Source organism: Micromonospora sp. NPDC051227 (genome assembly GCF_044455385.1).
Lineage (GTDB): Bacteria > Actinomycetota > Actinomycetes > Mycobacteriales > Micromonosporaceae > Micromonospora.
Map to the genome: position 1 here is coordinate 1 of NZ_JBITET010000011.1, position 225,864 is coordinate 225,864.

Here is a 225,864-nt window from a genome sequence, read left to right on the forward strand (position 1 = left end):
CCTACATCAGCCTCATCCACACAACTTGATCAACAACTCATGACACAACTATCGGGACTTCCCCTTGACACATGTCTCGGGACAGCACAGTTAGCTCGTAACGGAAACTGTCCAAGATTTGAAGTGACGCGGGACCGGCGACCGTTCAACGCTCGGCAACGAACACGCCGACGCCACCAACGCCTTCCACCAAGCCCTCGATCTTGAGTGCGTTGATGGCCTGACGAACGACGATGGCCGAGACGTCATGCTGACGGCACAGCTCGGAGGTAGAGGGCAGCTTGTCGCCCGGCGCAAGTTCACCGGACTTGATCTGAGCGCGGATGCCGTCGGCGATCAGCGCCCACTTCGCTTTGGCGGGCATTGGTGTCTCCCAGGTCTGCCCTGCCATTCGATCACGAGGAACTCGCCGCCCCGACGCAAGAGCCGTGAGCAGCTAGGAGACGACCCGACGGGAGCCCCGATGCCCGATCGACCCGACGAATCCCCCACCGACCCATCAACCCCAGCACCAGCCGAGCAACGCCATCGCCTTGTGTCCGATCAGGACGTCGAGGACGCCGACGACGTCCTCTTCGCCCATCCGCCCCGGGTGGTGCGCCGCTGGCTCTGCGAATGTGGCGTCGACTATCCCTGTACCGATGTGCGCTTCGCCCTGCTGGTCAAGTCCAATGCTGAGGCGGGCGAATGAGCACCGATGCCGTGGACGACCTGCGTGCCGCCTGGCTGGCCACGAGCTCCGCCGCCGACCGGGCCGGTGCGCAGCTGCACGGCGCGGGGCCGCCCGGCCGGCGGTTGCCCTGGCAGGACGCGGTAACGGAGTGCTGGCGGGCGTTGAGCCTGGTCTACGCCGGCTTGGCCGCCGATCGGGAGTCACCGGAGGGCTCGGTCGGGGATCTGCTCGCCGGTCTGCACGCCGCCCAGGCCGACGCGGACCGGGCCGCCGCGCTGGCTGCAAGTGTCCGCTGGCGGTTGGGCGCGACCGGGCGGAAGATCGACACGAGTTAGCTGAAGTCGGGGTATCCCGCTGGCACGGACACCCCGACTTCCGTGAAACCGAGTGGATCATGCCTGCCGGCAGGCCGGGACATGCCGCCGGACAGCCGGGCAGGGGCCGCTACGGCGACGGCGGGCCGTTCTGCGCCCGGGTGATCAGATCGTGCAAGGGCTTGGTGCCGCTGCCGACCATCACACCGGTCACGACGGCATCGACCCAGACCGCCACCCCGTTCCAGTCGCCGCCGGCGACCGCGTGCAGAACGTAGAACCCGCCGGCGCTGGACGCCACGGTGGCCAACCCGCTGGCGAGACCCCACGCGACGATGGTGCGGTTCGCCTTCGCCCGCGCGACCTTGGCCGTGGCCACGGCGACCGCCGCACGGTCAGCCTCGGTGGGGCCGTCGACCCGGCTGTTCACGTCGGTCACCGTCCGGGACAGCGCGGCCTCGGCGGCGCGTCCCGGCAGCCACCGCGAGAACGGTTCCAGGATCCGCTCGACCGCTGCGGCGAAGACCAGCAGGGTGAGGAAGACGCCTGTGGTGTCCTCGGGCTGGATCTTCGCCGCGGAGGCGCCGCTGCGCCAGATCAGCCAGCCGGCGACCGCGCCGACGGCGATCAGCCCGAAACCCGCGACCACCGCGCCCGCGCCGGCCTGCTGCGTTGCGGCCACGACCGACAGCCCTGACTCCTGCTCGGAGCGAGGCGCCGCCGTACCTGCGGCAGCATCGGCGTTGACCGGCAGAACGGCGATCCCGCCACCTGCCGGCATCGGCTCAACCTGGGTGGACGTCTGTCCCTGCAATGTCCTGACCAACCTTTCGACCTACCGCTCGCGAGACGTCGAGGCGTGATGATCCAGACCCTCGGCAGGCGGATTGCGCACCGACTGCGCTCGGGGCGCGAGACTACGGCACACGACCGGACACGGTGGACGGCCGGGACGTCTGGCGCCCAACGCCGCAGATGCCGACGCGCGCGGTGCCACCCGGAACACAACGGAGCGACGGACGACGGACCGCGTTGCCGGGCTCGGGAACCATGCCGGAGCGCGAAGCCTCATAGACTCGGTGGCAGCTGACTGCCGAAGCGTCGGCGGGGTGGCCCGTCAACGGCTGCGCCTGCCGCGTCTTCAGCCCCTCGAACAGCGGTGCCGAGCAAAGGTTCAGCGACGCCGGCAGCATCACCTACCACCTGGGCCGGTCGACTCCGAGCCGGCCAGCCCGGCCGGAGATCGACACGATTTTCAGGAAGTTGCGGTATCCCACCGGCTCGGCCACCCCGATTTCCGCAAAGCCGAGTGGATCACGCGGGATGAGCCGTCACAGCCGACCCGGCCGGCCGCACGGTCAGCGCAGGCCGCGGACCATCAGCAGGTACGCGCAGTAGGCCATCGGCACCAGCAGGAAGCAGATCAGGAACCCGAGCGGCAGGTACCGCGGCGGGGTGCCGGCGACCATGGCCGGCCGCCCCCAGCGGCCCAGCACCAGGTAGCCGCCGAAGAACGCCACGGCCGGCAACCCCGCGCACATCCACGCGCCGAGGGTGAACCCGTCCACCAGACCGACCCCGGAGGCGAGCACCAGCATCAGCACGAGCACCCCGGCCGCCGCGCCGCACGCGGCGTAGACGGCGACAGCCCGCGCCAGCGGCGACCACGTCGGCAGCAGCGCCGGCCGCTGGGCCAGCAACTCCGCCTGCTGCCCGTGCCGGTCGGCCTCGTCGGCCATCCGCCGGGCCAGCTCCAACTCCACCGCCGGGTCGGCCGCGGCCGCGCGCTGGGCGGGCACCCCACCGCCCGCCGGGCTCACCGCCGTCGGCAGCGCCAGCCGCGCCTCCCCCGCCGGCAACTGGGGGTACGCCCCGACCCCCGCCCGCCCCGGCGCGCCGGCTGCGCCGGCTGGTCCCCCGTCCCCGGTTCCGGGCCCGGTGGAAGGAGGGGCCGGGGCAGGAGGTGGCTGTTCGATGCCGATGGCTCGGCCGAGCTGGTCGAGGCGCTGCCCCTGGGCGGTGAGCCGCTGCTGGAGGTAGTCGACGGCGGCGTGCAGGTCGCGGCGGCGCGCGGACTCGGCGGCGGCGTGCTGTTCCCCGGCGCGGTGCTGTGCGGAGAGTTGCCGGGCCAGCGCCGCGTACTCTTCGAAGGACACTGTCACCGCTCCCCGTCGGGGTCGTGCCCGTCGCCGACGAACGGGACGATCAGCCGGGTGCGCTGGTCGTGCCGGTCGATCAGCAGCGCCCGGTCGGGGCGGGGCGTGTAGGTCAGGTCGTGCGCTCCGAGGTGCAGGGCCAGCTCGGCGCCGGGCACGTTGAGCGCGACCAGGCAGGCGACGTCGTCGCGGTTCTGGGTGCCACCGAGGTCGTCGGCGAGCCGGCGCAGCCCCCGCCACCAGCCGAGCAGGTGCACCCCCTGCCCGGGGCCCTGGCGCAGGACGGTACGCAGGTCGTCCAGGCCGGAGCGGAACGTGCCGGGGTCGGTGGCCCCGAGGACGGACGCGGCGGCGTCCATGCCGAACACCACCAGGTATTCGCGGCCGGTGGGTTCGGCGGCCAGCGCGGCGATCCGATCGCGCAGCCCGGCCGCGTCGAGGCGCTGCACCGGGTGGCCGGCGGCCCGCAGCAGCGTTTCGGTCTCGTCGGCGACCGGGTCGGCGACGGTGACCAGGCAGGCCAGGTGGAACCGGGCGTCGCCGGGGGTGTGCTGGCGGGCCAGGCTGAGCGTCGCGGCCCGCAGCACGTCCGCACCGGTCGGTGCGGTGCCCACCACGGCGAGGTGCCGGCCGGGGGTGGTGTCCATCAGGAACAGTGCGGTGGTGCCGTGCACGTCGACGGTTCGGCCGACCAGGGCCATCGGGCGTCGACCACCGGGGCGCAGCCCGGCGAACGTGCTGTCGTCCTCGATCCGCGCGGCTTCGTACCCCTTGAAGACCGCTGGGGCCCGCGAGCTCGGCGGGCGGGCCTGCCACAGGTCGTGGCGTAACGCGGCAAGGTCCGCCGCGGCGGCGTGCGCGTCGGGGAAGCGCAGCACGGTGTCGGCGCCGACCGCGCCGGCGGAGGTGTTGACCACGGCGGAGCCGACCGGCAGGGCCGCGGCGGCGTCGTTGAGCTGGTCGAGCACCCCACCACCGCCGGGCAGCGCCACCCGCAACGCGAACTGCCCGAAGATCGCCTCGGCCCGCCCGTAGAGGGCTTCGATGCCGGTCATGCTCTGGCTGGCGAGCACCAGGTGGATGCCGTACGAGCGGCCCTTGCGGGCCAACTCCTCCAGCAGGTCGACCGACTCGCGGGCCAGCGCGTCGTTGCCGGCGAGCAGCACGTGGAACTCGTCGATGACCGTCACGATGCGCGGCAGCGGATTGTCCCGGGGCAGGTCGGCGAGCTTGGTGACGCCGTGCCGCTTGAGTGCGGTGGCCCGGCGTTGCGCCTCCCGGCGCAGCTCGCGCAGCACGGCGAGACCGTACTCGCGGTCGGACTCGATGCCGACGGCACGAGCGTGCGGCAGCCAGGACGGGTCCCGGCCGGTGGGCACGAACTCGGTGAAGCTCACGCCCTCCTTGAAGTCGAGCAGGTAGAGCTGCAACTCGGCCGGCGAGTAGCGGGCGGCCAGCCCGTAGAGGACGTCGAGCAGGAAGACCGTCTTGCCGGCGCCGGTGCGCCCGCCGACCAGCCAGTGCGGAGTGGCGTCGTCGAAGGCGAGCGTCAGCGCGGTGCCGCCGGCCCGGCCGATCACCGTCCGCAGGCCGTTGCCGGCGGACTCGGCCCAGCGCCGTTCGGGCAGCAGGTCGGTGAAGGGCAACGCGTCGGCACGACGGGTGGCGGTGCCGAGGTGCTCGGCGAGCGCGCGTACCGAGGCGGGCGGCGGGTCGCCGTCGAGCAGGACGGGTGCGGCGAGCCCGCTGCCGTCGGCGCTGAACGGGGTGCCGGGTGGGTCGCCGACGTGCGCGTACCCCTGGTTGAGCCGCACCGCCGTGGTGCCGCCCAGCGGCGGTGCGGTCTCGCCGGGCAGCCGGGACGGGTGGCCGGCGAGCAGCACGCACACGGCGGCGGCCGGGCCGGCGTGGGTGAGCGCGGCGAGCCGGGCCAGCTCGCGCGGTGGCGGCGCGGCGGTTGCGACCACCACCAACAGGCGACGGGCGGCGGGCTGACCGTGCTGCGCGGCGCGGGCGTGCTGCTCGGCGGCGTCCAGCAGCGCGGCCACCTCGGCCTCGCCGGTGGCCGGCGGGTCGAGCACCCCGGCGTCGAGCAGCGGTCGCAGCGGGCCGAAGGTGGCGCCGAGCGCGGCGGTGTCGATGCCGGCGACGCGGACCTGACCGGGCGGCGCGGTGGCGACCAGCCGCAGCACCAGCGCCCGCAGCAGCCCGGCGACCTGCGGGTCCCGTGCGTCGCTGTCCATTGCGAAGTGGTGGCCGCCGCCGAGCGGGACCAGCACCGGAAAGGTACCGTCCGCTGTGGACGCCTCGCCGATCCGCACCGCGGCCGGCTCGTCGGTCAGCGGGGTGACACCCGGGGCGGGGGTTGCCAGCGCACCGCCGAGGCGGGCGAGGCGGGTCACCAGGTCGTCGGCGCCGACCGGCGCGACGGCGGTCGGTGCCGCCCCCAGGACGCTTCGGGCAGTGTCCAGATGCGCCCGAGCCGCCCGGTGGGAGTTGACCGCCTGCCCGTACGCCGACGCGAGCCTGCCCACCCTCTGCCCCCAACGCCACGGCCGCCTGGTCCCAGGAACCCTAACGGACACCGGCGGCACCCGGACAGTCCTGCGAGGACGTGTCACGCCGGGCCGGTCAGGCGGGGCCGCACGTCGCCGGAGCGGACGCGTCGGCCGCCCCGCAGCGGAACACCTCCACCGGCGCCCTCGCCACGTCGGGCACCTGCTCCACCCGCATCAGGGCCAGCCGCTTGTCGACCGGCTCCCCCGAGTCGGGCGTGAACCGGATCAGCCCGGCCACCCCCGGGTAGCCCTGCCCGGCGTTCTGCCGGAGCACCTCGGCGTGCACGCCCACCGGGTTGACCGAATCCGGCTCCCAGCGTTGCCGGGGGTCGGCGTGGTGCAGCCGGGCGGCGAGGCTCTCCACCGCCCGGACCAGCATCATCGACGCGTCGTAGGCGAGGCTGACGCGCTCGCCGACCTGTTCCTCGGAACCCGGCCGGCAGCGCGGCGGGTCGAGCAGGTCGTCGGCCTGGATCCAGGACAGGAAGCTGGCCCGCGCGTCGTCGTCGCGCCGGTCCTGGGCGGCCCGCAGCGCCGCACAGGTGGCCAGGGACGCCTTGGAGACGTACGTGACGGGCAGGTTGCCGGGCGCGGCGGCGCGCAGCCCCGGGTTGGCCATGTACCGGTTGGCCGAGTCGTCGGCGACGAGGTGTCGGGGCGGGTTGCCGCCGCACTCGCGCAGCGCCCGCAGGAAACCGTCGAACTCCGACCATCGACCCGCGTAGAAGAGCAGCCCGGGGTAGCCGCACTCGTCGGTCAGCCGCTGCCCGGTGCGCCACTCGTCGAGGCGGGTGATCCGGGGGCCGAACTGTTGTCGGAGCCCGTCGACGAGGGTGCCCACGTAGAGATCCTCTGTGAGCGAGCTGCCCTCCAGGGTGGTGTAGAAGACGTGCGCCTCGTTGACCTTCAGCACCTGTTTGGCGTACGCGTCGACCAGCTTCACCTGGTCCTTGTTCGGTGCGGAGATCTGCAGGTAGAGGCGGGAGTTGGCGTCCATCTTGTCGGCGGAGAGGGTGGGCGCCAGCACCGGCAGCCCGACCTGGTTCAGCTCGCGCAGCGCGCGGGCGGTGCTGGTGCGGCTCTCCACCAGCCCGACCACCCCGAGCACCGTGGGGTCGTCCCGGGCCAGCTCGGCCAGCATCGCCACGGCGCGGTCGGCGTAGATCATCTGGCGGCCACCGTTGGCCACCACGATCCGCAGCAGCGCGGCGCCGTCGGCCCCGGCCGACTCCTTCAGCAACGCGTACTGGGCGGTGGCCATCCCTTCCAGCTCCTCGCGCTCGGAGACGTACGACTCCTCGTCCGCGCGGGTCCGGTTGCCGGTGAGGGTGCCGAGGTAGACCAGGGTGAGGAAGGGCCGTCGTCGGTCGCTGCGCTGCCAGACCTCCTCGGCGGCGCGGTTCTGCGCGAAGATGCGCTCCTGAACTGTGCGCAGCCGGTCCTGGCCGGGGTCGTTGTTGAACACCTGGGCGGCGCTGTCGCTGTAGCCGACACACTCGCCGCTGCCGACCACCTCGACCGAGACCTGGCCGGTGAGCGAGGGGTGACAGCCCGGCCCCCACCGGCTGGTTACCCACAGCCCCAGCGCCGCCACCAGCACCAGGCAGAGCGCCGTCGGCAGGAAGCGCCGCGACCACCACGGCGGGTCGGGCGCGGAGAAGGGCCGCAACCCGCCACGTGACGGTGGGCCGGTGTCGGTCTCGTCGGGACGCAGCGCCACCAGCCAGGTGGCCGGGCGGCGCAGCCGCCGCATCTCCGGCAGCGCCCCGGCCCACTCGTCGTACGCCTCGTCGGCCTCTGTCAACGGGTGCGGTTCGGGCAGGTCCGGTGGGGGTTGCCCACCGGACGCGACGATCAGCAGCGGGTCGTTGCGGCCGGTCTCGGTGCGGACGTCGCCGATGAGGCGGACCAGCTCCCCGCCGACGTTGCCGGGGGCGACGTTGTCGATCAGCAGAGCCGGGTACGCGGTGCGCCGCCAGTCCGACGGGCGCCACGGCCGACGCCGGTACGCCTGCCGCAGGTCCTCCAGGAACGCGTGCAGCAGCAGCTTGTTGACCTGGTCGGGTTGCTCCCCGTCGCGCCAGCCCGCGGTGAGGCGCTCGGCGAAGCCGAGGAAGGTGACCGACTGCCGGGGGGCCAGATACTGCTGGCGCATGAACCAGTTGTAGTGCCGCCCGAGCACCGGCACCCGACCGGAGACGGCGGCCCGGAAGACCACCCCCGGCACGGCGCGGCGGACCAGCCAGAGCAGCACCTGCGAGACGATGCTGACCGCGTCGCCGCCGGAGGGCAACGCCTCCGGCGTACGCGGGCCCTTGCGGTCGCGCAGCCGGCGGACCAGGGCCGCGCGGCTGTCGTCGGCGTCGATGCCCGGGCTGAGGCTCTGCTGCATCAGCCAGTCGGCGAGCGGGTAGTGCCGGAAGCGCAGTCGGGCGGCGCCGAAGGCCTCCAGGGAGAGCTGCCGGTGCAGTTCCCGCAGCAGCGCCGGCACGTCCCCGGCGCCGGGCGGCGCGTCGGCGTCGAGCACGGCGTGCGGGACCCGCCGCCGGGGGCCCTGGCCGAGGAACCGGCGCAGCGGCACCATCAGATCCGCGGTGTCGGAGCGGACCAGCCACAGCAGTGGGAGCCGGCGGTCACCGCGACGGGGTCGCCGCAGCAGGCGGCGGGCGAGCAGCGCGAAGAACTCCAACCCGCCGGCTGGCAGCCGTTCCCGACCTGCGGTCGACTGCCTCTGCCCGGTCAACTCCCGCCCGGGAACCTCCGACCGTCGCATGCATCACCTCCGATCCCACTCATTGTGACGCATCATGTACAGGCATTGAGCCGGCCGGCGGCCGAGTGCCCACAGGGGACGCTCGACCGCCGGCCGGTACGGGTATGACGGTGTGGATCGCGTGCTGCGCTCCGGTCAGCCGGTGACGGCGTTCAGCGCCGGCAGGTATCCGTAGCGGTAGCCGTCGGCGTCCGGGTGGTACGCCTCGATGATCCCGGAGATGTCGTTGATCCACGGGTCGCCGGCGCAGACGCCGTGTCCGGCGAAGGTCCGCCGGGTGTCGGCGAAGGTGGCGCCGGCCGCGCTGGCCCGGCCAGCCGTGACCGAGGCGAGCACGTCGGCGGCCTCGTTGAGGATGGTGCGCTTGTAGGTGCTCATCGCCAACCACCCGCAGGAGCCGGTCTCGAACAGTCGCGGGTAGCCGAGGACGATCAGCCGGGCGTTGGGTGCCCGGTTGCGGATGGCGGCGTAGGTGGCGTCCAGGCGGGCGGGCAGCGTCGTGGTGGCGAAGTTCTTCGCGGTGTTGACGGCGTTGGTGCAGGACGAGGTGCTGCCGAACCGGCAACTGGTGATGACGTTGACGAAACCGGCGTCGTTGCCGCCGATGGTGATGGTGACCAGTGTGGTGCTGGCGCTGAGCGCGCTGACCTGGTCGTTGAGCACGTCGGCGGTGACCGCGCCGCCACAGGCCCGGAAGTTGAAGCTGGTCACGCCGTGGGCGGCCGCCCAGAGCGGTGCGTACGACTTCTGGCTGCGCAGGCAGCCGGACGAGTCGTAGGGGCCAGCGCCGACGCCGGAGGAGTACGAGTCGCCGAGCGCGACGTAGTTGACGGCGGCGGCGTGGGCGGCGCCGGGCACGAGCACCACGCCGAGGGCGGCGGTGAGGAGTGCGACCAGCACGGCCATGACGCGGGCGAGCGGGCGGTGGGGCATGAGGGACCTCCACAGGACTGGGGTGGTGGGATCCTGCGACCGCGCGCGTGGCCAGGGATGATCTGTTGTTACTAGTCGGTAATGCTATCGAAACATGCAGATCAATGGAATGGCTCGACGGCACCGCGTGCCGGGCCGGCGACGTTCACAGTTGTCGATTAGGTTGGCCTGGCGAACACCCGATGGAGGGAGTCCACCCCGTGCGACGAGTCCTCACGGCGGCCACCACCGCCCTGACCCTCACCACCGCCGGCACCATGCTCGCCGGCACCCCCGGCCAGGCCGCCCCGACGGGCTGGGGCCGTCCGGTCGTCTCCGCCGCGCCGCAACCCGGCGCGCCCGGACTGGGCGACAGTTACTTCCCCGACTACGGCAACGGCGGCTACGACGTCGAGCACTACGACGTCCGGCTGCGCTACGAACCGGCCACCGACCTGCTCACCGGCACCACCACCATCCTCGCCACCGCCACTGCGGACCTCTCGACGTTCAATCTGGACTTCCTGCTCGACGTCGAGTCGGTCCGGGTCAACGGCTGGGCGGCGAGCACCAGCACCGCGGGGGCGCACGAGTTGGTGGTCACCCCGGCCCGCACGGTGACCCGGGGCCAGCAGCTCACCATCGTCGTGCGCTACTCCGGTGTCCCGTCGGAGGCCCTGGTCAACGGCTACACCGGCTGGACGCGTACCGACGACGGCGCCCTCGCGGTCAACGAGCCCGAGTCGGCGTGGTGGTGGTTCCCGAGCAACGACCACCCACTGGACAAGGCCACCTACGACATCTCGGTGTCGGTGCCCACCGGCGTCGAGGTGATCAGCAACGGCGTGCAGCCGAGGCCACCGCTGGCCGAGGCCGGCAACCGCACCCGGTGGATCTGGCGGACCACCTCCCCCACCGCCACCTACCTGGCCTTCATGGCCATCGGCCAGTACGACATCGTCACCGACACCGCCCCGAGCGGCCAGCCGGTGATCAACGCGTACAGCACCTCGCTGGGCGCCCTCGGGCCGGCCGCGCGGGCCAGCATCGAGCGGACCGCCGAGATCGTCGACTGGGAGAGCGGGATCTTCGGCCCGTACCCGTTCGAGGCGCAGGGCGGCGTGGCCGGGCCGATCGACGGCATCAGCTTCGCCCTGGAGACGCAGACCCGACCGGTGTACGGGCCGGGCTTCTGGCGACGCGGCGCCAACACCTACGTGGTGACGCACGAGTTGGCCCACCAGTGGTTCGGCGACTCGGTCTCGGTGGCCGACTGGCGCAACATCTGGCTCAACGAGGGCTTCGCCTCGTACGCCGAGTGGCTCTGGTCGGAGGAGCAGGGTGAGGGCACCGCCCAGGAGGTCTTCGACTTCACCTACGCCAGTTACCCGGCCGACGACGAGTTCTGGCAGGTGCTGCCCGGAAATCCGGGCGCCGCTCGGGTCTTCGACAACGCCGTCTACGACCGGGGCGCGATGACCCTGCACCAGCTGCGGTTGGCCGTCGGTGACGACGCGTTCTTCGAGATCCTGCCGACCTGGACCGCCGAGCGGCGTTACGGCAACGGCACCATCGAGCAGTTCCAGGCCCTGGCCGAACGGATCTCCGGGCTGGACCTGGACGACCTGTTCACCACCTGGCTGTTCACCGCCGGCCGACCCGAGGTGGCCAGCGCCGCCCGTAAGGCGGCCCCGCCGACCGAGCCCAAGTCCTGGGCCAAGATCCGCGAGTCGCACCACCTGATGTCGCACTAGGACCGACGTCGGCCGGAGGCGCCCGCCGCGCAGGCGGGGTCTCCGGCCGCGAGGTGCAGCCGCCTACCGGGACACGCTCACGGAACCGCTGGGGCGCCTGTCGCCTCCGCCGTGCTCGCCTCGATGGCGCGGATGTGCCGGTACGCGAACCAGAGCGGTGGAAACGCCCCGACCGCGAAGGACAGGTCGACGAGCGTCCAGAACCAGGGGATGTCCCGGATCGGGCCGCAGATCAGCGCCAGCGGGACGATGCCGGCGCAGGCGATCATGCCGACCTGCACCACCCAGACGTTGCGCACCGGGTCGCGCAGCGGCCCCCAGAACGCCACCGCCAGCACCAGGTGGGCGAAGGCCAGCCAGTCGGTGCCGTAGAGCAGGAACGGGTAGTCCTCGCCGGCCGTCACGAGCCCGGTGTGCACCCGCTCGATCCAGGCGACCAGCGCGGGCAGGTGGCCGGCGAGCGGATCGAGTACGCGCAGCAGCCAGCGCACCTCGATCTCCAGCGGAAACGCTGTGACACCACTCAGGAAGAGCCCGATCAGCACGATCCACAGCCATCGGCGGGTTCGCCGTAGCCGCTCCTCAATGTCCATGATCGCAGCGTAACGATGATCTTCAGGTCGCTCCGTCCCGGAAGCGGGCCGCCGAGGGTGACCGCTGTCTCAGCGGCTCGCCACCGGCCCGGTGGTGACCAGCTCCCGGAGCCGGACCCCGCCCGACCGCACCGCACCGGCTTCGGGGGGCGCGATGACGCAGACCGCACCGGTGGGCCGGACGATGCGGGCGGCCCGGAACGCCGCTCGTCGTACCGGATGGCGGGGTCGCGGAACGACAAGCGCGAGAGTCGCCGCGCGGCCGCGCTGCCGGTCCAGGCCGACGCCGGCCGCCGTCGTGGCGATCGCCGCCGCGGCTCCGGCGAGGACGAGCGTCTGCCGGGGCCCGGCGTGTTCGGCGAGCCAGCCGAGCAGCGGGGCGCCGACCGCGGCGGAGACGGAGCCGGTGACCGCCAGGGCGGCGAGCACCCGGCCCCGCATCGCGCCGTCGGTGTCGAGCTGGGCGCGGGTGCCGACTGTGGTGTCGATGACCACCGCGGCGGCGGCGACCGGCAGGATCACCGCGGCGAAACTCCAGGTGCCCGGCGCAAGGCCGGCGACGATCTGCAATCCGCTGGCGAACAGGCCCGCGACGACGAGCGTCCGGTAGCCCAGGGAACGCCGCCGGGCCGCGACGAGCGCGCCCACCACCGTTCCGACCGCGAACACTGTCGACAGCAGGCCGTACCCGGAGGCGCCGGCGTCCAGCGGTCCGTCGCTCATCGCGGCCATGGTCACCTGGTAGTTGCGGCCCAGGCTGCCGAGCACGAACGACAGGGCGAGCGCGAGGAGCAGCACCGGCTGCCCGCGCAGGTAGGCGAACCCGGCGCGGACACCGTCCCGGGCCCGGCCGGCGTCCGGGACCGGGAGGCCGGGCACGGCTCCCGGGCGTACGGCGAACAGCGCCACCACCACGGCGGCGAAGCTGGCCGCGTTGACGCCGAACAGCAGGGCGGGTCCGACGGCGGCCACCACCACGGCGCCGAGGCTCATGCCGAGGATGCGGCCGGCGGAGTTGGTGAGCGAGCCGAGCGCCAGCGCGTTGCCCAGCGTCTCCCGGTCGACGAGGCTGGCGGCCCAGCGCCCCATCACCGGGCCTTCGATCGCGGAGACGGCACCGGTGGCCAGCGAGATCGCGAAGATCAGCGGCAGGCCGCCGACCCCGGTCAGGGCGACCGCCGCCAGTCCGGCGGCGAGCACCGCGTGGGCTCCCTGGGCGGCGATCAGCAACGGGCGGGCAGGCAGCCGGTCGGCCAGCACACCACCCCAGACGCTGAGCAGCAGCGTGGGCGCCGCCTGGAGCAGCACGGCGAAGCCCATGGACGTCGCCGAGCCGGTCTCCTTCAGGACGTACCAGTTGACCCCGAGGACCTGCATCCAGGTGCCGATGACGGAGATGAAGCCGGCGAGCGCCCAGATCCGGTAGTTGCGGTGGCGCAACGCGGCGAAGGTGGCACCTCTGGCCACGACGAACCTCCAGCGATCGGCAGCATGATCATTCACACCGATCGCGGCGCGGTTCGGCAGCCGGCAAGTCTTGCCGGCTTAAACCTCTTTGCCCACATTTGTGAGCGGCTTCACCAGCGGGAATGTCCGGCCGGTGCGGCGGCGGACCTGCCGCACCGACCGGACGCCCGCACCTCAGCGAGCGGCGAGAGCCTGCGCAGCCGGGCCCACCGGGGCCGGCAGTGCACCGACACCGCCCAAATAGCCGTGGATGGCGGCGGCGACCGCCCGCCCCTCGGCGATGGCCCAGACGATCAACGAAGCGCCGCGGTGCATGTCACCGGCCACGAACACCCCGTCGGCGTCGGTCTGCCAGTCGTCACGGGCGTCGATGGCGCCCCGAGGGTTGCGGGTCACACCGAACTGGGCCAGCAACGGCTGCTGCTCGGTGCCCTCGAAACCGATCGCCAGCAGCACCAGATCGGCCGGCAACTCCCGCTCGGAGCCCGGCACCACTGTGACGACCCGCCGGCCGTCGCGCTTCTCCACTGTCACCTCGGCGATCCGCACCGCCCGCACCTGACCGGTGCCGTCGTCCACGAACTCCTGCACCGCCACGGCGAAGACCCGCTCGCCACCCTCCTCGTGCGCCGGGTAGCTGCGCAACACCCACGGCCAGGTCGGCCACGGGTCCCGTGCCTCGTCGCGCTCCTGCGGCGGCTGCGGGTACAGGTCGAGCTGGTGCACGCCCGCAGCGCCCTGGCGGTGCGCGACACCGAGACAGTCGGCCGCCGTGTCACCGCCGCCGATGATCACCACGTGCTTGCCGGCCGCGTCGATCGGGGTGCCGTCCGGCAACACCGCCGGCGCCAGCCGACGCTCGGCGGTGGCCACCACGCCGGCCTGGTCGGTGGCCGCCGTGGCGACCGCGCGATTCGCCGCGACCAGGTGCGCCATCGCCTGGTGTACGCCCCGAAGCGCCCGACCCGGGGTCTCCGGCGTGTCCCGGCCCTGCAACGCCCCACAGGCCAGCAGCACCGCGTCGTACTCGGCGCGCAACTGCTCGGCGGACACGTCCACCCCGACGTTCACGCCGGTGCGGAAGCGCACCCCCTCGGCGGTGAGCTGGGCCAGCCGGGCATCGATGTGCCGCTTCTCCAACTTGAAGTCGGGGATGCCGTACCGCAGCAGGCCACCGATCGCGTCGTCGCGTTCGTACACCGTCACCGCGTGACCGGCGCGGACCAGCTGCTGCGCGGCGGTGAGGCCGGCGGGCCCGGAACCGACGACGGCGACCGACCGGCCCGACGGCGCCGGCACCGGGCGGGGGGTGAACCCCCGCGCCGCGGCGGCGTCGGCGATCTCCACCTCGACCTGCTTGATGGTCACCGGTTGACCACCGGAGATACCGAGCACGCACGCCGCCTCGCAGGGCGCCGGGCAGAGCCGGCCGGTGAACTCCGGGAAGTTGTTGGTGGCGTGCAGCGACTCGATGGCGGCGTCCCAGTTGCCGGTCCGCACCAGGTCGTTCCAGTCCGGGATGCGGTTGCCCAGCGGGCAGCCGTCGTGGCAGAACGGGATGCCGCAGTCCATGCATCGCGTGGCCTGCTCACGGACCAGTTCCTCACCGGCCGGCGGGTACACCTCCCGCCAGTCGCTGATCCGCACCGGTACCGGGCGGCGAGCCGGCAGCCGCCGGTCGTAGCGCAGGAAACCGTTCGGGTCAGGCACGTGCCACCTCCTGGGCAGCCACCCGCGGGGCGGGCGGCACCGGCATCACCGGCACAGCGGGCGCGGTCAGTTCTGTCATGACCGCGTCGTCGACGTCGCGGCCGGCTGCTTCGGCGGCCCGCATGATCTCCAGCACCCGGCGGTAGTCGCGGGGTACCACCGCCGTGAACTCGGCCACCGCCTCCGGCCACCGCTTGAGCAGCTCCTCGGCGACCGCCGACCCGGTCTCGGCGACGTGCCGTTGGACCAGCTCGTGCAGGAGCGACTGCTCCTGCTCGCCCAACGGCATCAGGTCGACCAGCTCCGCGTTGACCCGGGCCCGGTCCAGATGGTGCACGAACGCCGTGCCGCCGGACATGCCGGCAGCGAAGTTCCGGCCGGTCGCGCCGAGCACCACCACAGTGCCGCCGGTCATGTACTCGCAGCCATGGTCGCCGACGCCCTCGACCACGGCGATCGCGCCGGAGTTACGAACCGCGAACCGCTCCCCCACCCGGCCGCGCAGGAAGACCTCGCCCGCCGTGGCCCCGTACAGGATGGTGTTGCCGGCGATGATCTGATCCTCGGCCCGCTGGCCCGGCTCGGCGTCCGGGTCGAGGAACGGCGCGGCGGCGTCCGGACGGACGATGAGCCGACCTCCGGAGAGGCCCTTGCCCACGTAGTCGTTGGCGTCGCCGTGCAGGCGCAGGGTCACCCCGCGCGGCAGGAACGCGCCGAACGACTGCCCAGCCGTGCCGTGCAGCACGAACTCGATGGTGTCCTCGGGAAGGCCGGCGCCGCCGAAGCGACGGGTCACCTCACCGCCGAGCATCGCGCCGACGCTGCGGTGCTCGTTGCGCACCGCCACCTCGATCCGCACCGGCGCCCCGTCCTCCAGGGCCGGACGGGCCAGTGCGATCAGCTCGTTGTCGAGCGCCTGCTCCAGGCCGTGATCCTGCGCGCGGACCCCGCGTCGGGCCGCGCCGGCGGGCAGCTCCGGCAGGTGCAGGACGGGCGCCAGGTCCAACCCGTGCGCCTTCCAGTGCGTCACCGCCGGGGCCACGTCGAGCACCTCGGACTGCCCGATCGCCTCCTCGATCGACCGGAAACCCAGCTCGGCCAGGTAACCCCGGACCTCCTCGGCGAGGAAGAGGAAGAAGTTCTCCACGAACTCCGGCTTGCCGGTGAAGCGCTCCCGCAGCACCGGGTTCTGGGTGGCGATGCCGACCGGGCAGGTGTCCAGGTGGCAGACCCGCATCATCACGCAACCCTCGACGATCAGCGGCGCGGTAGCGAAACCGAACTCCTCCGCGCCGAGCAGCGCCGCGATCAGCACGTCCCGGCCGGTCTTGAGCTGGCCGTCAACCTGCACGGTGACCCGGTCGCGCAGCTTGTTGAGCAACAGCGTCTGCTGCGCCTCGGCCAGCCCCAGCTCCCACGGGGTGCCGGCGTGCTTGAGCGAGTTCATCGGGGAGGCGCCCGTGCCGCCGTCGTGGCCGGAGATCAGGATGACGTCCGCCTTGAGCTTCGCCACACCGGCGGCGACGGTCCCGACGCCGACCTCGCTGACCAGCTTGACGTGCACCCGGGCAGCCGGGTTGACGCACTTCAGGTCGTGCACCAGCTGGGCGAGATCCTCGATGGAGTAGATGTCGTGGTGCGGCGGCGGGGAGATCAGACCCACGCCGGGAGTGGCGTGCCGGGTCCGGGCGATCCACGGCCAGACCTTGTTGCCGGGCAGCTGACCGCCCTCACCCGGCTTGGCGCCCTGGGCCATCTTGATCTGGAGGTCGTCGGCGTTGACCAGGTATTCGCTGGTCACACCGAAGCGGCCGCTGGCGATCTGCTTGACCGCCGAACGCCGGGCCGGGTCGTGCAGCCGCTCGACGTCCTCGCCGCCCTCACCGGTGTTGGACTTGCCGCCGAGCCGGTTCATGGCGATGGCCAGCGTCTCGTGCGCCTCCGCCGAGATCGACCCGTACGACATGGCGCCGGTGGCGAACCGCTTGACGATCTCGCTGGCCGGCTCGACCTCCTCGATCGGCACCGCCGGGCGGACCCCGGTACGCAGTGTGAACAGCCCGCGCAGCGAGCCGGCCTGCGCGGCGAGCGCGTCGACCTTGGCGGTGTACTGCCGGAAGACGTCGTACTGCCGGCTGCGGGTGGCGTGTTGCAGCAGGAAGACCGTCTCCGGGTTGAACAGATGCAGCTCACCCTCGCGGCGCCACTGGTACTCGCCACCGACCTCCAACCGGTCGGACGTGGCGGTGCCGGCCGGGGGCCAGGCCAACGCGTGCCGGGCGGCCACCTCGGTGTGCACGCCGGCGAGACCCACCCCGCCGATGCGGCTGGGGGTGCCCCGGAAGTAGCGCTCGACCAGCCGGCTGTCCAGGCCGACCGCCTCGAAGACCTGCGCACCGCAGTACGAGGAGACAGTCGAGATGCCCATCTTGGACATGATCTTCAGGACGCCCTTGCCGAGCGCCTTCGCGTAGTTGCGCACCGCCGCGGCGGGCTCCACACCCATCAGCGCGCCCGTGGCGATCATGTCCTCCACCGACTCGAACGCCAGGTACGGGTTGACCGCCGCCGCGCCGTAGCCGATCAGCACCGCCGCGTGGTGCACCTCCCGGCAGTCGCCGGACTCGACGATCAGCGCCGCCTGCGTACGCGTCTGCTCACGCACCAGGTGCTGGTGCACGGCGGCGGTGAGCAGCAGCGACGGGATCGGCGCCAGGTCGGCGTTGGAGTCCCGGTCGGAGAGCACCAGGATCCGGACGCCGTCCTCGATCGCCTCGGAGACGTGCCGGCAGATCTCGGTCAGCCGCGCCTTGATCCCGGCGGCACCCTCCCGGATCCGGTACAGCCCGGAGACCCGGACCGCCTTGAAGCCGGGCAGGTCGCCGTCCTCGTCGATGGAGAGGATCTTGGCAAGCTCGTCGTTGTCGATGATCGGGTGTGGGAGCACGATCTGCCGGCAGCTCGCGGCGCCCGGGTCGAGCAGGTTGCCCTCCGGCCCGATTGTCGACGCCAGGCTGGTCACCAACTCCTCGCGGATGGCGTCCAGCGGCGGGTTGGTGACCTGGGCGAAGAGCTGGTGGAAGTAGTCGTAGAGCAGCCGCGGCCGGGTGGACAGCGGCGCGATCGGGGTGTCCGTACCCATCGAGCCGAGCGGCTCGGCGCCGGTGCGGGCCATCGGCCCGAGCAGGATCTTCAGCTCTTCCACTGTGTAGCCGAAGGTCTGCTGCCGGCGGCGCACCGAGTCGTGCGTGTAGACGGTGTGCTCGCGGGCCGGCAGATCGTTCAGCTCGATCAGCCCGGCGTGCAGCCACTCGCCGTACGGCTGGGCGGCGGCCAACTCGGACTTGATCTCCTCGTCGTGCACGATCCGCCCGGCCACGGTGTCGACCAGGAACATCCGGCCCGGCTGGAGTCGCCCCTTGGCGACCACGTGGGCCGGGTCCAGGTCGAGGACGCCCGCCTCGGAACCGAGCACCACGAGCCCGTCGTCGGTCTGCCACCAGCGCCCCGGGCGCAGCCCGTTGCGGTCCAGCACCGCGCCGACGATCTCGCCGTCGGTGAAGGCCACCGACGCCGGACCGTCCCACGGCTCCATCAGGCTGGCGTGGAAGCGGTAGAAGGCGCGCTTGCCCGGGTCCATCCCCGGGTCGTTCTCCCAGGCCTCGGGGATCATCATGAGCACCGCGTGCGGCAGGCTCCGCCCGGCCAGGTGCAGCAACTCCAGGACCTCGTCGAAGTTCGCCGAGTCGGAGGCGGCGGGGGTGCAGACCGGGAAGACCCGCCGGATGTTGCCCGGCACGTTCGGCGAGCGCAGGAGCGCCTCGCGGGCCTGCATCCAGTTGCGGTTGCCCCGGATCGTGTTGATCTCGCCGTTGTGGGCGATGAACCGGTACGGGTGCGCCAGCGGCCAGGACGGGAAGGTGTTGGTGGAGAAGCGGGAGTGCACCAGCGCGATGGCGCTGTCCACCCGCTCGTCGCGCAGATCCGGGTAGAACGCCGGCAACTGGTCGGGCGTGAGCATGCCCTTGTAGACCATGGTGCGGCTGGACAGCGACGGGAAGTACGCCGGAACGCCGCGCTCGGCGGTCTCCCGTTCGGCCTGCTTGCGCAGGCAGAACGCCACCCGGTCCAGCTCGATGCCGCGCAGCGGGGAGCCGGCCGGCCCGTCGGGAGCGTCGGTGAGGCGGTGCGCGGCCAGGAAGAGCTGCCGGACCCGGGGCATCGCCGCCAGGGCGGTCTCACCCAGGTCACTCGGGTCGATCGGCACGTCCCGCCAACCGAGCACGTCGGCGCCCTCGACCAGCGCGTACTTCTCGACCACCCGACGGGCACGCGCCTCGGCGGCATCGTCGTCGGGAAGGAAGACCAGCCCCGTGGCGTACTCGCCCGCCGGGGGAAGCGCGACGTCGGCCACCGCGCGCAGGAACGCGTCGGGCACCTGGATCATGATGCCGGCGCCGTCGCCGGTGTTCGGCTCCGCGCCACGGGCGCCCCGGTGGTCCAGCCGACAGAGCGCGCCGAGCCCATTGGCGACGACCGAGTGTGAACGCCGGCCGTGCAGGTCCGCCACGAAGGCCACGCCGCAGGCATCGTGCTCCTGCGCTGGGTCGTAGAGGCCCTGGGCGGGCGGACGGGGGTGGGGCGTCGGGGACGCCTGCGGGCTGTGCGGGTGCGGCTGTTCTGTGTCCGCGTACGGCTGAGCCACCGGGCCTCCTGTCGTCACTCAGGTTGGATCATGGTGGGGACGACGTCGGCCCGTGGGTCTATTGAGTCTACGTTAGGGCCGGGGTCGCACGGCCACCCGAGATTGATCACACCGTCCACTGGCTGGGACGTGTAGTCTCGCGCGGTGGATCCGCTACACAAGCACGTCTTCGACCGGTTGGAACGCTTCTACGACGCGGTGCCCCGCGACGTCGCCGGTGCGGAGGAGCATGGCGCGCTGGTGCTGTTCGTCCGCGAAGGTGCCGGCTGGCCGTTCTACGCCCGCCCCCGGATCGACGCCACTGAGCCGCCGTCGCTTGCCGATGTGGTCTCGGTTCGCGAACGCCAGCGGAAGCTGGGCCTGCCAGAAGCCTTCGAGTGGGTGCACGAGACGACCCCGGAGCTGCTGGCGGTGGCCCGCTCGGCGGGACTCAGCGTGCTGGAGGCGCCGCTGATGGTGCTCGACCCGAGCGCGCTGCCCGACCCGGCGACGCTCTCCGACGCGGCGGTGCGGGTGCTGGCAGCTGACTCCCCCGGCTTCGCCGCCGATGTCGCCGCCCGGCGTGCGGTGGCAGCGGTGGCGTTCGCCGCCGCCGGCACCGCGCCCGGCGAGGCCGGCCCGGCCGAACGCGACGCCGCCGTCACCGAACTCGAACTGGCCGCGCTCGACGAGGAGCGCGTTCGGATCGCCGACGGGCGACGGATCTCCGCGCTGGCCGGCACGCCGACCGAAGGCGCGCTCGCCAGTGGCATGGCGATGCGGGTGGACGACGTCGCGGAGATCGCCGGGGTGGCCACCCTGCCGTCCGCCCGACGACGCGGGCTGGGCGCCGCGCTGACCGCCACCCTGGCCCGGGAACTGCTGGCGGCCGGCACCGAGCTGGTCTTCCTCTCCGCGGGCAGCGAGGAGATCGCGCGGGTCTACCTGCGGGTCGGCTTCCGCCGAATCGGCACCGCCTGCATCGCCGAACCCGCCGCGCTCATCCCCTGACCCGCCCCGCTCCGCTGACCCGCCCCGCTCCGCTGACCTGCCGCGGCAGAGGTCAGGTCGGGGGGCGCCACTGGGCGGCGGAGGCGGCGGCGCTGGAGAGCAGCCGGGAGTTGATCGTGCCCAGTGCGGCGTCCCGGGCGCGCAGCGCCAACCGGCCGCGGGTCTGGAGCACCGCCGACATCCGCCGGGTCTGCCGGACCACTGTCGCGGCTCGGGGGCGGCGCAACCGGTCGTACGCCTGGACGGCGTCGGGCAGCCGGGCCTCCCGCAGCAGCGACGCGAGCGTGGCGGCGTCCTCGAACGCGAGGCAGGCACCCTGCCCGAGGTGCGGCGGCATGGCGTGCGCCGCGTCGCCGAGCAGCACCACCCCACCGGGCCCGACCGGAAAGCCGTACGCCCGGGGCAGCGGGCGCAGCTCGCGGACCTCCTGTTGGACCAGGTCGGTCGGGTCGGTGGCGTCGAGCAGCGCGCCGACCGGAGCGGGCCAGCCCGCGTACCAGCGGCGCAGCAGGGCGAGCTGGGTCTCCGGTGGTTCGGGGCGGGGCGCGCCGGCGGCGGTGGCCACCCAGTAGATGCCGCCCCGGGTGGACCCGCCCGAGGAGCCGCGCTCGCCCAGCGACGCGGCTACGAACCGGTAACCCGCGCCGAGAATCTCACCGGCCAGCGGCTGATCGTCGGGGAGTCGAGGTGCCTGGTACCAGGGGATGACGGCCCGCCAGGCGGCGCACCCGGAGCTGACCACCCGGGAGTCGGGCGCGAGTTGGCGGCGGATGCCGCTGTCCGTGCCGTCGGCGGCCACCACCAGATCGGCCTCGATGGTCTGCCGCCCGTCGCTGACCCCCGGCCGCTCGCCCGGCTCGACGCGGACGTGGCGCACTGTCACCCCGGTCCGCAACTCGACCCGCTCGCCGAGGCCGGCGATGAGCGCGTCGTGCAGATCCTCGCGGTGCACGACCACCGGCATCCGGTCGGCCGGGACGGGCCGGGGCTGCACGAGCCAGTGCCCGTCCGGGCGACGAACCCCGCCGTCGGGCAACGGGGTGGCGATGGCGGCCAGGCCAGCGCCGAGGCCGAGGGCCTGGAGCGCGCGGACGCCGTTGGGCCAGAGCACCACTGCGGTCGACTCGGGACGGACCCGTTCGGCGCGTTCCAACAGGGTGACCTGCCAGCCGGAACGAGCCAGCGCGCCGGCCACCGCGAGGCCACCGACCCCTGCGCCGACCACCACCGCGCTTCGCATCGGTGCCGCTCAGCTGTCCCGGTCGGCGGGACGCGCGCCCGTGGCGTCGGCCCGGTCGGTGCGAGCGGCGGACGGTTCGTCTACCGGCTCGTCGTCGCTCGACGTGAGGTCGGCGGCTGCCGTGTCGTCGGACGGCTGCCCATCAGCCGGCCGGGAGTCGTCGTCCGCCGCCGGTACGACGCCGGTGTCCTGCCAGGCGGCGTACTGCTCCTCGCTCACCACCCGGTAGCCCTCCGGCGCGGCGGCCCGCGTGGGGGTCTCCCGCTCGGAGAGGTCGACCTGGGACAGGTCGGACGTGGGGGGCGGGGTCGTCGTCGCCGCCGGGCCGAGCGGGATCAGGTAGTCCCGAGGGCCACGCACCCGTACGAAGTAGATCAGGGCGCCGAGGAAGACCAGGGCGGCGGTCCAGACGTTGAGCCGGACGCCGAGGATCTGGTTGGCCTCGTCGGTGCGCATCAGTTCGATCCAGAACCGGCCGACGGTGTAACCCATCACGTAGAGCGCGAACGCCCGGCCCCGGCCCAGCTTCATCCGGCGGTCGAGGATGAGGACCAGAGCTACGACGCCGAGGTTCCACAGCGCCTCGTAGAGGAAGGTCGGCTGGTAGAGACCCGGTTCGAGGATCGGCTGCCCGGCGTCGTCGCGGAGGGCGTGCCCGGGGTTGTCCGGGTCCATCCGGTGGATCTCCAAACCCCACGGCAGGGTCGTCCGGCCACCGAAGAGCTCGTTGTTGAACCAGTTGCCGATGCGGCCGACGGCCTGGGCCAGCGGCAGCCCGGGGGCCAGCGCGTCGGCCACCACGCCGAACGGAATGCCGAGCTGTCGGGCCGCGATCCAGGCGCCGAGCGCGCCACCGGCGACCGCGCCCCAGATGCCGAGACCGCCCTCCCAGATGGCGAACGCCTTGATCGGGTCCCCACCGGCCCCGAAGTACTTCTCGGGAGAGGTGACCACATGGTAGATCCGGGCGCCGATGATGCCGGCGGGCACCGCCCAGACAGCAATGTCGAGCACCGCGCCGGGCGCGACGCCGCGCTGCCGCAGCCGGCGCTCCGTCACCCAGCAGGCCAGCACGATGCCGGCGATGATGCAGAGCGCGTAGGCCCGGATCGGCACCGGCCCGAGCTGCCAGACCGCGGTGCTGGGGCTGGGCAGGGCCGCCTGGGGGGAGAGCGAGGCGAGGGTCACGGGTGCACACGCTACCGCTGCACACCCCCACAGCGGCACCCCGGGCCGCTGTGGGCGCATCCCGGTGACTTCTGGTTTGGGCCGCCGTAGGCTCTTTGTCCATGAGCACGCTCACCTGGGCGGTCGCCGCGATCGTCACCGACGACACCGGTCGAGTGCTGCTCTGCCAGCAGGGTCGGGGTGCCCGCCGCTACGCGTTGCCCGGCGGGCGGCTGCGCCCGGCCGAGGGCCCGGTGCGGGCGGCGCTACGGGACATTCGCGCGGAGACCGGCTGGGACATCGAGCTGACCGACCTGGTCGGCATCTACCAGGTGAGCGGCCCTTCGGGGGAGGCCGCGGCGGGACGCGCCGGCCCGCTTCCGGACGTCCTCGTGCACGTGTTCCGCGCCCGCGCGGCCGGGGTCCGACCCGTCACCGACCCACCGCCGGGCTGTCGATTGTCCTGGCACTCCCCCGACGCGCTGCCCGAGGTGGTCACCCCGCTCACCCGAGCCGCCGTCACCGACGCGACCGCCGGCCGCTCCGGCGTGCTCCGCGAGGTCAGCTGCGTGCCCGGCGCCGTCGCCCCCGCGCCGCTGCTGGCGGCTCGCCCAGCCGAGGGCAGCCGCCCGACAACCGACAGGGACGCGCGGCGCCCGGGGACCGGCCGGGACGAGCAGCGGACCGGGATCGGCCGGGACGGGCATCCGGGAGCGGGGCAGCCGCCGGAGCAGCGCGGCGAGGCCCCGGACCGGTCCCTGCATCCCTGACAGGCGGCAACCGTCCCGAGGTCCGCCGCGTGGTCGCGGACAACCTCGCCTGCCAGGCCACATCCGACTAGGCGGTATACCTGTGAGTCGTATTCATGACTCACAGGTGACCCCTCAACAGACAGACATGCCCCCGCGCTGCGCGGTCCGGCCGGCCGCCACGCCGGCAAAGCGCCAAGAGGTGAGCCGGGCCGCGTCGGCGAGGCCGGGCTCAGCGAGGGCCGGGCTCAGCGGGTGGGGTTGCGGACGCCCTCGGCGAGTTCGGCGCTGAGCGTGCGCAGGGCGGCCAGCCCGTCGGCCTCGGTGGGCGCGTCGAGCACACACCGGACCAGCGCGCTGCCCACGATCACCCCATCGGCGTAACCGGCGACGGTGCCGGCCTGCGCGCCGGTACCCACACCCAGGCCGACACCGATCGGCAGGTCGGTGACCGCGCGGGCCCGGGAGACCAGCGTCGGTGCGGCGTCAGAGGTACGCGCCCGGGCGCCGGTCACCCCCATCACGGCGGTCGCGTAGACGAAGCCACGGCAGTGCTGCACCGTCATCGCCAGCCGGGCGTCGGTGGACGACGGCGAGACCAGGAACGTGCGGTCCAGCCCGTGCGCGTCCGAGGCGGCCAGCCACTCGTCGGCCTCGTCGGGGATGAGGTCCGGGGTGATCAGGCCGGTGCCGCCGGCGGAGGCCAGGTCACGGGCGAAGACGTCCACGCCGTACCGCTCGACCGGGTTCCAGTAGGTCATGGTGACCACCGGAGCGCCGGTGGCCGCCACCGCCTCGATGATGCGCATCGTGTCCGCGGTGCGTACGCCCCCGGCCAGCGCGATGTCACTGGCCCGCTGGATCACCGGCCCGTCCATCACCGGGTCGGAGTAGGGAATCTCCACCTCGATCACGTCGACGCCGGCCTCGACCATGGCGGTCATCGCGGCGATGCTGCCGTCGACGGTGGGGAAACCGGCCGGCATGCAGCCGACCAGCAGTGCCCGTCCGTCGGCGCGGGCCTTGTCGAAGGCCACCCCGATCCGGCTCATCTCACCGCTCCTTGTCGAGGATGCCGAAGTAGTCGCCGGCGGTGTGCACGTCCTTGTCGCCCCGCCCGGAGAGGTTGACCACGATTGTGGGCTCCCGGCCCAGCTCCGCGGCGAGCTTCGGAGCCAACGCGACGGTGCCGGCGAGCGCATGTGCGCTCTCGATCGCCGGGATGATGCCCTCGGTACGGCAGAGCAGCTCGAACGCGGCCATCGCCTCGTCGTCGGTGACCGGCAGGTAGTTCGCCCGACCGGTGTCGTGCAGCCACGCGTGCTCGGGCCCGACGCCCGGGTAGTCCAGGCCGGCGGAGATCGAGTGCGACTCCAGGGTCTGCCCGTCAGCGTCCTGGAGCACGAAGGTGCGGGTGCCGTGCAGCACCCCGGCCGACCCGCCGGTGATGCTCGCCGCATGCCGGCCAGTGGCCACCCCGTCGCCACCGGCTTCGAAGCCGTACAGCCGCACGGCCTCGTCGCCCACGAAGGCGTGGAAGATGCCCAGCGCGTTGGAGCCGCCGCCGACGCAGGCGGTGACGGCGTCCGGCAACCCACCGGTGAGGTCCAGGCACTGCTGACGGGCCTCGTCACCGATGCCCCGGACGAAGTCGCGCACCATCGCCGGGAACGGGTGCGGACCGGCGGCGGTGCCGATCAGGTAGTGCGTCTCGTCGACGTTGGCCACCCAGTCGCGCATCGCCTCGTTCATCGCGTCCTTGAGGGTTCGCGAGCCGTTGGTGACCGGAATGACGGTCGCGCCGAGCATCCGCATCCGGGCAACGTTGAGCGCCTGCCGCTCGGTGTCGACCTGGCCCATGTAGACCACACACTTCAGGTCGAACAGGGCGGCGGCGGTCGCGGTGGCGACACCATGCTGGCCGGCGCCGGTCTCCGCGATCACCCGGGTCTTGCCCATCCGCTTGGTGAGCAGCGCCTGGCCGAGCACGTTGCGCACCTTGTGCGCACCCGTGTGGTTGAGGTCCTCGCGCTTGAGCAGCACCCGCGCGCCGACCTTCGCGGAGAACCGCCGGGCCTCGTAGAGCAGCGAAGGCGTGCCGGCGTAGTCGCGCAACAGCGCGCCGAACTCCGCCCGGAAGGACTCGTCCGCCATCGCCGTACGCCACGCCCCGTCGAGCTCGTCCAGCGCGGCCACCAGGGCCTCGGGAACGAACCGACCGCCGAAGCGGCCGAAGTGGCCGGCGGAGTCGGGCTGCGGGCCGGCCACCGGGGCCAGCGCGTCGGCGCTCATCGGGAATCCTCTCGGTGGGACGTCAGACCGGCGCGGGGTCAGCGCACCGGCCGGGGCGTTGCCGGGTGGTTGCCGGCGTTGACCAACTCGGCGACCGCCTCGCGGGGGCTCTTCTGGGTGACCAGGCCCTCGCCCACGAGGACCGCGTCAGCGCCCGCGGAGGCGTACCGGATCAGGTCGTGCGGGCCACGAACGCCGGATTCGGCGATCTTGACGACACTGCTGGGCAGGCCGGGCGCGATCCGCTCGAACACCGACCGGTCGACCTCCAGGGTACGCAGGTCACGGGCATTGACCCCGATCACCTGCGCGCCGGCCTCCAACGCACGGTCGGCCTCTTCCTCGTCGTGCACCTCGACCAGGGCGGTCATGCCCAGCGACTCGATCCGCTCCAGCAGGCCCATCAGGACGTTCTGCTCGAGTGCGGCGACGATCAGCAGAACCAGGTCGGCGCCGTGCGCGCGGGCCTCGTGGATCTGATAGCTGGAGACCACGAAGTCCTTACGCAGCACCGGCACGGTGACCGCCGCACGGACGGCCGCCAGGTCGTCCAGCGAACCACCGAACCAGCGCCCCTCGGTCAGCACGCTGATCGCACGCGCCCCACCGGCCGCGTAGTCGACCGCGAGGTCGGCCGGATCGGCGATCTCGGCCAGCCGCCCCTTGGACGGCGACGAGCGCTTCACCTCGGCGATCACGGCCACGCCGGGCTTGCGCAGCGCCGCGTACGCGTCCATCGGCGGCGGCGCCGCCGCTGCCAGTTCACGGATCCGCTCCAGCGGAACCTGCTCCTGGCGTCGGGCGACGTCTTCACGCACGCCGGCCAGAATCTCGTCGAGCACGCTTACGGACGCTGCCTGGCCGGCCTCGTCCCCCTCCGCGTGCGCATGCTCAGCAGTCACGAACGGACTCCCCTCTCCGGGCGTCATGGGCCGATGCTAGGGGCAGCCGACCGACGCCGAATGCCGGGGGTATGGCGCTGCTCACGAAAAGGGCTGCGGCATAATGGCCGACTTGCCGTGAAGGGGTTGTCACGCAGCGCCACCTCCGGTATCGACCACCGTCACGCGGTATGGAGCCTGGCGGCCGCGGTCAGACCGGGCCGATCCATCGATCATGCCACCAGTTTCCGCTCGGTGCCCGGCGGCAGCGACGCCAATCGATGCTGTGAGCAAGCTCAAGGCCGAACGGACGGTGCCTGTTCACGACCGAGGCGAGACAGTTGACCGGGCGGTCACCGCGGCGAAACGTCGACGGGCGAGCATCGTCCTCGGGCAGACTCGATGGCGCGCCTGCCCCGACCGCAGCAACTCCTCGTGCGAGGTGACCATGAGCATTTCCGAGCCGAACCAGACCATCGGACTGACCACCATCTCGCGGACGGTGGCATCGATCGCCGTCGGAGTGGTGCACACCGTGGAACGGGCCGTGGTGGGCGAGGGACGGATGCGGACGGCACGGGGGAACGCCTGGGAGGCGGTCTGCGCCGACCGGGCCCGCGCCGACCAACGCGCGGAGCTGAACCGCCTGGTCGCCGAGCTGACCGCCGCCCGCGCCGCCAGTCGCCGTGCCCAGTGGGAGCGCCAGCCGGTCGGCTGACCGCCCGCAGGCCACCGCGTCAGCCGGCCGTCGGGTCCTCGCCCCGGTCCAGCGCGTCCCACGCCTCGGTGGTCCGCCGTCCCGCCAACGGCGTCGGCGGCCCGGCCGGGTCGCTCTGCGCCGGCGCGGCCTGCGGCGCGGTCCGCGTCGGACGTTCGTACCGTGCGCCCATCGCCGGCCAGTCACCGCCACGCACCGCCGTCCACCAGCCGCCCCCGGCGGCCAGCAGGCCGCCGAGCAGGCAGAGCGCTGGCCACTGCCGGCTCAGGTCGCCACCCACGTCGGCTACCAGCCCATACCCGCCGCCGGCCGCGACGGCCAGACCGAGCACGCCGAGCAGCGCCCCGAGCACCCGACGCAGGCGGCCCCGGGTGGCCAGCACCGCGCCGCCCCCGGCCAAGGTCACCAGGGCCAACGCCGGCAGCCACGGCAGCAGGCTCGCACCGCTGCGGGTGTCACGCACCGGCGGCAGCGGCGCCGGACGTACCGTCAGCTCGACCGACCAACTGCGCGTCGCGGCCCACAGCGCCAGGCCCGCGCCGGCCAGGCAGAGCAGCACGGCGTACGTCAACGCGCGCCGGCCCACGACGGACCGCCCCCCGCCGCTCACGATTTCATCCCCTCGTTCGCGACTGCGGGGCTCCGCTTCGCTGCACTCCTCGCGCTCACCGAACTGGCCCTTCGTTCGCGACTGCGGGGCTCCGCTTCGCTGCACTCCTCGCGCTCACCGTGCCGGCCGGAGGGTTTCGGCGGCCGCGATCGCGGCCAACACGGCCGCTGCCTTGTTCCGCGTCTCCTGGTCCTCGCCGGCCGGGTCCGAGTCGGCCACCACCCCCGCCCCGGCCTGGACGTAGGCGCGGCCGTCGCGGATGAGCGCGGTCCGGATGGCGATCGCCATGTCCAGGTCGCCGCCGAAGCCGAAGTAGCCGACGGTGCCGCCGTAGAGGCCACGGCGGACCGGCTCCAACTCCTCGATGATTTCCATGGCGCGCACCTTGGGCGCCCCGGAGAGCGTGCCGGCCGGGAAGGTCGCGGCCAGCGCGTCGAAGGCGCTCTGGTCGTCACGCAGCGTGCCGGTGACGGTGGAGACGATGTGCATGACGTGGCTGTACCGCTCGATGGTGGCGAACTCGGGCACCTCCACACTGCCGGGCTGACAGACCCGACCCAGGTCGTTGCGGCCGAGGTCGACCAGCATCACGTGCTCGGCTCGTTCCTTCGGATCGGCGAGCAGTTCGGCGGCGAGCGCGGCGTCGGCGGCGGGGGTGCCGCCCCGCGGCCGGGTGCCGGCGATCGGGTGCAACAAAGCCCGGCGCCGCCCGTCCGCGGCCCCGGTGACCTTCAGGTGCGCCTCCGGAGACGAGCCGACGATGTCGAACCCGTCGAAGCGCAGCAGGTACATGTACGGGCTGGGGTTGCTGGTGCGCAGCACCCGGTAGACGTCCAGCGGGTCGGCGTGGGTCGTCCGCTCGAAGCGCTGGGAGAGCACGATCTGGAAGCACTCACCGGCCCTGATCGCCTCCTTGGCTGCCTCCACCGCCTTCGGGTAGCCGCCGTCGGGCGTACGGCAGAGCACCTCGCCGGCCGGCGGACGCTCGACCGTGGAGATCATCGGCGGGATGGGCCGGGACAGCGCCGTGGTCATCGCGTCCAACCGGCCCACCGCGTGGTGGTAGGCGGCCGCGACCTGCGGGGCGCGGTCCGGGGCGTCCAACGGCGGCAGCACCGCGTTGGCGACCAGGATGGCGGAGCCGTCGTAGTGGTCGAGCACCACCAGGTCGGTGGCGAGCATCATGCCCAGCTCCGGGACGCCCAGGTCGTCCTCGGTCAGCTCGGGCAACCGCTCGAAACGCCGGATCAGGTCGTAGCCGAGGTAGCCGACCATGCCCCCGGTCAGCGGCGGCAGACCGTCGGACGGGTCCCCGACCGGGCCGGCAAGCGCCGCCACCGTCTCCCGCAGCATCCGCACCGGCTCACCCTCGGTGCTCAGCCCCGCCGGCGGCTGGCCGAGCCAGGTCGCCACACCGTCGCGCTCGATCAGGGTCGCGCTGCTGCGTACGCCGATGAACGAGTACCGCGACCAGGCCATGCCGGCTGAGCCGACGCCCTGCTCGGCCGATTCCAACAGGAACGTGCCCGGTCCACCGGCAAGCTTCCGGTAGACCCCGACCGGGGTCTCCGCGTCGGCCAGCAGCCGCCGGGTGACCGGCACGACCCGCCAGTCGGCGGCCAGCGCCGTGAAGGTGGCCAGGTCGGGGCTGAGGGTGCCGTCGGTCATCAGCCGACCCGCCTTTCGGTCGCGACTGCGGTGCCTGGCCGCGCTGCACTCCGCGCGCTCACGGTGCCTCCGTCCCGGTGACGGGCAGCTCGGTGAAGAAGCAGGTCCGGTGCCCGGTGTGGCAGGCCGCGCCGACCTGGTCCACGCTCACCAGCAGCGCGTCCCCGTCGCAGTCCAGGGCGACCGACCGCACGTACTGGTGGTGCCCGGAGGTGGCGCCCTTGACCCAGTATTCGCGGCGGCTGCGCGACCAGTAGGTGGCCCGGCCGGTGGTGAGGGTGCGGTGCAACGCCTCGTCGTCCATCCAGGCGACCATCAGCACCTCACCGGAGTCGTGCGCGCGCACCACGGCGGCGACCAGACCGTCGGCGGTGCGGCGCAGCTGGGCCGCGATGGCCGGGTCGAGCCGGGACGGGCGCGCCGACGCGGGCGCGGCCAGCTCGTTCGGATCGCTGGGGACGCCGGTCACCGGCGGGTCAGGTACGGGCACAGTCACCAATTCTCCCGCACGCGGCGCGGGCACCGCCGACCGCTCCCGGCAGAGCTGCGACGAGGGCCCGGACTGCGACAAGGGCGCAGAGTGCGGCGGGGGCCCGGCCGGACGGGCCAGTTGGGCGACGTAGCGGTCCAGCCGGCCGTCGACCAGGGCGGCGGCCAGGTCCGGGCCGGCCGTGTCGGCGATCTCCTCGGCGTACGGCCGGATCAACGGCAGCGTGCCGGCGACCAGCCGTACGGCGGCGGCCCAGAGCTGCCCGGTGGCGCCCGGGCGCAGCCCGAGGCAGAGCAGCATGTCCGTCCGGTAGCCGGGTGGGGCCACCGGGAGTTCCAGGGCCGCCGCGAAGGCCGCCCGGCGGGAGTGGACCCGCACGGACGGGTTGGCCGGTCGCAGCACCGACGGGCAGAGCCGCGCCAGGTCGGCGACGGCGAGCCGGATCCCGAGGCGGTCGCCAGCCGCGCGGGCGGAGGCGGCCTTACCCAGCGTGGCGATCATCTCTTCCAGTCGGGGTGGCTCGGCGGGCTGGCAGAGCACCGGCAGGTCGATCCGGGGCCGCCAGTGCGGGTCGGCCCAGAGCAGCCGCGCCGGCGCGGTGACCGGCAACCCGAACGCCCAGTCGGCCGGTTCGCCCAGTCGGTGCACCCAGGACCGGATGTCCCGGGCGGCCACCGAGACATGAGTGACCTGGCCTGCGGACTCGTCCAGGTAGGCCCGGCGGGCCGCGTAGGGGGCGCCGCCGACCAACACGTCGAGGTCGACGTCGCTGTGCGCCGTGGCGGCGCGGCGGGCGTGGCTGCCGCGCAACAGGATGCCGACCACCGGCCGCTCGGCGGCCTGCCGCAGCCGCGCGGCCCAGTCTTCAAGAAAACCGCTATCCGGTAACGGAGCGTGACCCACCGCGCCATCGTGCCGTACGTCCGATCGGCGCGCAATGCCCGTTGCCGGACTTCGTGTCCGGTCCGGAGCCTACTGCCCGTTCTCGCGCTCCGCGCGACGGTCGACCGCCGGACACGGTGCGGGCGTTGCGCGCGGTGCCGTATTTCATCTAGCGTTGAGTTCAACAGGTGATGAGTTTCTCTGGAGGTGCGTGATGGACGATGCGATAGCCGTCCGAGACCTGGTCGTGGACCGGGGTGGGCGGCGGGTGCTGGACAGCATCAGCTGCCGGGTCCCGCGCGGCGCGGTCACCGGGCTGCTCGGCCCCAGCGGCAGTGGCAAGACCACGTTCATGCGGGCGGTGGTCGGGGTGCAGCTGGTCGGCGGCGGGACGGTCACCGTGCTCGGCCAACCGGCGGGCACCCCCGCGCTGCGGCACCGGGTGGGCTACCTGACCCAGGCCCCGAGCGTCTACGCCGACCTGACCGTCCGGGAGAACGCCCGCTACTTCGCGGCCCTGTACGGGCGCGGGCGCGTCGAGGCCGACCGGGCGATCAGCGATGTCGGGCTGGCCGAGGCCGCCGGTCAACTGGTCGGCACCCTCTCCGGCGGTCAGCGCAGCCGAGCCTCGCTGGCGTGTGCCCTGGTCGGGGAGCCGGAGCTGGTCATCCTCGACGAGCCGACCGTCGGCCAGGACCCGGTGCTGCGGGCCGACCTGTGGGCCCGGTTCCACACGATGGCCGCCGCCGGCACCACCCTGCTGGTGTCCAGCCACGTGATGGACGAGGCGGCGCGCTGCGACCAACTGCTGCTGATCCGCCAGGGGCGGTTGATCGCCGACGACAGCCCCGCCGCGATCCGCGCCGCCGCCGGCGTGGACGACCTCGACGAGGCGTTCCTGCGGCTCATCCGGGCCGGCGAGGCCGCCTCCACCAGCACCGAAGAGACAGCCGCACGGGAGACAGCATGAACGCGCGAATTCTCGCCGCCACCACCGGTCGCATCCTGCGTCAGCTCCGGCACGACCGGCGGACCATCGCGCTGCTCGTGGTGGTGCCGGCCGTCCTGCTCACGCTGGTCTACTTCATGTACGCCGACCAACCGACCCCGCCCGGCCAGCCGACGACCTTCGACCGCATCGCGCTGGTGATGCTCGGCATCTTTCCCTTCGTGATCATGTTTCTGGTGACCAGCATCGCCATGCTGCGGGAACGCACCTCGGGCACGCTGGAACGGCTGCTCACCACCCCGCTGGGCAAGCTCGATCTGCTCTTCGGGTACGGCATCGCGTTCGGGCTGGCCGCCGCCGTGCAGGCAGCCGTCGCCGCCGCGGTGGCGTACTGGATCTTCGATCTGGAGACCGCTGGCAGCATCGGGCTGGTGATCGGGATCGCCGTGCTCGACGCAGTGCTCGGCGTCGCCCTCGGGCTGCTGTGCAGTGCCTTCGCGCGCACCGAGTTCCAGGCAGTACAGTTCCTGCCAGTCGTGGTGATCCCCCAACTGCTGCTCTGCGGGCTGTTCGTGGCCCGCGACCAGATGGCCGGCTGGCTCCAGGCGCTCAGTGACGCCTTCCCCCTGTCGTACGCCATCGAGGCGTTGCAGGAGGTCGGCGCCCACGCCGAACCGACCGGCCGGATGTGGCGCGACGTCGCGGTGGTGTTCGGCGCGGTGGTGCTGGCGCTGGTGCTCGCGGCGGCCACCCTGCGCCGACGCAGCGGCTGACTCCCAGAGCCGGGGGCGGCGGCCAGCGCGGCAGCCGACCCCGGCGTGGGCCGGGCCGGCCCACCACGGGCCGAGGCGGACGAACGAAAGGCGGCGATGACGCGGCGGACCGGCCGGCGACCCGGCAACCCGGGCACCCGGGAGGCGATTCTCGACGCGGCGCGGACGGCGTTCGCCGAACGTGGCTACGACGCCGCCTCGATCCGCGGCATCGCCGCTACGGCGCAGGTCGACCCGGCGCTCGTGCACCACTACTTCGGCAGCAAGGACCAGCTCTTCCTGGCCGCGATGAACTTTCCGGTCGACCCCGGTCAGCTGGTGCCGAAGGTGCTCGCCGGCGACCGGGACGGCGTCGGTGAGCGGATGGTGCGCATCTTCCTCGGCGTCTGGGACTCCCCGACCGGCAGCGCGGCACAGGCACTGCTGCGCTCCGCGGTGAGCAACGAGTGGACCGCTCGACTGCTGCGTGAGTTCGTCACCACCCAGGTGCTGCGCCGGGTGCTGGAAAACCTCGACGTCGACCCGGTCGAGCTACCGCTGCGGGGCTCCCTGGTGGCCACCCAGATGATCGGCCTGGCCATGATGCGGCACGTGGTGCGCCTTGAGCCGGTCGCCTCCGCGGACCCGGAAACCCTGGTGGCCGCGATCGGCCCCACGATCCAGCGTTACCTCACCGGCCCGCTGCCAAGCTGACCCGGCAGCGCCGCCCCGCCCCAGCCCCGCGCGCCGATCTTGCACTTACTGTCCCGACCAAAGGGATATACCACGCATAAAGACAACCGAAAGTGCAAGATCGGCGCGGGGCTGGGGCGGGGTCAGCGTGGGGGGCGGGCGTTGGCTGTGGGTTGCAACGGGGGCAGCAGTTGGGGCAGCTCGGCCGGGTCGGCCACCGGGCCCGGGAAGGCCAGCCGGACCCGACGCCGGGCACCGGGTCGGCCGAGGGCCACCACCAGCCCGTAGCGGTCGATGCGCACCACCCGGGGCGGCCCGTCCGGTGTCTGCTCGGTCAACCCGAGCTGCCGGCGCAGGTACTCCGTCACCTGGGCGCCGTGGCAGTCGGCGAGTTCGGCGAGCAGGCGGGCCTCGACCGGGTGAACCGGGTCCGGCTCGGCCTCGGCGTACTCCACCGGGTCGATCCGGTGCACGACGCCGGCCCGCTCCCAGCGGACCTCGACCACCTCGAAGCGGAACAGCCGGAACCGGGTGCCCAGGTCGAGCAGGTCGCCGGTCGGCTCCACAGCGGCGAACTCGACCGCCGCGTGGCGGGCCTCGTCGCCGCGCAGCTCGGCCGCCCAGCCGGACACCCAGGCGCGACCCAGGCCGGGCGCGCCGGCGGCGGGCGGCAGGTCGAGCACGTCGAGCACCACCGCGACGTCGCTGACCCCGGCGGCCGGTTGCAGGGCGGCGGCCAGGTGGCTGGCCACCGGCACCAGCAGCAGCACCCGTCCGTCCGAGTCGGTGACGTGCCGGGCGTGGTGCGGACCCGGCCGGTGGGCCAGGTGCACGAGGCCGGGCAGGCGGCCGGCGACGAGGGTACGGACGATCTCGGCGGAGTTGGGCCGCATTGGCGCGACCTCCTTCAGAGGTTAGGCTTACCTAACCCGGAGCCTAGAGCACCCGCCCGTCGACGTCCACCACACGGCCGCACCTCACCGGGTCTGTTCCAGCCAGGAGGCGTAGAGCAGGCCGTACACCGAGTCGGCGTCGCGAACCAGCTCGTCGTGCGGGCCGCGCTGCACCACCCGGCCCCGGTCCACCACGATCACCTCGTCGGCGGCCTGCGCCGTGGAGAGCCGGTGCGCGATGGCGAGGGTGGTCCGGCCCCGGGTGACCGCGTCCAGCGTGCGTTGCAACCGCACCTCCGTCGCCGGGTCCACCGCGCTGGTCGCCTCGTCGAGCACCAGCAGGTCCGGGTCGGCCACGTACGCGCGGGCCAACGCGACAAGCTGCCGCTCCCCGACGCTGAGCGCCTCGCCGCGCTCCCCGACCGGAGTGTCCAGGCCCGCCGGCAGACCCTCCAGCCAGTCCGACAGGCCCAGCTCGGTGAAGGCGGCGCTCAACTGCTCGTCGGTCAACTCCGGCCGGGCGAACCGGACGTTGTCCCCCACCGTCGCGTCGAAGAGGAACCCGTCCTGCGGCACCATCACCACGCGGGAGCGCAGCGAGTCGAACCGGACGTCGGTCAGCGGCACCCCGGACAGCAGCACCGCCCCGGCCGACGGGTCCATCAGCCGGGTCAGCAACTTGGCGAACGTGGTCTTGCCGCTGCCGGTCTCACCGACCACCGCCACCCGGCTCTTCGCCGGGATCTCCAGGTCGATGTCGTGCAGCACCGGCGGACCACCCGGATAGGCGAACCGCACACCGGAGAACCGGATGTCCAGCGGCCCGCCCGGCAGCTCCCGCCCCTGCTCCCCCGGGTCGGCCACATCCGGGGCGACGTCCAGCACGTCCAGCACCCGACGCCAACCGGCGATCGCGTTCTGCGCCTCGTTGAGCACCTCGGTGGCGATCTGCACCGGCTGGATGAACAGCGTCACCAGGAAGAGGAACGCGGTCAGCTGGCCGATCGACAGCGTGCCGTCCACCCCCAACAGCACGCCGAGCACCACCACGCCGGCCAGCGCCACCCCCGCCGCCAACTCCCCGACCGAGCTGCCCACGATGCTGATCCGGATCGCCCGCTGCTGCGCCAGCCGCTGCCGGTCGATCGCCTCGTCCAGCCGCCGCTCGGTGCGCCCGGCGATCCCGTACGCCCGGATCACCGGCGCGCCCACCACGCTCTCGCCGATCGCGCCGAGCAACGCCCCGGTGCGTTGACGCACCGTCGCGTACGCGCTGCCGAGGCGACGTTGCAACTGCCGGATGACGAACACCGCCGGCAGGAACGCGGCCAACACCACCACTGTCAACTGCCAGGAGTACGCCAGCATGACGGCGGTGGTGACCACCAGCTGACCGAGGTTGACCAGCAGGATCACCCCGCCCCACTGGAGGAACTGGGTGATCTGGTCCACGTCGCTGGTGACCCGCGAGACCAGCGAACCGCGCCGCTCCGACTGCTGGTGCAACATCGACAGGTCGTGCACGTGACGGAACGCGCGCGTCCGGACGTTGGCCAGCGCCGTCTCGCTGACCGTGAACAGCCGGCGCATCATCAGGTAGCCGCAGATCGTGGTGATCGTCAGGATCGCCGCGGTGATCGCCACCACCGTCCAGACCACGTTCAGATCCAGACCACCGACGAGGCCCCGGTCGATGCCCTGCTGCACGGCGACCGGCACGGCAACCCGACCGACCATGTAGACCAACGCCAGGGCCAACGTGGCGGCCAGACCGATCCGTAGCTCCGGCGAGAGCGCCAGGCCCCGACGCAGGGTCTGCCAGGTCGTCTCCTGCCGGGCCTCCGGCGTGTCACTCGTTTCCGTAGTCGCGCTCACCGGTCCACCTCGATCTCCAGGCCCGACGGCAGCGGTGCCACGTCGTCGCCGTAGGAACTTTCCTGTGCCCGCTCCACCTCGGCCTGCTCGTAGGCGGTGACCAGGTCGACGTAGCCGGGCACGGTGGCCAACAACTCGCTGTGGGTGCCCCGGGCGACCACCCGTCCCTGCTCCACGTAGATGACCTCGTCGGCGAGCGCGATGGTGGCCCGGCGGTACGCCACCACCAGGATCGACGCGGCCGGAACTCCCGCCTGCGTGGTCGACGACCGCAGCCCCGCCAGGATGGCCGCCTCCACTCGAGGATCGACCGCGCTTGTCGCGTCGTCGAGCACCAGCAGACGCGGTCGACCGGCCAGCGCGCGGGCCAGGGTGAGCCGCTGCCGCTGACCGCCGGAGAGCGAGGTGCCCCGCTCGCCGACCATGGTGTCCAGACCATCGGGCAGCGCGGCGACGAACCCGTCCGCCTCGGCCAGCCGCAGCGCCGCCCAGACCACCTCGTCGTCGACACCGGGCCGGTCGAGGGCGATGTTGGCGCGGACCGTGTCGTCGAAGATGAAGGGCACCTGGGCGACCAGGGCCACCGTGCCGGCCAACGACGCGGAGGTCAGCTCGCGCACGTCCACGCCGTCCAGGCTCACCGTGCCGGAGTCCGGGTCGACGAGGCGCACCGCCAGCGAGGCGATGGTGGACTTGCCGGCGCCGGTCGGCCCCACCAGGGCCACCGTCTTACCGGACGGCACCGTGAAGCCGACCTCGCCGAGGACCTGCGCGCCGGGTGGGTGTGCTTCGGCCGGCGGGTAGGAGTAGTGGACGTCGGTGAAGGTGAGGGTGGCCGGGCCGGCGCCGGCCGGGTCGAGCACCCGCTGCCCGTACGGCATCTCGCCGGTGGCGTCGAGCACCCGGCGCACCCGGTCCCAGCCGGCGACGCTGCGCGGCAGCTCCGCCAGCACCCAACCGATGGCCCGCACCGGGAAGGCCAGCACGGTGAAGAGGAAGGCCACGCTGACCAGCTCGGTCACGCTGATCGCGCCCTGGCGCAGCCGGAACGCCCCGACCACCAGTACGGCCAGGGTGCCGAGGCTGGGCAGCGTCTCCAGCAGCGGGTCGAAGATGCCGCGCAGCCGGCCGACCGCGATCAGCGAGTCGCGCAGCTCACCGGCGCGGCCCGCGAAGCGGGCGGTTTCCTGGGCCTCGCGGCCCATCGTCTTGACCACCAGGGCGCCGTCGAAGCTCTCGTGGGCGATGCCGCTGACCTCGGCGCGCAGGCGCTGCGCCCGAGCCTGCCGGGGGGCCATCCGGCGGGAGTAGACGACGTTGAGCGCGAACAGCGCGGGGAAGACCGCGAGCCCGACCAGGGCGAGCGCCCAGTCGGTGGCGAAGAGCGACACGATCGCGCCGACCAGCATCACCAACGTGCCGACGGCGAACGGCAACGGCGCGATCGGATACCAGGCCGCCTCCACGTCGGAGTTGGCGTTGGAGAGGAGGGTGCCGGTGGAGTTGCGGTGGTGCCAGGACAGCGGCAGCTCCAGGTACCGACGGGTCACCCTGCGGCGGTAGGAGGCCTGGAGGCGGTACTGCATGTAGCCGGCGCCGAGCCGGCGGCCGAAGATGCCCGCCACGCGCAGCACGCTGATCCCGAACAACGCCGCCGCGGCCAGTGCCAGGGTGCCGGCGCCCACCTCGCCGCGTTCGATGGCCGGAAGCGCCACCTCGCCGATGACCGACCCGACGACCCGGGCGCTCACAATGATCATCCCGCCGAAGAGCACGCTGCCGACGACCGCTACCGCGAAGATCCGCGGCTGCTCACGGATCGCCTGCCGCAGGACCCCCAGCCCTCGACTGAGAACGTCCCGACTTGTCTTGCTCGCCACGCTCTCCCCCGCCGTAAGCCGCAATTATCTCCCTCATCCTTACCGGTCGGGGCCAGTGCCGCCGACCCTGACTGGATATGTCGACCATCACGTACCGGACGGCGGCGTGCCGCAGGCGCGGACCGGCGTCCGTTGTCGCGCGTCGGCGGGCCAGCGGGCCTACGATCGGGCCATGCCGCGGTACGCCCGAGCCGAGCGCGAGGCGCTGGCCGATCTTCTACTGGCCCTCGGGCCGGACGCCCCGACCATCAACGAGGGTTGGGCGACCCGTGACCTCGCCGCGCACCTGGTGCTGCGGGAGCGCCGTCCGGACGCGGCGGGTGGGATCGTGCTGCCGCCGCTGCGCGGCTATTCCGAGCGGGTCCGTCGGCGACTCGCCGCACGGCCCTACCCCGAGCTGGTGGCACAGGTGCGCCGACCGCCGCTGTGGAGCCCGGTCAGCAACCCGCTGACCGACGAGTTGGCGAACACGATGGAGTTCTTCATCCATCACGAGGACGTCCGGCGGGCCGGGTCCGGGTGGCAGCCACGCGATCTGCCCACCGGCCTGCAGAGCGCGCTCTGGAAACGCGCGGCCCCGATGGCCCGGCTGGCACTGCGGCGCTTTCCAGCCGACCTCTACGTGCAGGCGCCGGGCCACGGTGAGGTCTCCCTCGGTCGCGGTGGTGAGCCACTACGCCTGGTCGGCCCCCCGGCCGAGCTGGTGCTGTTCTTCTCGGGCCGGCAACGGGTGGCCCGGGTCCAACTGAGCGGTTCTGGGGAGGCGGCTCGGCTGCTGCGCGCCGCCAACCTGGGGATGTAACTGTGTGTGCGTAAGTGGTCACGGATCGACTGTGGAATTTCCCACACCCAGCGAAACACGCTGATACCTCCTCCCGTACGCTTCACCGCGCCGCTCCGCGCCGGGCGGCACGGAGTGGGGGCACACTGTGCGGGACTTCGCGATTTCGGCGCTGCGGGAACCCCCGTTTCCCACGGGGCGCCACGGCGCCACGGACCGAGTGGCGATTGAGAGCATCGAATGGGCGCGCGCGTTCGGGCTGGTCGATTCCAGCCAACGCGTACACCGCCTGGAGCGGGCCGACGCCGCCGGACTGGCCGGCCGCGCCTGCCCGGACGGCTCGGTGGAGGGCGTGCGGCTGCTCACTGACCTGATCAGCTGGCTCTTCGTGATGGACGACGCCTGCGACGAGGACGGCCTCGGCGCCGACCCGGCCCGACTGGGCCCGGCGATCAGCACCCTGCTCGACGTGCTGGACCGGTGCGGTGACCCGTACGTCGTACCGCCCGCCGTCGGGCCACTGGGTGACGCGCTGCACGACCTCTGCCGCCGGACCCGACTGCACGATCACGCTGGGCTGCTGCTGCGATTCGTCAGCCAGATGCGCGAGTACCTGTTGGCGCTGCTCTGGGAGGCGGGCAACCGGGAACGTCGGCGCGTACCCGAGGTGACGGAGTACGTGCAGCTACGCCGGCACATCGGCGGCGTGCACCCCTGCCTCACCCTGACCGACCTGGCGTCGACGCGGCCCTCCGGGCCGGCCCAGCGCGCCAACCCGGGGCTGGTCGCCCTGGACCTGCTGGCGGTGGACCTGGTCTGCTGGTGCAACGACCTCTTCTCCTACGGCAAGGAGAGCCAGACCGACCCGGACGCGCACAACCTCGTCACGGTGCTCGCCAAGGACAGCGGCGCGGACGAGGTGACAGCGCTCCGGAGTGCGGCACACCGGTTCAACCAGGGGTTGGCGACATACCTGGACGCGGAGGAGGCGCTGCGCGCCGCCGGCGACGACGCGATCAGCGACGCCCTGGCCGCGCGGCGCAACTGGGTCCGGGCCACCTACGACTGGTCAGTGGTGGCTGCCCGGTACGCCTGATCGGCCGTACCGGTTGGTGGGATGGGCCGGCCGGACGATCACCAGGGCTAGCCGATGCACGGCAACAGGCAATACTCTTCGGTAACCATCATGACGTGACGACCGTCACGCCACCACCCCCGAAGGCGGCTACAGCGATGGCTCTCGATGTACCGTACCGCTCCATCCCGGACATGTTCCTCAAGCGCGTGGCGGCCACCCCCGACCGGTTCGCGTTCGCGTCCCCGAACTCCGACGACTCGGGGCCCGTCTGGCTGACCTGGGCGCAGGTCGGCCAGCGCGCCAAGGCGGTCGCCGCCGGCCTGCACGGCCTGGGCGTCGGCCAGGAGGACCCGGTCGCGATCCTCGCCAACACCCGGCTGCAATGGGTGATCGCCGACCTCGGCATCATGTGCGCCGGCGGCGCGACCACCACCGTCTACCCGACCACCGAGCCGGCCGACGCGACGTACATCATCGCCGACTCCGGGTCGAAGGTGCTGTTCGCGGAGAACCCGGCCCAGGCGGCGAAGATCGCCGGGGCGTCCCTGCCCGCGCTCACCCACGTGGTGCTCCTCGACGGCGCCGTCGACCCGAACGCCGCGATCGCGCAGTTGACGCTCGCCGACCTGGAGGAGCGCGGCACCCAGGCGCTGGCCGCCGAGCCGGAGCTGATCGACATGCTGGTGGCCGGCATCGGCCCGGACCACCTGGCCACCCTGATCTACACCTCCGGCACCACCGGCCAGCCCAAGGGCGTCGAGCTGCTGCACGGCGGCTGGTGCTGGGAGGCCGTGGCGCAGGCGGAGGTCGGGCTGCTGCGCGACGACGACCTGCAGTACCTGTGGCTGCCGCTGGCCCACTCGTTCGGCAAGACCCTGCTCTGCGGCGCCATCCACGTCGGCCTGCCCACCTACGTCGACGGGCGGGTGGACAAGCTGGTCGACCTCCTCTCGGTCATCCGTCCAACGCTGATGTGCGGCGCTCCCCGGGTGTTCGAGAAGGTCTACAACAAGGCCGTGACCACCGCGCAGGGCGCCGGCGGCGCGAAGGCGAAGATCTTCGGCTGGGCGGTCGGCGTCGGCAAGGAGAAGGTCACCCTGGAGCAGGCCGGCAAGCCGGTGCCGGCCGGGCTGAAGCTGCGCTACGGGCTGGCCGAGAAGCTGGTGTTCAGCAAGCTCCAGGCCCGCCTGGGCGGCCGGATGCGGGTGCTGGTGTCCGGCGCCGCGCCGCTCAGCCCCGAGATCGCCACCTTCTTCGCCGCCGCGAACCTGCCGATCTCCGAGGGCTACGGCCTGACCGAGACCAGCGCCGGCAATTTCGTCAACCCGCCGGCCGGGCTGCGGATCGGCACCGTTGGCCGGGCGATGGGCGACCTGGAGTGCAAGATCGACACCGACGGGGAGATCCTGGTGCGGGGTCGGCCGGTGATGCGCGGCTACCACAACCTGCCGGAGGAGACCGCCGCCTCGTTCACGGAGGACGGCTTCTTCCGTACCGGTGACATCGGCACGCTGGACGAGCAGGGCTACCTCCGCATCACCGACCGCAAGAAGGACCTGGTCAAGACCTCGGGCGGCAAGTACATCGCGCCGTCGCACATCGAGGGGATGTTCAAGGCCATCTGCCCGTACACCTCGCAGGCGGTCGTCGTCGGTCAGGCCCGCAACTTCTGCACCATGCTGGTCACCCTGGACCCGGACGCCATCCGGGGCTGGGTCGCCGGCGGCCCCCTCGAAGGGCGCAGCTACACCGAGATCGTCGCGTCGGCCGAGGCCCAGACGATGGTCGAGGAGTACGTCGCCCAGCTCAACGCCAAGCTCAACCGCTGGGAGACGATCAAGAAGGTGGCCATCCTGCCGCGCGACCTGACGATCGAGGACGGCGAGATCACCCCGTCGTTGAAGATCAAGCGGCGTGGGGTGGAGAGCAACTTCGCCGCCGAGATCGACAAGATGTACGCCGGCACCCTCGCCGAGCTCTGAGCCGACCGGGGGTCCCGTGCCCGGCGCCCCGCCGGCACGGGGCCCTCACAGGTGGTGACCCCGCCACCTCGTCTGGTCCTCCTCCACGGCGAGCTGCTCCGCCAGCGCCACCTCGCGGACCCCGCGTCGGCGCTGAGCGTCGACGATCGTCTGCGCCCCCACTGCCAGCCAGCTGGCCACGGCCAGCATGGTCAACGCGGACAGCTCGGGCAGCGAACCGGCCACCGGCACCAGCACGAGCAGCAGCAGGATTCCGCCCATCGTGGGCCAGCGGGGGGCGGCGAGCATTTTCCGGCCGAGCACGATGAGCGCGAGCAGATAGAGCGCGACCCCGCCGTAGAGCGCCAGCAGGTCGAAGCCCGGCAGCGGAACCCCCCAGCTCGGCGTGCTGACGTCGGCTCCCTCGTGGATCAGCCCCTTGAGTCCGAGCGCGAACAGGATGACGCCGGCGATGACCGGCAGGTGCAGGTAGGTGTAGGCGTCGCGGGCCAGGGCGGCGCGGGCGGCGGGGTCGCGGGTCCGGTGCAGGCTCTGTTCCATGCCGAGCGCCAGGGTGTCGAAGTACGCCCACCACAGCGCTGCGGCCACCGCGACGCCGAGCACTGCGGCGACGAGCGCCGGCCAGGTCAGCGGCAGAGCCGCGCTGCCGCCGGGAGCGAACCCGAGCGCGATGATGGCCTCGCCGAGGGCGATCAGGACGATCTGGCCGTGCCGCTCCGCCCAGTGCCCGGCGGATAGCACCGTCCATCCGGTGCCGGGCAGCCTGAGCCCGGCCGCGTACTCCACGGCCAGGGCCGCGAGCCAGAGCACCAGCCGGGCCGTCGCCTCGGCGTTCCCGTCGAAGAGTCGCTGCGGCAGCAGCGCGGCGACGATGATGAGCGACGTCGCCAGCAGCGGCGGCAGGGCGAACAGTCGCCAGCGTCGGCGCACGTCCCGGTTCCGGCGACCGGCCCAGATGAAGATCGACGTCTCGCTGATCCGGACCAGGAAATAGCCGGCCGCGAAGACCAGCGGACCATACAGCCCACCGGGGCGGTCGACGAACGCCTTCGGCAGGCTCAGCGCCAGCACGAAGGCTGCGGCCATGGTGGCGAAGCCGACCAGCGGGACGATGCCCTGGTCGGTACGGACCAGGTTGCCCAGCACGGCGAACCCCGTCCAGCACCACCAGAGCAGCGCCAGCACCACCAGGCAGCGGATCAGCCCGGCAACGGTCGGATTGCCGGCGGTGACGGTGGTGACGTTGAGAAAGGCGAAGACGAAGATCAGGTCGTAGAAGAGTTCGAGGCGGGTCGCCCGGGAGCCAGGTGCGCTCCGCTGGACCCCACGCACCCCCGCACCCTCGACCACCAGCAGATTGTGGCAGTCACAACCGGACCGAAGGCACGTTCCCCGCAGACCAATGGACCGTGGTGACGCCCGCTCACCCTCTCTCTGGCGGTCCGCGACGAGCGCGGGCCGGTTCGGGGCAACCCGGCCGGAGGTCGTCCCGGTCGATCACAACCGGCAGCGGCTCAGGCGATGACGGAGGGCTCGCGCCACCGCTGCCGGCCGGCACGGTCCAGGTCGTAGCGGATCGCCGCGATCCGCCCGACGGCCTCCACCAGGTCCGCCGCGGGCAGGGTGAACGGCAGCCGCAGGAAGCGCTCCAGGGTGCCGTCCAGGCCGAACCGGGGGCCGGGGGCCAGCCGTACGCCGACCTCCTCCGCGGCCCGGGCCAGCGCGCTCGACACCGGGCCGTCCAGCTCGGCCCAGAGCGTGACGCCACCCCGTGGCACGGTGACCCGCCACTCCGGCAGTTGGTGCGCCAGCGCGCCGAGCAGGGCGTCGCGCTGGACGGCCAACTGCTCGCGGCGGTCGGCGACGATGGCCTCGGCGTCGGCGAGCAGGTGCACCGCTACCAGTTGGTCCAGCACCGGGCTGGCCATGTCGACCCCGACCCGCACGGCGGCCAGCCGCTGCACCTGCGGCGCGGACGCGCGCACCCAGCCGATCCGCAGGCCACCCCAGTAGGGCTTGCTCATCCCGCCGATACTGACCACCCGACTGTGCCGGTCGTAGGTGGCGACCGGGGGTGGCACCTCGGTGCCGTCCAACGACAGGTCCACGAAGGACTCGTCGATGATCAGATCGGTGCCGACCGCGTGCGCGGCGGCCACCACGCGCTCGCGCAGCGAGGCGGGCATCAGGTGCCCCGTGGGGTTCTGGAACTCCGGAATCAGGTAGGCCAGCTTGGGTCGGGTCTGTCGGAGAGTGCCCAGCAGCAGGTCGGGCTCCCAGCCGGCGTCGGCGGCCAGCCCGTGGGTGCTGATCCGGGCCCGCCGGCCGGCCAGCGCGGCGAGGGCGTTGGGGTAGGTCGGGGACTCGACCAGCACGGTGCCGCCCGGGGCCAGGGCGAGCCGCAGCACCAGATCCAGTGCGTGCTGGGTGCCGCTGGTGACCATGATCTGGTCGGCCGAGGTGGGCAGACCCCGGGCGGTGTACGCGTCGGCCACCGCCTCGCGCAGCTCGATGATGCCGGTCGGGTGGTAACCGGCCCCGCTCAGGTAGCGGGGCAGGTCCTCGGCGGCGGTCCGCGCGGCCGACAGCAGTTGCGGCGGTGCGGCCAGCGCGGCGACGCCGAGGTCGAGCATCTCCCGGTCGTCCAGCGGAGTCCACAGGCCGGTGCTGGCCACCCGGTGGTTGCCGGGCAGCATCGTCCAACTGCCGGCGCCCCGGCGGCTGGCCAGGTGCCCGGTCTCGCGTAGCTGCCGGTAGGCGGCGGTGACAGTGGTCCGGCTGATCCGCAGCGCCTCGGCCAGCTCCCGTTCGGCCGGGAGGCGGACGCCCAGCGGCAGCCGGCCGTCGGCGAGCAGCCCGCGCACCGAGCCGGCCAGCGCGGCGTAGTCGGGGCTGCGGCGGCCCGGCAGGGCATGCCACTGCCCGAGCAGACGGGCCAATTGGACGCCGCGCACCTGCCCGGTCATAGCCACTCCTCGGATATTGGCTTCTTCCTCGACGAGGATTGGCACCTAGGGTGGCATGCATGGCACTGCTTGGCAATCTGCGGCACCGGCCGGTTCGACGGTTGGTCCAGCTCTACCTCGGGCTCACGCTCTACGGCGTCAGCATGGCCCTGATGATCCGCTCCGACCTGGGCCTCGACCCGTGGGACGTGTTCCACCAGGGGCTCTCCGAGCTGACCCGGCTCTCCTTCGGCACTGTCACCATCGGCGTCGGCGCGCTGGTCCTGCTGCTCTGGATCCCGCTGCGGCAGCGGCCCGGCCTCGGCACGGTCAGCAACGTCGTGGTGATCGGTCTGGTCGTGGACGCCACACTGGCCCTGCTGCCCGCAGCTGACCCGCTCAGCGTCCAGATCGCGATGCTGGTCACCGGCATCGTCGCCAACGGCGCCGCCACCGCTCTCTACCTCGGCGCCCGGTTGGGGCCCGGCCCCCGCGACGGTCTGATGACCGGGTACGTGGCCCGCCGGCCCGGCCGGTCGATCCGGCTGGTACGCACTGTCATCGAGGTCACCGTGCTGGCGCTGGGCTGGCTGCTCGGCGGCACGGTAGGCGTGGGAACCGTCGCGTACGCGCTGGCCATCGGTCCGCTGGCCCAGTTCTTCATCCCGTTGTTCGCCGTGCCGGAGGGCACCGCGCCGGACAGCGCCACGCCCCCGCCGGGCAACCCCGCGCCGGCCACCCCGGCCGGCTGAACCCTCACCGACCGTCCGCGAACCGGTACGTGGCGGTGGTGCCGCGCACCGGTTGGCGGGTGGGTGTTCCCTTCCGCGACGCGCGCCGTCATCATCTCTGCATGGGGGAGAACGGTTGGCGCTGGAACGACGCCTGGATCTTCGTGTCGCTCGTCATCGCGAGCGGTGCCGGACGGCACCGTCGGTCGGCGACAAGCCGGCGGCCGGAGGGCGTCCGCCTGACCGACGTGCTCTCCACCGCCGATCACCTCAACCACGCGATTCCGCAGCGACACGAGGTGGAGGCCGCGGTCCAGCGGTTGGTCGGCGCCGGGTTGGTCAGCGTCGCCGACGGCTGGTTCCGGATCACCGCCGAGGGTGAGCAGCTGTGGCGTACCCGCCCGCGCGCGGGCGTGGCGACCATGGTGGACACCGTGCAGGGAGTGTTGACCCGCCGGCACGCGCCCGGCAGCGCGGACTGGATCCTGGACGAGGCCGACCACGCGGCTGCCGTCCAGGAGTACGCGGTCCGTTCGATTCCCACGCCGCGTCGGTCACCGGAGGGGCACTCCGGCGAGCGCTGAGGGGTTCAGCGCACCGGATGGCCGCCGAGGCGCAGCGCGTCCTTGACCTCGGCGACGGTCAGCTCGCCGAAGTGGAAGACGCTGGCGGCGAGCACCGCGTCCGCGCCGGCGCCGATCGCGGGCGGAAAGTGGGCCACCTCGCCGGCGCCCCCGCTGGCCACCACCGGCACGTCCACCACCGCGCGCACCGCGGCGATCAGCTCCAGGTCGAAGCCCGCCTTGGTGCCGTCGGCGTCCATCGAGTTGAGCAGGATCTCCCCCGCGCCCAACTCGGCGCCCCGGTGCGCCCACCACACGGCGTCGATGCCGGTGCCACGCCGACCCCCGTGGGTGGTGACCTCGAAGCCGCTGGGCGTGCCGCCGTTCGGCGAGCGCCGCACGTCGAGGGAGAGCACGAGCACCTGCCGGCCGAACCGGTCGGCGATCTCGGCGATCAGCTCCGGACGGGCGATGGCGGCGGTGTTCACGCCGACCTTGTCCGCACCGGCGCGCAGCAGCGTGTCCACGTCGGCGACCTGCCGGACCCCACCGCCGACGGTCAGTGGGATGAACACCGACTCGGCGGTGCGGCGCACCACGTCGAGCATGGTGCCCCGGTCGCTGGAGGACGCGGTGACGTCGAGGAAGGTCAACTCGTCCGCGCCGGCCCGGTCGTACGCGGCGGCCAGCTCCACCGGATCGCCGGCGTCACGCAGGTCGAGGAAGTTGACCCCCTTGACCACCCGCCCGGCGTCCACGTCCAGACAGGGGATCACCCGTACCGCCACCGTCATGCCGCGAGCCTATCCTCCGCACGCACGGCGACGACCGACCTGTGAGGCCGGCCACCGCCGCGCGTCGGATCGGGATTCACACACGGACGAGCATCTTGCCGAGGTTGTCACCGCGCAGCAGGCCGAGGAACGCACCCGGTGCGTTCTCGATGCCGTCCACGATCGTCTCGTCGTAGGACAGCGTGCCGTCGCGCAGCCAGCCCGAGACGTCGCGCACGAACGCCCCCCGCACGTCGTTGTGGTCGTTGACCAGGAAGCCGCGCAGGGTGAGCCGCTTGCCGATGACCAGCGCCAGGTTGCGCGGCGCGGCCGGCGGTTCGGTGGCGTTGTACTGCGAGATCATGCCGCAGATGGCCGCCCGGCCGTGCAGGTTCATGGCCGAGATCGCGGCCTCCAGGTGGTCACCCCCGACGTTGTCGAAGTAGACGTCGACGCCGTCCGGGGCGGCCGCCCGCAGCGACTCGCGGACCCCGTCGTGGTAGTCGAAGGCGGCGTCGAAGCCCAGCGCCCGCAGCCGCTCGACCTTGGCCGGCGAGCCGGCACTGCCGATCACCCGGCCGGCGCCCTTGAGCTTGGCGATCTGGCCGACCAGGCTGCCCACCGCGCCGGCCGCGGCGGAGACGAAGACCGTCTCGCCGGGCTTCATCGCGGCCACCTCCAGCAGACCGGCGTACGCGGTCAACCCGGTCATGCCGAGCACGCTCAGGTACGCGCTGACCGGGGCGATGTTCGGGTCGACGGGGCGGGCCGCAGCGGCGTCGAGCAGCGCGTACTCCCGCCAGCCCAGCCCGTGCAGGACCGTGGTCCCGACGGCGATGTCCGCCGCCTCGCTGGCCACCACCTCACCGATCGCGGCACCGTCGAGCGGTGCGTCGAGCGCGAACGGCGGCACGTACGACTTGACGTCGTTCATCCGTCCGCGCATGTACGGGTCGACGGACATGTACTGGTTGCGGACCACGATCTGGCCCGGTCCGGGCGTCGGAACCTCGGTCTCGACGAGCCGGAAGGTGTCGTCGGTGGGCCAGCCCTGGGGGCGGCTGGCGAGGTGAATCTCACGGTTGCTGGTCACGGGGTGGTCGTCCTCTCGTCCGCGGATGGGGGCCTGGGGCCGCGAGGTCACGCGGACAGGGTCTGGCGGACGGTCAGGGTGACGTCGACGTTGCCACGGGTGGCGTTGGAGTACGGGCAGACCTGGTGGGCCTGCTCGACGATCTGCTCAGCGACCTCGCGGGGCGCGGAGGGCAGGTCGACGACGAGTTGCACGGTGAGCCCGAAGCCGCCGCTGCCGTTCGGGCCGATGCCCACCTCGGCGCCGACCACGGAACCGGTCACGTCGGCCTTGGCCCGGCGGGCCACCAGCCGCAGCGCGCTGTGGAAGCAGGCCGCGTAACCAGCGGCGAAGAGCTGCTCAGGGTTGGCCGCGCCACCGGCGCCGCCCATCTCCTTCGGCACGGCCAGGTCGAGTGCGAACGTGCCGTCGGAGGTCTCGACGTGGCCGTCCCGGCCGTCACCGGTGGCGGTCGCGGATGCGGTGTAGACAACCTGCATGGTGGTCACTGCTCCTTCTGTCGGTGGATGGTGTCGGTGACCCGGGTGAGGGTGTCGCGCAGCGCGACGAGCTCGTCGAAGCCCAGCCCGGTGGCCTGCGCGATCCGCAACGGGACATCGCAGACCCGCTCGCGCAGCGCCCGGCCCTGCTCGGTGAGGCCCACCTCGACCCGCCGCTCGTCGCGGGCCGACCGCCGCCGCACCACCAGGCCCGCCCCCTCCAGCCGCTTGAGCAGCGGGGAGAGCGTGCCGGAGTCCAGCCGCAGCTCGGCGCCCAACTCGGACACCGTGGGGGCGTCGTCGGGACGCTCCCAGAGCACCAGCAGCGCCAGGTACTGCGGGTAGGTCAACCCGACCTCGTCGAGGATCGGCCGGTAGACGTCGGTCAGTGCGCGCGACGCGGCGTAGAGCGCGAAGCACACCTGCCGGCGCAGCACCAGGTCATCGGTCACCGCTGAAAGGTAGCCCACAATTAAGTTGTACACAACTTATCGGGCCGCAGGACGGCCAGCGGCCGCCTGGGCGGGTACCTCAGCGATCGCCGAGGTACGCCTCCAACTCCACCTCGACCAAGTGCTCCGGATCCAGCAGACCGGCCACCACCACCAGGGTGGCCGCCGGCCGGACCGCGCCGAAGACCGCGTTGTGCGCCCGGCCCACCTCGTCGGCGTGCAGCCGGTCCGTCACGTACATCCTGGTCCGGACCACATCGCCCGGCTCCGCGCCCACCTCGGCGAGCGCGGCCAGCCCGATCCGCAGCGCCTGCGCGGTCTGCGCGGCCGCGTCACCGACATGCACCACCCGGCCGTCCACCGTCGCCGTGCAACCGGCCGTCCAGGCCCGCTCCCCGGCCCGGACCACCCGGGAGTACCCGTAGCGCTGCTCCCACGGGCCGCCCGACCCCAACCGGGTCGTCGTCACGCCTCGGCCAGCGTCCGCAGCGCCTCGGCCACCGTGAAAGCACCCGCGTAGAGTGCCTTGCCGGCGATCACGCCCTCCACTCCGGCCGACTCCAGGGTCGCCAACGCCCGCAGGTCGTCCAGGGTGGACACCCCACCCGAGGCGATCACCGGCCGGTCCGTACGGGCACACACCTCGCGCAGCAGATCCAGGTTCGGCCCGCGCATCGTGCCGTCCTTGGTGATGTCGGTGACCACGTACCGGCTCGCGCCCGCCTTGTCCAGCCGCTCCAGCACCTCGTACAGGTCACCGCCGTCTCGGGTCCAACCCCGCGCCGACAGGGTGTGGCCCCGCACGTCCAGCCCGATGGCCACCCGGTCGCCGTACTCCGCGACCACCCGGTCACACCAGACCGGGTCCTCCAAGGCGGCGGTACCGATGTTCACCCGGGCCGCTCCGGTGCCCAGCGCCGCGCGCAGCGACTCGTCATCACGGATGCCCCCGGAGAGCTCCACCTTCACGTCCAACTGGCGCACCACCTCCGCGAGCAGGTGCGCGTTGGTGCCCCGGCCGAACGCCGCGTCCAGGTCGACCAGGTGGATCCACTCCGCGCCGTCCTGCTGCCAGGCCAGCGCCGCGTCCAACGGGTCGCCGTAGATGCTCTCGCTTCCGAGGGCGCCCTGCACGAGCCGGACGGCCCGGCCGTCAGCGACATCCACGGCGGGTAACAGGGTGAGGCTCAAGGTCTTCTCCTCGATCAGGTACGACGGTCCAGGGCGATCACCACGATCGCCGGCAGTACGAGCAGCAAGAGCACGATCAGCGCGATACGCAACGCCAGGTTGTCGACGAACGTCCAGATCAAAATCAACGCCGCGCCGGTGAGCAGCACGATCGCGGCCCGCTCACCCCGAGTGTGCCGGGCCAGCCGCCCGGAACGGCCCCGCCGCAGCCGCGGCGTCAAGCTGCGGACCACCGCGCGACGGCGCTGCCGCCGGGCGACCTGGCGCTGCCGGACCGCCCGCTCCCGGGCCTGCTCCGCCTCCCGCTCCGCCCGCCGGCGGGCGCGCTCCCGGCTCACCGCGACGCCCGCCGCTCAGGCACCGCGCGACGGCGCTCAGCCACCGCTGGGCAACGTGGCGAGCCAGTTGCGCAGCAGCGCGGCACCGGTGTCGGCGGATTTCTCCGGGTGGAACTGGGCCGCCGACAACGAACCACGCTCCACCGCCGCGACGAAATCCGTGTCGTGATGGGCGGTGGTCACAGTGGCACCGGCAGCGGCCAGCGCCGCCGGGTCGCCCATCGCGTACGAGTGGACGAAGTAGAACCGGCTCTGCTCCGCCAACCCGGCGAACAGCACCGACTCCCGCGGAGCCCGGACGGTGTTCCAGCCCATGTGCGGCAACCGGGTGGCGGCCAGCCGGGTCACCCCGCCGGGCAGCAGCCCCAGCCCCTTGGTCACCACTCCGTGCTCGTCACCGTGCTCGAAGAGCACCTGCATGCCCACGCAGATGCCGAGCACCGGCCGGCCGGCAGCCACCCGTTCGGCGATCACCGGGCCGGCGCCCAACGCCTCGATCCCCGCCATGCACGCCGCGTACGCGCCCACACCCGGCACCACCAGACCATCGGCGGCAGCCGCCGCGGCCAGGTCGTCGGTCACCCGGACGTCCGCTCCGGCGGCGGCCAGCGCCCGCTCCGCCGAGCGCAGGTTGCCCGAGCCGTAGTCGAGCACCACCACGTCACTCATGTCGTCACCCCGATCACCCGTTCTCCGGCAGCAGCCGCAGCACCCCGGCGACCGTGGCGAGCACCGCGAGCGCCGCGGTGATCAGCACGGCGGCCTTCGGCGCGCCCTGCCGGTAGAGCGACCAGGTGCCACCCACCAGCACTCCGGCCAGAATCAGCAGCAACGTCGGCAACGCGGCACCCATCAGAGCCCCCTTCCATTCGCGACTGCGGGGCTCCGCTGCGCTGCACTCCTCGCGCTCATCAGAGCGCGCCCTTCGTGCTCGGGATCGCTCCGGCGGAACGCGGGTCGATCGAGGTGGCCTCGCGCAACGCGCGGGAGACCGCCTTGAACTGCGCCTCCACCACGTGGTGCGCGTCCGGGTGACCACCCGGTCGGGCCGCCCGCAGCACGTCGACGTGCAGCGTGACCCGGGCCGCCTGACCGAAGGACTCCCAGATGTGCCGGGTCATGCTTGTCGCGTACACCGGCCCGATGTAGGGGGCGAGCACCGGCTCGTCGTGCACCACGTACGGCCGACCGGAGAGGTCCACCGCAGCCCGGACCAGCACCTCGTCCATCGGCACGGTCGCCGAGCCGTACCGCCGGATGCCGGCCTTGTCGCCCAGTGCCTGGTCGAACGCCGCACCCAGGGCGAGCGCGGTGTCCTCGATCGTGTGGTGCGCGTCGATCTCCAGGTCACCCACAGTGCGCACGGTCAGGTCGAAGCCGCCGTGCCGGGCGATCTGGTGCAGCATGTGGTCGTAGAAGCCGACGCCGGTGCTGATCTCGGCGGCACCGGTGCCGTCGAGATCGATCTCGACGAGGACCTTGGTCTCCTTGGTGATCCGTTCCACCCGGGCGGTCCGACTCATTGCGAAGTCTCCATTGCAGAAAGGAAGGCGTCAGTCTCGGCGGCGGTGCCGGCGGTCACCCGCAGCCAGCCGGGCAGGCCGACGTCACGGACCAGCACCCCCTGCGCCAGCAGGGCGTCCCAGACGACGGTCTGGTCGCCGCCCACCTCGAAGAGCACGAAGTTGGCGTCGCTGTCGGCGACCCGCAACCCCCGCTCGCGCAACGTCGCCACGATCCGGTCCCGCTGCGCCATGATCGCGCTCACCGTACCGAGAAGGGCGTCGCGGTGGGCCACCGCCGCGCGTGCGGCGGCCTGGGTGAGCGCGGAGAGATGGTACGGCAAACGGACGAGTTGCACCGCCCGCACCACCGCCGCGTCGGCCGCCAGGTAACCCAGGCGGCCACCGGCGAAGCCGAACGCCTTGCTCATCGTCCTGGTGACCACCAGCCGCGGGTGGCCGGGCAGCACCGCGAGGGCGCTGACCGTCCCGGGTCGGGCGAACTCGGCGTACGCCTCGTCGACGACCACCATGCCGGGCGCGACGTCGAGCACCGCGGCGATCACCGCCGGGTCCAGTGCCGTGCCGGTGGGGTTGTTCGGTGAGCAGAGGAAGACCACGTCCGGCCGGTGCTCGCGGACCTGGGCGACCGCCTCCTCGGCGGTCAACCCGAAGTCGACGCCGCGCGCGGCGGGCACCCACCGGGTGCTGGTGCCGAGGGCCAGCAGCGGGTGCATCGAGTACGCCGGAACGAAGCCGAGCGCGGTGCGCCCCGGCCCGCCGAACGCCTGGAGCAACTGCTGCTGGATCTCGTTGGAGCCGTTGGCCGCCCACACCTGGTCGACAGTGAGCCCGTGCCCGAGATATTCGGCCAGGTCGGCGCGGAGCGCCACCGCGTCCCGGTCCGGGTAGCGGTTCAGCTCGCGCAGCTCGGCCGCGAGCGCCTTGCCGATCGCCTCGACCACCGGCTCCGGCACCGGGTGGGAATTCTCGTTGGTGTTGAGCCGCACCGGCACGTCCAACTGCGGCGCCCCGTACGGCGACAGCCCCCGCAGGTCGGCCCGGATCGGCAGATCATCCAGGCTGGTCACGCCGCCTCCCCGCTTCGCGAGACGGCGGCCGGAGGCACCGGTCGACCAAGCCGGCTGGTGCGCGCGCTCACGCCGACCCTCCCGGGAAACGAGCCTGGACCGCCTGGCCGTGCGCGGGCAGGTCCTCCACGTTGGCCAGGGTGACCACGTGCTGGGCCACCTCGCGCAGCGCGGCCTCGGTGTATTCGATCAGGTGCACGCCGCGTAGGAAGGACTGCACGGACAGGCCGGAGGAGTGCCGGGCGCAGCCGCCGGTGGGCAGCACGTGGTTGGAGCCGGCGCAGTAGTCGCCGAGCGACACCGGCGACCAGGCGCCCACGAAGATCGCCCCAGCGTTGCGGACCCGCAGCGCCCACTCCCGGGCGTCGGCCGTCTGGATCTCCAGGTGCTCGGCCGCGTACGCGTCGACCACCCGCAGCCCCGCCTCGAGGTCGTCGACCAGGACCACGCCGCTCTGCTCACCGGTCAGCGCCGTGGTGACCCGCTCGGTGTGCTTGGTCGCCGGCACCTGCCGTGCCAACTCCGCCTCGACCGCCTCGACCAGCGCCACCGACGGGGTGACCAGCACGCTCGCGGCCAGCGGGTCGTGCTCGGCCTGACTGATCAGGTCGGCGGCCACGTGCGCCGGGTCGGCGGTGTCGTCGGCCAGGATGGCGATCTCGGTCGGCCCGGCCTCGGCGTCGATGCCGACCACGCCGCGCAGCAGCCGCTTGGCGGCGGTCACCCAGATGTTGCCGGGGCCGGTGATCAGGTCGACGGGGTCGCACCGCAGCTCACCCGCCGGGTCCACCGCCGCCCCGTACGCCAGCATCGCCACCGCCTGGGCCCCGCCCACCGCGTACACCTCGTCGACGCCGAGCAGCGCGCACGCGGCGAGCACCCGGGGATCGGGTAGGCCGCCGTTGTCCTTCTGCGGGGGGCTGACCACCACCAGCGAACGCACCCCGGCCGCCTGGGCGGGCACCACGTTCATCACCACTGTCGACGGGTACATCGCCAGGCCACCGGGCACGTAGAGGCCGACCCGCTCGACCGGCAGCCACCGCTCGGTGACAGTGCCGCCGGGCACCACCTTCGTGGTGTGGTCGGTGCGCCGCTGGTCGGCGTGCACCCGACGGGCCCGGGCGATGGACTCCAGCAGCGCGGCACGCACCGCCGGGTCGAGCACCCCCTCCGCCTCGGTGATCGCCTCGACCGGCACCCGCAGCACCTCCGGGGAAATGCCGTCGAACCGAACGCTGGCCTCCCGGATCGCTGGGTACCCATGCTCACGGACCGCCTCCACCAGGGGCCGGATGCGCTCGACGGCGACGGACACGTCGAGCTGGGCACGGGGCAGCAGGCGGCGCGGGTCACCGAGACCGTTGCGCAGGTCGATCCGATTCAACACCCTTGCGAGTCTAGGCGGCCGGCTCGACGTCCACCCGAGCCGCCCGTCCGCCGGGACGGTGAGCCGGGCCACGCCCCCGGTGCCGAGATTGGTTAGGCTCGACCATGTGACCGCACGGCTGCCGGTGTTCCCGCTCGCAACGGTGCTCTTTCCCGGGTTGGTGCTGCCGCTGCACATCTTCGAGGAGCGCTACCGGGCGCTGGTCCGGCACCTGGTCGGCCTGCCCGAGGGTGCCCCGCGCGAGTTCGGCGTGGTGGCCATCCAGGCCGGCTGGGAGGTCGCGCCCGCCGGCGCCCCGGCCACGTCGAGCGTCGGCGAGGTGACGCTGCACGAGGTGGGCTGCACCGCCGAGCTGCGCCAGGTGACCGAGTTGGCCGACGGTGGTTTCGACATCGTCACGGTCGGCCGCCGCCGGTTCCGCATCGCCGAGGTCGACGACAGCGCCGAGCCCTACCTGACCGCCGACGTCGAGTGGCTGCCCGACCCGGGCGGCCCGGACGAGGTGGCCGATCTGCTGGCCGCCCGGGTGATCGCGGTGTTCCGGCAGTACCTCGGCCTGATCCGGTCCGACCCGGAGGAGATCTCCGAGCAGTTGCCGGAGGACCCGACAGTGCTCTCGCACCTGGTGGCAGCGACCGCGGCGCTCACCGTCGACGATCGGCAACGGCTGCTCGCGATCGACGACACCGCCTCCCGGCTCCGCGCCGAGCTGCGGTTGCTCAACCGCGAGGCGGCTCTGCTGCGTCAGGTGCGGGCGGTTCCGGTGCCGCTGTCGGAGCTGGCGTCCCCGCCGACACCCAACTGAACTCCCCCGGCTCGGGCTCCGGGCGTAGCCCCGGCCACCGCGACCAGCCGGCCAGCAGGGTGTACATGACCGAAGCCCCGAACGCCGGCAGCAGCAGGTTGCCGTGCGGCACCGGCAGCACGCCGAGCAGCCAGTCCACTCCGCCGGCCCGCAGGTCGGCGGGTTTGCTGAAGGCCTGCCCGGCCGGGGCGGTCGCCAGCAGCCGGTCGAAGGTGGCCAGACCGATCCGCCGTCCCACCTGCCAGGCCACCGGCGCGGCGACCAGGGTGCCGAGCACCGCGGCGAGCAACCCGACCGGGCCGCGCCGCCGCCGCAGCACGAACCACAGAGCGAGCGCCACGAGCAGCCCGAAGGCGAGCCCGAGCAGGCTGAACCAGCCGTCGGCGGCGATCGGCTGCTCCGGTTGCGGCTCGGCGTAGATCGCCCCCTCGGCGGTCTTGAGCACCGGGGTGTCCGGCGCGAGCGCGGCCCAGAGCAGCCCGAGCGGAACACCCAGCGCGGCCAGCGCGAGCACGGCACCCAGCACCGTCGCCAGGGCACGCAGCGGACGACGCGGTTCGTCGAACCGAAGCTCCAGCGAGCTCTGGTACGCCGCCGAGGCCGGCGGTTGGCCCGGACCGAACTCGCCCGGCGCTGGCCCGGCCGACGGGTCGGCCTCCGCCGGTTTCGCGTCCGGCGTAGGGGGTGGCGCGGGTTGGTCGGGCTCGTCGACGGGCCGCTCACGGTCGGGGTTGTCCGGGCTCACCCGATGATCCTCTCAGGCCCGGTGCGGGGCCGGGGCTCCGGTGGCGGCAGACCCGCTCACCGGGCGAACGGCTCCACCATCATCGCCGCGGCCCGCAGCCACGCCTGCCGGGTCTCCGGCTGGAGCTGGTGGTACTCGATCGACGACCCGGTCTCCAGAGCCGGGTCGTACGGCACGACGGCCACGCCCCGGGTACGGGTGGCGAAGTGCCGCTCCAGGTCGTCCTGGAGCGTCGAGCGACCCGGGGTCGGGCAGGAGATGAGGGTGATCGCGTTGTCCGCCAACTCGCCCATGCCCTCCTCGTGCAGCAGGTCGAGCATCCAGTCCGCGCTGAACGCCGCGTCCTCCCGGGGCACGGTGGTCACCACCAGTTGGTCGGCGGCCTGCATCACAGTGCGCCAGTTGGGGCTCTCCACGTTGTTGCCGGTGTCCACGCAGACCACGTCGTGGGTGCGCCGCAGCAGCTCAAGCACCCGTCGGACGGTGAACTGGTCCAGTCGCTGGGCGAAGCGCGGGCTCTCCTCGCCGGCCAGCACGTCGTACGAGCCGTCGGAGGCGTGTCGCAGATAGTCGTCCAGCCGGTCCAGCAGGGTCGCGCCCTCCAGGATCTCGATCTGGGCCAGGTCGCTGATCAGGTGCCGGATCGTCCGGGCGTGCCGGGCGCTGCCGGCGCGCAGGCCGAGGGTGCCGCGCAGCTCGTTGTCGTCCCAGGCCAGCACGCCCTTGCCGCGGACGCTGCCGACCGTCGCCGCGGCGAGCACTGTGGCGGTCGTCTTGTGCACCCCGCCCTTGGGGTTGGCGAAGGCGAACACCCGGGGCGTGCCCAGGTCCCGTTGGAGCACCCCGTTGGCGCGCTCCTGCTCCTGGTCGACGGCCGGTGGGCGCCATTCGATCCGGGCCGGGTAGGCACGTTCGGCGACTGCCGAGCCGACCGCCGGGGCGGGCGGTGGCGGGACGGGCGGCGTGACTGGCACGGCGACCGGCGGCACGGGCGGCGGGGCGACCGGCGGGGGCGGCGGCGCGGCGGCCGGGTAGCCGGTCTCCGGCTGGTAGCCGGTCTCCAGTAGGGCGTACCGCGACTCCACCGTCGGGTCGCCCGGTCGGTAGCCGTTGTCCAGCAACGCGTAGCGCGACGGGACCGGGTCGGGGCCGCGTGCCGGCGGCTCGGGCTCGGCCCGGTACGTCGGCTCGGCCCGGTAGTCCGGCTCGGCCCGATAACCCGGGTCGGCTCGGTAGTCCGGCTCGGCCCGATAGCCGGGCGTGGCGAGGTAGTCCGGGTCAGCGCGGTAGCCCGGCTCGGCCCGGTAGCTGGGCTCAGCGCGGTAGTCCGGCTGCTCGGTCCGGTACGCCGGCTCCGCTCGATAGTCCGGCTCGGCCCGATAACCCGGCTCGGTCCGGTACGCGGGCTCGGCCCGGTAGTCCGGCTCGGTCCGGTACGCGGGCTCGGCCCGGTACGCGGGGTCGACGCGGTAGGTCGCCTCGGCCCGGTAACCGGGCTCCGCGCCGTACGACAGGTCGGCCGGATGCCCGATGGCAGGTGCCCGCCCGGCGTAGCCGTTGGGGGCCGCACGCCGTGGCAGCGGGTCCGGCGGCGGTTCCTCGCCGCGGCGCTCCGGCTCGGTCTGCTCCGCGCCGCGACCGCCCAGCCGGGCACGGTCCAACAGCGCGCGCCACCGCGGCGCTGGTTCGGCCGGCCGGCCCCAGCCGGTCTCACTGCCCTCCACGGCCCGCCCTCCCAGCGCCATCGATCTCTGTCTGACAGGCTACGAACCCAACCCTATTCGGACCACACCTCAGAGCGCACACCAGCCGGCGCAGATCACGACGACGGTGATGGCGGCGACGGCTCGGCGAGGTTGGCGTCCGGCGAGGTGGTGACACTCGGCGGCGCCGACTCGGTGGGCTCCGGCTTCGACGGTTCGGGTGACGGAATGGTCACGACTGGTGCAGGTTCCGACGATTCGCCCACGGGTGCCGACGGCGCCGGTGCGCTGATCACCGGCGCCGGCCGCTCGGACTGGGTCGGTGCGGGGCTCGGCCCGGTGTCGGCCGGCGGGCGCACCACGTCACGCTGCTCGGGCAGGGGCGGCGTGAAGACCGTCCGGTCCAGCCGGTACACCTCGGGGGCGGGGTCGACCGCCCGTACATCCGGCCGGGCCGCGACACCGCGCAGCGCCACCGGCGTCGCGCGAACCACCGCCGCGTAGACGCAGGCGCAGCCGGTGCGGTACGCGGCCGCCTCCGCGGCAGCCACCTCGGCGCCGCTGGCGTACTGCTCCCGCAACTCCCGCTCGCTCACCCCGTCGCCGTCGACCGCGGCGGCCCTGGCCCGGTAGTCGGCGGCCTCAATCTCCTTGCGGGCAGCCACCTGCTCCATTCCGGCGACCACGTCGTCGGGCACCCGCAGCGCGGGGATCTTGACGATCTCGGTCTGCCGGCCGGGCAGCGGAACCCGCCCGAAGACGGTCGAGACCCCGACGTCGCCGAGCACCGTCGCCAGCCGCTGCGGAGGCAGGTACGCGTCGAGCGTGACCAGCGCGTACGTCCCGTCCTCCCCGGCCGGGGCGGACCCGGGCAGCGCGGCCAGGTCGGCCGCGGCGGACCGCAGGTAGCCGGGGACGGAGTCGCCGTCGGCAACGCCGACCCGGGTCACCTCGCCGACCGTCCGGTCGCCGACCGGAGTGTCGTCGACGGCCCAGACGGCGGTGCCCAACACCGCCGCCGCCGAGAGCACGGCGGCCCAACTGAGCACGCCGGACCGCGCCGACCGGTCGCCCAGCCGGGCCACGGCCCGGGTCAGCGGCGGCAGCAACCGCTGGTCCAGCTGCCGCAGCAGGTTGCCGGCGCGCACGGGCGGGATCCCCTCTGTGGAACGGTGTCGGGCGGTCGCCGCTCAGTCACGCAGGATCTGAAGCGCACGGTCCAGGTCGTCAGGGTAGTCGCTGACGAACCGGACCTCGTCCCCCGTTCGGGGGTGCAAAAAGCTCAGTTCGCGGGCGTGCAGCCACTGTCGGGCCAGGCCGAGACGGGCCGAGAGGGTGGGATCGGCACCGTAGGTGAGGTCACCCACGCAGGGGTGCCGGAGGGTGGAGAAGTGCACCCGGATCTGGTGGGTCCGGCCGGTCTCCAGCCGGACGTCGACCAGGCTCGCCGCCGGGAACGCCTCCAGGGTGTCGTAGTGGGTGATGCTCGGCTTGCCGCCGGAGACCACCGCCCACCGGTAGTCGTGGGTGGGGTGCCTGTCGATCGGCGCGTCGACGGTGCCGCGCAGCGGGTCCAGGTGCCCCTGCACCACCGCGTGGTAGCCCTTGTCCACCTCGCGGTACTTGAAGGCCCGCTTCAACGCCGTGTACGCCTGCTCGCTCTTGGCCACCACCATGATCCCGGTGGTGCCCACGTCGAGCCGGTGCACCACACCCTGGCGCTCGGCGGCGCCGCTGGTGGAGATGCGGTGCCCGATCGCGGCGAGAGCGCCGATCACCGTCGGCCCGGTCCACCCGGGGCTCGGGTGCGCGGCCACCCCGACCGGCTTGTCGACCACGACGATGTCGTCGTCGGCGTAGACGACCCGCAGGCCGGGCACCGCCTGCGGCACCACCGTCGGCGGTGCGACCGGGGCGGGCAGCGTGACGTCCAGCCAGGAACCGGCCTTGACCTTGTGCGAGTTGGGCCGGGCGGAGCCGTCGACCAGCGCGTCCCCGGCGTCGACCAGGGCCGCGGCGGCGGTGCGGGAGAGCCCGAACAGGCGGGACACGGCCTGGTCCAGGCGCATGCCGTCGAGGCCGTCCGGAACCGGAAGGGAACGGTGGTCGCCGCCAGCGGCGAACGCGGAGGTCATGCCCGCTCCCTCTGCTCGGCGCCCGAGGTGGCGTCAGTGGTGGTTGGGTCGTTGTCGCGGCCCGACCGCCGGCCGTCACGCTGGCGGCCGGTCAGCTCCAACAGGACGGCCAGCAGCACACCGCAGACCAGCGAACTGTCGGCCAGGTTGAACACCGGCCAGACCTGACCGTACGGGTCGAAGAGGCTGATCATGTCGACCACGTGCCCGTGGAAGGGGGACGGCGCCCGGAAGATCCGGTCGACGAGGTTGCCCAACGCGCCGCCGAGCACCAGGCCGAGGGAGACCGCCCAGGGCAGCGAGCGCAGCCGCAGTGCCATCCAGACGATCCAGCCGACCACCCCGATGGTGATCAGCGGGAAGACCCAGGTGTGGTCCGCGCCGATGCTCCAGGCCGCGCCGCTGTTGCGGGTCAGGCTCAGGTAGACGAACCCGCCGAGCAGCCGGACCGGCTCCCGATCGGTCAGCGCGGCCAGCGCCAGGTGCTTGGTGACCAGGTCGGCCAGCAGGGCCACCAGGGCGACTCCGGCGAGAATCGCGACGGCCCGGGGCCGGCGGGTGCCGCCGCCCGGGTCGGTGCGGCCGGGTTCGGCGGACGGTACTGCGGTCATGCGCTCCCCATCGACAGTCTTGGCGGTGATCGCTCACCGTCTCATCGCCGCCGGGGAACGGACCTCAGCGCCGCTCCTCCAGCTGCTTGCACGTCACACACAGGGTGGCTGACGGGAAGGCGGCGAGGCGCTCGACCGGGATCGGGTTGCCGCACCGCTCGCACCAGCCGTAACCACCCTCGTCGAGGCGCTCCAGAGCGCGCTCCACCTGCGTGATCCGTTCCAGAATGCTGTTGGCGAGAGAGATCTCCTGCTCCCGCTCGAGCGTCTTGGTGCCCGTGTCGGCCTGGTCGTCCCCGGCCGAGTCGGTCAGCCGATCGCGCTGCAGCTCGGTGATCTCACTCAGCGTCTGATCGTACTCGGCACGAAGCTCGTCCCGCCGCGCCGCCAGCGCCGCCCGGATCTTCTCGGTCTCCGCGGTGCTGCGGGTGGCCTTGGCCACCGGCTTGCGCCCGGCGGTCCTGGTGTCGGATGGCTTCGCCATGGGTCGCTCCCTCGGCCGGGGGAACCGCGCGGTCCGCGGCGCCTGGACAGGGGGCGCCAACCACGGCGTCCCCTATGTACGAAAAGGGGCGCGCGGCGACGATCGCCGCGCACTCCGGAGGTTGGCAAGAATACGGAACGTACAGGCGTCCGACAACGTGCCGCACCGTCGCACCGTCTAACAGCCCCTAGCCCTGCCTAACTGGGGCAAAGCGAACGCTAGCAGATCAATCGACCACCTCATCCCCGTACTCACCAAACCATCGGGCCAGACGACCCCTCCGACTGACCGCCCGCAACCGCCGTTCCGCCGCGTCCCGCACCCCGGCGGTCGCCACGATCAGCAAACTGTCGCCGGTCTTCAAACGGGTGTCCGGTGCGGGCACGAAACCCACGCCGTCACGCAGCACCAGGGTCACCGACGCGCCCAGCGGAAGCCGCAACTCGTCGACGTGCACACCTGCCAGTCGCGAGCCGGGCGGCACCTCCACCTGGAGCAGGTCCGCCCGCATCCGCTCCAGCGGCGCGGTCTCCACGTGGATCTCGGCGGCCTCGGCCGGCGCGGTCACCCGCAACCGGCGGGCGAACGGCCCCAGCGTCCCGGTCTGCACCAGCGTGAAGATCACCACCAGCACGAAGACCACGTCGAAGAGCCGCTCCGCGCCGGGCACCCGCTCGGAGAGCGGAATGGTGGCCAGCACGATCGGCACCGCCCCGCGCAGCCCGGCCCAGGACAGGAACGCCTGTTCTCGAAGGCCGACCCGGAACGGCAACGCCGAGACGGCCACCGACAGAGGCCGGGCCAGCAGCACCAGCGCCAGCCCGGCGACCACCGCGGGCAGCACCGCCGCGTCCAGCCGGTCCGGCGAGGCCAGCAACCCGAGCAGCACGAACAACCCGATCTGGGCGAGCCAGGCCAGCCCGTCCGCGAAACCGAGAATCGCCTGCCGGTGCGACAGGCGGGCATTGCCCAGCAACACCCCGGCCACGTAGACGGCGAGGAATCCCGAGGCGTGCAGAACCGCCCCCGCGGCGTACGCCAGCACTGTGATGCCCACCGCGGCGATCGGGTAGAGCCCGGCCGAGGGCAGCGCTGCCCGACGCAGCGCCCAGGCGCCGGCGACGCCCGCGGCCACGCCCACCGCCGCACCGACGCCCAACTCGTAGCAGACCAGCGCGGCCTCGTACCACCACGGGTGCGAGAAGCCCTGGTGGGACAGCAGCACCACCAGCAGCACCACCGGGGCGTCGTTCATCCCCGACTCGGCCTCCAGGGTCGCCACCAGCCGGGGCGGCAACCGCAGCCGGCGCAGGGTGGCGAAGACGGCCGCCGCGTCGGTGGACGAGAGCACCGCGCCGTAGAGCAGCGCCAACCGCCAGTCCAGCCCCAGCAGCAGGTGCACGGCGACGCCGACCACCACGATGCTGACGATCACGCCGACCGTGGAGAGCGCCGAGGCCAGCCCGAGCACCGGACGCAGCGTGGTCCACCGGGCGGTGAGACCGCCTTCGGCGATGATCACGATCAGCGCGCAGAAGCCGAGGGTCCGGGTCAGCTCGACGTCGTCGAACCGGATGCCCAGCCCGCTCTCGCCGATCGCCACGCCCAACGCCAGGTAGACCAGGAGGCTGGGCACGCCGAGCCGGGTGGAGAGGCGCACCGCGCCGACGGCGACCAGCAGCACTGCCGCACCGAGCAGCAGCGCGATATCCAACCCGGGCGTCACGGCTGCCTTGCCTGGGCTGTCCTCACTCGGCGGATCCGTCGCGCAGGCGGCGCAGCACCTCGGGCACCTCCGGGCCGGGCCGATCAACGAGGAAGAGCTTGTCCCGGCTGGCCGCGCCGGCACGCAGTGACACGGCGGCCGGTCGGACGCCCAACGCGCCGGCCAACGCCCGGCGGGCGGCCTCGGTGGCCCGACCATCGACGGCCGGGTCGTGCACCGCGATCACGAGGGCGGGCCCGTGCGGGCCGTCGAAGCGGCCACCCACCCGGTCCCGGGAGGCGCCCGGCTTCACCCGTACCGCCACGGTGAGCGTGTCCTGCGCGGGCACCGGCGCCGCTTCAGATCGGCCGGGCGTCGGCGAGGAGAGCGGTCGCCGGCGCGCAGTGCGCGCACGGGGTGAAGCCGAGTTCCACGGCCTCGGTGACCGGCAACGTCTCGGGCTGCCAGCCGATCAGGTGGGGGCAGCCGTCGAGGTGGTAACGGGGACGGCCGTCGACGACCTCGACGGCGTCGAGCAGTCGGGCCACCCGGGCCGCCTCGGCGGCCGTGATCTGCTGGGCGGCCGGCTCGTCGACCGCCGCGACCGCCGGGTCGAACACGCCGTCGGCCGACGCCGCGATCGGCGACGCCGGGCTGACCGGCCGGGCCCGCGCGGGTGCCTCGTCCGCCGCACTCACCAACGGCGCCGCGTCATCGACGTGCGGGGGGTCGACCGGCGACGCCTGATCGATCGGCGGCGCATGGTCCACCGGCGGCGCATGGTCCACCGGCGGCGCATGGTCCACCGGCGGCGCATGGTCCACCGGCGGCGCATGGTCCACCGGCGGCGCGGGTGGTTGCCGCCACCCGGTGCCGCCGGTACCAAACGTCGTAGGCACGTGCTGGACCGGCACCTCCGGCTCGACCAGCGGCGGCCCGTACGCGACACCCGGTGTGGCCTGGCTGGCCGTGCGGGGCGCGTCGGGGTGCTGCCGGTCGGTCCGGCCGGGATCCGCCACGGCGCGGTTGGCGGCTGCCTGGCGGGCGCCCACCACCAACGCCACGGCGGCCAGCAGACTGGCCGCGATGGAGATGACCAACAAGAAGCTGGAGCCACCGGCCAGGCCGAGCACCAGTAGCACCACCGCGACGAGGATGAGCAGAAGACTTGCGACTATCACGGCTCACCCCCGCCGCGTCGAACCGTCCAGGCCGGGCCGGCGACCGTCACCATTGGCGGACAGCGATCGCCGGCCGGTGCTCAGCGTCCGGCTTCGAGGGCGCCGGAGCGCCCGCCGCCGCCGTACGAACCTGCGAGACCCGCCGCTGCCAGCCCGTTGCCGCCAGCGACCCGGCCGGCTTCGGAGCGGGTCATCTCGGCCTCGAGGCCCTGGCCACGACCGTCGAGGTCACGCAGTTGGCTCTCCAGGTACGCCTTGAGCCGGGTGCGGTACTCGCGCTCGAACTGCTTGAGCTCCTCAATGTGCTTCTGCAGCGCCGTGCGCTTGGCGTCCAGGCCGCCCATGGCCTCCTGGTGCCGCTGGCGGGCGTCCCGCTCAAGGGCGTCAGCCTTGGCGCGCGCCTCCCGGGTCACCTCCTCGGCCTTGCTGCGAGCCTCGGACAACAGCTGGTCGGCCTCGCGGCGAGCGTCGGACACGTGGTCGTCGGCGGTGCGCTGGGCCATCATCAGCACGCGCAGGGCCTGCTGCTCACCGTCACCGGTGACGCCGCCGGCCGGGCCGCCGGTCGCGCGGACCTGCTCCAGCTCGGCCTGCATCGCGCGGGCAGCCTGCTCGGCCGCCGACTTGTCGCGCTGCACCCGGTCCAGTTGGGCCTTGACATCGTTGAGCTCCGCCGCCAGTCGGGCGTCGCCGCCGGGGCCGGCGGGGGCACCGCCACGGCCGCCGCGCTCCACCTGGGCGCGCAGCTCGTTGTTCTCCTCGATGAGACGGGCGAGCTCGCGCTCGACCTCATCGAGGAAGGCGTCGACCTCCTCCTCGTCATACCCCCGTTTGCCGATCGGCGGCTTTTTGAAGGCGACGTTGTGGACGTCGGCCGGGGTCAGCGGCATCGAAACTCCTCGGGTCAGTTGCGGCCGCGAAAGCGCGTCGGTCATCAGGCAGATGCCCTGATCGACGGCCCTAACACGAACTCCATCAGCACGAACAGGATAACCAGGAGCACAAGGGAGGCCAGGTCGATGCTCACGGTACCAATTCGCAGCGGAGGGATCACACGCCTCAACGCGTTGAGAGGGGGATCAGTGACGCTCCACACGGATTCCAATCCTGCCGATGCTCCACGCCCCGGTTGCCAGCGACGGCCGTACTGCAGGACGGCGCTCAACACGAACCGGGACAGAAGAAGGAGCAGGAAGACATAAAGGATCAGATACAACACTTGCAGTAAGATCGACAACACGGTCAGCGACGTCCCTCGGGTCGGGCGGGATCAACTCAGACTGAAAAAGCCGCCCTCGGCGATCTTGGCTTTGTCCTCTGCGGTGACCTGGACGTTAGCCGGTGAGAGCAGGAACACCCGATTGGTCACGCGCTCGATCGTACCGCGCAGCCCGAACGCCAGTCCGGCGGCGAAGTCCACCAGACGGCGGGCATCGGCCTCATCCATCTCGGTAAGATTGATGATCACCGGGACGCCGTCGCGGAAGTGCTCACCGATGGTGCGCGCCTCCCGGTAGGTGGTGGGGTGCAGCGTGGTGATCTGGTAACGCTGCTCCTCCTCGGGCAGGGCCCGCTCACGCGACGTGACCTGCGGCGCGAGGGCCAGGTTGTCCCGAGTGTGATAGGTCAACGCACCGGAGGTCTCGCCCGCCGACGACCGGGTGATCGACCGGACGCTGGACCGCTCGATCCGCTCCGGCCGCTCACCGTCACCGCGCTCGGACTCGCTCAACCGCCCGCTCGACCGCTCGGAGAGTCGACCCCGCCCGCTGTCGCGCGGCCGGGGAGCCGGCGGCTCCTCGGCGTCGTCCTCGTCGTCGTCGGCGAACTCCTCGGCGTACCGGCTCTGCCGGTAACGCGAGTCGCGGTAGCCACCCTTGTCGTAGCCACCGTCGTCGTAGGCCCGCTCGTCGTCTTCTTCGACCAGACCGAGCCAGACCCCCGCCTTGCGCAGTGCACCCATCCCGCGCCCTTCCGTCCGCCGTGCGGCACGCGCCCCCGTGCCATGTCGCCCGTCGCGAGTGGACAACCATGCCCATCGGACCGGAACGGCAATCCCCCGGCGCGCGATTCGCGTCGCGCGCCACGACCCCCGACTAGGAGACGCCCGCCCCTGAAACAACACTGATGTAATTTGCTTGTCTCGCGGTCAGGCTACCGCAGCGTGGGACGCATTCCGAGCAACGCGCTACCGACGCGGACATGTGTCGCGCCGTAACGGATCGCGATTTCGAAATCTCCGCTCATACCGGCGGACAGTGCGGTGGCTCCCGGATGGACAGCCCTGAACGCGTCGGCGACCTCCGCGAGCCGGGCGAACGCCCGCTCCGGCTCCCACCCCAGCGGCGCGACCGCCATGAGACCGACCAGACGCAGTCCCGGCGCGTCGGCCACCGCCTCGGCCACCGCCTCCAGACCGGCAGCCGGATCCGCCGAACCGGGCAGGGCTCCGCCCCGGGCCGCGTCGCCGTCGATGCTCACCTGGACCAAAGCGTCGAGCGGCTTCTGCCGGTCGGCGGTGGCGGTGGCCAACGCCCGGGCCAGCCGGACACTGTCGACGGAATGCACCACGTCGGCGTAGCGGACCATCGAGCGGGCCTTGTTGCGCTGCAACTGGCCGATGAAGTGCCAGCGGGGACGCACCCCGGCCGCAGCCACCTCGGCAGCCTTGCCGGCTGCCTCCTGGTCGCGGTTCTCCCCCATGTCGGTCACCCCGAGCCCGGCCAGCGCCAACACGTCGCTGGCCGGGTAGGTCTTCGTCACCGCGATCATCGTGACCTCGGCGCGGTCCCGGCCGGCCTGCGCGCAGGCGTCATCGATCCGGGTCCGAACCTGGGCCAGACCGGCTGCGAGTTCGGCCTGCCGATCTGGTCGTACCGTGGCTGAGCTGTCGGTCATCGGCGGTGCTCAGGACCCGTTCTTGAGGAAGTCGGGAACGTCCACGTCGTCGAAGAGCACGCGACGCGGCGACTGGGCCGGAGCCGGGTTGGTCGCCGGTGCCGGCGCCGGGGTGCTCTGCGGTGCCGGCTGGTTGGTGTTGGTCTTGCGGGTCGGCTCGGCCGCCTTGTACGCGGGCGTGCCGCCGTCGAAGCCCGCCGCGATGACCGTCACCCGCACCTCGTCACCGAGCGCGTCGTCGATGACCGCGCCGAAGATGATGTTGGCGTCCGGGTGGGCCGCGTCGGTGACCAGCTGGGCGGCGTCATTGATCTCGAACAGGCCCAGGTCGGAGCCGCCGGCGATGGAGAGCAGCACGCCCCGCGCGCCGTCCATGCTCTGCTCCAGCAACGGGCTGGAGATGGCCGCCTCGGCCGCCTCGACCGCGCGGTTCTCGCCGCGGGCGCTGCCGATGCCCATCAACGCGCTGCCGGCGCCGCTCATCACGCTCTTGACGTCGGCGAAGTCCAGGTTGATCAGACCCGGGGTGGTGATCAGGTCGGTGATGCCCTGCACACCCGAGAGCAGCACCTGGTCGGCCGTGCGGAACGCGTCCATCATGCTGATGTTGCGGTCGCCCAGGGCCAGCAGCCGGTCGTTCGGGATGACGATCAGCGTGTCGCACTGGTTGCGGAGCTCGTCTATCCCCGTCTCGGCCTGCACCTGGCGGCGCTTGCCCTCGAAGGAGAACGGCCGGGTCACGACGCCGATGGTCAGCGCGCCGAGCTTGCGGGCGATGTTGGCCACCACGGGCGCGCCGCCGGTGCCGGTGCCGCCGCCCTCGCCGCAGGTCACGAAGACCATGTCGGCGCCCTTGAGCACCTCCTCGATCTCGTCGCGGTGGTCCTCGGCGGCGTTCTTCCCGACGTCCGGGTTGGCCCCGGCCCCCAGCCCACGGGTCAGCTCCCGGCCGACGTCGAGCTTGACGTCGGCGTCGCTCATCAGCAGCGCCTGCGCATCGGTGTTGATCGCGATGAACTCGACGCCCTTGAGCCCAACCTCGATCATCCGGTTGACGGCGTTGACGCCGCCACCCCCGATGCCGACGACCTTGATGACCGCCAGGTAGTTGTGCGGAGGTGTCATCTCCGGTCCTTTCCTTCGAGATTGGCTTCGGCCGACCGGTTACGGCGTGGCCAGACCAGCGGCCGACGACAGCTGTCACCAACGAGGATCAGGGGTAAACCCTAACCCTCTACTAGAGGCTTACAGTTATGTCAACCACTGAAGCTCTTCGAGGCAACGTAAGCGCCACCGCGCGATGAGCCAAGGACCCGGGCGGCGTGTCGCCGCGTGGAGCGCCACGGGTCACGTCCGCGCACGCTCACCGGTCAACGGAAGGTCACCACATCCGGCGCGCTCACGTCGATCCGGTCGGTGTCCTCGTCGAGCAGCGCGGTGGCCACCCGAGCCTTGTCCGTACCCCGGGTCGCGTCGCCCCAGACCACCGTCCGGTCGCCGCGCAACCGCAGGCTGATCCGGGCCAGCCCCGCCACGTTCACGTCCACCAGCTCCGCGCGCAGCTGCGGCGTCAGCGCGACGAGCACCTCCAGCCCGGCCCGGGTGCCCGGGTCGTCGGCGGCCGGCCGGGCCACCGTCACCTGCGGCAGGTCGGCGGGGCGTCGCTCCACGGTCCGGAACGCCACCCCGCTCCGGTCGATCAGGGCGAACGCCTCGCCCTGCGGCACCACCGCCACCGGGGTCCGCTCGGTCACCCGCACCACCAGCGCGCCGGGCCAGTCCCGGGAGACCGTGGCTCGCTCCACCGCCGGCAGCGCGCCGACCCGACGGGCGGCGGCGGTCAGGTCCACCCGGGCCAGCGGCACCCCGTCCGGCACCCCGACCGCGTCGTGCACCTGCACGGGAGTGACCAGGTCGGCGCCCTCCACGCGTACCTCCCGCACACCGAACAGCCCGGTACCGAGCACCGTCCAGGCGACCAGCCCGGCCAGGGCGAGCACCCCGGCGGCCACCGCCCACGGCAGCGCCGCACGCATGCGACGCTGCCGAGCACGAGCCATGAACCGGCGGGTCGAGGGCGGTACCGCGTCGCGGCCCGCCCGGACCAACTGCCACCGCCGGGCCGGACCGCGGCGCGGGGCGCCACCGTCGGCGGCGCTGGTCCGCCCTCGGGCCGGGCCGGGACTCATCCGACCGTGGGCGCCGAGCCGCCGGGAACGGCGGTGCCACCGAGAGCCGCGCCGTCGCCGCCGGACGTCGTCCCACCCGGCACCGGATCACCGATCGCCGGGGTGGTGGTCACCGGGTCGACGGTCGCGGTCGGTGCCGAGCCGGCCGTACGCTCACCCAGGGCGGCCAGCAGCTCGTCGCCCATCAGCGAGATCGGCGGGGCACCCATGGTGACCACCACGTCCCCGGAGCGCGCGCGACGGGCCACCTCGACCGGGGCCTGCTCCCACGACTCCACGAAGACCTTTCGGTCGGCGGGCAGATCCACCGCCGCGATCAGCGCCGCCGAGCCCTCGCCGGGCTGACGCAACTCACCCGGCCCGAAGACCTCCAGGAGCACCACCTCGTCCGCGATGGCCAGCGCCTCGGCGATCTCCGCCTGGTTGTCGCGGGTGCGGTACAGCCGGTACGGCTGGAAGACGACGATCAGCCGGCCGTCCCCGGCGACCTCGCGCAACGTCTGCATGGCGAGGGTCATCGAGGTCGGGTGGTAGGCGTACTCGTCGTAGACCAGCACGCCGTCCACGACACCCTTGCGCTCGAAGCGCCGTCGCACCCCGGGGAAGACCGCCAGCGCGGCCTCCGCCGCCTCCAGCGGCAATTCCAGCAGGTACGCGGCCAGCACCGCGGCGGCGCTGTTCAGCCCCATGTGCCGCCCGGGCACCGGCAGCCGGAACTCGCCCAGCGACCGGCCGTCGATCGCGGCCAGGTAGCGCACCCCACGCGCGGAGGAGACCATCTCGGTCAACCGCAGGTCGGCGTCGGCGGCCTCGCCGTAGGTGAACACCCGCCGTCCCTCGGACCGCAGGCTCTCGGCCAACCGCCGGCCGCCCGGGTCGTCGGCGCAGGTGATGATGAACCCGTCCGGGTCGGTGAGGCGGGCGAACTCCACGAACGCCGCCTCCAGCGTCGCGTAGTCGCCGTAGGTGTTCAGGTGGTCCGCCTCGACGTTCGTGATGATCGAGACGTACGGGCGGTAGATGAGGAACGAGCGGTCGCTCTCGTCCGCCTCGACCACGAAGTGCTCGCCGGTGCCGTGGTGGGCGCCCGAACCGACCTCGGAGATCTCCCCGCCGATCACGAAGGACGGGTCCACTCCGGCCTGCTGGAGCACCATCGTCACCATCGAGGTGGTGGTGGTCTTGCCGTGCGTGCCGGCGACGGCCACCGCCCGACGGCCGGTCATCGCCGCAGCGAGCGCCTCGGAGCGGTGCAGCACGCGCAGGCCACGCCGACGCGCCTCGACCAACTCCAAATGGTCCTGCGGAATGGCCGACGAGTAGACGACGGTGTCCACGCCGTCGAGGTTGGTCACCTCGTGGCTGAGGTGGATGGTGCCGCCGAGCGCCCGCAGGCCGGCCAGCGAAGGCCACTCCCGCAGGTCGCTGCCGGAGACCCGGATGCCGCGGGTGAGCAGCAGCCGGGCCACGCCGAGCATGCCCACCCCGCCCACTCCGATGAGGTGGACGGCGCCCAGGTCCTCGGCGGTGAGCGTGCCGGCCGGGGTGAACTGCGCGGTCATCGGGCCACCGCCGCCAGCACGAAGGAACGCAGCGCCTCGTCGCCGTCGCGTCGGCCGTACGACCCGGCGGCGGCACCCATGTTGTAGAGCCGCTGCGGGTCGCGGATGAGGGGGATGACGGTGCGCTCCAGCCAGTCCGGGGTGAGCTCCGCGTCGTCGACCAGCAGCCCACCGCCGGCCTCCACCACGGGCAGCGCGTTGCGCCGCTGCTCCTGGTTGCTGTGCGGGTACGGCACGTAGATCGTGGGCAGCCCGATCGCGGCCACCTCGGCGACGGTCATCGCCCCGCCCCGGGCCAACATCAGGTCGGCGGCGGCGTAGCCCAGCTCCATCTCGGACAGGTACGGCAGCGTCACGTACGGCACCGGCAGGTCGGTGGGGATCGGCACCGGCTCGTTGCGGGCGCCCATCACGTGCAGCACCTGCACGCCGTTGCGGGCCAGCTCCTTGGCCGCCCCGGAGACCGCCAGGTTGATCGAGCGGGCGCCGGACGAGCCCCCGGACACGAAGAGCACCGGCAGGTCCGGGCGGAGCCCGAAGTGGGCGCGGGCGGCGTTGCGCAGCGCGTACCGGTCCAGACCAGCGATGCTGCGGCGCAGCGGCACGCCGACGACTGTGGCGTCCCGCAGCGACTCGGCCTGGCTCGGCTGGTTCGGGAAGCCGACGGCAACGTTCTTGGTGAACTTCATGCCCAGCTTGTTGGCCACGCCCGGCGGCACGTTCACCTCGTGGATCACCATGGGCAGCTCACGACGCCACGCGGCCAGGTAGGCCGGCACCGAGACGTACCCGCCGAAGCCGACGACCACCTCGGCGCGCACCTCGTCGATCACCTTGCCCGCGGCGCGCGCCGCGGTCCACATCCGGCCCGGGGTGCGGACCAGGTTCATGTTGACCGATCGGGGCAGCTGGTACGCCGGGATCTGCCGCAGGTCGTAGCCCTGCGGTGGGATCAGGTCGTTCTCCATGCCCCGGGGTGTGCCGAGGCAGGTGATCCGGACGCCCGAGTCGTGTCGGCGCAGGCAGTCGGCGAAGGCGAGCAGCGGGTAGACGTGCCCCCCGGTGCCACCTCCCGCGAGTACCACCGAACGCAGCGGACCCATCAGCGTCTCCTCTCGCTCGCCGTACCCCTGCGGCTGCGGTCCTGTCGGACCCCGCGCGGCGCGGCCTGATCGTCATGGCGCCGCTCGCGGGACCGGGGCACGGACCCTCGGCCAGCGGGCGGCGTCGCCGGTCGGCGACGCCGGCCGGGAAGCGGCGGCAACGGGGCCCAGAGTAGTCGGACCCACCGGGCCGGCGGACGGGCATGCAGTGCTCTGGCCGCATCGGGTTCGGCGCGGGCGAAGGACGCCAGCATGCCGATGCCGGCCAACGTCACCACCAGGGCACTTCCGCCGTCGGAGATGAACGGCAACGGCAGACCGGTGATCGGCAGCAGCCCCACCACCCCACCGATGTTGATCACGGCCTGGCTGACCAGCCAGGTGGTCACGGCGGTGGCGGCGAGCCGGCGGAACGGGTCGTCGACCCGCCGGGCGATCCGGAACCCGGTGTACGCGATGACCGCGAAGAGGCTGAGTACCACGACGCATCCGATCACGCCCAGCTCCTCGGCGACGATCGCGAAGATGAAGTCGTTGTGCGCCTCGGGCAGCCAGTCCCACTTCAGACTGCCCTTGCCCAGCCCGACACCGAACCAGCCACCGTGCTCGATCGCCAGCCGGCCCTGGTAGAACTGGAGGCAGTCGTTGAGTTTGCAGGTCTCCGGGTCCGGTGGATTGAAGAACATGTCCAGTCGGGCGAGCCGGTAGTTGTCCGCGCCGCGCTCTCCGGAGCCGGCGCCCAGCGAGGCCACCGCGACCAGCAGGCCGATCCCGATCAGACCGGCCGTGGCCAGGGCGCCGAAGACCCGCATTCGCACTCCGGCGGCCCAGAGCAGGCCGACCACCAGGGCCAGCAGACAGAGCATCGTGCCCGTGTCGTTGTAGCCGACCAGGACGAAGAGCAGGCCAACCACCGGGAAGAGCGGGGTGGCCAGCTCGCGCCACCAACCCAGCGCCGCGCCCTTGCGGGCGACAAGGTGGGCACCCCAGAGCACCATCGCGAACTTGGCCAGCTCGGACGGTTGCAGCTGGATGCCGCCGACGAACAGCCAGTTCAGTCGCGCCTCGATCGGGCCGATCCGCCCTGATTCCTGGTGGGTCAACCGGGCGTAGGCGACCAGCAGGTTGAGCACCACCAGGAGGCCGATCGAGGTGAACAGCAGCGGCCGGCCCAGCGACCGGTAGGTGCTGGCCGGCAGGCGCTGGCAGACCCAGAACGCGCCGATGCCGATCACCGCGAAGATGGCCTGCTTGGTCACCGAGGCCGAGGCGTTGCCGTCCTCGGCGTAGTCCTTCACGCTGGTCGCCGAGAAGACCATGGTCAGCCCGATCAGCAGCAGCAGGCCGGCGCAGGACAGCAGCAGGTAGTAGGAGGTGAGCGGCCGGTCCAGCAGGCCGCGCAGCGCGGCGAGCCCGCCGGCCGCGTCGATACCCCGCAGCGGCGTCGACGCCGCGGCCTCCGGCTCGCGTCCCGCCGGCCCGGGCTCCCGCGCCCCCGGCCCGGATTCGCGGACCGCCGCGCCGGGCTCCGGGGCGCGCGCCCCGGGGGCCGACGGTGTACGCGCCGCGCTCGGCGACCGTCGCGGCCGCCCGACAGTCCCGTCCTCGGTGCCGATTTCCTCCCCCACCCCGACATCATCACCGTTGAACACGCCCCACCGCCCCACAACGCCCCACCGGGCGTGTCGAACCCGCCCTCGCGCGCCGCCCTAGCGCGCCCTCGCCGCCGCCCTCGCGCGCCCTCGCCGCCGCCCTCGCGCGTCGATCTTGCACTTTCTGTGCGGGCAGAACGCCCATGAGAGGACGTTCCGCCATCCGAAAGTGCAAGATCGACGGAGGAGGGGGCGGGGCGGGCGGGGGTCAGGTCATGTTGGCGAGGAACTCGCTGTAGAACAGGCCCAGGGCGATGGCCACGCCGATGCCGGCGATGATCCAGAAGCGCACCACGATGTTGACCTCGCTCCAGCCGGCCAGCTCGAAGTGGTGCTGGAGCGGAGACATTCGGAACACCCGTTTACCGGTGGTCTTGAAGGAGATGATCTGGATCACCACGGACATCGTGATGATCACGAAGAGCCCGCCGATGATCGGCAGCAGCAGGATGGTGCGGGTGGACATCGCCATGCCGGCGATCAGACCGCCCAGCCCCAGCGCCCCGGTGTCGCCCATGAAGATCCGCGCCGGGGAGGTGTTCCACCAGAGGAAGCCCACACAGGCCCCGGCCGCCGCCCCGGCGATCAGCGCGATCTCCAACGGGTCGCGGACCTCGTAGCAGTACGGCTGGGTGTAGTTCGGGTCGGCGCACCAGTGCCGGTACTGCCAGAACGCGATCAGCGCGTACGCGGCGAGCACCATCACCGACGCGCCGGTGGCCAGACCGTCCAGGCCGTCGGTGAGGTTGACGCCGTTCGTCGCGGCCATCACCACGAAGATGAAGATGATCACCGCGCCGACCTTGCTGACCTCCAGGAAGTCGATGTCCCGGATGAAGCTCAGCGTGGTGCTGCCCACCGTCTCGGTGTTGGTCGCCAGCCCCGAGCCGTTGGTCATCGTGCTCGGGAACCACAGCGCGATCACCCCGAAGACCGCACCGACCAGGATCTGGCCGAGCAACTTGCCGCGCTTGTTCAGCCCGGCGCTGTTGCGCTTGCGCACCTTGAGGAAGTCGTCGAGGAAACCAACAGCGCCGGAGAACACCATCAGCCCCAGCAGCACCAGCGCCGTGATGGTCGGCTCCACCTGGGCGATCTGCTGGTCCGGCAGGGTGGTCAGGGCGAGGTGCCCGGCCACGTACGCGATCACCGTGGCCAGGATGAAGACCACCCCACCCATCGTGGGCGTGCCCTTCTTGCCCTGGTGCATCGCGGGGCCGTCGGACCGGATCGGCTGACCGGCCTTGAGCCGGGTGAAAACCTTGATCGCGATCGGGGTGCAGAAGAGCGAGACGAGGAAGGCCACCCCGATGGCGACGATGACCGCCCTCATCGGGTCGACTCCCCACCGGCGTCGGCGCGCAGGGCGTCGGCCACCTCCCAGGTCCGGTACCGGGAGCCCTTGACCAGGACGACGTCACCCGGTCGTAACTCGCTCCGCAGCACCTCGACGGCCGCCGCCTGATCGGTGAGCAGCACCGACTCTCCTCCCCAGTTTGCTACCGCTGTCGCGCCTTCGTGGATCGGCGCGGCCGGCTCACCCACCACGAGCAGCCGGTCGACACCCAGCTCGGCCGCCAGTTGGCCGACCTCGGCGTGGCCGTCGTGCTCGAACGGGCCCAGCTCGGCCATGTAACCAAGCACCGCGACGGTACGCCGCCCCTGGCCCATGCTCGCGAGCGCCCGCACCGCTACCGCCATCGAGGCCGGGTTGGCGTTGTACGAGTCGTCGATCACGGTCACCCCGTCGGGGCGGTCGAAGACGTCCATCCTTCGGGTCGAGACCAGCCCCAGCTCGCCGAGGGCCGTGGCCAGCTCGGCCAGCGGCATGCCCAACTCCCGGGCGACCGCCGCCGCCGCGAGCGTGTTCCCGACCTGGTGGCGGCCGGCCAGCCGGAGCCGCACCGGCGCGCGCCCCTCCGGGGTGACCAGGGTGTACGACGGGTGACCCCGCTCGTCGAGGGCGACGTCCTCGGCGCGCACGTCGGCGTCGGGCGCCTCGCCGTAGCGGACCACCCGGGCCTGCGTGCGGCTCGCCATCGCGTCCACCCGGGGGTCGTCGGCGTTCAGCACGGCCAGCCCGTCCGGCGGCAGCGCTTCCACCAGCTCGCCCTTGGCCAGGGCGATGGCGTCCTGCGAGCCGAACTCGCCGATGTGCGAGGTGCCGACGTTGAGCACCACGGAGATCCGGGGCGGCACCAGCTCGCACAGGTACCGCACGTGCCCGACCCCGCGCGCGCCCTTCTCCATCACCAGGTAGCGGGTGTCCGGGTCGGCCCGCAGGGCGGTGTACGGGTGCCCCAGCTCGTTGTTGAACGAACCGGGTGGCGCCACGGTGGCCCCGAGCCGGGCGGTGAGCTGACCGATCAGATCCTTCGTGGTGGTCTTGCCGGACGAGCCGGTCACGCCGATCACGGTCAGCCCGGGCAGCCGGTCCACCGCGGCGCGGGCCAGTCGGCCCATCGCGGTCAGGGCGTCGTCGACAAGCACCATCGGCACCCCGGGCACCTCCCGGCTGCCGAGCACCGCCACCGCGCCGGCCTGGATCGCCGTCGCCGCGTAGTCGTGCCCGTCGACCTTCTCCCCCGGGAACGCCACGAAGAGCGAACCGGGCCCCACCTTGCGCGAGTCGAACTCCACCGAACCGGTGACGGTGGCGGCCGGATCGGCGGCCACCAGCCGCCCGTCGACCGCGGCGGCCACCTCGGCCAGGCTCAGCGTGATCACCGCTGACCCGCCAGGTCCCCGAAGCGGGCCCGCAGCGCCTCGGCCAACTCGATGCTGTCGTCGAACGGAAGCACCTGCCCCGCCACCTCCTGGCCACGCTCGTGGCCCTTGCCGAGCAGCGCGATCACGTCGCCCGGCTCGGCCAGCCGAACCGCCTCGTCGATAGCGGCACGACGGCCGGCCACCTCGATGATCCGGGCGGCCGTGCCGGCCCGGTACGCCCCGGCCAGCACCTCGGCGCGGATCTCCCCCGCGTCCTCGGTGCGCGGGTTGTCGTCGGTCACCAGCACCACGTCGGCTCCCTCCGCCGCGGCGGCGCCCATCACCGGCCGCTTGCCCCGGTCCCGGTCCCCACCGGCGCCGATCACACAGATCAGCCGGCCCGCGCTCAACTCGCGCAGCGCGGCCAGCGCGGCCACGATCGCGTCCGACTTGTGCGCGTAGTCGACCACCCCGCGCACCGGCGCGGCCACGTCGACCAGCTCCAGCCGGCCCGGGACGCCACCGCAGGCGGCCACACCGGTCGCCGCGGTCACCGGGTCCACCCCGGCGCCGACAAGTGCGGCGATGGCCAGCAGCGCGTTGGCCACGTTGTGCCGGCCGGGCAGCGCGACACCGGCGGACACTGCCACGCCGTTCGGGCCGTGCGCGGTGAACCGCTGCGCGTACCCCTCGCCGCCCACCCCGTCGGCCCACCAGGTCGCGCCCTGGTCACCGGCCGCCGAGTAGGTGACGGTGCTCGGCTTGAGCAGCGGCTCCAACGCCGGGTCGTCGTGGTTGAGCACCTCGACCGCGCAGCGCCCGTCGAAGAGCTGGGCCTTCGCGGCGAAGTAGTCGTCGCTGTCGGCGTGGAAGTCCAGGTGGTCGGAGCCGAAGTTGGTGTAACCGCCGACGGCGAACCGCACACCGCCCACCCGGCCCATGGCCAGCGCGTGGCTGGAGACCTCCATGACCACGGCGGTGACCCCCCGCTCGCGGGCGGTGGCCAACATGGCGTGCAGGTCGGTCGCCTCCGGGGTGGTGCGCACACTGTCGATCACCAGATCACCGAGCCGGGTCTCCACCGTCCCGACCAGCCCGGTGGTGTGCCCGGCGGCCCGCAGCCCCGACTCGATCAGGTACGCGGTGGACGTCTTGCCCGCGGTGCCGGTCACCCCGATCACTGTGAGATCGGCGGTCGGGTCGCCGTACACGGCCGAGGCCAGCTCGCCGAGCACGGCGCGCGGGTCGGGCACCACCAGAGTGGGCAGACCGGTTCCCGCCGCCAACTCCGCGCCGGCCGGGTCGGTCAGCAGCGCCACGGCACCCGCCTCGACGGCGCCGGCGGCGAACTCCGCGCCGTGCCGACGGGCACCGGGCAGCGCCGCGTACAGGTCGCCGGAGCGAACTTCCTGGCTGGCGTGGGTGACCCCGGAGACGACCACCGCGGCGGCATCCGCCGGAAGGTCGACGGCGAGCCGGACGGCGAGATCACCGAGCCGGACTCCGGTCACGGTACGTGGACGTGGATTGCCGGGCACGGCGTCAGACCCTACCCGGTCGTCCGGTTCCGGCCGCACAGCCGCCCCGGTGGTTCGTCGGCACTCACCGATGATGTCCCGCCGTCGCTGCTCAGCGCGGATAGACCACGAACTTGGGCGCGGATCCGCCAGTCGAGGGCGGCACCCGGTAGTGACGCAGAGTGAACTGCATCATGTCCCGGAACGCCGGGTTGGCGATCGCCGCGCCCCCGCCGTTGGGCGTGTAGACGAAGACGGCGATCACGTAGCGGGGGTTCTCGGCGGGAGCCATGCCGATGAAGGAGGACACCTTGTCGGTCTCTATCTTGCCGTTGACCACCCGCGATCCGGTGCCGGTCTTGCCGGCGACCCGGTAGCCGGGGACCGCGGCGGTGACGCCGGTGGCGCCGTCGACGGTGGTGACCGCCTCCAGCATGGTGCGCAGGGCCGCCGCGTTCTGCGGGCTGAGCACCGACCGGGTCAGCGGGGCCGGCGCCGGGGTGCGCTTTCCGTCCGGGCCGATCACCTCCTTGACCAGGTGCGGCTGCACGTACGTGCCGTTGTTGGCGATGGCGGCGTACGCGGCGGCCATCTGCAACGGCGTGGCGTCGACGCTGTGCCCGATCGGCACCGACCCACGCGACGATTCGCTCCACTCGTCGGCCGGCAGCAGTCGCCCGCTGGCCTCCCCGGGCATCCCCTCGCCGGTCGGCTTGCCCAGCCCGAACCGCTTCTGGTAGTCGATCAACCGGTCCCGGCCGAGCTTCTCAGCGATCGTGATGGTGCCGACGTTCGACGAGTAGGCGAGCATCCCCGGCACGCTCATCCGCTTGCCGTTGGCCGGATGGGTGTCGGAGAACCAGGTGTCGCCCATCTTGATGTTGTTGGCGATCGGCAACGTGGTGTCCGGCGTGATCACCCCCTCCTGCAACGCCGCGCCGTAGGTGATCGCCTTGTGCACCGAGCCCGGGTCGACCACGAAGCTCGTCGCGGCGTCCTCCCGGGCGACCGGGTCGCTGGGCAGCGGCTTCGCCGCGTCGTAGGTGGGGTTGCTGGCCTGGGCCAGCACCGCGCCGGAGGGAATCTCGATGACCACGGCGGCGCCGGTGCCGCCCGGCGCCTGGGCCATGCCCGCGCTGAGGATCTGCTGCGTCCGGAACTGCAGGTCGCGGTTGATGGTGAGGGCGAGCGAACTGCCCGGCTTGGCGAGCGTGGTCCGGCTGTAGCCACCCGGAATGGGCGCGGCGAGGTCGCCGAGGCCGGCCTCGTACACCCGTTTGCCGTCCTGACCGGCGAGCACGTCGTCGTAGCGGGCCTCCAGCCCTTCCAACCCGACCATGTCCTGGCTGGTGAAGCCGATCAGGTTGGCCGCCAGGTCACCGCCGGGCACCTCACGGCGCTCGTCGCGGTGCACCCCGATGCCGAGGAGGTCAAGCGCCTGCACCCGCTTGGCGGTGGAGATCTCCACTCCCCGCGCCAGATACACGAATCGGGATGCCTTACCGTCCTCCAGCTTGCGGGGCTTCATCAGCTCCACGAGCTTCGACACCGGGATGCCGAGCAGCGGGGAGAGCGCCTTGGCGACGGCGGCCGAGTCCTTCACCTCGGTCGGGTCGGCGTACACGTACCGAGCCTCGACACTGCGGGCCAGCGGCGCGCCGGTGCTGTCGTAGATCGCGCCCCGTGGCGCCGGCAGCTCGACCGTGCGGAGGCGGTCAGCGATGCCGCCCCCGGCGTACGCCGGAGCGTCGACCGCCTGGAGGTAGATCAGCCGTATCCCGATGGTGGCGAAGAGCGTCAGGGCGAGCACGGTGCCCAGCCGCAGCCGCAGCCGCGAGTCGGCCAGCTTCGGCGGGCGTCGTGGCTTGCGCGACGGCCGCCGGGCCGCCGGTCGGTCGGTGCGCCGCGGCGCGCGTGGCGTCGTCCGGCGACGCGGCGGCGGCTCGTCCCCACCCGGGCCACGGGGGGTACGCGGTGCGACGGTGCGCACCACCCCACCGCGTCCCGCCGGAGCGTCGCGCCGGCCGGCCCGGGCGGCGGCCCGACCACCGTCGAGCACCTGCAACGCCGGCCGGAACGGGTCACCGGACCGGGTGCTGCGCGGTGTACGCCGCTGCTCGGCGCCCTGACCGCGCGCCGGCGTACCGCGCTCCTCCCGAACGGTCCGACCCCTCGGGGTGTACGCCCGGGCGCCGGAGATGCCCCCGATGCCCGGCTCACCGGTGCGCGGCTCGCCGTCGGCGGGCCCGGCATCACGTGCAGAACCGCGCCGGGACCCCGTAGGGTCCCGGCGCGGCTCGTCCGACCTTGGTGGCACCGGTCAGCCTCCCGCACCCTGGCTGGTCACCGACGGCTGGCCGTTCGCCGGCTGCGGCACCTCGAGGGTCTTGCCGTCCGGCAGCCGGATGTAGCCCGGCTCGCCGGCGTCGACCAGGCCCAGCCGCCGCGCCTCGGCGGTCAGGTTGCCCGGCGCCTCGGCGTCGGCGATCTGCTTGTCCAGTTGCTGCTTCTCCAGGTCCAGTCGAGCCTGCTGCTGCTGCAACCGCTCCAGCCGGAACGCGTTCTCATTGATCTTGGTGTTGACCGCCAGGATGCCCAGCACCCCACCGACCACCAGCACCACGATCAGCGCCGCGAACGGCGCACGCGGCACCGAGATCGGCGGCGGCGGCGCCACCCGCAGCCGCGGCGGCCGGGCGCTGGTCGCGCTGGCGGCCTTCTCGACCGGTCGCAGCGCGGCGGTGCCCTGAGTCGGGAACTCGCGCGCCCCCCGGGCGCGAGTCTCCCCCTGCCGATTCGTTCGATCGATGCGTGGCGTACCGTTTCCGAGGCGCGGAGCCCGCTCCGCCGCGGTCCGGCCCCCCGACCGCGGTGCGCGCTGCCCGCCGCCGGTGACGTCCCGGCGGTCGCGCTTGTCAATGCTCATGTCCCCTCCCCCTCAACGTCCGTCCCTCTAGCCGTCCCGGTGCCCCTGACCCCCCACGGATCAGGCGGACCCCGTGCCCGGTTGGTGCATTCCCTTCACCCGTCGGCGAGACCGTTCGCGGTCGGTCCGCCAGTGCTCTGTCGCGTTCGGGTCGAGTCGCTCCGCGGCCCGCAGCCGCACCGAGGCGGCCCGCGGGTTCGCGGCGACCTCCGCCTCCCCAGGCAGTTCGGCGCCCCGGCTGAGCAGCCGGAACGTCGGACCGGACCCGGGAAGCTCGACCGGGAGGTCAACCGGGCCCTTACTGCGGACCCGGTCCGTGAGGGCCGCCTTGGTGAGCCTGTCCTCCAGCGAGTGGTAGGACAGGACCACCATGCGACCGCCCACGGTCAGTGCGTCGAGTGCGGATGGCAACGCTGTCTCCAGCGCTGCCAGCTCTCTGTTTACCTCGATCCGTAAAGCCTGAAACGTTCTCTTTGCCGGGTGACCACCCGTTCGTCGCGCTGGTGCCGGAATGGAGTCCCGAACCAGCTCCGCCAGCAGCGCGGACGAGGTGATCCGGGCCCGCTCCCGCTGCCGGATGATCGCCGAGGCGATCCGGCCGGCGAACTTCTCCTCGCCGAAGACCCGCAGCACCCGGGCCAGGTCCGGATGGGCGTACGTGTTGACCACCTCTTCGGCGGTCACCCCCCGGGTCTGGTCCATCCGCATGTCCAACGGCGCGTCCTGGGCGTACGCGAACCCTCGGTCGGGCGCGTCCAGCTGCAACGACGAGACACCCAGGTCGAACAGGATGCCGTCGATGGCCGGATAGCCCAGCCGGTCCAGTACGTCCGGCAACTCGTCGTAGACGGCGTGCTCCAGGTGCACCCGATCGGCGAACCGGGCCAGCCGGACCCGCGCGTGAGCGAGCGCCTCGGTGTCCCGGTCGAGCCCGATCAGGACCGTCTCCGGATGCGCCTCGAGCACCGCCTCCGCATGCCCGGCCAGACCGAGCGTCGCGTCGACGTAGACCGTCCGGCCGCCTCGACCCAGCGCGGGGGCCAGCAGCTCGAGACACCGCTCGAGCAGCACCGGCACGTGCGTGCCGCGCAACTCCCCCATGATGACCCCCACTGGTTGAAACGTCCGTTCTTCTCGTGCGCCTGTCGTCGGACGGCGCTGCCGTCGTACCGCCAGATCCCCATCCGCTCCCGCCTGACACCGGACCGTCGCCCAATGACTGGATCGTGCGCCTGGCACCGGGGAAGTGATGCCAGGAACTCGAAAGCGGCTGGAGATCTCGCAGTACGTCGGGCGCCGTTACCGCCCTACAGACCGCCGGGCAGCACCCCCTCCTCGATGTCGGCGAAGTCGTCTTCGCTCTCGGCGAGGTAGGTCTCCCAGGCGACCTTGTCCCAGATCTCCACCCGCGTGCTCGCGCCGATCACTACCAACTCGCGGTCCAGCGCGGCATAGGCCCGCAGGTGAGCCGGGATGGTCACCCGGCCCTGCTTGTCCGGAACCTCGTCGTGCGCGCTGGCGAAGAAGACCCGGCTGTAGGCCCGGGCCGCCTTGTGAGTCATCGGCTGTGCGCGTAACTGCTCCGCGATCCGCTGGAACTCAGGGGTCGGGAAGACGTAGAGGCAGCGCTCCTGCCCTTTGGTGACCACGACACCCCCCGCCAGCTCATCCCGGAACTTGGCCGGAAGGATCAACCGGCCCTTTTCGTCCAGGCGCGGAGTGTGGGTGCCGAGGAACATCGGCCCAACCCCCTCGCCCTTGAGCGGCGTTCGCGGCGCCGCTGACCCCCCGGGCCGGTGAGCCCTCCCGGCCTCACCATTGGTCCCCACTCTACTCCACTTCCCTCCACCCGCAACCAAATTCGCCCGCGTGGCGCGCCTGACCCGACGACAAAACAGCACGTCACAAGGGGTGGAGCGGAGTGGAGGGCTCCGGCCGCCCCTCGGCGTGGTCCGCTTTCCGACATAGATCGACTCCGTCCGGGGGACGCGGACCCGGCCGCCAGCGCCGTCACCACGGCCGAACGGTTCACCCTCGGCGGCGATCTGGTGGGGCCGGCGGTCCGGTAACCTCGCTCGCGTGACGGACGCGAAAATGCCCCTACGGGCCAAGGTGGCCAGCTCCGTGTCACGGACCGCCGCGGCGCTCTCCCGGGCGGCCGGCCGTGGCGACGGTTCAGTGATCGGCGGGTGGATCGGCCTGAAGATCGACCCGGACCTGCTGGCCCACCTGTCGGCCGGGCGCGCGATCGCGCTCGTCTCCGGCACCAACGGCAAGACCACCACCACCCGATTGACCTCCGCCGCGGTCGGCGTGCTCGGCCGGGTCGCCACCAACTCGTTCGGCGCCAACATGCCCAGCGGGCACACCTCGGCGCTGGCCAAGGCCGGCAGCACCCCGTACGCGGTGCTGGAGGTCGACGAGCACTACCTGGCGCAGGTGCTGGAGGCGACCGAGCCGCACGTGGTCGCGCTGCTGAACCTCTCCCGCGACCAGCTCGACCGCGCCAAGGAGGTCGCCATGATGGCGCAGCTCTGGCGCGCGGCGCTGGTCCGGCACACCGACGTACGGGTGGTGGCCAACGCCGACGACCCGCTGGTCGTGTGGGCAGCCACCCCACCGGGCGACCCCGCCCGGGGCATCAACCCGCCGCACGTGACGTGGTTCAGTGCCGGCCAACGCTGGCACGACGACTCCTGGGTCTGCCCGGAGTGCGGCTCCACCATCCAGCGCTCCGGCGAGCAGTGGTGGTGCACCGGCTGCCCGCTACGCCGACCGGAGCCGCACTGGGTCGTGGAGGACGAGGGCGTGCTCGACCCCACCGGCGCCTGGCACAAGGTCTCCCTCCAACTGCCCGGCAAGGTCAACCTCGGCAACGCGGCGACCGCGCTGGCGGTGGCCGCCGAGTTCGGCGTCCGCCCGGTCGACGCGGTGTCCCGCCTCGGCATCGTCACCTCGGTGGCCGGTCGCTACGCGCAGGTCGACAAGGACGGGCGCAACATCCGGCTGCTGCTGGCCAAGAACCCGGCCAGTTGGCTGGAGGCGTTCGACATGGCCGACGACGCGCCGACGCTGCTCTCCATCAACGCGCGCGACCCCGACGGTCTGGACACCTCCTGGCTCTACGACGTCGACTTCGCCCCGCTCCGCGGCCGGCAGGTGTTGATCACCGGTGACCGGGCATACGACCTGGCGGTTCGACTGGACGTCAACGACGTGCCGTTCCAGCACGTCCGGACATTCGACGACGCCCTCCGGTCGGTCCCGCCCGGGCGGCTGGAGGTCATCGCGAACTACACCGCGTTCCAGGACATCCGAGCGGAGTTGGACCGTGTCATCTGAGAGTCTGCGCATCGTCTGGATCTACCCCGACCTGCTCTCCACCTACGGAGACCGGGGCAACGCCCTGATCCTCGCCCGGCGGGCCCGTCAGCGTGGGATGCCGGTCGAGGTGCTGGAGGTCCGCTCCGACGAGCGGCTGCCCGCGACCGCCGACATCTACCTGGTCGGTGGCGGCGAGGACGGCCCACAGGCGCTCGGCGCACAGCGGCTGCTGGCCGACGGCGGCCTGCATCGCGCCGTCGCGCAGGGCTCGGTGGTGTTCGGCGTCTGCGCCGGCTACCAGCTGCTCGGCACCTCGTTCTTCGCCAAGGGTGTGCAGTGCCGCGGGCTGGAGCTGCTCGACCTGCGGTCCGACCGGGGTGAGAGCCGGGCCGTGGGCGAGCTGGCCGGTGAGATCGACCCCCGGCTGGGCCTGCCCCCGCTGACCGGTTTCGAGAACCACGGTGGCCGCACCCACCTCGGTCCGGAGGTCTCCCCGCTGGCCCGGGTCACCGCCGGGGTGGGCAACGACGGCGCCACCGAGGGAGCGTGGCGCGGCAAGCTGCTCGGCACCTACTCGCACGGGCCGGCGCTGGCTCGCAACCCGGCCCTGGCCGACCTGCTGCTGCGCTGGGCCACCGGGGCACACCAGCTCCCGCCGTTGGACGACACCTGGTCGGACCGGCTCCGCAACGAGCGCCGCTCCGCGGTGGCCGCCGCCCGGGCATGATCCGTGCCGTCCGGCGGTTGCTCCGGCAGCCGTCGGCCGCCCGGTTCGCCCTGCTCGTGCTGCTGATCGGCGGCTGCGGCTTACTGCTGCTGCTGGTGCCCCGGCCGGATCCGGCGCAGTTGCCGCTGGTCGCCGCCCGGCTGGGCGACCTCGCGCCGGTGGCGGCGATCCTCGGGGGCGCGTTACTCCTCGTCGCGCTGGTGCCCCGGACCTTCATCACGCTCGCCGCGGGTGCGATCTTCGGCCCGCTGGAGGGCGCCGCGTACGCCCTGGGCGCCGCGCTGGTGGCGGCGGCGATCGGGTTCACTGTCGGCCGGTTGCTCGGTCGGGAGTTCGTGGCCGAACGGGTCCGCGGTCGCCTGGCCCGCCTCGACGGCTGGTTCGCCCGGCAGAGCGTGCTCGGTGTGGTCACCGTCCGGCTGCTGCCGATCGCCGGCTTCGGCCTGGTCAGCTACGGCTACGGCACGACCGGCGCACGAGTGCTGCCGTTCCTGGCCGGCAGCGTGATCGCGTCCGCGCCGACCGCCTTCGGCTACGCGGCGATCGGCGCGGCGGTCAGTTCCCCCGGCCACGTCAACTGGTACGCCGCCGCCCCGGCCAGCCTCGGCCTGATCGCCAGCCTGGTGCTGATCCACCAGTGGTGGCGCGCCGAACGCCGGCGCCGCACCGTGCCGGTCTGACCCAGCCCGCCCCGCCCCTGCCCCCACCTCCGCGATCTTGCACTTCCTGTCCCGGCACTACCGGACACAAAGGGCAAAACCCGAACCGAAACTGCAAGATCGCAGAGGCGGGGGGTGTCATCAGGCGACGACCGAGACCATTCGGCCCTTGACCACGATGACCTTGCGCGGCTCCTTGCCACCCAGGGTCGCCGCCACCACGTCCAGGGCCGCCGCGCGGACGCTCTCCTCGGAGGCGTCGGCGGGAACCTCGACGCGGCCGCGGACCTTGCCGTTGACCTGCACCGGGTAGGTCACCGTGTCGGCCACCAGCAGCGCCGGGTCGGCGGTCGGGAAGTCCGCGTACGTCAGCGAGGTGTCGTGGCCCAGCTTGCGCCACAGCTCCTCGGCCACGTGCGGGGCGAACGGCGCCACCATCAGCACCAGCGGCTCGGCCACCTCGCGGGGGGTGGCCGACAGTCGGGTCAGCCCGTTGGTCAGCTCGATCAGCTTGGCGATCGCGGTGTTGAACCGGATGCCGTCCATGTCGCCACGGACCCCGTCGATCACCTTGTGCAGCAGCCGGCGGGTCGCCTCGTCGGCCGGGTCCTCGGTGATCCGCAGGGCGCCGGTCTGCTCGTCGACGACGGCCCGCCACACCCGCTGCAGGAACCGGTACGAGCCGACCACCGCCCGGGTCTCCCAGGGGCGGGAGACCTCCAGCGGGCCCATCGACATCTCGTACACCCGGAAGGTGTCCGCGCCGTAGGCGGCGCACATGTCGTCGGGCGTCACCACGTTCTTCAGCGACTTGCCCATCTTGCCGTACTCGCGGTTGACCGCCAGGTCACCCAGGTAGTAGGCGCCGTCGCGCTCGAAGACCTCCTCGGCCTGCACGTAGCTGCCGCGCGAGTCGGTGTACGCGTACGCCTGGATCATGCCCTGGTTGAACAGCTTGCGGAACGGCTCGAACGACGACACGTGCCCCAGGTCGAACAGCACCTTGTGCCAGAACCGCGCGTACAGCAGGTGCAGCACCGCGTGCTCGGCGCCACCGACGTACAGGTCGGTGCCCCCGCAGTCACCGTCGGCGCGCGGGCCCATCCAGTACCGCTCGTTCTCCGCGTCGACGAACCGCTCGCTGTTGGTCGGGTCCAGGTAGCGCAGCTCGTACCAGCAGGAGCCGGCCCACTGCGGCATCACGTTGGTTTCCCGGGTGTAGCGCTTCGGCCCGTCACCCAGGTCCAGTTCGACCTCGACCCAGTCGCGCCGCCGCGACAGCGGGGTCTCCGGGTTGCTGTTGGCGTCGTCGGCGTCGAACGTCTTCGGGGAGAAGTCGTCCACCTCCGGCAGCTCGACCGGCAGCATCTCCTCCGGCAGGGCGATGGCCGCGCCGGTCTCGTCGTAGACGATCGGGAACGGTTCGCCCCAGTAACGCTGCCGGGAGAACAGCCAGTCGCGCAGCCGGTAGGTCACCGCGCCGGTGCCGTGCCCGCTCGCCTCCAGCCAGGCGATGATCGCCGCCTTGGCGTCGGCGACGCCCAGGCCGTTCAGGTCCAGGCCGCGCTCGGGCGCGGCGCTGTTGATCGCCGGGCCGTCCCCGGTGTACGCCTTGCCGTCGAAGCCCTCCGCCGGCTGCACGGTACGGACGATGGGCAGCTCGAAGACCTCGGCGAACGCCCAGTCCCGCTCGTCCTGCGCCGGCACCGCCATGATCGCGCCGGTGCCGTAGCCGGCCAGCACGTAGTCGGCGATGAAGATCGGGATCTGCTTACCGGTGACCGGGTTGGTGGCGTACGCGCCGATGAAGACGCCGGTCTTCTCCTTGGTGTCGGACTGCCGCTCGACGTCGGTCTTGGCGGCTGCCGCCTTGCGGTACGCCTCGACGGCCTCCCGGGGGCTGGCGTGCCCGCCGGTCCAGGCGTCCCTCGTCCCGTCCGGCCAGCTGGCCGGCGCCAGCGTGTCGACCAGCTCGTGCTCGGGCGCCAGCACCATGTAGGTGGCGCCGAAGACGGTGTCCGGGCGGGTCGTGAACACCCGCACCGGCGCCGCGCTGGTCGGGAAGTCGATGTGGGCGCCGGTGGAGCGGCCGATCCAGTTGCGCTGCATCAGCTTGATCGGCTCGGGCCAGTCCAGGCTGTCCAGGTCGTCCAGCAGGCGGTCACCGTACGCGGTGATCCGCATCATCCACTGCTTCAGGTTGCGCTTGAAGACCGGGAAGTTGCCCCGCTCGGAACGGCCGTCGGCGGTGACCTCCTCGTTGGCCAGCACGGTGCCCAGCCCCGGGCACCAGTTCACCGGCGCCTGCGAGACGTACGCCAGGCGGTGGTCGTCGACGATCTGGCGGCGCTCGGCGACGCTCAGCTCGGCCCAGGCGCGGCCGTCCGGGGTGGGCCGGTTACCGCCCTCGAACTCGGCGATCAGCTCGGCGATCGGGCGGGCCCGGCCGGCGTCGCGGTCGTACCAGGAGTTGAAGATCTGCAGGAAGATCCACTGGGTCCAGCGGTAGAAGTCGGTGTCGATGGTGGCCACCGAGCGGCGCTCGTCGTGCGCCAGCCCCAGCCGGCGCAGCTGCGCCTTGTACCGCTCGATGTTCGCCACGGTGGTGGTCCGGGGGTGGGTGCCGGTCTGCACCGCGTACTGCTCGGCGGGCAGACCGAACGCGTCGAAGCCCATCGCGTGCAGCACGTTGCGACCGGCCATCCGCTGGTAGCGGGCGTAGCAGTCGGTGCCGATGTAGCCCAGCGGGTGGCCGACGTGCAGGCCCGCTCCGGAGGGGTACGGGAACATGTCCAGCACGTACAGCTTCTCCGCGCCCGCGCGCGGGTGGGTCGGGTCGGCCAGCGGGCCGGTCGGGTTCGGTGCGTGGAAGGTGCCCTCGCGCGCCCAGGTGTCCTGCCAACGAATCTCGATCTCGTCGGCCAGGGCCGCGGTGTACCGGAACGGGGGAATGTCGCCCGCCGGTGCGGCTGCCTCACTCATCGTCTCTCCTCGCTTCGCTTCGCTTCGTCTCGGCACCACCGGGCCGGGCCGGCGGCGGGCACAAAAAAGCCCCTCGCACAGGAGGGGCCGCCGTGCTGTCGCTGCGTTCAGCGCATCAGCACGGCCCGGTAAGAAGCAGGAAGACTCCGGCCATGCCCGCAGTGTACCTCGCCGTCCGGCGCGACGACGTGCCGCCGTCGGGCAGCGCGCGAGGCGGTCACCCGGCCGCGGCGAACCGGGCGCTGTCGGTGGTGAAACCCCAGCACTGCTGGGAGTTGAAGACCACCGCGTCCTTGCAGTACGCCGGGCTGGAGGTGGCGGTCGCGTCGGTCAGCAGCACGGCGGCGTAGTCCCGGAAGTACGCGTCCTCGACGGTGGTGCTGACGCACTGGTCGGTGTTGACTCCGCCGAAGAGGAGGGTGCGGACGCCCTGGGCGCGCAGCACCTGGTCGAGGTGGGTGGCATGGAATCCGTTCATCCGGTACTTCGGCACCTGCACGTCCTCGGGACGCACCAGCTCCCACAGCTCGTCGACCAGCGTCGCGCCCCACGATCCCTCGGTCAGCACCGGGCCGTGGTCCAACTGCTCCCCGATACCGGCCTGGTCGAGGCGGTGCTTGAACGACCAAAGTGTGGGCGCGCCGAGGTTACGCAGGTCAGAACGGTTGTACCAGTACACCCAGATCACCGGTACGCCGAGCTGGCGGGCCGCCTCGACCGCCCGTACGGCGCCGGGGATCGCCTCCCGGCAGGCCGTGTGGTCCAGCCCGGAGCGCTCGGTCCAGCCACCCGGGGAGCAGAAGTCGTTCTGCATGTCGAGCAGGACCAGGGCGGTCGCGTCCAGGTCCACCACGACGGGCAGCAGTTCGGCCTCGATCCGGGCTCGCCGCCCGCCGGTGCCGACCGCCACGTCGACGTGGTCGGCGTGCAGCCGCCACTGCGCCACGCCACCGCCGAGGCGTACGCCGCCGTCGTCGGCCTGCCCGTAGATGTCCCGCTCCCGCCACACGGTGCTCTCCCCCGGTTACGTCGCCGCCGACCGGTGGGCCATGCGGGCGGGCCACCGGATACCCGCACGCGGAGTGGTCACGCATCTCCCGAACGGCGAATATTCCGGTGCGTAAGCGGCGGACTACCTGCGGGGGTCGGCGTTAACGACAAACATGGTTAGCCTGAGAGACTAGTGAGATTCCTGCGGCAAACGAGGCTCGACGTCGCGAACCCAACGGCGGGTCCAGGTGCTCTCTAGAGAGCTGCCGTGACGGCGACGAGGAGGAGGCCCGTGACACAACAGACCTGGGACGAGGTGGGCGGCCTGTTGCCGCACGACGAGTTCCGCGCCGCCAGCGAGGCCATCGTGGCCAACATCGAGCAGGTCATCGAGGGTAAGACCGCCACCGTGCGGCTCGCCCTGGCCGTCCTGCTCGCCGAGGGTCACCTCCTGATCGAAGACGTCCCAGGCGTCGGAAAGACCAAGCTTGCCAAGGCCCTCGCGCGGTCCATCGACTGCACCGTGCGGCGGATCCAGTTCACCCCCGACCTGCTGCCCAGCGACGTCACCGGGGTCAGCGTCTACAACCAGGAGACGCACGACTTCGAGTTCCGCCCCGGCGCCGTGTTCGCCAACCTGGTGGTCGGCGACGAGATCAACCGGGCCTCGCCGAAGACCCAGTCGGCGTTGCTGGAGTGCATGGAGGAGCGGCAGGTCACCGTCGACGGGGTGACGTACCAGCTCCAGACCCCGTTCATGGTGATCGCCACCCAGAACCCGATCGAGATGGAGGGGACCTACCCGCTGCCGGAGGCGCAGCGCGACCGGTTCACCGCCCGCATCGCGATGGGTTACCCGGATTCCAACGCCGAGCTGGCCATGCTCGACGGGCACGGCGCCACCGACCCGCTGCACGAGCTGCGCGCGGTCTCCGACGCGGCCATCGTCCGGCAGTTGATCGCCACCGTCCGGCAGGTGCACGTGGCGGACGCGGTCAAGCAGTACGCGATCGACCTGGTCACCGCCACCCGCGAGGCCCCGGACCTGCGGCTCGGCGCGTCCCCCCGGGCGACCCTGCAACTGTTGCGCACCGCCCGGGCGGTCGCCGCCCTGGAGGGCCGCGACTACGTCCTCCCCGACGACCTGCAGGCCCTGGCGGTGCCGGTGCTCGCCCACCGGATCATCCCGACCGCCGACGCGCAGCTCGCCCGGCGGACCACCGACGCGATCGTCTCCGAGCTGGTGCACCGCCTGCCGCTGCCACACGATCGGCAGCGCAACCCGTACGACACCCGGCCCCCCGCCACCGGCAACGGTCGCGCACCCTACGAGCCGCGGAGGCCATGACGTGCGTGCCGGGCTACGCGGGCTGACCACCCGCGGGCGGTCCTTCCTCGCCGCTGCGGCCGCGGCGGCGATCTCGGCCGGCATCCTCGGCGAGAAGGACCTGCTCCGGGTGGCGGTGCTGTTGGCCATCCTGCCGTTGCTGGCCGCCGCCTACGTCGGGCGGAGCCGCTACAAGCTGGCCTGCAACCGTTCCCTGGACCCGCACCGGGTTCCGGTCGGCGCCAACTCCCGGGTGGTGCTGCGCCTACAGAACCTCTCCCGGCTGCCGACCGGCACCCTGCTCCTGGAGGACCGGCTGCCCTACGCGCTGGGCAGCCGGCCCCGGGTGGTGTTGGAGCGGCTCGGCGCGCACCAGGCCAGCTCCGTGGCGTACACGGTGCGGGCCGACGTGCGGGGCCGCTACGACGTGGGCCCGCTGGTCGTCCGGATGACCGACCCGTTCGGCCTCTGTGAACTCACCCGCTCCTTTCCCAGCACCGACCACCTGACGGTCATCCCGCAGGTCACCCCGCTGCCGTCGGTCCGGCTCCCCGGGGAGTACGCGGGCAGCGGCGACAGCCGGGCCCGCTCGGTGGCGGTGCACGGCGAGGACGACGCGGCGACCCGGGAGTACCGGCGCGGCGACGACCTGCGCCGGGTGCACTGGAAGTCCACGGCCCGCACCGGTGAGCTGATGGTGCGCCGCGAGGAGCAACCGTGGGAGAGCCGGGCCACCGTCGTCCTGGACACCCGGGCGTACGGCCACCGGGGCGAGGGGCCGACGGCCAGTTTCGAGTGGTCGGTCTCGGCCGCCGCGAGCATCGCCGTCCACCTGCGGCAGGCCGGTTACAAGTTGCGCCTGGTCACCGGCTCGGGGGCAGATGTGGACGCCTCGGAGGCCGGCGGGGACGGCGCGCTGCTCGACCACCTCGCGGAGGTCCGACTGGATCAGCGCGCCGAGGTCACCGGCCTCGTGCAGCGGGTCCGCCAACGCGCCGACGGCGGTCTGATCATCGCCCTGTTGGGCACTGTGAGCGTCGCCGAGGCGGAGCTGCTGGCCGGGCTGCGGGGCAACGGCGCCACCTGTGTCGGCTTCCTGCTGAACAGCTCCACCTGGCTCAGCCTGCCGGAGAAGGCGCGGGCCGAGGCGGAGCACGCCCACGCCGCCGCCGTCCTCGCCATGTTGCAGAGTGGCTGGCGGGTGGTCGGCGTCGACCACGGCGGCCGGCTGCCGGCGCTGTGGCCGCAGGTCGGTCGGGGCGCCCAGGGGTTCGCCCTGCGGGCCGCGCTGGCCGAGACGGTCGCCGGCGGTGTGCGATGAACGGAAGGCTCCCCTCATGATCAGCAGTCGGAACATCGGCATGGTGGCGGCCGCTGCCACGCTGCTGGCCGCCGCGCCGCTGTCGGCCATCTTCCAGGGCTGGACATGGTTGATCGAGTCCATCATCGCGGTCGCCGTGGTGGCCGGGGTGGCCGCGCTGACCCGCCTCGCCCGGGCACCTCTGTGGGGTCAGGTGCTGGGCATGCTGGCCGGCCTGATGCTCGCCCTGACCTGGTTGTTCCCCAGCGGCCAGGAGTTGCTCGCGATCCTGCCCACCCCGGGCACGTTCGCATACTTCGGCGACCTGCTCGCCGGCTCCATGCAGGACATGCGCTCGTACGGGGTCGAGGTCCCGGACACTGACCCGCTGCTGTTCATCGCCGTGCTCGGCGTCGGCGGGGTCGCCGTGCTGGTGGACGTACTGGCCGTGGGGCTGCGCCGGCCCGCGCTGGCGGGCCTGCCGATGCTCGCCATCTACTCGGTGCCGGTCGCCGTCTACGTCGACAGCGTCCCCGCGGTGCCGTTCGTGGTGGGCGCCGCCGGTTACCTCTGGCTGCTGGTCACCGACAACGTCGACCGGGTGCGCCGCTTCGGGCGCCGGTTCACCGGCGATGGCCGCGACGTCGACGTGTGGGAGGCCTCTCCGCTGGCGTCCGCCGGCCGTCGGCTCGCGGCGGTCGGGGTGGCCCTGGCGGTGGTGCTGCCGCTGGCGGTGCCCGGCATGACCGGCGGGCTGCTCGACTCGCTCAGCCGAGGGCCGGGCAACGGCACCGGCAACGGGTCCGGCTCGGGCGGCACGTCGGGTCGGATCGACCTGTTCGCCTCGCTCGCCGGCCAGCTCAACCAGTCCCAGGTGGCCGACCTGGTGAAGGTGAAGACGTCCGAGCAGAACCCGTTCTACCTGCGCTACGCGGTCGCCGACGAGCTGCGCCCCGCTGGTTTCCAGGCGCGCAACCCCAGCGGCCGGTCGGTAAACAAAGACCTACCGAACCCGGCCGACCGGGCCGGTCCAGGCGTGCAGCAGACCACCTACCAGGCGACCGTCGAGGTCACCAAGAGCCTGAGCATGTCACTGATGCCGGTGTACGCCGAACCGACCCGCGCCGACGACCTCAGCGACAACTGGCTCTACGACGCCAACCAGCAGGTCGTCTTCTCCAACCGGGAGAACTCCCGCGGTCGGAAGTACTCCTTTGACTACGTCCGCTCGACCTTCACGCCCGAGGCGTTGCGGACTGCGAAGCCGCTGCCGACCGAGCACCCCGTACGCCGACAGATGACCGCCACCCCCGGGCCGGTGCCCGAGGTGGAGGAGCTGGTCAAGGGGCTGATCCAGGGCAAGCGCACTGACTACGACCGGGTGCTGTCGATCTACCGGCACTTCTCGGCGGACAACGGGTTCAGCTACCGGTTGAGCACCGAGAGCGGCAGCAGCGGTCAGGACATCGTCAACTTCCTGACCAACAAGGTCGGCTACTGCCAGCAGTACGCTGCCGCGATGGCCTGGCTGGTCCGCTCGGCCGGCATCCCGGCCCGGGTGGCGTTCGGGTTCACCAACGGCAGTAAGCGCGACGGTGACACCTTCACGCTGACCAACCTCAACCTGCACGCCTGGACCGAGGTCTACTTCGACGGGGCTGGTTGGGTGCCGTTCGACGCCACCCCGGCGTACGGGGTGCCCGGCTCCACCCGGTCGGCCTGGGCACCGGACACTGACGCGCCGGAGGCGTCCAGCCCGAGCTCCGGCGCCACGAGCGCCCCGACGGACCCGGGCGCCTCGGCGGAGCCGACCGGCCCGGACAACGCCGACCGGGACACCGACGACGGGCTCTCTCTCGGCGGGACGACGCCGAACGAGCAGCCACCGGTCTGGCCCTGGTGGGCAGCGGCCCTGGTGGCCCTGCTGGTGCTGCTCGCGGTGCCCGCGCTGCGCCGAATGGCCCTACGCCGCCGACGCAGTGGCCGCGCGGCGAGCGGGGTGATGGCCTCCGCCAGGGTCGACGGCGACAGCGAGCCGGGGGCACGTCCGGTGGTGGTCAGCGCGGACGCCAACCGGGCCCGCGCGGACGCCCACGCCGCCTGGGCGGAGCTGCTCGACACGCTTGTGGACTTCCGGGTCCCGGTCGATCCGACCGAGACGCCCAGGGCGACAGCGGACCGGCTTGTCCGGGACGCCCTCGACGATGACGACGCGATCGGGTCGGCGCGGCTGCTCGGCCGGGCGGAGGAGCGGGCCCGCTACGCGCGGGATCCGCTGACCGGTGAGCGGTTGCTGCCGGCGCTACGCGCGGTCCGTGCGGCGCTCGCCACACGGGCGGACCGACGGACCCGCCTGCTCGCCGCGGTGCTGCCGCCCTCGGTGCTGCTGCGTTGGCGCACCACCATGGCCGACAGGTCCAGCCGGATGGTGGCGCTCACCGGACAGGCCCGGTACCGACTGCTGCGGTGGAACCCTCGACGGCTGCTGGCCGACCGGGCCGCTCGCTGACCGACCGTTCGATGGATGGGGGCGGCGGCCATCACCGCTGCCCCCTGCACCCGGCCGACCGCTCCCATGATCAGGTGATGAGAAACAGGTCGGTGGAACGGACAGCGGAAGAGGACGCGTGGATACGCCGGAGGTCGCCGGGGCTGTGCCCGGCGACCGCTCGTCGCGGCGTACGGCCCGCCTCAGCGGCGGGACCGGCTCAGCGGTGCCCCTCCGGGCGCTGCCGCCACCTGTCCTCCATGCGGTCCAGGAGTGACGACCGGCGACCGGATCGGCCACCGCGGGGACGACGACGACTCGTCGTGCCGCCCACCACGTGCAGGTCGGGTGACTGCGCCCGCCGGTGCGACTGCACCGCGAACGCGGCCGACGCCAGCATGACGACGAAGCCCGCCACCGCCAGCGGTGGAGTCTTGATCACCGCGCCATAGACCAGTAGAGCCAAGCCAGCGATGATGACGCCGGCGGCGACGAGCAGGCGACGCCGCGCATGGAAGCGCGGATCGCTGGCGCGCACGGCCGAGGCGAATTTGGGGTCCTCGGCAAGCGACCGCTCGATCTGCTCGAACAGCCGCTGCTCGTGCTCCGAGAGCGGCACGGCACTCCTCCCCGGTCACGTTGGTCGGGCCCACTCGGGCCGACAGACCGTGGCAGCCAACCGGCTGCTTACCCGCAAGTCTACGAGGGGGGTCGCGCGTCGGAAAGCGGGACGACCTATGGGCGGGGTGGATTTTCGTTTCGGCGGGGATCACGGTCGCCCATCAGACTGGCCGGACCTATGACGGACCGCCCGAAACGGGCAGCGGCGGCGTCCACGGCGGCTTCCGCCTCGCGCCAGCCACGCTCGGGCGCGCCGAGGGTGAGTTGCCGGGGAGCGCCCTGCGCCGGGGCGAGCCCTTCCACCCGGACACCGACGAGTCGGATCCGCTCGCCCGGGTCCAAGGCGGTGTAGAGCGCCCAGACCGTGTCGAACATCTCGCGGGCGGTGTCGGTGGGAACGTCGAGGGTGCGAGACCGGCTGACGGTGCGGAAGTCGGCCAGTCGGACCTTGAGTGAGACGGTGCGCCCGACCTGCCCGGAGCCGCGCAACCGGACGCCGGCCTTCGCGCTGAGCGCGAGCAACGCACGGCGGATCTCCAACGGGTCGGCCACGTCGACGTCGAAGGTCACCTCGGCGCCGATCGACTTGTCGACGTGCTCGGGGCTGACCCCGCGCGGGTCGCGCCCCCAGGCCAACTCGTGCAGGTGCGACGCCGAGGCGGCACCGACGGCTCGGCGGAGCATGCCCACCGGCGCCTCGGCGAGGTCGCCGACGGTGGTCAGGCCGAGCCGGCGCAGCGCCTCGGCGGCACGCTCCCCCACCCCCCACAGGGCATCCACCGGCAGCGGGTGCAGAAAGTCGAGCACCTGCCCCGGGGGCACCACCAGCAGGCCGTCCGGCTTGGCCCGGGTGGAGCCCAGCTTGGCCACGAACTTGGTCGGCGCCACCCCGACCGAGCAGGTCAGCGCCTGCTCGTCGGCGACCCGGCGACGGATCAGCCGGGCGATGGCGGCCGGGGAGCCGAAGAGCCGACGGGCACCGGTCACGTCGAGGAACGCCTCGTCCAGGGAGAGCGGCTCGACCAGCGGCGTGACGTCCCGGAAGATCTGCATGACGGCCCGGGAGGCGGCCGTGTAGGCGGAAAAATCCGGTGGCAGATAGACCGCGTGGGGGCAGCGGGCTCGGGCCTGACTGGTCGGCATCGCGCTGCGGACGCCGTACCGGCGGGCCTCGTAGCTGGCCGAGCTGACCACCCCGCGCGGGCCGACACCGCCGACGACCACCGGCCGGCCGCGCAGCTCGGGGCGGCGGCGCACCTCGACGGCGGCGAAGAAGGCGTCCATGTCGACGTGCAGGATCGGGCTGGCGGAGTCGTCGGCGTCCGGCCCGAAGCGCGGATCGTCGCCCCGGGGCAACGACTGACTGCGGCCCATCCCGGCAGGTTAACCCGGAGGTACGACACCACCATCGGCCAGCGGGCCTAACCGTCCCGGGTCAGCCCCGGACGACCAGCAGCGGCACGGTCAGCTCCGCCGCGGTGTCCGACCCGTGGTAGGCCACCAACTTCGACGCCATCGGCCGCTCGGTGCGACTGGCCATGACCGCGTACGTGTCGTTGCAGATCACCACCACGTCGCCGATCCGGCCCAGGTGCTCCTCGGGCACCGGCCCGAACCAGCCGGTGGCCACCACCTCGTCGCGGGTGCGTACCCGGGCCGTGGCGCCCAGCACCTCCGACCAGGCGGCCCGCACGTCGTCGACCGCGCCCGGCTCGACGTGCAGGTAGCGCACCCGGGCCTCGCCGGCCACCAGCCGCACACCGGCCCGCAGTCGCGGATCGGTGTCCAGGTCGAAGCGGTGCGCGGCAGGGATGTCGAGCTGCCCGTGGTCGGCGGTCACCAGCAGCGCCGCGTCCGGCGGCAGCCCGTCGACCAGTCGGGCGACCAGGGCGTCCACCTCGGTGGCGGCCTCCCGCCAGGGTGCCGAGTCGACGCCGCTGACGTGGCCGTGTCGATCCAGGTCGGCGTGGTAGCCGGAGACCAGGGTGGGCCCGGTGCCGGCGGCCAACGCGGCAAGCATGGCGGTGGCCACCGCGTCCCCGCCGGCGGCGCCCCGGAAGTCACCACCCCGGTTGGCGGCCACTGTCAACCCGCTGCCGCCGAACTCCGGCCGACTCACCACTGTCGTCGTCACGCCGGCGGCGCGGGCCCGCTCCAACTGGGTGGGCACCGGCTGCCAGCGCAGCGGCGACGGATCGGCGGCCCAGTCGGTGTGGGTGAGCACCCGATCGGTGCCGGGCACCCGCACTGTGAAGCCGAGCACCCCGTGCGCGCCGGGCGCGACACCGGTGCCCAGCGACACCAGGCTGGTCGGGGTGGTGGACGGGAAACCGGCGATGAGCGGCCGGGCCACCATCGCGGCGAGCCCGGCGACTGTCGGCGCGTAGGGCGCCGCGGTCGGCAGCTGGTACCAGCCGAGCCCGTCGACCAGCAGCACGGCGATCCGACGCACCCCGGCCAACGCGGGTAGCAGCCCGAGCGGGTCGGTCGAGCCGGGCACGCCCAGCACGGCCAGCGCGCTGGGCAGCACGTCGGCGAGACGGCCGCCGCCGTGATCCGGCCCGAGGATCTCCAGCGGCGCCGGCCGGCCACCGGCCTCGGCGATCATGCGGGGCGGCGGGCGAACAGGTGCAGTTGGGCGGCCAGGTCCCGGTACGGCGGTTGGGCGGCCAGCGCACGTTCCAACTCGACCACGGCGGCGGGCTGCCCGTCGGCGACCGCTGCCGGCAGCAGGTCGGCCAGCACGCGTACCCCGTGGATCTCCTCGACCACCAGCCCGGCGGCGCCGAGCAGCGCGGCGGCGCCCGGGGCGTCGTAGCGTCGGCGCAGCATGTCGCGCGGCCCCGCGGTGCCGGCCGGATCGGCGGCCAGGGTGGTCGCGACGTCCAGGTGCCCGTTCATCGCGCGGCCCAGCACGGCGGCGGCGCGGCCGGCCACCAGCACACTGGCCGCGCCGCCCGGGCGCAGCGCGGTGGCCAGCGCGGTCACCACCGGCGTCGGGTCGTCGACCACCTCCAGGACGGCGTGGCAGAGCACCAGGTCGACGCCGGCCGGCTCGACCAGCCCGGCGAGGGCGTCGCCGTCGCCCTGCACGGCGGCGATCCGGTCGGCCACCCCGGCCTCGGTGGCACGGCGGGTGAGCGCGGCGAGCGCGTCGGGGCTGGCGTCGACGACGGTGACCCGATGCCCGGCGCGGGCCAGCGGAACGGCGAAACCGCCGGTGCCGCCGCCCACGTCCAGCACGGTGAGCTCGGCGTCGCCGCGCCGGTCCAGCTCGGCGCGGAGCACCGACCAGATCACTGCGGTACGGGGTGTCAGCGGCGGCTCGGCGAACCGGCCTCGGGTCTGCTCCACCCGGTCGAGCCTAGTCACCCGGCCCGGTGGTGGTGCGGGCGTGTGGCGGGCGCGCCCACCACACGCCCGACGGGTGCGTGGTGGCGCGGTTGATCAGGCCTCGGCGCCCTCGGCCTCGTCCTCCGCCCGGGACCGGCGCTCGTTGGCCACCGGACCGTTGGTCACCTCGTACTCGCGGGGGTCGGCGAGGTGCGACGGCACCCAGCCGTTGCCCAGTCGGGTCCGCCGGGCGTTGGCGATTCCACTGGTGTACGCGTGATTTCCCGTCACTGTCGTTCCCCCTCACGGATCACGGGCCGCTCTGCCCGCTCGAGACGAGTCTCCCGCTCGACGGCTCCGGAAACCGTAATGTGGATCACTGATTCAGCGGAAGTCACGGGAGGCCGGACTCACCGGCGGCTCGATGGCGTCCAGCCGGTCGGCGACCAGGTTGGTCACCCCCTCGTGCCGCTGCAACCGCCCTCGGACAACCAGCGCGGCGCTGGTCCGCGCCACCCGCCGGTAGCGCTGCCACAACCCCGGCGAACAGGTGACGTTGAGCATCCCCGTCTCGTCCTCCAGGTTGAGGAAGGTGACCCCGCCCGCGGTCGCCGGGCGTTGCCGGTGGGTGACGATGCCACCGACCCGGATCCGTTGCCCCGGCTCCACCCGGCCGAGCCGGGCGATCGGCACCGCGCCGAGCACGTCGAGCTGACCCCGGATGAACCGGGCGGGGTGGCTCTCCGGCGACAACCCGGTGGCCCACACGTCGGCGACCAACCGGTCCACCGCCTCCATCCCGGGCAGGGTTGGCGCCGCCGCGCCGGTCACCGTGCCGGGCAGCCGACCCGGCCGGTCCTGGGCCGCCGCACCGGCGGCCCACAGCGCCTGCCGCCGGGTCAGCCCGAAACAGGCGAAGGCGTCCGCGGTGGCCAACGCCTCCAGCTGCGCGGCGGTGAGACCGAGCCGCCGGGCCACATCCGGCATGTCCCGGTACGGCCCACCGGCGACCCGTTCGGCCTCGATCCGTTCGGCCACGTCGGCACCGAGGGTCCGCACACTGGACAGGCCGAGCCGGACGGCGGGGCCTCCCAGCCCCCAGGCGTGCGGCGGCTCTCCCGGCCCGCTGCCCCACCGGGTTTCCGGGGTCGACTCCAGCACCGCCAGTGCCCCGCTGGCGTTGATGTCCGGACGACGAACCTCCACCCCGTGCCGGCGGGCGTCGTCGACCAGGGTCTGCGGCGAGTAGAAACCCATCGGCTGGGCGTTGAGCAGCGCGGCCAGGAACGGCGCGGGGTGGTAGCGCTTGAGCCAGGAGCTGGCGTAGACCAGGTAGGCGAAGCTCATCGCGTGGCTCTCCGGGAAGCCGTAGCTGGCGAACGCGGTGAGTTTGCGGTAGACGTCGTCGGCCAGCTCACCGGTGATGCCCCGCTCGGCCATCCCGGCGTAGAGCCGGTCGGCGATCCTGGTCATCCGTTCGACCGACCGTTTGGCGCCCATCGCCCGGCGCAACTGGTCGGCCTCGGCCGCGTCGAAGCCGGCCAGGTCGATGGCGAGCTGCATCAGCTGTTCCTGGAACAGCGGCACACCCAGGGTCTTCTCCAGGGCGTTGCGCATCAGCGGGTGGGCGAAGGTCACCGGTTCCTGCCCGTTCTTGCGCCGGATGAACGGGTGCACCGAACCGCCCTGGATCGGGCCGGGGCGGATCAGCGCCACCTCGACCACGAGGTCGTAGAACTCGCGGGGCTTGAGTCGGGGCAGGGTGGCCATCTGGGCCCGACTCTCCACCTGGAACACGCCGACCGAGTCGGCCCGGCAGAGCATGTCGTAGACCTCCGGGTCGTCCAGGGTCATGTCGCCCAGGTCGAGCCGGGACCCGATCATGTCGTAGCCGTAGTGCAGGGCGGAGAGCATGCCCAGGCCGAGCAGGTCGAACTTGACCAGGCCCACCGCGGCGCAGTCGTCCTTGTCCCATTGCAGGACGCTGCGCCCGGGCATCCGCCCCCACTCCACCGGGCAGACCTCGATCACCGGCCGGTCACAGATCACCATGCCACCGGAGTGGATGCCCAGGTGCCGCGGGAACGTCTGCAACTCGTTGGCGTACTCCACCACCTGCTCGGGGATGTTCTCGACATCGACAGTGGCGACCGAGCCCCACCTGTCGATCTGCTTGCTCCAGGCGTCCTGCTGCCCCGGCGAGTAGCCGAACGCCTTGGCCACGTCCCGCACGGCCGACCGGGGCCGGTAGGAGATGACATTGGCGACCTGGGCGGCGTGCTCCCGGCCGTAACGGGTGTAGACGTGTTGGATCACCTCCTCCCGGCGGTCGGACTCGATGTCCACGTCGATGTCGGGTGGACCGTCCCGTTCCGGGGCGAGGAACCGCTCGAAGAGCAGTTGGTGCCGGACCGCGTCCACATTGGTGATCCGCAACGCGTAGCAGACCGCCGAGTTGGCCGCCGAACCCCGACCCTGGCAGTAGATGTCCTGGTCACGGCAGAACGTGACAATGTCGTAGACCACCAGGAAGTAGCCGGGGAAACCCAGCTCCTCGATCATGTTCAGTTCGTGGTCGAGTTGCGCGTACGCCGTCGGGTGCGCCTGCGGCGGGCCGTAGCGCTCGTGCGCCCCGTCAGCTGTCAGCTTCCGCAGCCAGCTCATCTCGGTGTGCCCCGGCGGCACCGGGTACGCCGGTAGCTGCGGCGCGACGAGCTGGAGGTCGAAGGCCAACTCGGCGCCGAACTCGGCGGCCCGCGCCACCGCACCTGGGTACGCGGCGAACCGGGCCGCCATCTCCGCGCCGCTGCGCAGGTGGGCGGTGGCCGCCGCGGGCAACCAGCCGTCGATCTCGTCCAGGCTGCGTCGGGCCCGGACCGCGGCGACGGTGGTGGCCAGTCGACGCCGGCCAGGGCTGGCGTAGTGCACGTTGTTGCTGGCCACCGTCGGCAACCCGGCTGCGGCGGCCAACTCGGCGAGCGCGTCGTTACGGTCGGCGTCGATGGGATGGCCGTGGTCGGTCAGCTCCACTGCCACCGTCTCCGCGCCGAAGAGCGCGGTCAGCCGGTCCAACTCGCGGGCCGCCGCGTCCACCCCCTCGGTGAGCAGCGCCCCCGGCACGTGCCCCTTGCGGCAGCCGGTCAGCACCAGCACATGGTCACGCAGCTCGGCAGCGACCTCCTCCAGGTCCCCGTAATCCGGGCGGCCCTTCTCGCCGCCACGTAGCTGGGCGCGGGCGATGGTGGTGGCCAGCCGGGCGTACCCCTCGTGGCCGTGCGCGAGCACCAGCAGGTGCGCGCCGTGCGGGTCGGGCTCGCCGTTCTGCGGGCCGGGCAGGCCGAGGGACAGCTCCGCGCCGAAGATGGTCGGCAGGCCCAGCGTACGAGCCGCCTCGGCGAAGCGGACCACCCCGTAGAAGCCGTCGTGGTCGGTGACGGCGAGCGCGGTGAGCCCCAGCCGGGCCGCCTCCTCGGCCAGCTCCTCCGGATGGCTGGCGCCGTCGAGGAAGCTGAAGTTGGTGTGCGCGTGCAGCTCCGCGTAGGGCACCACGCCGTTGGGGCGGGTCAGCTCCGGTGGCTGGTACTGCTCGCGGCGGCGGCTCCAGGCCGGGGAGTCGCCGCCATCGGCGTCCACGGCGAGCGGGTCCACCACGTGCAGGTGCCGCTCCTCGCGCGACCGCCCGCCGCCCGGCCGGCCGGAGCCGCCGCCGGCCCGACCGGAGAGCACCCGCTCCAGCTCCGACCAGGGCATCTTCGGGTTGTGGAAGCTCATCGAGCATCCACCGCCGACCTGGGGAGCACCGGCTCAGTCATAGATCGCCTCCACCAACCACTGCCCGGCCTCGACGGCCAGCAGCAGGGCGGCACCGTCTGCCAGGCTGACCTGGAACCGGGCCCGGCGGCGGGCCTCGGCCGGCGCCCACCACCGCTCGTCCACCGGCCACGGGCCGGCCCAGCCCACGATCTCCGCCGGCTGGCCGGTGCCGACCACCAGCCGAGCCGGTGGGGCGCTCACCGCCAACCGCGCGCTGATCACCACCGGCTCACCGGCGGCGTCGTGCACCGTCGCCGCGAGCGGACTGGGCAGCACCACCGCCGGCGCGGGCGCCGGCAGTCGACCCGGCCACGGCGGAGCCCCGCCTCCACCCCGGCCGGTGACCGGGTCGGCGCCGGCATCGGCCGGCGGCCCCGGACGAGCGGGGACGCGTTCGTCGCCCCACGGCACCAGCCGCACCTGGTCGGCCAGGGAGCGCCCACCACCGAGCACCGCGGTGACCACCGCTTCCGGGCCGAGGATGCCCTGCACCCGGCTCAACGCCCGGTGCGCGCGTTCCCGCTCCTCGCCGGTCTCCCCCCAGAGGCCGGCCTGAAGGCCGGCCTGGGCGATCACCCCGTCCGGGATCAGTCGCAGCCGGATGATGCCGGCCGTCGGTCGGGCCGGTCGGGCACCGGCGCGGCCGTTGCTGCCGGAGAGCCACCCGTCGAGCTGCCAGCGCACCCGGTCGGCGATGGCCGCTGCGGTGAGCAGACCATCGTGCCGCCACACCCGGTGCAGCTCCTGCCCGTGCTCGGTGACCGCCTCGATGCCGAGCCGGGTGCAGGCCAGCCCATGCCCGGCCAGCCGTTCGTGCAGCCGCTCGGCCAGCGCCCGGGCCACGAACGCCGCCGCGTCGACCCGGTCGATCGGCTCGTCGTGCTCCGCGGTCACCGTCAGGTCGGCCGGCGGCTGCCGGACGGCGAGTGGGCGATGGTCCCGCCCGGCGGCCAGCCGGTGGGCCAGCGCACCGTCGAACCCGAACCGGGCCAGCACGTCGCCGGCCGGCAGGGCGGCGAAGTCGCCGAGGGTGCGTACCCCCAGCCGGCGCAGCAGGTCGGCCAACGCCGACCGGCCGAGCGCCTCGACCGGCAACCCGGCCAGGAACTCCGGTGTCCCACCCGGTGCCACCACCCGGCCAGCGCGAGCGGCCAACCCGGCCGCGAACACCCCGTCGGCGATGCCGACCTGGCTCTCCACCAGGCACGACTGCGCCACGTGCTCGATGATCCGCTCGGCGGCCGCCTCCTCACCGCCGAGGTAACGGCCCGGCCCCCGGGCGGCCACCGCGCAGGCTCCCGGACGGACCACCTCGACGCCGGCGACCAACTCCTCCACCGCGGCGACCACCGGCTCGAACGCCCGGGCATCCCGGCCGGGGTCGTATTCCACTACGGTGAGCTGCGGACAGCGCCCCTGTGCCTCCCGCTTGCGCAGCCCCCGACGCACCCCCTCGGCGCGGGCCCGCTCGGAGCAGGCGACCACCCGGTTGGCGTGCATAACGGCGACCGGGCCGGTCGCCGGCACCCCGTCGACGATCTCGGCGGCGAGCACCGGCCAGTCCGGGCACCACAGCAGCAGCGTGCGTGCCGGCGCGCCGGTCACCCCCGACCGACCAGGGCGAGTGGCACGGCCGATCGACCCACGGGCGACGGCAGCGTACGAGGGATCACCCGGGTCAGCTCGTCACCCGGGAGCCACACCTTGATCTCCTTGGGCCGGACGGCCGCCCCGCGCCCGCGCGCCGAGACGGTGATCTCCCGGCGGCGCAACCGCCCCCGGCCCAGCCCGAGACCCTCCCAGACCCCACGGACCACCTGCAGCGTCACGTCCGCGCCGTCCCACCGGCCATACGGGACGAGCACGCTGCCGCGCTGCCGGGCCCGGGCGGCCAACCGGGTGGCGACCGAGGCGGAGACCGAGGCCGGCACGGTGGTGACCACGACGTCCACCCCGTCGATCAGCGCGGCGACCACTGTGGCCCACTCGGGGCCGGGGTTCGGCACCAGGGCCAACCGGTCCAGGGCGATGCCCAGCTCAGCCGCCGCGCCCGCGCCGAACGTCGGCACCCCGACCACGGCGCACCACGAGCCGGCCCGGGACGCCTCGGCGAGCAGGGCCAGCATCAGCGAAGTGCCACCGCTGCGGCGGGGCTGGCCGGCGGCGACCGCGATGGTGCTGCCCCGGCGCAGGCCCCGGTTGGGCAGCAGACCGGTCAGCTCGGGCACCACCGGCAGCACCCGGTGCCCACCGACCGGGTCGGGTGCGCTCGCCGGGCGCACCAGATCGGCCAGCGCGGCGGAACCGACCACCATGCGGCCCGCCATTGGACCAACTCCCCCGTCGTTGCTGTGGATCAGATCAGGACCGGCACGCCGTGCCACCGGCCGCCCGGCTCCCCCCGCGGGGCGGCCGGTGGCACGGCGGGATCAGGCGGCGAGGCCGTCCAGGGCCGGTTGGTGGGCCACGCCGAGCGCGGTTTCCACCACCGTGACGAACTGTTCGGCAGCGCGGAGCAGGTCGTCGGCCTCCCGGGCGCTGACCACCCGGGGGATGCCGGCCTCGGCGGCGGCGCGCTTGCTGGCCCCTGCGGCGAAGAACCGGGACCACTCGTCGAGCTCCGGAGCGACGGCGCAGAGGAGGACCCAGACGCTGGTGATCCGGTTGCGTCGACTCGGCGCGGGTCGGGCCCGGGCGGCGAGCAGAGCCGCCGCCGCGCGCAGGGCGGCCAGGTGGGCAGCCGCGTAGCGCAGGCCGTCAGGTCGGGTCTGGCCGGCCTCGACCAGCCCACGGCGGGCCAACGTGAGGAGCTGGGCGGGGGTGCGGTGCGGCAGCACGTGCGCCGGCACCGTCGGTGCCTGAGCCGGGTTGGTCGGCATGGGTGTCTCTCCTCCACGTGGCCGAGACGTCACTGCGGCGGCTGATGCCACCGACGACGCCGAGGTCGGGGTGGTGCGGAGGAAGACGCACCGGGTGTGGCCGGCCGGGTGTGGATGCTTCCCCACACCACACCCGGCCGGCGGACCGGCGGGTGCGTCGCCCGCCGCCCGGGGGTCGTGGGCGGCGGGCGACGCTCCTGCCTGTTGGGACCAGGCTCGCGACTGCCCGGAAACCCAGGTGCGGCCCGCGGAGCCGCACCGCCCGGAGGTGGCGCCGCGAAACGCCGCGCTCCGGCTGGTTGGAACGGGCGTTCGAGGCAATCGAACACTCGTTCTAACTGCTGCTGACAGTACACCTCCCCTCCGACGAAAATGCAACGTGTGACGCGCCGAGCGTGCCGGCCGGCTGAACCGGCCACCAGCGGACCGGGAAGAATGGCGGGATGCAGCCACACCCGAACGTACGGGCGGTGCAGGACGCGCTCACCGCCGCCGGCACGCTCGACGGCGCCGGTGAGCCCAGCATGGTCCGTCTGCTGCCCGACGCCGTGCACACCGCCGCAGCGGCCGCCGCAGCGCTCGACGTCGAGGTCGGCCAGATAGCCAACTCACTGATCTTCGACGCGGACGACACGCCGCTGCTCGTCCTCACCTCCGGCGCGCACCGGGTCGACACCGCCGGCCTGGCGGCATCGATCGGCGTCACCCGACTGCGTCGGGCCACCCCGGAGTTCGTCCGGGCGCACACCGGGCAGCCGATCGGCGGGGTCGCCCCACTCGGGCACCCGCACCCGCTGCGCACCCTGGTGGACACGGCGCTGGCGGCGTACCCGGAGATCTGGGCCGCGGGTGGCGTACCCCAGGCGGTCTTCCCGACCACCTACCCCGAGCTGTTGCGGGTCACCGCCGGCACCCCGGCCGAGGTGGCGTGAGTGAGCGAACCAGCAGGCACAGCAGCGATGCGCTCGTGCCGCCGCAAAGCGGGGGCGTGAGCGAGCGAAGCGAGCGCACCAGCAGTCCCGGCAGCGTCGCCGGCGCGGCTCCAGAGCTGGTCACGCTGCACGTGTGGCGGACCTCCCACGGCGCGCTGCCCCGGGCGCTGACCCGGATGGCGGTGGACCCTCGCCGGTTGCGGGCCCTCCCCGGCGTTCGGTTCGGCAAGCTGCTGGGCACCGGGACCGGCACCGACTTCGGGCCACGGGACGCCGACCTGACCCGGTGGGCGGCGCTGACCGTCTGGGACTCTCCCGCCGCGGCGGGAGGCTTCGACGACTCGCCGGTCGGGCGGGCCTGGGCGCGCATCGCCCACGCCCAGGCGCGAATCGACCTACGGCCGCTGACCAGCCGGGGCGAGTGGTCCGGCCAGCGGCCGTTCGGCGACCCGTCGGGCGGCCGGGTCACCGGCCCGGTGCTGGCACTGACCCGGGCCCGGCTGCGAGCCCGCCGGGCGGCCACCTTCTGGCGGGCGATCCCGCCGGTGGCCGCCGCCCTGCGCGACGCGCCCGGGCTGCTGGCCCGGTTCGGGGTCGGAGAGGCCCCGTTGGGTTGGCAGGGCACGGTGAGCGTGTGGCGCGACCCGACGGACCTGGTGGCGTTCGCGTACCGTCACCCGGAGCATCGGGCGGCGATCATGCGAACCCCCACCGCGGGCTGGTACGCCGAGGAGCTGTTCGCCCGGTTCGAGGTGCGCGACGTGGTCGGCGACCGGTCGGTGCTCGGATGGGCCGCCGACGGCGGCCCGGAAACGGTGAAGGGTGGACGGGCATGAGGTTGGTGCGCTGGACGCCGGACGATCTCGTCCGGCGGCTGGACGACGTGGTGGCCGTCTACGGCGAGGCGATGGGATACCGCACCGACCTGCTGGAGGCCCGGCGCGGTTACATCGCCACCCACGTCCGCCGGCCGGGTTTCCGGGCGGTTGCCAGCCTGACCAGCGAGGGTCACCTCGCCGGCTTCGGCTACGGCTACCTGGGCGCCTCCGGTCAGTGGTGGCACGACCAGGTGCACCGCGCGCTGGACACCCCGACTCGTACGCGCTGGCTCACCCACTGCTTCGAGGTGGTCGAGCTGCACGTCCGGCCACCGGCGCAGGGGCACGGCCTGGGCGCCGGTCAGCTGCGCGCGCTGCTCGGCATGGCGGAGGGCGACACCGTGCTGCTGTCCACCCCGGAGGCCGACGAGCAGACCTCGCGGGCCTGGCGGTTGTACCGACGGTTCGGCTTCGTCGACGTGCTGCGCGACTTCCACTTCCCCGGCGACGAGCGACCGTTCGGCGTACTCGGTCGGGATCTGCCGCTCGAGCCACCGGCGTCATGACCCGGCGGATCTCCTGGACGCTGCTCGCCGTCCTGGTGCTCGCCCAGATCTGCTACCCGCTCACCACCGGCACCACCCGGGCCGGGCTCACCGTGGCCACCGTCGTCCTCGGTTGGCTGCTCTCGGTCGGCCACGCGCTGCTCAGCCGGGGCCCACGGGTGGCGGCAGCGCTGGTCGCGGTGGCCACCGGCGGCGGGTTCGCGATCGAGGCGATCGGGGTGGCCACCGGCGTGCCGTTCGGCAGCTACGACTACTCCGGAGAGCTGGGCCCCAAGCTGGCCGGCGTGCCGCTGATCATTCCGCTGGCCTGGACCTGGATGGCCTGGCCGGCCTGGCTGGCAGCGGCCCGACTGACCGGCGGCAGGGCCGCAACGGCCGGCGGCAGCGGGCCGACAGCCGGCGGCAGCGGGCCGACGGTGGGTCGATGGGTGGGGCGGATCGCGCTGGCCACCGTGGGGCTGGCCGCCTGGGACCTCTTCCTCGACCCGCAGATGGTGGCCGAGGGCTACTGGGTCTGGCGCGACGCCACCCCGGCCCTGCCCGGTCTGGCCGGCATCCCGGTCAGCAACTACCTGGGCTGGCTGCTCTTCGCGGTGCTGATGATGAGCGCGCTGCGCCCGCTGGCCGGGCCGGCCGCCGAGCACACCGATCGGCGGGACCACCCGATGGTCGCGCTCTACCTGTGGACGTACTTCTCCAGCATCCTGGCCCACGCCGTCTTCCTCGACCTGCCCGCCTCGGCGCTCTGGGGCGCCGCCGGCATGTCGGTGACCGCCGTACCCCTGGCAGTGACCCTCCTGCGTGCCCGCCGGGGCGGTGACCCCGGTCGGGAGGCCCACCAGCCACACCGCCCCGGCGTCGACGCGACCCGATGACCGCCCTGCTCGCCCTGCTCATCGCCGTCGCCGCGTTGACCGGGCACACCTGGCTCAACGCCACCCGGTGGCTGCGCCGACCCACCGACCGGCCCGACGACGTCGACGAGCCGGTCGCCGTGCTGCTGCCGCTGCGCGACGAGGCCACCCGGGTCACGCCCTGCCTGCGCGCCCTGCTGGCCCAACGCGGCGTACCCGGGCTGCGCGTCGTGGTCCTCGACGACGGGTCCACCGACGGCACCGCCGAGGTGGTCCGCGCGGTGGCCGGCGACGACCCCCGCGTCACGCTGCTCACCGGGGTCGCCCCACCCCCGGGCTGGCTGGGCAAGCCGCACGCCTGCTGGCAGCTGGCCACCCGGGCCGACCCGGACGCCACCGCGCTGGTCTTCGTCGACGCCGACGTGGTGCTCGCCCCGCACGCCGTGGCCGCTGCCGTCACCGAGTTGCGCGCCGCCCGGGTGGCGCTGCTGTCGCCGTACCCCCGGATCGTGGTGGCGACGGCCGGCGACCGGTTGGTGCAGCCGCTGTTGCAGTGGCTCTGGCTGACCTTCCTGCCGCTGCGCGCGATGGAGCGCTCGTCGCGGCCGTCCCTGGCCGCGGCGGGCGGGCAGTTCCTGGTGGTGGACCGGGCCGGCTACACCGCCGCCGGCGGACACGCCGCGGTCGCCGACAAGATCCTGGAGGACATCGAGCTGGCCCGGGCGGTCAAGCGGGCCGGTGGGCGGATCGCCCTGGCCGACGGCTCCCGGCTGGCCACCTGCCGGATGTACGACGACTGGCCGCAACTGCGCGACGGGTACTCGAAGTCGCTCTGGGCGTCGTTCGGGCACCCGGGGGCGGCGGCAGCCGTGGTGGCGGCACTGCTGCTGCTCTACACCGCACCACCGTTGATCGCGCTGACGGGTGCGGCGGCCGGCGCGCCGAGGGTGGCCGCGGTGGGCGTGGCCGCGTACGTCCTCGGGGTGGCCGGACGGGTGCTCACCGCCCGCGCGACCGGTGGCCGGTGGTGGCCCGACGCGCTCGCACACCCCGTGTCGGTCGTGGTCCTCGGTTGGTTGACCCTGCGGTCGTACCATCTGCGAAAGCGACGCCGCCTGACCTGGCGGGGCCGCCCGGTCAGCTAGGGAGGACGCGGCATGGCGCGGATCGTGGTCGTCGGCGCCGGGGTGGGTGGCCTCGCCACCGCCGCCCGGCTGGCCGCCACCGGGCACCAGGTGACCGTCTTCGAGGCCGCCGACACGGTCGGCGGCAAGCTCGGCCGGTACGCCCACGACACCCCGGCCGGGTCGTTCCACTTCGACACCGGGCCGAGCCTGCTCACCCTGCCCGAGGTCTTCCACGACCTGTTCGAGGCGACCGGGGCGAAGCTCGACGAATACCTGGACCTCGTGCCCCTGGACCCGATCGTCCGGCACGTCTTCCCCGGTCGTGGCCCTGCACTGGACTCGTGCGCCGACCCGGTGGAGTTCACCGCCCGGATCGGGGCCGCGTTCGGTGACCGGGCGGCAGCCGACTGGCAGCGGCTGTGGCGCCGGGCGGCGCGGGTGTGGCAGGCCTCCTCACGGGACATCCTGCGTCGTACCGTCGATTCCCCTCGCGACCTCGCGTCGCTGGCCTGGCGCGTCGGCGACCTGGCCGCCATCGCCCCGGGTCGCAGTCTGCGCGGCCTGGGCCGCCGGCACCTGTCCGACCCGCGGCTGCGGATGATGCTGGACCGGTACGCCACCTACACCGGCGCCGACCCACGTCGGGCACCGGCGGCGCTGGTCGCGGTCCCCTACGCCGAGCTGGCCTTCGGCGGCTGGTACCTGCGCGGCGGGCTGGGCACGCTCGCCGACGCGCTGCTGACCCGCTGCCTGGACCTCGGCGTGGTCGTGCAGACCGACGCCACGGTCACCCGGATCGACGCCACCGGCGGCCGGGTGCACGGGGTACGCCTCGCCGGCGTCACCGCCCCGGTGCCCGCCGACGTGGTGGTGGCCAACGTGGACGCGCTCACCGTCTACCGTGACCTGCTGCCGCACCCGCGTCGGCTGGCCGGGCTGACCGACCGCAGCCTCGCCGGCTTCGTGCTGCTGCTCGGCGTCTCCGGCAGCACCGGGCTGGCCCACCACAACGTCTTCTTCCCGGACGACTACGACGCCGAGTTCGACGCGGTCTTCGGTGACCCCGGGCGCGGCGTACGGGCCCGGCCGGCGGCCGACCCGGCCGTGTTCGTCACCGTGGCCGACGACCCGATGGTCCGCCCAGCCGGACACGAGGCGTGGTTCGTGCTGGTCAACGCCGCCCGGCAGGGCACCGCGGCGGGCGCTGTCGACTGGCGACGCCCGGGGCTGGCCGACGCGTACGCCGACCGGATCCTGGATGTGCTGGCACGGCGCGGCGTGGACGTGCGCGATCGGCTGCTGTTCCGCGAGATCCGCACCCCCGCCGACCTGGGCGTGGCGACCGGCGCGCCGGGTGGCTCGATCTACGGCACCGCCGGTGGGCTGCTCCGCCCGGCGAACCGGGGCCCGGCGAACGGGTTGTGGCTGGTGGGTGGCTCCACCCACCCGGGCGGCGGGTTGCCGATGGTGACCCTCTCCGCGCAGATCGTCGCCGACGAGATCGGCCCCGCCTGGTAGACCCGGCATGCTCCGGCGGCGCGTGTTCCGGCCGGCTTCCGGCTCTGGGCCGCTCGCCCGGCCTGGCCGGCTCAGTCGACGTCGAGCAGGGCTCGGCGGATGCTGGAGAGCAGTTGCCCCAGGCCGAAAGCGGCCAGCAGCACCCAGACCGCGGTCGCCATGGTGATGGTGCCGGCGGCCAGGTCCGGCTCGATCAGCCCGGCCAGCCCGGCGACCAGCAAGCCGGCCAGCGCCACCGAGACCCGGGTGGGGCGTTCGCCCACGGTCACCGCGCCGATCTCCCGCATGCCGGCGGCGACCGCCCGCGCCCGGACGTACTCGTGCAACCAGGACAGCGCGCCGCCCGCGACAACCAGCCCACCCGGCGCACCCACCAGCCAGAACGCCAGCAGCCACGCCACCTCACCGAGCCGGTCGGCGACCGAGTCGTAGACGTAGCCGAGCCGGGTGGTGCGGCCGGTGGAGACCGCCACGGCACCGTCCACGCTGTCCGCCACGGCGGCGAGCAGCACGAACAGCGCGCCGAGGAACGGCCCGTCCCCCGGCCGGCCCACCAGCAACGGTACGCAGAAGCAGAGCAGCACCCCGGCCGCGGTGACCGCGGTGGGGCTGACCCGCAGTCGACCCAGCACATATCCGACGTGGTACGCGAATCGCAGCCAGGCGCGCACCACCGGAGCCGCGACCCGAGGGTCGAACCCACCGTGCAACCGCGCCCACGCCGTGGCGTACTGATCCCAGTTCAGCTGTGTGCCCACCACGGATCAACCGTCGTGCCGGGCAACAGGTGTCGCAGGCGCAGCGTTCACACGCGGGCGCCGGCCTTCAGGTTCTGCCAGACCTCGCGGGTCGCGGTGGACCGGTTGAGGGTGATGAAGTGGATTCCCGGCACGCCTTCGTCCAGCAGTCGGCGGCACATCTCGCTGGCCTGCTCGATGCCGAGCCGGCGGACGGCGTCCGGGTCGTCGGCGACGCGTTCGAAGCGGGCCGCCAACGCCGGTGGGAACGGCGCACCGGACAGCTGCACGGACCGCTCGATGGTGCTGAACTGGGTCACCGGCATCACGCCGGCCAGGATCGGGGTGTCACAGCCGGCAGCGGCCACCCGGTCACGTAGCCGCAGGTAGTCGTCGGCGTCGAAGAACATCTGGGTGACCGCGAACTCCGCGCCGGCCCGACACTTGCGGACGAACTGGGCGGTGTCGCTGGCCACGTCGGGCGAGCGGGGGTGCTTGTACGGGAAGGCCGCCACGCCGACGCTGAAGTCACCGGCGTCGCGCACCAGCCGGACCAGGTCCTCGGCGTAGTCCACGCCCTGGGGGTGACGGATCCACTCACCGCCCGGGTTGCCCGGGGGGTCACCACGAACGGCCAGCACGTTGCGCACCCCCACCCCGGCGAGCCGGCCGACCACGTGCCGCAGCTCGGCGACGGAGTGGTTGACCGCGGTGAGGTGGGCCATCGGCAGCAGGGTGGTTTCGGTGGCGATCCGCTCGGTCACCGCCACTGTGGTGTCCCGGGTCGAGCCGCCGGCGCCGTACGTGATCGACACGAACGACGGGCGCAGCGACTCCAACTCGCGGATGGCCTGCCAGAGCAGCTGCTCCCCCGCCTCGGTCTTGGGCGGGAAGAACTCAAACGAGAAGGTCGGCTGGTGCTCACGGATAAGCTCCCCGATCGCCGGCTGCGGATTGGGGAGTGTCGAGGGAAGACCGAGCGCCACGACCCGACTCTAGCGGTCGATGACACCAGGACCCAGGCCCTTCCCACGCCGACGGCCGAGCCGGCCCCCCGCGTCCCGATCCGGCGGGCGGAAGGGCGTCGTACCTCCGGGGTAGGAAGGGGTGGCGCGGGAGGGGTGGCGGGGGCGGCCCGGGGGCCCGCGCGGGGGTCAGCAACCGAGCGGTGCCGCTGGTCCCGCCCGTTCAGGGCGGGCCGGCCGGCGCCGCGCCGACGCCCGCCAGGAGGACAGATGATCCCGCCCGCACCGCCGCGACCCGCGCAGCTCGGGCCGCTGCTGGCTCGCTGCCGACTCGACCGGGGCTGGAGCCAGCAGCGAGCCGCCGCCGAGTTGTGTGCCGCCGCCGGGGTGCCGACGCTGAGTCGGCACGAGATTTCCCGGTGGGAACGACAGCGTCGCGTGCCGGGCGGGTTCTGGCTCGGCTGGCTCGCCGTCGTCCTGGACGTGTCGCTGGTGGTGCTCGCGGAGGCCGCCGCGACCACCCGTCGGGCCGGCTCGACGCGGGCCACCGGGCCGGGCCGCGCCGCGGCGGCCGGCGCGCGACCGGCCGGGCGGACGGGTCCAGGCCGCACCGGCGGGACTACGCGTGGCGGTGGAGCACGAGCACGGACGACCGGCTAGCGTCGGGGCGTGACCCACGCTGCTCCCGTGTCCCCCGTCGACCGCGCCGGCCTGCGGCAGCGGGTCGACAAGGCTCTCACCGAGTTCCTGGCCGGCCAACGGGTCCGGCTCACCGCCGTGGACGACGCGCTGGGTCCGGTGGCCGAGGCGATCGAGGCGTTCGTGCTCGGCGGCGGCAAGCGGCTGCGTCCCGCATTCGCCTACTGGGGGTTCCGGGGGGCCGGCGGGCTGGACGGCGACCAGGTGCTGACCGCCCTGGCCTCACTGGAGTTCGTCCAGGCCAGCGCCCTGATCCACGACGACCTGATGGACCGTTCCGACACCCGTCGCGGCGAGCCCGCGGTACACCGACGGTTCGCCACCCGGCACCGGGAGGCCGGCTGGGGCGGCGACCCGGACGGTTTCGGCGACGCCGCGGCCATCCTGCTCGGTGACCTGTGCCTGGTCTGGTCCGACGAGCTGCTGCACTCCGCCGGCCTGGACCTGTGGTCGTTGGCTCGGGCCCGGCCGGTCTTCGACGAGATGCGCACCGAGGTCACCGTCGGGCAGTATCTCGACGTGCTGACGCAGGTCACCGGGGACACCTCGGTGGAACGGGCCAGCAAGGTCGCCCGGTACAAGTCCGCGAAGTACACCGTCGAGCGTCCGATGCTGCTCGGCGCCGCGCTGGCCGACGCGCCGGAGGACGTGCGGACGGCCTACTCGGCGTACGGGCTGCCGCTGGGCGAGGCGTTCCAGCTCCGCGACGACGTGCTGGGGGTCTTCGGCGACCCGGCGCTGACCGGCAAACCGGCCGGGGACGATCTACGCGAGGGCAAGCGCACCTACCTGGTGGCGGCGGCCGTGGAGGCCACCGACGACGCGGGCCGCGAGCTGCTGCTCGGCCGGCTCGGCGACCCGGAGCTGGACGAGCACGGAGTGGCCCGGCTCCGCGAGGTGATCTCGGGGAGCGGGGCGCTGGCCCGTACCGAGCAGCGGATCGTCACACTCACCGACGCCGCCCTGGCCGCCCTTACCGCCGTCGACCTCGACACCGAGGCCCGCCAAGCCCTGGTAGACCTGGCCATAGCCGCAACCCGCCGATCCGACTAACCCCCGACCCCCTTCCCCTCCGACCCCTCGGCGTTGATCATGAGCTTATTGCCACGACACGCCGGCGGGCTGGCAATAACTTCATGATCAACGCCGAGGGCGGGCGGGGGTTAGAAGCCTTGGGCTTGGGCTCGGCGTTTCACCTCGCGGGCCTGATCGCCGGAGAGGGCGGCGGCTGGGGTGGCGCCGGGGAGGGTGTCGTCCGGCTCGTAGAGCCAGCGCAGGACGGCCTCGTCGTCGTAGCCGTTGTCGGCGAGCAGATTGAGCACGCCGGGCAGGTGCTTGAGCACGGTCTGGTTGGCGACCAGGTCCGCTGGGATCCGGCGGACGCCGTCGCGGCGGACCGCCAACAGCTCCCGGTCACGGATCATCTGGTGCACCTTGCTGATCGACACGTCGAGGCGTTCGGCGACGTCGGGCAGGGTCAACCAGTCGGCCGGGTCGGTGGGGCCGGCGAGCTCCAGGCCGGGCGCGGCCTGGTCGGGTACGGGTTCGGTCACCCGACCACCCTGCCACGCCGCCGCCGCGACGAGCCACCGGCACCCCGGGCGGTCCATCTGCGTTCTCTTCCCTGATCGCCGCTGACCAGCGAACAAGCGGCCGGGAACGCGGCGAGAGGGACCGGTTTGGCGTACGGCTGTAGCATCCTGTTCATCCCTCACCCCCTGGACACATAGACTGCCTGCCGATGGACACTCAGGTCGCCGACACGTTGCTGGGCTCGCTGATCGACGGGCGCTACCGCATTCGCGGTCGCGTGGCCCGTGGTGGCATGGCGACCGTGTACACCGCCACCGACGAACGCCTTGAGCGCACCGTCGCTGTCAAGATCATTCACCCGACCCAGGCGAGCGAGGCACGGGCCCGGATCGCCAACTTCGTGGCCCGGTTCACCGACGAGGCGAAGACCATCGCCCGGCTGACCCACCCGAACGTGGTGGCGGTCTACGACCAGGGCACCCACGCCGGCCTGCCGTACCTGGTGATGGAGTACGTCCGTGGCCGCACGCTGCGTGACGTGCTGGCCGAGCGACGCCGCCTCAACCCGGACGAGGCGCTGGCCATCGCCGAGCAGATGCTCGCCGCGATCGCCGCCGCGCACCGGGCCGGTCTCGTGCACCGCGACGTCAAACCGGAGAACGTGCTGGTCGCGGAAGCGCCTACCGGTGGCGTCGCCAACCTGGTCGACAGCGTCGTGAAGGTGGCCGACTTCGGGCTGGCCCGGGCGGTCGAGGCGAGCGCCGACGAGGAGCAGGGCAACCAGCTGATGGCCACCGTGGCGTACGTCGCCCCGGAGTTGGTCACCGAGGGCCGCGCCGATCCGCGCACCGACGTCTACTCGGCCGGCATCGTGCTGTTTGAGATGCTCACCGGCCGGGTGCCGTACGACGGGGACCGCCCGGTGGACGTCGCCTGGCAGCACGTCGACCGGGACGTGCCGGCGCCCTCGACGCTGGTGCCGGGCCTGCCGTCGGTCCTCGACGACCTGGTGCAGCGGGCCACCCGGCGTGATCCGGAAGCGCGGCCCGCAGACGCCGGCGCGTTGTTGGCCGAGGTGCAGGTGGCCCGGGATCGTCTGGGCGACGCCAACAGCCACACCGCAGTACTCCGCCCGGTCAGTGACGCTCCCTCGCTCTCCCAGCCGACCATGATGGTCGCGACGCTCCAGCCGCCCAACCGCCCGTCGTGGGCACGACTGCCCGAGGGCGCCAGCAGCCCGGGGCCGGGCCGGCGGCGGGCCGCCCCGGAGCCGGCGGAGGGCCTGGGCGCCCGCCTCGCCGTGCTGCGCAGCACGCTGCTGAGCCACCCCCGTGGCCGGCTGGCCGTCGCGGCAGTGGTCGTGACGCTGGGCCTGGTGGCCGCGCTCGGGGGCTGGTGGTTCGGCGTCGGCCGCTACACGGACGCTCCGCAGCTGGTGAGCCTGAGCAAGGCCGAGGCGCAGGCGCAGGCCGACCGCGTCGGGCTTCTCGTCAAGTACGCTGAGCCGCGCTTCGACGAGAAGGCACCGAAGGACAGCGTGCTGGAGCAGAACCCGGCGTCCGCTGCCAAGATCGTCAAGGGTGGCACGATCACCCTGACCCTCTCCCTCGGCCCGGAGCGTTTCCCCGTACCGGATGTGATCGGCAAGGAGTTCGAACTCGCCGAGGCGGACCTGCTCAATGTGAAGCTGGTGGTGGCCAGGGGCACCGCCCGCTACGACGACACCCTGCCGGCCGGGGTCGTGGTGGACAGCTCCCCCAAGGTGGGCACCGAGGTCAAACCCGGTGCGAAGGTCACCCTCATTCTGAGCCGGGGCAGGGCGCCGGTGACGGTGCCGAACCTGGTCGGCAAGAGCCTGACCGATGCCCGGACGGCCCTGGCCCAGCTCAACCTGGTGCTGAAGGAGACCTACAAGGACTCCGACAAGCCGAGGGACGAGATCCTCGGCCAGAGCCCTGCCGATGGCGCCGGTGTGGAGAAGGGCACCGAGGTCAAGCTGGACGTCAGCAAGGGGCCACCGCTGGTCGCCATGCCGCGGGTGATCGACCTGCCGTGCCAGCAGGCCAAGCAGGCGTTGGAGGGTCAGGGCTTCCCGGTGACGATGGCGATCAACCCGAACGCCGTGGTCCGGATCCAGATCCCGGGCGAAAATTCGCAGGTGGCGCCCGGCACCCCTGTCACACTGACGTGCTTCTGATGCCGACGATCTCCGTGCGGCCGGTGGGCACGCACACTCCGACCTCGGGCGGGCTGGCGAAGGCTGCCCTGCCGTACGCCGACGCGACCGGTGCGCAGGTGGTGCAGGTCTACGTCTCCAACTCGCGGGGCTGGGCACTGCCCAACGGCGACCCGGTGCAGGACGCCCTGTTCCGCGACGGTTGCGCCGAGCGGGGCATTCCCGCGTTCATCCACGCCGCGCTGCTGGTCAACCTCGGCTCGCCCACCCCGGCCACGGTCGAGAGGTCGGGCCAGACGCTGGAGCACGCGCTGCGTCGGGGCGTGGCGATCGGCGCGCGCGGGGTGGTGTTCCACGCGGGCAGTTCGGTGGACGAGGGGCACGCCGAGGCGGCGATGCGACAGGTCCGCGAGGTGTTGCTGCCGTTGCTCGACTGGGCTGCCGACGCTGGCGGGCCGATGTTGCTGGTCGAGCCGAGCGCCGGCGGTGGCCGCTCACTGGCCTCCCGGGTGGAGCAGCTCGGGCCCTACCTGGACGCGGTGGACGGGCACCCCATGCTCGGGGTCTGCTTCGACACCTGCCACGCCTGGGCGGCCGGCCACGACCTGGCGGCCGAGGGCGGGATGACGGCGACCCTGGACACCCTGGTGGCCACTGTTGGTGCGGACCGGCTGCGGCTGGTCCACGCCAACGACTCGAAGGATCTGTGCGGCTCCACCCGGGATCGGCACGAGAACATCGGCAAGGGCAGCATCGGCGAGCCAGCCTTCGCCGAGCTGATGGCGCACCCGGCGACGGCTGGCGTCCCGATCGTCGTGGAAACCCCCACCGAGAAGCACGTGGGCCACGCCGCCGACATCGCCACCCTCACCCGCCTGTCCCACCCCTGACCCTCCCCGGCACCGATCACCGGGGTGGGCCATGGGTTGTGAGCGCTGGGGGGTGGGGTTTTAGGCGGCGAGGATGCGGGGTAGGGCTGCCAGGGCGCGGTCGATGTCCGCGTCGCTGACGCCCAGGTGCGTGACCAGGCGGGCGGTACGGGGGCCGAGCACCGAGATCAGTACGCCTTCGGCCCGCGCCGCGGCGGCCAGGGCCCGGGCGTCCAGGGTGTGCTTGGTGAGGTCCAGCGCGACCAGGTTGGTACGGACCGTGGTGGCCAGCACACCGAACGGCGCGACCGCCTCGGCGAGCCGGGCCGCCTTCGCGTGGTCGTCGGCCAACCGGTCGATGTGGTGCGCGAGCGCGTACCGACCGGCGGCGGCGAGAATGCCGGCCTGGCGCATGCCCCCGCCCATCCGCTTGCGGATCAGCCGGGCACGTTCGATCTTCTCCGCGCTGCCCACCACCAGCGAACCGACCGGCGCGCCGAGGCCCTTGGAGAGGCACACCGACAGCGTGTCGAAGATCCGGCCGTACTCGATCAGCGGCACCTGGTCGGCGACGTGCGCGTGCCAGATCCGGGCGCCGTCACAGTGCAGCGCGACGCCCGCCTCGTCAGCGACCCCGCGCAGATCCCGCAGGGTCGCCAGCGGAATCACCCCGCCGCCGCCGCGATTGTGGGTCTGCTCGACGGCGATCGCGCGGGTGGGGACGGCGAAGTAACCGTCCGGCCGGATCATCCCGGCCACCACCTCCGGGTCGATGTCCGCGCCCACCGCGGGCCAGGTCCGCGAGGAGATCCCGCCGTACGCGGCCGCGGCGCCGATCTCGTACGTGACCACGTGCGCGTCGGCGTCGCAGAGCAACTCCTCGGCGGGCGACACCAGCAGTTGCAGGGCGATCTGGTTCGCCATCGAACCACTCGGGGCGAACAGCGCCGCCTCGTGCCCGAACAACGCGGCGACCTCGGCCTCCAGCGCGTTGACGCTCGGATCCTCGCCGTAGACGTCGTCACCGACCTCAGCGGCGGCCATCGCCTCCCGCATCCCGGCGGTGGGTCGGGTCACCGTGTCGGACCGCAGGTCCACGAACAGATCAGGCACTGTCATCCTTTCAACTGCCGACTGCGGGCTCGCAAGCTCACCCTCGCGTCAGCCATGGTCATCCTCTGACTTGCCGGCTGCGTGCTCGCAAGCTCAGCCACGCAGCATTTCCGCTACGAGGAAGGCCAACTCCAACGACTGCTGGGTGTTCAGTCGCGGGTCACAGGCGGTCTCGTACCGGTCGGGCAGGTCGAGATCCTCGATCCCCTGGGCGCCGCCGAGGCACTCGGTGACGTCTTCGCCGGTCAACTCGACGTGCAGGCCGCCGGGGTGGGTGTCCAGCCCCCGGTGCACCTCGAAGTAGCCGAGCACCTCGTCCACGATGCGGTCGAAGTGCCGGGTCTTGTAGCCGTTGGACGACTCGTGTGTGTTGCCGTGCATCGGGTCGCACTGCCAGACCACCTTGGCCCCGGCGGCGGTGACCTTGGCGACGATCGGCGGCAGCGCGTCGCGTACCCGGTGGTTGCCCATCCGGCTGATCAGGGTGAGCCGCCCGGGGATGTTGTCCGGGTTGAGCTTCTCGCACAACTCGATCGCCTCGTCCGGGGAGGTGGTCGGGCCGAGCTTGACCCCGATCGGGTTGGCGATCCGGGAGATGAAGTCGATGTGCGCCCCGCTGATCTGTCGGGTGCGCTCGCCGATCCAGAGGAAGTGCCCGGAGAGCCCGTACGCCCGACGGTCGGAGACCCGGGTGAGCGCCCGGTCGTACTCCAGGGCCAGGGCCTCGTGGGAGCAGTAGAGCGTGACGGTGCGCAGCGCCTCGTCGTCGGTCATGCCGCAGGCCCGGATGAAGGCCAGCGCCCGGTCGATCTCCCGAGCGATCGCCTCGTAACGCTCCCCCGCCGGGGAGTTCTTCACGAAGCCCTTGTTCCAGTCGTGCACGGCGTGCAGGTCGGCGAGCCCGCCGGCGAGGTACGCCCGGAGCATGTTCATCGCCGCCGCCGAGTTCGCGTACGCGCGGATCATGCGCTGTGGGTCGGCGACCCGGGCGGCCGGGTCGGCCTCCAGCGAGTTGATCATGTCGCCGCGGTACGCGGGCAGGCCGCGGGCGTCGGTCGGCAGCGAGCGGGGCTTCGTGTACTGCCCGGCGACCCGGGCGACCTTGACCACCGGCAGCGACGCGCCGTAGGTGAGCACGATCGCCATCTGGAGCAGGGTGCGGGCGTTGGCCAGCAGGTGGCTCTCGGTGTTGTCCACGAACGTCTCGGCGCAGTCACCACCCTGCAGCAGGAACGCCTTGCCCTCGCAGACCAGGGCGAGCTTCTGCCGGAGCTGGTCCACCTCGTAGGGCGCGACGACCGACGGCACGGTGTCGAGGACCTTGCAGACCGCGGCCACGGCAGCCGGGTCGGACCACGGCGGGACCTGCTCGCGAGGCAGCTCCCGCCATCGGTCCAGGCCGAGCGCCGCGTCCTCGGCGGAGTCGATGGTCGGTCGGCTGGTCTGCAGGCCCGGGCTGCCCACCGCGGGATGGCTCAACTGATGCCACTCATGGCGCATGACAGAAAGCGTACGGCGACCGTCGGGGTGGCCGGGCGGCGAGGGGGACGGTTCCGGCAGATGGGAGATCAATCTGCCGGGCGCTGGTCAGGACGCGCGGGTAGGGGCGACGCCGGTCGGCGTCGGAGCGGCCGGCCCACCCGGCGCTTCGCCGGCGATGCACCAGTCGCTGCCGTCCCGGGTGACTGTGAAGACCAGCGGCCGGACGACGGTGCGCTTGCCGACCGCGACCGAGACCGAGACGCTGACCTCCTGCCCGCGCGGACCGGACCGGACGTCCGTGATGGCCGCCTCCGGCACCTGGAAGTGGTCGGCGAAGTCACCGTTGGGGCCGGTGGCGCCCAGGTCGAAGCCGTCGTGCAGCAGAGCGCAGAGTTGGCTGCGGCCGGCGGCGACGTCCTTGGCCGCCATCGCGTCGAGGTACGCCTGCACGCGCTCACGGGAGCGGGTGGCGGCCTCCTCGGCGGGGGCTCGGGCCGGCTTGGCGGCGGGCCCGTCCTCGTCCTCGCCGCCGATCCCGCAGCCGACCAGGGCGGCCGGCAGCAGCACCAGCCCGGCGGCGGTCGCCGCCAGCCTGCGGTGGGTCGCGCGCATGATCACCTCCGTCGGCGGTGAGATCGAGACGTGCCGAGCCGCGAGTCTGCCACATCCGGCTGGCCGAGCCCAACGGCGGCGGCCCGGTCGACGCTGGGCGTCGACCGGGCCGCTGTGTCACGGGCGGGAAGGGACGGTGCGGGCCCCTTCCCGCCGTGTGGGTGGTGCGTCGGCCCTCGGCTCAGCCGAGACCGCCCTTGATGGCGCCGATGAGCTCGCCGTTGCTCGTGTCACCGGAGAGCTCCCAGAAGAACGCGCCACCGAGGCCCTGGTTGTTCGCGTACGTCATCTTGCCGTTGATGGTCGACGGGGTGTCGTAGCTCCACCAGTTGCTGCCGCACTTGGCGTACGCGGTGCCGGCGATCGTGCCGGTGGCCGGGCAGGTGTTCTTGAGGACCTTGTAGTCCTCGATGCCGGCCTCGTAGGTGCCCGGCGCCGCGCCGGTGGCGCTGCCACCCGGAGCGGCCTGGGTGACACCGGTCCAGCCCCGGCCGTAGAAGCCGATGCCGAGCAGCAGCTTGTTGGCCGGGACGCCCTTGCTCTTGAGCTTCTGGATCGCCGCGTCGGAGTTGAAGCCCTGCTGTGGGATGCCGGTGTACGAGGTGAGTGGTGAGTGCGGTGCCGTCGGACCCTGGGCGGCGAAGGCGCCGAAGTAGTCGTAGGTCATCGGCATCAGCCAGTTGAGGTTGCCGATGGCGCCGGCGTAGTCGGTGGCGTCGATCTTGCCGCCGTTGCTGCCGTCCGCGGTGATGGCGGCGGTGACCAGGGCGCTGGACCCGAACTTCGACCGCAACGCGCTGATCACGTTCTTGAACGCGTTAGGGCCGCTGCTGTCACAGCTCAGACCGCAGGCGTTGGGGTACTCCCAGTCGACGTCGATGCCGTCGAAGACGTCCGCCCAGCGCGGGTCCTCGACCAGGTTGTAGCAGCTCTCGGCGAACGCGGCCGGGTTCTGCGCGGCCTGGGTGAAGCCGCCGGACCAGGTCCAGCCACCGAACGACCAGATCACCTTGAGGTGCGGGTTCAGCTGCTTGAGCTTGCGCAGCTGGTTGAAGCTGCCGCGCAGCGGCTGGTCCCACGTGTCGGCGACGCCGTCCACGCTCTCCGCCGCGGTGTACGCCTTCTCGTAGTCGGCGTAGCTGTCACCGATGGCGCAACGGCCACCGGTGGTGTTGCCGAAGGCGTACAGGATGTGGGTCAGCTTGGCGGCCGAGCCGCTCGTCTGGATGTTCTTGACGTGGTAGTTGCGCCCGTAGACGCCCCACTCGGCGAAGTAACCGACGATCTTCTTGCCGCCCGGGTTCGGCGGGTTGGTGGTCGGCGGTGGCGTGGTGGGCGGAGGGGTGGTGGGCGGCGTCGTCGTCGGTGGGGTGGTGGTCGGCGGAGTGGTGGTCGGCGGGGTCGTCCCGCCGCCGCACGCGGCACCGTTGATGGTGCAGTTCAGCGGTGCCTTGTAGGCGCCGCTGCCGTTGTAGCCCCAGCTGAACGAGGCGCCGGGGGCGATGCCGCCGGCCCAGCTCTTCTTGACCGCGACGTAGTGGTTGCCGCTGCTGGTGACGTCGGCGTCCCACGCGCTGCTGATGGTGGTGCCCGACGGCAGGTCGAACTCGATGCGCCAGGTGGTGACTGTGGCGCTGGAGCCGTTGGTGACGGTCACCCTCGTCTCGTGACCGGTCCCCCAGTCCTGCGCCTTGGTGAAGGTGGTGGTGACCGTGCCGGCACCGAACGCGGTGGTGACCGGCACCGCTGCGACGGTCACGGCGACCACGGCACCGGCCCAGAGGGCCCGGCGGAGCGATCTTTTCATGAGGCGTCTCCCGAACTGTTAGGAAACTTTCCAAAAGAGATGGTGAGACGGTACTCACGGCGTCATCAGTTCGTCAAGATGTGCATGTTTCGATTTCTCCTGGTGCACGGAGTGCGTACGCTGCGCCCACCCCGGGTCGACACCCGGCCGGCGCGTAGCCTCGGCCCATGACCGTCTTCGACATCCCGATCGACGCCCTCAACGGCGGCCCCGCCGACCTGGCCCGCCACCGCGGCAAGGCGTTGCTGGTCGTCAACGTGGCCTCCCGCTGCGGCCTCACCCCGCAGTACGCCGGCCTCCAGACGCTCGCCGACTCCTACGCCGATCAGGGCCTCGTTGTGCTCGGCGTGCCGTGCAACCAGTTCGCCGGGCAGGAGCCGGGCAGCGCCGCCGAGATCAGCGAATTCTGCCAGGTCAACTACGGGGTCACCTTCCCGCTGACCGAGAAGGTCGACGTCAACGGCCCCGACCGGCACCCGCTCTACGCCGCGCTCGTGGACACCCCGGACGTCGACGGGCACACCGGTGACGTGCGTTGGAACTTCGAGAAGTTCCTGGTGGCCCCGGACGGCTCGGTCGCCGCCCGCTTCGCCCCCACGGTCGAGCCCGGCTCCGACGACCTGCGCGCAGCCATCGAAAAGGCCCTCCCCAACTCCTGAAACCCCCGGGCACTCCACGTCGCCGCCTTGATCACGCTCGAACGTGGAGGTAGTGGCCTCCCGACTCCCGGACGCCACTACCTCCAGGATCCAGCGTGATCGTGCCGGGTCGACGCCGCAGGGACGACCCGCGGTCCGCCACCGGTGCGAGCCGCTCGTCACCGGAGAGTGGCACGTCCCTGGAGAGCCGGTCGGCGACCAGCGTGGGCAGTACGTTGTGCAGGACGGGCTCGCGGCGCCACTCGGGCACCCGCCGGGACGGCGAAGGTCGCGAGCAGCCTGAGCAGTCGCCCGGCGGCGGACAACCAAATAACCCACCAGCTCGGTTGGGAATGCGTCGCGGGTGGACGGAGTTGGGAACGAGCATGACAACTGTGGGACTGATCGGCAGTGGCAACATCGGCGGCACCGTGGCCCGGCTGGCCGTTGACGCCGGCTACGACGTGGTGCTGAGCAACTCGCGGGGCCCGGAGACCCTCACCGACCTGGTGGAGACCCTGGGCGAGCACGCCAGCGCCGGCACCACGCAGGACGCGGCGCAGGTCGGTGACCTGGTGGTGGTCAGTGTGCCGCTGAAGGCGTACCGCGCGGTGCCCGTGCAACCGCTGGCCGGCAAGGTCGTCATCGACACCAACAACTACTACCCGCAGCGCGATGGCACCTTCCCGGAGTTGGACTCCGGCGAGACCACCAGCAGCGAGTTGCTCCAGCGACACCTGCCGGACTCGCGCGTGGTCAAGGTCTTCAACAACATCTATTTCAAGGGCCTCGCCGCGCTCCCCCGGCCGACCGGCGCGGCCGACCGCAGCGCCCTGGCGATCGCCGGTGACGACGCCGCCGCGAAGGCCGGGGTGACCGCCTTCCTGGACCGGATCGGCTACGACTCGGTGGACGTCGGCCCGCTGGCCGAGGGATGGCGCTACCAGCCGGACACCCCGGCGTACGGCACGCTCTACTCTGCCAGCCCGACCGACTGGGAGCACCCGGCACCGGGCGACGCCGCAAAGCTGCGCGCCGCCCTGGCCGCCGCCACCCGCTGAGCAACGTCAGCCGCCGCCCTCCCCGCGACCGACTACCGGGTGGTCGTACGGAGGGCGGCGGCGAGTTCGTCGTCGTAGCTGGCGATCGGCTGCCCATCCGCGGCGTACGCGACGAGCCGACCGTGGGCCATCGTCGCCGACCGGAACGAGAAGGTCCGCGAACCCGGGTACGCGGCGAGCAGCGGGATGGCCCGGGGTGCTCCACCCGGTGCGGAGTAGTACTCCAGGCGGGTCACCTGCGGGGAGACCACGCCGTTGACCCGGACCTTGGTCTTCTCGGCGCGGGTGCCGAAGGTGACCGGCGCGTCGGTGGCGTATTCGGCGCATTCGGCCGGACCACGACAGACGAAGAAGTATCGCGGGTTGACCACGTCGTCGAGGGTGTACGCCTTGAAGGTGGGGTCGGCTCCGGCCGGCAGCGGCTGCACGGCGAAGAACGCGACCGCCACCGTGGCCGTGACGCCCACCCGCAGCCAGCCACGGCCTGCGGCCGGTCGTCTGCTCGTGTGCTGGGCGGCGACGGCGACACCGCCGAAGCCGACGAGGCACAGGAGGCACACCCCGACGGCACGGGCGTTCTCGAAGAGGAACTGCACCCCCGGCCGCGACGAGACCGGGCTGAGCACCGCGCCCAACGAGACGACCATGGCGGCGAGCAGTGCCGCGCCGGCGGCCCGCTGGGTGACGCCGGACGCGCCGATCAGCAGCATCGCGGCGAGCACCGGCCACACCTGGTGGTGAGTCCAGGACACCGGGGACGCGGCTACGGTGGCGCAGCCGACGAGCACGGCGGCGTGCCCGGGGCGGCCCTGCCGCGTCAGCTGCCGGGCCCGGAGCAGCGCCGCCACGCAGATCAGTGCCACCATGCCGGTCCAGAGCAGGGGCAGCGCCGCCTCGTCGACGCCGACGCGCAGCAACATTCCGTGCAGGGACTGGTTGCCCAAGGAGGACAGATTGCCGATGCGCGAGGTCTGTCGCGCGGTCTCGGTCCAGTAGGACCAACTCTCCAGCGGCAGCACGATCGCGGCGAGCCCCGCGCAGGCCACGAACGCGGCCGCCGACCGGCCGGCGTCACGGTAGCGCCCGACGGCGAGGAAGTAGACCACGAACAGCAGCGGGGTGAGCTTGATCGCCGCGGCCACCCCGACCAGCGTCCCGCGCAGCCGGGGTGGGACGACGCCCAGCCCGTCGAGCAGGGCCATCAACACGATGAAGATGCTGACCTGCCCGAAGCGTAGGTTGCTCTGCACCGGCGCGGAGAGCATCAGCACGGTGGCCGCAAGCGCCACGACGAGCGGGCGCCGGGAACGTCGGGTGGTCAGCGCGACACCCACCGACCCGGCGATGGCGACGACCGCCGCGCACGTCGCCACCAGCCAGATCCCCTGGAGTACGCCCTCGCTGACGGCGGTGATCGGCGACAGCACGAGAGCGGCGAACGGCGGATAGGTGAACGGACCGCCGTTCTCGGCCACATACCCGTACAGCGGCTTGCCGGCGCGCAGGTCGGACAGCGCGCCGTAGTAGATGTGCAGGTCGGAGAGGCGATCCGGACGGCGCAGGACGAGCACACCGGACACCAGCGCGACGACGACGAAGGCCGCCCACACCAGCGCCACCCGGCGATCCCGCATCGCCCGAGAATAGGCGACCGCGATGGCCCTCGTGGGCCCCGCGACGGCGGACGTGGGGCTCCAGCCGAGTCAGGTAGTGGGGTCGGGCAACGGCTGATCGGCGGCGCGGGGCACCCGGTGTGCCAGTTCGGCGCGCAGCTGGTGGACGTTCGGCGTGGTGGCGACCAGGGACACGTGGATCTCGTGCGGGCTCCGCCTGCGGGCCCTGTTCCAGAGGCCCACCCGACCCCAGTCCCAGCGGTTCAGCGCCGGCCGGGTCCGGTCCGGATCGGCGACATCGACGACCAGGGTCGGGCTGATCCGGCCCCGCACCTCGGCTCGGTTGAGGTCGGGCCAGTCGACCTGGACCGTCCCGCCGCCCGGCAGGGTCAGTTCGAGGAAGTCGCGGGTCAACCGAAGCGGCAGTCCGCCCTGGCGTCGCAGTTGCACGGGGAAGCGGACCGCCGCCAGCAGAAGTATCGGCCCGTGCGGAAGCGGGTCGTACCAGGCATTGCCGAACGCGACGCCGAGCAACGCGAAGGCCGGCAGGACCACAAGTGCCGCGCCAGCCAACCGGGCCAGCACCCGCGTGCGGGACCGCCGGAATCGGATCTCCCCTGCATCAGCCTCGGCCACCATTGCTGCCCAGTAGCCACTCGTGAGTGAACGCAAACGCCCGGGCCAGCTCCATGTCTGCCCTCGGAAGAAAGGATGCCGCGCACTGCTGCGGTACCGGCGCGCACGCCTCGGTGCCGGCGGGTCTGGGGTGGACGCCGGTGGGCGTGGACCTGTCCGGCGGGCAGTTGCGGCACGCGCGAGGGCGGTTGCCGGTGCTCCGGGGTGACGCGGGTGCACTGCCGGTCGCCGACGGGTCGCTGCCGGCCGCGATGTGCGTGCTGGCCAGCGGTGTGCGGGTACGGGTGGGTGCCTGGCACCTCCTCCTCGCCGATCTGATCAACGCGACCGTGGCCGCCGGCCTTCGGTTGGTCCGGGTCGTCGAGACGGGCCCGGGCGGAGTCCCCGACCTGTTCGGCCTCCTCGCCCTGCGCGATCCGTAGCGACAGAAACATCGCCGTGGCAACTTGCGCCACAGTCCTGTTCACGGGACCCTGTTCTCTGGGTTGCCGCCCGCTCACCGAACGTGCCCCCCGGAGGCGACATGCACACGCTCCGTACCGTGCCCCGCCGGCTGCTGGCCGGCTCCGGCGCGCTCCTGCTCGGCACCGCCCTCGCCACCGCCGCCATTCCGGTTCCGGCGAACGCCGCGACCGGCGCGGACACTGTCGGCTACGTCCGGCTCGCGCACCTCTCCCCGGACACCCCGGCGGTGGACGTCTACCTTGCCGCGCCGGGCGCGGCGAAGCCGCAGGTCTTCCCCGGGGTCGGTTACGGCGTGGTCTCCGACTACCTCGAACTCGCCCCGGGCCGGTACGCGGTGGCCATGCGCGAGGCCGGCGCCCCCGCCAGCGACCCCCCGGTGCTCACCACCGAGGTCGCGGTGACCAGCGGCGACGCCTTCACGGTGGCCGGTGTCGGCCGGCACGCCGACCTCGGCCTGCGGGTGCTCAACGACGATCTCAGCGCCCCCACCGACGGCCGCGCCAAGGTGCGGGTCATCCAGGCGTCGGTGCGGACCCCGGTGCTCGACGTGGCCGCCGCCGACGGTCCGATGATCGCCGATGGGGTGCAGTTCGCCACCACTACCGACTACCAGCAGGTCGAGCCGGGCAGTTGGCGGCTGAAGCTGACGGGTGCCGGCGGGCCGAGCACCGACGCGGAGGTGCGGCTCACCGGCGGCGCGGTCTACTCCCTGCTGGTGCTCGACGCGAAACAGGGCGGGCTCACCGCCGAGCTGCGCCGCGACGCCGAGGGCGGCACCGTCGCCCCGGCCGGCGGGGTGGACACCGGCGCCGGTGGCACCGCCGGGGCCGGGCTCGACGCGTACCCAGTGGTTGCCGGCGGTCTGGCCGCGGCGGCCGGCGCGGTGGCCCTGCTGCTCTGGCGTCGGCGGCGGCGCACCACCTGGTGAATGCCGGGCCGGCCCTGTCGATCCGGCGGCACCGTGACCGCCGGATACCGCTGGCCGCGCTGGTCGCGGCCGGCGCGGCGGTCTGCCTGGCCGCCGGCACCGGGGTCGGGCTGGCCACCACCGGCCCGCCACCGCCGGCGGCGAGCTGGCACCCCGGCTGCGGCGACGACTGCCCGTCGGTGGCCGCCGCGCCCACCCCACACGGTCCACCCACGCGGGTACGCGTACCGCGCATCGACGTCGACTCACCGCTCACCGTGCTGGGCCTGGACCGCGCCGGCGTGCTGATTCCGCCGACCGACTTCCACACCGCTGGCTGGTACGGCGGCGGCCCGGCCCCGGGCGACACCGGCCCGGCCGTAGTCGCCGGGCACCTGGACTCACGACGCGGCCCGGCGGTCTTCGCCCGGCTCGGCGAGCTCCGGCCCGGCGACCTGGTGGAGGTGTGGCGCGGCGGGCAGCGGTTGCCGTTCCGGGTGACCGGGTCGCTGCGAACCCGCAAGGACCAGTTTCCGACTGCCGTGGTCTACGGCCCGACGCCCGGGGCGGAGCTGCGCCTGGTCACCTGCGGGGGCGACTTCGACCGGCGGCGGGGCCACTACGTCGACAACGTGGTGGTGTTCGCGGTGACCGATGCCCCCGACCCGGTCCTGCCAACGTCTGCGGCAGGCTGAGTCGCGTTCCCCTGATCCACTCGGGTTCACGGAAGTCGGGGCATCCGCCGCGCCCGGATACCGCGATTTCCGTGAACCCGAGTGGATCAGGGGAGCGGGAGGGCGCGAGGGGCGCGGCGCGCCGAGGCCGGGGGGTCAGAGGGGGCGGCGGCCGGCGAAGCCGCACTCGGCCCGGTGGTACCAGCGCACGTCGGAGTCGCCCTCCAGCCAGCACCAGAGCACGGCGCGGCCGGCCCGCTCGCCGGGGAAGTCGAGAAGCACCGGGGCGATGCCCTTGACCTGGATGTCGTGCTGGTGCAGCTCGTCGACGACGGCGTGCAGCCGAGCTTCCAGTGCCTTGACCTCGGCCAACCCGCCGAGCGCGCTCACGCCGTGGTCGGCCAGGTCGGCGCGCAACTCGGCCAGGTCGGCCCGGACCCGGATCAACTCGTCGACGCGCGGTTGCAGGGTGGCCACCAGGTGCCGGGCCTGGGCAAGTGTGAACACCGGGCCAGTATGCGGCACGCACGGCCCCGCGACGTGGCCCGACCGCTCAGTCGGCCTGTGCCGCCAGCTCGCGGGCGCGATCCCGGGCGGCCTCCAGCGCGGCGAGCAGCGCCGCGCGTACGCCGTGCTTCTCCAGCTCACGAATCGCGGAGATGGTGGTGCCGGCCGGCGAGGTGACCGCCTCGCGCAGCTTGACCGGGTGCTCGCCGGAGTCGCGCAGCATCACCGCCGACCCGATCGCGGTCTGCACGATCAACTCGTGCGCCACCTGGCGGGGCAGCCCGAGCAGGATCCCCGCGTCGATCATGGCTTCGACCAGCAGGTAAAAGTAGGCCGGGCCGGAGCCGGAGAGCGCGGTGACCGCGTCCTGCTGCGACTCGGGCACCCGGATCGTCTGGCCGAGCGGCTTGAACATCTCCTCGGCCAGCGTGAGGTGCGCCCCGGTGGCGTGCGCGCCTGCGGAGATCGCGGTCATCGCCTCGTCGACCAGCGCCGGCGTGTTGGTCATCACCCGCACCACGGGGGTGCCGTCGGGCAACCGACGGCTGAAGAAGCTGGTGGGCAGACCGGCGCAGAGCGAGATGACGAGCTTGTCGGCCGGCACCTTGGGGCCGATCTCGTCGAGGAGCGCGGCGGCGTCCTGCGGCTTCACCGAGACCGCGAGCACCGCCGCCTCGTCCACCGCGGTCAGGTTGTCGACCACCCGTACGCCGTACCGGGCGGTCAACTCCTCGGCGCGAGCGGGTCGGCGGGCGGTGGCCAGGAGCCGGTCCACCGGCCACCCCGAGCGCAGCAGCCCGGAGAGCATCAGCTCACCGATCTTGCCCGCGCCGATCACCGCGACCGTGTGCACTCCGGCTGACATGTCGGCCCGTACCCCCTCGAATTGGGTCGCGGCGCGGCGGACCCGCAGGCCCGCCGCGCCGCCGACGATCGATCAGCTGCCGAAGAAGACCTCGGCCTCGGCGTACCGCTCCAGCGGCACGGTCTTCAGCTCGCGGGTGGCCTCCGCGAGGGGCACCCGGACGATGTCGGTGCTCTGCATCGCGACCATCTTGCCCCAGTCGCCGTCGTTGACGGCGTCGATGGCCTGCAGGCCCAGGCGGGTGGCGAGCACCCGGTCGAAGGCGGTCGGGGTGCCACCGCGCTGGATGTGGCCCAGCACCACGGTGCGGGCCTCCTTGCCGGTCTTGGCCTCCAGCTGCTCGGCGAGCCACTGGCCGATGCCGCCGAGGCGGACGTGGCCGAACGAGTCGAGCTCCTGGTTGGCGAGGACCATCTGGCCGTCGAGCGGCTGGGCGCCCTCGGCGACCACGACGATCGGGGCGTACTGGTGCTGGAAGCGCTTCTCGACGTAGCCGGCCACCTGGTCGACGTCGAACTGACGCTCGGGCAGCAGGATCACGTTGGCGCCGCCGGCCAGGCCGGCGTGCAGGGCGATCCAGCCGGCGTGCCGGCCCATCACCTCGACGACCAGGGTGCGGTGGTGGCTCTCCGCGGTGGTGTGCAGCCGGTCGATGGCCTCCATCGCGATGTTGACAGCGGTGTCGAAGCCGAAGGTGTAGTCGGTGGCGCCGAGGTCGTTGTCGATCGTCTTCGGCACGCCGACGACGTGCACGCCCAGCTCGTAGAGCTTGGTGGCCACGCCGAGGGTGTCCTCGCCGCCGATCGCGATCAGCGCGTCCACGCCCTGGGCGGCGAGGTTGTCCTTGATCCGCTCGACGCCGTTCTCGATCTTGAACGGGTTGGTACGGGACGAGCCGAGGATGGTGCCGCCGCGGGGCAGGATGCCGCGAACGTCGGCGATGTCCAGCGGGCGGGACAGACCCTCGAGCGGGCCCTTCCAGCCGTCCCGGAAGCCCACGAACTCGTGACCGTAAGTGGCGACGCCCTTGCGGACCACCGCCCGGATGACCGCGTTGAGACCGGGGCAGTCGCCGCCGCCGGTGAGCACGCCGATACGCATGATCCGCTCATCCTCCTGGAGCATCAGGTAAAGCCCGATATGCCCCAGGGTATGTGTCAGGTCAGACCATCGGCGCCGTTGCCGGCCCGGGGCGGGCCGTCACTGCGAACTGTAGTCGGCCCGCCAGTACGACGACAGCGCGCCCCGGGCACCCACCCCCGGTCAGTAGGTCACCTCGTGGTTTTCGCCGGCCGTCGGTGGCCGGCCGGTGACCGCGGCTCTCGCGTAGTCGAGCAGGTTCACCACAGTGCTGTTCGGCGAGTCCCAGTACTCGGCCGAGCTGGCGTGCACCTTGATCAGCGTGAGATTGGAGGTGTCCAGCCCGTCGGGGAACCACGCCTTGAGCAGCGGGTTCCACAGCTGCTCGGCCCGGGCCCGGTCGAACCCCTCGGTGGCGGTGCCGGAGATCGACACCCACGCGTTGTGCTTCTGGTCGGAGAAGGCGACGTTGACCTCCGGGTTCACCCGGATCTGGCGGACCTTGGCCGAGTCGGCGTAGGCGAAGAACCACAGCTCGCCGTCGAACTCGGCCTCCTGGAGCCCCATCGGTCGACTCACCTGCCGCCCGTCCAGGGCAGTAGTGGTGAGCATGCAGATCCGCGCGGCCCGGGCCAGGCCGGTGACCCGGGCGCGTGCCTCCGCGGCGCTGCTCGGCTGGTCGCTCATGGCAATCTCCCTCGGCTCGGCTGGTCGAACCGTTGCCCGGGACAGAACCGGTCAAACCTACGGCGGCGCGGCCACCACTCAACGGGCGGTCATCGCCCGCCAGCGGGCCAGATTGTGCCGGGCATCGACCAGAGCGTCGTGCCGGGCCGCGTCCGCGTCCGGCAGGGGCGGCCGGCCCCGGTCGTCCCAGAGCTGCCGCAGCTCCTTGGTGTAGCGGGGGATCTCCCGGGGCAGCGCCGGCATCGCGCCCCAGAGCTGGGCGAGCACCACGTGGTCGTACGCGGCGAACCAGGCCCACAACTCCAGCTGCTCCCCCGGCCGGTTCCGGATCGGCTCCACCAGGAAGTCGTACAGGTCGTCGCGGATGCGCTCACGCGAGCGCCACGCCCGGTCCGCCGGGGAGGGCAGCTTGTCCAGCACGTTGCGTCGGACCCAGGGCACGGCGCGGGAGTCGTCGAACTCGGTGGAGACCGCGTAGAACTCGCGGCCGTACTCGTCGACGACACCGATCGAGACGAGGTCGACTGTCGTGCCGTCCTCGATGAACTCGCAGTCGTAGAAGTAGCGGTAGACCATTCCGGGCATCCTCGCCCACCGCCGTACGGCCGCGCCCGGCGGGGCCCGTCCGGAGGCCCGCCGAGCCACGGCGACACCTCGTGAACTGCACGTCGCAGCTCGTGACGGTCACGGAAGTGCTTCGAGGGGTGTACAGCAAGCGACCGGACCGTCATGATCTGATGTGTACCGCTACCGGACGCCGAATCGGTGTCAGTTCACCTTGTCGGGGCCCATCAGGTTCGCCCGGTGAGCGAGTTGTGGTCCATGACCGGGGGAGGGGTTGGGCCGTGGAGGTTCGCCTGCCGGAGCCGGGTGACGCGCTCACGGGTGTCGAGATGTTCGCCGGGCTGGAGCCCGAGGTGCGGCAGCGTGTCATCGCCGCCGCCGTTCCGCGCACCTATCGCAAGGGCCAACTGCTCTTCGTGGAGAACGACCCCGGCGAGTCTTTGATCGTGCTGCGCCGCGGCGCGGTGGCGGTCTTTCGTACCGCACCCACCGGCGAGCGGGCCGTGCTGTCGGTTATCCGTCCACCGGACGTGCTCGGTGAGGTCTCCCTGCTCGACGCGTCCACCCGGTCCGCTTCGGCGGAGGCCATCGAGGACTGCGCGGCGCTCGCGCTCTCTCGGGGCGCGTTCATGGAATTGGTGCACTCCAACCCCCGCATCCTGGACGCGGTGATGCGCTCACTGGGCGGGCTGATCCGCCGGCTCACCGAGCAGAACGCCGACCACGTCTTCCTCGACCTGCCCGGTCGGGTGGCCAAGACGCTGGTGCGGTTGGCCGGCGAGAGCCAGGCACCGATGATCACGATCGAGCTCAACCAGAGCCAACTGGCCGAGATGGCCGGTGGTTCCCGGCAGAGCGTCAACCAGGCGATCGGCTCGTTCGCCAGCCGTGGCTGGCTGCGCACCGAGGGCCGCCGGATCGTGGTGACCGACGTGGCCGCGCTGCGCCGCCGGGCCGGCATGGCCGACCGCTGACCGACCGGCCCGCACCGGTTTCGTCACCGACCTGACCTCCGGTGTGGACGTCCGTCACCGCTCGCCGAGCGACCCACCCGCACCCACGGCTGATGCCGGCCGCCACTGGCAACCGGCATCAGCGAACATGCAGAACAGACAGGTGCGGCCGGTGGACCGATGGTCCGCCGACCGCACCCGGGTGATCAGTTCTCCGTGCTGTCAGCCGGCGGCGCACCCGGCCCCGGCCCGATCTTCTTCGGATCGGTCGGCTTACCAGCCGTGGACGTGCTCGACGAGGTGGTCGTGGTCTCCCCCGACCCGCCCGACTGACCCTCAGGCTCTTCCACCATGCCCTGCTCCTCCAGTTCGGCGAGAGTGACCGCATCGACGTCGATCGTGTCGCCCGGCGCCCACAGCGTGCCACCCGGATCGGTCCACGAGGCGGACAGTCGTACCTGCACGGCACTCTCCCTGACATGAAACTTCCTGGTACGGAACACTAACCCCGACCAATCGATGCCGTTGCCCGTCCGCACGTCGGGTACCCGACTGGCCGACCAGCCGCGATACTGACCTCTCTTGCCCACGGAGCTGAACATCGACCTCAAGTGTGGACACTGCGCACGCGCGGCCGGGCCGGACGACCGCTTCTGCGGCGGCTGTGGCCAGCCGCTCGGGGTCAACTGTGCGCACTGCGGGCATGCCAACAGCACCGAGGTCAACTTCTGCACCAGCTGCGGTCAACCGCTGCGGGACCACGCCGTCGCGGTGCAGGAGGACCGGCGCCAGGTCAGCGTCCTCTTCGTCGACATCGTGGACTTCACCAGCTACGCGGAGCGGGCCGACCCGGAGCAGGCCCGCGGTCTGCAGCAGACCTACTTCGCCACGGTGCGCCGGATCGTGCACCAGTACGGCGGGGTGGTCGAGAAGTACATCGGCGACGCGGCGATGGCGCTGTTCGGCGCGCCGGTGGCCACCGACAACGACGCGTTGCGGTGCGTCCGCGCCGGCCTGGAGCTGCAACGGAACCTGGCCCGCCAGCCCGCCGGTCCGCAGCCGCCGCTGAGCTTCCGGGTCGGCATCGCGACCGGCGAGGCCCTGGTCGACCTCTCGGCCACCCGCGACGGTGGGCAGGCCTTCGTGACCGGAGATGTGGTCAACACGGCCTCCCGCCTACAGGGGTTCGCCCCGCCGGGCGGTGTCGTCGTCGACGAGAGCACCTGGTCGGCCACCCGACACGAGATGGAGTACGCCGACCAGCCATCGGTCACCCTGCGCGGCCGGTCGGCGGTGAGCCGGATCTGGCTGGCCGTCCAGGTGCGACCGCACCGGGACCCGCGCGGTGCCGAGCTGACTCCGATGGTGGACCGGGAACACGAGCGCGGCCTGCTGGTCAACGCGCTGCACCGGATGGTGACCGAGCGGACCTCCCAGTTGGTGACGGTGTTCGGCCCGGCCGGTGTGGGCAAGAGCCGGCTGCTGCGCGAACTGGCCCGACACGCCGGCAGCATGCCCGGCCCGCCGATCACCTGGCTCGTCGGGCAGTGCCCGCCGTTCGGCGAGAACGTCACCTGGGCCGCACTGTCGGACATCGTGAAGACCTGGGTGGGCGTACCCGAGGTCGACGACCCGGCCGCGCTGCGCGAGCGGCTGCGGGCCCGGCTGGGGCAGCTCGCCGACCCGCACGCGACCCGGCTGGCCGAGGCGCTCGGGCCGCTGATCGGCGTACCCGGTGAGCGGCTCACCCCCGGCGAGACCGAGGCCGCCTGGCGGCGGTTCCTGCTCGCCCTGGCGACCGCGGGCCCGACCGTGCTGGTCTTCGAGGACATGCACTGGGCGGACCAGGCGATGCTCGCCTTCGTCGAGCAGCTGGGTGCGTCAGCGCGCGGCGTACCGCTGCTGGTCGTCGCGACCGCCCGGCCGGAGCTGCGGGAACGGCACCCGGCCTGGACCGGCACGATCAGTGGCGCGATGTCCATCTCGGTGCCGCCGATGCACGACACCGACATCGACACGCTCTATTCGCTGCTCCTCGGGCAGGCGACACTGCCGTCCAGCTCGCGCACCCCGCTGATCGAGTTCGCCGACGGCAACCCGCTCTACGCCCAGGAGTACGCCCGGATGCTGCTGGACGGCGGCCTGCTCGACGCCGTCGGTTCGGCCGCCCACCCCGACCTCGACGGTGGCGCGGAGATGCCCCGCACCGTGCAGGCGGTCATCGCCAACCGGCTCGACCTGCTGGACCCGGCCGACCGGGCGGTGCTCCAGGCGGCCGCCGTGGTCGGCGTGGTGTTCTGGGCCGCGCCGGTGGCGATGGCGTTGGGACGGCCGGTGGAGTGGGTGGAGCGTGCGCTGGACCGCCTGCAACGTCGCGACCTGGTGTACGAGCAGAGCACGTCGACGATGCCCGGTCAGTCCGAGTACCGGTTCCGGCACATCCTGGTGCGCGACGTCTGCTACCAGCGGCTGCCCAGGGCCGAACGGGTGCTGCGCCACCAACGCACCGCCGACTGGATGGCACAGCTCACCGACGGCCGGCAGTACGACCTGGCCGAGGTGCTCGCAAACCATCGCTGGGCGGCCCACGAGATCGCCCGGACGGTCGGGCTGGACACCGCTCCCTACGCCCCGTCGGCGCGGGCCGCGCTGCACCGGGCGGCCCGCCGCGCGTACGAGCTGCACGCGCTGGACACCGCCGCCGCGCTGGTTGGCCGGGCGCTGGCCCTGGACGTCGGGCCGGACCCGGCGCTGGAGCTGTTCGACGCCGAGCTGGCGTTCTATCGGGACGGGGACGCCTTCCTGGTGGCGGGGGGCACGGACACCCTCACCCGGCTGGCCGAGTGGCTCACCACGAGCGGCGACCGGACGGGGGCGGCGCGCGCCTGGACGCTGCTCGCCACCGCCGCCTGGAGTCGGGCCGACCGGTCGGCGACCCTGCACTGCCTGGACCAGGCGATCGGCATCTACGGCGACCTACCGGACAGCCAGGAGAAGGCGAGCGCCCTGCTGGAGCTGGCCCGCGTGCACATGCTCAACGCGGAGACCGAGCCGGCGTGCACGGCAGCGCGGGCGGCGGCGTCCCTCGCCGAGCGGCTCCAGCTGCGCGAGGTCCAGGCCAACGCGCGGATCACCCTGGCCGTGGCGCGCTACCTGGCCGGCTCCGCCTCGGCGTTCCCGGAGCTGGCGGAGGTGACCGAACACTGCCGGGTGGAGCGGCTGACCAGTCGGCGCCGGGCGGTGCAGAACCTGGCCTGGGCGTTGCAGGAGGAGGGCGACCTGGCCGGCTCGGCCCGATTGGTCGACGAGCAGCTCACCCTCGACCTGGGCGGTGAGCACAGCCTGGCCACCAGCTTCGCCGACCAGTGGGCGCGGTCGTACTACGCGGCTGACTGGACGGCGGCGCTGGCGATGGCGGCGGAGTCGACCCGACGGCCGACCGCCGAGTGGGACCTGCACATCGTGGCGGTCTCGGGTTGGATGCGCGGGCTGGCCGGCGCCGAGCTGGTCGGCCCCGACCGGCCCGAGGAAACTGCGGGGCCGGCCGCAACGGGTGGGGATCTGGTCGAGCAGGCGCTGGTCGCCGCGCGGCGCACCGGTTTCCACCGGGTGCTGCGCTCCACCCTGGCGCACGCCGCCCTCTGCCGGGCGGTGCAGGGCCGCCGTGACGAGGCGATGGCCCTGCTCACCGAGCTGGACGAGGACTGGCAACGGACCCGGATGATTCCGTTCGCGGAGTGGGTGCCGGCCGTCGGGCACGTCGCCGGGGTGCTCGGCGCGGACGCGGCCCGGCTGGTCCGGCAGCTGCTCGACCGGGCGCCCCGGATGACCCCGTGGGCCCACGCAGCCGGTCAGGTCGCCGACGCCACGTTGGCCCGGCACGCCGGGGACGCCTCGACAGCGGCGAACCTGCTGCGCTCGGCGGCGGCGAGCTACGCCCGGATGACCGACGTGACCGACGAGATCATCACGCTGGCGCTGGCTGTCGGCCCGCTGGCCGAGACCGACCCACCCGCCGCCGCGGCGACCCGCGCCCGCCTGCAGAACTTCGCCACCCGTCACCACGCCCCCGCCCTGCTCCAGCTGCCCTGACCGCCGACGGGGCCGGCCCGGCGGTGGCTCAGGCGGCCAGCGGCGTCGGGACGGGCTGCTTGAGCTTCTGGGCGTAGACGTCCACGTACTCCCGACCGGAGAGCTCCATCAACTCGTACATGATCTCGTCGGTGACCGCGCGCTCGACGAACCGGTCGCCGGCCAGCCCGGCGTAGCGGGAGAAGTCCAGCGGCGCCCCGAACCGGATCTTCACCCGGTCGATCCTGGGGATGAGCTTGCCCGGCGGCTGGATCTCGTCGGCGTTGAGCATCGCCACCGGCACCACCACCGCGCCGCTCTCCAGGGCGAGCCGGGCCACCCCGGTCTTGCCCCGGTAGAGCCGCCCGTCCGGGGAGCGGGTGCCCTCGGGGTAGATGCCGGCCACTCCCCCGGCCCGCAGCACCTGCAACTGGGTGTCCAGGGCGGCGCGCGCGGCCCGGCCACCGGAGCGGTCCACCGGAATCGTGCCGGTGCCGACGAAGAACATCTTGGTCAGCCAGCCCTTGATCCCCTTGCCGGTGAAGTACTCGGCCTTGGCGACGAAGGTGACCTTCCGGGCGGTGATCAACGGTGTGAAGATCGAGTCGGAGAAGGAAAGGTGGTTGCTCGCCAGGATCACCGGGCCGGTCGCCGGCACGTTGCGCAGGCCCTCCACCTGCGGGCGGAAGATCAGTTTGAGCAGCGGACCGAGGATGACGTACTTCAGCAGCCAGTAGAGCACCGGCGTCCTTTCCCGTGGTGTGCCCGCGACAGCGCCAGCCGTCGTCGCCGACGAGCCTACGAAGCGAGCGCTCCCACCACAACGGACGACGTTCGGGGGCCGAGGCGTCGCCGGCCGCGATCACCGAGATCGCACTTGTCGCGCAAGAACGGACAAAGGAGCCGCGCCGCGACCTGCGGGAGCAGCCGTGACTTTGGAAGACGCGACACAACGCACTCCCGGAACCATGCCCTGACGTGTCACGATTCAGAGCACGGCGTGCGGACGGGCGCCGAAGGGCAGCGGTGGCCGCGCCGGAAGGCGCGTTAAGGGGGATGTCCGGGTGTCAGCGGGTGGGGCCCGCCGGGGACGGCGGGACAACGGGCTCGACGCGAACGAGTACGCCGTCGTCGGCGACGTCGATCCGCGCGTCGGTGAGCACCTGCTCGACGTGTTGGCCGCCGGTGGGATCGCCGCCTACCTCCAGCCCTCCGCCGACCTCAACCCGGTCACCCGCACCACCACCGTGCCGGCCCGGCCGGTCGACCGGCTCTACGTCGACCGCTCGCACCTGACCACCGCCCGGGACTACCTGACCCAGCTCGCCGACGAGACCGCTCCGGAGCAGCCGCCGGCTCGCGACGAACCGGACATCGACGCCGAGTGGGCGCGGATCGTGGCGGGCTTCCACACCACCTCCACGCCCGGTGACCACCCGTGGCCGGCCTCGGAGGACGTGGACGAGCGGGACAACCGCGACGAGTCGACCTCTGGGCCGCTGACCCGCTCCGGCACCGACGAACCCGGTCCGACCGCCACCGACGTTCGCCGGCTGCCGTCCGCGACGGACATCTCCGGGATCTCCGTGGGGCGCGGCACCCGACCGGACGAGCCGTCGCTGCTGGACGGGTTGGACACCTTCGGCGCCGACCTGCCCGACGACGAGGACGACGAGGGTTACCATCCGCCGCCTCCGCCGCCACTGCCGCGGGTCAGCAAGTACGCGGTGATCGGCGTGCTCGGGGTCGTCGTCGGGTTCGTGCTGTTCCTCTTTCCGTGGCTGCTCCCGATCGACCGCTCCGCGGTCACGCTGTTCGGGTTCACCGGCATCCTGGCCGGTTTCGTCACGCTGATCTGGCGGCTGCGCCCCGGCGACGAGGACGAGGACGACCCGGACAACGGCGCCGTGGTCTGAAGGTCGGCCCGCATCCCGGGACAGCAGCGCCCCGCCGTTGGCGTAACAGTGGTGTAACTTACTGTCAGTAGGAATACCGCCGTACGTCACTTCCCCCGCTGACTGACCGGTTTTCCCTTGCTCGCGGCGGTCAGTCCTCTGCTGATCGGAATGCCCGAGATGCGACAGAGTTCTCTCGTGGTGGTGGCCAACCGCCTCCCCATCGACGACAATCAGGCCCCCGACGGGGCCTGCGAGTGGCGGCGCAGCCCGGGCGGGTTGGTCAGCGCACTGCACCCGCTCCTGCGGCACACACCGGCGACCTGGGTCGGCTGGGCCGGTGGCACCGGTCCGGCCCCCGCCCTGCCGGACGTGGACGGCGTGCGGATGCACACCGTCGCGCTCAGCCCGGAAGACCTGCGCGACCACTACGAGGGGTTCGCCAACGCCACCCTCTGGCCGCTCTACCACGACTCCGTGGAGCAGCCGCAACACCACCGCCGCTGGTGGGAGGCGTACCAGCGGGTCAACCAGCGCTTCGCCGAGGCGACCGCGGAGGTGGCCGAACCGGGCGGGGTGGTCTGGGTGCAGGACTACCACCTGCAACTGGTCCCCGGCCTGCTGCGTGCGCTCCGCCCCGACCTGCGCATCGGGTTCTTCCTGCACGTGCCGTTCCCGCCGCCGGAGCTCTTCATGCAACTGCCCCGCCGGGCCGAGTTGCTGCGCGGCATGCTCGGCGCCGACCTGGTCGGCTTCCAGCGGGTGCAGGCGGCGCACAACTTCGCCCAGTTGGTGACCCGGGTGCTGGAGCTGCCGGCCACCGACCGGCGGATCGGCATCGACGACCGGGTCGTCCGCATCGGCGCCTTCCCGGTCTCCATCGACACCGCCGAGATGGCCGCGCTCGCCGACCGTCCGGACGTGGCCGCCCGGGCCCACCGGCTCCGTCAGGACCTCGGCGATCCCCGGCAGGTCGTCCTCAGCGTGGACCGGATGGACTACACCAAGGGCATCGAGCAGCGCCTCAAGGCGTACAGCGAGTTGCTCGTCAGCGGCGACGTCAAGGTCCACGACACGGTGCTGGTGCAGGTCGCCATGCCGAGCCGGGAACGCGTCGGCCAGTACCAGATCCTGCGCGAGCGCATCGAACGCGAAGTCGGCCGGATCAACGGCGAGTTCGGCCGGGTCGGTGAGCCGGCGATCCACTACCTCACCCAGCCCTTCGACCGGGCCGAACTGGCCGCGCTCTACCGGGTCGCCGACGTGATGGCGGTGACCCCGTTGCGCGACGGGATGAACCTGGTCGCCAAGGAGTACGTGGCCGCGCGGGTCGACGACACGGGCGCACTGCTGCTCAGCGAGTTCGCCGGCACCGCCGCCGAGCTGTCCCAGGCGTACCTGGTCAACCCGCACGACCTGGAAGGGCTCAAGCAGGGCCTGCGCGAGGCGCTGCGGGCCGACCCGGCCGACACCACCCAGCGGATGCGGGCCATGCGCGCCCACCTGCACCAGCACGACATCAGGGCCTGGGCCCGCTCCTACCTGCGCGCCCTGGACGACGGCGGCGGCCTGATCAGTCGCCTGACCAGCACCGACACCGTCTCCGACGGCGCCGCTCGGGTGCCCCGGCCGGCCACCCCGGCTGGCAGCCCGGCCGTCCAGCAGGCCGGCGGCTGACCGCCGGCGGCCTGGCCGCTCAGTGCGCCACCGGCTCCTTCTCCAGCCAGTCCAGGATCGCGTCGATCGGCTCCGCCCACCGCGCGTCAAGCATCAGGTCGTGGCCCATCCCGGGGAAGAGCAGCGGGGCCGACCCGTACCGGCGGGCCACCCGGGTCAGCGTCGACGCCGGCACCACCCGGTCGTCCGGGCTGCCCAGCACCAACACCGGGGGCGCGCCCACGGCCGGCTCGGCCGCCGGCTCACCCAGCAGCGCCCACTGCGCCCGCCGACCCGCCCGACCGAGGCGTCCGACATACCGCCGGGCCTCCTCGTCGGGCAACTCGCGGCTGAACAGCTGCCCCCGGTTGAGCCGCAACGGCCCGCCGAACACCGCTGGCAACGTGCCCGCGGGGTTGCGGCGCAACGCCGCGCCCAGCACTCCCCAGCCGCCGAAGACCGGCGCGACCAGCACCGCGCCCCGCGCCGGGTAGCGGGCCAACGCGTGTGCCACCACCAGGGCCCCGGCGCCGTGCCCCACCAGCACCGCCTGCCGCGGCAGGCTCGCGGCCACCTGGACCACGTCGTGGGCGTACGCCCGCAGCGTCGCCTCCGGCGCCGGCTCGCTGCCACCGTGCCCGCGCAGGCTCACCGCGTACGCCGGGAACCCCCGCGACGCCACGTGACCCAACCAGTGCTCGGCGAACGCCCACGCGCCGTGCCCGAAGCCGGGTACGAACAGCAGCGGCGGACGCCCCTCCTCCAGCTCGGGGACCGCGCTGAGCACCTCCCGCCGGGCCGGCCGGACCGGGCGGGACCACTCCCGGCCCCGCATGATCCGCAGCTCGCTCGCGCTCATTTGCCCTCCAGCTCGACCAGGGCGCGTTGGATGGCGCGCAGATAGTCGGCGTGCCCGACCTCGAACCAGTGCCGGCTGCTGTCCTTGACCGGCCCGGAGTACCGCTCCCCCGCCCGGTCCCGCACCCGAGACGCGAACGCCGTGGCCCGTTCCGGCCGGTCCCGACGGGCCTGTAGCAGCCGGGCGAAGAGCACCGTCTGCCAGTGCGACAGGGTGAACAGCCCGGAGTCCGGTTGCAGCAGGCCGGCGACGGCCAGGGTCGGATGCCCCGGCGTGAACGCGTTGAGCCACAGCGTGGGCCGGCCCGCGCCCGCGCTGTCGCCGAACACCGACGCGTCGAGGAACTCGAAGCGCGGCAGGTAACCGGTGGCGAAGACGACCACCTCGGGGTCGATCTCGCGGCCGTCGGCCAACTCCACTGCGTACGGGTGGAACCGGGCGACGTCCGGCACCGGGCCGATCGCGCCGTGACCCACGTAGTAGACGAGCTGACTGTTCGCGATCGGGTGTGTCTCGTACACCCGGTGGTCGGGCTTGGGCAGCCCGAAGCGGGTCAGGTCGCCGACGGTCAGCCGCAGCGTCCAGTGGTAGAGCCACTGCCGCACCCGTAGCGGCACCCGCAGCGCCAACAGGCTGTCGTTGACCTGGTCGGCGGGACGGCCCAGCACGTACTTCGGCGCGTACCAGTAGCCCCGGCGGGTGGAGTGCCAGCAGCGTGACGCCTGCTGGGCGGCTTCGACGGCGATGTCGCAGCCGGTGTTGCCGGCACCGACCACCAGCACCCGCTTGCCGCGCAGCTGCGCCGGGTCCTTGTAGGACGAGGCGTGCATGATCTCGCCGCGGAACTGTTCGAGGCCCTCGTAGCGAGGCAGCTTCGGCGACCAGTTGTGGCCGTTGGCGATCACCACGGCGGCGTACCGGGCGGTGCGTTCGGGGCCGTACCCGCCGGTGGAGCGGGTGGTCACGTCCCACCGGTCCCCCTCGACGGGCTCGACCCGGATCACCTCGGTGCCGAACCAGATGTGCGAACGCAGGTCGAAGTGGTCGGCGTACCGCTCGAAGTAGGACAGCAGCTGACCGTGGTGCGGGTAGTCCGGCCAGGAGTCCGGCATCGGGAAGTCGGGGAACTGGGTGAACGGCTTCGACGAGATCAGGTGGGTGCTGGCGTACACCGGGCTGCGGTCGTGCCGCCAGTTCCAGGCGCCGCCGACGCCGGTCTCCCGCTCGTAGCAGTCCACGCCGAACCCGTGCTCACGCAGGTTCTTGATGGCCGTCAGGCCACTGGCCCCGGCCCCGATGACGCAGACGGTGTCGCCCCGGTCGGAGACCGGGCGGCCGTCGCTGTTCGCCGCGGGCGAGGTCGCCTCCGGGTCGGGCCGGCCGTGGTCGGTGGAGGTGGACACCGGGGACATCTCCTTTTGGTACGGCAGGCGTGCCGGTCGCCGCGAAATCCTCTCCACAACCGGGCCGGATGTCCAGTCCTGAGCCGGACGCGCCGACTGTCGAGCCGGGGTCGGGGGTCAGTCGGCGGCGGGCAGCAGCAGGTCGACCAGGACCGGGAAGTGGTCGCTGGCCCGGCGGGTCTGCGGGGTGTCCACCACGTCGTAGTCGACCACTGTGATCCGCGGGTCGACGAAGAGCGCGTCGATGCGTCGGCGCGGGTCGGCGCAGGAGTAGGTGAGCCGCTCGGCCCGGTCGGCCGCCACCGCCGTGTCGGTCAACCCGCGTGAAACGGTGGCCCAGGCGGGCCCGTCCGGACCCTCGTTGAGGTCCGCCCCGGCCAGCACCGGGCTGGTCGCCGCGTCCAGGCCACGCTTGAACTCGGTGGCCTGGGAGGGCCGCTCGGCCGGGTCGGTGGACAGGTGCGAGCCGGCGAGGGTGAACCGGGCGTCACCGACCCGGCAGTCGGCGTACGCGGCGCCGCGCAGGTGCCGGCCGGGCGTCAGCGGGAAGCGCTGGCAGCGGGTGCCCAGCACCTGGACCCGCAGGCTGGTCAGGAGCAGGTTGCCCAGGGCGGGCAGCCCACCGGCGGCCACCACCAGACCGAACGACTCGGCCAACGTGGCGGACTTCTGCCGCCACCGGAACCGGCGCGGCCCCTCCTGCACGATCACCACGTCCGGCGTCGCGGCCCGGACCACCGCCGCCAGCGCGGCGGTGTCGTCGCGCTGGCTGTGGATGTTGTACGACACCACGCGCAGCGGCACGCCCATCCCGGACCGCCTCAGATCCGACGGGCCAGGTCAGCGGCGCCGATCACCCCGGCGCTGTTGCCCAGCTCCGCCGGGAGCACCTCGGCCACCGGCAGGCGACCACGCTGGGCGAGCGCGTCGAGGTACGAGCGACGGGTGGGACCGAGCAGCAGGTCACCGGCGTCGATCACGCCGCCGCCGACCACCAGGGTCTGCGGGTCGAGGATCTGCGCCATGTCGGCGAGGCTGGTGCCCAGCCACCGGCCGATCTGGGCGAACGCCTCGGCGGAGACCGGGTCGCCACCCTGCGCGGCGGCGGTCACCATCGGGCCGGTGATCGCCTCGGCCTCACCGCCGGCCAGCTTCAGCAGGGCGGTGGCCCGGTTGGGCTCCTGCCGGGCGCCGGCCCGGGCGAACCGCACCAGGGCGCTGCCGCTGGCGTACTGCTCGATGCAGCCCAGCCGGCCGCAGCCGCACTGGTGCCCGTCCGGCACGGCCAGCATGTGGCCCAGCTCCGCGGCGATGCCGTGCGCGCCGCGCATCAGGTCGCCACCGAGGACGATGCCGCCGCCCACACCGGTGCCGATGGTGAACATGATCATCGAGTCGTCGGCGTCGCGGGCCGCGCCGTAGCGGAACTCGGCCCACGCGGCGACGTTCCCGTCGTTCTCCACGATCACCGGCAGCCCGACGGCCTCGCTGACGTACTCGCGCAGCGGTTCGTCACGCCAGGCCAGATTGGGAGCGAAGAGCACAGTCGAACGGCCGGCGTCGATCCAACCGGCCGCGCCGATGCCGACGGCCTCGATGGTCCGCCCGGCAGCCAGCTCGCCGACCAACTCGATGATGACGTCGCGGGTCTTGGCCACGTCATCGGCGGGAGTATCCCGTCGGGTCTGCACGAGGACCGTGCCGGTGTCGTCCACGACACCGCCGGCCACCTTCGTGCCACCGACGTCGACTCCGATGGTCAGCGTCACCGCTACCGCCCCCCTCTGCTGTGCTGTCCGGCCCAGGTTCCGGCCCAGTGCCGGTCCGGGTCGGAAGGTCCCGCGCTCAGGCGCCGTCGCCCGATGCTTCCGCGTCGGCGTCATCGGGCACCCGCGAGGCGGGCACCACGGGACGGGTGGTCGGTGCCGGTACGGTCGCCGTCCCGGCCTCGTCGACGGGTGGTACGGCGGCCGGGGCGAGTGGGTCCGCCGTCCGGGTGGCGACCGACCAGACATCCCGCTCCGGCGCCGGCTGAGAATCATGCCCGGTACGGGTGGCATCGCGCCACACGTGGTCGTCGACGCCAGCGGTGGGCGGGGCGCTCGGGGGTGGCTCGGGGAGGACGTCCTCGGTGCTCGCGGCGGGTGCCGGCGAGGGCGTGGTGGTCGGCTCGGTGGGGCTCGGCGCGGACGGCTCCGGCGGGGAGAACGCGCGGAGCAGGCTGGCGACGCCCGCGGCGAGGTCACCGGCGCCGGTTGCGAGCCGTTCGGCGAATTCCGGACTCGGGTCCCGCAACGCGGCGATGCCCCGACAGACCGGGCAGACGCAGCATTCGGCCGAACCGGTGGCGAAAGCACCACCGGTGCCGGAGCGGGCGGCCGGGCCCGCGCTGTGACCGAGGACACCGGACAGCATCCCGCCCAACGAGCCGAACGCGCCGCCCGCCGAGCCGGCGGAGGCCAGTCGCGCCCCCGCCAGCAGGGTGGCAACCAGCCGCTCCGCCTCTTCCCGGGCCGAACCCGGATCCGTTCCGCCCACCGTCGGCTCCTCTACCGTGCCACCGGACACGTCACTGCGCCGCACCGGTTGCTTCTACCCGGCGCTTGAGCTGCTTCAACGCGGTGTCCATGATCATCTTCTCGGCTTTGCGCCGAAACATTCCGAGCATGCCGACCGACAGGTCGACCTCCAGCGTGTAGGTCACCGTCGTGCTGCCGTCCGGGTTACCCACCAGGTCGTACGAACCACGCTGGGCCTTCTGCATCTTCGAGGGGGCGACCAGGTGCCACTCGATCCGGGACAGGTCCTCGGCGTACTCGTAGGCGAGCACGTACTCGTCGGCCATCACCCCGGCGTCGATGGTGAAATGCACCTGACTGGCGTAGCCGTCCTCGTACTCCTCGACGACCTCGGCGCGACGCACCGCGTCGGTCCACTCCGGGTAGCGCGCGAAGTCGCAGATGACCGCCGTCACCCGATCCGGTGCGGCGCCGATAATGATCGACTGGGTGGAGGAGTCCGCCATGGGGGGAGGCTACCCGCCTCCTGGTTGTCTCACCCCGACCGCCCGCCGGGTAGGTTTCGACACATGCCGACGCCACGGCGGCGGTCGGCCCAGCCAGTGCGAGCACGAAGGAGTGCAGGTGCGCGAGTTCTCCGTCCCGCCGATCGTCACCGTTGGCGACGCGGCCAACCTCACCGATCCGGTCTGGGACAACGCCGAAGTCGCGCCCGACACCGTCCAGTTCGCCCGACCCACCCCGCACGCCGATGGCACCGTCACCGAATGGACCGAGGTGACCTGCCTCCAGTTCCGCGACGAGGTGGCCGCCGTGGCCCGCGGGCTGATCGCCGCCGGCATCGAGCCCGGTGCCCGGGTCGGGCTGATGAGCCGCACCCGCTACGAGTGGACGCTGCTCGACTACGCCATCTGGGCCGTCGGCGCGGTGACCGTGCCGATCTACGAGACGTCCAGCGCCGAGCAGGCCGCGTGGATCCTCGAGGACTCCAACGCGGTCGCCGTCGTGGTGGAGAGCGAGGCGCACGCCGCCCTGATCGCCGGTGTCCGGCACCGGCTGCCCGAGCTGGGCCAGGTCTGGCAGATCGACAGCGGCGGGGTCGACGAGCTGGTCACCACCGGCGCCACGGTCGAGCTGGCCGAGGTCGAGCGGCGGCGCAAGGCAGTCCGCGCCGGCGACCTGGCCACCATCATCTACACCAGCGGCACCACCGGCCGACCCAAGGGCTGCGTGCTCACCCACCGCAACATGTACGCCAACATCGCCAACGCGGTGCCGGTGCTGCCGAACCTGTTCAACGCCGGCGCGAGCACCCTGCTCTTCCTCCCGCTGGCGCACGCCTTCGCCCGACTCATCCAGATCGGCGTCGTGCAGGCGCGAGCCACCATGGCGCACTGCGCCGACACCAAGAACCTGGTCGCCGAGCTACAAGCGTTCCGGCCGACCTTCGTGCTCTCCGTACCCCGGGTGTTCGAGAAGGTCTACAACGCCGCCAAGCAGAAGGCCGAGGCGGACGGCAAGGGCGGCATCTTCGCCCGCGCCGAGCAGGTCGCCATCGCGTACAGCGAGGCGCTGGAGACCCCGGGTGGCCCGGGCCTGGCGCTTCGCGCGCAGCACGTGGTCTTCGACCGGCTGGTCTACCGCAAGCTGCGCGCCGCGCTCGGCGGACGGTGCCGGGACGCGATCTCCGGCGGCGCGCCACTCGGCGCCCGGCTCGGCCACTTCTTCCGGGGCGTCGGCGTGACGGTCCTGGAGGGTTACGGCCTCACCGAGACCTCGCCCGCCGCCGCCGCGAACCTGCCCAGCGGCACCCGGATGGGCAGCGTCGGCCGTCCGCTGCCCGGCGTGACAGTGCGGATCGAGGACGACGGCGAGATCCTGATCTCCGGCGAGCTGATCTTCCAGGGTTACTGGCGCAACGAGACAGCGACGGCCGAGACGATCAGCGCCGACGGCTGGTTCCGCACCGGCGACCTGGGCCAGCTCGACTCCGACGGCTACCTGAGCATCACCGGCCGCAAGAAGGAGCTGATCGTCACCGCCGGCGGCAAGAACGTCGCCCCGGCGGTGCTGGAGGACCTGGTCCGGGCGCACCCGTTGATCAGCCAGTGTGTCGTGGTCGGTGACGCCAAACCGTTCATCGCGGCACTGGTCACCGTCGACGAGGAGGCGCTGCCGACCTGGCTGGAGAACGCCGGGATGCCCCTCGACACCCCTGTCGAGCAGCTGCGCGAGCACGAGGGCCTCCGCACGGAGATCCAGGCCGCGATCGACGCCGCGAACCAGGCCGTATCGAAGGCCGAGGCGATCAAGGTGTTCCGGGTCCTGCCCCACGACTTCACCGAGGCGACCGGCGAGCTGACCCCGTCGCTCAAGGTCAAGCGTCAGGTTGTCCACAAGACGTACGCGGCGGAGATCGCCGATATCTACCGAGGCTGACTACCATCCGTCACGTGCCCGCATCCACAGCCACCGCCCCGCACCCGCATCCCCTCGCCGCGGCCGCCCGCGTGGTGATGCTGGCGCTGATCGCCATCCTGACCCTGTTCGCCACCCGCGACGTCACCCAGCTGTGGTGGATCGCGCTGCTGGCGGTGGCCGGGCTGCCGTCGCTGCTGGCACCGCAGCACCGGCTGGTCGGCCCGCTGAGCCGGGTGGCCGAGGTGGTGGTGCTGGGGCTGGCCGCGAGCCACGTCGCCGCGGTGGCGTCCATCGGCGGCACTGTCGACGGCCTGGGCGCGTCGGCGGTGCTGCCCTACCTGGCGGTCCCGGTGACCGTCACCGCGCTGCGCCGCCGCTTCCCGGAGGGTGCCGGGCTGCTCGTGGTCACCGCCGCCACCCTGCTGCTCAGCGGCGCGCTGACCCGGATCGACGGTGGTCTCCAGCTCGGCCAGCTGGGTTACCTCGCGGTCTGCGCGCAGTGGCTGATCCTCGCGGCGCTGGGGCTCTACGCCGCCGGCACGCTGCACCGGGTGATGGCGGTCCGCGGTGAGGGCAAACCCCAGCCGTACGCCGAGGCCACCCGGCTCCTGACCCAGCTGCGGACGGTGGCCCGGCAGCTGCCCGGGGCGACCCTGGACCCGGGCGGCATCTCCGAGCACCTGCTGGAGGAGCTGCGCACGGTGGCCCGCGCGGACCGGGGCGCGGTGCTGTCGGCCAGCGGCGGAGGTCGCCTCGTGGTGCTCGCCCAGGCCGGCGTCGACCGGGTGGACTGGGAGACGACGCTGGACGCGGACTCGGCGATCGCCGACGCCTGGGCCACCCAGCAGGCCACCACGGCCGCCCGGTCGCAGTCCCGCTCGCACCGCGGCGGCGACGTGTCCGCGCTGATCATTCCGCTGGTCGCCGGGGTGCGCACGGTGGGGCTGGTGGTGCTGGAGGCCGACGCCGCGCACTCGTACCCGCCGCCGGTGGTATCCCGGGTGACCGCGCTGACCCGCCCGGCCGCGCTGCGACTGGAGGCGGCGCTGCTCTTCGACGAGGTGCGCTCGCTGGCCACCAACGAGGAGCGGCAGCGGCTGGCCCGGGAGATCCACGACGGGGTGGCCCAGGAGCTGGTGATGGTCGGCTACGGCATCGACAACGCCCTGGCCACCGTCTTCGACGACGCCGACGAGACCGCCGAGGCCCTGCGTACGCTGCGTGGCGAGGTGACCCGGGTGATCCAGGAGTTGCGGCTGAGCCTCTTCGAGCTGCGCAGCGAGGTGGACCGGCAGGGTGGGTTGGCCGCGGCGATCGCCGAGTACGCGCGCACCGTGGGTGCGTCCGGCGGGCTGCGGGTGCACCTCTCGCTGGACGAGTCCACCGCCAGGTTGCCGGCCGCCACCGAGGCCGAGTTGCTGCGCATCGCGCAGGAGGCGGTGACCAACGCGCGCAAGCACGCTGGGGCGTCGAATTTGTGGGTCACGTGTGAGGTGGACCCCCCGTACGCGCAAATAGAAGTGTCGGATGACGGTCACGGGATAGCTGACCAGCGCCCGGACGGGCGGTACGGTCTTGCGATCATGGCCGAGAGGGCGGAACGTATCCGGGGCCGGTTGGAGATCAGGCCGCGGCAACCCAGCGGCACGACCGTGGCGGTGGTTCTCGGCACCTCGGCCCGGCGCGATAACGTGCGCGGCAGCGCAGCACCAGAAGGGGAGTAACCCGAGGATGACCACAAGTCCGATACCGGCCACCCGTACCAAGGTCCTCCTTGTCGACGATCATGACCTGATTCGCAAGGGTTTGCGGCACGCCTTCGAGCGCGACCGCCAGTTCGAGGTCGTCGGTGAGGCGGCCACGGCGGCGGAGGGGGTACGCCAGGCCGGCGCCTTGCAGCCGGACGTGGTGATCATGGATCTGCGGCTGCCCGACGGCAGCGGCCTGGAGGCCACCCGAGCGCTGCGTAAGTCCAGCGCGTCGATGGGCATCGTGGTGCTGACCATGTACGCCGGCGACGACCAGCTCTTCGGCGCCCTGGAGGCCGGCGCGAGCGCCTTCGTGCCGAAGACCGCCCCGGCCGACGAGGTGGTGGCAGCCGCACGGCACGCCGCCTCCTCCCCCAGCGCGTTCACCGCGGCCGACCTTGCCGAGGCGATGAAGCGCCGGCTCGCCCCGTCCGGCCCGCAGTTGTCTCCCCGGGAGGGGCAGGTGCTGCGGCTGCTCGCCGACGGGATGAGCGTGGCGGGCATCGCCAAGCAGCTGTTCGTCAGCGAGTCCACGGCGAAGACGCACATCTCGAAGCTCTACGAGAAGCTCGGCGCGGCCAACCGGGCTCAGGCCCTGATGACCGCGCTCCGGCTGGGCCTGCTCGAGGCACCGGACGCGCCGAAGTTCTGACCCGCCCCCCGCTCGTCGAGCGGGACGACGCGACCGACGGTCCGCGCCAGCTTCTCCCCGGCGCGGACCGTCGCGCATCGACCGACGTCGGCGGGCAACCTTCGGCGCGCTATGGTCTGGCGTGCGTGGCGGGTGCACAATACCCGCGCGGGCGACGATGCTCGCGTCGCGGATTCGAGGGGTGAAACGCATGCAGCGGCCGGACTGGGCACCCGACACCATCGACATCGAGCGCCCGAGCGTCGCGCGGATGTACGACTACTACCTCGGCGGCTCACACAACTTCGCCGCCGACCGGGCCGCGGCGCAGGCGATGGTCGCCGCGGTGCCCGAGGCGCCGTTGATGGCCCAGGCCAACCGGGCGTTCCTGCGCCGGGCCGTGCACCACCTCGCCGACGCCGGGATCCGGCAATTCCTGGACATCGGTTCGGGCATCCCGACCGTCGGCAACGTGCACGAGATCGCCCAGCAGCTCGACCCGCAGTCGCGAGTGGTCTATGTGGACGTCGACCCGGTGGCGGTGGCGCACAGCCGCGAGATCCTCGCCGGCAACGAGCAGGCCGCGGTGGTGCAGGAGGACCTGCGTAACCCGGAGGCGATCCTGGCCCATCCGGACGTCCGCAGGCTGCTCGACCTGAGCCAACCGGTGGCCGTGATGGTCGTGGCCGTCCTGCACTTCGTCTCCGACGACGACCGGCCGGCGGAGCTACTGGGGACGCTGCGGGACGCGTTGGCGCCCGGCAGCTACCTGGTGCTGTCACAGGCCAGCGACGACGGGCGCAGCGAGGACGAACGCGCCGAGGCGGAGCGGGTCTACCGGCGCACCGACAACCCGCTGTGGGTGCGCAGCCGTGCCGAGCTGACCGCGCTCTTCGACGGCTTCGAGCTGCTCGACCCCGGCGTCGTCTGGGTACCCGAGTGGCGACCGGACACTCCGGAGAGCGCGGAGGACGCCGAGCGCGCGGTCTTCATGGGCGGCGTCGGGCGCCTCGGTGACTGAGTCGCCCGGGGCGACCCCCTGCCCGGGGACGTTCGCCCGGGCCTGGGCGAAGGCGGTCTCCGGCACCAGCTACCTACCGATGACCCAGGCCCAGTTGGAGTCCCTGCTGGACCGGCTCACCGGGCAACTGGCCGGGGCGTTGCTCACCGAGCCGTTCGACCTGCGTGCCGGGCACCGGGTCGGCGCCGAGTTGGTCGCCGCGCACATCGCTTCCGCCGAGGGGCTGGGTCGTACCGTCGAGGTCATCCAGCTCCGCCTGGTGCGCGACCTGGGCTTGGTGGCCGAGGACGTCGAGGACCGGATGGCCCGGCTGCTGGCGGCCGTGGCCACCGGCTACGCCCGCGCGCTGCGCGACCGGACGCTCGACGAGCAGGAGTCGATACGCCGCGCCGCCATGCGGGCCCGCACCCAGGCCGAGCGGGCGCTGCGGGCCAGCGAGGCCCGGTTCCGGCATCAGGCCACCCACGACCCGCTCACCGGCCTGCCCAACCGGACGCTGTTCACCGAGCGGCTCGCCGCGGCGCTCAACGAGCCGGGCCGGGGCGCGCAGCGGGTCGGGGTGTGCTTCCTGGACCTGGACCGCTTCAAGGTGGTCAACGACACGCTGGGGCACCAGATCGGTGACCTGCTGCTGGCCACGGTGGCCGAGCGGCTGCGCAAGGCCATGGGTGAGCACCTGGTGGCCCGGCTCGGCGGCGACGAGTTCGTCATCCTTGTGGAACACACCGCCGGCACCGACGACATGGTGGCGGTGGCCGAGACCGCGCTCGCCGCGGTACGCACACCGGCCCTGGTCGACGGGCACGAGCTGCAGATCTCGGCGAGCATCGGCATCGTCGAGCGCCAGGTGGCCGGGGCCAACCCCACGGACCTGATGCGGGCCGCCGACAGCACACTGCACTGGGCGAAGTCCGCCGGTGGGGCGCGCTGGTCGCTCTACGACGCCGAACGCAACCAACGTGAACTGGCCCGCTACGCGCTCTCCGCGGCCATCCCGGCGGCGTTGGAGCGGGGCGAGTTCTACCTCGACTACCAGCCGCTGACCTCACTACGCGACGGCAGCCTGGTCGGCGTGGAGGCGCTGGTCCGCTGGCGGCACCCCGAGTTGGGGGTGCTGCGCCCGGACAGCTTCATCGGGTTGGCCGAGGAGACCGGCCTGATCGTCCAGCTGGGCGGTTGGGTGTTGGCCGAGGCGTGCCGCGAGGCCGAGGCCTGGTCGGCCGGGGGTGCCGCCGCGCCCTTCGTCAGCGTCAACCTTGCGGTACGGCAGGTGCACCGGCCCGGGTTGGTGCAGGAGGTCCGTGCGCTGCTGCGGCAGACCGGCCTGCCACCGGAGCGGCTCCAACTGGAGATCACCGAGAGCACGATGATGAGCACCGCCGAGGAGCCGGTCCGCGCCCTGCGGGTCCTTGCCGACCTCGGGGTGCGCATCGCCATCGACGACTTCGGCACCGGCTACAGCAACCTGGCGTACCTGCGGGACCTGCCGGTGACCGAACTGAAGGTGGCCGGGGAGTTCGTGGCCGGCCTACGCTCGCCGTCCGTCGGCCGCACCGACGAGCGGATCCTCGCCTCCCTGGTCTCGCTGGCGCACGCGCTGGACCTGACCGTCACCGCCGAAGGGGTGGAGACCGCCGGGCAGGCCGAGCGGCTACGGGCGATCGGCTGCGACGCAGCCCAGGGCTGGCACTTCGGCCGCCCGGCCCCCGCCGATCGCATCCTGGCCCGCATCCGCTGAACCTCCCCGGCCCGACCACCCACCCTGACCCGCTTCACACCCCGGCCCGTCCACACGCCCCCGGAAGCGCCTGCGCCCGGCCCGTCCACACGCCCCCGGAAGCGCCTGCGCCCGGCCGCGGTCAGACGCCGACCCCGCTGCACTCCCGGCACATCCGCCCCGGCACACGCAGTCCGGCCTTCGGCGCCCGCCCGCGCCGGTCAATCGGCACCCCGACCACCGGCAACGGCGGCAACGGCGGCAACGGGATGAGCCTGGGTCGGGTCTGTCCGTCGAGCGTGATGCCTGTGCGGCATCTTGATGACGCACAGGCATCACGCTGATCCTGGCGTGCCCGGCATGCCGCGACACGTGATCGGCGGTTGAGCAACCCCCTCCACGAGGTGGACGAGCGGGACGAGCGGGCTGGACGACGCGGCGGCTGGCGAGCGGCAGATTGCGGCCGGAGAGACCTCGCGCCGAAAGTAGACACCGTCTACGACGCACTGGTAAACAGTGTCCATGGACGCGGACGAGACGGGGCTGCGGGCGCGACTGGTAGCCACCGGGGTGGACCTGGTGCTGCGCGAGGGCCAGTCGGCGGTGTCGCTGCGGGAGATCGCCCGGCGTGCCGGGGTCTCGCACGGCGCACCGCGCCGCTACTTTCCCACCCACGTCGACCTGCTCTCCGCCATCGCCCGGGAGGGCTTCGCCGACCTCACCGCCCGGGTCGAGCGAACGTTGCGCGACGTCGATCCGGACCCGCGTACCCGATTGACAGCGTTGGCCCGGACGTACCTGGACTTCGCGGCGGCCCACCGCGGCATGTTCGAGCTGATGTTCCGCCACGACCTGCTGGACAGCGGCCGACTTCGGCTACGCGAGACGAGCCTGCCGCTGTTCGCCGTGCTGGCCGACCTGGTGGCGCAGGCGCGCCGGCCCACCGACGCGCCCGCGGCGGTGCTGGCCGGCGCGCTCTGGGCGAACCTGCACGGCATCGCCCAACTCTGGGCCTGGGGCAGCCTGCCGCTGGCCACCGGCGCCGCCGACGACGACGCCCTGCTGCGCGCCGCCTTGGACGCCCACCTCGGCCCGGCGCCCGCCTGAAACCCGACCTCGGAGGACACGTGCCCCTGCTGTACGACGTCACCAAGCTGACCGTCGGCACCGTGCTGCGGTTTGGCTGGCAGCCCCGGGTGGAAGGGCTGGAGCATCTGCCCCGCCACGGCGGGGCGATCCTCGCCGGCAATCACCTGTCCGTAGCCGACGAGTTGTTTCTCGTCACCTCGACGCCCCGACACGTCACCTTCTGGGCGAAGGTCGAGTACTTCAACGGCCGGGGTCCGGGCGGCTGGCTCAACCGGCGGATCGTTGCCGGCATGGGCGCCATCCCGGTCGACCGCTCCGACGGCCGGGCCGCCCTGCGCGCCCTCGACGCTGCCGTCCCGGTGCTGCGCGCCGGCGGCCTGGTCGCCGTCTACCCGGAGGGCACCCGCTCCCCGGACGGGCGGCTCTACCGGGGCCGGGTCGGGATGACCCGGCTGGCCCGCGACGCCGGAGTGCCGATCATCCCGGTCGGCGTGCTCGGCACCGCCGAGGTGCTGCCGGTCGACGCGCGGCTGCCCCGTCGACACCCGATCACCCTGCGGTTCGGCCCGCCGATCCCGGTCGCCGGGCGGATCAACGGGCCGCGTGACATCCGAACGGTCACCGACGAGGTGATGGCGGCGATCCAGCAGCTCACCGGCCAGGAGTACGTGCCCCGCTACGCGCCCACCCGGGAGAGCTGAACGCGTGCGACGATCAGCCGGCGAGCAGTGCCGCCATGCGTTCCGCCTGCGCCTCCCAGCGCCACTCCCGTTCCACCCACGCCCGGCCGGCCGCGCCCAGCTGACGGGCCAGGTCCCGGTCGGCGAGCAGCCGGGCGACCCGGTCGGCGAGCTGGGCGACGTCCCGACCGCGCACGACGTAGCCGGTCTCCCCCTCCCGGACCGCGTCCGGTGCGCCTCCGGAGTCACCGGCCACCACCGGCAGGCCGGCCGCGGACGCCTCCAGGTAGACGATGCCCAGCCCTTCGACGTCCAGGCCACGGTTGCGGGTACGGCACGGCATCGCGTAGACGTCGCCGGCCGCGTAGTGCGCCGGCAACTCGACCGACGGCACCGTGCCGGTGAACACCACATCCCGTTCCACACCGGTCTGGCGGGCCAGCTTCTCCAGGGTCGCCCGGTACGGCCCGCCACCGACGATCAGCAGCGCCGCGTCGGGCACCCGGCGGCGGATCTCCGGCAGGGCCCGGATCAGGGTGTCCTGACCCTTGCGCGGCACCAGCCGGGACACACAGACGACCACCGGCCGGTCGGTCAACCCGAGCCGGGCCCGGACCTGTTCACCGTCCACGCTCGGGTGGTAGGTGTCCACGTCGACCCCGGGCGCGAGACGGCGCAGGTCGGTCACCCCGTCCAGCACCCGGGCCAACCGGCTGCGGGTGTACTCGCCGAGATAGGTGGTCACGTCCACACCCCGACCGATGCGCCGCAGAGCCGGCCGGGCGGCCGGCACCGCTGCCCAACCGATCTCGTGGCCGTGGGTCTGCGCCACCACCCGGCGGATGCCGGCGCGCCGCCGCAGGCCGGCCGCGAGCAGGCCCAACGGGGCCGCCGCACCGAACCACACCGTGTCGCAGTCGTACGCCCGAGCCAACCGGGCCGCCCTGCGGGCGATCAGCGGGGTGGGCAGCAACACCCGGGTGCGCTCCCGGATCACCTCGAACGGCTGGTCGGCGTCGAACTTCGCGGCCCCGCGCCAGCTCGACGCGTAGACGACCACCGAGCCGGCCGGTTGACGGACCGCGAGGTTGTGCACGAACGACTGGATCCCACCCGGGCGGGGCGGGAAGTCATTGGTGATCAGCAGGGTACGGCTCATCGGCCGGCCTCCCGGGCGTACGCGCGGGCGGCGGCCATCCGCTCCACCGTGGACGGATGTGAGGCCGAATAGAGGTATTCCCAGCGGGGCGGGTCGGGGTCGCCGAGGTTGACCGAGCCGAGCCGGCGCTGCATCGACTCGAAGGACTCCGGGTCGTTGGTGAGCGCGAGCGCGTGCGCGTCGGCCCGCGCCTCCACCCGTCGGGACATCAGCGCCTGGACCGGAGCGGCAACCAGCCCGGCCACCGTGACCAGGGCGACCAACAGCGGGAACGCGCGCGGTTGGGCCACCGAGTCGACACCGGCCAGCCGCAGCAGTGGCCCCCACGAGCCGAGCAGGTAGAGCGCCACCACGGCGCCTGCGGCGCCCAGCGCACCGGTCAGCGTGCCGGCCGCCACGTCGGAGTCCTTCGCGTGACCCAACTCGTGCGCCACGACGGCGGTCACCTCGGCCGGGGTCGCCTCGCGCAGCAGCGTGTCGTAGACGACCACCCGTCGGGTCGGGCCGAGACCGGAGACGTACGCGTTGACCGCCCTGGTGCGACGGGAGGCATCGGCGACCAGCACGTCCCGCACCGGCACCCCGTCGCGGGCGGCCATGCTCATCAGCTCGGTGCGCAACGGGCCCTGCTCCATCGGGGTGAACCGGTTGAAGACCGGCTCCACCAGCACCGGCAGCACGAACGACAGCAGCACCACCAGCACCGCGGCGCCGGCCGCACCGAACGCCCACCACCAGCGTGGCGCGAGCCGGATGACCGCGTAGAAGCCGAACAGCGCCACCGCACCGATCACCGCGCTGACGGCGTACGACTTGAGCAGGTCGACCGCCCAGCCACTCCAGCCGTTGGTGCTCAACCCGTAGCGGGTGAGCACGCTCTGCCGCCAGGCGGCGAACGGGAGCGTCACCAGGTCGGCGACGAGCACCACCGCAAGCCCGCCGAGCACAGCCTGCGCTGCCCAGTGCCCACCGAACGGCCGGCCCACCAGCTCGACCAGGCGACTGCCCAGCGGGGTCAACCCGAGCGCGAGGGCGATCAGCAGCCCTACGGCGAGCGCGGCATAGCCGCCGGGACGCAGCGCGGCCCGGAACTCCCGCCCCTTGGCCACCTGCTCGGCCGGCAGGTCACCCAGCGCGGCGAGCTGGTCGGCCCGGGGTGCCGGCGGGCGGTGCCACGGGATGAGCAGCGCGGCCAGCACGACCAGCGCGATGGTCAGCCCGGCCAGGGTCAGCAGCGCCCAGCCGCGCGTGGTCACCGCGTCACCACCAGTTGTTCCCCGTTCATCGCGCCGCTCCTCCCGCCGTGACCGCTCATCCTATGGCCCGCGAGAAGCCCGGTTCCGGGCGCGGTGTCGCGCTCAGGCGACGCGGCGGGTGGCGCGACGGCGAGCCGCCTCCGGGCGCGCGGGCGCGGCCAGCACCTCCACGTGGAAGCCGGCCCGAGCGAGCACCTCGATGGCCTCGACCTCGGCGGCGACCAACCCGGCCGCCGGGGACGTCTCGTCGAACAGGGCGGTCAGCGGGCAGCCGGAACAGCCGTCGGCCCGCTTCGCGCACCCGTCGCAGTCGATGAGCATCGTGCCTCCTGATCGGCTCTCGGTGCACAGCGACGCCCTTTCGTCGCCGGCCGGGCACCGTCGGTGACATCGACACTAAACACCGGGTACGACAGGAACCCCGTCCGACCGTCCGTTTCAGGGCTAGATCCACTCCACATCAGCGATATCGGGGTATCCCACCCTTTCGGAACGCCCGACATCACGGAACTCATGCCGATCGAGCGACGGAGGGGCGTCAAACATGGCCAGCGCCCAGGTTCGAGGCCGCCTGGATCCGCGGCTGGTGGTCATGCCACTCGACCCGCAGCAGACGCGGCCCCCCATGCGACCCGGCCAGTGGTCGACTCCCGGACGCGGCCCCTACGAGTTGGTCGTCCGGCTCGCCTGGATGACGCCGGGCCCCGACGCACTGCGTCGTGAGCTGGCCCGGCGACTACCGACCAGCTGACTGGCAGCGTCCCGAGCGCCCGACCGGTCGTTGGGGCAAGGTCTCAGCCCTGCGCGTCGAGGTCACGCAGTGCGTAGCGGAGGTGCTGCCACTCCTCCTGGAAGATCACGTGGAGGCAGTGCAGGACGGACACGATGTGCTCGGGCCACCAGGCGCTCGGCCGAGACTCGGCAAGCAGCTCCGGCGTGACGGTCGCCAGGAATTCGCGCACCATGGCCTGCCGCTCGGCCCGCGCCTGGAGGACCGCGTCGAAGGTCGGTTGCTCCGTAGCGAAGACCGACATGTCGAAGCCGTCGGTCTCGTACTCGACGTGCCACTGACCCAGCGGATGGAACGGCCGCGGCAGGCGCAGGACTGCCTTGCCCAACCATGCGTCGGCGGCGAACGCGAGATGGCGCAGCGTCTGCGCGAACGACCACTCCCCGTCGATCGAGACGTCGACCGCACCCTCGGGCATGGACGCGGCCCGGTCGACCGCCGCCGCCCAGGCCCGTTCGAGCGCGGCCCACCCCGCCCGGAGGTCGTCCGGGTTGTTGGCCTGCCTGAGCTCACGCCCGGGGAACCGTCGGTTGAGTTCGGCCTCGACCAGCGGCACGACATCGACGCCGTTGATCAGGAACGTGCCCTCGGCCAGCCACGGCGCGTCGATGTCCAGGCCATCCACATCGACGCCGCGCATCACCGCACCGGCCAGCGTCGACCTGTTGAAACGGGCACCCCGCAGGTCCCGGTCGACGAAGACCTTGACGTCGTCCTGTGCCATGACGACTCCCATCCCTCGGCGGTCGCGGCGATGCTAGCGCCGGGGTGGGACAGGTTGAGACACAGTTCGACGTGTGGCGCGCCGGCCGGGCTCGCCGGGACCCGGCCCGCCGACGTGTCGGCCCGCCGCGGTCAGGAGCGGGCGAGCCGCCGTAGCAGCGAGTCCGCGCCCAGCGGGTAAGCGCCGTGCCGGCGTACTCCGTCGGCGACCTCGCGGTCCGACGAGACCACGACCACCGGCCGGCCCGCCGGCTCGGCACGGACCAGTCGCCGGATCAGCTCGTCGGCGGTCTCACCCTTGCGGGAGAAGAGCACCCGTACGCCGCGCGGCGCGGGCGGCAGCCCGTGCATCCGCTCGGCGCCGTCGAAGACCACTGTGACCTCGTCGCCGGTCTGCGCGGCGATCCCGCCCAGCCCGGTGATCAGGCGTTTGCGCTGCTGCTCCAGGGACATCTCGCCGAAGCCACGCTTGGTGACGTTGTAGCCGTCCACCACTAGGTGCGCCCGGGGCAGGGCGAGCAGTTGGTCGAGCCGGGCCGGGTCGTCGGTGTCGCGGGCACGGGCGGCGGGGCCGGCCGGGGCGGTGCCCGGCTGCTCGGCGAACGCGTCGGCGACGAAGTCGGCGGGGAGTTTGTCCACCGGGTCGAGCGCCAGCTCCCGGCGCAGCCCGACGGCGGCCTGGCCGATGGTCTCCAGGAGCAGCCAGAGCCGGGCGTCGTCGACCGAGCGGGCCTCCTTGGCGCTGGCCCGGGCCACCCCGGCGGCGGCCTCGGCCTCGGCCAGCCGGGCCCGGGCGCGGCGGAGTTCGGCGTCCACGTCGGCGCTGGCGCGGGCGGCCCGGCCGCGCTCGGTGGCCAGCAGCTCGGTGGCCTTCCGCTCGCGGGCCTGGGTCTCCCGCAGGGTGCGGGCCACCTGTCGAGACTCCTCGCGGAGCTGACCCAGCTCCTCGCGGACGCGGGCCAGCTCGTCGCGGAGCTTTTCGGCCTCGACCCGGGCCACCGCGCGGTCGTGCTCGGCCCGGGTGGCCCGCTGCTCGGCCTCGCGGACCAACTCGGCGACGACGGCGCTGTCCGCCTCGGCGCGCACGGCCGCGCCGCTGGCGTCGATCAGCTCCCGCCAGCCGCGGGGCCGGGCCAGGTAGGCCAGCGCGGCCACCTCGACCGGGTCGGCGGCGGCCGGCGCGGTGCCCTCGACCACCGCCGCGCCGAGGTCACCGGCGTCGGTCAGGACCCGCGCGGTGACCCGCTGCCGGAACAGCGGGTCGGCGGTGAGCTGGGCGGCGATGACTGGCGCGCCGAGCCGGGCGCGTCGGTTGGGGGCGAACTTGGCCACCCGGCGCAACGGCACCGGGACCTCGTCGGTGGGGAGGGTGGGCAGCACCGCGGCGGTCAGCGTCACGATCCGCTGCCGGACCGGCTCGGGCAGGGTCGGCTCCGGCTCGGAAGCGGGGCCGTCGCCCGTCGTCGGGTCCGATGCGCCCGGTGTGTCGTTGACTACGTTGTCGTCCGGGTTGCCCACAGCACCGTCGAGCGCGACCGGGTCCTCCTGCGGGAGGTGGTCGTCGTACGGCTCGGTGAGGGGCATGTGGCAAGTCTCCCACCGCGACCGGGCCCACCGCCCGGTGAGTGAGCCGATCTCTCATCCTAGCCCCATGGTGACGGATGGGACGGCTGCGACGGGAGTGTCGGACCGGGGCGTTAGCGTGCCGTCGATGGCACAGGCGGAGTACGTCCAGGAGTCACTGGCCGGTCTCGACCCGGCGGTGGGCGGGGTGGATCCGGCGCTGCCGCTCTACGCGACGACGTTCGTGGTGGTCGACCTGGAGACCACCGGCGGCGCGCCGGACGGCGGCGGCATCACCGAGATCGGCGCGGTCAAGGTGCGCGGTGGCGAGCAGTTGGGGGTGCTGGCGACCCTGGTCAACCCCGGCCAGCCGATTCCGCCGTTCATCACCGTGCTGACCGGCATCACCCAGGCCATGCTGGTGCCGGCGCCGCCGATCGAGCAGGTGCTGCCGAGCTTCCTGGAGTTCATCGACGACGCAGTGCTGGTGGCCCACAACGCCCCGTACGACGTGGGCTTCCTCAAGGCCGCCTGCGCCAGGCACGGCTACCGCTGGCCCAACCCCCGGGTCCTGGACACGGCGGCGCTCGCCCGCCGGGTGCTGACCCGCGACGAGGTGCCCAACCGCAAGCTGGGCACCCTGGCCGCCTACTTCCGCACCGCCACCCAGCCCACCCACCGGGCGCTGGACGACGCGAAGGCCACCGTCGACGTGCTGCACGGGCTGATCGGTCGACTCGGCGGGCACCGGGTGGACACGATCGGCGACGCCATCGAGTTCGCCCGCGCGGTCACCCCGACCCAGCGCCGCAAACGGCACCTGGCCGAGGGGTTGCCCAAGGTCCCGGGGGTGTACATCTTCCGGGCCGCCGACGATCGGCCGCTCTACGTGGGCACCTCGGTCGACATCGCCACCCGGGTGCGCAGCTACTTCACCGCCGGCGAGAAGCGCGCCCGGATCTCCGAGATGCTGGGCGCGGCCGAGCGGGTCGAGGCGGTGGAATGCGCCCACTCGTTGGAGGCGGAGGTCCGTGAGCTGCGGTTGATCGCCGCGCACGCCCCGCCGTACAACCGCCGGTCCAAATACCCGGAACGAATGGTCTGGCTCAAGCTGACCGACGGCCCGTACCCTCGGCTGTCGATCGTCCGCGACCTCTCCCCCACCGACACCGCGTACCTCGGCCCGTTCACGTCCCGACGGGCCGCCGAGCTGGCCGCCGCCGGTTTCCACGACGCGGTGCCACTGCGCCAGTGCACGCACCGGCTCTCGCTGCGCACCGTCACGCCAGCCTGCGCGCTGGCCGAGCTGGGTCGCTGCCCGGCGCCCTGCGAACACAAGATCACCCCCGAGGAGTACGACGACAGCGCCGCCGCGCCCTTCCGCACCGCGACGGCCAGCGACCCCCAGCCGGTGGTGGACGCGCTGCTCGCGCGGATCGATGTGCTCTCCCGCGACCAGCGCTACGAGGAGGCCGCCGTGGTGCGGTCCCGGCTGGCCGCCGTGCTGCGGGCCACAGTGCGGATGCAGCGGCTGGCCGCGCTGACCGGGATCGTCGAGTTGGCCGCGGCCCGGCCGGCCGCCCGGGGCGGCTGGGAGTTGGCGCTGGTCCGGCACGGCCGACTGGCCGGCGCGGGGGTGTCCCCGCCGGGCGTGCACCCGCGTCCCACGTTGACCACGATCCGGGCCACTGCCGAGACCGTGTCGGGCGGGCACGGTCCGGTGCCGGCCGCCACCGCCGAGGAGTCCGAGCGGATCCTGTCCTGGTTGGAGCGACCGGAGACCCGACTCGTCGAGATGTCCTCCGGTTGGTCCTCTCCGGCGACTGGCGCGGGCCGGTTCCGTGACCTGCTGGCGAAGGCCGAGGGCGGCGCGTCCCACCAACTCTCGACCGAACGCTCATGACCAACTGACCGATCGGACTACGTCGACTCGCTTAGGCTGTTAGAGAAGTGCAGTCCTGCCCGATTCGTGGGCCTGCTCCCCCGCCGGGTTCCGGCGGTGCGGAGCCGGGGTGAGGAGGTGTCCCTCGTGGACGTCGACGCCGGACACGGCGCCGCCCTGGGGGGCGCCCTGCCGACACAGCCGGGTGAGCTGCCGCTCGCCCGCCGGCTGCGGTCGCTGCTCAGCTGGCCGACCACCGACTCGGACCCGGTCACCCAGCTGGTCCGCACCCACCGGGGCATCCACGCCGGCACCGACCCCGCGGTGCTGCGCCGTGCCTACACGATCGCGGAGAACATGCACCGCGGGCAGTTCCGCAAGAGCGGGGAACCGTACATCACCCATCCCCTCGCGGTGGCGCAGATCTGCGCCGAGCTGGGGATGGACACCACCACTCTGGTCGCCGCACTGCTGCACGACACCGTGGAGGACACCCGCTACACCCTCCAGGCGCTCTCCGAGGACTTCGGCGGCGAGGTGGCCCACCTGGTCGACGGGGTGACCAAGTTCGACAAGGCGTTCTACGGCAAGGCCGCCGAGGCGGAGACGGTCCGCAAGATGATCGTCGCGGCCGCCAAGGACGTCCGGGTGCTGATCATCAAGCTGGCCGACCGGCTGCACAACATGCGGACGCTCGGGGTGCGCTCCGCGTCGTCGCGGGAACGGATCGCCCGCAAGACCCAGGAGGTGCTGGTCCCGCTCTGTGACCGGCTGGGCATCCAGACCCTCAAACGCGAGCTGGACGACGTGGTGCTGCTGCACCTCGAGCCTGACGAGCACGCCCGGCTGGCCCGGCACGTGCACGATCGCCCGGGCTGGGATTCGTACCTCGACTCGGTGGTCACCCGGGCCCGGGTGGCGTTGCGCCGCAGCCGGGTCGACGCCGAGGTGAGCCCCCGCCCCCGGCACCTCTACTCGATCTGGAAGGACACCATCGCCGGCGGCCACACCGCCCCGTACGACCTGCCCCGCATCGTGGTGGTGGTCGACGGCCCGGCCACCGACTGTTACGCCGCGCTGGGCGCGATCCACGGCACCTGGCGACCGGTGCCCGGCCGTTTCAAGGACTTCATCGCCTCACCGAAGAACAACCTCTACCGTTCGCTGCACACCAGCGTCTGCGGCCCCCAGGACCGCACGGTGGAGGTGCTGATCCGCACCGAGGAGATGCACCGCTCGGCCGAGTACGGCATCGCCGCCGACTTCCGCTTCCCCCGCTCCGGCAGCAGCACCGCCGCGGCCCGTGCCGAACAGTTGGACTGGCTGCGCCGGGTGCTCGACTGGGAGCCGGACGCCGCCGACCCGGCACAGTTCTACGAGTCGCTGCGCTGCGACCTGGCCGAGGGGCAGATCCAGGTCTTCGCCGACGGGCAGCAGGTCGTGCTGCCGGCCGGTGCCACGCCTGTCGACCTCGCCTACGAGCTGGGCAACGACCGGGGCGACCACTGCCTCGCCGCACGCATCAACGGTCGGCTGGCCCCGCTCAGTTCGGAGCTGGACGAGGGCGACGTGGTGGAGATCTTCACCGAGAACGACGGCGACAACGGCTTCGAGGCCGGCGTGGCGCCGCGCGGCCCCCGGCGGGAGTGGCTGACCTTCGTCAAGTCACCGCACGCGCAGATGCAGATCAACCGGTGGTTCGCCGAGCACACCGAGCCGGGCATCACGATCAGCGACAAGGTGCGCCTCGGTCGGGCCACCATCGGGCTCGCGCTGCGCCAGCACAACCGGGGCCTCGCCAGTGACCTGCCGCTGCTGCGCCTCTCCGAGGAGTTGGGCTACCCCGACCTGGAGACCCTGCTGGTCGCGGTCTTCGACCGGGTGATCGAACCGGACACCGTGGTCCGCCAGCTCATCGACCTGGTCGACCATCGACAGTGACCTCGCGGCCCCAGCGCGTCCGAAGAACATTCGTGACCACTAGCCTGGAGTCATGATCCCCCGCTCCCGCGCCACCGGTCGGGCCCTCTTCTACCAGGCCTTCTACCGGCTGCCCCTGCCGGTGCGTCGGCGCCTGGTCCGGCTGGCCGTGCCCAAGTACATAGTCGGCGCGGTGACCCTGCTCCGGGACACCGAGGCGACGGGCGCGGGTCGGTTGCTCATGCTGCGCCAGCCGCCCGGCAAGGGTTGGTCACTCCCCGCCGGCCTGCTCAACCGGGGCGAGGCACCGGTGGTGGGCGCGGCCCGTGAGCTGTTCGAGGAGTCCGGCGTCCGGCTCCCACCGTCTCGGCTGCGCCCGGCGGTGCCGAACGCGATCGTGCACGCCAAGGGCTGGGTGGACATGGTCTTCGAGGCCGAGGTACCGGCGTCCAGCACCGAGTTGACCGTCGACGGCGCGGAGGTCTTCGAGGCCGCCTGGCACCCCCTGGACGACCTGCCCAAGCTGACCTGGCCGACGGCCCGGCTGCTCGCCTACTACGACATCGGGCCGCTGGCCGGGCAGTTCCCGCCACCGGTTCCCGACGACACCCCGTGACCGGCGTGGCCGGTCTGCCGGCAGAGCTGTGCGCGGTGGTGCTGGCCGCCGGCGAGGGCACGCGGCTGCGCCCGCTCACCGAACGGGTGCCCAAGGCGCTCTGCCCGGTGGGCAACGTGCCCCTGCTCGATCGGGCGTTGGCACGGCTGACCGGCCTGGGCCTGACCGGTCCCGACCGGGTCGCGGTGAACGCCTGCTACCTCGGCGACCAGGTGGTGGCGCACGTCGGTGACCGCGCACACCTGTCGGTGGAGCCGGGCGACCCGCTGGGCACCGCGGGTGGGGTGGCCAACCTGCGGGACTGGATCGACGGGCGGCCGGTGCTGGTCGGCAACGCCGACGCGTACCTCGCCGACCCGGCTGCTCCCCCGGGCCCGGACGTCGCCGCCCTGCTCGACGGCTGGGACGGGCACACCGTACGCCTGCTCGGCCAGCCCGCAGCGGACCCGGCGGCGCCGGGCACCTTCGCCGGGCACTGCTTCACCGGCTTCTCGCTGCTGCCCTGGCGGCTGGTCCGGGACCTGCCGGTCGTCTTCTCGGACCTGGTTCGCGCGGTGTGGCGCCCGGCCGAGGCGGCGGGCGCCCTGGCGGTGGTGCCCTACCCGGGCACCTTCTTCGACACCGGCACCCCGGCCGACTACCTGGCGGCCAACCTGCACGCCGCAGCCGGCGGCGCTCTTGTCGAGGAGACCGCGACGGTGACCGGCCACTGCGTGGAGTCGGTCGTCGGCGCGGGCGCGCGGGTGGACGGTGACGTGTTCCGCAGTGTGGTGTGGCCGGGCGCGACAGTACGGGCCGGCGAGCGGCTGCGGAACGTTATCCGGGCCGCGAGCGACCTGACCGTGCCCGGCCTCGCCCAGGGCTGAGCCCCGACGGCTCCCGCCTCCGGTCTCGGGCCGGAACATCTAGCATGGGCGACGACGCCGACGAACGGAGAAATGCCCCGTGATCACCGCGATCGTGCTGATCGACTGCGCCACCGATGCGATCCCCGAGGTGGCGGAGAACCTGGCCAACCTTCCCGGCGTCAGCGAGGTCTACTCGGTGGCCGGGCACGTCGACCTCATCGCCATCGTCCGGGTCCGCGAGTTCGACCAGATCGCCCAGGTCATCGCCGGCAGCATCTCCAAGGTCCCGGGCGTGCTCAACACCGAGTCGCACATCGCCTTCCGGGCGTACTCCCAGCACGACCTGGAGGAGACGTTCGCGATCGGCCTGGCCAGCGCCGACTGACCCGCCCGCCTTCCGGGCCTGTGGCGGCCCCACGGCGCACAGGGCGGCCGGCCCACCCCCGTGGGGTGGACCGGCCGTCTGCTGTGGCTACGTCAGCTCTCGCTGGGAGCCGGTACCTCGGTGGTGCCGCCGCCCGGAGCCGGCGACTCGGTGCCGGTACCGCCGCCAGGAGCCGGCGACTCGGTGCCGGTGCCGCCCGGAGCCGGCGACTCAGTGCCGGTGCCGCCCGGGCTGGGCGTACCGCTGGCGCTGGTCTGCGGAACCGGGATGCCCAACTTGTTGGCGAGCGCCACCAACTCGTCGTAGTGCGTCTGCAGCGTCGGCAGTGCCGTCTGCGCCAACTGGACCACCGACTGCTCGGAGCCCTGCGAGATCTCCGTCTGGGTGGCCTGGATGGCCTGGACGTGGCCGGCCAGCTCACTGGTCACCCAGAGCCGGTCGAACTCCGCACCGCTGGCGTTGTTCAGCTTGTCGATGACCGCCTGCTGATCGGCGCTGGGCTCGTTCGGCAGTTCCACCCCGAGCTGCGACGCGGTCTGCTGCACCGTCTGGTCCAGCTGGGTGTGGTCGGTCTTCAGCATCGCGCCCAGGTCCTTGACCCCCTGGTCCTGACCCTTCTGCTGAGCCAGGTCACCAGCGGTGATTTCGAACAGGTTGACCTGGTGTACCGCCTGCAGGTACTGGGTGTCCTGCGTTGACGGCTGTGCCGCGGCCTGCGCGGCCGCAGCCGGCGCGACACCGACAAGTACCAGCGCGGCCAACAGGCCGAGGCGTTTGATACCCAACATGCTTCCCCCCCTTGAGACGTTGGACCGCACGGATACCCGGCTCACCGGGGTTATTCCTGCGATCGCCCGTCGCGCGGGCTCGACCGTTCCGATCAGGGTCGTCCGACTCCTGGTCGGATGGGGCGGGGGCGCGGATACGACGGGGCGCCCGCCGGAATCCGGCGGGCGCCCCGTAACGGTGTGACTGGGCGGTCAGCGGCGGCTCTCGCCGCTGCCGACCTCCTCGCGCTCGGGTCGAGCCTCGACCGGCGGGTGCCCCGGCGAGACCGGCGCCTCGACAGGCTTCTCGATCGGGTAGAAGAAGCCCCGGATGGCCGGGCCGAGAGCCCCCAGCCGGTTCATCTTCTTGGGCACGACCCAGCCGACGTAGTCCAGCTGGCCGTGACCGTCCGCGTGCCCGTTGGACCCGCTGAGCGGCTGGTGCACCTCGACGAACCGGCCGTCCGGCATGCGCCGGATGATGCCGGTCTCCACGCCGTGGGCGAGCACCTCCCGGTCGTGCTGCTGCAGACCCAGGCAGAGCCGGTAGGTGACGTAGTACGCCAGCGGCGGGACAACCAGCAGGCCGATCCGGCCCGCCCAGGTCATCGCGTTCAGGCTGATCTGGAACTTGTCCGCGATCACGTCGTTGGCGCCGGAGAGCGTCAGCACGATGTAGAACGCGACGGCCATGGCACCGACGGCGGTCCGGGCCGGAACGTCCCGGGGCCGCTCGAGCAGGTTGTGGCTGTTTCGGTCCTTGAGGTGCCGGGCTTCCAGGAACGGGTACATCGTCGACAGGCCCACCAGGATGCCGGGCAGCACGACAGTCGGCCAGAACAGCGGCGGGATGACGTACCCGTCGCCGATCGGGATGGGGATCTCCCAGGCCGGCATGAGTCGGGTCGACCCGTCGAGGAACATGACGTACCAGTCGGGCTGGCTGGCGGCCGAGACCACCCACGCCTCGTACGGGCCGAACAGCCAGATCGGGTTGATCTGGAACAGACCGCCCATCAGCGCGATGACGCCGAAGACGACCATGAAGAAGCCGCCCTGCTTCAGCGCGTACCGGGGGAACATCCGCTCGCCGACCACGTTGTTGTTGGTCCGGCCGGGGCCGGGCCACTGGGTGTGCTTCTGCTTGAAGACCAGACCCAGGTGGACGCTGATCAGCGCGACCAGCAGACCCGGGATGAGCAGCACGTGGGCGATGAAGAACCGACTGATGATGATCGTGCCCGGGAACTCCCCGCCGAAGACCGACGAGGTGACCCAGGAGCCGATCACCGGGATGGACAGCATGATCGCCGAGGCGATCCGCAGGCCGGTGCCGGAGAGGCCGTCGTCCGGCAGCGAGTAGCCGGTGAAGCCGGCCAGGAAGCCGACCCAGAACAGCAGCGAGCCGATGATCCAGTTGGTCTCGCGCGGCTTGCGGAAGGCGCCGGTGAAGAAGACCCGCAGCATGTGCACGACGATCGCGGCCATGAACAGCAGCGCCGCCCAGTGGTGCATCTGCCGCATCACCAGACCGCCGCGGACGTCGAACGAGATGTCCAGGCTGGAGGCGTACGCGGCGGACATCGGGGTGCCCTGCAACGGCGCGTAGCTGCCGTCGTAGACCACCTCCGTCATCGCCGGCTCGAAGAAGAAGGTGAGGAACACACCGGTCAGCAGCAGCACGACGAACGAGAACAGCGCGATCTCGCCGAGCAGGAAGGACCAGTGGTCCGGGAAGACCTTGTTCAGCAGTTTGCGCAGCGGGGTGGCCACCGCGAAGCGGTCGTCCAGTCCCACCGCGGCCTTGCCCGGCGTCGCCGCAAGGTCAAGCTTTCGACGCTTCATGGCCGCTCCCAGAAATCAGGCCCGACGGTCTCGGTGTAGTCGGACTTCGCCACGAAGAAGCCCTCGGAGTCCACCTCGATCGGCAACTGCGGCAGCCGCCGGCTGGCGGGGCCGAAGACGGGCCGGGCGTTGTCGGTGATCAGGAACTGGGACTGGTGGCACGGGCAGAGCAGCCGGTTGGTCTGCTGCTCGTACAGGCTGGCCGGGCATCCCGCGTGCGTGCAGATCTTGGAGTACGCCGCGTAGTTGCCCCACATGTAGTCGCCGTGACCGATCTTCTCGTTGGCCCGGCGCGACTCCTGCGCGTCTGAGTCGCGGAGGTGGATCAGCAGCGTCGGGGAGTCGGCGTGCCTGTTGCTCACACCGTGTTCGATGCCGGGGAAGACGGTCAACTGCCCACCGGCGCTGATGTCCGCCGGGCGGATCGGCCGGCCGTCCTCGCGGACCAGACGGATCCGCTGGCCGCCCTCGGCCGCGGCGAAGCCGGTGCGGAACATCTGGTTGTTCTTGTGGGGATCAGAGATCAAACCACCGACCAGCGGCGCCGCCGCGACTGCGGCGACCGGCGCGAGACCGGCCAGCAGCGAGATGCCGAGCAGCGGGCGACGCTTCACGCCCAGTTCGTCCGCCATGTAGAGCATGGTCTGGCCGGTGATGGTGCGGCCTTCGGAGTCCACCTGGCCCTCGTGCCGGTCCTGGATCGAGACCTCCTTGGGCAGCAACTTCTTGCCCCAGGTCAGGATGCCGAAGCCGACGGCGAGCAGCGCGACGCCGAGGGTGAAGCCGAGCAGCGGGGTGTAGAACTTGTCGCCGCCCCGGCCCGCCTCGTACTGCCACGGCCACCAGATGTAGATGGCCAGGAACGCGGTGGCGGCCAGGCCGGTGATCAGGAAGAAGCCGGCGACCACCCGGGTCAGCCGACGCTCCGCCTTGGTGCCCGGCAGCACCTGCGGCTCGTAGTGGACGATCTCGATGTCGTCCCGACGCGCGCCCTCACGGACGATGTCGAACCGGGTCAGCTTGGGGTCGTTCACGTCGAGCGGCTCCTGGCCCTGCGGGGCCTGGTGCTCGGTGTGGGTGCTCATGCCGTCACCTCGCTACGGGTGGCGCCGAGCGGCACCACAGCACTGAATCGGATGGCCTGCTCGATCACGACTTACCCGCAATCCACAGGCTAGCGAAGACGAGCGCCACGATGCCAACCAGGAAGATCGCCAGGCCCTCGGTGGACGGGCCGTACCGCCCGAGGTTGAACCCACCCGGGTCCTGGTCGTGCTTCAGCGTCTCCTGGATGTAGGCGATGATGTCGGCCTTCTGCTCCGGCCGGAGCTGGTTGTCGCCGAACACCGGCATGTTCTGCGGGCCGCTCAGCATCGCCGCGTAGATCTGGCGGTCGGTAGCGGGGTGCAGACTCGGGGCGAACTTGCCCGACGAGAGCGCACCCCCGCCGCCACCGAAGGCGTGGCACTGCGAGCAGTTGATCCGGAACAGCTCGCCGCCGGCCGCGATGTTGCCGTCCTCGCGGAGGTCGTCGCCCTCGGGCACGACCGGACCGCCGCCGAGCTCCTGGATGTACTGGGCCAGCTGACGGGTCTGCTCGTCGTTGAAGAGCGGGGGCTTGCGGTGCGCCTGGGCCTCCTGGCGGGCCAGCGGCATCCGCCCGGAGCTGACCTGGAACTCGACAGATGCCGCGCCGACGCCGATCAGGCTCGGCCCGCGGCCCTCGACACCCTGGGCGTTGCGGCCGTGGCAGGTCACGCAGCTCACGTCGAACAGCGCCTTGCCCTCGGCGGCGGCGCCGGTCAGCTGCGGGTTGTCCTGCGCCTGGGCGCCCGGGGCGAAGACGGTGTATGCGCCGCCGGCGAGCATCAGCGCGGCGATCAGCCGGACCGCGGCGCCCAGCCGGCGGCGGCCCCTGCTGCGCGCGGCGGGCCGCTCACGCAACCGCGCGAGCAGACCGCGTCGGCGGTCTTTGTCAGAAGTCATGAGCGGTGTCCTTAACCGGTTGGACCTGTCTCAGGGGACGGAGCAGCAGCGCGGAATGTGACGCGCAAGATCACTGGAGCCAGTAGATCATGGCGTACAGCCCGATCCACACGACGTCGACGAAGTGCCAGTAGTACGACACGACGATCGCCGACGTCGCCTGCGCCGGAGTGAACCGGCCCATGGTCGTACGGACCATGAAGATGATGAAGGCGATCAGACCACCGGTCACGTGCAGGCCGTGGAAGCCGGTGGTCAGGTAGAACACCGACCCGTACCCGTCTTCGTTGATCTTGATGCCGTCGGCGACCAGGTGCCGGTACTCGTTCAGCTGGCCGAGAACGAAGATCAGGCCCATCACGAAGGTGACGGTGAACCAGCGCCGCAGCGCGTGCACGTCACCCTTCTCCGCCGCGAAGACGCCGAGCTGGCACGTCACCGAGGACAGCACCAGGATCACCGTGAAGGTGGTCGCGTACGGGATGTTCAGCGCCTCGGTGTGCTTCTCCCATTGCTCCGGCGCAGCCGCGCGGATGGAGAAGTACATCGCGAACAGCGCCGCGAAGAACATGAGTTCGCTGGAGAGCCACACGATCGTCCCGACGCTGACCATGTTTGGTCGGGTCAGAGAGTGGATCCGGCTCTTGTCAATGGCTGGGGCCGCAGTCACGCCGTCATTATTGCCCCTGACCGGGGCCGCCGATCAGCGGGGTGGCAAACCTGCGCCTTCCGTGGCCCGAGCGTCAGGGTCCGGTTCGCCTGGCCTAGCCTGAAAAGCGTGCTGCACGTCGATCCGATCTTCGCCGCCACCTCGGCCCCGCCGCCGTTCACCGTCGGCGCGGTGCTGACCGAGACCCGGCTGGACAGCTGGCTGGCCCTCGGCCTGGTGCTCGCCGCCGGCCTGTACCTCTACGGGGTGCACCGGCTGCGCCTGCGGGGCGACCGCTGGCCGGTCGTCCGTACCGTGTTCTTCCTCGGCCCCGGCCTGGGCGGCATCGCGCTCGTCACGGTCAGCGGGCTGCACGCGTACGACACCGCGCTGCTGTCCGTGCACATGATCCAGCACATGGTGCTCTCCATGGTGGCGCCGATCTTCCTGGCGCTGGGCGCGCCGATGACCCTGGCCCTGCGGACCCTGCCGGTCGGGCCGCGCAAGCGCCTGCTCGCGATCGTGCACAGCCGCGTCGCCCGGGTCTACAGCTTCCCGCTGGTGGCGTTCGCCATCTTCGTGGTCAACCCGTTCGTGCTGTACTTCAGTGATCTGTACCGCTACACCCTCGAACACGCCTGGGCGCACGAGCTGGTGCACGCGCACTTCATCATGACCGGCTGCGTGTTCTTCTGGCCGCTGCTCGGCCTCGACCCGCTGCCCGGCCGCTGGCCGTACCCGGCGCGGGCGCTGCTGATGCTGCTCTCCGTGCCGTTCCACACAGTGCTCGGCCTCACCATCATGCAGAGCAGCACGCTCTTCGGCGGCGACTGGTACCCGTCGCTCAACCTCGGTTGGGTCGACCCCTGGCAGGACCAGGTGGTCGCCGGCGGCATCCTCTGGGCCGGTGGCGAATTCGTCAGTGTGACGATGCTCGCGGTGCTGGTGGTGCAGTGGGTCAAGCAGTCCGAGCGGGAGGCCCGCCGGGTGGACCGCGAGCTGGACCGCCAGGAGGCCCGCGACCGCGCCGCCGACGCCGCGCCCGCCTGAGCTGCCCGGACGGTACGCCCGACGCGCGACGCCGGGCGGGATGTCGGCTACGTCACGCCGACCGGTACGATCTGCGGGCAGCTACGAGGTGGGAGTTCCGGCATGACCGATCGTCTTTGCACCGTGTTGCTCTACAGCGACGACCCGCAGGTCCGTGATCGGATGCGGATGGCTGTCGGCACCCGGCCAGCTCCCGGTCTGCAGATCGAGTTCGTCGAGGCGTCGACCTACGCGGAGACCATCCGGCTGGTCGACGACTACGAGATCGACCTGCTTCTGCTCGACGGTGAGGCGAGCCCGGGCGGCGGCATCGGCATCGCCCGGCAGATCAAGGACGACCGGGACGACGCTCCCCCGACCTGCCTGGTGATCGCCCGCGCCGCCGACCGATGGCTCGCCGCGTACGCCGAGGTCGACGCGACGCTGGTGCACCCGCTCGACCCGGTGACCACCGGCGGCACGGTGGCCGAGCTGCTGCGGACGCACGCACCCGCCTGACGTCCCACGCTCCTCCGGCACCCCCACGGCGCCGGATCTCCTCGGCGCCGGTTCCAGCCCACCCGCACTTCGCATGCTCGGGAGGCCCGCCATGGGCGATCGGACCTGGCCGCACCTGCTCAACGCGCTGCTGCGCGGTGACGAACTCTCCACCGCCGACACCGCCTGGGCGATGGACGAGATCATGACCGGCTCGGCGAGCGCGGCGCAGATCGCCGCCTTCGCCGTGGCGCTGCGGGCCAAGGGCGAGACCCCCGCGGAGCTGGCCGGCCTGGTGGAGGCGATGCTCGGTCGCGCGGTCCCGGTGGTGCTGCCCGAGGAGCTGCGCCGTACCGCGCTCGACGTGGTCGGCACCGGCGGTGACCTCGCCCACACGGTGAACATCTCCACCATGACGGCGCTGGTGGTCGCCGGCGCGGGCGTCCGTGTCGTGAAGCACGGCAACCGGGCCGCCTCCTCCCTGTGCGGCACCGCCGACCTGCTGGAGTTCCTCGGCATCCCACTGGATCTCGGCCCGGAGCAGGTCGCCCGCTGTGTCGAGGAGGCCGGCATCGGGTTCTGCTTCGCGGCCCGCTTCCACCCCGGGATGCGGCACGCCGGCCCGGTCCGCCGCGAGGTGGGCGTGCCCACCTTCTTCAACTTCCTCGGCCCGCTGACCAACCCGGCCCGCCCCCGGGCCGGCGCGGTCGGCTGCTTCGACCTGCGGATGGCCCCGGTGATGGCCAGCGTGTTCGCGGCCCGTGGCGACTCGGCGATCGTGATGCGCGGCGAGGACGGGCTGGACGAGTTCACCACGGCCGCGCCGACCCGGATCTGGGCGGCCCAGGGCGGCACCGTACGCGAGGCTGTGCTGGACGCGACGGACCTGGGGGTACCCCGGTCCACCCTCGCCGACCTGCGCGGCGGTGACGCCGCGTACAACGCGGGCGTGGCCCGTCGCCTGCTGGCTGGCGAGACGGGCCCGGTGCGGGACGCGGTACTGGTCAACGCGGCGGCGGCGCTGGCCACCCAGGGCCCGCTGGACGGCGACCTGACCGAGGCGCTCCGCGCCGGCCTGGCCCGCGCGGCCGAGTCGATCGACTCCGGCGCGGCCGCCGCGACCCTGGACCGTTGGATCGAGACGGCCACCGCCTGACCTCACCACGCGGAGATTTGTCGGACCCGTCTGGGAAACTACAGCTGAGTAGTTCTCTGCTGCCGTCGGTGCGTCACTGTCGCATCCGGGGGCGGTCCGCCTGGTATCCGAGAGGAGACGCCCGTGTCGCACCGCGAGCTCTACTGCGACGTCTGCGAGGGCGTGGCGCTGTTCGAGGCTCCGCCCTGCGTCGACGGCCACGGCACCGACTGTCCAGAGTTGATCTGCGCCGACTGCGGCGCCGCCGTGGTGGTCAGCGCGTTCGCCTTCCCGGTCACCCGGCTGGCCGCCCGCCGCCGCCACCAGCCCGCCCGCCGCCGCGCCGCCTGACCACGGCACCACCCGAGCGCAACGCCGCCCAACCGCCCGCGGACAGGGTGGAACATGATCGAAGGCCCGCTCCCCACTCGGGGAACGGGCCTTCGTCGTGCCGGGTCGGTCGCGACGGCGACCGCGTGGGTCAGTGCTCGGCGGTACGCCGGGTGCCGCTGTAGTACTCGAACAGGAGCCCACAGGCGGAGAAGACGACGGCCACCAGGCCGGCACCGATCAGCCAGTACTGCCAGAACACCATGCCGAGCGCGGCGATCGCGGCGGCCAGCGCCAGACCGAACGGCCAGTAGCTGCCCGGGCTGAAGAAGCCGACCTCACCAGCGCCGTCGGCGATCTCGGCGTCCGGGCGGTCCTCCGGGCGCAGGTCGATGCGGCGGGAGACGAACCAGAAGAAGCCACCGCACATCGAGCAGAGCAGGAACGACAGCAGCAGGGCGACGGTGCCGACCCACTCGATGCCGCCCGACTCACCGTTCGTCCAGGCGCCGTAGAGGATGGTGGCGCCGAAGAGGAACCCGGCGATGATCAGGAAGATACGCCACTCGGTCTTCATGCGGCTGCCTCAGCTTCCCGTGCGGGCCGGAACGTCGTCCGGGTTGAAGTTGTCCTGCGTGCGCCGCGTGTCGAACGGCCGCGTGGTCGTCGCGTACGGCTGCTCACCGATCGCGGACAACGCATCCTGGGTGGACTTGCCGCTCTGCTTGGCCGCGAGGAACTGGTCGTACTTCTCCGGCGAGACCACCCGCAGCTCGAAGTTCATGAACGCGTGGTAGCTGCCGCACAGTTCGGCGCAGCGCCCGACGTAGGCACCCTCGGCGGTCAGCCTGGAGACCTCGAACACGTTGCGAATCTTGCCCGGCATGACGTCCCGCTTGAAGAGCAGCTCCGGCACCCAGAACGAGTGGATGACGTCGCGGCTGGTCTCCTCGAACCGGATGGACCGGTTGGTCGGCAGCACCAGCACCGGGATGACCTCACTGGTGCCGAGCGTCGACGCGGTGGTGCGGGCGTCCGGGCCCTGGCCGTCGCGGTAGTTGAACTGCCAGTTCCACTTGAACGCGACGACCTCGACAGTGACGTCCGGGTTCTTCGACAAGTTGTCGACGTCGGTCTGCACGATCGCCGTGTAGTAGAAGAGCACGGAGACGATCAGGATCGGCGCGATGGTGTAGAGGAACTCCATCGGCATGTTGTAGCGGGTCTGCACCGGCAGCGCGTTGCCACGCTTGCGGTAGCGCACGACACACCAGAAGATCAGGCCCCACACGAAGACGCCGACCGCGAGCGCGGCGATGCAGGAGGCGATCCACAGGTCGTACATCCGCTTGGACTCGGCCGAGATGCCGCCCTGCGGCCAGCCGAAGCCGTCAAAGGTCCGACCCACGTCACAGCCCGTGAGCAGAACCAGCAACGCGACGCCACCGAGACCGAGCCCGGCCAGGCGACCAGCACCACGCCCCCGGCGTCCACCAACCCCTGGGGAAGCGCTGTGCCGTACGGCCGACGGCCGTACCTCCGAACTCCTTGCGACCACCTGGTCCTGCCTCCCTAGCGCGCCGCCGTGCGTCTTTCGTCAGCACCGGCGGCAAAGGCGTCACCGACGGTCGCAGATTACTCGACCATGACGGACTCGGCCGTGGTGGGGTCACTGTCCGCCCCCCATCGGGGGGATCCTGGGCATAGCGCCGCGATAGCGTCTTGGTCTGTGAGCGCATCCCCGGTCTACCTGGACGCGGCGACCGCCGCGCCGATGCATCCGGTCGCGCGGCAGGCTCTGCTGGCCGCGCTCGACGACGGCTGGGCCGACCCGGGCAAGCTGTACACGCAGGCCCGACGGGCCCGGCAACTGCTCGACGCCGCCCGCGAGGCCACCGCGCTGACGCTCGGCGTCCGCGCCGACGAGGTCTCCTTCACCCCCAGTGGTACGACCGCAGCCCACGGCGCGGTGCTCGGAAGCCTGGCGGGGCGGCGCCGGGTCGGGTCGACGCTGGTGCACTCGACGATCGAGCACTCGGCGGTGCTGCACGCGGCGGAACGGCACGTCGGCGCGGGCGGGACCGCCGCCGCGGTGCCGGTCGACCGGTTGGGGCGGCTGGACCTGACCGAGTGGTCGACGGCCGTTCGGGCCCCGGGGGTGGCGCTGGCCGCGTTGATTACGGCCAGTCACGAGGTGGGGACGGTGCAGCCGGTTGCCGAGGCGGCGGCGGCCTGCGCAGACGCGGGTGTGCCGCTGTACGTGGACGCGGCGCAGTCGGTGGGCCGGGTGCCCCTGCCGGCCGGCTGGTCGGTGCTCACGGCGAGCGCCCACAAGTGGGGTGGGCCACCCGGCGTGGGGGTGTTGGCGGTCCGGAAGGGCACTCGCTGGGAGTCACCCTGGCCGGCCGACGAGCGGGAGAGCGGACGTACCCCCGGGGTGGTGAACCTGCCCGCAGTCGTGGCGGCGGCAGCGAGCCTGCGGGCGGCGGCGGCCGACGCGGCGGCCGAGGCGGCCCGGTTGGCCGCCCTGGTGGACCGGGTCCGGGAGCGGGTCGCGGCGGAGGTGCCCGACGTGGAGGTGGTCGGCGACCCGGTGCTCCGGCTCCCCCACCTGGTCACGTTCTCGTGCCTGTACGTCGACGGGGAGGCGTTGTTGCACGCCCTGGACCGGCGGGGCTTCGCTGTGTCGTCCGGCTCGTCCTGCACCTCGTCCACGTTGCGTCCGTCGCACGTGCTGGAGGCGATGGGGGTGCTCTCGCACGGCAACGTGCGGGTCAGCCTGCACCGGGAGACGACCGAGGCGGACGTGGAGCGGTTCCTGACCGAGCTGCCGGGGATCGTCGCCGGGCTGCGCGCCGAGGCCGGGGTGGTGGGGCTGTGACGATGCCGGACGAGGTGATCGACTGCCGGGGGCAACGCTGCCCGCTGCCGGTGATCGCGGCGGCGCGACGGATGCCCGAGGTGCCGGTCGGCACCGTGGTCCGGGTGCTGGCCGACGACCCGGCGGCGGCGGTCGACATCCCCGCCTGGTGCCGGATGCGCGGCCAGGAGTACCTAGGGTCCGTCAACGGCCCGGACGGCCCCGCCTACGACGTCCGCCGCACCCACTGACCCCGCGCTACCCCGCTACCCCGCTACCCCCCTCGCCCCCGCGATCTTGCAGTTTCTGCGTGGACAAAGGGGTGCAGAAGCCGCGATACGGCGACAGAAAGTGCAAGATCGCCGGGGTGGGGGCGGGGGTGGGGGTTACGCCGGGAGGAGGTGGGGGCGGATTTCTTCTGCTGCGGTGTCGCCGTAGGACTCGGCGAGGCGCTTGACGAACAGGTCGCGGCGGACGTCGTACTCCTGGGTGCCGACGGTCTCCAGGACCAGCGTGGCCAGCAGCGAGCCGACCTGGGCGGCCCGCTCCAGGCCGAGGCCCCAGGAGAGCGCGGTGAAGAAGCCGGCCCGGAAGCCGTCGCCGACGCCGGTCGGGTCGACGGCGCGGATCTCCCGCGCGATCGGTACGTGGATCGGGTCGATGCCGCGACCGGCGATCTCCACACCGTGCTTGCCCAACGTGGTGACCCGCACCTTGACCAGGTCCAGCAGTTGGTCGTCGCTGAGCTGCGCCTTGCTCTGCAGCAGCGACTTCTCGTAGTCGTTGGTCATCAGGTACTCGGCGCCCTCGATCAGCGCCACCACGTCCTCGCCGGGCATCCGGGCGAGCTGCTGGGACGGGTCGGCGGCGAAGGCGTACCCGCGGGTGCGGCACTCGGCCGAGTGGCGCAGCATCGCCTCGGGGTCGTTGGCGCCGACCAGCACCAGGTCCAGACCGCCGAGCCGGTCGGCGACCGGGGCCAGCTCGATGTTGCGGGCCTCGCTCATCGCTCCGGCGTAGAACGACGCGATCTGGCACATGTCGGTGTCGGTGGTGCAGACGAAGCGGGCGGTGTGCGCCACCTCGCTGACGTGCACCGAGTCGCAGTCCACGCCGTGACGCTCCAGCCAGGAGCGGTAGTCGGCGAAGTCGGCGCCGACCGCGCCGAGCAGCACCGGGCGCAGCCCGAGCTGACCCATCCCGAAGGAGATGTTCGCCGCCACGCCGCCGCGGCGGAGCACCAGGTCGTCCACCAGGAAGGAGAGGGACACCTTGTGCAGTTGATCGGCGATGAGCTGGTCGGCGAAGCGACCGGGGAAGCTCATCAGGTGATCGGTGGCGATCGAGCCGGTGACGGCGATCTTCATGTCAACCCTCGGGGTCGGGAGCAGGGCGCGGTCAGCCTACCGGGACGGCAACCCGATGGTCACCGCTCGGTCGGACAACGGCAACCAGCCCGCCACGACCCCCTCGGGACCGCTCCCGGGCCGGTGCGACCGCCCACCGGTACGACGATGGGGCCGTCCCGAAGAACGGCCCCATCGTCGCTGGTGTGTGGTGTGACTCAGTTGAACGAGTCACCGCAGGCGCAGGAGCTGCCCGCGTTCGGGTTGTCGATGGTGAAGCCCTGGGCGTCGATCCGGTCGGCGAAGTCGATCGTCGCGCCGGAAAGGTACGGGGCGCTCATCCGGTCGACGACGACCTCGACACCACCGAAGTCGGTCACGACGTCACCGTCGAGCGAACGCTCGTCGAAGAAGAGCTGGTACCGCAGGCCGGAGCAACCGCCCGGCTGCACGGCGACGCGGAGCCGCAGGTCGTCGCGGCCCTCCTGCTCGATCAGGGCCTTGACCTTCTGCGCCGCGACGTCGGTGAGGACGACGGAAGTAGGGGCCTGGGCCTCGGTCGACTCGGTCTGCGCTGGCGTGGTCACGTGGAAGTCTCCCTGCGCGGTTTTGGGTCCGGACGCACTGGCCAACGTCGCACGCCGTCCAGTGATTCCCGGTTGTGGTCCTCAGCCGATCGTACGCCGCCTTGGCCGGGCTCACCCGCGTGGCGTGACCCCCGCCGCAGGTCGGCCCCCGGTCGGGGCGGGCCCACGGGCGGTCGGGACGCTCAACGGCTCCACTGCCGGGCCAGCCGGGCGCCCAGTTCGCGCAACCCCTCCGCGGGCCGGCTCAGCGCCGCGTCGAGCCCGCCGCCCTCCTCGCCGCCGAAGTGCTCCACCAGGCTGTACGCGTCGGCCACCCCGGCCGAGGCGGCTTCCCGCCGGCCGGTGCTCACCTGCCCGGCCACCACCACGCAGGGCACTCCCCGGTCGCGGGCGGCACCGGCCACCCCGGCGACGACCTTTCCGCGCAACGACTGGTGGTCGAACGATCCCTCACCAGTGATCACCAGGTCGGCGGTGTCCAGCGCGGTGTCGAGTCGGGTGGCCCGGGTGACCAGGCCGATCCCGGACTCGCAGTCGCCGCCCAGGGCGAGGAGCGCCGCGCCGATGCCACCGGCGGCCCCGCCCCCGGGCAGCGCGCCGAGCTCCGCCGGGCAACCGGCCAGGTCCCGTTCCAGCACCGCCGCGAAACGCTCCAGGGCCGCGTCGAGCAGCAGCACGTCGGCACGGTCGGCGCCCTTCTGCGGGCCGAACACGTTGCTGGCGCCGTGCAGGCCGAGCAGGGGGTTGTCCACGTCGGTGGCCGCGACCAGCCGGACGCCGCGCAGCCGGGGCGCGCCGTCCAGCGCGTCGACCGCGGCGAGCGCCGCCCCGCCGTACGGCAGCGCGGCGCCGCCCTGGTCGAGGGGGGTCACGCCCAGCGCGGCGAGCATTCCCGCGCCGGCGTCGTTGGTGCCGGAGCCGCCCAGCCCGATCACCACCGTGCGGGCACCGCTCTCCACCGCGGCGGACACCAACAGACCCAGCCCGTACGAGGTGGTGGTCTTCGGATCGCGCTCGGCTGCGGAGAGCAGGTGCAGGCCGCACGCCTGCGCGCTCTCCAGGTAGGCGGTCGAGCCGTCGGCGGTGAGCAGGATCTCACCGGCCACCGACCGGCCCAGCGGGTCGACCGTCGACACCGCCACGCGCCGGCCGCCGAGGGCTTCGGCGAGCACCTCCACGAAGCCCGGTCCGCCGTCGGCGAGGGGCCGGATCAGCAGGTCATCTCCGTCGGTGACGGTGCGCCAACCGTCGGCGACGGCGGCGGCCACCTCCGGTGCGGACAGGGTGCCGGCGAACTTGTCCGGGCAGAGCAGCACGCGCATGCCGAGCAGTGTGGCAGCCCACACCGAGCCAGGCTGCGTCGCGCTCGCGCTGTGGGACCATGGGCTACGTGACTTCGACCTGGGTGGAACCCTCCAACACGGCGACGGCTCTGCTGCTGCTCGGCCGGGGCAGCGACCCCGACACCGAGCGCGGCGTGGAGTGTCCGGGCGACCTGCCGGCGCCCAGCGATCCGGATCTGGTGGCCCGTGCCACCGCCGCGAAGGCGAAGCTGGGCAGCAAGGTCTTCGTGCTGGGGCACCACTACCAGCGCGACGAGGTGATCCAGTTCGCCGACGTGACCGGCGACTCGTTCAAGCTGGCCCGAGAGGCCGCAGCCCGCCCGGACGCGGAGTACATCGTCTTCTGCGGTGTGCACTTCATGGCCGAGAGCGCCGACATCCTCACCACCGACAGCCAGCGGGTGATCCTGCCCGACCTCGCGGCGGGTTGCTCGATGGCGGACATGGCGGTGCTGGGCCAGGTCGAGGCCGCGTGGGACACGCTGACCGAGTTGGGCATCGCCGGCGACACCGTGCCGGTGACGTACATGAACTCCTCGGCCGACATCAAGGGTTTCGTGGGCCGCAACGGCGGCGTGGTCTGCACCTCGTCCAACGCCAAGCGCGCCCTGGACTGGGCCTTCGAGCAGGGGTCGAAGGTGCTCTTCCTGCCGGATCAGCACCTCGGCCGTAACACAGCGGTGCTGGAGATGGGCCTGTCGCTGGACGACTGCGTGCTCTACGACCCGCACAAGCCCGGTGGCGGGCTCACCCCGGAGCAACTGCGCGACGCCAAGATGATCCTGTGGCGGGGGCACTGCTCGGTGCACGGCCGGTTCACGCTGGAGAGCGTCAACGACGTACGGGAGCGGGTGCCCGGGGTCAACGTCCTGGTCCACCCCGAGTGCCGGCACGAGGTGGTCACGGCCTCCGACTACGTCGGGTCCACCGAATACATCATCAAGACGATCGAGGCGGCTCCGGCCGGCTCGGCGTGGGCGCTCGGCACCGAGCTGAACCTGGTCCGCCGGCTCGCGCTGGCGCACCCGGACAAGCAGATCATGTTCCTGGACAAGGCCGTCTGCTACTGCTCGACGATGAACCGGATCGATCTGCCGCACCTGGTCTGGGCCCTGGAGGAGCTGGTCGCGGGCCGGGTCGTCAACCAGATCACGGTGGACGCCGACACCGCGCACCACGCCCGGGTCGCGCTTGATCAGATGCTCGCGTTGCCGGGCGCGGACACTCCGCCGCCGACGGCGCCCTGATCACGATCCGTAGCGCTCTTGGTACGCAAAAGTGCCGGATCACCGATTAATGCCACACACGCCGATGTGACCGAGTCCTTTTTCGTCACCGAGGGCTATGCTGCCCAAGCGACGACACACGCGGGCCGTTTCGATATGGCCGCATCCGGGGTAGCGACAACGTTCAGGCGCCCCACCATCAACACGGCAGCACCGACGCGCTGGAGGTTGCGTTGACCGACGACGTCCTGGTTGTGCACGGAGGTACTCCGCTCGAAGGGCGGATCCGCGTGCGCGGCGCGAAGAACCTGGTATCGAAGGCGATGGTCGCCGCGTTGCTCGGCGACAGCCCCAGCCGGCTGTTCGACGTGCCCAAGATCCGCGATGTCGAGGTGGTGCGAGGTCTGCTCGGCCTGCACGGCGTCAAGGTCACCGACGGCGCCGAGGACGGCGAGCTCGTCTTCGACCCGGTGAACGTGGAGAGCGCCAGCACCGACCAGATCAACGTGCACGCCGGTTCCAGCCGGATCCCGATCCTGTTCTGCGGCCCGCTGCTGCACCGACTCGGGCACGCGTTCATCCCGGACCTGGGCGGCTGCCACATCGGCCCGCGTCCGATCGACTTCCACCTCCAGGCGCTGCGGGAGTTCGGCGCCACTGTCGACAAGCGGCCCGAGGGGCTGCACCTGTCCGCGCCGAACGGGCTGCACGGCACCAAGTTCGCCCTGCCGTACCCGAGCGTCGGCGCCACCGAGCAGGTGCTGCTGACCGCCGTGATGGCCGAGGGCGTCACCGAGCTGCGCAACGCCGCGGTGGAGCCGGAGATCATCGACCTGATCTGCATCCTGCAGAAGATGGGCGCGATCATCAAGGTCCACACCGACCGGGTGATCGAGATTCAGGGCGTGCCCAAGCTGCACGGCTACACCCACCGGCCGATCCCGGACCGGATCGAGGCGGCGAGCTGGGCGGCCGCCGCCCTGGCGACCCGTGGTCACGTCGAGGTGCTGGGCGCGCAGCAGGCCGACATGATGACCTTCCTGAACATCTTCCGCTCGGTCGGCGGCGAGTACGAGGTCACCGACGCCCGCGCACCGAAGCTGGGCGACCCCGGCCAGGAGGGCGGCATCCGCTTCTGGCACCCGGGCGGCGAACTGAACGCGGTGGCGCTGGAGACCGACGTGCACCCCGGCTTCATGACCGACTGGCAGCAGCCGCTGGTCGTGGCGCTGACCCAGGCCCGCGGCCTGTCGATCGTCCACGAGACGGTCTACGAGCAGCGGCTGGGCTACACCGAGGCCCTCAACTCGATGGGCGCCAACATCCAGGTCTACCGGGACTGCCTCGGCGGCACCCCGTGCCGCTTCGGCCGGCGTAACTTCAAGCACTCCGCGGTGATCGCCGGGCCGAGCAAGCTGCACGCCGCCGACCTGGTCATCCCGGACCTGCGGGCCGGGTTCAGCCACCTGATCGCGGCGCTCGCGGCCGAGGGCACCTCCCGGGTGTACGGCGTGGACCTGATCAACCGGGGCTACGAGGACTTCGAGGCGAAGCTCGCCGACCTGGGCGCGCACGCCGAGCGTCCGTAACCTCGGTCACCCATCGTTCGGCTACGACGGCTCCAGGTCGCGCTGCGACCTGGAGCCGTCGGCCGCTGTACCGCGATGTGCACCGGGCGCGGACCGTTGGCTACCCTTGCCGCGTGCCGTCGCTCTTTCGCCGCAAGTCCGCCGACCTCGTCGACGAGGCCGTCACCTCGGTGACCCCCGAGGAGACCGCTGAGCGTCCCCGGGGTTACACCCCGGCCAAGGGTCGGGAGACGCCCAAGCGGCCGACCGCCGGCCGTCGCCCGGCCGGCCCCACTCGTCCCCTCACCAAGGAGGAGGATCGGGAGCGTCGCCGTCAACTGCGCGCCGAGGCGGCTTCGGAGTTCCGCCGCGAGGGTGGCCCCCGCGACCGTGGCCCGGAGCGGCTGCTGGCCCGCAACGTGGTCGACTCCCGTCGTACCGTCGGCACCTGGTTCTTCGGCGGCGCGCTGATCGTGCTGGTCGGGTCGAACGCGGCCATGCCGCCGCTGGTCCGGTTGATCTCCAACGTGCTCTGGGGTGCGCTGGCGCTGGGCGTGGTCGTCGACTCGGTGCTGATCTGCCGCAAGATCAGCAAGCTGGTCCGGGAGCGCTTCCCGAAGACCGACCAGCGGATGGGCTCGCTCTTCCTCTACGCGGTCATGCGGTCGATCACCTTCCGGCGGATGCGCGCCCCGGCGCCTCAGGTGAAGCTGGGCGACAAGGTCTGACCCCGGGCTCCCACACCCCCAAGATCCGCGCAACATCAGCGAAACTGCTGCCTCAGACATTTCCGAGGCAGCAGTTTCGCCGTAACTGCGCGGATCTTGCCGCGCGTTCATCATGCTGAACGGGTTGCCGTTGTTCGCCACACCGAACGTTCGACCCAATGGAGCGAAGGCATGCCCTCGGAACCGGCTGCCCCGCTGGCCACCATCGCCGCCGCCCTGCGCCGGGAGCGGGAACGGGTCGGCATCTCGCTGACCGAGCTGGCCCGCCGGGCGGGGGTGGCCAAGTCCACCCTCTCCCAACTGGAGTCGGGCACCGGCAACCCGAGCGTGGAGACGCTCTGGGCGCTGGGCGTCGCACTCGGTGTGCCGTTCAGCCGGCTGGTGGAGCCCGTCGACGACGGCGTACGGGTCATCCGGGCCGGGGACGGGCCGCACGTCCGCTCGGAGCAGGCCGATTTCAGCGGAACGCTGCTCAGCGCCGGTGCGGCGCACCTGCGCCGGGACGTCTACCTGATCAAGCTGGAACCGGGCGCGGTCCGAACCGGGCAGGGTCACACCCCGCGCAGTATCGAGCACGTGGTGGTCGCTGCCGGCCGGCTGCGGGTGGGGCCCGAGGCGACACCGGTCGAACTCGAACCCGGCGACTACGCCACGTTCCCCGGCGACGCCCCGCACCGTTACGAGGCGCTCGCTCCCGGTACGTTCGCCGTCCTCATCATGGAGCACCCCTGAGCGAGGACGGCGATCCTGCCGCAGCCGGGGGGTCTTCGAGTGCGGTATGGTCGGACGCCAGATTCGCTTATAGGACCAAATGTCCGAACCCAATGGGATAACGTTTGCGCCGGTGGGCGGCACCACAGTGGCGGTGAGCGAGCCCACGCCGTTACCCTCCATCCGCAGCCACGGCCTGCCGGAGCGGCGATCTGACCGGCACGTGCGGCCCCAGCGCGACAATTTGCAACGAGGTGACAACGCGTGAGCGAGCGGACGCGAGCCGGCCACCGGGGCGTGGCAGGCGGCGACCGGACGCCCAGCGGTCACCCGACGGCGGCTGCGGACACCTCACCCCCGGCGAGAATCGGCCCAGCGGCCGGGTGTGGCGACGGGCTCGACGGATGAACGGCCGCTACACCGACCGGTGGTCAGACCCGAACGAACCGTCCTGGGTGGTCGAGCCGACCACCGAGTGGCACCCCCAGTTCCCCGGTCAGCGTTACGCCGGCGACATCGGTACGCCGCATCAGCCGCCACCGCGCGGCCGCGCGACGGTGTCCGGTCGGGCCGAGGTGCCACCGCTGGCGCCCACCCGCCCGGACGGCACCTACCTCGGTCGGTCCTGGTCCGACGAACCACCGGAGGAACAGGCACCTCACGGCCGTTCCTGGGTGGACGACGAGCCGGGCGAGACACCGGCCTACGGCCGACCCCGCGGCGACGAGCGCTCGGCGGACACCTCCGCCTACGGCCGGCCCGACAGCGCCGACTCCCGCCACTACGACCACGAGCCGTACCGTCGTCCGCTGCCCGAGCCACCCCGCCGCGACGACCGTCGCTCGCCCGAGTCGGACCGACGTACCGCCTGGTCCGACCGACGCCCCGCCGACGAGCGGGGGCCCGCGCGGGAAGCCGCCTGGCACCGGGACCAGCCCACCCCCGATCGGTACGACAGCCGCCGTCCCCGGCAGGAGCCCACCGAGCGTGATCGGGGTTACCGGGGCACGCCGCCGGTCTCCCCCGCGGCCCGGCCCGAACCCGGCTGGGTGCCCGAGTCGGACGACACACCACGTCGGCGCGGCACACCGGAACGACCGGCGGCTGGTTACGAACGGCACACCGGCGACGGATACGGCGTCCGACCCACCCGCGACCCCGACGGCCGCATCGCCGACGGGGTCGACCCGTGGGCACCCGTGGACGGCCGCACGCGATACCGCGCCGACGGGTACCCGGACCGGACCCCCGACGACCTGCGCCGCCCGGAGTCGCGCTACCGCGCGGACGAGGGGATCGGCGCGGCGCCCTCACCCAACGGTGGACGACGGCGTCGCCCCGAGGCGGACCTGCCCGACCAGCCCCGCCTCGACGACGACCGGCGGCGGCCCGACACCGACCCGCACCGGCAGCAGCCCCGTGAGGCGGCGGCCCGCGCCGAGGCGTACCCGGACCGGCGACCCCGCGAGCAGGCCCGCCCGGACGGGTACCGCGACAACGGGTACCGCGCGGACGCACCTCGTGAGGACGCGTACCGCGAGCCCCGGCCGCAGCCGGGCCAACGGTCGGACGGCAGTCTGCCCTGGCCAGCACCGGGTCCGGTGCGCCAGGACCGCACCTCGGACCGCACCCGGGAGCCCGGCCACCGCAGCGACCCGCACCGCGCCGACCCACACGGCAGCCCCGACCCGCACCGCACCACAGACCCGCACCGCACCGCCGACCCGCACCGCAGCACGGATCCGTACCGCAGCGCCGAGCCGGGCATCGCGTCGCGGCCGGCCGCCCGGCCCGATCGGCCGGCGGCCACGCCGTCCCGGCCTGACGAGCGCCCGGCGGCCGCTCCGGCACGGTACGACGAGCGACAGGCACGCCCGGCCGCGACGGCGCCGCCCGCCTCCGGCCGTGCCATGCCGGTCCCACCGGTCTCCCCGGAACGGCCGGTGTCGCCAGCACCCGACTCCCCCGCCGCCCGCGGCTGGGACCGACCGGTGTCGGCCGCCCCCGTCTCCCCCGCCGCGACCGGTTGGGATCGGCCGGTGTCGGCCGTTCCGGTCTCTCCCGCCTCGGACAGGCCCGTCTCGGGGCCACCCGCCGCGCGTCTGCGACTGGAGTACCTGCCCGCGCCGGTGGACCCGCCCAGCGCCGACGAGCGCTCGGATGCCCCGCCAGCATCGGGACGCCGGCCGCTGGCCGAACCGCCACCGGCATCCGGGGCGCGTCCCGCCCCGCCGCCGCGTTACCCCGGCCCGGACACCAGGGACCGTCCGGCGGACCAGCGGCACGGCGAGGAGCCGGGCCCGGACCGCCGTCGGGTCGGCGACCCGCTGGCCGGCACCCCACCGACCGACCGCCGCCCGGCCGTCCCGGACCGCTCGCCCCCGGCGGAGCGGCCGCACGCCACCGATCGCCCGGCGGCACCGCAGCGTCCGTACTCGCCGGAGCGACTGGCCCCGACGGCGGACGCACGCCCGTCGGTGGCCCCGCCACCCACCTGGCAGGCACCGCCGTCACCGGCGCCCCGCCCCGACCCGACCCCGGCCGACCCGACCCGGGCGGTTCCGGCTCCGGCGGCCTCGCAGCCACCGGCGGCGGAGGTCGCGCCGGTGCTCCCGCCGGCCCCCGGTACGCCGCGCCGCTACGTGCCCCCGCCGCCCTCGGAGGAGCCGGTGGCGGCCGTTCACGAGCCGGACGACGTCCCGGGCACCCGCGGGCCGGAAGCGTGGTTCAACCCCGCTCAGCCCGCCGAGTCCGACCAGGCCGAGCCGGCGACGGACCAGCGGTCGTTCGACCCGGTCGACGACGAGTCGACGGCCGGCGACCCCGACCTCACCGCGACACCGGTCACACCGGGCGCACAGACGTCGACGCCGCCGGCCGACACCCACCTCGACGTGACCGACGAGCACGCCAGCGGGTCGACGTCAGACGACGCCTTCGACCCGGTCTCCGCGCCGCCCGCCCACCCGGTCTCCGGTGCCCCTCGGCTCTGGGCGGACGACCTGGACGACGACCGGCAGCCCGATTTCGACACGGGAACGGAGGACGGCGACCAGCCCGTCTCCGGCGCACCTGTCGTTGCGACGCCGCACCAGCGAGCCGAAGCCGACCTCGAAGCCGACCAGCGGTCCTTCGCCGCTTCGCCCAGTGAGGACACCGATCCGGTCGAGCACGACCCGACGGACGAACTCGCGCCACCGGACGGGTCGACGGACGCGATCGACGATCCGAACGCGAGCCCGGCGGACGGCTCGCGAGGCGACGAGTGGCGGGGCGACGCGGCGCTGCACGTCACGGCTGCGGACGAGACGAGCCCGCCGGTCTCCGCACCGCCCACCTCGGTCACGCCGGTCTCCGCTCCTCCGGCACCGCCGGTATCGGCCCCGCCCGCGGCACCCGTCTCCGCGCCACCAACGTCCGCGACAGCGCCCATCTCCGCGACAGCGCCCATCTCCGCGCCGCCCCTCTCCATCGCCGCGCCCGTCTCCGCGCCGCCAACGCCGACCGCAGCCCCGGTGTCCGCACCACCCGCCTCAGCGCGGCCGTACTCCGGAGCTCCCGTCTCCGCGCCACCCGCACCGACACAGCCGTACTCCGGAACGCCGGTCCCCGCACCGCCAGCGCCCGCAGCAGCGCCCGTCTCCGCGCCGCCGGCCGCCACGCCCATGACCGCGCCACCGGCCTCGACACCACCGCCCGTCGCGGCGCCCGTCTCCGGGCCGCCAGCGTCGGTATTACCGACGTCCGGGCCGCCCGCCTCGGTAGTGCCGACGTCCGGGCCGCCCGCCTCGGCCGTACCCGGCCCGAGGAGCGGCTCGGACGGGGAGAACGAGCCGGTGTCCGCGCCACCCGACGACGCGCCGCCGGTGGTGACCCGCCCGTCGCTGGCCGACCCGGGCGACCCGGAGCAGGTGCTGGCCGCGTACCGCTGGCGGTTGGACCCGGTCACCCTGCGCGAGGAGCTGACGGAGCCGGACGACCTGCGGGCCATCCGGCGGCGGCTGACCGAGAAGTTGGGCTCGGCGGTCGACAACCGTGCCCGGGCCCGACTGCTCAGCCTGCGGGCTGTGGCCTCGCGGATTCTCGGCGACCTGGACGACGCGCTGGCCGACGGTCGGCTCGCCCTCACCTACGCCGAGGCCACCGGCGAGCTGCGCCGGACCGCGCTGGCCCAGGCCCGGCTGGCCCACGTGCTGCGCTGGCGCGGGGACTTCGCCGAGGCCGATCAGCTCTTCGCCCAGGCCAACTCGGTCGAGTTGCCCGACCGGTTGCGGGCCGCATTGCACGAGCACGCCGGGCGGTCGTGTTACGACCAGGGGCGGCTCATGGAGGCCTGCGAGCACTTCGAGAAGGCGCTCGACCTGCGCGGTACGGGCGACGCCGAACTGCTGGACCGGGTCCGGGTGGCCCTCGACGCGGTCACCGTCCGGGCCGAGGCGGATGGCTTCGGGGCGTACCCCCGGAGTCGGGACGAGGTGCTCGACCGGGACCGACCCCCGTTGCCGGACCGCGACGGGCAGCTATGGGGTTACACCAGCCAGGACGGTGACATGGTCGTGCCCGCCCGGTACGCCGAGGCGCAGCCCTTCCACGACGGGCTGGCCTGGGTCCGCCGGCCGGACACCGACCGCTGGTCACTGATCAACCTGCTCGGTACGACGGTGATCCCGCCGTCCTTCCGGGCCGCGCAGCCGTTCAGCGACGGCCTGGCCTGGGTGGTCGGCGAGGGTGGTTGGACGGCGATCGACGCGACCGGGGCGGTGCAGGTCGCGCCCAACTTCGCCGAGGTACGACCGTTCCGGCGTGGGCTGGCCGCGGTGCGGCGCGAGGGGTGGGGGGCCGTCGACCGGACCGGTCGGGTCATCGTGCCCACCCGCTACCACGGATTCGTCACCGAGTTGGCCGACGGCCAGCAGATCGACGGTTTCACCGACGAGGGGCTCGCGGTGCTCGACGTGGCGGGTCGAAGGGGCGTGGTGGACCGCACCGGCACGGTGCTGGTCCCGCCGGCGCACCCGATGCTGGTCATCCACCCGGTGGCGTTCCTGATCGAGAGCGACAACGGGCGGTGGGGCGCGCTGGACCGGCGCGGCGTACCGCTCATCGATCCGGTGCACCGCGATCGCGCCGAGGTGCTGGAGGAGATCGACCGACTACTCACCGACGCCAACCCGGTGCTCTGAGTCGCCGGTAGCCGGTATTGATCCACTGGAGCTAGGGTCGGTACATGGAATTCCGACACCTGGGCCGTTCCGGCCTGATGGTCAGCGAGATCTCGTACGGCAACTGGATCACCCACGGTTCGCAGGTCGAGGAGGACGCGGCGTTCGCCTGCGTGCGGGCCGCTCTCGACGCGGGGATCACCACCTTCGACACCGCCGACGTGTACGCCGGCACCCGGGCCGAGGACGTGCTCGGCCGGGCGTTGCAGAACGAGCGCCGTGAGGGCCTGGAGATCTTCACCAAGGTCTACTGGCCGACCGGGCCCGGCCGCAACGACCGGGGCCTGTCCCGCAAGCACATCATGGAGTCGATCAACGGCTCGCTGCGCCGACTGCGCACCGACTACGTTGACCTCTACCAGGCCCACCGCTACGACAGCAGCACCCCGCTGGAAGAGACGATGGAGGCGTTCGCCGACGTCGTCCACTCCGGCAAGGCGCACTACATCGGCGTCTCCGAGTGGACCGCCGCCCAGCTGCGCGCCGCCCACCCGCTCGCCCGGGAGCTGCACATCCCGCTGGTCTCCAACCAGCCGCAGTACTCGCTGCTGTGGCGGGTCATCGAGGCCGAGGTCGTGCCGGCCAGCGAGGAACTGGGCATCGGGCAGATCGTCTGGTCGCCAATGGCTCAGGGCGTGCTCTCCGGCAAGTACCTGCCGGGCCAGCCGCCGCCGGCCGGTTCCCGCGCCACCGACGAGAAGTCGGGTGCGGGCTTCATCTCCCGGTTCATGAACGACGACGTGCTCACCCGGGTCCAGCAGCTCAAGCCCCTCGCCGAGCAGGCCGGGCTCAGCATGGCCCAGCTCGCCGTGGCGTGGGTGCTGCAGAACCCGAACGTCTCGTCGGCGATCATCGGCGCGTCTCGACCCGAGCAGGTGCACGACAACGTGAAGGCGGCCGGGGTGAAGCTCGACGCCGACCTGCTCAAGGCGATCGACGACGTCGTCGGTCCGATCGTCGAGCGGGACCCGGCGAAGACCGAGTCCCCCGCGCAGCGTCCCTGACGCCGTTCCGGCCCGGCCGGCGCGAAACCATCGCGCCGACCGGGCCGGTCAGGTCAGCTCTGTCCGTCGCTGAGCCCGGTCAGGTCAACTCCGCCAGAAGCGGATCAGCTCCAGGCCGGTGGCGTAGAGCCACGACGGCAGACCGAGCAGGTCACCGACCGCGAAGACCGCGTCGAAGAACCAGCCGCCGATGCGCGGGTTCCACAGCAGCGCGAAGAGCAGGATGAAGCCGTACGGCGCGAACAGGTCGTACATCTTGCGCCACTGCGGGTTGAGCCACGGCTGGATCATGTTGCCGCCATCCAGGCCGGGCACCGGCAGCAGGTTCAGCACACTGGCGGTGAGCTGGAGGAAGGCGAGCAGCGCCACCCCGGCCCAGAACTCCACCGGACCATCCGACCGGGTGCCGAGCCGCACCGCCGCCACCAACACCAGCGTGAACAGCACGTTCGTCGCCGGGCCGGCGAGGCTGACCAGGGTGTGCCGCAGTCGACCCGGGATGGCGTGCCGGTCCACCCAGACCGCGCCACCCGGCAGGCCGATGCCGCCGAGCAGCACCACCACCACCGGCAGCACGATCGACAGCAACGGGTGGGTGTACTTCAACGGGTTGAGCGTCAGGTAGCCGCGATGGGCGATGTCCCGGTCGCCGGCCCGGTAGGCCACCACCGCGTGGGCGTACTCGTGCAGGCAGAGCGACACCAGCCAGCCGGACACCACGAAGAGGAACACGTTGAACCGGACGCTGCCGTACCCGTTCCAGGTCAGCACCCCGCTGACCGCGAAGAGCGCGACCAGGCCGAGGAAGACCGGGCTGGGCCGGAACGCCGCCTTGGGGACGCCGAGGACCAGCCCGTCACCGCCCGGCCGGTCGTAGGCCATCACTCGGCCGTGGGCAGCAGGCTCATCCGGTACTCCACCCGGTCGTCCTCCACGAGCGCGACCGAGGTGACGCCGGACGCCGCGAGCTCCCGCCAGGCCTGACCGATCCAGGATTCGGCGTCGGCCTGGCTGCCGAACGACTCCGCCGGTCCCTCGACCGTCTGGCCGTCCGTGCCCTCGTACCGCCAGCTCCACGCCATGCCGCGTCTCCCCTCGCCGCTGAAGTCCCCGTGGGACGAACCCTCGCCAGCGTAGTCGGCCCGGCGCGCAACGGCCGCTCGCTCGCCCCGGCGGAGACCCTCGGGGTGGATCAATCCGATCGACGCCGGCCGGTACGGTGGCTCGGTGCTGACACGGGGAGTGCTGCTCGGCGACCGGTACCGGCTGGGCGAGCGGGTGGCGACGGGTGGGATGGGCGCGGTCTGGCGCGGCACGGACGTACTGCTGGAACGCGAGGTCGCCGTGAAGGTGCTGCTGCCGTCGCTGGTCGCCGATCCGGAGTTCACCGCCCGCTTCCGGGCCGAGGCGCGGATGCTGGCCGCGCTGCGGCACCCCGGCGTGGTGCCGGTGCACGACGTGGGGCAGGCCGTACTCGACGACGGCAGCCAGGTCGACTACCTGGTGATGGAGTACGTCGAGGGCGAGCCGTTGTCCGCCCGGGTGCGCGCGGTGGGGCGGCTGGATCCGGCCACCACCATGTCGGTGCTGGCCCAGGCGGCCGACGCGCTGCACACCGCCCACCTCGCCGGCATCGTGCACCGCGACGTGAAGCCGGGCAACCTGCTGGTCAAGGCCGACGGCACTGTGGTGCTCGTCGACTTCGGCATCGCCCGGTCCCGCAACATGGCCGGGCTCACGGCCGCGAACATGGTGCTCGGCACCGCCTCGTACATGTCTCCCGAGCAGGCCACCGGGCAACCGGTCTCGGCCGCCACCGACATCTACGCACTCGGCGCGGTGGCGTACTTCTGCCTTGCCGGGCAGCCGCCCTTCCACGGTGACAACCCCCTCGCGGTGGCGCTGCGGCACGCCCAGGAGGACCCGGCGGCGCTGCCGGCGGACACCCCACCGGCGGTTGCCGCCGTGGTGACCCGCGCGTTGGCCAAGCGTCCGGAGGACCGGTTCGGCAGCGCGGCCGAGTTGGCCGCTGCCGCCGCCGATGCCCGCGACGCGACAGTGGCCAGCATTCCGGTCTCGGCCCGCCCACCGTGGGCGCTGGCCGCTCCCACCCCGGGCGTCGCGGCCCCCGCCGCTCCCGCCGTCCCGACTCCCGTGCCGCAGGCCGGTCCGGCTTCCAGGCCACCGATCGCGCCGCCGCCCCCCGCGCCGGTGTCGGCGGGGCCCGCCACCCCGCGCCCACCGGCGAGCGTCGCGACCGAACCGACGACCGAGCCGAAGCCGACCCGGGAGGACGCGTTCCAGAGCGGACCGGCGAGCCGGCACCGTGCACTGCTGGTCGGGGCCGGCGCGGTCGTTCTCGTCGCGCTGGTCGTCACGGTGGCCGTGGTGGCGCTGCGCTCCGGGGCCGCCCCGGGTGCGGCGGACCAGCCACCCGCGCTGGCCGGCGAGTCGGCGGCGGTCACCGACGGTCCGCTGCCGCCCGGAGACGCGACCACCACCGGGCCCCGGCCCAGCACGACGCCGGGCGCCAGCCGCACCGCGACGGCCGACCCGACCGGGTCCCCCGCCGACGCGACGACCAGCAGCGACCCCTCCCGCACCGCGGGACCGGGCGGCACACCGACCGGTACGGCCAGCAGCCGACCGACGCCCGGCCGTACCCCGTCGAGCCGGCCCAACCCGTACACGGCGGCCCAGGCGTGCGGCAGCGGCTACCAGGTGATCGACTCGGCGACGCTGACCGGCGGGGACGGGCAGCGCAAGGGCCGGGTCTTCCTGCTGTACCACGCGGGCACCGGCACCAACTGCGTGGTGACCCTCAAGGACAGCGCGGTCGGCGCGAAGTCGGCGGCCTCGGCGTACCTGGAGGTGCAGGGGCGGAAGCGCAGCACCGACAGCGGCTCCTTCGACTACTACGCCGGACCGGTGCGGGCCACCGCCGCCGGGACGTGCGTCAAGTGGGGCGGCTCCACCGGCGGGGTCAGTTACGGCAGCGGGTTCGAACACTGCGACTGAACGACGGCGAGCGCCGGGCCGGCAGGCACCGCAACCCTGGGCGGCCTTAAGGTACGGGCATGTCCGTAGACGGGTGGAACACGGTCCTGGTGCTCGGCGGTATCCGGTCCGGCAAGTCCGAGTTCGCCGAGTCCCTGGTCACCGACGCGCCGGTGGTCCGCTACGTCGCCACCGCGCCCGAGGGCGACCCGGAGGACACCGAGTGGGCGACCCGGCTGGCGGCGCACCGCGCCCGACGGCCGGGCAGTTGGACCACCGAGGAGACCACCGAGGACCCGCGCCGGCTGGCCGACGTGCTGGAGTCCGCCGAGCCCAACGAGATGGTGCTCGTCGACGACCTGGGCGGCTGGGTGACGGTGCTGCTCGACCCGGACCACCAGCCCGCCGACGACGTGGCGACCATCGCCGAGCTGGCCGAGGCGATCCGCGGCTGTGCCGCCCGGGTGGTGCTGGTGAGCCCCGAGGTGGGGCTGTCGCTGGTGCCGACCACCCCGCTGGGCCGGGCGTTCACCGACGCGTTGGGCGCGGCCAACCGCGCGGTCGCCGACGCCTGCGACGCGGTCGTCCTGGTCGTCGCCGGTCAGCCGGTCTGGCTCAAGTCGGTCGCCATCGCGACCGAACCGTCCGCTCCCGCCACCGTGACCGCGCCGACGGCCGCCGCCACCGCACCGGTCGTGGCGAGCCTGGCCGACACCGAGCCGACCCCCGAGGTGCAGCTGCCCGACGTGCTGACCCCCACGCCGCCGGCCGCCCCGACCGCCGAGCCGGGCAACCCGTGGGCCGCGCCGACCATGGCGCTGCCGATGGTGTCCACCGGGCTGGTCATCCAGCCCGGCATGGAGCTGCCGATGCCCGACGAGTACGCCGGCCCGCAGGCGGTCGACCGGCTGGCCACGCTGGACGTACCGGGTGCCGGGCTGGGCGTGCTGGACCGGGTGGTGGGCTTCGCCGCCGCCACCCAGGGCACCTCAACCCCCGCCGCCTGGGGCTCGGTGCGGGTGCTGCTGCTGCACGGCGACCACGCCGGCGGGGCGGCGGCCGGCACCGTCGCCGGTGAGTCGACGCGCCGCGCCGCACAGGCCCGCGCCGGCCAGGGCGCGTTGGCGCGGCTGGCCGCCGAGAGCGGCGCGAGCCTCCAGGTGGTGGACACTCCGGCCTCCGCGCCGATCGAAGACCAGCCGGCCCTCGCACCGGAGCAGGTGGAGTCCGCGCTGCGCTACGGCTGGCGGTTGGCCGAGCAGGCCGCCGACGCCGGCGTACAACTGCTGGTGCTCGGCGCGTGCGGCGCCGGCACCGAGGCGGCGGCCGCGGCGGTGCTCGCGGCGACAGCGGGCGCGGAGCCGCCCGCCGTGCTGGGCCGGGTGATCACCGAATCCGGCGAGATCGACGACGCGGCGTGGATGATCCGCTGCGCGGCGGTGCGCGACGCGCTGCACCGCACCCGACGCTCGTCGCGCGGCGCCAAGGACATCCTGGCCGAGCTGGGCGGCGGCGACGTGGCGGTGGCCACCGGCGTGCTGCTCGGCGCCACCGCCCGCCGGGTGCCGGTGCTGCTCGACGGGCCGGTCGGGTTGGCCGCCGGCATGGTGAGCCGTGACCTGGCCGGGCAGGCCCGGCACTGGTGCCTGCTGGCCGACCACGGCGGGCACCCGGCGGTGCGACTCGCAGCCGACGTGCTGGGCCTCACCCCGCTGCTCGACCTGCGGATGGATCTCGGCGAGGGCGCGAACGCGCTGGTCGCGCTGCCGCTGCTGCGCTCGGTGCTGGCGCTGTCCGCCGCGCTGCCGGTGCACCCGTCGCTGGCCGGCACGGACGACACCGACCCGGCCGCCGACGAGCCGGAGTCCACCGACCCGAACTACGCCGACCCGGATCTCACCGAGCCCGACTCGACCGAGCCCGACTTCGCCGAGCCGGAGCCGGCCGGGCCGGGCCCGGCCAGCACCGGGGCGGACGAGCAGCCGGCGACGGGCTGGCGTGCCGGCTGAGCCACGGCTGCTCGCGGGAGCCCGGCTGGCGGTCACCACGTTCACCACGCTGCCGGTGCGGGCTGGGCGCATCGACCGCCCGGTCGCCGGCACGGCGATGGCCCTCGCCCCGGTGGTCGGCGCGCTGCTCGGCGCCCTACTGGCCGGTGTGCTGCTGTTGACCGGGGCGCTCGCCCCACCGCTGGTGGCGGCCGGTGTGACCGTCGGCGTCGCCGCGCTGCTCACCCGGGGACTGCACCTGGACGGGCTGGCCGACACCGTGGACGCGCTCGGCTCGTACCGGCGGGGCGCGGCCGCCCTGGAGATCATGAAGAAGCCGGACGTCGGCCCGTTCGGGGTGGTCGCCCTGGTGGTCGTACTCCTGGTGCAGACGGCGGCGCTCGCCGACCTCGCCGGTCGGTCCTGGCCGGCGTGCCTCGCGGCGGTGGTCGCGGCGACCGCGGCCGGGCGGCTCGGTGTCACGGTGGCCTGCCGGCGGGGAGTGCCCGCGGCCCGGCCCGACGGGCTGGGCGCGCTGGTCGCCGGAACGGTCGGCCCGGTGGCAGTGGCCGCCGGCGCGGTCGCCGTCGTGCTGCTGGCGGTGCCCGCGGTGCCGGGCCGTCCATGGCAGGGGCCGCTGACCGTCGTCGCCGCGATCGCCGTCGCGCTACCGCTGCTCAGCCATGTGGTACGCCGCCTCGGCGGGATCACCGGCGACGTCCTGGGCGCGACCGTCGAGGTGGTCACCACGCTGGTCTACCTGGGTCTGGTGCTGTCCGGCTGAACCGGGCCCGGCGGGCCGGGTAGCGTTCGGCTCGACAACACCGGCGCGGCCACCGGGGGATCCCACAATGCTCATCACGGACGACTTCCTGCCCGTTCCGGTGCCGGAGTCGCTCAGCGCGACCTACCTGGTGCCGATGGCGGGGCTACCGAAGGTCAGTGCGAAGACCGCGGTGGCGGCCCTGACCGGCCGGCTGGCCGAGCCGGTGCACGGGCTGGCCCGGCAGATGCTCGACAGCCCGTTGATGAGCGTCGACACCCGGCCGATCGCCGAGTTCCCCGAGCTGCCACCGGACCTGCTCACGGCGTTCGGTGCCACCAAGGAGCAGCTGGACCGGCTGGCGGCGGCGACGCACCTGGTGGTCGTACAGGCCGAGTACCGCCCCGGTTGGCCGCCCGCGCACGAGTGGGCCGCCCGGGCGGTCGCGGCCGCGGTGGCGGAATCCGTCGGCAGCGACGTGGTGGACGTCTTCGGCCTCCAGTTCCTCGACCCGGCGACAGCGCTGCGCTCCCTCCCCGACGAGCAGGGCCGCATCCGCCTTGTCGACTGGGTGCTGGTGCCGTACTCGTCGGACACCGAGGGTCTGTGGTTCACCACCAAGGGGCTGCGCCGCTTCGGTCTGCTGGAGTTGCAGACCCAGGGGGTGCCGGACCACCTCACCCGCGCCTGGGGTGCGGTGATGACCGGGGCGGCCCGCCGACTGCTGCGGGACTGGACCGACGGGCTCACCGGTGAGGAGGTGCCGGCGTTCGTGCAACTGCCGGTGCTGGCCACGGTCACCGGCCATGACATCGCGGTGGCGTACGGCAACCCGGAGCAGCACGGCGCCACCGCCCCGGTGCTGCTCCGCCTCGAACTGGACCCGGCGACCGACCCGGAGGCCGACTCGTTCCTCAGCCTGCGCCCGCCGGCCGGGCACCCCGGCCCGGACGGGCGCTACTACGCCGCCGCCTGCGCGACCCTGTTCTCCGGGATCCAGCCGGACGTGCGCTACGCCCGCGCCGGTGACGCGATGAGCCGTGCGGTCGCCACCGCCCGGGCCGCGCTGGATGACGCGCGGGCCCGGTTCGTCGCCGGTCAGCTCCCCACCGAGTCGCAGCTGGTGGTGAAGTACGGCCTGCCCGGAGACGACGGCCCGGAGTATGTCTGGGCGGGCGTCACCTCGTGGGAGACCCCGGAGCGCATCGTGGGCGTGAGCGCCAGCGACGCCAACACCGACCAGAGCGTGCGCATCGGCGCCCCCGTGGTCGTGGAGGCGTCCGACGTCGTCGACTGGGCCGTCCTGAACGCGACCGGCGTCATCGAAGGCGGCTGGACCCAGGCAGTCCTGGACTCCGGCGAACCCCCCGCCCCCTCGCGCTGACCTCGCTCGCCAGTTGATCAAGAGGTTTGCGTCAGTCTCTCGTCCGAACTTGACGCGAACCTCTTGATCACCGGAACCGGGCTCGGGGGTTACTTGACTGAGGGGTTTACGAAGGGGGGCTTGGTCAGAGTCAGGGGGGCTCTGCGGCCTCGGATGTCGATCTCGACCTGGTCGCCGTCGGTCAGGTTGGCGTCGGTGTTCAGCAGCGCCAGCGCGATGCCCTGTTTACGGGTTGGGGAGAAGGTGCCGCTGGTGACGGTGCCGACCTGGGTGTCGCCCACGTGCAGAGTCATGCCGGGCCGCGGGATGGCCCGGTCGACGGCCACCAGGCCGCGCAGCGTACGCCGGGGGCCGGCGGCCTTCTCGGCGAGCAGCGCGTCGCGGCCCCAGAAGGCCGGCTTGTCCCAGCCGACCGCCCAGCCGGAGCGGGCCTGCACCGGGCTGATGTCCAGGGAGAGGTCCTGCCCGTGCAGCGGGTAACCCATCTCGGTCCGCAGCGTGTCCCGGGCGGCCAGCCCGCAGGCGCGCAGCTCGAACGCCGCGCCGGCGGCGAAGAGCGCATCCCAGACGGCGACCGCGTGCTCCGCCGGCACCACCAGCTCGTAGCCCAGCTCACCCGTGTAGCCGGTACGGCAGACGGTCAGCTCCACCCCGGCCAGGCTCGCGGCGGAGAAGCTCATGTAGCCGTGTTCGGTGGGCAGGTCCAGGGCGGCCAGCAACTCGGCCGAGCGGGGGCCCTGCACGGCCAGCACCGCGTAGGCCTCGTGCTCGTCGGTGACTGTCACCTGCGCGGGCGCGGCGGCGCGCAACCGACGCACCACCTCGGCGGTGTTCGCCGCGTTCGGGATGAGGAAGACGTGGTCGTCGGCGTAGAGGTAGGCAATGATGTCGTCCACCACGCCGCCGGTGGCGTCGTCGCAGCAGAGCGTGTACTGCGCCCGGCCCGGGCCGATCCGGCCCAGGTCGTTGCTGAGGCAGGAGTTGACGAAGTCGGCCGCGCCGGGGCCGCTCACCCGGGCCTTGCCCAGGTGTGACACGTCGAAGACCCCGACCGCCGTACGCACCGCGGTGTGCTCCTTGAGCACTCCGCCGCCGGCGTACTCCAGGGGCATCTCCCAGCCCCCGAAGGGGGCGAACTTGGCTCCGGCGGCGGTGTGCCGCTCGTGCAGCGGGGAACGACGCAGCCGGGTCGCGGCGGCGTCGGAGGTCACGTCGGTCATGGGTGGCAACTTACCGGGGGCAACGTCGCTGGTTAGCATCGGCGGGAGCCCGCTGGCGCTGTCGGCGGGACAGCCATGACGTCCGGCGGGTAGGTTCCGCCGGAGACCTTCACCGCTGGTACGCGACGCCGCGACCGGCCCGGCCCGCCCGGAGTAGCTTCAGTGACTTCACCCCGCACCACCAACCTGAGCCTGGTCGACACCGACCCGGCCGAGCTCGCCGTCGACGCGATCGTGATCGGCGTGCACAGCCAGACCGGAGAGCAGGGCGCCACCAGCGGCCTCGCCGGCACCCTGCTGCTCGCCAGCGGCGCGGAGAGCATCGCGGCCGCGTTCGACGGCAAGCTGACCGAGACCCTCGCGCTGCTCGGCGCGACCGGCGGGCCGGGTGAGGTCATCAAGCTGGCCACGCTGGGCACCGTGACCGCCCCGCTGGTCACCGCGGTCGGGCTCGGCCCGGAGCCGTCGGGTGCCGCCCCGGCCCCAGAGACGCTGCGCCGGGCCGCCGGTGCGGCGATCCGGGCACTGGCGGGCGCACCCACTGTCGCGCTGGCGCTGCCGCTGCCGGACGACGCGGACGCGTCGGCCGAGCTGCGCGCGGTCGCCGAGGGCGCGCTGCTGGGTGGGTACCGGTTCGCCGGTTACAAGACCCGACCCCAGCCGACCCGGCGCGAGCCGGTGGCCGAGGTGCTCATCGCGGTGCCGGACGCCGGCGACGCGGGCGCCCAGGCGGAGGTCGCCCGGGCGCAGGCGGTGGCGGGCGCGGTCCGGCTCAGCCGGGACTGGGTGAACACCGCGCCGAACGAGCTGCGTCCGCCGTCGTTCGCCGACGCGGTCGCCAGTGCGGCGCGCGAGGCGGGCCTCGGCGTCGAGGTGCTCGACGAGGCGGCGCTGGCCGCTGGCGGGTACGGCGGCATCATCGCGGTGGGGCAGGGCTCGGAGGCCCCGCCGCGGCTGGTGAAGCTGACCTACACCCCGCAGGGCGGCGGCAACGGCAAGCGGGTCGCACTGGTCGGCAAGGGCATCACCTTCGACACCGGCGGCATCTCGATCAAGCCGGCGCAGGGCATGTGGGAGATGAAGTCCGACATGGCGGGCGCCGCCGCGGTGGGCGCGGCCATGCTGGCGATCGCCGCGCTGAAGCCGACGGTGGCGGTCAGCGCGTACCTGCCGATGGCGGAGAACATGCCGTCGGGCACCAGCTACCGGCCGGGTGACGTGATCACCATGTTCAACGGCAAGCGGGTCGAGGTGCTCAACACCGACGCCGAGGGCCGGATGATCCTGGGCGACGCCATCGCCCGCGCCTGCGCGGACGGCACCGACTACCTGTTCGAGACCTCCACGCTGACCGGCGGCCAGGTCATCGCGCTGGGTAAGCGGATGGCCGGCGTGATGGGGACCCCCCAGCTGTGCGACCGGGTGAAGCTGGCCGGCGACGCCGTCGGCGAGCCGGCCTGGCCGATGCCGCTGCCCGACGACGTCCGTAAGGGCATGGAGTCGGATGTGGCGGACATCTCGCAGGTCAACGCCGGGATGGACCGGGCCGGTCACATGCTGCAGGGCGGCGTGTTCCTGCGCGAGTTCGTGACCGACGACGTGGCCTGGGCGCACATCGACATCGCCGGGCCGGGCTACCACTCGGGCGAGCCGACCGGCTACTTGACCAAGGGCGGCACCGGTGTCCCGGTCCGTACGCTGGTGCAGCTCGTCGAGGACGTCGCCGCCAACGGCTGACGGCTGACGGCTGACGGAGCTGAAAGCGAGGGGCCCCCGGTCGACGCCAGGGGCCCCTCTCAGTACCGCTCGGGGCGACGCTTGCGGCGCTCGTTGAAGTCGCGCATCCGCTGCGGGTAGCCCATCAGCCGGACGTCGTACACCGGGATGCCCATCCGGTACGCGAAGCGCCGGGCCCCGTCCGGGCCGTCGATCCGCCGGCGGGTCCACTCCCCGTCGTCGGCGATCAGGATGACAGTGGTCTCCGTCACCGTCGTCCGGGGTTCGATGTACGCCTCGACGCCGCGTCGACTCCGGATGAAGTTCTCCAGATGGTCCAGATCGCCGCGATCCGCAGCACGGTCACGGCTCGGCACAGCCGCCTGTTTGCGGCGCCGGAACAAGCCCACCGGATCTCTCCCCCACGTTGCGTCATCGACGAAGATGCCAAGGGTACGTGTCGATGACGTGTCGTTGGGCACCTCACTACGCACCCTGTGCCCAGTGGTGACAAGATGACCGAGGTGGGGTGTGTCCGTGGTTACCCCTGCGTGACCCCCGAAGCAGCGACGCGACCTGGGAGTTGGACGTGAGCGAGCCGAACGAAGCGACCTTCGACATTGTCATTCTCGGAGGTGGCAGCGGCGGCTACGCGACCGCGCTGCGCGCCGTCCAGCTGGGCCTTAAGGTCGCGCTGGTCGAGAAGGGCAAGCTCGGCGGCACCTGCCTGCACAACGGCTGCATCCCGACGAAGGCCCTGCTGCACGCGGCCGAGATCGCCGACCAGGCCCGTGAGTCGGAGCAGTTTGGCGTGAAGGCCGAGCTGATCGGCATCGACATGGCCGGGGTCAACTCGTACAAGGACGGCGTCATCGCCCGCCTCTACAAGGGCCTGCAGGGCATGCTGAAGGGCAACAAGGCGATCACCATCGTCGAGGGCCACGGCACGCTGGTCAGCAAGAACGTGGTCGAGGTGGACGGCAAGCGCTACACCGGCCGCAACATCGTGCTGGCCTCCGGCTCGTACGCGAAGAGCCTGCCCGGCCTGGAGGTCGACGGCGAGCGGATCATCACCAGCGACCACGCGCTCACGATGGACCGGGTGCCGTCGTCGGTGATCGTGCTCGGTGGCGGCGTGATCGGCGTCGAGTTCGCCAGCGTGTGGAAGTCCTTCGGTGTGGATGTGACGATCGTCGAGGCGCTGCCTCGCCTGGTCGCCGCCGAGGACGAGGAGTCGTCGAAGGCGTTGGAGCGGGCGTTCCGCAAGCGGAAGATCAACTTCAAGGTCGGCAAGCCGTTCGAGAAGGTCGAGAAGACCGAGAGCGGCGTCAAGCTGACCATCCAGGGCGGCGAGACCGTCGAGGCGGAGCTACTGCTGGTCGCCGTCGGTCGCGGCCCGAACACCGCCAACCTCGGGTACGAGGAGCAGGGCGTCAAGATGGACCGCGGCTACGTGCTGACCGACGAGCGGCTGCGCACCAGCGTGCCGAACGTCTACGCGGTCGGCGACATCGTGCCCGGCCTCCAGCTCGCCCACCGGGGATTCCAGCAGGGCATCTTCGTGGCCGAGGAGATCGCCGGGCAGACCCCCGCCGTGATCGACGAGGTCGGCATCCCGCGCGTCACCTACTGCGACCCGGAGCTGGCGTCGGTGGGTCTCACCGAGGCGAAGGCCAAGGAGCAGTACGGCGCCGACAAGGTCAAGACGTACAACTACAACCTGGGTGGCAACGGCAAGAGCCAGATCCTCAAGACCACCGGCTTCGTCAAGCTGGTCCGGGTCGAGGACGGCCCGGTGGTCGGGGTGCACATGATCGGCGCCCGGGTCGGTGAGCTGATCGGTGAGGCGCAGCTCATCTACAACTGGGAGGCCTACCCGGCGGAGGTCGCCCAGCTCGTGCACGCCCACCCGACCCAGAACGAGGCCCTGGGCGAGGCGCACCTGGCCCTCGCCGGCAAGCCGCTGCACTCGCACGCCTGATCAATCAACCGCGGCGTCCGGCGACGGGCGAAGATCCCACCAGGGGAATGAAGGAGTCTCAGAAAATGCCGGTATCGGTCACCATGCCCCGGCTCGGCGAGAGCGTCACCGAGGGCACCGTCACGCGCTGGCTCAAGCAGGAGGGCGACACGGTCGAGGTCGACGAGCCCCTGCTCGAGGTTTCGACCGACAAGGTCGACACCGAGATCCCGTCGCCCGCTGCCGGCGTGCTGAGCCGGATCGTGGTCGGCGAGGACGAGACCGCCGAGGTCGGCAGCGAGCTGGCCGTCATCGCCGGTGAGGGCGAGTCGACCGGCGGTGGCGAGGCCGCCCCGCAGGAGCAGGAGCAGGCCCCGGCCGAGTCGGTCGAGCCGGCCGCCGAGCCGACGGCCGCCGCCGAGGGCACCGCCGACGAGGTGGCCCAGGACGAGGCCCCGGCCGAGGCGCCGGCTCCGGCCGCCGCCTCGTCGGGCGAGGGCACCGCGGTGAAGATGCCCGCCCTGGGCGAGAGCGTCACCGAGGGTACGGTCACCCGCTGGCTGAAGCAGGTCGGCGAGACCATCGAGGTCGACGAGCCGCTGCTGGAGGTCTCCACCGACAAGGTGGACACCGAGATCCCGTCGCCGGTCGCCGGCACGGTGCTGGAGATCAAGGTCGCCGAGGACGAGACCGCCGCGGTCGGCGCCGACCTGGCGATCATCGGCGTTGCCGGTGCGGCCCCCGCCCCGGCGCAGCCCGAGCCGAAGGCGGAGGCCAAGCCTGCGCCGAAGGCCGAGCCGAAGCCGGAGCCGAAGGTCGAGGAGCCGACCCCCGGCATGTCGTACAACGAGCCCGCCGCGGAGACCGAGAGCTCGGCGCAGCCGGCGAAGACCGAGCAGGCCGCGCAGCCTGCCGCGGCGACCTCGGCACCAGCACGCCCGTCCGCCCCGGCGCCGGGTGCTGGCGAGGAGGCCGCCGGCTACGTGACCCCGCTGGTGCGCAAGCTGGCCAGTGAGCACGGCGTCGACCTGGCCGCGCTCAACGGCACCGGCGTGGGTGGCCGGATCCGCAAGCAGGACGTGCTGGAGGCCGCCGAGAAGGCGAAGGCCGCCAAGGCCGCTCCGGCTCCGGCGGCCGCTCCCGCCGCCGCACCCGCGGCCAAGCCGGCCGCGAAGCCGCAGCCGAGCACCAAGCGGGGCACCACGGAGAAGCTGCCGCGGATCCGGGCGACGATCGCCAAGCGGATGCAGCAGTCGCTGCACGAGACGGCGCAGCTGACCACTGTCGTCGAGGTCGACGTCACCAAGGTCGCCAAGCTGCGGATCCAGGCGAAGGACTCGTTCCAGGCCAAGCACGGCGTGAAGCTGTCCTTCCTGCCGTTCTTCGCCCTCGCCGCCGTCGAGGCGCTGCAGACCCACCCGATCATCCAGGCCAGCATGGACCTGGACGGCGGCACGATCACCTACCCGGCCGCCGAGCACCTCGGCATCGCCGTGGACACCGAGCGCGGGCTGCTCGTGCCGGTCATCCACAACGCCGGTGACCTCAACATGGGCGGCATCGCCAAGCGGATCGCCGACCTGGCCGAGCGCACCCGGGCCAACAAGATCACCCCGGACGAGATGGCCGGGGCGACCTTCACGCTGACCAACACGGGCAGCCGGGGCGCGCTCTTCGACACCCCGATCGTGCCGTCGCCGCAGTCGGCGATGCTCGGCACGGGCGCCGTGGTCAAGCGGCCGGTCGTGGTCAACGACCCGGAGCTGGGCGAGGTCATCGCGGTCCGGTCGATGGTCTACCTGGCAATGTCCTACGACCACCGGCTGATCGACGGCGCCGACGCGGCGCGCTTCCTGACCGCTGTCAAGGAGCGGCTGGAGGGCGGCAACTTCGAGTCGGAGCTGGGCCTGGCCTGATCCGCCGTAACGCCGAAAGGGGCGCCCCGGTCATCGACCGGGGCGCCCCTTCGTCTGCGCCGCTCAGCCCTTGAGCAGATCCGTAGAGACCTGCCAGAGCCGTGCGGCGGCCTCCGGGTCCAGCGCGTAGTCGGCGACGCCCGTCCGCCCACCGGGCTGGGCGGGGGCGGCCTGCTGACAGTCCTCGAAGTAGCGCCCGCCCACGCCGTCGAGCAGCGGCGACGCGGCGACCAGCACGGAGGTGGCGGCACCCTGTTCGACGGTCTTCCAGGCCGCCGCGTTGCCCGCGCGCATCCGGTCCAGCTCCTCCTTGCTCACGTAGCGCTGGAGGTTGGTCTGGATCGCGCCGGGCATGAGCGAGTTGGTGAAGATGCCGTCGTCGGACCAACGCCGGGTCGCTTCCACAGCGAACAGCACGTTGGCCGTCTTGGACTGCCCGTACGCCTGCCACGGCTCGTACTCCCGCTTGTCGTACTGGATGTCCTCGAAGACCACCGGTGAGCGCAGGTGGGCGGCGGAGCTGACCGAGACGATCCTGGCCCCATCGCCGGCGGCGAGTGCCGGGCGCAGCCCGGTGGCGAGCGCGAAGTGCCCCAGGTGGTTGGTGGCGAACTGCATCTCCCAGCCCTGCGGGGTACGCGACAGGGGTGCGGCCATGATGCCGGCGTTGTTGACCAGGATGTGCAGCGGGCCGTCCCAGTTGGCCACGAAGTCGGCGACCGAACCCTGGTCGGCGAGGTCGAGCGGGGCGACCAGGACGCGGTCGTTGCCGGTGGTGCCGGTGATGTCGTCGGCGGCCTGCTGGCCCGCGTCCGGGTTGCGGACGGCCACTGTGACCTCCGCGCCGGCGCTGGCCAGGGCGCGGGCGGTCTCCACGCCGATCCCGGAGGACCCGCCGGTGACGATCGCCCGCCGCCCGGCGAGGTCCACGCCCCGAATCACGTCCATTGCGGTGGAGTGATGGGCGAACGAAGTGGTGATCGGGTCGTTGGTCGTCATTGTCCATCCTTGTCCGGGCTGGGCGGACCGACCGGCCCGCTGCGGGAGGCCGTGGCCCCGGTGCTTCCCCGGCCCGGGCCGGAGGTAACGCCGGACCCCGTGGCCATCGCCGTTCGGGCCTCCGACCAGCCCGGACGCTGCCAGAGTGGGGTCGTGGGCGGCTACCGGCGGGGTGGACAGTTGGGACCGGCCGTCCCGATCGCCCCGGGCGCCCGGGTGGACAAGTTCGAGGTCTTCTTCGACCTGGTCTTCGTCTTCTCGTTCTTCATCATCACCCGGGCCACCGCCGCGAACATCTCCAGCCGGCAACTGCTGCACGCCGGCCTGGTGCTCGCCGTGCTCTGGTGGATCTGGGTGGTACACAGCCTGGTCGCCACCCGGGTCCGGCTCGGCGAGGGCTACGTCCCGGTGCTCATGGTGATCGCGATGGTCGCCCTGTTCGCGTTCGCGCTGGCACTGCCACAGGCGTTCACCGACCCGAAGGGGAGCGCTGCCGGCCCGATGCTGGTGGCGATCAGTTACGTCGTGGTCCGCGGCATCCACTGGATCCTCTATCAGCACGTGGTGCGAGACAGCCCGCAGGAGCGGCGGCAACTGCGACGGTTCGCCCCGGAGCTGGCGGTGAGCATCGTGCTGCTGCTGGCCGCCGCGCTCATCCCGCCGCAGATCGCCGACCCGGACCAGGCCGCCATGGTCCGCGACGGCCTGTGGATCATCGTGGTGGTGGTGCAGTACGCCACCGGCTTCATCGTCGGGACCTGGGGCTGGGGGGTGACCAGCGCCGAGCACTGGACGGAGCGCTACGACCTCATCCTGATCATCGCGCTGGGCGAGTCGATCATCTCGACGGGCGTCGGCGGCAACCTGCTCGGCAAGGCGGTCACCTGGCCGGCGGTGGCCGCCGCCGCGCTCGGCATCGTGGTCACCGCTGCCCTCTGGTGGGCGCACTTCGACTTCATCGGGCCGGCCGCCCGGATCGCCCTGCACTCGGCGGAGGGTGCCCCCCGGGTGGCGATGGCCCGCGACGCGTACGCGTACCTCTACCTGCCGATGATCGCCGGCGTGATCCTCTTCTCGATCGGTAACGAGGAGGTCCTGCACGAGATCACCGACCCGGCCGGCGGGCTCGCCGAGAGGGTCGACGGACCGGCGGTACCGATGCTCTTCGGCGGGCTGATCTGCTACTTCGCCGTCAACCTGCTCTTCCAGTTGCGCACCCTGCACACCGTCACGTGGACCCGCGTCGGCGTCATCGTGGTGCTCACGGCGGCCCTTCCGGTCGGCCAGCACCTGCCGGCGCTGGGCGCGCTCACCCTGGCGACCGTGATCTGCGTGGCGCTGGTGGCCGTGGAGGTGATGGTGATGGCGCAATCCCGGCACGCCCTGCGAGCCGCCGTCTTCCAGGAGCGGACCAGCCACGAGGCCCACGAGGCCGCCTGGCGGGCGCGCTGGCACGACGTCCGGGAGACCGACGAGCCGACCACGCCGTGATCGGCTCGGGATAGACTCCGGCGCAGCGTCGCGGTGTACCCGGCACGAAGGCCGCCGTGGGCATGGAGGCGCGGGGACAGCATGGGACGAACGTGCACCCAACCGGTTCACCGGCCGGCCGGCTCGCCGCCGTCGGCAATCAGATGATCGAGATCCACCTCTGGCTCAGCGCGGAGCTGGCCCGGCTTCAGGCAAGCCTCGACACCCCGTCCCGGGACCTGCGGGCGCACTGCCTGACCTTCTGTGCCGCGCTCGGCCGACACCACACGGGTGAGGACGCGGGCGCCTTCCGGCTGCTGGCCGAGGAGGCCCCCGAGCTGCGCCCGGTTATCGAGAACCTGATCACCGATCACGAGGTGGTGGCGGGGATTCTGGAACGGGTCGAGGCGCTGCTGGGCGGCGACGCGGCGGTGCCGGTCGCCCAGGTGCGCGCTGAGCTGGGCGGGTTGGCCGCCCTGCTGGAGTCGCACTTCCGCTACGAGGAGAAGCGGCTGGTCATCGCCCTGAACGCGCTCACCGGTCGAACCGGAACGACCGAGGAACTGCTCGGTCTGACCGCGCCCGGTTCCCTTCAGCCGGCCTCCGACCCCGGTGCGGTGCCGGACAGTCGCTCGTAGAAGCGGATCTTCTCCCGCAGGTGGTCGTACTGACGCTGGAGCAGGCGCATCTGCTCCTCGACCCGCGCCGCGTGGTGGCACAGCAACTCGTGCCGCTCGTCGGTGGTGTGCTCGCCGTCGCGGGCCAGTTGCGCATAGCGGCGCATCTGCGCGATCGGCATCCCGGTGTCGCGCAGGCAGCGGAACAGCACCAGCCAGCCGAGGTCGTCGTCGGTGAAGACCCGCTGCCCGCCTGCCGTCCGCTCCACGTCCGCGAGGAGGCCGATCTTCTCGTAGTACCGCAGAGTGTCGAGGCTGAAGCCGCTGCGGCGGGCGGCCTCCGAGGGGGCGTAACCGCTCATGTCGCGAGATGGTAGTGCTTGACCTGGAGCGCGCTCCAGGTTGGAGGCTGGTGACCATGACGACGACACGGACGCTGGGACGCAGCGGCATCACGGTGAGCGCGATCGGAATGGGGTGCTGGGCCATCGGCGGCCCGCTCTGGGGTGACGACGGGCAGCCGTTCGGCTGGGGTGAGGTGGACGACGACGAGTCGATCCGCACCATCAACCGGGCGCTCGATCTCGGGGTGACCCTGTTCGACACCGCCAGCAACTACGGTGCCGGGCACAGCGAGCGGATTCTCGGTCAGGCCCTGGCCGGGCGGCGGGACAGCGTGGTGATCGCCACCAAGTTCGGCAACGTCAGCGAGGAGAGCACCCGGCGGGCGCTCGGCACCGACGCCAGCCCGGCCTTCGCGGTGCGCAGCCTGGAAGACTCGCTCCGCCGGCTCGGCACCGACCACGTCGACCTCTACCAACTGCACATCAACGCACTGCCGGTGCCCGCCGCGCTCGATCTGGTCGACACCCTGGAGGCCCTGGTCGACCAGGGCAAGATCCGGGCGTACGGCTGGAGCACCGACGACCCGGCCTCGGCGGAGGCGTTCGCGGCCGCCGGCCCGCACTGCGCGGCGATCCAGCACGACGAGTCGGTGCTGCGCGACAACGCGGCGGTGCTGGCGGTCTGCGACAAGCACGACCTGGCCAGCCTCAACCGTGGGCCGTTGGCGATGGGGTTGCTCACCGGGTCGACCCGGTCGGTCGGGGCGGACGATGTGCGCGGACGGGCACCGGAGTGGCTGGAATGGTTCACCGACGGCCGGCCGACGCCACGCTGGGCGGCCCGGGTCGACCAGGTCCGCGCGGCGCTCACCGCCGACGGGCGCACCCTCGCGCAGGGCGCGCTCGGCTGGCTGCTGGCGCGCAGCCCTCGTACCGTGCCGATCCCCGGCCTGCGCACTGTGGCCCAGGCCGACGAGAACCTGGCCACCCTGGCGCTCGGGCCGCTCGACGCCGAGGCGTACGCCGAGGTGGAACGTCTCCTCGCCGACCTCCGCACCCCCTAACCCCGCCCCGCCCCGCCCCGCGCCGCGCCGCGCCGCGCCGCGCCGCGCCGCGCCGCGCCGCCGATCTTGCGGTTACTGTCCCGACGAAACGGATGTGTCGGGGCAGAACGGTGACCGGAAGTGCAAGATCGGCGAGTGGTGGGGGCCGGGGGTGCGTCCGGGGATGGCGTTCTGGACGAAGATGGGGGTATGCGGATCCTTCTGGCCGGTGCGTCCGGCTTCCTTGGCACCCGGCTGGCCGACCTGCTCGTCCGCGACGGGCACGAGGTCACCCGGTTGGTCCGTCGGGCGCCGGGCGGGCCGCAGGAGCGGCGGTGGGACCCGGCCGCCGGGCAGCTCGACCCGGCCGTGGTCGCCGAGGCCGACGCGGTCATCAACCTGGCCGGCGCGGGCGTCGGCGACAAACGCTGGGACGACGACTACCGGCGGTTGATCCGCACCAGCCGGGTGGACAGCACCACCACGCTGGCGACCACCATCGCCGGGCTGCCCACCGCGGACCGACCCCGGGTGCTGCTCAACTCGTCGGCCGTCGGCTGGTACGGCAACACGGGCGACCGGGCGGTCGAGGAGGACGCGCCTGCCGGCGAGGGTTTCCTGGCCGACGTCTGCCGGGTGTGGGAGGCCGCGACCCGGCCGGCCGAGGACGCCGGGGTACGCGTGGTCCGGCTGCGTACCGGTCTGCCGCTGCACCGCGAGGGCGGGCTGCTCAAGCCGCAACTGCTGCCGTTCAAGCTGGGCATCGCCGGCCGGCTGGGCAGCGGCCGGCAGTGGCTGCCGTGGATCTCGATGGCCGACTGGCTGGACGCGACCCGCTTCCTGCTCGACCACGACGAGGTCGCCGGCCCGGTGAACGTGGTGGGGCCGAACCCGGTGACGAACGCCGAGTTCACCCGGGAACTGGCCCGGCAGCTGCACCGCCCGGCGATCATCCCGATCCCCGCACTGGCGCTCAAGGTGGTCCTCGGCGGCTTCGCCCACGAGGCCCTCACCAGCACCCGCGTCCTCCCCGGCGCCCTCACCCGAGCCGCCTACCGCTACCAGCACCCCACCCTCCCCCAAGCCCTCCAAGCAGCCCTGACCCCCTGACCCCGGTGGTTCGGCCCTCGGCAGAATCGGCGGTCGGCGGGTCGTCGGTAAGCCGGCGTGGGCCGATGCTGGACCGATGGCGACCTTCGCCCTCCAGGCCACCCCGACCGATGCGGCGAGCTGGGCCGAGCTGGCCCGTCGGGCCGAGACCGCCGGCTTCGACGCCCTGCTCGCCGCCGACCACCCCGGCGACGTGACGTCACCGTTCGTGGCGCTGGCCGCCGCCGCCCCGGTCACCTCGACGATCGGGCTCGGCTCGTACGTGTCGAACCTCGGCGTACGGGAACCGATGCTGCTCGCGGCCGACGTGGCCACCCTCGATCTGATCTCCGGTGGACGGGCCCGGCTCGGTGTCGGTGCCGGTCACACCCCGGCGGAGTGGCGCGCGGTGGGCCGGGAACGCCCCGACGTGACCGGTCGGGTCCGCCGTTGCGTGGCCGTCGCCGAGGCGGTCCGCGCCCTGCTCGACGGCGCCTCGGTCACCGTCGACTCGGCCGAGCTGACGATGCGCGAGGCGGTGCTGCGTGAACCCCGGCCGGTGCAGGAGCGGATCCCACTGACGATGGGGACGGCGAACTCGACGCTGCTGCGCTGGGCCGGCGCGCACGCCGACGTGGTCGGACTGACCGGGTTCGGACGTACCGTCGCCGACGGCCATCAGCATGAGGCGCGCTGGCGGGCCGACCAGATCGAGGCGCAGCTGGCCTGCGTGGCCACGGGCGCAGCCGGCCGGGCCGACCCGCCGGCGCTGGAGGCGCTGGTGCAGACGGTGGTGGTCACCGACGACGCGGAGGCTGTCGCCGCGGAACAGGCCCGGCGCAACGGCATGACCGTCGCCGAACTGCTGGCCACTCCGTTCGTGCTGATCGGCACGGTGGACGAGATCATCACGGCGGTCGCCGAGCATGAACGGCGCTGGGGGGTGACCCGGTTCGTTGTCCGCGGCGACGCGCTGGATCCGCTCGCGCCGGTCCTGGCCCGGCTGACCTGATCCCACGCTGACGACCCCTGTTGATCAAGAGGTTTGCGTCAGATTCGCGAACCTCTTGATCAACAGGGGGCGTGGGGTGGGATCAGCAGCCGATTACCCAGTAGTTGGGGGCGGTTTGCTTGAGGGCGCTGGTGTAGAAGGTGTTGTACAGGCCCATCCGCTGGTTGGAGCCGTTGGCGTAGGCGTAGCCGCCGGACTGGTACGCCCGACCAGCCGTCACGTGTGCGTAGTTGCTGGCCGTCACGCAGGTCGGCGGCGTGGTCGGGGTGGCCGTCGGGGTCGGCGTGGGGGTGGCCGTCGGGGTCGGGGTCGGGGTCGGGTTGGTACCGCCGCCGTTCAGGCCGAAGAAGAGCGCGTCGCGGTACGTCGAGCAGATGGTGTCCAGGAAGTACGCGCCAGCCGTGCCGCACTGCTCGGCCGCCGAGCCGGGGTCGACCGGGGTGCCGTGGCCCATCCCGGAGACCCGGTAGAGGCGTACGTCGTCGTTGCCGTACACCTCGAGGCTGGTGTTGCCGGGCAGCGAGGAAGTACTGGTCGGGGTCTGCGACACGCCCCGCACGTTGGTCCACTGGTCACGGGACTCGGTGCCGTTGAGCGGCGTGACAGTGGTGTCCGAGGTGCCGTGCCAGATCGCCACCCGGGGGCGCGGGCCGGTGTAGCCGGAGTACGCGCCACGGACCAGGTCGCCCCACGCGGCCGGGGTCTTGTCCGCCCCCGGGTTCATGCAGCTGAACGCGTTGACCATGCTGGTGGCGCAGCGGTACGGGATCCCCGCGATGATCGACCCGGCGGCGAAGACGTCCGGGTAGGTGGCCAGCATGACCGCGCTCATCGCCCCACCGGCGGAGAGCCCGCTGACGTAGACCCGGGAGCCGTTCACCGCGAAGTTCGCCTTGGCGTGGTCGACCATCTGCTTGATTGACAGCGCCTCGCCCTGACCCCGGGTGGTGTCGCCCGCCTCGAAGAAGTTGAAGCAGGAGTTGGCGTTGTTGCCGGAGGGCTGCTGGGCGACGATCAGGGCGAACTTCCACTGGTCGGCGTACTTCCGCCAGCCGGAGTTGGCGAAGTAGCCGGAGGCGTTCTGGGTGCAGCCGTGCAGCAGGACGACGGCCGGGGAGTTGGCCGGCAGGCCGTCCGGCCGGTAGGCGTACATCGCGAGGTTTCCGGGGTTGGAGCCGAACCCGGTCACCTGGGTGAGGGTGGCGGCCTGGGCGGGCGCGGCGACGGCGACCGCGCCCGCTACGGCGAGGGCGAGCCCAGCGACCGCACCGAGCAGCCGGGTGAGGGTGGACGAGGAGCGGCGCACGGCGGCCTCCTGAGGGGCGGACTGTGAACTGGGTCACTGTCGAGTTGCCGTGACGTTACGACGATGTGTCGCCGCTATGACATGGGGCCCACTCACACATTCACGGCGGACGCTGTGTACGCCAAACCGTCGACGCGGCGGATCGAATCCGTCCCCAACGGTCCCCTCCTCGCAGGTCTGACCGGCCCGTCCAGGTCCGGTTGGTAACGTCCGCTGCGTGCCGTCCTCCCCGTCGCTGGCCACCGGGCCCGCACCCGCGTCACCGCCGCACACCGTCCGGGACCGCCGGGCCGACCTGATCGTCGTGCTGGTGGCGCTCGCGCTCGCCGTCTGGGTGACCAGCGGGCTGTGGCGGGACCCGAACGTCCGCACCATCACCGTCAACTCCAGCGACCAGGCGCTGTTCGAGTGGCTGTTGGCCTTCGGCGGGCACGCGGTCACCCACGGCGACAACCCGCTCTTCACCCACCTGATCAACGTCCCGGACGGTGTGAACCTCGCGGTCAACACCTCGATCACGGTGTACGCGGTGGTCTTCGCCCCGCTCACGTACCTGATCGGACCACCGGCGACGTTCCTGGTGATCCTCACCCTGAACCTGCTCGCCACCGCGCTGGTCTGGTACTGGCTGCTCTCCCGGCACCTGGTGCGCAGCCGGCTGGCCGCCGGGGTCGGCGCCCTGTTCATCGCCTACTCCCCCGGCATGGTGTCGCACGCCAACGCGCACCTGAACTGGACCGCCGGTTGGCTGGTGCCGCTGCTGATCTGGCGGCTGTTCGCGCTACGCCGCGCCGGGCACTGGCTTCGGGACGGTGTGATCCTCGGCGTGCTGGTCGCGGTGGCCTTCTCGATCGCCGCCGAAGGGCTCTTCTTCACCGCGCTGGCGCTGGGGGTGTTCGTCGCCATCTGGGCGCTGCACCCGGCCAACCGAGTGGAGGCCCGCGCCGCGTTGCCCACCTTCCTGCGCGGACTCGGGGTGACCGCCGTGGTCGCCGGTGTGCTGCTGTCGTACCCCTTGTGGTTGCACTTCGCCGGGCCACAACGGTTCCACGGCACCGGCTTCGACCCGGTGATCCACTCCGAGGACATCGCGGCGTTCGCCGCCTTCCCGCGCCGCTCGCTGGCCGGCGAGGCCGGGCTGGGCACCTCGCTGGCGCCGAACCCGACCGAGGAGAACTCGTTCTTCGGCATCCCGCTGCTGGTGCTCACCGTGGTCTGTTTCGTCGTGCTCTGGCGGCGGGCCGACCCGCACCGCCGGGCCACCCTCTGGGCGCTGGGCGCCCTCGCGCTGATCTTCACGGTGCTCTCCTTCGGGCCCGTCGCCAAGGTCGACGGCCGACACACCGACCTGCCCATGCCGTTCGACCTGGTCGGACAACTGCCGGTGGTGAACGCCGCGCTGCCGGCCCGGCTGGCGCTGGTGGTCGCGCCCGTGATCGGGCTGCTGCTGGCGTACGCCGTCGACCAGTTGCGCGCCGCGCCACCTCAGCACCGCTCCACGGAACTGGCCTGGCTGGTCGGCTTCGCGGTGGCCCTGGTGCCGCTGCTGCCCACCCCGTTGCTGACCGACGAGCGGGAGCCGATCCCGCGCTTCATCACCTCCGGCACGTGGCGGGACTACGTGTCCCCCGACGGGGTGCTGACCCCGGTGCCGCTGACCGTGGACATCTACCCGGACGGCCAGCGCTGGCAGGCGTACGCGTTGTCGCACCGGCAGGGCGAGTTCGAAATCCCCGGCGGCTTCTTTCTCGGCCCCGGTGGGCCGGACGGGCGGGGCCGGATCGGCCCGGTGCCGCGCACGCTGAGCGCGTTGATGGACCAGGCCGGCCGTACCGGGCTGGTTCCCATCGTCACCGACGGGACCATCCGGGAGGTCCAGTCGGACCTGCGGCACTGGCGCATCGAGACGGTGGTGCTCGCCGACGAGGTGCACGGCGCGAAGTTCGAGGTCGACGAGGCGGCGCTGCTGCGCACCGGCACCGCCCTGTTCGGCGCGCCGCAGCGGGTCGACGACGTCTGGCTCTGGCGGATCCCGCCAGCCGACCGGTAGGGCACTACGAGGCCCTGGTGAGGCGGCTCACCAGGGATGGTCGCCGGTAGCGGGACTAGGCTGGATGCCGTGACGACGACGACCTCCGGCCTGACGGCCGTCCGTGCCGGCCTGCTCGACTACCAGGCCGCCTGGGACGAGCAGCGGCGCCTGCACGAGTCGGTGGTGGCTGGCGAGCGCGGCGACACCGTGCTGCTGCTGGAGCACCCGAGCGTCTACACCGCGGGCAAGCGCACCGAACCGTGGGACCGGCCGATGGACGGCACTCCGGTCGTCGACGTGGACCGCGGCGGCAAGATCACCTGGCATGGGCCGGGGCAGCTCGTCGGCTACCCGATCCTGCGCCTGCCCGACCCGGTGGACGTGGTCGCCTACGTGCGCCGGACCGAAGAGCTGCTCATCGACGTGTGCGCCGAGTTCGGGCTGACCGCCGGTCGGGTCGAGGGGCGCAGCGGGGTGTGGGTGCCCGAGGACGACCGGGGACCGGCCCGCAAGGTGGCGGCCATCGGCATCCGGGTGGCACGGGGCGTCACCCTGCACGGCTTCTCGATCAACTGCGACTGCGACCTGACGTACTTCGACCGGATCGTGCCGTGCGGCATCCGGGACGCCGGCGTCACCTCGCTCACCGCCGAGTTGGGCCGCCCGATCACCGTCGCCGACGTGCTGCCGGTGGTCGAGCGCCGGCTGTCCACCCTCGTCACGGTCTGAGACCCGGCCGCACGCCGGGGTGACCGAAGGGCGGCCTACCCTCGGTCCGTGCAGATCGATCTCGTCACCGTCGTCGTCACCGAGTACGACCCGGCCATTGCCTTCTTCACCGGCGTCCTCGGCTTCGAGCTGGCCGAGGACACCCCGTCGCTGACCAACGACGGGCGGCCGAAGCGCTGGGTGGTGGTCCGCCCGCCGGGCGGCGGCACCGGGCTGCTGCTGGCCCGCGCCGACGGCGAGCGGCAGCAGGCCGCGGTGGGCGACCAGACCCACGGGCGCGTCGGGTTCTTCCTCCAGGTCGACGACTTCGACGCCACCTACCGCCGGATGGCCGAGATGCACGTCGAGTTCGTCAAGCCGCCGCGCACCGAGCCGTATGGCCGGGTCGCCGTCTTCCGGGACATCGCCGGCAATCTCTGGGATCTACTCGGTCCCGCCTGAGCCCCCGCCGGCCCTCTCCACCGATCGAGTGGGCCGGCAGGGCACCCTCCTACGGAGTCAGGCGGTGCAGGTCACGCGGGAACGCGGTGACCTCCCGGATGTTGGCCGCGCCGACCAGCCGGGCCACGAACCGTTCCAGGCCGATGGCGAAGCCGCCGTGCGGTGGCATGCCGTGCCGGAACGCGTCCAGGTAGCCGGCGTACGGTTCGACCGGCTCGCCCCGGGCCGCCAACGCCGCCAGGTAGTCGGGGTGCCGGTGCAGCCGCTGCCCGCCGGTGACCAGCTCCAGACCACGAAAGAGCAGGTCAAAACCGTTCGAGTACGCGGGCCGCGCCGGGTCCGGGTGGGTGTAGAAGGGCCGCTTCGCCATCGGGTAGCCGGTGACGAAGAGGAAGTCCGACCCGTGTTCACGCCGGGCCCACTCGCCCAGCGCCCGTTCGTGGGCGGGCGCGAGGTCCGGCTCGTCGGCGGGCGCGCCGGCGATCGTCAGCGCCTCGGTGAAGTGCACCGCCGGGATCTCCGCCGGCACCTGGGGCGGCGTGACGCCGAGCGTCGCCAGGGCCGCGCCGGCCCGCCCGCTGACCGCATCCAGCATTCCGGCCACTGTGTCGCGCAGCACCCGCATCACGTCCCGGTGGTCGGCGATGAAGCCCAGTTCCGCGTCGAGCGACGTGTACTGCGCGAGGTGCCGGACGGTGTCGTGCGGTTCGGCCCGGAAGACCGGCCCCACCTCGTAGACACGTTCGAAGACGCCGACCATCAGCTGCTTGTAGAACTGCGGTGACTGGGCCAGGTACGCGGGCCGGCCGAACCAGTCCAGCGCGAACACGTTCGCTCCGCTCTCGGTGCTGGAGCTGACCACCTTCGGTGTGTGGATCTCCACGAAGTCGTGGGCGTCGAGTGCGGCCCGGAAACCGGCCACCGCCGCCGCCGAGATCCGCAGCGCGGCCGACCGGGTGGGGTGCCGCAGCGCGGTGGGCGCGTTGTCCAGCTGGGTGGGCAGGCTCGCGGTGAGCGCCGGCCGGTACAGGTCGAACGGTGGCGGTGCGGCGGGCGGCCCGAGGAGACGTACCGTCGGGTCGGTCAGCTCGACCCCGGCGGGCGCGGTGTCGTTCGCGGTGGCCGTCGCGGTGACCTCGACGACCGTCTCCTCGGTGAGTTTCTCCAGCTCGGCGCGGACGGCCGGGTCGGTGACGACCACCTGGGCCAGGCCGGTGGCGTCCCGCACGATCAGGAAGGCGACCGACTTGAGCAGTCGGCGGCGGTGCACCCAGCCGGTGATCCGCACTGTCGTGCCGATCCTGGCGGGCAGTTGCTGGGACAGGGTTCGTTGCATGGCGGTATTGCTCCTCGGTCGATCGCCACGCCTTCGCCGCCCTGGGGTGGTGAAAGCGTCGCATCAGCCCCAGGGAGGTGTGGGCGAGCGGGAACCTCGCGGTGCCACCACACCTTCACCCCCGCCGAAGCGGGAGCCTCGTTCGTCGCCTGATGACCGGGGCCAGCCGGGCGGGCTCTACTGGGCGCGGGTGACCCGCGGCCGTTCTTCCCGCAGCTCGGGAGGGTCTTCGCGCCCCGGCGCCAGACCGCCTCTCAGCACCGGCGGCTCTCTGCACTGGCGGGTCGGGGGCTACTCGGCTCCGTCGTCGCTGTTGGCGGCGACCGTAGCACCTGAATCCCGCTCGTGTGACGCACATTTTCGACACCCCGGTGTCCGGCGTCACAACGTTTGGTGCGTGACGCCGGTCGCCTGACGCACATAGACACCTGCCGTCCGGCGTAGGCTCATTTTCGTGACGATCGAGCACTCCGCGCCGACGACCGGCCAGGCAGCGCGCACCGCAACGGCGGCCCCCGAGGGGCGGCGTCTGCTGCGGATCGAGGCGCGTAACGCCGAGACGCCGATCGAGCGCAAACCGCCATGGATCAAGGTCAAGGCCAAGATGGGCCCGGAGTACACCCAGCTGCGCGGGCTCGTCTCGCGCGAAGGGCTGCACACCGTCTGCCAGGAGGCCGGCTGCCCCAACATCTACGAGTGTTGGGAAGACCGGGAGGCCACCTTCCTCATCGGTGGTGACCAGTGCACCCGGCGCTGCGACTTCTGCCAGATCGACACCGGCAAGCCGGCCGATTTCGACGCCGACGAGCCGCGTCGCGTCGCCGAGTCGGTCGTCTCGATGGGGCTGCGTTACGCCACCATCACCGGTGTCGCCCGTGACGACCTGCCCGACGGCGGCGCCTGGCTGTACGCCGAGACCGTCCGACAGATCCACGCCCTGCAGCCCGGCTGCGGCGTCGAGCTGCTGATCCCGGACTTCAACGCCGTCCCCGAGCAGTTGGCCGAGGTCTTCAGCTCCCGTCCCGAGGTGCTGGCCCACAACGTGGAGACCGTGCCGCGCATCTTCAAGCGCATCCGGCCGGCGTTCCGCTACGACCGCTCGCTGGACGTGATCCGGCAGGCCCGCGCCGACGGGCTGGTCACCAAGAGCAACCTCATCCTGGGCATGGGCGAGGAGCGCGCCGAGGTCTCGCAGGCGCTGCGCGACCTGCACGAGGCCGGCTGCGAGCTGATCACCATCACCCAGTACCTGCGCCCCTCCCCCCGGCACCACCCGGTGACCCGCTGGGTCAAGCCGGAAGAGTTCGTGGAGCTGCGCGAGGAGGCCGAGGAGATCGGCTTTGCCGGGGTGATGAGCGGGCCGCTGGTGCGTTCGTCGTACCGGGCCGGTCGGCTCTACAAGCAGGCCATCGACGCTCGCGCCGCCGCCTCGGTCGCCACCGCCAGCTGACTCCGCCGGCAGCGCCGCACGGCCGTTCGGCGTCCGGGTGTCATGATCCTGTGATGACCGTCGGCGTACGCGAGCAGCCGCGCGGCGCAGACCCGTCCCGCCCGCGACCCGGCGCATGTCCCGGCCTGGTCGGTTGGCTCACCGGGTTGGCAGTGCTCGCCGGGGTGGGTTACCGGCTCTGGCTGCTGCTGCACGCCGCCCCGGCGACGAACAGCGACGAGGCCACCATGGGGCTGGCCGCGCTGCACATCGCCCGGGGTGAGGGCTTCCCGGTCTGGTTCTACGGCCAGCAGTACATGGGCACGCTGGAGGCGTACCTGGCAGCGCCGGTGTTCGCCCTGGCCGGTGGGCCGTCGCTGCTCGGGCTGCGGTTGCCCACGCTGGCCCTGTACGCGCTGTTCCTGCTGCTGGCCTGGCGGTTGACGCTGCGGCTGACCGGGGACCGGTGGTTCGGGCTGCTGATGGTGGCGCTGCTGGCCCTCGGTTCCGACCGGATCGTCAAGAACCAGCTGATCGCCGGCGGCGGCTACCCCGAGATGAACGCGGCCGGGGCGGCGCTGGCTCTGCTCGCCGTGGATCTGGCCACCGGCCGACCGAGGCGGCGGACGGCCGACACCGGGCGACCCGACCGGCGGACGGCCGACACCGGGCGACCCGGCCAGCGGCTGGCGCGCTGGGCCGCGTGGGGGTTCCTGGCCGGGCTGATGCTCTGGGTCGACCCGCTCGTGCTGCCGTACGTCGCGGCGACCGGCGCGGTCCTCGTCGGGTTCTGCCGCCGGGAGCTGTGGGGTGCCGCCGGGGCGCTGCTCGGGGCGGCGGCCGTGCTGGGGGCGGCCCCACTGCTGCTGCACAGCCTGCTGACCGGGCGCAACCCGCTGCACGCCGTGCTCGCGGCCAGCGGCGCGAACGCCAGCGCGGGTTGGCCGGACCGGCTGCACGGCGGCCTGGTGCTCGGCCCCGGACTGGGCATGGGCTTCTGCGCACCCGGCCAGTGCGCCACCTGGCAACTGTGGTGGGCGCTGGCCCTGCCGCTGCTGCTGGCCATCGCCGCCGCCACCGCCTGGCGGGCCCTGCGCACCCCCGACCCCGACCCTGCTGGCCCTCCCGCCGTCGGCCCCGACGCGGTGTCGCCTCGGGTGGCGGCGGCGGCACGGCTGGCGCTCGTGCTGGCCGCGGTGGCCACCCTCGGCTCGTACACAGTGAGCAGTTCCGCCGGGCTCACCCCCGTGGAGAGTTCCCGCTACCTGTCCTGCCTGCTCATCTCCCTGCCGGCGCTGCTCTGGCCGGTGTGGACGGTGGCGCGGCACGGGCTGCGCCCGTCGGCGATCGGCAGGCGCGGCGTCGGGTCGACGCTGGCCCGGTCGGTCGCGGTGGTGTTGCTCGCCGCCACGTTGGGCACCGCCGCCCACTCCACCTGGCGGGCAGCGGAGACCGTCCCGGCGACCCAGGCCGCCGAGGCCCGGCACACCGAACTGGTGAGCACCCTGCGACAACTCGGCGTACGGCACGTGCGCGCCGGCTACTGGACCTGCAACCGGCTCACCTTCGCCAGCGCGGAGCAGGTGGTCTGCGCGGTCGTCGACGACACTTTGCGCCCCGGTTTCGACCGCTACCCGGCGTACCGGCGGGAGGTGGAAAGCGCGGCGGCACCGGCCTGGGTCGCGCCGGCCGGCTCACCCCTGGCGGAGGTGCTCGACGAGCGGCGGCGAGTCGCGCCGGGCAGCCTCGGCCTGGTCACCATCGAGGGCTGGCGCATCTACCTGCCGCGCTGACCTCGGAGGCCCAACTCAGCGCAGCGGCCTCGGCGCGCGTCACCGTGCGGCCCGGCGGCCTCGGCGCGTCTCAGCGCGGCGCGGCGGCCTCGGTGAGCAGGCCGAGGCGGTGGGCCAGGGCGGCGGCCTCCACCCGGTTGGTAACGCCCAGCTTCGCGATGATCCGGGAGACGTGCACGCTTGCCGTCTTCGGTGAGATGAACAACCGGTCGGCGATCCGGCTGTTGCTGTGCCCCTCCGCGACCAGGCGCAGCACCTCCCGCTCCCGGGCGGTCAGCAGGTCCGCGCCGGCCCCGCCCCCGGCGCGCAGGCCGACCCGCCGCGCCAGGGTTGCGGCCGCCTCAACCAGCGGGGTCGCACCCAGTCGCCGGCCGATCTCGGTGGCCTCGGTGACCGCCGCCGCCGTCTCGTCGCGTTCCCCGGCTGCGGCGGTCGCCTCGGCCAGCGCCAGCAGCGCCCTGCCCAACGGGTAGGGCTGCCCGTCGGCCCGCCACGCGTCGACCGCCGCACGCCACGCCGGCAGCGCCTGGTCGCCGACCGCGAGCAGCGCGGTGACCTGGGCGGCGTGCGCACGGGCCGCCGGGTGCCGCGCCGGCAGGTCGGTGGCGAGCGCCGCCACCGCGACCGCCAACTCCCGATCACCCACCCGGGCCGCGGTGCGCGCGGCGGCGCTGAGCACCGGCCAACCCTCCCGGGGCAGTCGCGGCAGGCTCTCGTCGGCCACCGCGACGCGGGCCGCCCGTACCGCCTCGACCTTGTCGTCCGCGGCCAGCGCCGCCTCGATCGCCAGCTCGTGCAGCGGCAGACGGTGGTTCGGCCACAGGTACGGCCGGTTGAGGAAGGTGAGCGCCCGGTCGACCAGCTCGTCGGCGCCCGGATGGGCGCGGGCCAGCCGCAGCCCGGCGCCCAACTGGAGCCAGTGCAGACCGGTGACACCGGACAGGTCGATCCGGGCGGCCTCCGCACAGACCGCCTCAGCCTCGTCCCACCGGCCCAGCGCGATGAGCGCCTCGGCCCGGTTGGAGAGCAGGTACGCCCCGGTGGAGCGGCTGATCCCCACCCGTCGCGCCTCGACCGCACCGGCCTCGGCGGCGTGCGCGGACTCGGCGTAGCGGCCCAACTCGCAGAGCATGTCCGACTCGAACACCATGGCGAGTACCAGGGTCGGCGCGTCCCCCGCCGCACGGGCAGCGGCGGCCGCCTGGCCCAGCTCGGCCAGCCCGCCGGTCAGGTCCCGCTCGCCGTGGCAGAGCAGCGCGATCCGCGTCGACAGCAGGGCCACGTGTTCTCCGAGCGCCTCGGCGTCGGTGGCGGCCTCGGCTGCCACCCGGGCCGCCTTCTGCGGGTCGATCTTGACCAGGTGGGTGGCGATGTCGGCGAGCAGCCGGACCCGCTCCGCGCCGGGCGGGCCACCGGCCGCCAGCCGGTACGCCTCATCCAGCTCTCGGCTGCCGTCGCTCTTGCCGAGCAGGGCCATCAGTCGACCGCGCTGGTCCAGCAGGCGGGCGGCGCGCAGCGGCGCGGCGTCGACGTCCACCTCGGCCAGCCCGGCCCGGGTCAGGGTGATGGCCCGACTGAAGTCACCGGCGGTCACTGCGGCGTCCAGGGTCTGCTCCAGCAACGCCAGGTGGTCCATTCCGAGCAGGTCGGCGGCGTCCGGCACCAGCTCCCACAACTCCAGTGCCCGCTCCAGCAGTCGGCGCTGCTCGGCGTACGCGTACCGGTCGGCGGCAGCGCACGCGGCGGCTCGTGCGGCGACGAGGGCGCGCGGGTGGTCGTGCGCGGCGTGCCAATGGTGGGCGATCTCGGCCGGGGCCCGGCCGGCGGCGACCAGATGCGGCTGGGCCTCGATGGCAGCGGCGAAGCGGGCGTGCAGCCGGGCGTGCTCACCGGGCAACAACTCGTCGTGTACGGCCTCGCGGACCAGCGCGTGTCGGAACTCGTAGTCACCGTCCCGGTCGGCCACCACCAACTGGGCGGCGACGGCGGCGCGTAACGCGTCCTCCAGCTCGGTCTCGGGCAGCCCGGCGACCTCGGCGAGCAGATCATGGGCGAAGCGGGTGCCCCCGGCGGCCGCGATCCGCAACACCCGCTGGGCCGGCTCGGGCAGCCGGTCCACCCGGGCCAGCAGCAGGTCACGCAACGTCTCGGGGAGCGCCGCGCAGCCGATCGGGTCACCGGCGACGGCCAACTCCTCGATGAAGAAGGGGTTGCCCTGGGTGCGGTCGTGGACATCGTCGACGGCGCGGGCGAGCGGCTCGGCGCCGAGCAGGTCGGCGAGGATCGCGGCGGTGCCGTCGCGGTCCAGGCGAGCCAGCTCGACCCGCTCCACTCCCCGGGCCCGGTCTAGCTCGGCGAGGAACGGGCGCAGCGGGTGCCCGCGCTGCAACTCGTCCGTGCGGTAGGTGCAGACCAGCAGCAGCCGGCCCGGCCTCGCCGCCCGGACGAGGAAGCCGATCAGGTCGCGGGTGGAACGGTCGGCCCAGTGCAGGTCCTCGATGATCAGGACCAGCGGGCGAGCATCGGCCAGCCGCTGGAACAGCTCGGCGACCAGGTCGAACAGGTAGCCGCGCGGGGCGTCGCTGAGCGGGACGGCACGCGGGGTGGTCAGCGCCGCGGAGGCGCGGCCCAACTCCGGCAGGAGCGGGGCGAACTCCGCCTCGTAGCCGGCGAAGACCTCGGGGCCGTCGGCGCGGAGCACCGCCCGCAACGCGGCGGCGAACGGCGCGAACGGCAGGCCGGCCTCGCCCAGCTCCAGGCACTGGCCGACGAGCACCCGCGCCGCGCCGTCGGTGGCCCAGCCGGCGAACTCCTCCAGCAGCCGGGTCTTACCCACACCCGCCTCGCCGCCGACCAGCACGGTGGTCGGCTCCCCGGCCCGCGCCCGCCCCAGCGCGTCTCGCAGCGCCACGGTTTCGCGGTGGCGCCCGACGAGGACGGAGCTGGCGGCGCGTACGGTCACGTGTTCGAGCATGCCATGGCGGCCCGCACCGCCGGCCCCGCCGATCGGCCGGTGGCCGGGCGACGGGGTCGGATCGGGTCGAGCGGCCAGCCCGACCGGTGCGGTGGACGGGGCGGCCCCGGTGAACGCGGCGGCCATGCTGGGCGCCGTGGACGTGGCGGTCGCGCTGGGCGCGGTCACCGGCGGGCGTCGACGGTGCGACCGGCCTGCCTGCGCCGGCCCAACCACCCGCGGCTGACCGGACGGGACAGCGACCGGGCGAGCCGGTCCGCGGCCGCGTCGGCGCGCAGCTCGGCGGCGTGGGTACGGTGCAGGGTGAGCAGGAAATCTGCGTCGTTGCCGAACATGTCGGGCTCCTTCGTGGGGTCGTCGTCTTCTGCTGACGACTCTTCGCGCGAAGGCCCCACCCGGGCATGGGCATGGCGCCTCATCTTCCCCGCCCACAGCCTCCTTACCCGGCCGCTCCGGGCGCGTACGGCGACGTAAGGTACTCAGCTGCCCCGGCACCCGGACGCGGATCAACCGGGCCGGCGGCGACCACTAGACTCTGCGGCATGGCAAAGCCCCAGGAGAAGGTCTCGTTCGGCCAGCGGCTGAAGCAGATCGGGATGGTGTTCCAGTTCACCGCCAAGCAGGATCGGTGGTTCGCGCCGCTGGTCGCCGCCGCGGTGCTCATCCCGCTCGCGCTCACCGTGGTCGCGGTCATCCTCTGGAGCTGGATCTGGCTCCCGATCGGCATCCTGTTCGTCCTGCTCGCGGTGCTGATCGTGCTCAACCTGCGGTCCAACAAGGCGATGATGAACGCCGCCGAGGGGCAACCCGGCGCGGCGGCGCAGATCATGGAGAACATGCGCGGCGACTGGCGGGTGACGCCGGCGGTCAGCTCGACCACCCAGATGGACATGGTCCACCTGGTGATCGGCCGCCCGGGCGTGATCCTGCTGGCCGAGGGCAACCCGCAGCGGGTGCGCGGCCTGCTCGGCCAGGAGAAGCGGCGGCTGTCCAAGGTGATCGGCTCCGCTCCCCTGCACGACTACGTGATCGGGCAGGAGGAGGGCGAGCTGCCGATCCGCAAGCTGCGCACGACGCTGCTGCGCCTGCCCCGCGCACTCTCCGGCAAGGACGTCAACTCGCTGGACAAGCGACTCAAGGCGCTCACCGCCCGGCCACAGATGCCCAAGGGCGCGATCCCGAAGAACATGCGGCCGCCAGGCGCCTTCCGCCAGTCGCGGGGCCGCTGACCCCAGGTGTACGCGAAGGAGCCGGACCCGTGCGGGTCCGGCTCCTTCGCGTTGGTGCGTGGTCAGCCGCGGGGGGCGTCGACGATGACCGAGCCGGCGACTCGGTCGTGCAGGCCGCGCCGGTGCTCGTCCATGATCAGCGCGGGGACGACGAGGGCCAGCAGCAGGCCACGGATCAGCCCCCGGAGGACGCCGATCCGGCCACCGTCGTGCCAGTTCACACAGCGGATCTTGGTGATGTACATGCCCGGAGTCTGGGCGAACAGGCCGAGGAAGATGCCGTACATCAGGACAAGCACCAGCACCGGGGCCCAGCCGTCGCGTACCGGGTCGGCGAAGAAGTTGGACACCAGCAGGCAGAGCACCCAGTCGATGATCAGCGCCCCGAACCGCCGACCGAGGCTCGGCGCGGTGAAGGTGGGGTCGGTGGCCGGCGCTGCCGGGAGGTGCGGATTGGTCACAGCGGTCAAGGGTATCCGCGCCGGGATGAGAGCTTGCCGGGTGCCGCCGCCGCTGTGTGCCGATTCAGGCTAAAGCGATCAGATGTCATTACACTGGCACAGTCGGTACGGCGTTCCTGGCGGGCCGGAGGCGCGGACCGGGGCGTCGCTGACGCTCCGCGAGGGACGTAACACGGCAGAAACAACGGAGACACGGCCGGGCAACCCCACGGCCCTAGCGTCGCCAGAAGCCTAGCCACCCCGTGGACGTGCCAGGAGGATGTGTGTTCGCCAATCCCGAGGAACTGCTGCGATACCTCAAGAACGAGGACGTGAAGTTCGTCGACGTTCGTTTCTGTGACCTGCCCGGCGTGATGCAGCACTTCAATCTG

200 protein-coding genes and 4 pseudogenes are annotated in these 225,864 nt (G+C 72.7%); 84 read left to right on the plus strand and 120 right to left on the minus strand.

The genetic code is table 11. From position 1 onward, the window contains the following. Positions 1 to 145: 145 nt before the first annotated feature. On the minus strand, positions 146 to 391 hold the full coding sequence (locus ACIA47_RS23980) for a winged helix-turn-helix domain-containing protein (RefSeq protein ID WP_088949319.1): 246 nt from the start codon (positions 389 to 391) through the stop codon (positions 146 to 148). 72 nt (positions 392 to 463) lie between these two features. Here ACIA47_RS23980 and ACIA47_RS23985 point away from each other — a divergent pair, with 72 nt between their 5' ends. After that, entirely contained in the window at positions 464 to 691 is a 228-nt protein-coding gene (locus tag ACIA47_RS23985) for a hypothetical protein (protein ID WP_396710827.1), read from the plus strand. Next, complete coding sequence (locus tag ACIA47_RS23990; protein WP_396710829.1) at positions 688 to 1,008, plus strand: hypothetical protein; 321 nt, start codon at positions 688 to 690, stop codon at positions 1,006 to 1,008. The genes ACIA47_RS23985 and ACIA47_RS23990 overlap by 4 nt, the downstream gene beginning before the upstream one ends. 109 nt (positions 1,009 to 1,117) lie before the next feature. Here ACIA47_RS23990 and ACIA47_RS23995 read toward each other — a convergent pair whose 3' ends face one another. The 5 genes from ACIA47_RS23995 to ACIA47_RS24015 all read right to left on the minus strand — a co-directional run bounded on the left by ACIA47_RS23995 (position 1,118) and on the right by ACIA47_RS24015 (position 9,407). Beyond that, positions 1,118 to 1,768 (minus strand): hypothetical protein, encoded by a 651-nt coding sequence (locus ACIA47_RS23995; RefSeq protein WP_396710830.1) that lies wholly within the window; start codon positions 1,766 to 1,768, stop codon positions 1,118 to 1,120. 577 nt (positions 1,769 to 2,345) lie between these two features. Further along, on the minus strand, positions 2,346 to 3,143 hold the full coding sequence (locus ACIA47_RS24000; protein ID WP_396710831.1) for a hypothetical protein: 798 nt from the start codon (positions 3,141 to 3,143) through the stop codon (positions 2,346 to 2,348). Between the two features lie 2 nt (positions 3,144 to 3,145). Beyond that, positions 3,146 to 5,677, minus strand: coding sequence for an FtsK/SpoIIIE domain-containing protein (locus ACIA47_RS24005; RefSeq protein ID WP_396710832.1), 2,532 nt, complete (start codon positions 5,675 to 5,677; stop codon positions 3,146 to 3,148). A gap of 97 nt (positions 5,678 to 5,774) precedes the next feature. Continuing rightward, positions 5,775 to 8,474: a hypothetical protein gene (locus tag ACIA47_RS24010; RefSeq protein ID WP_396710833.1), complete on the minus strand. Its 2,700-nt coding sequence runs from the start codon at positions 8,472 to 8,474 to the stop codon at positions 5,775 to 5,777. Positions 8,475 to 8,609: 135 nt separating this feature from the next. Then, on the minus strand, positions 8,610 to 9,407 hold the full coding sequence (locus ACIA47_RS24015; protein WP_396710834.1) for an SGNH/GDSL hydrolase family protein: 798 nt from the start codon (positions 9,405 to 9,407) through the stop codon (positions 8,610 to 8,612). Between the two features lie 200 nt (positions 9,408 to 9,607). Here ACIA47_RS24015 and ACIA47_RS24020 point away from each other — a divergent pair, with 200 nt between their 5' ends. Continuing rightward, positions 9,608 to 11,140, plus strand: coding sequence for a M1 family metallopeptidase (locus ACIA47_RS24020; protein ID WP_396710835.1), 1,533 nt, complete (start codon positions 9,608 to 9,610; stop codon positions 11,138 to 11,140). Positions 11,141 to 11,217: 77 nt separating this feature from the next. Here ACIA47_RS24020 and ACIA47_RS24025 read toward each other — a convergent pair whose 3' ends face one another. The 4 genes from ACIA47_RS24025 to gltB all read right to left on the minus strand — a co-directional run bounded on the left by ACIA47_RS24025 (position 11,218) and on the right by gltB (position 19,615). Beyond that, positions 11,218 to 11,733: a hypothetical protein gene (locus tag ACIA47_RS24025; RefSeq protein WP_396710836.1), complete on the minus strand. Its 516-nt coding sequence runs from the start codon at positions 11,731 to 11,733 to the stop codon at positions 11,218 to 11,220. Positions 11,734 to 11,802: 69 nt separating this feature from the next. Next, positions 11,803 to 13,200 carry an MFS transporter gene (locus ACIA47_RS24030; RefSeq protein WP_396710837.1) on the minus strand — a complete coding sequence of 466 codons (1,398 nt, stop codon included), beginning with the start codon at positions 13,198 to 13,200 and terminating at the stop codon, positions 11,803 to 11,805. 174 nt (positions 13,201 to 13,374) lie between these two features. Next, positions 13,375 to 14,910, minus strand: coding sequence for a glutamate synthase subunit beta (locus ACIA47_RS24035; RefSeq protein WP_396710838.1), 1,536 nt, complete (start codon positions 14,908 to 14,910; stop codon positions 13,375 to 13,377). After that, positions 14,903 to 19,615, minus strand: coding sequence for a glutamate synthase large subunit (gene gltB, locus ACIA47_RS24040; protein ID WP_396710839.1), 4,713 nt, complete (start codon positions 19,613 to 19,615; stop codon positions 14,903 to 14,905). Before gltB ends, ACIA47_RS24035 begins: the two co-directional genes overlap by 8 nt. Positions 19,616 to 19,759: 144 nt before the next feature. Here gltB and ACIA47_RS24045 point away from each other — a divergent pair, with 144 nt between their 5' ends. After that, positions 19,760 to 20,605, plus strand: a complete 846-nt coding sequence (locus ACIA47_RS24045) for a GNAT family N-acetyltransferase (RefSeq protein WP_396710840.1) — start codon at positions 19,760 to 19,762, stop codon at positions 20,603 to 20,605. A 52-nt stretch (positions 20,606 to 20,657) separates the two neighbouring features. Here ACIA47_RS24045 and ACIA47_RS24050 read toward each other — a convergent pair whose 3' ends face one another. Further along, positions 20,658 to 21,845 carry an FAD-dependent monooxygenase gene (locus ACIA47_RS24050; RefSeq protein ID WP_396710841.1) on the minus strand — a complete coding sequence of 396 codons (1,188 nt, stop codon included), beginning with the start codon at positions 21,843 to 21,845 and terminating at the stop codon, positions 20,658 to 20,660. 9 nt (positions 21,846 to 21,854) lie between these two features. After that, positions 21,855 to 23,033 (minus strand): prolipoprotein diacylglyceryl transferase, encoded by a 1,179-nt coding sequence (lgt, locus tag ACIA47_RS24055; RefSeq protein ID WP_396710842.1) that lies wholly within the window; start codon positions 23,031 to 23,033, stop codon positions 21,855 to 21,857. A 101-nt stretch (positions 23,034 to 23,134) separates the two neighbouring features. On the opposite strand from lgt, the gene ACIA47_RS24060 reads away from it, so the two are divergent. Continuing rightward, positions 23,135 to 23,782, plus strand: coding sequence for an NUDIX hydrolase (locus tag ACIA47_RS24060; RefSeq protein WP_396710843.1), 648 nt, complete (start codon positions 23,135 to 23,137; stop codon positions 23,780 to 23,782). Positions 23,783 to 24,009: 227 nt separating this feature from the next. Here the strand turns inward: ACIA47_RS24060 and trpA are convergent, their stop codons facing one another. The 3 genes from trpA to trpC are packed head-to-tail and all read right to left on the minus strand — an operon-like array spanning position 24,010 to position 26,895. Then, complete coding sequence (gene trpA / locus ACIA47_RS24065) at positions 24,010 to 24,813, minus strand: tryptophan synthase subunit alpha (protein ID WP_203125723.1); 804 nt, start codon at positions 24,811 to 24,813, stop codon at positions 24,010 to 24,012. A 1-nt stretch (position 24,814) separates the two neighbouring features. Further along, positions 24,815 to 26,053, minus strand: a complete 1,239-nt coding sequence (gene trpB / locus ACIA47_RS24070; protein WP_396710844.1) for a tryptophan synthase subunit beta — start codon at positions 26,051 to 26,053, stop codon at positions 24,815 to 24,817. Positions 26,054 to 26,091: 38 nt separating this feature from the next. Beyond that, positions 26,092 to 26,895 carry an indole-3-glycerol phosphate synthase TrpC gene (gene trpC, locus ACIA47_RS24075; protein ID WP_030334428.1) on the minus strand — a complete coding sequence of 268 codons (804 nt, stop codon included), beginning with the start codon at positions 26,893 to 26,895 and terminating at the stop codon, positions 26,092 to 26,094. Positions 26,896 to 27,382: 487 nt separating this feature from the next. Here trpC and ACIA47_RS24080 point away from each other — a divergent pair, with 487 nt between their 5' ends. Beyond that, positions 27,383 to 27,652, plus strand: coding sequence for a hypothetical protein (locus ACIA47_RS24080; RefSeq protein ID WP_396710845.1), 270 nt, complete (start codon positions 27,383 to 27,385; stop codon positions 27,650 to 27,652). Positions 27,653 to 27,671: 19 nt separating this feature from the next. Here ACIA47_RS24080 and ACIA47_RS24085 read toward each other — a convergent pair whose 3' ends face one another. The 4 genes and pseudogenes from ACIA47_RS24085 to ACIA47_RS24100 form a co-directional block, all read right to left on the minus strand. Continuing rightward, on the minus strand, positions 27,672 to 28,262 hold the full coding sequence (locus tag ACIA47_RS24085) for a Trp biosynthesis-associated membrane protein (RefSeq protein WP_396710846.1): 591 nt from the start codon (positions 28,260 to 28,262) through the stop codon (positions 27,672 to 27,674). Between the two features lie 114 nt (positions 28,263 to 28,376). Next, a complete protein-coding gene (locus ACIA47_RS24090; protein ID WP_203125725.1) occupies positions 28,377 to 29,930 on the minus strand; it encodes an anthranilate synthase component I in 1,554 nt (517 codons plus the stop codon). A 58-nt stretch (positions 29,931 to 29,988) separates the two neighbouring features. Then, entirely contained in the window at positions 29,989 to 30,420 is a 432-nt protein-coding gene (gene hisI, locus ACIA47_RS24095) for a phosphoribosyl-AMP cyclohydrolase (protein ID WP_396710957.1), read from the minus strand. 216 nt (positions 30,421 to 30,636) lie between these two features. Beyond that, a pseudogene (locus ACIA47_RS24100) lies at positions 30,637 to 30,921 on the minus strand (phosphoribosyl-AMP cyclohydrolase); the annotation flags it as partial. Positions 30,922 to 31,516: 595 nt separating this feature from the next. Here ACIA47_RS24100 and ACIA47_RS24105 point away from each other — a divergent pair. From ACIA47_RS24105 to ACIA47_RS24115, 3 genes are all read left to right on the plus strand, one after another. After that, complete coding sequence (locus ACIA47_RS24105; RefSeq protein WP_396710847.1) at positions 31,517 to 32,272, plus strand: ABC transporter ATP-binding protein; 756 nt, start codon at positions 31,517 to 31,519, stop codon at positions 32,270 to 32,272. After that, entirely contained in the window at positions 32,269 to 33,024 is a 756-nt protein-coding gene (locus ACIA47_RS24110) for an ABC transporter permease (RefSeq protein ID WP_356979646.1), read from the plus strand. Before ACIA47_RS24105 ends, ACIA47_RS24110 begins: the two co-directional genes overlap by 4 nt. A 96-nt stretch (positions 33,025 to 33,120) precedes the next feature. After that, positions 33,121 to 33,717: a TetR family transcriptional regulator gene (locus ACIA47_RS24115; protein ID WP_112582721.1), complete on the plus strand. Its 597-nt coding sequence runs from the start codon at positions 33,121 to 33,123 to the stop codon at positions 33,715 to 33,717. Between the two features lie 122 nt (positions 33,718 to 33,839). On the opposite strand, the gene ACIA47_RS24120 is transcribed toward ACIA47_RS24115, so the two are convergent. From ACIA47_RS24120 to ACIA47_RS24130, 3 genes are all read right to left on the minus strand, one after another. Continuing rightward, the gene (locus ACIA47_RS24120; RefSeq protein ID WP_396710848.1) at positions 33,840 to 34,589 is read right to left on the minus strand and encodes a DUF2470 domain-containing protein; all 750 of its coding nucleotides are present in this window, start codon (positions 34,587 to 34,589) and stop codon (positions 33,840 to 33,842) included. Between the two features lie 84 nt (positions 34,590 to 34,673). Then, complete coding sequence (locus tag ACIA47_RS24125) at positions 34,674 to 36,464, minus strand: ABC transporter ATP-binding protein (protein WP_203124181.1); 1,791 nt, start codon at positions 36,462 to 36,464, stop codon at positions 34,674 to 34,676. Further along, positions 36,461 to 38,344 carry an ABC transporter ATP-binding protein gene (locus ACIA47_RS24130; RefSeq protein ID WP_396710849.1) on the minus strand — a complete coding sequence of 628 codons (1,884 nt, stop codon included), beginning with the start codon at positions 38,342 to 38,344 and terminating at the stop codon, positions 36,461 to 36,463. The genes ACIA47_RS24125 and ACIA47_RS24130 overlap by 4 nt, the downstream gene beginning before the upstream one ends. A 172-nt stretch (positions 38,345 to 38,516) precedes the next feature. Here ACIA47_RS24130 and ACIA47_RS24135 point away from each other — a divergent pair, with 172 nt between their 5' ends. The 3 genes from ACIA47_RS24135 (at position 38,517) to ACIA47_RS24145 (ending at position 42,185) form a co-directional block, all read left to right on the plus strand. After that, positions 38,517 to 39,146: a TIGR03085 family metal-binding protein gene (locus ACIA47_RS24135; protein WP_396710850.1), complete on the plus strand. Its 630-nt coding sequence runs from the start codon at positions 38,517 to 38,519 to the stop codon at positions 39,144 to 39,146. A gap of 199 nt (positions 39,147 to 39,345) precedes the next feature. Beyond that, complete coding sequence (locus tag ACIA47_RS24140) at positions 39,346 to 40,221, plus strand: terpene synthase (protein ID WP_396710851.1); 876 nt, start codon at positions 39,346 to 39,348, stop codon at positions 40,219 to 40,221. Between the two features lie 137 nt (positions 40,222 to 40,358). Continuing rightward, entirely contained in the window at positions 40,359 to 42,185 is a 1,827-nt protein-coding gene (locus ACIA47_RS24145) for an AMP-dependent synthetase/ligase (RefSeq protein ID WP_396710852.1), read from the plus strand. Between the two features lie 45 nt (positions 42,186 to 42,230). Here ACIA47_RS24145 and ACIA47_RS24150 read toward each other — a convergent pair whose 3' ends face one another. Continuing rightward, on the minus strand, positions 42,231 to 43,535 hold the full coding sequence (locus ACIA47_RS24150; RefSeq protein ID WP_396710853.1) for a low temperature requirement protein A: 1,305 nt from the start codon (positions 43,533 to 43,535) through the stop codon (positions 42,231 to 42,233). Between the two features lie 164 nt (positions 43,536 to 43,699). Beyond that, entirely contained in the window at positions 43,700 to 45,151 is a 1,452-nt protein-coding gene (locus tag ACIA47_RS24155; RefSeq protein ID WP_396710854.1) for a PLP-dependent aminotransferase family protein, read from the minus strand. Positions 45,152 to 45,210: 59 nt separating this feature from the next. On the opposite strand from ACIA47_RS24155, the gene ACIA47_RS24160 reads away from it, so the two are divergent. Both ACIA47_RS24160 and ACIA47_RS24165 read left to right on the plus strand, forming a co-directional pair. Beyond that, positions 45,211 to 45,882, plus strand: a complete 672-nt coding sequence (locus ACIA47_RS24160) for a hypothetical protein (protein ID WP_203124186.1) — start codon at positions 45,211 to 45,213, stop codon at positions 45,880 to 45,882. A gap of 101 nt (positions 45,883 to 45,983) precedes the next feature. Continuing rightward, complete coding sequence (locus tag ACIA47_RS24165; RefSeq protein WP_091407765.1) at positions 45,984 to 46,445, plus strand: hypothetical protein; 462 nt, start codon at positions 45,984 to 45,986, stop codon at positions 46,443 to 46,445. A gap of 5 nt (positions 46,446 to 46,450) precedes the next feature. On the opposite strand, the gene hisF is transcribed toward ACIA47_RS24165, so the two are convergent. From hisF to hisD, 12 genes are all read right to left on the minus strand, one after another. Further along, positions 46,451 to 47,218: an imidazole glycerol phosphate synthase subunit HisF gene (gene hisF, locus ACIA47_RS24170; RefSeq protein ID WP_112582731.1), complete on the minus strand. Its 768-nt coding sequence runs from the start codon at positions 47,216 to 47,218 to the stop codon at positions 46,451 to 46,453. 76 nt (positions 47,219 to 47,294) lie between these two features. Further along, positions 47,295 to 48,290 (minus strand): NADP-dependent oxidoreductase, encoded by a 996-nt coding sequence (locus ACIA47_RS24175; RefSeq protein WP_396710855.1) that lies wholly within the window; start codon positions 48,288 to 48,290, stop codon positions 47,295 to 47,297. 47 nt (positions 48,291 to 48,337) lie between these two features. Continuing rightward, positions 48,338 to 48,769 (minus strand): organic hydroperoxide resistance protein, encoded by a 432-nt coding sequence (locus ACIA47_RS24180; protein ID WP_396710958.1) that lies wholly within the window; start codon positions 48,767 to 48,769, stop codon positions 48,338 to 48,340. A gap of 5 nt (positions 48,770 to 48,774) precedes the next feature. Then, positions 48,775 to 49,221: a MarR family winged helix-turn-helix transcriptional regulator gene (locus ACIA47_RS24185; protein WP_091407758.1), complete on the minus strand. Its 447-nt coding sequence runs from the start codon at positions 49,219 to 49,221 to the stop codon at positions 48,775 to 48,777. 79 nt (positions 49,222 to 49,300) lie between these two features. Beyond that, complete coding sequence (locus ACIA47_RS24190; RefSeq protein WP_112582733.1) at positions 49,301 to 49,690, minus strand: RidA family protein; 390 nt, start codon at positions 49,688 to 49,690, stop codon at positions 49,301 to 49,303. Continuing rightward, positions 49,687 to 50,412, minus strand: coding sequence for a bifunctional 1-(5-phosphoribosyl)-5-((5-phosphoribosylamino)methylideneamino)imidazole-4-carboxamide isomerase/phosphoribosylanthranilate isomerase PriA (priA, locus tag ACIA47_RS24195; RefSeq protein ID WP_124854339.1), 726 nt, complete (start codon positions 50,410 to 50,412; stop codon positions 49,687 to 49,689). Before priA ends, ACIA47_RS24190 begins: the two co-directional genes overlap by 4 nt. Before the next feature lie 14 nt (positions 50,413 to 50,426). Then, a complete protein-coding gene (locus tag ACIA47_RS24200; protein ID WP_091407752.1) occupies positions 50,427 to 50,750 on the minus strand; it encodes a hypothetical protein in 324 nt (107 codons plus the stop codon). A 36-nt stretch (positions 50,751 to 50,786) separates the two neighbouring features. Next, positions 50,787 to 51,419, minus strand: coding sequence for an imidazole glycerol phosphate synthase subunit HisH (gene hisH, locus ACIA47_RS24205; RefSeq protein ID WP_396710856.1), 633 nt, complete (start codon positions 51,417 to 51,419; stop codon positions 50,787 to 50,789). 13 nt (positions 51,420 to 51,432) lie between these two features. Beyond that, positions 51,433 to 51,603, minus strand: coding sequence for a hypothetical protein (locus ACIA47_RS24210; protein ID WP_167362522.1), 171 nt, complete (start codon positions 51,601 to 51,603; stop codon positions 51,433 to 51,435). A gap of 58 nt (positions 51,604 to 51,661) precedes the next feature. Beyond that, positions 51,662 to 52,273: an imidazoleglycerol-phosphate dehydratase HisB gene (gene hisB, locus ACIA47_RS24215; protein WP_030334475.1), complete on the minus strand. Its 612-nt coding sequence runs from the start codon at positions 52,271 to 52,273 to the stop codon at positions 51,662 to 51,664. Next, the gene (locus tag ACIA47_RS24220) at positions 52,270 to 53,343 is read right to left on the minus strand and encodes a histidinol-phosphate transaminase (RefSeq protein WP_396710857.1); all 1,074 of its coding nucleotides are present in this window, start codon (positions 53,341 to 53,343) and stop codon (positions 52,270 to 52,272) included. Before ACIA47_RS24220 ends, hisB begins: the two co-directional genes overlap by 4 nt. Positions 53,344 to 53,410: 67 nt before the next feature. Further along, positions 53,411 to 54,733: a histidinol dehydrogenase gene (gene hisD, locus ACIA47_RS24225; protein WP_396710858.1), complete on the minus strand. Its 1,323-nt coding sequence runs from the start codon at positions 54,731 to 54,733 to the stop codon at positions 53,411 to 53,413. A 106-nt stretch (positions 54,734 to 54,839) separates the two neighbouring features. Between hisD and ACIA47_RS24230 the strand changes: the two genes are divergently transcribed. Beyond that, positions 54,840 to 55,538 (plus strand): LON peptidase substrate-binding domain-containing protein, encoded by a 699-nt coding sequence (locus tag ACIA47_RS24230; RefSeq protein WP_112582737.1) that lies wholly within the window; start codon positions 54,840 to 54,842, stop codon positions 55,536 to 55,538. On the opposite strand, the gene ACIA47_RS24235 is transcribed toward ACIA47_RS24230, so the two are convergent. The 25 genes and pseudogenes from ACIA47_RS24235 to mraZ all read right to left on the minus strand — a co-directional run bounded on the left by ACIA47_RS24235 (position 55,453) and on the right by mraZ (position 82,397). Next, on the minus strand, positions 55,453 to 56,283 hold the full coding sequence (locus ACIA47_RS24235) for a DUF2567 domain-containing protein (protein WP_396710859.1): 831 nt from the start codon (positions 56,281 to 56,283) through the stop codon (positions 55,453 to 55,455). The two genes, ACIA47_RS24230 and ACIA47_RS24235, sit on opposite strands and share 86 nt — an antisense overlap. Positions 56,284 to 56,339: 56 nt before the next feature. Beyond that, positions 56,340 to 58,028 carry an AAA family ATPase gene (locus ACIA47_RS24240; protein WP_396710860.1) on the minus strand — a complete coding sequence of 563 codons (1,689 nt, stop codon included), beginning with the start codon at positions 58,026 to 58,028 and terminating at the stop codon, positions 56,340 to 56,342. Positions 58,029 to 58,102: 74 nt separating this feature from the next. Continuing rightward, positions 58,103 to 59,134, minus strand: a complete 1,032-nt coding sequence (locus ACIA47_RS24245) for a hypothetical protein (protein WP_396710861.1) — start codon at positions 59,132 to 59,134, stop codon at positions 58,103 to 58,105. Positions 59,135 to 59,176: 42 nt separating this feature from the next. Continuing rightward, a complete protein-coding gene (locus ACIA47_RS24250) occupies positions 59,177 to 60,121 on the minus strand; it encodes an RluA family pseudouridine synthase (RefSeq protein ID WP_091407730.1) in 945 nt (314 codons plus the stop codon). Next, positions 60,118 to 60,732: a signal peptidase II gene (gene lspA, locus ACIA47_RS24255; RefSeq protein ID WP_396710862.1), complete on the minus strand. Its 615-nt coding sequence runs from the start codon at positions 60,730 to 60,732 to the stop codon at positions 60,118 to 60,120. Before lspA ends, ACIA47_RS24250 begins: the two co-directional genes overlap by 4 nt. Before the next feature lie 64 nt (positions 60,733 to 60,796). Next, positions 60,797 to 61,216, minus strand: a complete 420-nt coding sequence (locus ACIA47_RS24260; RefSeq protein ID WP_091407724.1) for a TraR/DksA C4-type zinc finger protein — start codon at positions 61,214 to 61,216, stop codon at positions 60,797 to 60,799. A gap of 226 nt (positions 61,217 to 61,442) precedes the next feature. After that, positions 61,443 to 62,942, minus strand: a complete 1,500-nt coding sequence (locus ACIA47_RS24265) for a potassium/proton antiporter (protein ID WP_396710863.1) — start codon at positions 62,940 to 62,942, stop codon at positions 61,443 to 61,445. Positions 62,943 to 62,964: 22 nt separating this feature from the next. Further along, on the minus strand, positions 62,965 to 63,270 hold the full coding sequence (locus ACIA47_RS24270) for a DUF167 domain-containing protein (protein WP_396710864.1): 306 nt from the start codon (positions 63,268 to 63,270) through the stop codon (positions 62,965 to 62,967). Between the two features lie 427 nt (positions 63,271 to 63,697). After that, positions 63,698 to 64,102, minus strand: a pseudogene (locus ACIA47_RS24275) (hypothetical protein); the annotation flags it as partial. Between the two features lie 80 nt (positions 64,103 to 64,182). After that, positions 64,183 to 64,992 (minus strand): DivIVA domain-containing protein, encoded by an 810-nt coding sequence (locus ACIA47_RS24280; protein ID WP_036411965.1) that lies wholly within the window; start codon positions 64,990 to 64,992, stop codon positions 64,183 to 64,185. A gap of 44 nt (positions 64,993 to 65,036) precedes the next feature. Further along, positions 65,037 to 65,342, minus strand: a complete 306-nt coding sequence (locus ACIA47_RS24285) for a YggT family protein (protein ID WP_030334503.1) — start codon at positions 65,340 to 65,342, stop codon at positions 65,037 to 65,039. 30 nt (positions 65,343 to 65,372) lie between these two features. Further along, positions 65,373 to 66,065 carry a cell division protein SepF gene (locus ACIA47_RS24290; RefSeq protein ID WP_238667380.1) on the minus strand — a complete coding sequence of 231 codons (693 nt, stop codon included), beginning with the start codon at positions 66,063 to 66,065 and terminating at the stop codon, positions 65,373 to 65,375. Between the two features lie 191 nt (positions 66,066 to 66,256). Then, entirely contained in the window at positions 66,257 to 67,000 is a 744-nt protein-coding gene (locus ACIA47_RS24295; RefSeq protein WP_396710865.1) for a YggS family pyridoxal phosphate-dependent enzyme, read from the minus strand. A 9-nt stretch (positions 67,001 to 67,009) separates the two neighbouring features. Then, entirely contained in the window at positions 67,010 to 68,125 is a 1,116-nt protein-coding gene (gene ftsZ, locus ACIA47_RS24300) for a cell division protein FtsZ (protein ID WP_091407710.1), read from the minus strand. Positions 68,126 to 68,370: 245 nt separating this feature from the next. Beyond that, positions 68,371 to 69,189, minus strand: a complete 819-nt coding sequence (locus tag ACIA47_RS24305) for a cell division protein FtsQ/DivIB (protein WP_396710866.1) — start codon at positions 69,187 to 69,189, stop codon at positions 68,371 to 68,373. Continuing rightward, a complete protein-coding gene (gene murC, locus ACIA47_RS24310) occupies positions 69,186 to 70,751 on the minus strand; it encodes a UDP-N-acetylmuramate--L-alanine ligase (protein ID WP_396710867.1) in 1,566 nt (521 codons plus the stop codon). The genes ACIA47_RS24305 and murC overlap by 4 nt, the downstream gene beginning before the upstream one ends. Continuing rightward, the gene (murG, locus tag ACIA47_RS24315) at positions 70,748 to 71,854 is read right to left on the minus strand and encodes an undecaprenyldiphospho-muramoylpentapeptide beta-N-acetylglucosaminyltransferase (RefSeq protein ID WP_396710869.1); all 1,107 of its coding nucleotides are present in this window, start codon (positions 71,852 to 71,854) and stop codon (positions 70,748 to 70,750) included. The genes murC and murG overlap by 4 nt, the downstream gene beginning before the upstream one ends. Next, positions 71,854 to 73,284: an FtsW/RodA/SpoVE family cell cycle protein gene (locus tag ACIA47_RS24320; RefSeq protein WP_396710959.1), complete on the minus strand. Its 1,431-nt coding sequence runs from the start codon at positions 73,282 to 73,284 to the stop codon at positions 71,854 to 71,856. The genes murG and ACIA47_RS24320 overlap by 1 nt, the downstream gene beginning before the upstream one ends. A 430-nt stretch (positions 73,285 to 73,714) precedes the next feature. After that, positions 73,715 to 74,839, minus strand: coding sequence for a phospho-N-acetylmuramoyl-pentapeptide-transferase (gene mraY, locus ACIA47_RS24325; RefSeq protein WP_030334519.1), 1,125 nt, complete (start codon positions 74,837 to 74,839; stop codon positions 73,715 to 73,717). After that, positions 74,836 to 76,233, minus strand: coding sequence for a UDP-N-acetylmuramoyl-tripeptide--D-alanyl-D-alanine ligase (murF, locus tag ACIA47_RS24330; protein WP_396710870.1), 1,398 nt, complete (start codon positions 76,231 to 76,233; stop codon positions 74,836 to 74,838). The genes mraY and murF overlap by 4 nt, the downstream gene beginning before the upstream one ends. Continuing rightward, complete coding sequence (locus tag ACIA47_RS24335) at positions 76,230 to 77,792, minus strand: UDP-N-acetylmuramoyl-L-alanyl-D-glutamate--2,6-diaminopimelate ligase (RefSeq protein ID WP_396710871.1); 1,563 nt, start codon at positions 77,790 to 77,792, stop codon at positions 76,230 to 76,232. The genes murF and ACIA47_RS24335 overlap by 4 nt, the downstream gene beginning before the upstream one ends. Before the next feature lie 52 nt (positions 77,793 to 77,844). Further along, positions 77,845 to 80,049, minus strand: coding sequence for a peptidoglycan D,D-transpeptidase FtsI family protein (locus ACIA47_RS24340; RefSeq protein WP_396710872.1), 2,205 nt, complete (start codon positions 80,047 to 80,049; stop codon positions 77,845 to 77,847). A 3-nt stretch (positions 80,050 to 80,052) separates the two neighbouring features. Continuing rightward, positions 80,053 to 80,658 (minus strand): hypothetical protein, encoded by a 606-nt coding sequence (locus ACIA47_RS24345; protein ID WP_112605082.1) that lies wholly within the window; start codon positions 80,656 to 80,658, stop codon positions 80,053 to 80,055. A 63-nt stretch (positions 80,659 to 80,721) separates the two neighbouring features. Further along, positions 80,722 to 81,759, minus strand: a pseudogene (rsmH, locus tag ACIA47_RS24350) (16S rRNA (cytosine(1402)-N(4))-methyltransferase RsmH); the annotation flags it as partial. 206 nt (positions 81,760 to 81,965) lie between these two features. Then, complete coding sequence (gene mraZ, locus ACIA47_RS24355; protein ID WP_030488958.1) at positions 81,966 to 82,397, minus strand: division/cell wall cluster transcriptional repressor MraZ; 432 nt, start codon at positions 82,395 to 82,397, stop codon at positions 81,966 to 81,968. Positions 82,398 to 82,752: 355 nt separating this feature from the next. On the opposite strand from mraZ, the gene ACIA47_RS24360 reads away from it, so the two are divergent. The 3 genes from ACIA47_RS24360 to ACIA47_RS24370 are packed head-to-tail and all read left to right on the plus strand — an operon-like array spanning position 82,753 to position 85,389. Beyond that, positions 82,753 to 84,000 carry a MurT ligase domain-containing protein gene (locus ACIA47_RS24360; protein ID WP_091407686.1) on the plus strand — a complete coding sequence of 416 codons (1,248 nt, stop codon included), beginning with the start codon at positions 82,753 to 82,755 and terminating at the stop codon, positions 83,998 to 84,000. Next, complete coding sequence (locus ACIA47_RS24365) at positions 83,990 to 84,709, plus strand: type 1 glutamine amidotransferase (protein WP_091407683.1); 720 nt, start codon at positions 83,990 to 83,992, stop codon at positions 84,707 to 84,709. The genes ACIA47_RS24360 and ACIA47_RS24365 overlap by 11 nt, the downstream gene beginning before the upstream one ends. Continuing rightward, on the plus strand, positions 84,706 to 85,389 hold the full coding sequence (locus ACIA47_RS24370; RefSeq protein ID WP_396710873.1) for a TVP38/TMEM64 family protein: 684 nt from the start codon (positions 84,706 to 84,708) through the stop codon (positions 85,387 to 85,389). The genes ACIA47_RS24365 and ACIA47_RS24370 overlap by 4 nt, the downstream gene beginning before the upstream one ends. Before the next feature lie 120 nt (positions 85,390 to 85,509). Here ACIA47_RS24370 and leuS read toward each other — a convergent pair whose 3' ends face one another. Both leuS and ACIA47_RS24380 read right to left on the minus strand, forming a co-directional pair. Continuing rightward, positions 85,510 to 88,350, minus strand: a complete 2,841-nt coding sequence (leuS, locus tag ACIA47_RS24375) for a leucine--tRNA ligase (protein ID WP_396710874.1) — start codon at positions 88,348 to 88,350, stop codon at positions 85,510 to 85,512. 217 nt (positions 88,351 to 88,567) lie between these two features. After that, positions 88,568 to 89,359 (minus strand): cysteine hydrolase family protein, encoded by a 792-nt coding sequence (locus ACIA47_RS24380; protein WP_396710875.1) that lies wholly within the window; start codon positions 89,357 to 89,359, stop codon positions 88,568 to 88,570. Between the two features lie 273 nt (positions 89,360 to 89,632). On the opposite strand from ACIA47_RS24380, the gene ACIA47_RS24385 reads away from it, so the two are divergent. The 3 genes from ACIA47_RS24385 to ACIA47_RS24395 are packed head-to-tail and all read left to right on the plus strand — an operon-like array spanning position 89,633 to position 94,476. Then, positions 89,633 to 90,688, plus strand: a complete 1,056-nt coding sequence (locus ACIA47_RS24385; protein ID WP_091407670.1) for a MoxR family ATPase — start codon at positions 89,633 to 89,635, stop codon at positions 90,686 to 90,688. Between the two features lies 1 nt (position 90,689). Then, complete coding sequence (locus tag ACIA47_RS24390; RefSeq protein ID WP_396710876.1) at positions 90,690 to 91,988, plus strand: DUF58 domain-containing protein; 1,299 nt, start codon at positions 90,690 to 90,692, stop codon at positions 91,986 to 91,988. Between the two features lie 16 nt (positions 91,989 to 92,004). After that, positions 92,005 to 94,476, plus strand: coding sequence for a DUF3488 and DUF4129 domain-containing transglutaminase family protein (locus ACIA47_RS24395; RefSeq protein ID WP_396710877.1), 2,472 nt, complete (start codon positions 92,005 to 92,007; stop codon positions 94,474 to 94,476). Positions 94,477 to 94,675: 199 nt separating this feature from the next. Here ACIA47_RS24395 and ACIA47_RS24400 read toward each other — a convergent pair whose 3' ends face one another. The 9 genes from ACIA47_RS24400 to ACIA47_RS24440 form a co-directional block, all read right to left on the minus strand. After that, positions 94,676 to 95,074 (minus strand): DUF3040 domain-containing protein, encoded by a 399-nt coding sequence (locus tag ACIA47_RS24400; RefSeq protein ID WP_088988398.1) that lies wholly within the window; start codon positions 95,072 to 95,074, stop codon positions 94,676 to 94,678. A gap of 116 nt (positions 95,075 to 95,190) precedes the next feature. Next, positions 95,191 to 96,450: a DNA polymerase IV gene (locus ACIA47_RS24405; RefSeq protein WP_396710878.1), complete on the minus strand. Its 1,260-nt coding sequence runs from the start codon at positions 96,448 to 96,450 to the stop codon at positions 95,191 to 95,193. 61 nt (positions 96,451 to 96,511) lie between these two features. After that, complete coding sequence (locus ACIA47_RS24410; protein WP_203125857.1) at positions 96,512 to 97,684, minus strand: nucleotide pyrophosphatase/phosphodiesterase family protein; 1,173 nt, start codon at positions 97,682 to 97,684, stop codon at positions 96,512 to 96,514. Next, positions 97,681 to 98,448 carry a methyltransferase domain-containing protein gene (locus ACIA47_RS24415; RefSeq protein ID WP_396710879.1) on the minus strand — a complete coding sequence of 256 codons (768 nt, stop codon included), beginning with the start codon at positions 98,446 to 98,448 and terminating at the stop codon, positions 97,681 to 97,683. The genes ACIA47_RS24410 and ACIA47_RS24415 overlap by 4 nt, the downstream gene beginning before the upstream one ends. 75 nt (positions 98,449 to 98,523) lie before the next feature. Then, positions 98,524 to 98,700 carry a hypothetical protein gene (locus ACIA47_RS24420; protein ID WP_396710880.1) on the minus strand — a complete coding sequence of 59 codons (177 nt, stop codon included), beginning with the start codon at positions 98,698 to 98,700 and terminating at the stop codon, positions 98,524 to 98,526. 93 nt (positions 98,701 to 98,793) lie between these two features. Beyond that, complete coding sequence (locus tag ACIA47_RS24425) at positions 98,794 to 102,180, minus strand: error-prone DNA polymerase (RefSeq protein ID WP_396710881.1); 3,387 nt, start codon at positions 102,178 to 102,180, stop codon at positions 98,794 to 98,796. 33 nt (positions 102,181 to 102,213) lie between these two features. Next, positions 102,214 to 103,827, minus strand: a complete 1,614-nt coding sequence (locus tag ACIA47_RS24430) for a DNA polymerase Y family protein (RefSeq protein WP_396710882.1) — start codon at positions 103,825 to 103,827, stop codon at positions 102,214 to 102,216. Beyond that, positions 103,824 to 104,549: a hypothetical protein gene (locus ACIA47_RS24435; RefSeq protein WP_396710883.1), complete on the minus strand. Its 726-nt coding sequence runs from the start codon at positions 104,547 to 104,549 to the stop codon at positions 103,824 to 103,826. Before ACIA47_RS24435 ends, ACIA47_RS24430 begins: the two co-directional genes overlap by 4 nt. Positions 104,550 to 104,651: 102 nt before the next feature. Further along, on the minus strand, positions 104,652 to 105,101 hold the full coding sequence (locus ACIA47_RS24440; RefSeq protein WP_007463070.1) for an SAV_6107 family HEPN domain-containing protein: 450 nt from the start codon (positions 105,099 to 105,101) through the stop codon (positions 104,652 to 104,654). A gap of 443 nt (positions 105,102 to 105,544) precedes the next feature. Between ACIA47_RS24440 and ACIA47_RS24445 the strand changes: the two genes are divergently transcribed. From ACIA47_RS24445 to ACIA47_RS24470, 6 genes are read left to right on the plus strand one after another with little or no spacing between them, the layout of a single operon-like run. Then, positions 105,545 to 106,033, plus strand: coding sequence for a YbaK/EbsC family protein (locus ACIA47_RS24445; protein WP_112582768.1), 489 nt, complete (start codon positions 105,545 to 105,547; stop codon positions 106,031 to 106,033). 56 nt (positions 106,034 to 106,089) lie between these two features. Beyond that, positions 106,090 to 106,869, plus strand: coding sequence for a monooxygenase (locus ACIA47_RS24450; protein ID WP_396710884.1), 780 nt, complete (start codon positions 106,090 to 106,092; stop codon positions 106,867 to 106,869). Further along, complete coding sequence (locus ACIA47_RS24455) at positions 106,866 to 107,417, plus strand: GNAT family N-acetyltransferase (protein WP_210785723.1); 552 nt, start codon at positions 106,866 to 106,868, stop codon at positions 107,415 to 107,417. The genes ACIA47_RS24450 and ACIA47_RS24455 overlap by 4 nt, the downstream gene beginning before the upstream one ends. Then, positions 107,414 to 108,292 carry a carotenoid biosynthesis protein gene (locus tag ACIA47_RS24460; protein WP_396710886.1) on the plus strand — a complete coding sequence of 293 codons (879 nt, stop codon included), beginning with the start codon at positions 107,414 to 107,416 and terminating at the stop codon, positions 108,290 to 108,292. The genes ACIA47_RS24455 and ACIA47_RS24460 overlap by 4 nt, the downstream gene beginning before the upstream one ends. Beyond that, positions 108,289 to 109,416, plus strand: coding sequence for a glycosyltransferase (locus ACIA47_RS24465; RefSeq protein ID WP_396710887.1), 1,128 nt, complete (start codon positions 108,289 to 108,291; stop codon positions 109,414 to 109,416). The genes ACIA47_RS24460 and ACIA47_RS24465 overlap by 4 nt, the downstream gene beginning before the upstream one ends. Positions 109,417 to 109,428: 12 nt before the next feature. Beyond that, positions 109,429 to 110,916 (plus strand): phytoene desaturase family protein, encoded by a 1,488-nt coding sequence (locus ACIA47_RS24470; RefSeq protein ID WP_396710888.1) that lies wholly within the window; start codon positions 109,429 to 109,431, stop codon positions 110,914 to 110,916. A 71-nt stretch (positions 110,917 to 110,987) separates the two neighbouring features. Here the strand turns inward: ACIA47_RS24470 and ACIA47_RS24475 are convergent, their stop codons facing one another. After that, complete coding sequence (locus tag ACIA47_RS24475; RefSeq protein ID WP_396710889.1) at positions 110,988 to 111,677, minus strand: CDP-alcohol phosphatidyltransferase family protein; 690 nt, start codon at positions 111,675 to 111,677, stop codon at positions 110,988 to 110,990. 44 nt (positions 111,678 to 111,721) lie between these two features. Next, the gene (metF, locus tag ACIA47_RS24480; RefSeq protein WP_396710890.1) at positions 111,722 to 112,639 is read right to left on the minus strand and encodes a methylenetetrahydrofolate reductase [NAD(P)H]; all 918 of its coding nucleotides are present in this window, start codon (positions 112,637 to 112,639) and stop codon (positions 111,722 to 111,724) included. A gap of 249 nt (positions 112,640 to 112,888) precedes the next feature. Here metF and ACIA47_RS24485 point away from each other — a divergent pair, with 249 nt between their 5' ends. Together ACIA47_RS24485 and ACIA47_RS24490 are read left to right on the plus strand one after the other, a co-directional pair. After that, positions 112,889 to 113,278, plus strand: a complete 390-nt coding sequence (locus tag ACIA47_RS24485) for a helix-turn-helix domain-containing protein (RefSeq protein WP_396710891.1) — start codon at positions 112,889 to 112,891, stop codon at positions 113,276 to 113,278. 9 nt (positions 113,279 to 113,287) lie between these two features. Further along, positions 113,288 to 114,370 (plus strand): polyprenyl synthetase family protein, encoded by a 1,083-nt coding sequence (locus ACIA47_RS24490; RefSeq protein ID WP_396710892.1) that lies wholly within the window; start codon positions 113,288 to 113,290, stop codon positions 114,368 to 114,370. A gap of 110 nt (positions 114,371 to 114,480) precedes the next feature. On the opposite strand, the gene ACIA47_RS24495 is transcribed toward ACIA47_RS24490, so the two are convergent. Beyond that, positions 114,481 to 114,870: an Rv2175c family DNA-binding protein gene (locus tag ACIA47_RS24495; RefSeq protein WP_091408069.1), complete on the minus strand. Its 390-nt coding sequence runs from the start codon at positions 114,868 to 114,870 to the stop codon at positions 114,481 to 114,483. Positions 114,871 to 115,058: 188 nt separating this feature from the next. On the opposite strand from ACIA47_RS24495, the gene pknB reads away from it, so the two are divergent. Both pknB and ACIA47_RS24505 read left to right on the plus strand, forming a co-directional pair. Continuing rightward, positions 115,059 to 117,047 carry a Stk1 family PASTA domain-containing Ser/Thr kinase gene (gene pknB, locus ACIA47_RS24500; RefSeq protein ID WP_396710893.1) on the plus strand — a complete coding sequence of 663 codons (1,989 nt, stop codon included), beginning with the start codon at positions 115,059 to 115,061 and terminating at the stop codon, positions 117,045 to 117,047. Then, complete coding sequence (locus ACIA47_RS24505; protein WP_396710894.1) at positions 117,047 to 117,916, plus strand: deoxyribonuclease IV; 870 nt, start codon at positions 117,047 to 117,049, stop codon at positions 117,914 to 117,916. The genes pknB and ACIA47_RS24505 overlap by 1 nt, the downstream gene beginning before the upstream one ends. 60 nt (positions 117,917 to 117,976) lie before the next feature. On the opposite strand, the gene ACIA47_RS24510 is transcribed toward ACIA47_RS24505, so the two are convergent. From ACIA47_RS24510 to ACIA47_RS24525, 4 genes are all read right to left on the minus strand, one after another. After that, positions 117,977 to 119,014 carry a threonine aldolase family protein gene (locus tag ACIA47_RS24510; protein WP_396710895.1) on the minus strand — a complete coding sequence of 346 codons (1,038 nt, stop codon included), beginning with the start codon at positions 119,012 to 119,014 and terminating at the stop codon, positions 117,977 to 117,979. 87 nt (positions 119,015 to 119,101) lie between these two features. Further along, on the minus strand, positions 119,102 to 120,508 hold the full coding sequence (locus tag ACIA47_RS24515; protein ID WP_091407607.1) for a class II 3-deoxy-7-phosphoheptulonate synthase: 1,407 nt from the start codon (positions 120,506 to 120,508) through the stop codon (positions 119,102 to 119,104). A gap of 87 nt (positions 120,509 to 120,595) precedes the next feature. Next, positions 120,596 to 121,102 (minus strand): hypothetical protein, encoded by a 507-nt coding sequence (locus ACIA47_RS24520; protein ID WP_396710896.1) that lies wholly within the window; start codon positions 121,100 to 121,102, stop codon positions 120,596 to 120,598. 181 nt (positions 121,103 to 121,283) lie between these two features. Further along, complete coding sequence (locus tag ACIA47_RS24525; protein WP_354942554.1) at positions 121,284 to 122,909, minus strand: glycosyl hydrolase family 18 protein; 1,626 nt, start codon at positions 122,907 to 122,909, stop codon at positions 121,284 to 121,286. A gap of 167 nt (positions 122,910 to 123,076) precedes the next feature. Between ACIA47_RS24525 and ACIA47_RS24530 the strand changes: the two genes are divergently transcribed. Then, positions 123,077 to 123,568, plus strand: coding sequence for a glutathione peroxidase (locus ACIA47_RS24530; RefSeq protein ID WP_396710897.1), 492 nt, complete (start codon positions 123,077 to 123,079; stop codon positions 123,566 to 123,568). 365 nt (positions 123,569 to 123,933) lie between these two features. Continuing rightward, the gene (locus ACIA47_RS24535; protein ID WP_396710898.1) at positions 123,934 to 124,608 is read left to right on the plus strand and encodes an NADPH-dependent F420 reductase; all 675 of its coding nucleotides are present in this window, start codon (positions 123,934 to 123,936) and stop codon (positions 124,606 to 124,608) included. 32 nt (positions 124,609 to 124,640) lie between these two features. Here the strand turns inward: ACIA47_RS24535 and ACIA47_RS24540 are convergent, their stop codons facing one another. Together ACIA47_RS24540 and ACIA47_RS24545 are read right to left on the minus strand one after the other, a co-directional pair. Next, positions 124,641 to 126,242, minus strand: a complete 1,602-nt coding sequence (locus ACIA47_RS24540; protein WP_396710899.1) for a glycosyltransferase 87 family protein — start codon at positions 126,240 to 126,242, stop codon at positions 124,641 to 124,643. Between the two features lie 69 nt (positions 126,243 to 126,311). Beyond that, positions 126,312 to 126,857 (minus strand): hypothetical protein, encoded by a 546-nt coding sequence (locus ACIA47_RS24545; protein WP_396710900.1) that lies wholly within the window; start codon positions 126,855 to 126,857, stop codon positions 126,312 to 126,314. 53 nt (positions 126,858 to 126,910) lie between these two features. Here ACIA47_RS24545 and ACIA47_RS24550 point away from each other — a divergent pair, with 53 nt between their 5' ends. The 3 genes from ACIA47_RS24550 to ACIA47_RS24560 all read left to right on the plus strand — a co-directional run bounded on the left by ACIA47_RS24550 (position 126,911) and on the right by ACIA47_RS24560 (position 128,924). Next, positions 126,911 to 127,279: a class I SAM-dependent methyltransferase gene (locus ACIA47_RS24550; protein ID WP_396710960.1), complete on the plus strand. Its 369-nt coding sequence runs from the start codon at positions 126,911 to 126,913 to the stop codon at positions 127,277 to 127,279. Between the two features lie 101 nt (positions 127,280 to 127,380). Beyond that, positions 127,381 to 128,250 (plus strand): DUF4397 domain-containing protein, encoded by an 870-nt coding sequence (locus tag ACIA47_RS24555; RefSeq protein ID WP_396710901.1) that lies wholly within the window; start codon positions 127,381 to 127,383, stop codon positions 128,248 to 128,250. Continuing rightward, a complete protein-coding gene (locus ACIA47_RS24560) occupies positions 128,247 to 128,924 on the plus strand; it encodes a class F sortase (protein WP_396710902.1) in 678 nt (225 codons plus the stop codon). The genes ACIA47_RS24555 and ACIA47_RS24560 overlap by 4 nt, the downstream gene beginning before the upstream one ends. A 135-nt stretch (positions 128,925 to 129,059) precedes the next feature. Here ACIA47_RS24560 and ACIA47_RS24565 read toward each other — a convergent pair whose 3' ends face one another. The 5 genes from ACIA47_RS24565 to ACIA47_RS24585 all read right to left on the minus strand — a co-directional run bounded on the left by ACIA47_RS24565 (position 129,060) and on the right by ACIA47_RS24585 (position 132,618). Continuing rightward, the gene (locus tag ACIA47_RS24565; RefSeq protein WP_036412622.1) at positions 129,060 to 129,410 is read right to left on the minus strand and encodes a DUF2203 domain-containing protein; all 351 of its coding nucleotides are present in this window, start codon (positions 129,408 to 129,410) and stop codon (positions 129,060 to 129,062) included. A gap of 46 nt (positions 129,411 to 129,456) precedes the next feature. Beyond that, on the minus strand, positions 129,457 to 130,275 hold the full coding sequence (proC, locus tag ACIA47_RS24570) for a pyrroline-5-carboxylate reductase (protein WP_203121894.1): 819 nt from the start codon (positions 130,273 to 130,275) through the stop codon (positions 129,457 to 129,459). Positions 130,276 to 130,347: 72 nt separating this feature from the next. After that, positions 130,348 to 131,376: a 6-phosphofructokinase gene (locus ACIA47_RS24575; protein ID WP_091408060.1), complete on the minus strand. Its 1,029-nt coding sequence runs from the start codon at positions 131,374 to 131,376 to the stop codon at positions 130,348 to 130,350. A gap of 162 nt (positions 131,377 to 131,538) precedes the next feature. Further along, complete coding sequence (locus tag ACIA47_RS24580; protein ID WP_203121892.1) at positions 131,539 to 132,042, minus strand: pyridoxamine 5'-phosphate oxidase family protein; 504 nt, start codon at positions 132,040 to 132,042, stop codon at positions 131,539 to 131,541. 78 nt (positions 132,043 to 132,120) lie between these two features. Then, positions 132,121 to 132,618 carry a polyadenylate-specific 3'-exoribonuclease AS gene (locus ACIA47_RS24585; protein WP_396710962.1) on the minus strand — a complete coding sequence of 166 codons (498 nt, stop codon included), beginning with the start codon at positions 132,616 to 132,618 and terminating at the stop codon, positions 132,121 to 132,123. Between the two features lie 269 nt (positions 132,619 to 132,887). Here ACIA47_RS24585 and ACIA47_RS24590 point away from each other — a divergent pair, with 269 nt between their 5' ends. Next, entirely contained in the window at positions 132,888 to 133,580 is a 693-nt protein-coding gene (locus ACIA47_RS24590) for a Crp/Fnr family transcriptional regulator (protein ID WP_091407574.1), read from the plus strand. A gap of 185 nt (positions 133,581 to 133,765) precedes the next feature. On the opposite strand, the gene ACIA47_RS24595 is transcribed toward ACIA47_RS24590, so the two are convergent. Continuing rightward, positions 133,766 to 134,161, minus strand: a complete 396-nt coding sequence (locus ACIA47_RS24595; protein ID WP_396710903.1) for a hypothetical protein — start codon at positions 134,159 to 134,161, stop codon at positions 133,766 to 133,768. On the opposite strand from ACIA47_RS24595, the gene ACIA47_RS24600 reads away from it, so the two are divergent. Then, entirely contained in the window at positions 134,142 to 137,651 is a 3,510-nt protein-coding gene (locus tag ACIA47_RS24600) for an AAA family ATPase (protein WP_396710904.1), read from the plus strand. The two genes, ACIA47_RS24595 and ACIA47_RS24600, sit on opposite strands and share 20 nt — an antisense overlap. 28 nt (positions 137,652 to 137,679) lie before the next feature. Here ACIA47_RS24600 and ACIA47_RS24605 read toward each other — a convergent pair whose 3' ends face one another. After that, on the minus strand, positions 137,680 to 138,372 hold the full coding sequence (locus tag ACIA47_RS24605) for a 1-acyl-sn-glycerol-3-phosphate acyltransferase (protein ID WP_124861116.1): 693 nt from the start codon (positions 138,370 to 138,372) through the stop codon (positions 137,680 to 137,682). A 322-nt stretch (positions 138,373 to 138,694) separates the two neighbouring features. Here ACIA47_RS24605 and ACIA47_RS24610 point away from each other — a divergent pair, with 322 nt between their 5' ends. Together ACIA47_RS24610 and ACIA47_RS24615 are read left to right on the plus strand one after the other, a co-directional pair. Then, positions 138,695 to 139,546, plus strand: a complete 852-nt coding sequence (locus tag ACIA47_RS24610; protein ID WP_112582789.1) for a DUF308 domain-containing protein — start codon at positions 138,695 to 138,697, stop codon at positions 139,544 to 139,546. A gap of 159 nt (positions 139,547 to 139,705) precedes the next feature. Then, positions 139,706 to 141,202 (plus strand): trehalose-6-phosphate synthase, encoded by a 1,497-nt coding sequence (locus tag ACIA47_RS24615; protein WP_396710963.1) that lies wholly within the window; start codon positions 139,706 to 139,708, stop codon positions 141,200 to 141,202. A 19-nt stretch (positions 141,203 to 141,221) separates the two neighbouring features. On the opposite strand, the gene ACIA47_RS24620 is transcribed toward ACIA47_RS24615, so the two are convergent. From ACIA47_RS24620 to ACIA47_RS24645, 6 genes are all read right to left on the minus strand, one after another. Then, positions 141,222 to 142,040, minus strand: a complete 819-nt coding sequence (locus tag ACIA47_RS24620) for an alpha/beta hydrolase (RefSeq protein ID WP_396710905.1) — start codon at positions 142,038 to 142,040, stop codon at positions 141,222 to 141,224. Further along, entirely contained in the window at positions 142,037 to 143,443 is a 1,407-nt protein-coding gene (locus tag ACIA47_RS24625; RefSeq protein WP_203121886.1) for an NAD(P)-binding domain-containing protein, read from the minus strand. Before ACIA47_RS24625 ends, ACIA47_RS24620 begins: the two co-directional genes overlap by 4 nt. Positions 143,444 to 143,560: 117 nt before the next feature. Continuing rightward, positions 143,561 to 144,253, minus strand: coding sequence for an endonuclease/exonuclease/phosphatase family protein (locus ACIA47_RS24630; RefSeq protein ID WP_396710906.1), 693 nt, complete (start codon positions 144,251 to 144,253; stop codon positions 143,561 to 143,563). Positions 144,254 to 144,264: 11 nt separating this feature from the next. Then, positions 144,265 to 145,212 (minus strand): ROK family glucokinase, encoded by a 948-nt coding sequence (locus tag ACIA47_RS24635; RefSeq protein WP_112699716.1) that lies wholly within the window; start codon positions 145,210 to 145,212, stop codon positions 144,265 to 144,267. A 76-nt stretch (positions 145,213 to 145,288) separates the two neighbouring features. After that, positions 145,289 to 145,981 carry a hypothetical protein gene (locus tag ACIA47_RS24640; protein WP_396710907.1) on the minus strand — a complete coding sequence of 231 codons (693 nt, stop codon included), beginning with the start codon at positions 145,979 to 145,981 and terminating at the stop codon, positions 145,289 to 145,291. Between the two features lie 31 nt (positions 145,982 to 146,012). Then, on the minus strand, positions 146,013 to 146,468 hold the full coding sequence (locus tag ACIA47_RS24645; protein WP_091407559.1) for an SRPBCC family protein: 456 nt from the start codon (positions 146,466 to 146,468) through the stop codon (positions 146,013 to 146,015). 118 nt (positions 146,469 to 146,586) lie between these two features. Between ACIA47_RS24645 and ACIA47_RS24650 the strand changes: the two genes are divergently transcribed. The 7 genes from ACIA47_RS24650 (at position 146,587) to ACIA47_RS24680 (ending at position 155,290) form a co-directional block, all read left to right on the plus strand. Then, entirely contained in the window at positions 146,587 to 148,401 is a 1,815-nt protein-coding gene (locus ACIA47_RS24650; RefSeq protein WP_396710908.1) for an AMP-dependent synthetase/ligase, read from the plus strand. 14 nt (positions 148,402 to 148,415) lie between these two features. Beyond that, on the plus strand, positions 148,416 to 150,107 hold the full coding sequence (locus ACIA47_RS24655) for a GAF domain-containing sensor histidine kinase (protein WP_396710909.1): 1,692 nt from the start codon (positions 148,416 to 148,418) through the stop codon (positions 150,105 to 150,107). Positions 150,108 to 150,114: 7 nt separating this feature from the next. After that, a complete protein-coding gene (locus ACIA47_RS24660) occupies positions 150,115 to 150,783 on the plus strand; it encodes a response regulator transcription factor (RefSeq protein WP_030337723.1) in 669 nt (222 codons plus the stop codon). Between the two features lie 190 nt (positions 150,784 to 150,973). Next, entirely contained in the window at positions 150,974 to 151,783 is an 810-nt protein-coding gene (locus ACIA47_RS24665; RefSeq protein WP_203121876.1) for an SAM-dependent methyltransferase, read from the plus strand. Between the two features lie 79 nt (positions 151,784 to 151,862). Beyond that, positions 151,863 to 153,521 carry a putative bifunctional diguanylate cyclase/phosphodiesterase gene (locus ACIA47_RS24670; protein ID WP_396710964.1) on the plus strand — a complete coding sequence of 553 codons (1,659 nt, stop codon included), beginning with the start codon at positions 151,863 to 151,865 and terminating at the stop codon, positions 153,519 to 153,521. A gap of 501 nt (positions 153,522 to 154,022) precedes the next feature. Beyond that, positions 154,023 to 154,607, plus strand: coding sequence for a TetR/AcrR family transcriptional regulator (locus ACIA47_RS24675; RefSeq protein ID WP_396710910.1), 585 nt, complete (start codon positions 154,023 to 154,025; stop codon positions 154,605 to 154,607). 20 nt (positions 154,608 to 154,627) lie between these two features. Next, the gene (locus tag ACIA47_RS24680) at positions 154,628 to 155,290 is read left to right on the plus strand and encodes a lysophospholipid acyltransferase family protein (protein ID WP_396710911.1); all 663 of its coding nucleotides are present in this window, start codon (positions 154,628 to 154,630) and stop codon (positions 155,288 to 155,290) included. Between the two features lie 13 nt (positions 155,291 to 155,303). Here the strand turns inward: ACIA47_RS24680 and ACIA47_RS24685 are convergent, their stop codons facing one another. The 3 genes from ACIA47_RS24685 to ACIA47_RS24695 form a co-directional block, all read right to left on the minus strand. Then, entirely contained in the window at positions 155,304 to 156,428 is a 1,125-nt protein-coding gene (locus ACIA47_RS24685) for a glycosyltransferase family 4 protein (protein ID WP_112601748.1), read from the minus strand. After that, positions 156,425 to 157,684 carry a M48 family metallopeptidase gene (locus ACIA47_RS24690; protein ID WP_396710912.1) on the minus strand — a complete coding sequence of 420 codons (1,260 nt, stop codon included), beginning with the start codon at positions 157,682 to 157,684 and terminating at the stop codon, positions 156,425 to 156,427. The genes ACIA47_RS24685 and ACIA47_RS24690 overlap by 4 nt, the downstream gene beginning before the upstream one ends. A gap of 102 nt (positions 157,685 to 157,786) precedes the next feature. Beyond that, complete coding sequence (locus ACIA47_RS24695) at positions 157,787 to 158,005, minus strand: hypothetical protein (protein WP_396710913.1); 219 nt, start codon at positions 158,003 to 158,005, stop codon at positions 157,787 to 157,789. A 223-nt stretch (positions 158,006 to 158,228) separates the two neighbouring features. Here ACIA47_RS24695 and ACIA47_RS24700 point away from each other — a divergent pair, with 223 nt between their 5' ends. Beyond that, a complete protein-coding gene (locus ACIA47_RS24700) occupies positions 158,229 to 158,435 on the plus strand; it encodes a hypothetical protein (protein ID WP_396710914.1) in 207 nt (68 codons plus the stop codon). A 43-nt stretch (positions 158,436 to 158,478) separates the two neighbouring features. On the opposite strand, the gene ACIA47_RS24705 is transcribed toward ACIA47_RS24700, so the two are convergent. Together ACIA47_RS24705 and ACIA47_RS24710 are read right to left on the minus strand one after the other, a co-directional pair. Beyond that, entirely contained in the window at positions 158,479 to 159,198 is a 720-nt protein-coding gene (locus ACIA47_RS24705; protein ID WP_396710915.1) for a DinB family protein, read from the minus strand. A 131-nt stretch (positions 159,199 to 159,329) separates the two neighbouring features. Next, a complete protein-coding gene (locus ACIA47_RS24710) occupies positions 159,330 to 160,781 on the minus strand; it encodes an NYN domain-containing protein (protein ID WP_396710917.1) in 1,452 nt (483 codons plus the stop codon). A 127-nt stretch (positions 160,782 to 160,908) separates the two neighbouring features. Here ACIA47_RS24710 and ACIA47_RS24715 point away from each other — a divergent pair, with 127 nt between their 5' ends. The 5 genes from ACIA47_RS24715 (at position 160,909) to ACIA47_RS24735 (ending at position 166,411) form a co-directional block, all read left to right on the plus strand. Next, positions 160,909 to 162,663 carry a DEDD exonuclease domain-containing protein gene (locus ACIA47_RS24715; protein ID WP_396710918.1) on the plus strand — a complete coding sequence of 585 codons (1,755 nt, stop codon included), beginning with the start codon at positions 160,909 to 160,911 and terminating at the stop codon, positions 162,661 to 162,663. A 126-nt stretch (positions 162,664 to 162,789) separates the two neighbouring features. Then, positions 162,790 to 164,583: an HD domain-containing protein gene (locus ACIA47_RS24720; protein ID WP_203123617.1), complete on the plus strand. Its 1,794-nt coding sequence runs from the start codon at positions 162,790 to 162,792 to the stop codon at positions 164,581 to 164,583. Between the two features lie 52 nt (positions 164,584 to 164,635). Further along, a complete protein-coding gene (locus tag ACIA47_RS24725) occupies positions 164,636 to 165,178 on the plus strand; it encodes an NUDIX domain-containing protein (RefSeq protein WP_203123606.1) in 543 nt (180 codons plus the stop codon). Next, positions 165,175 to 166,044, plus strand: a complete 870-nt coding sequence (locus tag ACIA47_RS24730) for an NDP-sugar synthase (RefSeq protein ID WP_396710919.1) — start codon at positions 165,175 to 165,177, stop codon at positions 166,042 to 166,044. The genes ACIA47_RS24725 and ACIA47_RS24730 overlap by 4 nt, the downstream gene beginning before the upstream one ends. Before the next feature lie 79 nt (positions 166,045 to 166,123). Beyond that, positions 166,124 to 166,411, plus strand: coding sequence for an Lrp/AsnC family transcriptional regulator (locus tag ACIA47_RS24735; RefSeq protein ID WP_124772802.1), 288 nt, complete (start codon positions 166,124 to 166,126; stop codon positions 166,409 to 166,411). 92 nt (positions 166,412 to 166,503) lie between these two features. On the opposite strand, the gene ACIA47_RS24740 is transcribed toward ACIA47_RS24735, so the two are convergent. The 5 genes from ACIA47_RS24740 to ACIA47_RS24760 all read right to left on the minus strand — a co-directional run bounded on the left by ACIA47_RS24740 (position 166,504) and on the right by ACIA47_RS24760 (position 171,679). Further along, entirely contained in the window at positions 166,504 to 167,199 is a 696-nt protein-coding gene (locus tag ACIA47_RS24740) for a DUF4142 domain-containing protein (protein WP_203123611.1), read from the minus strand. Between the two features lie 192 nt (positions 167,200 to 167,391). Continuing rightward, the gene (locus ACIA47_RS24745) at positions 167,392 to 169,023 is read right to left on the minus strand and encodes a cytochrome b N-terminal domain-containing protein (RefSeq protein WP_396710920.1); all 1,632 of its coding nucleotides are present in this window, start codon (positions 169,021 to 169,023) and stop codon (positions 167,392 to 167,394) included. After that, positions 169,020 to 170,108: a Rieske 2Fe-2S domain-containing protein gene (locus ACIA47_RS24750; RefSeq protein ID WP_203121630.1), complete on the minus strand. Its 1,089-nt coding sequence runs from the start codon at positions 170,106 to 170,108 to the stop codon at positions 169,020 to 169,022. The genes ACIA47_RS24745 and ACIA47_RS24750 overlap by 4 nt, the downstream gene beginning before the upstream one ends. A gap of 64 nt (positions 170,109 to 170,172) precedes the next feature. After that, positions 170,173 to 171,009, minus strand: a complete 837-nt coding sequence (locus tag ACIA47_RS24755; protein WP_396710921.1) for a cytochrome c — start codon at positions 171,007 to 171,009, stop codon at positions 170,173 to 170,175. A gap of 70 nt (positions 171,010 to 171,079) precedes the next feature. After that, the gene (locus tag ACIA47_RS24760; protein WP_112582810.1) at positions 171,080 to 171,679 is read right to left on the minus strand and encodes a heme-copper oxidase subunit III; all 600 of its coding nucleotides are present in this window, start codon (positions 171,677 to 171,679) and stop codon (positions 171,080 to 171,082) included. Positions 171,680 to 171,787: 108 nt separating this feature from the next. Here ACIA47_RS24760 and ACIA47_RS24765 point away from each other — a divergent pair, with 108 nt between their 5' ends. From ACIA47_RS24765 to ACIA47_RS24780, 4 genes are all read left to right on the plus strand, one after another. After that, a complete protein-coding gene (locus ACIA47_RS24765; protein ID WP_396710923.1) occupies positions 171,788 to 172,708 on the plus strand; it encodes a cytochrome c oxidase assembly protein in 921 nt (306 codons plus the stop codon). 102 nt (positions 172,709 to 172,810) lie between these two features. Next, positions 172,811 to 173,206: a hypothetical protein gene (locus ACIA47_RS24770; protein ID WP_196925327.1), complete on the plus strand. Its 396-nt coding sequence runs from the start codon at positions 172,811 to 172,813 to the stop codon at positions 173,204 to 173,206. Positions 173,207 to 173,297: 91 nt separating this feature from the next. Beyond that, the gene (gene trpD, locus ACIA47_RS24775; protein WP_203121634.1) at positions 173,298 to 174,341 is read left to right on the plus strand and encodes an anthranilate phosphoribosyltransferase; all 1,044 of its coding nucleotides are present in this window, start codon (positions 173,298 to 173,300) and stop codon (positions 174,339 to 174,341) included. A gap of 123 nt (positions 174,342 to 174,464) precedes the next feature. Next, positions 174,465 to 174,671 (plus strand): hypothetical protein, encoded by a 207-nt coding sequence (locus ACIA47_RS24780; protein ID WP_203121636.1) that lies wholly within the window; start codon positions 174,465 to 174,467, stop codon positions 174,669 to 174,671. 130 nt (positions 174,672 to 174,801) lie between these two features. Here ACIA47_RS24780 and ACIA47_RS24785 read toward each other — a convergent pair whose 3' ends face one another. Together ACIA47_RS24785 and coxB are read right to left on the minus strand one after the other, a co-directional pair. Next, positions 174,802 to 175,227: a cytochrome c oxidase subunit 4 gene (locus tag ACIA47_RS24785; RefSeq protein WP_203121638.1), complete on the minus strand. Its 426-nt coding sequence runs from the start codon at positions 175,225 to 175,227 to the stop codon at positions 174,802 to 174,804. A gap of 9 nt (positions 175,228 to 175,236) precedes the next feature. Then, positions 175,237 to 176,208 carry a cytochrome c oxidase subunit II gene (gene coxB / locus ACIA47_RS24790; RefSeq protein ID WP_203121640.1) on the minus strand — a complete coding sequence of 324 codons (972 nt, stop codon included), beginning with the start codon at positions 176,206 to 176,208 and terminating at the stop codon, positions 175,237 to 175,239. Between the two features lie 171 nt (positions 176,209 to 176,379). Here coxB and ACIA47_RS24795 point away from each other — a divergent pair, with 171 nt between their 5' ends. Beyond that, the gene (locus ACIA47_RS24795; RefSeq protein ID WP_396710924.1) at positions 176,380 to 177,531 is read left to right on the plus strand and encodes a cysteine desulfurase family protein; all 1,152 of its coding nucleotides are present in this window, start codon (positions 176,380 to 176,382) and stop codon (positions 177,529 to 177,531) included. Next, the gene (locus ACIA47_RS24800) at positions 177,528 to 177,761 is read left to right on the plus strand and encodes a sulfurtransferase TusA family protein (RefSeq protein WP_396710925.1); all 234 of its coding nucleotides are present in this window, start codon (positions 177,528 to 177,530) and stop codon (positions 177,759 to 177,761) included. Before ACIA47_RS24795 ends, ACIA47_RS24800 begins: the two co-directional genes overlap by 4 nt. A 135-nt stretch (positions 177,762 to 177,896) precedes the next feature. Here ACIA47_RS24800 and ACIA47_RS24805 read toward each other — a convergent pair whose 3' ends face one another. From ACIA47_RS24805 to ACIA47_RS24815, 3 genes are all read right to left on the minus strand, one after another. Continuing rightward, positions 177,897 to 178,877 carry a carbohydrate kinase family protein gene (locus ACIA47_RS24805; RefSeq protein WP_396710926.1) on the minus strand — a complete coding sequence of 327 codons (981 nt, stop codon included), beginning with the start codon at positions 178,875 to 178,877 and terminating at the stop codon, positions 177,897 to 177,899. Between the two features lie 197 nt (positions 178,878 to 179,074). Continuing rightward, a complete protein-coding gene (gene erpA / locus ACIA47_RS24810) occupies positions 179,075 to 179,443 on the minus strand; it encodes an iron-sulfur cluster insertion protein ErpA (RefSeq protein WP_030337969.1) in 369 nt (122 codons plus the stop codon). Positions 179,444 to 179,625: 182 nt separating this feature from the next. Next, the gene (locus tag ACIA47_RS24815; protein WP_396710965.1) at positions 179,626 to 180,765 is read right to left on the minus strand and encodes a glycerate kinase; all 1,140 of its coding nucleotides are present in this window, start codon (positions 180,763 to 180,765) and stop codon (positions 179,626 to 179,628) included. Positions 180,766 to 180,833: 68 nt separating this feature from the next. On the opposite strand from ACIA47_RS24815, the gene nadA reads away from it, so the two are divergent. The 6 genes from nadA (at position 180,834) to ACIA47_RS24845 (ending at position 191,245) form a co-directional block, all read left to right on the plus strand. Continuing rightward, on the plus strand, positions 180,834 to 182,033 hold the full coding sequence (gene nadA, locus ACIA47_RS24820; protein ID WP_356977136.1) for a quinolinate synthase NadA: 1,200 nt from the start codon (positions 180,834 to 180,836) through the stop codon (positions 182,031 to 182,033). A 212-nt stretch (positions 182,034 to 182,245) separates the two neighbouring features. Then, the gene (gene murA / locus ACIA47_RS24825) at positions 182,246 to 183,601 is read left to right on the plus strand and encodes a UDP-N-acetylglucosamine 1-carboxyvinyltransferase (protein ID WP_396710927.1); all 1,356 of its coding nucleotides are present in this window, start codon (positions 182,246 to 182,248) and stop codon (positions 183,599 to 183,601) included. Between the two features lie 113 nt (positions 183,602 to 183,714). Then, entirely contained in the window at positions 183,715 to 184,308 is a 594-nt protein-coding gene (locus ACIA47_RS24830) for a DUF3043 domain-containing protein (RefSeq protein ID WP_396710928.1), read from the plus strand. A 171-nt stretch (positions 184,309 to 184,479) separates the two neighbouring features. Continuing rightward, positions 184,480 to 185,040, plus strand: a complete 561-nt coding sequence (locus ACIA47_RS24835; protein WP_396710929.1) for a helix-turn-helix domain-containing protein — start codon at positions 184,480 to 184,482, stop codon at positions 185,038 to 185,040. A gap of 383 nt (positions 185,041 to 185,423) precedes the next feature. Further along, positions 185,424 to 190,202 carry a WG repeat-containing protein gene (locus ACIA47_RS24840; RefSeq protein ID WP_396710930.1) on the plus strand — a complete coding sequence of 1,593 codons (4,779 nt, stop codon included), beginning with the start codon at positions 185,424 to 185,426 and terminating at the stop codon, positions 190,200 to 190,202. Positions 190,203 to 190,246: 44 nt separating this feature from the next. Beyond that, positions 190,247 to 191,245, plus strand: coding sequence for an aldo/keto reductase family protein (locus ACIA47_RS24845; protein WP_396710931.1), 999 nt, complete (start codon positions 190,247 to 190,249; stop codon positions 191,243 to 191,245). An 84-nt stretch (positions 191,246 to 191,329) separates the two neighbouring features. Here ACIA47_RS24845 and ACIA47_RS24850 read toward each other — a convergent pair whose 3' ends face one another. Further along, a complete protein-coding gene (locus ACIA47_RS24850; RefSeq protein WP_396710932.1) occupies positions 191,330 to 192,127 on the minus strand; it encodes a site-2 protease family protein in 798 nt (265 codons plus the stop codon). After that, on the minus strand, positions 192,127 to 192,327 hold the full coding sequence (locus ACIA47_RS24855) for a hypothetical protein (RefSeq protein WP_091407482.1): 201 nt from the start codon (positions 192,325 to 192,327) through the stop codon (positions 192,127 to 192,129). The genes ACIA47_RS24850 and ACIA47_RS24855 overlap by 1 nt, the downstream gene beginning before the upstream one ends. 145 nt (positions 192,328 to 192,472) lie before the next feature. On the opposite strand from ACIA47_RS24855, the pseudogene ACIA47_RS24860 reads away from it, so the two are divergent. The 4 genes and pseudogenes from ACIA47_RS24860 to ACIA47_RS24875 form a co-directional block, all read left to right on the plus strand. Beyond that, positions 192,473 to 193,753 (plus strand): annotated as a pseudogene (locus tag ACIA47_RS24860) (serine/threonine-protein kinase); the annotation flags it as partial. Between the two features lie 569 nt (positions 193,754 to 194,322). Next, positions 194,323 to 196,251, plus strand: a complete 1,929-nt coding sequence (gene cobU / locus ACIA47_RS24865) for a bifunctional adenosylcobinamide kinase/adenosylcobinamide-phosphate guanylyltransferase (RefSeq protein WP_396710933.1) — start codon at positions 194,323 to 194,325, stop codon at positions 196,249 to 196,251. Next, positions 196,241 to 197,014: an adenosylcobinamide-GDP ribazoletransferase gene (locus tag ACIA47_RS24870; protein ID WP_396710934.1), complete on the plus strand. Its 774-nt coding sequence runs from the start codon at positions 196,241 to 196,243 to the stop codon at positions 197,012 to 197,014. Before cobU ends, ACIA47_RS24870 begins: the two co-directional genes overlap by 11 nt. A gap of 67 nt (positions 197,015 to 197,081) precedes the next feature. Further along, on the plus strand, positions 197,082 to 198,377 hold the full coding sequence (locus tag ACIA47_RS24875; protein ID WP_396710936.1) for a DUF2314 domain-containing protein: 1,296 nt from the start codon (positions 197,082 to 197,084) through the stop codon (positions 198,375 to 198,377). An 89-nt stretch (positions 198,378 to 198,466) separates the two neighbouring features. Here the strand turns inward: ACIA47_RS24875 and gcvT are convergent, their stop codons facing one another. Next, positions 198,467 to 199,597 carry a glycine cleavage system aminomethyltransferase GcvT gene (gcvT, locus tag ACIA47_RS24880; RefSeq protein WP_396710937.1) on the minus strand — a complete coding sequence of 377 codons (1,131 nt, stop codon included), beginning with the start codon at positions 199,595 to 199,597 and terminating at the stop codon, positions 198,467 to 198,469. Positions 199,598 to 199,759: 162 nt separating this feature from the next. Between gcvT and ACIA47_RS24885 the strand changes: the two genes are divergently transcribed. Then, positions 199,760 to 201,334: a leucyl aminopeptidase gene (locus ACIA47_RS24885; protein ID WP_396710938.1), complete on the plus strand. Its 1,575-nt coding sequence runs from the start codon at positions 199,760 to 199,762 to the stop codon at positions 201,332 to 201,334. 59 nt (positions 201,335 to 201,393) lie between these two features. Here the strand turns inward: ACIA47_RS24885 and ACIA47_RS24890 are convergent, their stop codons facing one another. Beyond that, positions 201,394 to 201,723 carry a hypothetical protein gene (locus tag ACIA47_RS24890; RefSeq protein ID WP_203122885.1) on the minus strand — a complete coding sequence of 110 codons (330 nt, stop codon included), beginning with the start codon at positions 201,721 to 201,723 and terminating at the stop codon, positions 201,394 to 201,396. Between the two features lie 179 nt (positions 201,724 to 201,902). Here ACIA47_RS24890 and lpdA point away from each other — a divergent pair, with 179 nt between their 5' ends. Next, positions 201,903 to 203,294, plus strand: coding sequence for a dihydrolipoyl dehydrogenase (lpdA, locus tag ACIA47_RS24895; protein ID WP_396710939.1), 1,392 nt, complete (start codon positions 201,903 to 201,905; stop codon positions 203,292 to 203,294). 65 nt (positions 203,295 to 203,359) lie between these two features. Further along, a complete protein-coding gene (sucB, locus tag ACIA47_RS24900; RefSeq protein ID WP_396710940.1) occupies positions 203,360 to 205,189 on the plus strand; it encodes a 2-oxoglutarate dehydrogenase, E2 component, dihydrolipoamide succinyltransferase in 1,830 nt (609 codons plus the stop codon). A gap of 63 nt (positions 205,190 to 205,252) precedes the next feature. Here sucB and ACIA47_RS24905 read toward each other — a convergent pair whose 3' ends face one another. Next, the gene (locus tag ACIA47_RS24905) at positions 205,253 to 206,188 is read right to left on the minus strand and encodes an SDR family NAD(P)-dependent oxidoreductase (RefSeq protein ID WP_396710941.1); all 936 of its coding nucleotides are present in this window, start codon (positions 206,186 to 206,188) and stop codon (positions 205,253 to 205,255) included. Between the two features lie 153 nt (positions 206,189 to 206,341). On the opposite strand from ACIA47_RS24905, the gene ACIA47_RS24910 reads away from it, so the two are divergent. Continuing rightward, positions 206,342 to 207,679 carry a low temperature requirement protein A gene (locus ACIA47_RS24910; protein ID WP_396710942.1) on the plus strand — a complete coding sequence of 446 codons (1,338 nt, stop codon included), beginning with the start codon at positions 206,342 to 206,344 and terminating at the stop codon, positions 207,677 to 207,679. Positions 207,680 to 207,771: 92 nt separating this feature from the next. Further along, positions 207,772 to 208,296 carry a hemerythrin domain-containing protein gene (locus ACIA47_RS24915; protein WP_396710943.1) on the plus strand — a complete coding sequence of 175 codons (525 nt, stop codon included), beginning with the start codon at positions 207,772 to 207,774 and terminating at the stop codon, positions 208,294 to 208,296. On the opposite strand, the gene ACIA47_RS24920 is transcribed toward ACIA47_RS24915, so the two are convergent. Further along, positions 208,251 to 208,637, minus strand: a complete 387-nt coding sequence (locus tag ACIA47_RS24920; protein WP_091407453.1) for a MerR family transcriptional regulator — start codon at positions 208,635 to 208,637, stop codon at positions 208,251 to 208,253. The two genes, ACIA47_RS24915 and ACIA47_RS24920, sit on opposite strands and share 46 nt — an antisense overlap. Positions 208,638 to 208,693: 56 nt before the next feature. On the opposite strand from ACIA47_RS24920, the gene ACIA47_RS24925 reads away from it, so the two are divergent. The 3 genes from ACIA47_RS24925 (at position 208,694) to ACIA47_RS24935 (ending at position 211,763) form a co-directional block, all read left to right on the plus strand. Then, positions 208,694 to 209,683: an aldo/keto reductase gene (locus tag ACIA47_RS24925; protein WP_396710944.1), complete on the plus strand. Its 990-nt coding sequence runs from the start codon at positions 208,694 to 208,696 to the stop codon at positions 209,681 to 209,683. Positions 209,684 to 209,872: 189 nt separating this feature from the next. Then, on the plus strand, positions 209,873 to 210,772 hold the full coding sequence (locus ACIA47_RS24930) for a TIGR01777 family oxidoreductase (protein ID WP_396710945.1): 900 nt from the start codon (positions 209,873 to 209,875) through the stop codon (positions 210,770 to 210,772). Between the two features lie 76 nt (positions 210,773 to 210,848). After that, a complete protein-coding gene (locus ACIA47_RS24935) occupies positions 210,849 to 211,763 on the plus strand; it encodes an LLM class flavin-dependent oxidoreductase (RefSeq protein ID WP_396710946.1) in 915 nt (304 codons plus the stop codon). An 82-nt stretch (positions 211,764 to 211,845) separates the two neighbouring features. On the opposite strand, the gene ACIA47_RS24940 is transcribed toward ACIA47_RS24935, so the two are convergent. Further along, on the minus strand, positions 211,846 to 213,069 hold the full coding sequence (locus ACIA47_RS24940) for a PHB depolymerase family esterase (RefSeq protein WP_396710947.1): 1,224 nt from the start codon (positions 213,067 to 213,069) through the stop codon (positions 211,846 to 211,848). Between the two features lie 217 nt (positions 213,070 to 213,286). Here ACIA47_RS24940 and ACIA47_RS24945 point away from each other — a divergent pair, with 217 nt between their 5' ends. The 3 genes from ACIA47_RS24945 (at position 213,287) to ACIA47_RS24955 (ending at position 216,271) form a co-directional block, all read left to right on the plus strand. Then, positions 213,287 to 215,119, plus strand: coding sequence for a DUF2079 domain-containing protein (locus ACIA47_RS24945; RefSeq protein ID WP_396710948.1), 1,833 nt, complete (start codon positions 213,287 to 213,289; stop codon positions 215,117 to 215,119). Between the two features lie 69 nt (positions 215,120 to 215,188). Then, positions 215,189 to 215,830, plus strand: coding sequence for a lipoyl(octanoyl) transferase LipB (gene lipB, locus ACIA47_RS24950; protein WP_396710949.1), 642 nt, complete (start codon positions 215,189 to 215,191; stop codon positions 215,828 to 215,830). Between the two features lie 48 nt (positions 215,831 to 215,878). Beyond that, the gene (locus tag ACIA47_RS24955) at positions 215,879 to 216,271 is read left to right on the plus strand and encodes a VOC family protein (protein WP_396710950.1); all 393 of its coding nucleotides are present in this window, start codon (positions 215,879 to 215,881) and stop codon (positions 216,269 to 216,271) included. Between the two features lie 49 nt (positions 216,272 to 216,320). On the opposite strand, the gene aspS is transcribed toward ACIA47_RS24955, so the two are convergent. After that, positions 216,321 to 217,607, minus strand: a complete 1,287-nt coding sequence (aspS, locus tag ACIA47_RS24960; RefSeq protein ID WP_396710951.1) for an aspartate--tRNA(Asn) ligase — start codon at positions 217,605 to 217,607, stop codon at positions 216,321 to 216,323. A 454-nt stretch (positions 217,608 to 218,061) separates the two neighbouring features. Between aspS and lipA the strand changes: the two genes are divergently transcribed. Both lipA and ACIA47_RS24970 read left to right on the plus strand, forming a co-directional pair. Beyond that, positions 218,062 to 219,057: a lipoyl synthase gene (gene lipA, locus ACIA47_RS24965; protein ID WP_396710952.1), complete on the plus strand. Its 996-nt coding sequence runs from the start codon at positions 218,062 to 218,064 to the stop codon at positions 219,055 to 219,057. 53 nt (positions 219,058 to 219,110) lie between these two features. Beyond that, positions 219,111 to 220,829, plus strand: a complete 1,719-nt coding sequence (locus tag ACIA47_RS24970) for a hypothetical protein (RefSeq protein WP_396710953.1) — start codon at positions 219,111 to 219,113, stop codon at positions 220,827 to 220,829. 70 nt (positions 220,830 to 220,899) lie between these two features. Here the strand turns inward: ACIA47_RS24970 and ACIA47_RS24975 are convergent, their stop codons facing one another. Beyond that, positions 220,900 to 223,971 (minus strand): AAA family ATPase, encoded by a 3,072-nt coding sequence (locus tag ACIA47_RS24975; protein ID WP_396710954.1) that lies wholly within the window; start codon positions 223,969 to 223,971, stop codon positions 220,900 to 220,902. Then, positions 223,968 to 224,138, minus strand: a complete 171-nt coding sequence (locus ACIA47_RS24980) for a hypothetical protein (RefSeq protein ID WP_396710955.1) — start codon at positions 224,136 to 224,138, stop codon at positions 223,968 to 223,970. The genes ACIA47_RS24975 and ACIA47_RS24980 overlap by 4 nt, the downstream gene beginning before the upstream one ends. A gap of 207 nt (positions 224,139 to 224,345) precedes the next feature. Here ACIA47_RS24980 and ACIA47_RS24985 point away from each other — a divergent pair, with 207 nt between their 5' ends. Beyond that, positions 224,346 to 225,032, plus strand: a complete 687-nt coding sequence (locus ACIA47_RS24985; RefSeq protein ID WP_091407420.1) for a DUF4191 domain-containing protein — start codon at positions 224,346 to 224,348, stop codon at positions 225,030 to 225,032. 62 nt (positions 225,033 to 225,094) lie between these two features. Here the strand turns inward: ACIA47_RS24985 and ACIA47_RS24990 are convergent, their stop codons facing one another. Next, positions 225,095 to 225,493 carry an RDD family protein gene (locus ACIA47_RS24990; protein WP_396710956.1) on the minus strand — a complete coding sequence of 133 codons (399 nt, stop codon included), beginning with the start codon at positions 225,491 to 225,493 and terminating at the stop codon, positions 225,095 to 225,097. A 263-nt stretch (positions 225,494 to 225,756) separates the two neighbouring features. Between ACIA47_RS24990 and ACIA47_RS24995 the strand changes: the two genes are divergently transcribed. Next, on the plus strand, positions 225,757 to 225,864 hold a 108-nt coding region (locus tag ACIA47_RS24995), incomplete at its 3' end, for a glutamine synthetase (RefSeq protein WP_222431430.1).

Excerpts from the sequence above, each read along its gene's own strand:
- ACIA47_RS23980 (WP_088949319.1), bottom strand. The coding sequence starts at position 391 with ATGGCAGGGCAGACCTGGGAGACACCAATGCCCGCCAAAGCGAAGTGG.
- ACIA47_RS23985 (WP_396710827.1), top strand. The coding sequence starts at position 464 with ATGCCCGATCGACCCGACGAATCCCCCACCGACCCATCAACCCCAGCA.
- ACIA47_RS23990 (WP_396710829.1), top strand. The coding sequence starts at position 688 with ATGAGCACCGATGCCGTGGACGACCTGCGTGCCGCCTGGCTGGCCACG.
- ACIA47_RS23995 (WP_396710830.1), bottom strand. The coding sequence starts at position 1,768 with ATGCCGGCAGGTGGCGGGATCGCCGTTCTGCCGGTCAACGCCGATGCT.
- ACIA47_RS24010 (WP_396710833.1), bottom strand. The coding sequence starts at position 8,474 with ATGCGACGGTCGGAGGTTCCCGGGCGGGAGTTGACCGGGCAGAGGCAG.
- ACIA47_RS24015 (WP_396710834.1), bottom strand. The coding sequence starts at position 9,407 with ATGCCCCACCGCCCGCTCGCCCGCGTCATGGCCGTGCTGGTCGCACTC.
- ACIA47_RS24025 (WP_396710836.1), bottom strand. The coding sequence starts at position 11,733 with ATGGACATTGAGGAGCGGCTACGGCGAACCCGCCGATGGCTGTGGATC.
- ACIA47_RS24050 (WP_396710841.1), bottom strand. The coding sequence starts at position 21,845 with ATGCGAAGCGCGGTGGTGGTCGGCGCAGGGGTCGGTGGCCTCGCGGTG.
- ACIA47_RS24060 (WP_396710843.1), top strand. The coding sequence starts at position 23,135 with ATGAGCACGCTCACCTGGGCGGTCGCCGCGATCGTCACCGACGACACC.
- trpA (WP_203125723.1), bottom strand. The coding sequence starts at position 24,813 with ATGAGCCGGATCGGGGTGGCCTTCGACAAGGCCCGCGCCGACGGACGG.
- trpB (WP_396710844.1), bottom strand. The coding sequence starts at position 26,053 with ATGAGCGCCGACGCGCTGGCCCCGGTGGCCGGCCCGCAGCCCGACTCC.
- ACIA47_RS24080 (WP_396710845.1), top strand. The coding sequence starts at position 27,383 with ATGAGCATTTCCGAGCCGAACCAGACCATCGGACTGACCACCATCTCG.
- ACIA47_RS24090 (WP_203125725.1), bottom strand. The coding sequence starts at position 29,930 with ATGACCGACGGCACCCTCAGCCCCGACCTGGCCACCTTCACGGCGCTG.
- ACIA47_RS24105 (WP_396710847.1), top strand. The coding sequence starts at position 31,517 with ATGGACGATGCGATAGCCGTCCGAGACCTGGTCGTGGACCGGGGTGGG.
- ACIA47_RS24110 (WP_356979646.1), top strand. The coding sequence starts at position 32,269 with ATGAACGCGCGAATTCTCGCCGCCACCACCGGTCGCATCCTGCGTCAG.
- ACIA47_RS24115 (WP_112582721.1), top strand. The coding sequence starts at position 33,121 with ATGACGCGGCGGACCGGCCGGCGACCCGGCAACCCGGGCACCCGGGAG.
- ACIA47_RS24120 (WP_396710848.1), bottom strand. The coding sequence starts at position 34,589 with ATGCGGCCCAACTCCGCCGAGATCGTCCGTACCCTCGTCGCCGGCCGC.
- ACIA47_RS24135 (WP_396710850.1), top strand. The coding sequence starts at position 38,517 with ATGCCGCGGTACGCCCGAGCCGAGCGCGAGGCGCTGGCCGATCTTCTA.
- ACIA47_RS24145 (WP_396710852.1), top strand. The coding sequence starts at position 40,359 with ATGGCTCTCGATGTACCGTACCGCTCCATCCCGGACATGTTCCTCAAG.
- ACIA47_RS24155 (WP_396710854.1), bottom strand. The coding sequence starts at position 45,151 with ATGACCGGGCAGGTGCGCGGCGTCCAATTGGCCCGTCTGCTCGGGCAG.
- ACIA47_RS24160 (WP_203124186.1), top strand. The coding sequence starts at position 45,211 with ATGGCACTGCTTGGCAATCTGCGGCACCGGCCGGTTCGACGGTTGGTC.
- ACIA47_RS24165 (WP_091407765.1), top strand. The coding sequence starts at position 45,984 with ATGGGGGAGAACGGTTGGCGCTGGAACGACGCCTGGATCTTCGTGTCG.
- hisF (WP_112582731.1), bottom strand. The coding sequence starts at position 47,218 with ATGACGGTGGCGGTACGGGTGATCCCCTGTCTGGACGTGGACGCCGGG.
- ACIA47_RS24180 (WP_396710958.1), bottom strand. The coding sequence starts at position 48,769 with ATGCAGGTTGTCTACACCGCATCCGCGACCGCCACCGGTGACGGCCGG.
- hisH (WP_396710856.1), bottom strand. The coding sequence starts at position 51,419 with ATGAGTGACGTGGTGGTGCTCGACTACGGCTCGGGCAACCTGCGCTCG.
- ACIA47_RS24210 (WP_167362522.1), bottom strand. The coding sequence starts at position 51,603 with ATGGGTGCCGCGTTGCCGACGTTGCTGCTGATTCTGGCCGGAGTGCTG.
- hisB (WP_030334475.1), bottom strand. The coding sequence starts at position 52,273 with ATGAGTCGGACCGCCCGGGTGGAACGGATCACCAAGGAGACCAAGGTC.
- ACIA47_RS24240 (WP_396710860.1), bottom strand. The coding sequence starts at position 58,028 with ATGGCGCTGGGAGGGCGGGCCGTGGAGGGCAGTGAGACCGGCTGGGGC.
- ACIA47_RS24250 (WP_091407730.1), bottom strand. The coding sequence starts at position 60,121 with ATGACCTCCGCGTTCGCCGCTGGCGGCGACCACCGTTCCCTTCCGGTT.
- lspA (WP_396710862.1), bottom strand. The coding sequence starts at position 60,732 with ATGACCGCAGTACCGTCCGCCGAACCCGGCCGCACCGACCCGGGCGGC.
- ACIA47_RS24260 (WP_091407724.1), bottom strand. The coding sequence starts at position 61,216 with ATGGCGAAGCCATCCGACACCAGGACCGCCGGGCGCAAGCCGGTGGCC.
- ACIA47_RS24280 (WP_036411965.1), bottom strand. The coding sequence starts at position 64,992 with ATGCCGCTGACCCCGGCCGACGTCCACAACGTCGCCTTCAAAAAGCCG.
- ACIA47_RS24290 (WP_238667380.1), bottom strand. The coding sequence starts at position 66,065 with ATGGGTGCACTGCGCAAGGCGGGGGTCTGGCTCGGTCTGGTCGAAGAA.
- ACIA47_RS24295 (WP_396710865.1), bottom strand. The coding sequence starts at position 67,000 with ATGACCGACAGCTCAGCCACGGTACGACCAGATCGGCAGGCCGAACTC.
- ftsZ (WP_091407710.1), bottom strand. The coding sequence starts at position 68,125 with ATGACACCTCCGCACAACTACCTGGCGGTCATCAAGGTCGTCGGCATC.
- ACIA47_RS24305 (WP_396710866.1), bottom strand. The coding sequence starts at position 69,189 with ATGAGTCCCGGCCCGGCCCGAGGGCGGACCAGCGCCGCCGACGGTGGC.
- murC (WP_396710867.1), bottom strand. The coding sequence starts at position 70,751 with ATGACCGCGCAGTTCACCCCGGCCGGCACGCTCACCGCCGAGGACCTG.
- murG (WP_396710869.1), bottom strand. The coding sequence starts at position 71,854 with ATGGGTCCGCTGCGTTCGGTGGTACTCGCGGGAGGTGGCACCGGGGGG.
- mraY (WP_030334519.1), bottom strand. The coding sequence starts at position 74,839 with ATGAGGGCGGTCATCGTCGCCATCGGGGTGGCCTTCCTCGTCTCGCTC.
- ACIA47_RS24345 (WP_112605082.1), bottom strand. The coding sequence starts at position 80,658 with ATGAGCATTGACAAGCGCGACCGCCGGGACGTCACCGGCGGCGGGCAG.
- mraZ (WP_030488958.1), bottom strand. The coding sequence starts at position 82,397 with ATGTTCCTCGGCACCCACACTCCGCGCCTGGACGAAAAGGGCCGGTTG.
- ACIA47_RS24360 (WP_091407686.1), top strand. The coding sequence starts at position 82,753 with ATGCCCCTACGGGCCAAGGTGGCCAGCTCCGTGTCACGGACCGCCGCG.
- ACIA47_RS24370 (WP_396710873.1), top strand. The coding sequence starts at position 84,706 with ATGATCCGTGCCGTCCGGCGGTTGCTCCGGCAGCCGTCGGCCGCCCGG.
- leuS (WP_396710874.1), bottom strand. The coding sequence starts at position 88,350 with ATGAGTGAGGCAGCCGCACCGGCGGGCGACATTCCCCCGTTCCGGTAC.
- ACIA47_RS24395 (WP_396710877.1), top strand. The coding sequence starts at position 92,005 with ATGATCAGCAGTCGGAACATCGGCATGGTGGCGGCCGCTGCCACGCTG.
- ACIA47_RS24405 (WP_396710878.1), bottom strand. The coding sequence starts at position 96,450 with ATGGGCCGCAGTCAGTCGTTGCCCCGGGGCGACGATCCGCGCTTCGGG.
- ACIA47_RS24410 (WP_203125857.1), bottom strand. The coding sequence starts at position 97,684 with ATGATCGCCGAGGCCGGTGGCCGGCCGGCGCCGCTGGAGATCCTCGGG.
- ACIA47_RS24425 (WP_396710881.1), bottom strand. The coding sequence starts at position 102,180 with ATGAGCTTCCACAACCCGAAGATGCCCTGGTCGGAGCTGGAGCGGGTG.
- ACIA47_RS24435 (WP_396710883.1), bottom strand. The coding sequence starts at position 104,549 with ATGGCGGGCCGCATGGTGGTCGGTTCCGCCGCGCTGGCCGATCTGGTG.
- ACIA47_RS24440 (WP_007463070.1), bottom strand. The coding sequence starts at position 105,101 with ATGCCGACCAACCCGGCTCAGGCACCGACGGTGCCGGCGCACGTGCTG.
- ACIA47_RS24445 (WP_112582768.1), top strand. The coding sequence starts at position 105,545 with ATGCAGCCACACCCGAACGTACGGGCGGTGCAGGACGCGCTCACCGCC.
- ACIA47_RS24455 (WP_210785723.1), top strand. The coding sequence starts at position 106,866 with ATGAGGTTGGTGCGCTGGACGCCGGACGATCTCGTCCGGCGGCTGGAC.
- ACIA47_RS24460 (WP_396710886.1), top strand. The coding sequence starts at position 107,414 with ATGACCCGGCGGATCTCCTGGACGCTGCTCGCCGTCCTGGTGCTCGCC.
- ACIA47_RS24465 (WP_396710887.1), top strand. The coding sequence starts at position 108,289 with ATGACCGCCCTGCTCGCCCTGCTCATCGCCGTCGCCGCGTTGACCGGG.
- ACIA47_RS24470 (WP_396710888.1), top strand. The coding sequence starts at position 109,429 with ATGGCGCGGATCGTGGTCGTCGGCGCCGGGGTGGGTGGCCTCGCCACC.
- ACIA47_RS24485 (WP_396710891.1), top strand. The coding sequence starts at position 112,889 with ATGATCCCGCCCGCACCGCCGCGACCCGCGCAGCTCGGGCCGCTGCTG.
- pknB (WP_396710893.1), top strand. The coding sequence starts at position 115,059 with ATGGACACTCAGGTCGCCGACACGTTGCTGGGCTCGCTGATCGACGGG.
- ACIA47_RS24505 (WP_396710894.1), top strand. The coding sequence starts at position 117,047 with ATGCCGACGATCTCCGTGCGGCCGGTGGGCACGCACACTCCGACCTCG.
- ACIA47_RS24510 (WP_396710895.1), bottom strand. The coding sequence starts at position 119,014 with ATGACAGTGCCTGATCTGTTCGTGGACCTGCGGTCCGACACGGTGACC.
- ACIA47_RS24515 (WP_091407607.1), bottom strand. The coding sequence starts at position 120,508 with ATGCGCCATGAGTGGCATCAGTTGAGCCATCCCGCGGTGGGCAGCCCG.
- ACIA47_RS24520 (WP_396710896.1), bottom strand. The coding sequence starts at position 121,102 with ATGCGCGCGACCCACCGCAGGCTGGCGGCGACCGCCGCCGGGCTGGTG.
- ACIA47_RS24525 (WP_354942554.1), bottom strand. The coding sequence starts at position 122,909 with ATGAAAAGATCGCTCCGCCGGGCCCTCTGGGCCGGTGCCGTGGTCGCC.
- ACIA47_RS24530 (WP_396710897.1), top strand. The coding sequence starts at position 123,077 with ATGACCGTCTTCGACATCCCGATCGACGCCCTCAACGGCGGCCCCGCC.
- ACIA47_RS24535 (WP_396710898.1), top strand. The coding sequence starts at position 123,934 with ATGACAACTGTGGGACTGATCGGCAGTGGCAACATCGGCGGCACCGTG.
- ACIA47_RS24540 (WP_396710899.1), bottom strand. The coding sequence starts at position 126,242 with ATGCGGGATCGCCGGGTGGCGCTGGTGTGGGCGGCCTTCGTCGTCGTC.
- ACIA47_RS24550 (WP_396710960.1), top strand. The coding sequence starts at position 126,911 with ATGTCTGCCCTCGGAAGAAAGGATGCCGCGCACTGCTGCGGTACCGGC.
- ACIA47_RS24555 (WP_396710901.1), top strand. The coding sequence starts at position 127,381 with ATGCACACGCTCCGTACCGTGCCCCGCCGGCTGCTGGCCGGCTCCGGC.
- proC (WP_203121894.1), bottom strand. The coding sequence starts at position 130,275 with ATGTCAGCCGGAGTGCACACGGTCGCGGTGATCGGCGCGGGCAAGATC.
- ACIA47_RS24575 (WP_091408060.1), bottom strand. The coding sequence starts at position 131,376 with ATGCGTATCGGCGTGCTCACCGGCGGCGGCGACTGCCCCGGTCTCAAC.
- ACIA47_RS24580 (WP_203121892.1), bottom strand. The coding sequence starts at position 132,042 with ATGAGCGACCAGCCGAGCAGCGCCGCGGAGGCACGCGCCCGGGTCACC.
- ACIA47_RS24585 (WP_396710962.1), bottom strand. The coding sequence starts at position 132,618 with ATGGTCTACCGCTACTTCTACGACTGCGAGTTCATCGAGGACGGCACG.
- ACIA47_RS24595 (WP_396710903.1), bottom strand. The coding sequence starts at position 134,161 with ATGTTCAGCTCCGTGGGCAAGAGAGGTCAGTATCGCGGCTGGTCGGCC.
- ACIA47_RS24615 (WP_396710963.1), top strand. The coding sequence starts at position 139,706 with ATGCGACAGAGTTCTCTCGTGGTGGTGGCCAACCGCCTCCCCATCGAC.
- ACIA47_RS24620 (WP_396710905.1), bottom strand. The coding sequence starts at position 142,040 with ATGAGCGCGAGCGAGCTGCGGATCATGCGGGGCCGGGAGTGGTCCCGC.
- ACIA47_RS24630 (WP_396710906.1), bottom strand. The coding sequence starts at position 144,253 with ATGGGCGTGCCGCTGCGCGTGGTGTCGTACAACATCCACAGCCAGCGC.
- ACIA47_RS24645 (WP_091407559.1), bottom strand. The coding sequence starts at position 146,468 with ATGGCGGACTCCTCCACCCAGTCGATCATTATCGGCGCCGCACCGGAT.
- ACIA47_RS24660 (WP_030337723.1), top strand. The coding sequence starts at position 150,115 with ATGACCACAAGTCCGATACCGGCCACCCGTACCAAGGTCCTCCTTGTC.
- ACIA47_RS24665 (WP_203121876.1), top strand. The coding sequence starts at position 150,974 with ATGCAGCGGCCGGACTGGGCACCCGACACCATCGACATCGAGCGCCCG.
- ACIA47_RS24670 (WP_396710964.1), top strand. The coding sequence starts at position 151,863 with ATGACCCAGGCCCAGTTGGAGTCCCTGCTGGACCGGCTCACCGGGCAA.
- ACIA47_RS24675 (WP_396710910.1), top strand. The coding sequence starts at position 154,023 with ATGGACGCGGACGAGACGGGGCTGCGGGCGCGACTGGTAGCCACCGGG.
- ACIA47_RS24685 (WP_112601748.1), bottom strand. The coding sequence starts at position 156,428 with ATGAGCCGTACCCTGCTGATCACCAATGACTTCCCGCCCCGCCCGGGT.
- ACIA47_RS24695 (WP_396710913.1), bottom strand. The coding sequence starts at position 158,005 with ATGCTCATCGACTGCGACGGGTGCGCGAAGCGGGCCGACGGCTGTTCC.
- ACIA47_RS24700 (WP_396710914.1), top strand. The coding sequence starts at position 158,229 with ATGGCCAGCGCCCAGGTTCGAGGCCGCCTGGATCCGCGGCTGGTGGTC.
- ACIA47_RS24705 (WP_396710915.1), bottom strand. The coding sequence starts at position 159,198 with ATGGCACAGGACGACGTCAAGGTCTTCGTCGACCGGGACCTGCGGGGT.
- ACIA47_RS24710 (WP_396710917.1), bottom strand. The coding sequence starts at position 160,781 with ATGCCCCTCACCGAGCCGTACGACGACCACCTCCCGCAGGAGGACCCG.
- ACIA47_RS24715 (WP_396710918.1), top strand. The coding sequence starts at position 160,909 with ATGGCACAGGCGGAGTACGTCCAGGAGTCACTGGCCGGTCTCGACCCG.
- ACIA47_RS24725 (WP_203123606.1), top strand. The coding sequence starts at position 164,636 with ATGATCCCCCGCTCCCGCGCCACCGGTCGGGCCCTCTTCTACCAGGCC.
- ACIA47_RS24740 (WP_203123611.1), bottom strand. The coding sequence starts at position 167,199 with ATGTTGGGTATCAAACGCCTCGGCCTGTTGGCCGCGCTGGTACTTGTC.
- ACIA47_RS24745 (WP_396710920.1), bottom strand. The coding sequence starts at position 169,023 with ATGAAGCGTCGAAAGCTTGACCTTGCGGCGACGCCGGGCAAGGCCGCG.
- ACIA47_RS24750 (WP_203121630.1), bottom strand. The coding sequence starts at position 170,108 with ATGAGCACCCACACCGAGCACCAGGCCCCGCAGGGCCAGGAGCCGCTC.
- ACIA47_RS24755 (WP_396710921.1), bottom strand. The coding sequence starts at position 171,009 with ATGACTTCTGACAAAGACCGCCGACGCGGTCTGCTCGCGCGGTTGCGT.
- ACIA47_RS24770 (WP_196925327.1), top strand. The coding sequence starts at position 172,811 with ATGACCGATCGTCTTTGCACCGTGTTGCTCTACAGCGACGACCCGCAG.
- trpD (WP_203121634.1), top strand. The coding sequence starts at position 173,298 with ATGGGCGATCGGACCTGGCCGCACCTGCTCAACGCGCTGCTGCGCGGT.
- ACIA47_RS24785 (WP_203121638.1), bottom strand. The coding sequence starts at position 175,227 with ATGAAGACCGAGTGGCGTATCTTCCTGATCATCGCCGGGTTCCTCTTC.
- ACIA47_RS24805 (WP_396710926.1), bottom strand. The coding sequence starts at position 178,877 with ATGAAGATCGCCGTCACCGGCTCGATCGCCACCGATCACCTGATGAGC.
- ACIA47_RS24815 (WP_396710965.1), bottom strand. The coding sequence starts at position 180,765 with ATGCGCGTGCTGCTCTGCCCGGACAAGTTCGCCGGCACCCTGTCCGCA.
- ACIA47_RS24835 (WP_396710929.1), top strand. The coding sequence starts at position 184,480 with ATGCCCTCGGAACCGGCTGCCCCGCTGGCCACCATCGCCGCCGCCCTG.
- ACIA47_RS24840 (WP_396710930.1), top strand. The coding sequence starts at position 185,424 with ATGAACGGCCGCTACACCGACCGGTGGTCAGACCCGAACGAACCGTCC.
- ACIA47_RS24845 (WP_396710931.1), top strand. The coding sequence starts at position 190,247 with ATGGAATTCCGACACCTGGGCCGTTCCGGCCTGATGGTCAGCGAGATC.
- ACIA47_RS24850 (WP_396710932.1), bottom strand. The coding sequence starts at position 192,127 with ATGGCCTACGACCGGCCGGGCGGTGACGGGCTGGTCCTCGGCGTCCCC.
- ACIA47_RS24855 (WP_091407482.1), bottom strand. The coding sequence starts at position 192,327 with ATGGCGTGGAGCTGGCGGTACGAGGGCACGGACGGCCAGACGGTCGAG.
- cobU (WP_396710933.1), top strand. The coding sequence starts at position 194,323 with ATGTCCGTAGACGGGTGGAACACGGTCCTGGTGCTCGGCGGTATCCGG.
- ACIA47_RS24875 (WP_396710936.1), top strand. The coding sequence starts at position 197,082 with ATGCTCATCACGGACGACTTCCTGCCCGTTCCGGTGCCGGAGTCGCTC.
- gcvT (WP_396710937.1), bottom strand. The coding sequence starts at position 199,597 with ATGACCGACGTGACCTCCGACGCCGCCGCGACCCGGCTGCGTCGTTCC.
- sucB (WP_396710940.1), top strand. The coding sequence starts at position 203,360 with ATGCCGGTATCGGTCACCATGCCCCGGCTCGGCGAGAGCGTCACCGAG.
- ACIA47_RS24905 (WP_396710941.1), bottom strand. The coding sequence starts at position 206,188 with ATGACGACCAACGACCCGATCACCACTTCGTTCGCCCATCACTCCACC.
- ACIA47_RS24920 (WP_091407453.1), bottom strand. The coding sequence starts at position 208,637 with ATGAGCGGTTACGCCCCCTCGGAGGCCGCCCGCCGCAGCGGCTTCAGC.
- ACIA47_RS24925 (WP_396710944.1), top strand. The coding sequence starts at position 208,694 with ATGACGACGACACGGACGCTGGGACGCAGCGGCATCACGGTGAGCGCG.
- ACIA47_RS24930 (WP_396710945.1), top strand. The coding sequence starts at position 209,873 with ATGCGGATCCTTCTGGCCGGTGCGTCCGGCTTCCTTGGCACCCGGCTG.
- ACIA47_RS24935 (WP_396710946.1), top strand. The coding sequence starts at position 210,849 with ATGGCGACCTTCGCCCTCCAGGCCACCCCGACCGATGCGGCGAGCTGG.
- aspS (WP_396710951.1), bottom strand. The coding sequence starts at position 217,607 with ATGCAACGAACCCTGTCCCAGCAACTGCCCGCCAGGATCGGCACGACA.
- ACIA47_RS24970 (WP_396710953.1), top strand. The coding sequence starts at position 219,111 with ATGACCGTCGGCGTACGCGAGCAGCCGCGCGGCGCAGACCCGTCCCGC.
- ACIA47_RS24980 (WP_396710955.1), bottom strand. The coding sequence starts at position 224,138 with ATGTTCGGCAACGACGCAGATTTCCTGCTCACCCTGCACCGTACCCAC.
- ACIA47_RS24985 (WP_091407420.1), top strand. The coding sequence starts at position 224,346 with ATGGCAAAGCCCCAGGAGAAGGTCTCGTTCGGCCAGCGGCTGAAGCAG.